Genomic DNA, 227665 nt, shown 5'->3' on the forward strand with positions numbered 1-227665 from the left:
GGCCGGAACTGGATGCGCTGGTGTGCGTATCAGATGAACTGGCCTGCGGCGCGCTGTATGAGTGCCAGCGTCGGCGCATCAAAGTGCCGGACGATTTAGCGGTCGTGGGCTTTGGCGACAGCGACGTCAGCCGCGTCTGCCAGCCGCCGCTGACAACGATGGCAGTACCGCATCGCAAGATTGGGATTGAAGCCGGGAAAGCGTTACTGGAACGTCTGAATGACGGAGACTGGCGCGATCATAAACCCATCGCGTCCAGCCTGTGTCTGCGGGAAAGCTGTTAAGGCTTACTCAGCCTCTTCCTCTTTTTCCGCCTTATTTTCCGGTTTAGCGGATTCGTTTTTGGCGTTGCGGGTCATCCACAGCGCCAGTGCTTTAAGGGAATCTGGCGTGAACTCGTCGCAACGCGCAGTGATCTCTTCCGGCGTCATCCAGCACACTTCGCTCACTTCCTCTTCCTGCAAGGCGAAAGGTCCGTGGGAAACGCAGCTGAACAGCCCGCCCCAGACGCGACAATGTTCATCTTCGAAATAAAATTGCCCGTGCTCGGCAAACGGCACGCCAGCGATACCTAACTCTTCTTCCGCTTCACGACGCGCGGAATCCAGCAATACTTCATCGGCCTGCACAACGCCACCCGCTGTGGCATCCAGCATATCAGGAAGAAAATCTTTGGTGTCGGTGCGACGCTGGACCAGAATCTTGCCCATGCCGTCATGAACAACGATGTACGTCGCGCGGTGACGCAGACGCTCCGCACGCATTTGTTCGCGGCTGGCCTGCGCGATCACTTCATTCTCTTCGCTGACAATGTCAACCCACTCAGTACTTGCCAAATGATTCTGCTCCACCATCGGGAAACCTTCTCGTCTAAGCGCTCTTTCGGCGCGTTTGCAGTTGTGGTGTAACTTACGGATTAATCGCTATCTGCGCAATAACTTGCTGATCATTAAGTGCGATAACGCTTAATGTCCCGTCTTCATACATGCCGTAGCTTGCCGGATTGCCGCCTTTAGGAATGCTGACAGACCCGGGATTAAAGTGATAAAACGCCCCGCGTTTTTCCGCCACCGGAATATGAGTATGACCATAAACCAGGACATCGCCAGCGGCGAGTGACGGCAGGTTATCCGGGCCGAACAGGTGCCCGTGGGTCAGGAACAAACGGCTGTTTTCCATCAACACCTGTTGCCAGGGAGCGGTGATGGGAAAATTCAGCAGCATCTGGTCAACTTCGCTGTCACAGTTGCCGCGAACGGCGATAATGCGCGAGGCAAAATGATTAAGTTTTTCCGCCACCTGCGCGGGAGCGTAGCCTTCCGGCAACGCATTGCGTGGGCCGTGGTTTAACACGTCGCCCAGGATCACCAGCCATTGCGCTCCGCTTTGGGCGAACAGAGAAAGCACGCGTTCGGTCGCGGGCAGCGATCCATGAATATCCGACGCAAACATCAGTTTCATCAGTTACTCCTTAGGAATTCAGACTGCCCCTATCATACCTCAAGCGCCCCGTCTTATCAGCCCGCGCGCTTAGCAGAGAGTGCCAGATAGCGCTGTACCGACGCGCGTTGCCACTGGAATGTGGCGTAATCCACCAGCAGCTGTGGGACGTCATCGCCATTGAGGATCAAGCGATTGAGCATCAGCGCCAGATCGGTGTCGGCAATACACCACTCGCCAAACAGGTTGGGGTTACCCTGCGCCAGCAGCGATGAGGCAGTTTCGATCAGCTTCCGGGCGCTGGATAAGCCTTCCTCGCTGAGGGCGGGCTTTTTGACGCCAGCGAACACCACGTCCGTAGAGCGTTCTGTGCGAATCGGCACCAGGTCGCTACGCAGCCATGCCTGGATCTGGCGAGCGCGGGCGCGCTTTTGCAGATCGTGAGGATAGATGCGTTCCCACTCTGGCGGGGCAAAGCGGTCCTCAAGATACTCGTCAATCGCCGAGGATTCACTCAACTCAAAACCGTCGATCTCCAGCACAGGGACTCGGCGAGTGAGCGCGTAGCCCTGCCACTGGGGCTTCAGATGTTCGCCGCTGTCCAGGTCGACGGTTTTCAGACTAAAAGTAAGCCCCTTTTCTGCCAGCGCCACATAAACGCTCATGACATAAGGAGAAAAAAAGTTCGCATCGGACCACAACGTTATTACAGGCTGGCTCATAACATCCTCATCGGCTGATCGGTTTTCACTCAACATATAATCTCTTTGCCTCGCTGTCACTTGATGAAAACTCACGATTTACAACAAGCACCTATACTGATTTTTTATGGCAACACTATTCGCACTGACAGGAGTTGAGAATGATAGATCTCTATTATGCCCCCACCCCTAATGGCCATAAGATCACCCTCTTTCTCGAAGAAGCCGAAGTGGACTACCGGATCATTCGCGTGGATATCAGTAAAGGCGACCAGTTCCGCCCCGTTTTTCTGGCCATATCGCCCAACAATAAAATTCCGGCCATCATTGATAACCTGCCTTCTGACGGCGGCAAACCGTTAAGCCTGTTTGAGTCTGGAGAGATTTTGCTCTATCTGGCAGAGAAAACCGGCAAGCTCCTGAGCGGTGAATTGCGCGAGCGTCATCACACGCTGCAATGGTTATTCTGGCAGTCGAGCGGCCTGGGGCCAATGCTGGGGCAGAATCACCACTTTACCGCCTATGCGCCGCAGACGATCCCTTACGCCATTGAGCGATATCAGGTCGAAACCCAGCGCCTGTACGGGGTCCTGAACCGTCGGCTGGAAAAATCACCGTGGCTGGGAGGTGAGCATTACAGCATTGCAGATATCGCCTGCTGGCCGTGGATTAACACCCATGAACGCCACCGGATCGATCTGGCCACTTATCCGGCAGTGAACAACTGGTTTGAGCGCATCCGGACGCGCCCGGCCACCGAACGCGCCATGCAAAAAATCCATCAGATTTGAGCCTGCGCCCCGTTGGGTGCAGGTGTTTTCCTCATGTATGATGAGGTGAAAATACTGACACGGAGAAGACCTGCAATGTCCCAGCATGACGCTATTATTCGTATAAAAAACTTACGCTTACGCACGTTCATTGGTATCAAAGAGGAGGAGATCGCGAATCGCCAGGATATCGTGGTGAATGTAGTGATCCACTACCCGGCAGACAAGGCGCGTGCCAGCGAGGACATCAATGACGCGCTGAACTATCGCACGATCACCAAAAGCATCATCCAGTACGTTGAGAACAACCGTTTTGCGCTACTGGAAAAATTAACTCAGGATGTGCTCGACATCGCACGCGAACACCACTGGGTCACTTATGCTGAAGTGGAGATCGATAAACTTCACGCCCTGCGCTACGCCGACTCCGTCTCCATGACGTTAAGCTGGCAGCGCCAGGCGTAAACCTGGAGGTTGTATGAAGATCCTGCTCACCGGCGGTACGGGCCTGATTGGTCGCCATCTCATTCCACGTTTGCAGGCGTTGCATCACGACATTACCGTGGTCACGCGCAGCCCGGAGAAAGCGCGCCAAGTGCTGGGCGTCGGCGTTGAGATCTGGAAAGGCCTGGCGGAAAGGCAGGATCTGAACGGCTTTGACGCCGTCATCAACCTTGCTGGCGAACCTATCGCCGATAAACGCTGGACCGAAGAGCAAAAACAGCGTTTATGCAGCAGCCGCTGGAACATGACCGAAAGGCTGGTTGAGCTGATTCGCAACAGCGAGACGCCGCCTTCGGTGCTGATTTCCGGCTCTGCTACAGGCTACTATGGCGATCTCGGTGAAGTGGTGGTGACCGAAGAGGAGCCGCCGCACAACGAGTTTACCCATAAACTCTGCGCCCAGTGGGAGCGCATCGCCTGCGCGGCGCAAAGCGATCGTACCCGCGTCTGCCTGCTGCGCACCGGCGTGGTACTTGCGCCGAAGGGCGGTATTCTCGGTAAAATGCTGCCGCCGTTTAAAATGGGGCTTGGCGGGCCCATCGGCAATGGTCGTCAGTATCTGGCGTGGATCCATATCGAGGATATGGTCAACGGCATTCTCTGGCTGCTGGATAACGATCTGCGCGGGCCATTTAACATGGTATCCCCTTACCCCGTACGTAATGAACAATTTGCTCATGCCCTGGGGCATGCCCTGCATCGCCCGGCGGTGCTGCGCGTGCCTGCAACGGCGATTCGTCTGTTGATGGGTGAGTCTTCGGTGCTGGTGCTGGGCGGGCAACGCGCGCTGCCAAAACGGCTGGAAGCGGCCGGGTTCACGTTCCGCTGGTATGACCTGGAAGAGGCGCTGGGGGATGTGGTGCAGTGAATATGTTAGAGTTATACGCCATGTCTGGATGAGATGGCGTAACTATGGCAACCATTACCACAACCCGGCTTCACCTCACCCCTTTCGAACCTTCTGACTGGGCGTTCTTCCGCTCTCTGCGTGAAGACCCCGCCATCATGCGCTATATGGCCGCTATCACGCCGGAAAAAGAGACGCGCCGCGTATTTGCCGCGCGCCTGATGGCGGAGCATGTCTTTGTGATCCGTCTGCATAACGACGTTACGCCGCTCGGGGATATCGGCCTGCAAATCAGTGCGGCGAACCGTGAAGAGGCGGATATTGGCTACACGGTTGTGCCTGCCGCGCAGGGAAAAGGCATTGCCAGCGAGGCGCTGCACGCGGTGTGCGAGTATGCATTTAACCAGACGGGCGTGAAGGCGATAAACGCGTACGTGCTGGCAGATAACGTTGGGTCGGTGCGGGTCCTTGAGAAAGCGGGTTTTGTGCGCACGCAGGTGCTGGAGAAGGCGTACGAGATTAAAGGCGTACGGTATGACGACTGGGTGTATCGGCTGGAGTGTTGAATGCCGGGCGGCACTGCGTTTGCCCGGCCTACCGGGTTTGTAGGCCCGGTAAGCGAAGCGCCACCGGGCAATTGGGCGGCTCTGCGGCCTGATGCCCTCACCCCGGCCCTCTCCCACAGGGAGAGGGAGAAAGGCCAAACCTACTTCAACGAGCCTTTCAGGAACTGCTGCAACCGCGGGCTTTGCGGGTTCGCCAGCACCTCATCCGGATGACCCTGCTCTTCAATTTTCCCCTGATGCAGGAAGATAACGTGGTTAGAAACGTTACGGGCGAAGCCCATCTCGTGCGTCACCACCACCATCGTTTTGCCCTCTTCCGCCAGCTTTTGCATGATGCGCAGCACTTCGCCAACGAGTTCAGGATCCAGCGCGGAAGTCGGTTCGTCAAACAGCAACACTTCCGGCTCCATCGCCAGCGCACGGGCGATAGAAACACGCTGCTGCTGCCCCCCTGACAGGTGCACCGGATATTTGATCTGCTGCCGCTCGTCGATACCCACTTTCGCCAGGTATTTGACCGCACGCTCGCGGGCTTCCTGCTTGCTTAAGCCGAGCACCTGAACCGGCGCTTCCATCACGTTCTCCAGCACCGTCATGTGGCTCCAGAGGTTGAAGTGCTGGAACACCATCGTCAGGCGTGTACGCAGCAGGCGCAGCTGGTTTTTATCCGCCACTTTAAGCTGGCCGTCTTTATCACGGACCATATTAATGTTCTGTCCGCTCACCACAATCGATCCTTCGCTCGGCTTTTCGAGGAAGTTGATGCAGCGCAGGAAGGTACTTTTACCCGAACCTGATGAGCCGATAATACTGATCACGTCGCCCGCGTTAGCCTCCAGCGACACCCCTTTCAGCACTTCATGTTCGCCGTAGCGCTTGTGCAAATCAATTACGTTTAATTTGTTCTCAGCCATCATAAATTCTCAGTGCGTCGACGGTTTTATATGCTGCAACCAGCGTTTTTCAGCCTTACGGAATAGGCTGATCAGGACGTAAGAAATGATCAAATAGAGCACTGCCGCAATGCCAAACGCCGTAAACGGCTGGTAGGTGGCAGAGTTAATATCGCGGGCAATCTTTAACAGATCCGGTACCGTGGCGGTAAACGCCAGTGCCGTCGAATGCAGCATTAAAATCACTTCGTTGCTGTAGGCCGGCAGCGCAATACGCAGCGCCGAAGGCAGAATTATACAGCGGTAGAGCTTCACGGACGAGAAGCCGTACGCGCGCGCCGCCTCGATCTCACCGTGCGGCACAGAACGGATGGCCCCGGCGAAGATCTCGGTGGTATAGGCGCAGGTATTGAGGGTCAGCGCCAGCACCGTACAGTTCAGACCGCTGCGGAAGAACGCGTTCAGCATCTCGGTGCCTTTCACGATCTCCAGCGTGTACATCCCGGAATAGAACACCAGCAGTTGCACGTACAGCGGAGTACCGCGAAACACGTAGGTGAATAGCCAGATAGGGAACTGGATAAATTTATTGTTCGACACGCGGCCAATGGCAAGAAACACCGCCAGAATGCCGCCCATTACCACCGAGGAGATCAGCAGCCACAGCGTGATGGCCACGCCAGTAAAGCGGTAGCCATCCGTCCACAGCAGGGATTTCCAGTACTCCTGAATAATCTCAATCACAGGTCAGCCCTCTTCACACCCACGGAGTAGCGACGTTCGAGCAGAAGCAGCACACCATTGGAGACGGTCGTAAAGACCAGATAAATTACGCCGCAGACCACCGCAAAATAGAACGGTTCCCAGGTGCTTTTACCCGCCAGCTGCGTGGCCTTCACCACATCTTCCAGACCCAGCAGGGAGACCAGCGCCGTAGCCTTGAGAATAACCTGCCAGTTGTTACCGATGCCCGGCAGCGCGTAGCGCATCATGGCCGGGAACATGATCCGGCGAAACGTTTGTGAGGAGGTAAAACCGTAGGCGGTCGCCGCTTCAATATGCCCTTTCGGCACGGCCATGTAAGCGCCGCGGAAAGTCTCAGTGAAATAGGCACCGTAGATAAAACCAAGGGTAATAATACCGGCCACCATCGGGTCGATATCGATCTGCTCCATGCCGATGGCATCCGTCACGCCGTTAAGTGCGATTTGCAGGCCGTAAAAGATCAGCAGCATCAGCACCAGGTCAGGCACGCCGCGAATCAGCGTGGTATAGCCTTCAAATATCAGCGCCAGCGGTCTGTTGGCGGATAATTTTGCCCCCGCGCCCGCCAGGCCTATCAGCACCGCCAGCACCACGGAGCTGATAGCCAGCTCAAGGGTGACAAGCGCGCCCTGTAAAATAACGCCAGAAAATCCGTACAGCATACCGCGTGCCCTGTCGTCTCGTGAGTGGTGGAACCGTGTCTTTTCCCCTCCCGCAACGGGAGGGGCCGCACGTTATCAGACGGGGCGATTAGCCGCCGTAAACGTTAAAATCGAAGTACTTTTTCGCCAGCTTGTCATAGGTGCCGTCCGCACGCATCTCGGCGAACGCTTTGTTCAGGGCTTCACGCAGTTCGTTGTCTTCTTTACGTAGGCCCATACCGGTACCGACGCCAAAGAGTTTTTCGTCCTTAATGGACGGACCGCCGAACTTGTAATCTTTACCCACAGGCTGTTTCAGGAAGCCTTCGCTTGCCGCCACTTCATCCTGGAATGCCGCGTCAATGCGGCCTGCCGTGAGGTCTGCGTAGATGTTTTCCTGGCCCTGGTAAGAGACAATTTCAATCCCCTTTGGCGCCCAGTGCTCGTTGCCGTAGGTTTCCTGCGTCGTACCCTGCAACACGCCCACGCGTTTGCCTTTCAGAGATTCAAGGGTTGGCTGAATGTCAGAGGATTTGGCCACCACCAGACGGGAATCTGCCGCATAGAGTTTGTCCGTGAAGGCAATCTCCTGCTGACGTTTTTCTGTGATGGACAGGGAGGACATGATCACGTCAATTTTCTTCGCTTTCAGGGACGGGATCAGCGCATCCAGCGGGTTTTCAACGTAGGTACATTGCGCTTTAATGCGTTTGCACAGCTCGTTAGCCAGATCAATGTCAAAACCGACTAGTTCCCCCTTCGCATTCTTCGATTCGAAAGGCGCATAGGTTGGGTCAGTTCCAATACGAATTTTCTGCGGAATTGCTGCGAATGCCGCGGTGGCGCTGGAAAAAGCCAGTACCAGAGAAAGTGACAACACCAGTTTTTTCATATCTGTCCTCAACAAACTGTCTTAATACGAGATTTTTACGACGACGGGGTGTTGTTAATGTGCCATTAATCCCCTCATTCAGGCAAAGATTAATGCCTTTGAACGGGAATTTTTGCATTATAAATGCTTAACTATGCACACAGCGATCCAGTATGGTGCAACACATGCACCATACTGGAACATAACCCTGCCGGGATGCACCACTTCAGTGCACCTCATTCAGGCATTAATCACCGTAGACGTTGAAATCGAAGTATTTCTTCGCCAGTTTGTCGTAGGTACCGTCTTTACGCAGCTCATTAAACGCTTTGTCGAAGGCGGCTTTCAGCTCGGTATCATCCTTACGCAGGCCAATACCAGTACCGTCGCCAAAGTATTTTTTGTCTTTTACCGACGGGCCGGCAAAGGCGTACTCTTTACCCGCAGGCTGTTTCAGGAAGCCTTCGCTCGCGGCGACTTCATCCTGAAACGCCGCATCCAGACGGCCTGCCGCAAGGTCAGAGTAGATCAGATCCTGGTTCTGGTAAGCCACCACATCGACGCCCTTCTCGCGCCAGTTAGCATTGGCGAAACCTTCCTGGGTCGAGCCCTGAAGCACGCCAACATGTTTGCCTTTCAGCGAGTCGATGGTCGGCTGGATTGGCGAGCCTTTCGCGGCAATCAGACGTGAGTCGGCAGCGTAGAGCTTCTCAGAGAAGGCGATCTCCTGCTGACGTTTTTCCGTGATGGAGAGAGAAGAGATAATGGCATCAATTTTCTTGGCTTTCAGCGACGGGATCAGCGCGTCAAAGTCACTGCCCACCCATGTGCATTTCACTTCCATGCGTTTGCACATCTCATTTCCCAGATCGATATCAAACCCCACGAAATCGCCTTTCGCATCCTTGGAGGAGAATGGCGCGTAGGTTGCGTCTGTACCGATACGAACTGTCTGTGGAAGCGCTGCATAGCTACTTGCTGCTGCACTCAAGCCCACGAGCAAAGACAGAGCCAGAACCGTCTTCTTCATACATTTACCCTCAAGAACCGTGATTTTATTATGGTTTATGTTGTGTGTTGTGTTGCAGGCTGTTCTTGCAGGTCTTATGCCACATTGTCGTCGGGTTAAAACTACGACGTTAAATATGTTAATAAAACGTTGCGATACTGCCTTAATGGTGAAAGATAGCAGGTCTGCCGAACGAACCGGAAAGAGAAAAAGGGAAAAAGCGAATTAAATGTCGAGGATATGATCGCGGTTGCAGTTTTGCCCTGAAACAGGGCAAATTGTCTTTTCATGCACCTTGTTTGTGCACAGCTTCACGCCCCCTGCCAGCGGGTAAAGAGATCTTCCGGCAGGTCGATATCGAACTGATCCAGTACGCGGTTAACGGTCTGGTTGATGACATCGTCCAGCGTTTGCGGACGATGATAGAACGCGGGGACCGGCGGCATAATCACGGCCCCCAGTTCGGCTGCCTGCGTCATTAAACGCAGATGTCCCAGATGCAGCGGCGTTTCCCGCACGCAGAGCACCAGAGGACGACGCTCTTTCAGCACCACATCCGCCGCACGCGTCACCAGCGTGTCGGTATAGCTGTTTACAATGCCGGAGAGGGTTTTAATCGAACAGGGCAAAATAACCATGCCGGCCGTTTTGAACGAGCCCGAAGAGATGCTGGCGGCGATATCGCGGGCATCGTGGACAACGTCAGCCAGGGCCTGAACGTCGCGCAGAGAGAGATCGGTTTCAAGAGAGAGGGTCTGACGCGCCGCCTGGCTCATCACCAGATGGGTTTCTACGCCTGCAACGTCACGCAGCACCTGTAACAGCCGGACGCCATAAATCGCGCCGCTGGCACCGCTGATCCCTACAATGAGTCGTTTCATGATTTTCGCCCTTGCTGATTTCAGGGCAGACTGTGCAGGATTTTACGGGGAGTTGCAAGTGAGGGCGAACGCCCTCACCTGCATACGCATCAACCTTCGTTGTGCATCTCTAAGCTTTCGAGATCGTTTTGCAGCTGGACGGCTTTCGCATCGTCGTTACGCAGCGAATCCAGATAGTCGAGATACTGCTGGTCAACATCTTTGGTCACGTAGATCCCATTGAATACCGAGCATTCGAACTGCTGAATATCCGGGTTCTCGGCGCGCACCGCGTCAATCAGATCGTTCAGATCCTGGAAAATCAGGCCGTCGGCACCGATGATCTGGCGGATTTCGTCTACTTCACGACCGTGAGCAATCAGCTCGTTAGCGGTTGGCATATCAATGCCATACACGTTCGGGAAGCGAATTTCCGGCGCTGCGGAGGCGAGATACACTTTCTTCGCCCCGGCCTCACGCGCCATCTCGATGATCTGCTCAGACGTCGTGCCGCGCACAATGGAGTCGTCCACCAGCAGCACGTTCTTGTCGCGGAACTCGGCACGGTTAGCGTTCAGCTTACGACGTACGGACTTACGACGCAGCTGCTGGCCCGGCATGATAAAGGTGCGGCCTACGTAGCGGTTTTTCACGAAGCCCTGACGATACGGCTTGTCCAGAATACGGGCAATTTCCAGCGCGATATCACAGGAGGTTTCAGGGATTGGGATCACGACGTCGATGTCGAGATCGTCCCACTCGCGGGCAATCTTCTCGCCCAGCTTCGTCCCCATGTTGACGCGCGCGCTGTAAACGGAAATCTTGTCGATGAACGAGTCCGGACGCGCGAAGTAAACGTATTCGAACAGGCACGGGTTGCTCACCGGGTTGTCGGCGCACTGACGGGTAAACAGCTGGCCCTTCTCAGTGATGTAGACCGCTTCGCCTGGCGCGACATCACGCAGGAATTCGAAGCCCAGAGTGTCCAGCGCCACGCTCTCAGAGGCAACCATGTACTCGGAACGGCCATCGCCGAGGTCACGTTTGCCGAGCACCAGCGGGCGAATGCCGTTTGGATCGCGGAAGGCCACCATGCCGTGACCGATGATCATCGCTACGCAAGCGTACGCGCCACGGATCAGGCGGTTAGTCGCGGCAACGGCGGCAAAAATGTTGTCTGCTTCCAGCGGATAATGGCGGAAGTTATCCAGTTCGCTGGCAAAGATATTGAGCAGGATTTCAGAATCAGAGGTGGTGTTAATGTGGCGACGTTTCTCTTCGAACAGCTTTTTACGCAGCTCGTGGGCGTTGGTCAGATTGCCATTGTGGGCAAGCGTGATGCCATACGGGGAGTTAACGTAAAAAGGCTGAGCCTCAGAGGCGCTGGAACTGCCAGCAGTAGGATAACGAACGTGACCGATCCCCATATTACCTTGCAGACGCTGCATATGGCGGGCTTCAAACACATCGTTTACCAGGCCATTCGCCTTGCGTAAACGGAAGCAGTTGTTTGCATCAATGGTGATGATACCCGCAGCATCCTGCCCACGGTGCTGAAGCACCGTTAACGCGTCATAAATCGACTGGTTTACCGGCATGAAACCGGCGATACCGACAATACCGCACATTCGTCTTTTCCTCGTTAAGCCACATCTCAGGGTTTATGCCCTGGGCAAGAAACTCGACGAGCTTTGCAGATAGTCAAAGAACCATCTGATGATGAAGCTGAACTCCGGAATGAGCTGCGATTTTTGCCAGTCTTCACTTTTGGAGAACCCGGTAAAGGTATCCAGGAAGAACAGGATCGCGGCCACAATGAGCACGCCTCGCAACGCGCCGAAACAGATGCCGAGCACCCTGTCCGTTCCTGACAGACCGGTTTTCTCGACCAGCTGACCTATCACGTAATTGACGATAGCGCCGACAATCAGCGTCGCGATAAACAGCACCGCGATGGCGATTCCGTTTCGGACCAGTTCATCTTCAAAGCCCGTGAACCAGACAGACAGGTAAGTGTAGTAATGACTGGCAACAAAGAAAGCACAACCCCAGGTTACCAGCGATAACGCTTCACGAACAAAGCCACGGATCAGGCTAACCAGACAGGAAAAACCAATCACCGCAATGATGGCGTAATCAATCCAGACCATATGTGTCCCACGATTAAACGCCCTGTCATCCAGTTCGGGGCGAATTCTAACAGAAAAAGAAAACGTTTGCGTAGGGATTTCCTTCCCACGCGTAAATAAAAAAGGCGCTGAAAAAATGCTCAACGCCACCGCACCTTTGACGTTTCTGTGAACGTCTGCCTCCCCCTCACCCCGGCCCTCGCCCCTTTGGGGAGAGGGTTAGGGTGAGGGGGTAATTTCTATCAGTTTGCGCTGTAGTTCATCACCACACCGCTCAGGCCGGAGATTTGCTTCAGCTCGCCAAGCGAACCTTTGAGCTTATCTTTAGACGCATCCGGCCCCACGAGGATACGGGTAATTTTACCCTGTACCGGCGTGGTGGGTGAAGTATAAACACGGTATCCCGCGCCGCGCAGTTTACTCACGATCTCATTGACCTTATCTGCATTTTTCAACGCACCGAGCTGAACGACATAGGCTTTACCCGTAGGGGCGGCCTCCTGCTGGGTCTGTTTGGCCGGTGGCGGCGTTTCCGTTGCCGCAGCCAGCTGCTCGTCGGCTTTGTCACGCTGCGGTTTAGGCTGCGTTTTCTCTACCGGCTTCGGTTTTTCAACCGGTTTGGGTTGCTCTACCGGTACAGGATCGATTTCAACGTTGTTATTCGCGGCCAGACGCGACGGATCAAGAGACGGCGCGGCTGCATCACCTGCGCGCACCTCTTCCGCTGCACCTTCTGGCGGCTGGGCAGGCAGCGCCTGCGTTGCCGCTGGCAGCATATCGGGCTCGTCGCGATCGCCCGGTTTGGGTACCAGCGGAATGGCCGCAAATTCATCCTGGTAATGCTTTTTTTGCCCGTCGAGCAGTCCCGGGAGAATAATCACCCCGAGCGCGACCAGCACAATGGTTCCTGTTAAACGGTTCTGAAACTTACTCGCCACCGGTTCTCCCCGCGTCCATCACTTCCATGACATGTGCCACCGTGTGGAATGACCCACACACCAGCACGGTATCTTCTGGTTTAGCCTCCGCCATCGCGGCACGCCAGGCCGAAACCACACTGCTGTAGATTTCGCCTTTGCCGAGATATTCCATCAACTGCTCAGCAGTCGCGCCGCGCGGCCCTTCCAGAGGAGCACAATACCAGCTATCGACCACACTCTCCATGCAGGCCAGCGTGCCGCCGATATCTTTATCATGAAGCATACCGATAACCGCCAGCACGCGCCCGGTTTTTGGTAACGATTTGAGACGTCCTGCGAGGTACGCCGCCGCATGCGGATTATGTGCAACATCCAGAATCAGACGCGGCGACTCACTCACAATCTGAAAACGTCCCGGTAACAGTGCGTTCTGAATGCCATCGCGGATCGCCTGCTCGCTTACCGCTAATCCGCTGGCGCGCAGGGCTGCCAGCGCAGTCGCCGCGTTAGGCTGTGGCACCTGCGGCAGCGGCAGATTCTCCAGCACGCCCTGCGCATCGCTGAAGCGCCAGCCTTTGTCCTGCACCTCATACTGCCAGTCCACGCCGCGACGCAGCAGACGAGCGCCCTTCTCTTTCGCTACCTCAGCAATGGTGTGCGGCATGTCCGGTTCGCCTACCACGGCAGGCTTATTGGCCCGGAAAATACCGGCCTTCTCACGGCCAATGCTCTCGCGGTCCGGGCCCAGCCAGTCGGTGTGATCCAGCGCGATGCTGGTGACGACGGCGACATCCGCATCCACCATATTGGTGGCATCCAGACGCCCACCCAGCCCCACTTCCAGGATCACCACGTCCAGCTGCGCCTGCTTAAACAGCCACAGCGCCGACAGGGTGCCGTATTCGAAATAGGTTAATGAGGTTTCGCCGCGCGCCTCTTCGATAGCGGCAAACGACGCCGTATGGGCCGATTCCGCCAGCTCAGTATTTTGCACGCGCACGCGCTCGGTATAGCGCACCAGATGCGGCGAGCTGTAAACGCCAACCTTGTACCCCGCAACCATCAGGACAGATTCCAGCGTGCGGCAGGTGGTGCCTTTACCGTTAGTGCCGGCCACGGTAAATACGAAAGGCGCGGGTTTCAACACGTCAAGACGCGCGGCAACCTGGCTTACGCGCTCAAGGCCCATGTCGATAGTTTTACTGTGCAGGTTTTCCAGATAAGAAAGCCACGCGGCCAGGGGCGACGTGGCTTGAGGAATGCTTTTATTTTCCATGATGCCCGGTTGTCATTAACGGTTTAGAAAGCAAAAGGGCAGCGCCATTCGGCCCTGCCCTTTTCAGTTATCAGGCCTCGGGTTCCTGATCCGGTACCACCACGCCTTCGCGCGGCTCGTCCGGGTTCGGCGCCGGCAGATTCATCAGCTTCGCCAGGACGCTTGCCAGTTTCAGGCGCATTTCCGGACGGCGGACGATCATGTCGATGGCGCCCTTCTCAATGAGGAACTCACTGCGCTGGAAGCCCGGCGGCAGTTTCTCACGTACGGTCTGCTCGATAACGCGAGGACCCGCAAAGCCGATCAGCGCTTTTGGCTCAGCGATGTTCAGGTCGCCCAGCATCGCGAAGCTTGCAGAAACGCCGCCCATGGTTGGATCGGTCAGTACCGAGATGTACGGCAGACCGCGCTCCTGCATTTTCGCCAGCGCCGCAGAGGTTTTCGCCATCTGCATCAGGGACATCAGCGCTTCCTGCATACGTGCGCCACCGGAGGCGGAGAAGCAGATCAGCGGGCAGTTGTCTTCCAGCGCCTGCTCAACGGCACGCACGAAGCGCGCGCCAACCACAGAGCCCATTGAGCCGCCCATAAAGGAGAACTCAAACGCGGCGGCAACCACCGGCATCTCGTGCAGGGTGCCTTTCATAACGATCAGCGCGTCTTTCTCGCCGGTCTCTTTCTGCGCAGAGGCCAGACGATCTTTGTATTTTTTGGAGTCGCGGAACTTAAGCACATCTTTTGGCTCCAGTTCGCTGCCCAGTTCTACCAGAGAACCTTCGTCCAGCAGGCTATGCAGGCGGTTGCGCGCCGACATACGCATATGGTGGTCACACTTCGGACACACCTCAAGATTGCGTTCCAGCTCTGCGCGATACAGAACCTGGCCGCAGCTATCACACTTCGTCCATACCCCTTCAGGAATGCTCGCTTTACGCGTTGGGGTAATGTTGCTTTTAATTCGTTCAATCCAGCTCATTGATAACCTTTCTGCCTGAACCTGGTCGTATGCCAGTTTTGCTGTAAGAGGCGAATAATGCCATTTTTGCCTCCAACAGACCATGAATGTTGCACATTAAAACATAACAGCCCGAAACTTTGGATAAAAAAGTGGTCGAACCGCCAGCGTGCATTTACTTCGCTTGCTTTGCCGCCGCGCGTTTGTGACGGATAATTTCGATGACGCCAGGCAGTACGGAAAGCACAATAATCGCTACAATCAGTAACTTAAGGTTTTCCTGAACCACCGGCAGATCGCCAAACAGGTAGCCTGCATAGGTGAACAGCAGCACCCACAGCAGCGCGCCCACCACGTTGTACATGGCAAAATGACGATAGGACATGTGACCCATTCCCGCCACAAACGGTGCAAATGTACGCACAATAGGCACAAAACGGGCAAGGATAATGGTCTTACCGCCATGGCGCTCATAGAACGCATGGGTCTTATCTAAATAACTGCGGCGGAAAATCTTCGAGTCCGGATTACTGAACAACCGCTCGCCAAACACCCGCCCGATGGTGTAGTTGACCGCATCACCAACAATCGCGGCGATGATCATCAGGACCACCATCAGATGGACATTCAGGTCATTCGTTGGCAGTGCGGATAACGCGCCCGCCACGAACAGCAGTGAATCTCCCGGCAGGAACGGCGTAACCACAAGGCCGGTTTCACAGAACAGAATGAGGAACAGAATGGCGTACACCCAGACGCCGTACTGCGCGACCAGCTCCGCCAGGTGAACATCAATATGCAGGATGAAATCAATCAGAAAACGTATTACGTCCATATTGTCTAAGCCCTAATTGCACCTTTGTTTAGTCCGCTAAAAACAGCGGGCCCATTGGCGGTTTTGGCAGGTCGAACCGGTCCGGATAATCCACCGAAACCAGATACAGCCCTTCCGCTTTCGCCGTTGCTGCCGCAAGCGTTCTGTCCTTCGCTGCCAGCAGTTCTGCAATCCAGCTCTCCGGCTGGTGTCCGGCGCCCACTTCCATCAGGCTGCCTACAATATTCCGCACCATATGATGTACAAAGGCATTGGCTTTGATATCCACCACCACATACGCGCCATAACGACTGACGTTAATGTGCATGACGTTACGCCACGGCGTACGGGACTGACACTGCACCGCACGAAACGACGTAAAATCATTCTCTCCAATCAGACACTGCGCCGCACGCTGCATACATTCTGCATCCAGCGGTTCATAAAAATGCGTCACGCCCTGGCTTAACACCGCCGGGCGCAGGCGCTGGTTATAGATGACATAACGGTAGCGCCGCGCCGTCGCGCTGAAACGCGCGTGAAAATCATCCGGCACAGCTTTCACCCAACGCACGGCAATGTCACCAGGCAAATTCGCATTTACACCCAGCGTCCAGGCCGCGGCTTTGCGCACGGCGGTGGTGTCAAAATGCACCACCTGCCCCGTGCCGTGAACGCCGGCATCGGTGCGGCCCGCACAGAAGACGCTTATCGGTTCGTTCGCCACCTGAGAGAGCGCTTTCTCCAGCTTCTCCTGGACGCTGCGCACCTCATTCTGCCGCTGCCAGCCATAGTATTTACTGCCATCGTATTCAATGCCGAGGGCAATTCTGTGGACCGGCTTTTGTTCCACATCTGACATCAGTACAGATACTCCTGCACCAGTTTTTCCGCGATTTTGACCGCCATCAGCGCGCCGCCAAAACGCACGTTGTCGGCAACGGACCAGAACTGCACCTGCTCCGGCATACCGTAATCGTTACGCACGCAGCCCACAGAGAGATGCGCGCTGCCGGTGGCGTCGCCCACCTGCGTCGGGAATTCGCTCTCTTCGGACAGGACAATATCCTCACCGCGGCCAAACGCGTCGCGGGCTTCTTCAGCCGCCAGCGGACGCAGGGCTTCAAACCCGACCATCTGCGCGTGGCCGTAAAAGACCGGAGACTGCACGACATTCGCGGAGATCATTAGCCCGTCATCCTGCAAAATTTTGCGTGCTTCATCGACGATACGACGCTCTTCCCGCACCGAACCTTCACGATCCGGCAGCAGCGGCAGCATGTTGAACGCCAGCTGGCGGCCAAAGAAATCATCTTCGTCGATCGGGATACCGTTCAGCAGCTTCGCGCTCTGCCCTGCCAGTGCGTCTACGGCTTTTTTACCGTTAGCGGAGGCTGAAAGCAGGCTGGTCACGGAAATACGCGACAGGCCACCGTCGTCGATCAGCGGCTTCAGCGCGGTCAGCAACTGGCTGGTGAGACTGTTCGGTACTGCAATGATGTTGCGGTTGCGGTAGTCAGCCAGCACAAACGGGTTGACGTCCGGCACCACCAGCGGCACATCCGGCTCCAGGGAGAACAGGCCACTCAGGTCGATCACCAGACAGCCTGAATTTGTCGCTTCTTCAATGTAAGACGCCGTGGCTTCCGCACCTGCGGCAAAAAACGCCAGCTGAGCCTGCGTCCAGTCAAACGCGGCGGCGTCCTGCACCATCACGGATTTGCCGCCGAAACGCAGATGTTCTCCTGCGCTGTCGGTACGCGCCAGTGCGTAAATCTCACCCACCGGGAACTGACGCTCAGCAAGGGTTTCAAGCAGGGCTTCGCCCACGGCGCCAGTGGCACCCAAAATGGCAATGTTCCAGCCTTCAGACATGGTGGTTTACTCCAGAAATAAAAAGCGTCCCTGCCGGAGCATCCGACAGGGAGCATTAAGAAGACATTAACGTGCCGGGTGGTGAACGGCGTTAAATCCCAGTTTATGCAGCAGCCCCGCCGCTGACGCGTCATCGCACATGACATACAGGGAAGACCACTCGCGGCGCTCAAGGTAATTTTTGCGCAGCTTGTCAAACTCACCCGGAATACCCGCCACTTTACGCAGCAGCGCGTCATCGCGGCGCACATCATACACCAAATGCACCAGTCTTTTCAGCGTTGCCTGATCGAGCGGGCCGTGCAGAGTGATGCGACCAAATTCTGGCGCGGGGAGTAAGGTATCCAGCGCTACCTGCTGCGGATGACCGATAAAGGCGCTGTAGGCTTCAAACACCTGCGTCGTGCCGCGCGCTTTGCCTTCAAGCGTGTAGCCAGCGATATGCGCGGTACCCACGTCCACCTTGTTGAGTAGCTCAACGTTGAGATCCGGCTCGGGTTCCCAGACGTCCAGCACGACGCTAAGCTCTTGTCCTTCATCGAGACATGCCAGCAGCGCCGCGTTATCCACCACCGGTCCCCGGCAGGCATTTATCAGAATAGTGCCAGCCTTCAGACGGCGGATCAGCTTTTCGTCGGCCAGGTGCAGAGTCTTGTACGGCCCCTCTTTAAAGAGCGGCGTATGGAAGGTGATGACGTCGCACTCGTCGACCAGCTCATCCAGCGTGCGGAAGTCGCCTTCATCGCCGTTATCCTTACGCGGCGGATCGCACAGCAGGGTGCGGATACCCCAGGCTTCCAGACGCTTTTGCAGACGTCCGCCCACGTTGCCCACCCCCACAATCCCGACGGTGCGGTCTTTCAGCGCAAAACCATCGCGCTCGGCCAGCATCAATAGCGAGGAGAAAACATATTCCACGACGGCAATGGCGTTACAGCCTGGCGCCGCGGAAAAACCAATCCCCGCCTGCTTAAGCCACTGGTCATCCACATGATCGGTCCCGGCCGTTGCCGTCCCGACAAATTTAACCCCTTTGCCGGTGAGCAGTGCCTCATTTACTTTGGTCACCGAGCGCACCATCAGGGCGTCTGCATCGTCCAGTTCGCTGACCGGAATCGGGCGACCAGGGACAGCCTTAACCTCACCCAGGCGGCTGAACAGCTCACGGGCGTAAGGCATATTTTCATCAACGAGGATTTTCACGTCTGAGTACCTGTTTGAGAGGAAGTAAACCTGCCAAGTGTGCCATAATCTCGCCGCCGGGCATATATCTCCGCCCGGTTACGCAGAGTTTGACTTTAAGGATTTTTGACGATGCAGCCCATTTCAGGTACGCCTCCGCGCCCTCCGGGTGAAGGCCCCGTAACGCCCAACACGCCAGGCGAACAACCGCTCTCCACGCAGCAACGCACCGTACTGGAGCGTCTGATTACGCGTCTTATTGCGTTAACCTCACAGCAAAACGCAGAGGTATGGGCCGGCGTTAAGCACGATTTGGGCGTCAGAAACGATGCGCCGCTACAGTCGCGCCATTTCCCTGCCGCCGAACAAAACCTGAACCAGCGTCTTACAAGCGCACAGCAGCAACATACTACCCGCCAGATTATCTCGCAGCTGACCGAGCTATTGGGCCAGGGGAATAATCGCCAGGCGGTGAGTGATTTTATCCGTCAACAGTACGGTCATACCGCCCTGAGCCAGCTTTCGCAAGAACAGCTGAAAACCGTGTTGACCCTGCTGCAAAGCAATCAGCTTTCTATCCCGCAGCCGCAACAGCGCCCGTCTACAGAACGGCCATTGCAGCCTGCGGAGCATAATACGCTTAAGCAGATGGTCACTAAGCTGGCTGCCGCTACCGGCGAACCCACAAAGCTTATCTGGCAATCCATGCTGGAACTTTCCGGTGTGAAAGCGGGCGAGATGATCCCGGCAAAACAGTTTACCCATCTGGTCACCTGGCTCCAGGCGCGTCAGACGCTCAGCACCCAGAGCGCCCCGACCCTGCACAGCGTACAGGCGGCGCTGAAACAACCGCTGGAACCGCACGAGTTCGATATGATTCGGGATTACGCTCAGCAGAGCTGGCAGGCTACGCCGCAAACGGTGCTGACCACCGCGCAGGTGCAGGATGTGCTCAATCAGATCTTCATTCGCCGCGCCGAGCGGGAAAGCGGCGTGCCGGAGGTAAGAAACATTCAGCCGATCTACAGCCCGCTGTTTGCCCCCGTAGTTGATACGTTCAAAACGCTTTCTGCCCGTCCGGGATTGATGTTTATCGCGTTGGTGATTGCGCTGGCGATTTTCTGGCTGGTTGCTTAAAACTGCCGGGTGGCGGCTTCGCCTTACCCGGCCTACGGTTCGCGCGGTTGTAGGCCCGGTAAGCGAAGCGCCACCGGGCAAAAAACTACGACCTGCGAAACGCCACCAGCGTCACCACAATTCCCACCACCGCTGACACCGCACCGGCCAGGAAGACGGAAGGATAGCCAAACGACGTTGCAAGCAGCCCCGCGAGCGGCCCGGTGATGCCGTATGAGATATCCTGAAACGCCGCATAGCCGCCCAGCGCCGTGCCACGCACCTGCGGAGCCACGCGCTTCACCACTTCAACGCCCAGCGCCGGGAAGATCAGCGAGCAGCCGCAGCCGGTTAACGCCGCACCCAGCAGCGCAACGGATGCAGAGGGCGCCTGCCAGAGCAGTACCAGACCCACGGTCTCAATGACAAGTGACGCCACGGCCACCTTCACGCCGCCAAAGCGATCCGGCATCCAGCCAAACAGCACGCGCATCAATACAAACGCGCCGCCAAAGGCCGTCAGCGTAAAGCCCGCCATCGCCCAGCCGCGGCTCATGAAATAGAGGGAAACAAAGGTACCAATAACCGCGAAGCCCACCCCCTGAAGCGCCAGCCCAAGCCCCGGCTGCCAGATTTGCCCCACCACGCTCCACAGCGAAGGACGCTCGCCTTTATGGGCGGGCACCTTACGCACCGAACCGTTAAACGCCCACGCCAGCAGCGGCAATACCATGGTGGTGCCTGCCAGCGCCGCAAAACCAAACTGGCTGTGGATCAGCAGCCCCAGCGGTGCGCCTGCCGCCAGCGCGCCGTAAATCGCCATCCCGTTCCAGGACATCACTTTTCCGGAACGCGCAGGCCCCACCAGCCCCATTCCCCAGGTAAGGGTGCCGGTCAGCAGCTGGCTTTCGCCAAAGCCGAGGATCAGACGCCCTGCCACCAGCAGCGCGAATTTATACGCTGCATCTATTGGCAACAGCGCCGCCAGCAGCCAGGCTCCCCCCGCCAGCCCGCAGGCAAACATGCCCTGCAACGCCGAGCGTTTTGCGCCGTGCTGATCCGCCAGGCGACCGGCGTAGCCCCGGGTTAATACCGTCGCTAAAAACTGAATGCCCACCGCAATGCCGACCATGGTGTTGCCATAGCCCAGCTCCTGGTGAACGAACAAGGGGATCACCGGCAGCGGCAGGCCAACGGTCATATAGGTCAGAAACACCGCAAAGGCGATGCGGAAAAGGGAAAGATTCCCGGGAGGAGCGCTCTTCCCAGGGGTAACAGCCTTCATGCATAACTCCGTGTTCAGGCATAAAAAAAGGGAGCCGCGCGGCTCCCTTCTACTATACCTTCAAACGCTTACGCTTTCAGCTTACGCATCACCAGCGTGGCGTTGGTGCCGCCGAAACCGAAGCTGTTGGACATAACGGTCGTCAGCTCACGTTCGGTGGTTTCGGTCACGATGTTCAGGCCAGCCGCCTGCTCGTCCATCTCTTCGATGTTGATGCTTGGCGCGATAAAGCCGTTTTCCAGCATCAGCAGAGAGTAGATCGCTTCCTGCACGCCCGCCGCTCCCAGAGAGTGACCGGTCATGGCTTTGGTTGCAGAGATAGCCGGGCTATTGTCGCCGAACACTTCACGGATCGCACCCAGCTCTTTCACGTCGCCTACCGGCGTTGAGGTGCCGTGGGAGTTCAGGTAGTCGATTGGAGTATCAACACCGTGCATCGCCATCTTCATGCAGCGCACCGCGCCTTCACCGGATGGAGCAACCATGTCAGCGCCGTCAGACGTTGCGCCGTAGCCCACGATCTCAGCATAGATGTGCGCGCCACGCGCCAGCGCGTGTTCCAGCTCTTCAACCACAACCATACCGCCGCCGCCAGCGATAACAAAACCGTCGCGGTGTGCGTCATAAGTACGGGACGCTTTGTCTGGCGTTTCGTTGTATTTGGTGGACAGTGCGCCCATTGCGTCAAACTCACAGGCCATTTCCCAGCCCAGCTCTTCGCCGCCGCCAGCAAATACGATGTCCTGTTTGCCCAGCTGGATCTGCTCAACCGCATTACCGATACAGTGTGCGGAGGTCGCACATGCGGAGCTGATGGAGTAGTTCACACCGTGGATTTTGAACGGCGTTGCCAGGCACGCGGAAACCGCTGAACCCATGGCTTTGGTCACAACATATGGACCGACCGCTTTCAGGCCGCGCGGGCTGCGCATGGCGTCAGCACCGAACACCTGAGCTTTAGAGGAACCGCCGGAGCCTGCAATCAGGCCCACGCGTGGGTTGTTCTGGTAAGCGTCTTCGCTCAGACCAGAATCCTTGATCGCTTCCTGCATGGAAAGATAGGCGTAGATAGAGGCATCGTTCATGAAACGAACCACTTTACGGTCAATTAAACCGGTGGTGTCCAGTTTAACGTTACCCCATACGTGGCTACGCATTCCAGAATCTTTAAACTCTTCAGAGAAAGTGATCCCGGAGCGTCCTTCACGCAGAGATGCCAGGACTTCCTGCTGGTTATTACCGATGCTGGAAACGATGCCCAGGCCAGTAATCACTGCACGTTTCATTCAATACCTCTGTAAGTCGCACTATAAAAAGTTTCGAGTCGCACAATAGCGTACACTTGTACGCCGAACAAGTCCGATCAGCCATTTTCTGTGGAAATTTGCACCGATGGGCTCACATCGCTAAGATCGTGCCACTGCCTGTCGGACGAGTAACTTACGTGAAACAAAACGCCATACAACCTGCCAACCTCGAATTCAACGCTGAGGGTACACCTGTTTCCCGAGATTTTGATGACGTCTACTTTTCTAATGATAACGGACTGGAAGAGACGCGCTATGTCTTCCTCGAAGGAAATCATCTCAGCACCCGCTTCCCTGAGCATCCGCGCAGCCTGTTTGTCGTAGCGGAGAGCGGTTTCGGCACCGGGCTGAATTTTCTGACCCTCTGGCAGGCGTTCGACCAGTTTCGCGCTGCACACCCCGAGGCTACCTTACAAAGATTACATTTCATCAGTTTCGAAAAATTTCCGCTTACCGCGCACGATCTGCGGCTTGCCCATCAGCGCTGGCCGGAGCTTACCCACTGGGCGGAACAGCTTCAGGCCCAGTGGCCTCCGGCTATCGGTGGCTGTCATCGTCTGATTCTGGACGACGGACGCGTCACCCTCGACCTGTGGCTGGGCGACATTAACGACCTGACCGATAAGCTTGATGACTCAATGAATCAGAAGGTGGACGCCTGGTTCCTGGATGGTTTTGCGCCCGCCAAAAACCCGGACATGTGGAGCCCGCACCTGTTCAGCGCCATGGCACGTCTGGCGCGCCCGGGCGCAACGCTTGCCACCTTCACCTCGGCGGGCTTTGTCCGTCGTGGGTTGCAGGAGGCGGGGTTTACCATGCGGAAAACCAAAGGCTTTGGCCGCAAACGCGACATGCTGGTCGGGGTGATGGAACAGGATCTGGCGATCCCGGCGCAGGCCCCCTGGTTTGCCCGTCGCGCCAGCACCTCGCGTGAGGTCGCCATTGTGGGCGGGGGTATCGCCAGCGCCCTGCTCTCGCTGGCGCTGCTGCACCGTGGCTGGCAGGTGACGCTTTACTGCGCTGACGAGGCGCCGGCGACGGGCGCATCAGGCAACCGTCAGGGCGCGCTTTATCCCTTATTAAGTTCACACGATCCGGCACTGTTCCAGTTCTTCCCGGCGGCGTTTACGTTTGCTCGCCGCCTTTACGATAGCCTGCCGGTTGCGTTCGACCACAACTGGTGCGGCGTGACGCAGCTCGGCTGGGACGAGAAGAGCCAGCAGAAAATCACACAAATGCTGTCGCTGGGTTTGCCGGAGGCCATCGCCCATGCAGTGACGGCACAGCAGGTTGCAGAGACCACTGGCGTCGACACCGGCTGCGGGGGTATTCAGTATCCACTCGGCGGCTGGCTGTGTCCGGCTGAACTGACTTCTGCGGCGATAGCCCTCGGGCAGTCGCGTGGGTTGACAGTGCATTATGCCCATAAGGTTCAATCGCTAAGCCGCACTGCGCACTGGAAACTGCGTTTCGCTGACGGCAAAGAGTTCCAGCATGCCAGCGTTGTGCTGGCCAACGGACATCATATCAGCCAGTTTACCCAGACAGCATCATTGCCGGTTTATCCGGTCGGCGGCCAGGTGAGCCATATCCCGACCGCGCCCCAACTGAGCAAACTGCGTCAGGTGCTGTGTTACGACGGCTACCTGACACCGCAAAATCCGTCCAACGGCCATCACTGCATCGGTGCCAGCTACCATCGCGGTGAAACAGATATGCAGTACAGCGAAGCGGATCAGCAGCAAAACCGCCAGCGCCTGCTCGACTGTTTCCCGGATGCGTCGTGGGCAAAAGAGGTGAATGTCGGTGAGGGTCAGGCGCGCTGCGGCGTACGCTGCGCGACCCGCGATCACCTGCCGATGGCGGGAAACGTGCCGGACTATGACGCCACGCTTGAAGTCTATCAGGATCTTGCTGACAACAAAGAAACGGCGGTAAGTGCTCCCGTTCACCCCGAGCTGTTTATGCTGGGTGGCTTAGGCTCGCGGGGATTATGCTCCGCGCCGCTGCTGGCTGAAGCGTTAGCCGCGCAAATGAGCGACGAGCCGGTTCCGCTGGACAGGGTTACGCTCGCGGGGCTGAATCCAAACCGACTGTGGGTGCGGAAATTGCTGAAGGGGAAAATGGTCAAGTAGGGTGCGGTCTGGTGCCCTCACCCCGGCCCTCTCCCTGTGGGAGAGGGCGGTGATACACTTACTTCGCTTTCGCCTGCTGGAACAAATTGTCCCACATGCCCAGCACTAAAGACTGGTCGCGCGGAGAGAGTTCCCCGGCCAGAATGGCTTTTTCCAGGCTGCGAGTGACTTCCGCGTGAACGGCGTCGGCAGAGTGATCGTCCCCGGCTTCCAGCGCGGCTACCGCCAGCGTCAGGTGACCACGCAGATAACCGCTGGCGAACAGCTCATCATCACTGGCGTGTTCCACCATGTCATCAATTAACGCCAGAATGCGTGATTCAAATTCTGCGATCATCTTCTTTCCTCTGTTAAAGATCTTCCGGCCAAGGGAAGCATTCCGCCGTGATTTCCGGCGTGTGGTAATAATTCTGTAAAGCCTCGATCAAGCGTGCCGGACGTGCCGGGATGCCTTTCTCAAGATATTCCATCACCTGCGCATGAACGCGGCGCTGGAAGACGATACGGTCTGGCTCGAAGTCGCCTTCGAGGTTGTCACAACTTACGTTGAACGGGAAACCCGCCGCTACGCAGAACAGCCATTCGAGCGCCTGAGGTTTCACCTCCACATCTTCGAACTGCCCCTGGGTGGCGGCGTCGCGCCCGTCCGGGCAGTACCAGTAACCAAAGTCCACCAGCTCGCGACGCGCTTTCCCGGCGATACACCAGTGCGAAATTTCGTGCAAACCGCTGGCGTAAAAGCCGTGGGCAAAGGTGATGCGGTTATACGGAACCTCGTCATCAGCAGGAAGATAGATCGGTTCGTCGTCGCCTTTAATCAGACGGGTATTAAAATCATCAGCAAAACAGCTATCGAAGATCTCAATCAGCTGTTCGTAGTTATGCGTACTGTTCATTAGTTCATCCCCAACCAGGTGAGGATCTCCTGTCCATGGCTGTCATAAAGAAGTTTGGCGCTCATCACCGCCGAGACGACAACAATCATCGGGCGGATCAGCTTTTGTCCTTTGCTTAATACCAGACGCGAGCCTGCGCGCGCGCCCAAAAACTGCCCTGCCATCATCACAAACCCGGTTGCCCAGATAACCTTGCCGCCAATGATAAACAGCAGCAGACCGCCAACGTTGGAGGTCGCGTTGAGGACTTTGGCGTGGGCGGTGGATTTGGCGAGGTTGAATCCGGCCAGCGTCACGAATGCCAGCGCATAAAACGAACCTGCCCCCGGGCCAAAGAAGCCATCGTAAAAACCGACGCAGCCACCGGCAATCAGCGCAAACGGCAGGCCGTGAAGACGACGCTGTCGATCTTCTTCCCCGAGCTTTGGCATCAGCAGGAAATAGAGGCCGATACAGATAACCAGCAGCGGCAGGATCTGGCGCAGAATGTCGGACTGTACGTGCTGGACCAGCAGCGCACCCGCCGTTGAGCCAATAAACGTCATCAGGATATTGAGCTTCTGATCGGCGAGATTCACCACTTTGCGCCGGATGAAATAGAGCGACGAGGAGAGCGAACCGCCGCATGCCTGGAGTTTGTTGGTGGCAAGCGCCTGGGCAGGGCTCATGCCTGCCGCCAGCAGCGCCGGAACGGTGAGCAACCCGCCGCCGCCCGCCAGGGCATCGATAAATCCGGCTAACATCGCAACAAAAAAGAGCACCGCCAGCAGCAGCGGTGACACCATGAACAGATCGACGAAATTATCCATTAAAGTACATGCTCATCCAGTAGCGCCTGGCAGGAAGGCGGCAACGGAGGCGGTGTCTTCTTCTCAGGCTTAGAGGTTCCAGGCTTGGCCGGTTCAAACCAGCTTTGTAGTTCGTAACCACAACCATCGCCAGGCGGTGGCAGCGGCTGATCTTCACATTCCAGGCTGTTCGCCGGACAGCGCAGGCGAACATGCATATGCGCACGGTGCTGGAACCACGGGCGCACTTTACGCAACCAGTCGCGATCCGTTCCCGCATCCAGGCAAAGCTGCTGCTTGATGGCCGGATTAACAAAGATCCGCGTGACGTCGTTATCCTCTGCCGCCAGCTTAATCATGCTGGAAATTTCCGGCGACCATCGCGAGGCGACGACCCGTTTACCGTCGGCCGAGACCAGATCCAGCGCCTGCGGTTTCAGCAGCTGCGCTGAGCTCCAGCGCGTTTTCGGCAATTGCAGGAAGATATCCACATCCAGTCCGGTCTGGTGGCTGGCGTGACCGCCGTTGAAGCGACCACCGGCAGGCATCCCCATATCGCCAATCAGCATCGTCCCCAGCCCCAGGTTATGCACCTGGTTGCCAAGACGCTGAATAAACAGCACCAGGTCAGGATGGCCGAAATAACGGCGCTGGTCGGTGCGCATCACCTGATAGGTATCCGATTGCAGCGGAAGTTCCTGCGCGCCGACGATACACCCGTTGGAGAAAGCGCCAATGGACTGCGCGCTCCCCGCTACCGGGTGGGTGATTTTCTGCCACGGCGTAGCGGCCAGGCTTGCTCCACTGGCCAGCAGCGCCAGCAGAGCGATTGCGGTTTTTTTCATAGTTACCAGCGTGGAATGGTGGTCGTCACATCCGCATTCTGCGCGCGCTGGCGCAGGAAGTGATCCATCAGCACGATCGCCAGCATCGCTTCTGCGATCGGCACCGCGCGGATCCCCACGCACGGATCGTGACGCCCTTTGGTGATCATCTCAACTTCATCGCCAGCGCGGTTAATCGTGTGGCCCGGGACGGTAATGCTGGACGTTGGTTTCAGCGCAATATTGGCAATAATTTGCTGCCCGCTGCTGATGCCGCCCAGAATGCCGCCCGCATGGTTACTCTGGAAACCCGCCTTCGTGATTTCGTCGCGGTTCTGGCTGCCGCGAAGCTTGACCACGTCAAAACCGTCGCCGATTTCGACGCCTTTCACCGCGTTGATGCTCATCAGCGCGTGGGCGATGTCGGCGTCAAGGCGGTCAAATACCGGCTCGCCCCAGCCAGCCGGCACGCCGTCGGCCACCACGGTGACTTTCGCACCAATGGAGTCGCCCTCTTTTTTCAGGCCACGCATCAGCTCATCCAGCGCGTCCAGCTTGTCGGCATCGGCGCAGAAGAACGGGTTGAGCTCTACCTGATCCCAGTCTTTGATTGCCAGCGGAATGTCGCCCATCTGGGACAGACAGCCGCGGATAACGATGCCGAATTTCTGCTGGAGATATTTTTTGGCAATTGCCCCTGCCGCCACGCGCATCGCGGTTTCACGCGCGGAAGAACGCCCGCCGCCGCGATAGTCGCGAAAGCCATATTTTTGTTCGTAGGTATAGTCGGCGTGACCAGGACGGAAAACGTCCTTAATCGCGCCGTAGTCCTGAGAACGCTGATCGGTGTTTTCAATCAGCAGACCAATGCTGGTCCCTGTGGTACGGCCTTCAAATACGCCGGAGAGAATTTTGACCTGGTCCGGCTCGCGACGCTGCGTGGTGTAGCGAGAGGTACCCGGACGACGACGGTCAAGGTCATGCTGTAAATCGGCTTCGGTCAGTTCGATGCCTGGCGGGACGCCATCAACGATACAACCCAGTGCCAGACCGTGCGACTCGCCAAAGGTGGTCACACGGAATACCTGTCCAATACTGTTTCCTGCCATCACGGCTCCGATGTTGTTGTTTGTGTTTGAGCGTTGTGAAACGGGCCGAAGCCCGCTGGATTAATCTTTGTAAATGCTGAAGTATTCGCGTGCATCAAGCAGTTGCGCCTTGGTCAGCATAAAGACGCCGTCACCGCCGTTGTCGAACTCAAGCCAGGTGAACGGCACATCCGGGTACTGCTCTATCAGATGTACCATGCTGTTGCCTACTTCACAAATCAGAACGCCGTCGTCGGTCAGATAATCCGGCGCGCAGGCCAGGATGCGGCGGGTCAGCTTCAGCCCGTCAGAGCCTGACGCCAGGCCCAGCTCCGGCTCGTGACGATACTCGTTCGGCAGGTCGGACATATCTTCTGCATCCACGTACGGCGGATTGGTGACGATCAGGTCGTATTGCAGCGTCGGCAGGTCGCGGAACAGGTCAGAGCGGATAGGCGTGACGTGATGAATCAGCCCGTGCTCTTCAATGTTGTGTTCGGTGACGGCCAGCGCGTCGGTGGAGATATCGACGGCGTCCACTTCCGCTTCCGGGAAGGCGTACGCGCAGGCAATGGCGATGCAGCCGCTGCCGGTGCACATATCAAGAATGTGCTGCGGCTGATGGTTAATCAGGCCGTCAAAATGGTTGTTGATCAGCTCGCCAATCGGCGAACGCGGCACCAGCACGCGCTCATCAACATAGAATTCGTGGCCGCAGAACCAGGCTTTGTTGGTCAGGTAAGCCACCGGAATGCGCTCGTTTACGCGACGGATCACGCGCTCAACGATGCGGTGTTTTTCACTGGAGGTCAGGCGCGCGGTGCGCATGTCTTCCGGAATATCCAGCGGCAGGTAGATAGACGGCAGCACCAGCTGCACGGCCTCATCCCACGGGTTGTCGGTACCGTGTCCGTACCAGATATTGGCGGCGCTGAAGCGGCTAACCGACCAGCGCAACATGTCCTGTATGGTATGCAGCTCGTTTACTGCTTCATCGACAAAAATTTTATCCACTCTTTCCTCCAGGGCATGCTCGCATAATTTTCGGCGGCTAGTTTGCCATGAAGACGGCGATAAATCAGCAATGACGCGTACCGCTTGAGGTTAAAAAATGCGTTTAGTCGGGTACACTATCGGAAATACGAGATGAGAATGACGAATGAAAAAGAAAACATCGCTCAGCGAGGAGGATCAGGCTCTATTCCGCCAGCTGATGACCGGGACGCGTCAAATCACGCACGACACCATTGTCCATCGCCCGCAGCGTAAAAAAGTCAGCGAGGTACCGGTCAAACGGTTGCTCCAGGAGCAGGCCGATAACAGCCACTATTTTTCAGATGAGTTTCAGCCGCTGCTCAATACCCAGGGTGCGGTGAAATACGTGCGCGAAGACGTCAGCCATTTTGAACTGAAAAAATTACGCCGGGGAGATTACTCGCCGGAGCTGTTCCTCGATCTGCATGGGTTGACCCAGATGCAGGCGAAACAGGAGCTGGGGGCGTTGATCGCGGCATGTCGTCGCGAGCATGTTTTTTGCGCCTGCGTGATGCACGGCCACGGCAAACATATTCTTAAGCAACAGACACCGCTGTGGCTGGCTCAGCATCCACACGTGATGGCTTTTCATCAGGCGCCAAAAGAGTACGGCGGAGATGCCGCATTGCTGGTATTGATTGAGGTGGAGGAGTGGCAGCCGCCAGAATTGCCCTGACAGGATGGCGGGAGGCACGCTGCACCCCGCCATATCGCACGTCACGTCAGATGGCTTTTGCCATCTTCAGGTTGCACGGACTCATTTGCCAGTTAAAGACCCCTTTGCCGGTTTCGTCGAGGGTGACGTTGGCAATGGCGGACGTTGTGAACATCGGTGGCGTTTCGCCCGGGCACAGCTCAGATACCAGATAGCCGACCAGCGGCAGGTGGGAAATGACCAGTGCGGAAGCGACACCTTCATTGCACAGCGCCTGAAGGTAAGCACTGACAAGGCCAACATCGCCACACGGCGTGAGTTCAGGGAGAACATCCACACTGGATGGCAGGTTCATACACTCCCCTACCACATCCAGCGTCTGTTCTGCCCGCAGGAACGGACTCACCAGAACGCGTTCAATGTCCACTTTTTGACCTTTAAGCCATGTCGCCATCTGACGGGATTCGTCGCAGCCACAGACGGTTAAAGGACGTACTGAGTCACTGGCGGCATCGAGTGCCGCGTCGCCGTGACGCATGATAAAAACTTGCATATTGCACCGCTTTTGTTAACCAGAATCACCGGCGTTAACTACCCGCGATTAATGCTCTGAGGTAGAAAACCCGATGGCCGGGCATTGTGCCTGATCCATTCGGTGAATGAAACGCTGTTTTTTACCTCAATGGCGTAAGTATAGTCAATCTCTGTTTACAATTTCGCCAGAACAGGTTCCATCACCTCAGGATTTACCCTTCTTTGACTTCAGTTTACGCAATCAGTTTCCCTTGCGGGCCAGAATGTCTGACCCCGTTCCGCCATCTGCAATAATTCGTCACAAGGTGTAAACCGTGGACCGTATTGCGAGGCCAGACGTTGCAGGATCGCAACCACTTCACCCGCCCCGAGGGTGTCCATATACCGGAACGGACCGCCAAGGAATGGCGGAAAACCGATACCAAACACGGCGCCGATATCGCCGTCGCGCGCGCTTTTGATCACCTGCTCACCAAAGCAGCGCGCCGCTTCATTGAGCATCATCATCACGCAGCGCTCAGCACACTGAACCGCCGACAGTTTTCCCTGACCCGTGACAGGAATAAGCGCATAAACCGAAGGGTCGACCTGTTTCTTGCTTTTACGCCCTTTCGCGGCGTAAAGATAGAAACCGCGTTCATTTTTTCTGCCTTTGCGATCGTCCTTCAAAATTGCGGAAACAAAGTTTGCAGGCGGCGCAAAACGATCGCCATAAGCCGCTTCCAGCACAGGGATAATTTTAGTCCCCGTATCAATTCCTACCTCATCCAAAAGTTGGATTGGGCCGACGGGGAAGCCAAACTTCACCAGGGCGTCATCGACGTGCTCAATTTTCTCCCCTTCCGTCAGCAACCGCATCGCTTCGTTAATGTACGGCGCCAGAATGCGGTTGACGTAGAAGCCGGCTTTGTCCGCGACCACAATGGGGGTTTTGCCCTGTTTTTTCGCCAGCTTCACCACGGTGGCAATAGTTTGCGGGCTGGTTGTGGCATGCGGGATAACCTCCACCAGCGGCATTTTTTCTACAGGGCTGAAATAGTGCAGCCCTATCACCTGCTCCGGGCGCACGGCTTTCGCAGCGATGTCGCCGATCGGCAAAGACGAGGTGTTTGATGCGAAAATGGTGTGCGGCGCGCAATGCTGTTCAACGTCCGCCACCATCTGCTGCTTAAGGGCCAGATCTTCGAACACGGCTTCAATCACCAGATCGCGGTGTGCAAACCCACTGTAGTCGGTGGCGCCAGTGATCATCGAGAGGGTTTTATCACGCTCACTGGCCTTGATATGGCGGCGCTTCACTTTGCGATCAAGGTTCTGCCAGCTGTACTGCAACGCGTGGTTGATACCCTTAGGGTTGATATCTTTGATACGTACGGGCAATTTGCCTTTGCTGGCGGTGACAAATGCGATGCCGCCGCCCATCAGCCCACCACCCAGAACGCCAACGGCGCGCAGCGGAGCCGGTTCAGCTTCACTGCCCGGATCTTTTTTAACCTCCGTGCTGGCAAAGAAAATGCCGCGCAGCGCCTGCGACTGCGGCGTCATCGCCAGCTCGCCAAAGGCTTTCGCTTCCGCAGCATAACCGCTGCTGCTGCCCTGCGATAAACCGGTTTCAATCACCTTCAGAATGCGCGTCGCTGCCGGATAGTTCCCTTTGGTTTTTTGCTCGGTTTTTTTACCCACCATATTGAACAGCAGCGTGCGCCCCAGCGGCCCGGCGAGGATACGCTCGCGCACCGGCAGAGGGCGTTTCGCCTGACGACCTTTCAGCGCCCGCTCAACGGCGGCTTCAAGCAAGATGGCGTGCGGAACGACCTCATCAACCAGACCCGCCTTTAACGCCTGGCGGGCGCGCAGCTGTTTACCGGTTAAAATCATCTCCAGCGCCGTACTGACGCCCACCAGACGCGGCAGGCGCTGCGTGCCACCTGAACCGGGCAGCAATCCAAGCTGTACCTCCGGCAGTCCGAGTACGGTTTTCGCATCGTCGGTACAAATTCGGCTGTGACAGGCCAGCGCCAGCTCAAGCCCACCGCCCAGGCAGGCCCCGTGGATCGCAGCGACAACGGGTATCGACAGCGCATGGATCTCCGCCATTACCTGCTGCCCCTGACGCGCCAGATCTTCTGCTTCCTGGGCGCTTTTCGCCCGGGCAATCATGTTGATATCGGCCCCGGCAATAAAGTTATCCGGCTTTGCCGAGATAAATACCAGGCCACGTATCGCTTTGTTTTCGCGGATCTGTCTGAGCATCGCACGCACCTGAACGCCGAACTCGGCCTTCAGGGTGTTCATCTTTTCGTCGGGTACATCAATGGTGATAACAGCCACGTTATCAAGGCGAACAGCCAGATTAAATGCAGATGTCGTTTCCATTATTCAGCCTCCAGAACCATTGCTGCACCCAGGCCGCCCGCCGCACAGGCGGTAACGAGACCAAAACCGCCGCCGCGGCGACGCAGCTCGTGCAAAGTCTGAGTTATCATTCTCGCGCCGGTCGCCGCAAATGGATGGCCGTAGGCGATGGATCCGCCAAGCACGTTAAACTTACTCTGATCCACTTCGCCGGTCGCGTGGGCGCGGCCCAGTACATCGCGCGCGAAGCGCTCGCTTGCCAGCAGCTGAATGTTTGCCAGGGTTTGTGCGGCAAAGGCTTCGTGCATATCGATCAGGGTTAAGTCAGCCAGCGTCAACCCCGCACGCTCCAGCGCCAGCGGCGTGGACCAGGCCGGACCGAGCAGCATGTCCTGCCAGACATCAATGGCGGTAAAGGCGTAGCTACGCAAATAGCCCAGCGGTGTTATGCCAAGCTCTTTCGCCCGGGATTCCGTCATCAGGATCACGGCGGCGGCACCGTCCGTCAGTGGCGTACTGTTGGCCGCCGTAACGGTGCCATGTTTACGATCAAACGCCGGGCGCAGTTTTGCGTAATCCTCCAGCGTCGAGGTGCCACGGATATTGTTATCTTCCACCAGCGGTTCGCGGAAAGGCGGGATGTAAGCCGTCATCACCTCGTCGGCAAGTTTGCCTTCCGACCAGGCCTTCGCAGCGAGCTGATGCGAGCGATGCGCCAGTGCATCCTGCTGTTCGCGGGTAATACCGTAGGTTTTTGCCATCTGCTCGGCAGTGTCGCCCATACGCAGGCCGGTGGAGTATTCAGCAACGGCAGGTGGCACGGGCATGAGGTCGCGCAGACGTAAACGCGAGAAGAGTTTGAGCTTCGCACCGGTGGTCCGGGCTTTGTTGGCATCCACGAGGATGCGGGCCAGCTGTTTGCTAACACCGATGGGCAGCACGGATGAGGAATCCGCGCCGCCGGCGATCCCCGCGCGAATGGTCCCCGCCATCAGGCTTTCCGCCACGTTCGCCACCGCCTGGAAACTGGTGGCGCAGGCGCGGCTGACGCTGTATGCGTCGGTGTGAACATTCATGCCGGTGCCCAGCACGATTTCACGTGCGATATTGGGCGCTTCCGGCATTTGCACCACCTGGCCGAAAACCAGTTGCTCAATAACCTCTGGCGGGATCTCGCTGCGAGCCAGCATCTCCCACACCACCATTTTTCCCAGATCGACAGCCGGTATACCGTGAAACGCGGTTGCCTGACGCGCAAACGGCGTACGTAACCCGCTGACAATGGCAATGCGGTCACCGTGTCGGGTGATAAGCGGTAATGCCTGACTCATAACACTCCCCTGTAAAAAAATTTTGCGCACACATTAAGTGGTCTGACCTGATAATAGTCTTAACTATTTTTTTACATTGAGCCAATCGGGGAAGCGAAAAATTGCGAGCTAAGGCACAGAGAAGAAAAAGAAAATGCCCCTGCATGGCAGAGGCATTTGTGAGATTTGTTGCCGGGTTGCGGCGTTGCCTTACCCGGCCTACACGATCATAGGCCCGTGCAAAAAGTATTAACGCAGGCCCAGCTGGAAGATCAGCGTTTCTGCTTCGCAGGCGAACACAAAGTCGATATCCAGCCGCACGCCGCCTTCCACTTCCGTGAAGGTGGATTTGATTTCACACGGATCGGATTCGACTTCACGCGCGCGCTGGCTCAGCGCGGCCAGCGTCTCTTCCGCTTCAGCGCGGTTAGGGAATACGCGGCTGTAAGAGGCGGTGCAATCGGTGTTGTCCATAATGGTGCCAACATCCATACAGCAGCAAACCGGGGTTTCATCAGCACTGCATTTACTCATAGCTCAATTTCCTCTGTATTCGCGCAGGGCGCGAGATAAACACGATGCGTCTATTTTACGCCCCCGGACGAGCCCCCTCCAGCCGTTAATGGCGCAAAATCGGATAAGTGAGCAATATCACACTAAAAAATGATCTAAAACAAAATTCCCCTTTTCAGAGGAATCGCACTGGTCACAATTTTGCCAACCAGATCTCGTTTCAAGAAACATATCTGAAAATATTAATAAACAAACTTGCAACATCCCAGCTGGTCAGACCTATACTCTCGCCACTGGTCTGATTTGTAAGTCATACCTCAGACCCTACACTTCGCGCTCCTGTTACGGTATGTAACAATTATTGAATAAAAATAACTCAATGAGGTTATGGTCATGAGCCAGAAAACCCTGTTCAAACAAACTGCTTTAGCAGTTGCAGTGGCAATCGTCTCAACGTCCGCCTGGTCAGCGGGCTTCCAGTTAAACGAATTTTCTTCCTCTGGCCTTGGCCGTGCGTATTCCGGGGAAGGTGCGATTGCCGATGACGCAGGCAACGCGAGTCGTAACCCGGCGCTGATCATGATGTTTGATCGCCCTACCTTCTCTGCCGGTGCGGTTTACATCGATCCTGATGTCAATATTTCTGGCAAATCTCAGTTCACCGGCGCAGATCTGAAGGCGGATAACATTGCGCCGACCGCGTGGGTGCCTAACCTGCACTTTGTTGCGCCAATCAATGAACAGTTTGGTTGGGGTGCCTCTGTCACCTCTAACTATGGCCTGGCAACGGAGTTCAATAACCACTATCCGGCCGGTGAATACGGCGGTAAAACCGACCTGACGACCCTGAACCTCAACCTGAGCGGCGCATATCGTCTGAACGATAACTGGAGCTTTGGTCTGGGCTTTGATGCTGTCTACGCCGATGCAAAAATCGAGCGTTACTCCGGGGAGCAAACTGCTGCGCTGCCGAAAAACAGCAATAAAATTGCCAGCCTGAAAGGTGATGAATGGGGTTACGGCTGGAACGCCGGTATCCTGTATGAACTGGATAAAAACAACCGCTGGGGTCTGACCTATCGCTCAGAAGTGAAAATTGATTTCGATGGCGATTACAAAAGCGGCATCCTGAGCCCAGTCAACGGTATGGTCCCAGGCGCGGGCACCACCATTCCATGGGGTACCTCGAATCAAACCGTACCGGGTTCGCTGTCGCTGCATCTGCCAGAAATGTGGGAAGTGTCAGGTTATAACCGCGTTGCGCCGCAGTGGGCCATTCACTACAGCCTCGCGTATACCAGCTGGAGCCAGTTCGAGGAGCTTAAAGCCACCGGCAGCAACGGCCAGACGCTGTTCTATAAAGACGAAAGCTTCCACGATGCTTACCGTATCGCGCTTGGTACGACCTATTATATGGATGATAACTGGACGTTCCGTACCGGCGTGGCATTTGATGACAGCCCGGTACCGGCCGATAAACGTTCTATCTCCATTCCGGATCAGGACCGTTTCTGGGTGAGTGCGGGGGCAACCTACGCGTTCAACGAGAATGCCTCTATCGACGCGGGCGTGTCGTACATGCATGGCCAGAAGGTGACCTTCCAGGAAGGCCCGTACGAGTTTTCCTCTGAAGGTAAAGCCTGGCTGTTTGGTACCAACTTCAACTACGCGTTCTAATCCCAACACGATTAAAAAAGGTGAGCATTGCTCACCTTTTTTATTTATTCCGAATCGATATCTTTTAATTCGTTCTCGATGGCTTTCGCGTTCGGATTATCTTCCGGCTTCAGCTTACCGCCGTTGGCAATAAAGTCATGGTTCTGGAAGTAGGCCTCGCGGACCATGATGTACGGATCGGAAGACTGGCGCAGCAGACCGTCAGAATCCAGCAGTTGCGCACGCGTTTCAATTCCTTCCACGGTCCATTTACCAATCGACAGCGGCCAGGTGAGCCATGACAGTACAGGATACAGCGTATCCACCATGTCGCCGCCATCATCACGCACGGTAAAGCTGCCGTAGAATGGCAGGTGCACATACGGACCATAACCTACGCCATAATGACCCAGCGTGCTGCCGAAACGGTGCGGCTGTTCACGCTGTAATTTCGGGTTCGCCATGCCTGCGACATCAATTAAGCCGCCCATACCCAGCAGGGAGTTCAGGAAGAAGCGGGTGAAATGCACCATCCCCTGATACGGGTCGCCCTGAAGGAAGTAGTTGACCATAACCGCTGGCTCTTCCAGGTTACTGGTAAAGTTGCTCAGCCCGTTACGCGCCGGCTGCGGAACATAGTCACGCCATGCCACGGCAACCGGACGAACCAGATATGGATCCAGCACATTATAGTTAAAGCTGTACATTGAACGGTTAAATCCTTCGAGAGGATCGGAGCGTCCCGTTTGCTCGCCAGAGCTGGCGCAGCCCACAAGCATTGTTACGCCCAGCGCAAGCGCCGACAGCCGAAGCTTCATAAATTTCTCCCTGTTCAATATGGCTATCGTTGAATGCCATCTGTGACGGAGCCTGAGATGCTCCGCCTGAAACGTGCAAGTGATTGTAACAGCACGCTTACCGATGTCTACGAGGACAATGACGACCCGCTCGCGTCATCACGCTAATTTCAGCATAGCCTGTCTTTCGGAATTCGTTTCGCTGGCAATTTTATATTGGCTTTGAAAGAGATGTCTCACCTTTATTGCCATTTTCAGCAATTTAAGAGCATCCCCACGGGGAAAGCGCTAAAAGCCGCTACGCTTAAATGAGCAATTACCCCGAAGGAGCTGTTATGAAAGACATTAGCGAAGAGAAAATTGGTGAAAGCAAAGAGGAACATGAGATTGAAAGCGAGGAGAAAGACCGGGGAGAAGAGATAGAAGTCGATGAAGAGCGCCTGCCGTCGCGCGCCATGGCTATTCATGAGCATATTCGCCAGGACGGGGAAAAAGAGATGGAGCGCGACGCGATGGCCCTGCTGTGGTCAGCCATTGCAGCCGGTCTGTCGATGGGTGCCTCTCTGCTCGCCAAAGGGATATTTCACGTTCAGCTGGAAGGCGTACCGGGCGGGTTTTTGCTTGAAAATTTAGGCTACACGTTCGGCTTTATTATCGTCATTATGGCGCGACAGCAGCTTTTTACGGAGAATACCGTCACTGCCGTACTGCCCGTCATGCAAAATCCGACCCTCGGTAATTTCGGTTTACTGATGCGCCTGTGGAGCGTCGTGCTGCTGGGGAACCTGATCGGTACGGGCATAGCCGCCTGGGCATTCGAGTATATGCCAATATTTGATGAACCGACCCGCGACGCATTTGTGAAAATTGGCATGGATGTGATGAAAAACACGCCGGTTGAAATGTTCTCTAATGCCATAATTTCCGGCTGGATCATCGCCACTATGGTCTGGATGTTCCCGTCAGCGGGTAGCGCGAAAATCGTGGTAATTATCCTGATGACCTGGCTTATCGCACTCGCCGATACCACACACATTGTTGTCGGAACTGTTGAAATCCTTTATCTGGTATTTAACGGCACACTCCACTGGAGCGACTTTTTCTGGCCGTTCGCCCTGCCTACCCTCGCAGGCAACATTTGTGGCGGGACCTTTATCTTTGCGCTGCTGAGCCATGCGCAAATCCGTAACGACATGTCCAACAAGCGTAAGGCCGAGCTTAAGGCTCAGGAAAAAAAGGATAAAACTGCCGAAAAATCGGCTTGAACGGTGACTCTTTGACCAGTCAGGCGGCAATGCGCTTAACGAAAAGTGTAAATAACGCTATACTCTTGCCGCTTCGTCCCCTTAGTTAAATGGATATAACGAGCCCCTCCTAAGGGCTAGTTGCAGGTTCGATTCCTGCAGGGGACACTTCTGTCTTTCCTTACACCCCCTTCCAAAGCTCCACGCAGTTTCGGCCACGCCGTTTCGCGCCGTATAAGGCTTCATCCGCCGCCTGAATCAATCGCTCGTAATCGGGATGCCCGTTGAACATCGCAACGCCTATCGAGAGGGAGAGCGGGATAATATCGCCGGTTGGGGAGTTAACCTTGATTTTTTCCACCCGCCTGCGGATACGCTCGGCAATTCGCAGCGCGTCCACCTCTGAGATTTCCGTTAGCACAATCAGAAATTCATCGCCGCCGTAGCGAAAAACGTAATCACAGGTTCGCACGTTGTCGTAGAACGCGCCGGAGACTTTTCGCAGGATCTCGTCCCCGGTATTGTGCCCCCAGGTATCGTTGATTTGTTTAAATTTGTCGACGTCAATCAGCAGCGTCGAGAGCGTTGTTCCCGCCCGGGTAGCGTGCAGGATTTCGCGTTTGAAGATGGTTGGCAGGAAACGGCGATTCAACAGGCGGGTCAGGACATCAACCCCCACCTCGTGTCGCGACACTTCGTCAAACAGTTCGCGCAAAAGCGTGATGATTTGCGAGAGGGTATTACGCATTCGCTGCAAGAATTTATCCCGCTGCGCTTTATCACTCAGACCCTGCCCTGCAAGACGGACCTCGTTAAAAAGGTCATCGAATTCCTGAATCAGACGAGAGATATGACCGGCCTCAGCGATGCCGCTGAAATAGTGCCGACCTTTATGGCTAAACCACAGTCCAAATTCAGACTGCCCCAGCGGCAGACTGTTGCCGATACTGGAATTAAGCGTGATCTTATACAGAAGCACCATTTCCCATGACAGCAGCGCCGCGGTCTGTCGCTCCTTCTCCTCTTCTGCATTCTCCATTAAGGAAAAGATGCGATAATTTTCGTCCTCTTTCGCCGCATTGTTCTCGCTAAATACATAGGCCCGCGACATCACTTCCATGGCCAGATCGATACTGTTTATCGCGTAGTGATAAATATGCAGCTTCACCTCAGGCGAATGGGCGCTGGTAGTAATGACAGGCAACAGCAGCTTTTTCAGAACGCGGAAGCCCATTTCGACTAAATCAACCGAAATACCAATACGGGCATGAACATCCGCCGCGCGCTGCTGCGCCCGCATCTGCTCTTCAACCTGCTCCACACGGCATGAGAGCACATCAATAAGCCAGCGACGAAGCGCCTCCTGAAGCTGCCTCTCCACCTGTTCGGTGGTCAGGAATTCAGCTGCCGATGGATCTGCCAGCACAACACGATAGAATTCAGCGACCAGTGGCATTGCATTATCCCTGGCAAGCTCAGTCGCAAGCCGATGCACATCGGGATCGGTTTCATTAATCAGCTTCACCCACTCTTCTTTCACCGTTTGCAGGTAGGTTTCCATGGTCTGCACCTTCAGGAGACATGCGGGAACGCAGATTTAACAATAGCAAAATCAAACCACTCCGCAATTGCCGCTTTTTTAAACAAAAACGAGTGATAGCTCATAATGTATAACGGTGCTACATTATGCCGCCCACCCAAGTCAGCAATGGCCAGGCAACGTCGTAAAGAACGGTAAAGCCTGCAACCATGACCTCGTCCTACGGTCTCAATGGCACGTGGTATCGCGAAGTCTGCGCTACCTTCACAGGCTTCACATAGGTTCCACTATTTTGTCTCAATCCAAATTTCAGCGGGCGTTTCTGCACCCGCGCTACTGGTTTACATGGTTCGGCCTTGGCGTGCTTTGGCTGCTGGTTCAACTTCCATATCCCGTGATCCGTTTCCTGGGTTCTAAGCTCGGCAGCGCATCGCGTTACTTTCTTAAGCGTCGTGAATCCATTGCCCGAAAAAATCTCGAACTTTGCTTTCCGCATTACAATGCCCAGCAGCGCGAAACGCTGATTGCGGAAAACTTTAAATCTATCGGTATGGCGCTGCTTGAAACCGGTATGGCCTGGTTCTGGCCAGACGAGCGTGTCCGTAAATGGTTTGACGTGGAAGGCCTGGATAACCTGAAACGTGCCCAGATGCAAAACCGCGGCGTGATGGTTGTGGGTGTGCATTTTATGTCGCTTGAGCTGGGCGGCCGCGTTATGGGTCTTTGTCAGCCAATGATGGCAACCTATCGCCCGCATAACAGCGCGCTGATGGAATGGGTACAAACGCGGGGCCGCATGCGTTCAAATAAGGCGATGATCAGCCGTAACAATCTCCGCGGTATGGTTGGCGCCCTGAAAAAAGGGGAAGCCGTCTGGTTTGCCCCGGACCAGGACTACGGTCCTAAAGGCAGCAGCTTTGCCCCTTTCTTTGCGGTTAAAGATGTCGCTACGACGAACGGTACCTTTGTGATTTCACGTCTCTCAGGCGCCGCGATGTTGACGGTGACCATGGTCAGAAAAGCGGATAAGTCAGGCTATCGTCTGCATATCTCCCCAGAGATGGCGAACTATCCAGAAGATGAGAGTGAAGCCGCGACCTTTATCAATAAGGTGATTGAGTTTGAGATTATGCGTGCGCCTGAGCAGTATCTGTGGATGCACCGCCGCTTTAAAACCCGCCCCCTGGGCGAAGCCTCGCTCTATATCTGACCCCTGTCGAAGGTTAGTTTCGCTAAGAAACTAGCCTTTTCAAACACCTGTAATCGCAGTGCGTAACGGCTTTTTCGACCGTCACTCAACAGGCATTTATTGCGTACCGAAATCAAACTGTCGCCGTTCCACGACAATCGTAAGTGTCGGAAATTATTTAAAAAAATGCCTCTTGTCACTCCTGAAATTTAGGCGTACATTAGCGCCGTCTGGCGACAGGAAAGCACAGAATTCAGAGCTGAAGTTAGCGACGTCACGGGATAATTCCGATTTCCCCTTTCGCATGATTTCAACTCTCTATACTCAGTTGGACTCTGTTTTTTTAATGCGTACCGGAAGATACGCGGAGCGATGAAACGTGAAATATTTCTTTATGGGCATTTCGGTTATTGTTTTAGTTTGGGCCGGAACGTTTGCTCTGATGATCTAGTTAAGAAAATGCAGTCAAAAAAACAGGCGCCGTTGGCGCCTGTTTTTTTTGTTGTCCGTTACGACTCGGGTTGTTCCGCAACGCTCTTCGCTGCAAGCAGGCCATCCGCGCGGAACATGCTTTTAATGCCCCGCACTGCCTGACGGATACGGTCGCTGTTTTCAATCAGCGCGAAACGCACGTGCGTGTCACCGTAGTCACCAAAGCCAATGCCTGGAGAGACGCAAACCTTCGCGTCCTGAAGCAGTTTTTTGGCAAATTCCAGAGAACCCATCGCCGCATACGGCTCAGGAATTTTCGCCCAGACGTACATAGAGGCTTTAGGCATTTCCACCATCCAGCCTGCTTCATGAAGCCCTTTTACCAGCACATCTCGGCGGCGTTTATACTGAGCGGCAATATCGAGCACGCATTGCTGATCCCCTTCCAGCGCCGCGATGGCCGCGACCTGTAACGGCGTAAAGGTGCCATAGTCATGGTAGCTTTTAATACGCGCCAGGGCGCTCACCAGCGTTTTGTTTCCCACCATAAAACCAATTCGCCAGCCCGCCATGTTGTAGCTTTTCGACAGGGTGAAAAACTCAACCGCCACATCACGGGCACCCGGTACCTGCATAATTGACGGCGCTTTCCAGCCATCATAAACGATATCGGCGTAGGCGAGATCGTGTACCACCAGCACGTCGTAACGCTTAGCCAGCGCGACCACTTTCTCGAAGAATTCGAGTTCAACGCATTGTGCTGTTGGGTTTGACGGGAAACCGAGGATCATCATTTTCGGCTTCGGATAGCTTTCACGTATCGCCCGTTCCAGCTCGTTAAAGAAGTCGACGCCTTCCACCAGCGGGACAGAACGCACCTGCGCGCCAGCGATCACCGCCCCATAGATGTGAATCGGGTAGCTTGGATTCGGCACCAGTACGGTATCGCCGTGATCCAGCGTCGCCAGCATCAGGTGGGCCAGCCCTTCTTTGGAGCCAATGGTCACAATCGCTTCACTTTCAGGATCGATATCGACCTGATAACGATCCTGATACCAGCGGGAGATCGCCCGACGTAAACGTGGAATGCCGCGTGAGGTGGAATATCCATGAGTATCGGGACGCTGGGCAACCGTGCAGAGTTTCTCAACAATGTGCGGCGGCGTTGGGCCGTCAGGGTTACCCATACTGAAATCGATAATGTCTTCGCCGCGCCGACGCGCAGCCATTTTCAGTTCAGCAGTGATATTGAAAACATAAGGGGGGAGACGATCGATACGAGTAAAACGGCGTTCAGGACTGAATTCAGCCATAGATTCCTCAGAGTCACGTTAGCGCCCGGACCGTCCGAGCGACGCTGCCACCCGTGTGGCGTGCTTAGAAAATAACCTGAAGAAAAAGACGCTGTCGAGAGGATAACGGCAAAACAATATTTTGCGCTAAAACGGGAATGTGATTGCAGTGAAAAGCGGAACTCTTATCGCGAACAGGCAGTTTTAAGCGCTACGATTTAACACAATATTTTCAGTATCGTTACCTGACGTTTCTCCCCAAACGGAAAAGCACCGGCTTTCAGTCAAAAGCCAGCAATCCCCTTTGAGAATTATGGTTTTTCCCCATTTGATAAATCTGATGGATAGCTGGTCATCAGGCCCTATGTTTTCTATCATAGATTTTTCCCGTTTTCCCAGGCCTGACCGTGCACGAAATCTTCAATATGCTCCTGGCGGTGTTCGACCGCGCGGCATTAATGCTGATCTGTCTCTTTTTCCTTATCCGCATCCGCTTGTTCCGCGAACTGTTGCATAAATCTGCCCATTCGCCAAAAGAGCTTCTGGCCGTCACGTTTATCTTTTCGATGTTTGCCCTGTTCAGCACCTGGTCCGGCGTGCCGGTAGAAGGCTCGCTGGTGAACGTGCGCATCATCGCCGTCATGTCGGGCGGGATCCTCTTTGGTCCCTGGGTCGGGATTATCACAGGCATTATCGCCGGCACCCACCGATACCTGATTGATATTGGCGGCGTGACGGCCGTCCCCTGCTTTATCACCAGCATTATTGCCGGGCTGCTCTCGGGCTGGATTAACCGCAAAATCCCGAAAAAGCAGCACTGGCGTGCAGGGATTATCGCGGGGATGGTCTGCGAAACGCTGACCATGATCCTGGTCATCGTCTGGGCGCCAACCGTTGCGCTGGGGCTGGATATCGTCTCGAAGATCGGTATTCCTATGATCCTCGGGAGCGTCTGTATCGGTTTTATCGTGCTGCTGGTGCAAAGCGTGGAGGGCGAAAAAGAGGCCAGCGCCGCGCGTCAGGCCAAGCTGGCGCTGGATATCGCCAACAAGACGCTGCCGCTTTTCCGGCACGTTAACGCCGAATCTTTACGTCAGGTTTGCGATATTATCCGCCGTGATATTCACGCCGATGCGGTCGCCATCACCAATATTGACCACGTGCTGGCTTACGTTGGCGTCGGGGAGCACAATTATCGCGACAGCGACGATACCATCAGCCCGACAACCAGACAGGCGATTAACTACGGAAAAATCATTATTAAAAACAATGATGAAGCCCACCGGACGCCAGAGATCCACTCAATGCTGGTGATCCCGCTGTGGGAAAAAGGCGTGGTCACGGGGACGCTGAAAATTTACTACTGCCATGCGCACCAAATCACCTCCTCGCTCCAGGAGATGGCGATTGGCCTGTCGCAGATCATATCCACCCAACTTGAGGTTTCGCGTGCAGAGCAGCTGCGCGAGATGGCAAATAAGGCAGAGCTGCGCGCCCTGCAAAGCAAGATCAATCCCCATTTCCTGTTTAACGCGCTGAACGCTATCTCCTCTTCCATCCGACTTAATCCGGACACCGCGCGGCAGCTGATCTTTAATCTGTCGCGCTATCTGCGCTACAACATTGAGCTAAAAGACGACGAGCAGATCGACATCAAAAAAGAGTTGTATCAAATCAAGGATTACATCGCGATCGAGCAGGCTCGCTTTGGCGATAAGCTGACGGTCATTTACGATATTGATGAAGAGGTCAACTGCGTGATCCCAAGTCTGCTGATCCAGCCTCTGGTGGAAAATGCCATTGTTCACGGTATTCAGCCGTGTAAAGGCAAAGGCGTAGTAACGATTAGCGTGACGGAAAGCGGTAACCGCGTGCGCATCGCCGTGCGCGATACCGGGCACGGCATCGATCCGAAAGTCATCGAGCGCGTCAAATCAAACGAAATGCCGGGCAACAAGATCGGACTGCTGAATGTGCATCACCGGGTCAAACTGCTGTACGGTGACGGGCTGCATATTCACCGTCTTGAGCCGGGCACCGAAATTGCCTTTTATGTTCCGAATGAGCGAACGCCCGTGAATGCCCCGATATCCTTGTTGCCGTAGGCCGGAGTAACAGATGAAAGTCATCATCGTAGAAGATGAATTTCTGGCTCAACAGGAGTTGAGCTGGCTTATCAAAACCCACAGCCAGATGGAGATTGTTGGCTGTTTTGAGGATGGTCTGGACGTGCTGAAATTTTTACAGCATAACCGGGTCGACGCGATATTCCTCGATATTAATATTCCGTCGCTGGACGGCGTCCTGCTGGCGCAAAATATCAATCAGTTCGCCCACAAGCCGTTTATTGTGTTTGTCACCGCGTGGAAAGAGCATGCCGTGGAGGCCTTCGAGCTTGAGGCGTTTGACTATATTCTCAAGCCGTATCAGGAGTCGCGTATTATCAGCATGCTGCATAAGCTGGAAGCCGCGTGGCAGCAGCAAGCATTACCCGCCAGTGCCAGCCCGGTAGCGCGGGAAAACGACACGATTAATCTGGTGAAGGACGAACGGATCATCGTCACGCCTGTCGACGATATTTACTATGCCGAAGCGCATGAAAAAATGACGTTTGTCTATACGCGGCGTGAATCCTACGTCATGGCGATGAACATCACCGAATTCTGCAATAAACTCCCGGCCGCTCACTTCTTCCGCTGCCACCGCTCGTTCTGCGTCAACCTGAACAAGATCCGCGAAATCGAACCCTGGTTTAATAACACCTATATTTTGCGGCTGAAGGATCTGGATTTTCAGGTGCCGGTAAGCCGCAGCAGAGTGAAAGAGTTCCGCCAGCTCATGCACCTGTAGCGCGTTCCCTCTCCCGCAGGAGAGGGGAATGAGCATCAGAGGATCTGACCCAGTACCTGACGCAGATGCGCCCCGGAGCCCAGTAAGCCTGGGTTGTCGTGGACAATCAGGTAAACAGGAATGTCCTGGACATAGCTCCTGAAGCGGCCTTTGTCTTCGAAGCCGCCACGGAAGCCGGAGGCGGTAAAGAAATCGAGGAAGCGCGGCACGATCCCGCCCGCAATATAGACCCCGCCAAAGGTGCCAAGGTTCAGCGCCAGGTTGCCGCCAAAACGCCCCATGATGACGCAGAACAGCGACAAAGCACCGCGGCAGTCAATACAGCTGTCGGCCAGCGCGCGTTCGGTCACATCTTTAGGTTGCAGATTTTCCGGCAGACGACCGTCTGATTTTACAATCGCCCGATACAGGTTCACCAGGCCCGGGCCAGAAAGCACCCGCTCGGCCGACACGTGCCCAATCTCAGCGCGTAGCTCCTCAAGAATAATGCCCTCTTCTTCGCTGTTCGGCGCAAAATCCACGTGACCGCCTTCGCCCGGCAGGCTGACCCAGCGTTTGTCGACGTGGACCAGGTGCGCCACCCCCAGGCCGGTGCCTGCGCCATAAACGGCAATCGGTTTGCCTTCAACCGGGGCCGTACCGCCGAACTGAATCAGATGCTCTGGTTTAAGCATTGGGATAGCCATGGAAACCGCAGTGAAGTCGTTGATAATTTCAAGGTGCGAGAAGCCGAGGTTTTTCCGCATTTCGGCAATTGAGAAGGCCCACGTATGGTTGGTCATCGCCACCCAGTCGCCGGTGATCGGACAGGCAATAGCGATACAACCGTCTTCAACGCTCACTTTATACTCTTCCAGATAGACGCGAACCACCGCCTCCAGGCTTGGGTAATCCAGCCCTGAATAGGTTTTCGCCTGAGAAATTTCACCGCTGTTCACATCGCACAGGGCAAGGCGCGCGTTGGTGCCGCCTACATCACCTACCAAAGCATACTTTGTCATTCTTCTACTGCTCCGCTAAAGTCAGAATAAATCTTTGGGACACTGTAAATTCAAGGCGTGATAACAACAACGACCAGAAGGTGACTGCCCATGGATTATCGATCTTCGTCACATTATAACTTTACCGTTTCAGCACCTTTTGCACTATTGCCACAATGCTGATTGTGCAAAGTAACGTTAAGCCGTTTTGTACAAGGAAATCATCATGCTCCATCCGCGAGCCAGAACCATGCTGTTATTGGCTGTCCCGGCGCTGATTATTGGCGTGGCGTCGAGCCTGGTGCTCATCGTCGTCATGAAAGTGGCGGCGGTGCTGCAAACGATTTTATGGACCGCGCTTCCGGTAAAACTCGGCATCAGCATTGACTCGCCGGGCTGGATCATGATGATGCTGACCCTGACCGGGATTGCCGTAGGGCTGGTGATCCGCTATAGCCCGGGTCATGCCGGGCCGGACCCGGCACTGGAACCCTTGATTGGCGCTCCTGTCTCTCCCTCTGCTCTGCCGGGGCTTATTATCGCGCTGATTATCGGTCTTGCGGGCGGCGTAAGCCTCGGGCCTGAACATCCCATTATGGCGGTTAATATCGCGCTGGCGGTCTTTCTGGGGGCGCGTCTTTTTCCGCGCGTTGGCGCGCTGGACTGGACGATCCTGGCGTCAGCAGGCACCATCGGGGCGCTGTTTGGCACTCCGGTCGCGGCTGCGCTCATTTTTTCGCAAACCCTCAGCAGTGATCATGAAGTACCGCTGTGGGATAAACTCTTCGCGCCGCTAATGGCCGCCGCTGCGGGAGCCCTCACCACCAGCCTGTTTTTCCATCCCCATTTTTCACTCACCATCCCCCACTACGGCCAGATGCAACTCACCGATATTTTCAGCGGTGCCGTCGTCGTCGCGATCGCCATTGCGCTGGGGGATGGTCGCGGTGTGGTGTCTCCCTCGCCTGCATCGCCTGATGCACAGGCTGAAGCATCCGGTGCTGATTCTGGGCATGGGGGGTTTTATTCTGGGCGTTTTAGGCGCCATCGGCGGGACGGTTACGCTGTTTAAGGGTCTGGACGAGATGCAGCAGCTGGCCTTCAGCCAGGTCTTTAGCGTCTCCGATTATCTGCTGTTCGCGCTGGTAAAACTGGCGGCGCTGGTGGTCGCTGCGGCCTGTGGTTTCCGGGGAGGTCGTATCTTCCCGGCGGTATTTGTTGGCGTCGCGCTGGGGCTGATGCTGCATGAGCACGTTGACGCTGTCCCTGCGGCGATTACCGTCTCCTGTTCCATTCTGGGGCTGGTACTGGTGGTCACGCGCGATGCGTGGCTGAGCCTGTTTATGGCGGCGGTTGTCGTGCCGGATACCACGCTTCTGCCGCTGCTCTGTATCGTGATGTTGCCCGCCTGGCTCCTGCTGGCGGGCAAACCGATGCTGATGGGATGGCGAAACGACAGGTAATCAGGCGTTATTGCGCGCCTCCAGCGCTTTGGTCAGCGCGCTCAGCAGCGGCGGAATATCGGCTTTCGGCAGCATCACCTCGATCAGCGAAAGCCGCTCATGGTGTGCCACTTTATCCAGCACCTCCGCCAGCGCTTCCGCTTCGCTGACGCGCCAGCACTCTGCCTGAGGCGCCAGGCTCAACGCCTGCGGGATCTGCGTCCAGTTCCAGAGGGCAATGTCGTTATAGCGCTGCTCCGGCCCGTGGATGGCCCTTTCCACCGTGTATCCTTCGTTGTTAAGCACCAGAATAATCGGGCGCTGCTTGTCGCGCAGCATCGATCCCAGCTCCTGAATGGTCAACTGCGCGGCGCCGTCACCCGTCAGGACAATCACGCGTCGGTTCGGACACGCCGTTTGTGCGCCAAATGCTGCCGCCAGCGTGTAGCCAATCGATCCCCACAGCGGCTGGACGATAAAGTTCACGTCCGCCGGTAAACGCAGATCGATAGCGCCGAAAGCAGACGTTCCCTGGTCAGCCAGAATAATGTCTCCGGGGCGGATAAACGTTTGCAGGGTACGCCAGAAGCTCTCCTGAGTCAGCGCCCCTTCGATAGTCGGGAACGAAAAGCCGCTGTGATCCAATGGCGCTCGCGTATCACGAACATAGGTTTTACACAGCGCTGTCAGCGTTTCAATGGCCTCCCTCATCGGGATACCCGTAAACCAGACGTCGCCGACGCGGGACGCGTGTGGCTGAACCTCTATCGTCTGGTCTGGCGTCAGCTGGTGGGTAAACCCGGCAGTGAGCGTATCGGTAAAGCGCGTGCCAATACACAGCACCGTATCAGCCCCCTCGATGGCCTCTTTGACCGGCGCGGCGCTCGCCGATCCGCTGTAGGTGCCGTAAAAACCGCTCTGTCGTTCGTCAAAAATGCCCTTGCCCATCAGCATGGTGGCGTGTGCCATCGGCACCTCTTTCACCCACGTCTGAAGGGCCGTGCGCAGACCATGGCGGAGTACGAGGAAGTCCGCTAACAACGCGGTGCGTTTGCTCGTGGACAAGCGCTTTTCGGCAGCCTCACGGAACGCCTGCAAGCAGGCTGAATCAGCCGGTGCGGGGTTAACAGTGAGAGCGCTTACAGGGGGCGTAGCGGCTTTTTTCGCCACATCAGCGGGCAGCATCAGGTAGCCCGGACGGCGCTCCCGCAGCATAGTGGTCAGGACTCTGTCAATTTCATAGCAGGCGTTTTGTTCGGTAAGCACCGCCTGTGCAACGGTGATGGGTTCGCTCATATGATAGAAATGGCGGAACTCGCCGTCACCCAACGTATGGTGCAATAACTCTCCTCGCTGCTGCGCCGCCATACCCGGGGCCCCCACAATATGGAGGACGGGAACATGTTCAGCAAAGCTGCCCGCCACACCGTTCATGGCGCTTAACTCCCCAACGCCGAATGTCGTCAGGAGCGCGGCAAAGCCCTTACAGCGGGCATAGCCGTCTGCGGCGTAAGACGCGTTCAGTTCATTGGCACAGCCCACCCAGCAGATGTCCGGGCTGTCTATCACGTGATCGAGAAATTGCAGGTTATAGTCGCCCGGCACGCCAAACAGATGATCGGCACCACAATCTGTTAGTCGGTCCAGCAGGTAATCGGCGACGCAATAGGGGGTACGCATATTATAAGTGTCCTTCTGACGTTGACCTCACTCTGAGTATTAAATAAGCGTGAAGCGTGTCCAGAATTGGCGACAATCAGGGTCTGGAAAGAATGCTTTACGAAAAAAGCTGAGCTATGCTCATTTTCTTCAGGTTAGTGTAAACGTATACACTGATGTTTCTTTCCAGCGCCAGAGGTCTCGCCAATGGGTTATCAGCCTGACAAAAATCGTTATCAGACAATGCAATATCGCCGCTGTGGGCAAAGCGGCCTTAAGCTTCCCGCCATCTCGCTGGGGCTTTGGCATAATTTTGGCGACGCGACGTTACTCGAAAACAGCCGTCAACTTTTACAGCGTGCTTTCGATTTGGGTATTACGCATTTTGACCTTGCCAATAATTACGGCCCGCCTCCTGGTTCGGCCGAACGTAATTTCGGGCGCATTTTGCAGGAGGATTTCCTGCCCTGGCGCGATGAGCTGATCATCTCCACTAAAGCGGGCTACACCATGTGGGACGGGCCTTACGGCGACTGGGGCTCACGTAAATATCTGATCGCCAGCCTGGACCAGAGCCTCAGGCGTATGGGGCTGGAGTATGTCGATATTTTCTATCACCACCGCCCGGATCCACAAACGCCGCTACGTGAAACCATGAAAGCGCTTGACCATGTGGTGCGTCAGGGCAAGGCGCTGTACATCGGTCTGTCCAACTACCCGGCAGAAGTGGCAAGGCAGGCGATTGAAATACTGGAGGATCTGGGCACGCCATGTCTGATCCACCAACCGAAGTACTCCATGTTTGAACGTGCGCCTGAAGAGGGGTTGCTGGACGTGTTGCAGCATAAAGGGGTGGGATGTATCCCCTTCTCCCCCCTGGCGGGCGGACAGTTGACCGATCGCTATCTGAACGGTATCCCGGCGGATTCTCGCGCAGCAAGCGGCAGTAAGTTCCTTAACCCGGAGCAGATCACCGACAAAAAGCTGGAGAAGGTACGCAAGCTGAATGCGCTGGCGGAAAACCGGGGGCAAAAGCTATCGCAAATGGCACTGGCCTGGATCCTGCGCCACGATGCGGTGACATCCGTGCTCATCGGCGCAAGCAAGACCGGACAAATTGAAGATGCAGCAGGCGTGCTTGAGAATTGTCGGTTCACGGCAGAAGAGCTGAAGACGATAGATACGATCCTGTCCAGTTCAGATTAAAAACACTTTTAGCAAAAAGTGCTCTCGTTCATGATTTAGGAGTTGAGGCGATGAAACGAATGTTTACCAACTCGTAAAATTGCGTTAACAGGTCGCACAGCGGCCTTGATCGTGAAGGAGAAGAGTATGTTCAGGTCACTGATTCTTGCAGCGGTATTACTGGCTTCGGCCCCGCTGGTCGCCAGTGCGGGCGAAATCACCCTGTTGCCATCGATTAAATTACAAATTGGCGATCGTGATGACTACGGCAGATACTGGGACGGTGGCTACTGGCGCGACCGTGACTACTGGCACCGCCATTATGAATGGCGTCAAAACCGCTGGTGGAAACACGATAACGGCTATCACCGTGGCTGGGATAAGCGTAAGGCTTACGAACGCGGCTACCGCGAAGGCTGGAACGATCGTGACGACCGCCATGGCGGCTGGGGTCATGGAAAAGGCAGAGGCCACGGTCACGGCCATCACCATTAACAACAAAAAGGAGCCTTCCGGCTCCTTTTTCTTTTACAGGCCTGCGGCTGTGCCTATCAGCAACCACAAGTTTAACGCCACCACCACGACCACAATGGCCCACCCGGCGCGCTTCACCCACGTCGAATTCACCAGTTCGCCCATCAGCGATTTATTACTGGTGAAGATCAGCAGTGGCACCAGCGCCAGCGCAATCCCGAAACTTAGCAGTACCTGACTCATCACCAGAATGCGGGTCGGATCCAGCCCCATCAGGATCACAACAAAGGAAGGCAGCATCGTGACCGAGCGGCGAACCCACAGCGGAATATGGAAACGTACGAACCCCTGCATCACCACCTGCCCGGCCAGTGTCCCCACAACCGTAGATGAAAGACCCGCAGCAACCAGGCTTAAACCAAAAATAGTGGCAGCGGCATGACTCAGCAACGGCTCCAGCGTCAGGTAAGCCTGGTCGAGATCGGCAACCCCGGTATGCCCGTTAAAGTGGAACGCGGCGGCGGCGGTCGCCATCATCGCCAGATTCACAAATCCGGCAATGGTCATCGCGATAGTCACATCCCATTTCGAGGCGGAGTAGCGCTCTTTACTCGTCCCGCCATGCAGATTCTGGGTTAATGAAGAGTGCAGATAAATGACGTGCGGCATGATGGTCGCCCCCAGCACTCCGGCAGCCAGAAAAACGGCTTCAGAAGTGGGTAACGACGGGATCACCATCCCTTTCGTCAGCTGCGCCAGATTCGGCTGGGAGAAAATCAGCTCAACAATATAGGCGGCAGCGACGAACAGCAGCAGGCCGCCGATGACTTTCTCCAGCGGTTTTTGCCCCCGCCGCTGGAGCATCAGAATCAGGAAAGTGGCGATACCGGTCAGCACCGCCCCCTGAAGCAGGGAGACGCCCAGGATAAGCTTAAAGCCGATCGCCGCCCCGATAAACTCGGCGAGATCGGTGGCCATGGCGATAATTTCCGCCTGAACCCAGTAAAACCAAACTGCCGGACGTGGATAATGATCGCGGATTTGCTCCGCCAGGTTTTTTCCGGTAGCAATACCCAGCTTCGCGGAGAGCATCTGAATCAGCATCGCCATCAGATTGGCCCAGACCACAACCCACAGCAGTTTATAGCCGAAACTGGCCCCGGCCTGAATGTTGGTCGCAAAATTACCCGGATCGATGTAGCCAATCGCGGCAATGAATGCCGGTCCCATTAATGCGAACCGCAGCTTGCGTGCCGCTCTGCCGCTGCTACTCTCTACGCGACTATTCGTCATTTCTGCCTCTGGAAATATAGCCTTTGCTATGTTTTATGCTATCAAAATGAGAATGATTATCAAGTTCATTTGTAACGGTTAACGTGATTTCTCTGATAGTCAGGAACGATAGACAGGCAGGTGGAGCAAGGTCACAGAATGTGAAAATGCGCAGACATTTGTGAAGCGTAGCACACAAACTTAACTTTTCACTCATTTACCTAACATAACAAAAATGTCTTGTTGATCACTATTTTTGAGACTCGTCACAGGATGTAACTATAGTGTGGGCTTGATCTCGTTTTCTTTGTGCTTGTTACATAGAATGTGCACGGAAATTAAACCTGCCTCATATTTGGAGCAAATATGGACCGCGTCCTTCATTTTGTCCTGGCACTCGTTGTCGTTACTGCACTTGCATTGCTGGTCAGCACAGACCGCAAAAAAATTCGTATTCGCTATGTTGTCCAACTGCTGGTCATTGAAGTTTTACTTGCGTGGTTCTTCCTGAACTCCAACGTAGGCCTGGGCTTCGTGAAAGGCTTCTCCGAAATGTTCGAAAAACTGCTCGGATTTGCCAACGAAGGGACAAACTTCGTCTTTGGCAGCATGAACGATCAGGGTCTGGCCTTCTTCTTCCTGAAGGTGCTCTGCCCTATCGTCTTCATCTCTGCCCTGATCGGTATCCTTCAGCACATCCGCGTTCTGCCGGTGGTTATCCGTGCGATCGGCTTCCTGTTATCGAAAGTTAACGGCATGGGCAAACTGGAATCCTTTAACGCAGTCAGCTCGCTGATCCTGGGTCAGTCTGAGAACTTCATTGCGTATAAAGATATTCTCGGCAAGATGTCCCGTAACCGCATGTACACCATGGCGGCAACCGCAATGTCTACCGTTTCCATGTCTATCGTGGGCGCGTATATGACCATGCTGGAACCAAAATATGTAGTTGCGGCGCTGGTTCTGAACATGTTCAGCACCTTTATCGTGCTTTCGCTGATTAACCCGTACCGCGTGGATGCCAGCGAAGAGAACATTCAGATGTCAAACCTGCACGAGGGACAGAGCTTCTTCGAAATGCTGGGTGAATACATTCTGGCGGGTTTCAAGGTTGCAATTATCGTCGCCGCAATGCTGATTGGCTTTATCGCGCTGATCGCTGCGCTGAACGCCCTGTTTGCGGCCGTACTCGGTATCTCCTTCCAGGGTATTCTGGGCTACATCTTCTACCCGATTGCCTGGGTGATGGGCGTGCCCGCTCACGAAGCGTTGCAGGTGGGCAGTATCATGGCAACGAAACTGGTTTCCAATGAGTTCGTGGCGATGATGGATCTCCAGAAGATTGCCAGCACACTCTCCCCTCGTGCGGAAGGGATCCTGTCCGTCTTCCTGGTCTCCTTCGCGAACTTCTCTTCCATCGGTATTATCGCTGGTGCGATTAAAGGACTGAACGAAGAGCAAGGTAACGTCGTTTCTCGCTTTGGCCTGAAGCTGGTTTACGGTTCAACGCTGGTGAGCGTCCTGTCTGCCTCTATCGCAGCACTGGTTCTGTAATTCATACCGTGCAATAAAAACCGGGAGTCCTCGCTCCCGGTTTTTTTATGCCTCCAGCGCCGTCAGGGGCAGTGGTTTACCAATCAAATAGCCCTGCAAATAGTCCACGCCGAATCGCAGCAACATCTCGCGTTGTTCAGCCGATTCCACATATTCAGCCACCACACAAAGCGATTTCGTTTTGGCCATGTTGCAAATGGACTGCACGATCATCGCATCCATGCTGTCGGTGCAGATATCTTTCACGAAGCAGCCATCGATCTTAATGATATCGGCCTCCAGCCGCTTCAGGCGCTCAAAGTTGGCATAGCCGGTACCAAAGTCATCAATAGCAATGCGGAAGCCGTAATCCCGCAGCTGCTGGATATTGTTGATGCTGCTTCCCGAGTCAGAGAAAGCCTGTTCCTCGGTGATCTCAATGACGATATCTTGCGGCACAATGGCGTAGCGTTCAAAAAGCGCGATGATCTCAGCCGCAATCTCATTTTGCATCAGCGTCAGCGGCATCAGATTGACGGAGAACCGCGTTCCGGCCCGTTCGGACGGATGGCTGCGCATCCACATCAGCAATTTTTCCACCACGTTCAGGTCAAATCGGTGGCTCAGGTTAAACTGAGCAATCAGCGGAATAAAGCGATCAGGCGTGATGATCTCCCCCTCGCTTTCAAGCCTTGAGAGGATTTCAAAGTACCCTTCCCCACGCGCGTTATGGATTGGCTGGGCGTAAAGGTGAAGCCCACCGATATCAAGGGCGCGTTTTATGCGGGCCAGCATCAGCACTCTGTCCGTCGTCTGACCGGAGACATCATCCAGACTGTTGGTTAACGCCAGGACGTTGTGCCCGGCACAGGACTGCTCGGAGAGCCAGCTCAGCTGACCCAGCGTGTGATGCAGGCTTTCTCCATCCGGCACTTCACCCCAGGAGGCGCCAAACTCGATGTCGAGCTCAGTCTTGTTCCAGATAATCTTACGGCTGTTCAGATGATCAACCATATATTGCAGACGTTCAGCCGTGCCCGGACCCAGCAAGACCACTACCAGCTCACTGCCCGGCAACTGGAAGAGCTTCTCGTCTTTTTGCAATAACGGTTGCAGCGACGCGGTTATCATCTTTTTACAATGTACACGCATGAGGATGCCGTAGTGACGGCTCAGGAATTCGAGATTATCCAGGCGCAGGCAGCAGACTTTGGCCTCGGGATGGTGCTGTAAAAACACTTCCAGCGCACGAATGTTAGGCAGACCGGTGAGCGGATCGGTAAGCGCCCTCTCCTGCCACCCCTGTTTCAGCCATTCACTTTTCTGATAGATCCGCGACATGTAAAGCAGGCAGATGGCGAAAGAGATAAGCACCGACAGGATAAAGGAGAGCGAGTGGCCCGATTCAACGCCATTAAGAAAATTATAATTATAGGTCAACAGCATGAGCGCCGAGGCCGCCCAGAATAAAGAGATGAGCGCATAGCTCAGACGACCAATCCCCAGGGTGAAAAGAATGAAAACGATTGGCATCAAATAACCCGCAATAAACTGCGACTCAAAAGGCGCGCATAAAATAGCGATCATCGAGATCAACAGCATCAGCCACACAACGATAAATAACGCTTTTTTGTGACAAAAGAGGGGCTTCACGCTTCGCCGCCAGAATGTTCGGGCATAGCGAGGATTAATAATCATTCTTAACGGATAATAGAACATCATGGTGAAAATCAGGGCGGCACAAATCAGACTCTGAATATCGATAACGTTATAAATTGCAGAGCCTTCGCCGAAATAGGAGGAGATTGTCACCGGGAAATCAAATAAATATCCCGCCAGATACATCGATAATTTGATGCCCACAGGCACCATAAATCCGAGCCAGAAAATACGTATGCCAATGTACTTATTCGGTATGCTGTGTCGCCAGCGCTTGCCCAGCACCAGACGGATGACGCCACAGGCGGCGAAGACGGTAAACGTCTGACAACATAATAATACGGCAGATTGTAGTGGTGCTAAATCAAGATTATAAATATTAGTAATACTAAAACTTAACAGCAAAGGAATGATTGCCCGCCGTCCAAATAACAACACGATGGCGAGCATGGCACTTAAGGGCAACCACGCCAGATAAACATCATTTTCGCTGACGATGGCCCGTGGAGAGATATAACGAGAAAAAGGAATCGCAATCAGGCTTAGCGCCAGGGCAATCATAAATATCTTTACATTATTGTAAATTTTTCTATTCATTAATCCGGATAATCTATTTTACCATCGTCTCATTGACCGCATGGATAATAGGTTTATTAATAACACGAATCAAGTTCAGGTCTATTTATAGACTTGTTTATTGATTTGGATTGAGGTGAGGTGTAGAAAACGACGTTAATTGCAACAAAAACAGTCTAGAATATTTTACAAGATATAAAAAAACCCCCGTCTTGCGACGAGGGTTTAAATTTTGGTGGAGCTAAGCGGGATCGAACCGCTGACCTCTTGCATGCCATGCAAGCGCTCTCCCAGCTGAGCTATAGCCCCACATGTTACTTTACCTACCGCACTCTGTTGGGTTCAGAGTTTGGTGGAGCTAAGCGGGATCGAACCGCTGACCTCCTGCATGCCATGCAGGCGCTCTCCCAGCTGAGCTATAGCCCCGTCGTAAAGCTGTCATGTTGACGGGCGGCATAATATGAATTCCGCCGCAGAGTGTCAACGGCAAATTCAGCCTCCGCCTTTCAATCGCCGAAAAATCATGCAAATGAATCACTTTGAGAGCCTGCTCGCAGCCAGGAGTTAAGCTTGTCACGTTTTCACGTAAAACAGTACTATAAAATGAACCACTAATTAACCCCACAGATATTCAGGAAATTGTATGATCAAGGAACGAATGACGCCAGAAGAGTTAGCCCTGCTGACTGGCTATAGCCGACAGACCATCAATAAATGGGTACGCAAAGAGGGTTGGATTACATCGCCAAAGCCAGGCGTTCAGGGTGGCAAAGCGCGTCTGGTTCACGTCAATGAAAAAGTGCGCGACTTTATTCGCAGCGCGCGCAGGGCAACAGAGACGCCGGAACTGCCAGATAAGGCGTACCACGAGGGCTCGCTTCATGCCCTGCTCCTGACGCTGGCGAATGAAATGACGCCGGAAGAGCAAAAGCAGATGACATCGCTGTTACTGCGGGAAGGGATTACCGGCTTGTTACAACGTTTAGGGATTCGCGACCAACGCTGATATGAAAAGATTACGCAGCAAAATGACCACGGAAGAGCTGGCGGACAGTCTGGGCGTAGCCCGACAAACCGTTAATCGCTGGATACGACAGAAGGGATGGAAAACGGAGGGTATCAACGGTGTAAAAGGCGGAAGAGCGAGGGTGATATGTATTGATGCGCACGTTAAGGAGCACATCATTAGTCTTCCCGCCATTCGTAACCGTCGGGCTGTTTACCATGTGGCGGAAAGCCCTTCCCACTACGGCGTGGCAACCTCATCCAGCCTGCTTCCACAAATTATCGACTCGCTGGAAAACATGACGACTGTCGAACAGGAACGTTTGCACAAGTTGCTCGCTCGTGAAGGGTTGCAGGGTTTTCTCACGCGTCTTGGTATTGCTGAATAACAGGCATAAAAAAACGGCAGGTTACCCTGCCGTTTTTTGTATTACATGAGTATTACTGCTGGCTTTCACGCTCAGCAATAAAGCCCAGCGCTTTGTTGATACGCGCAACGCTACGTGATTTGCCGATGGCATGAACGGTCACGTCCAGCGCCGGAGACTGGCCTGCCCCCGTCACCGCAACGCGCAGCGGCATACCGACTTTACCCATGCCAATTTCCAGCTCATCAGCGGTAGCCTGAATCGCGTGGTGAACATTTTCCGCAGTCCATTCGGTTATGGCTTCGAGTTTATCACGCACCACTTCCAGCGGCTGACGCGCAACCGGACGCAGGTGTTTCTTGGCCGCGTCGGCGTCGAACGCGTCAAACTCTTCATAGAAGTAACGGCAGCTTTCAGCAATTTCTTTCAGCGTTTTGCAACGCTCGCCAAGCAGCTTCACCAGATCCGCCAGTTCAGGGCCCGTACGGGTATCGATGTTTGCCTGTTCAATGTGCCATTGCAGATAAGTCGCCACATATTCTGGCTGCATGGTATTGATGTAGTGATGGTTCAGCCACAGCAGTTTGTCAGTGTTGAACGCGCTGGCTGATTTGCTGACCGAGTTCAGAGAGAACAGCTCGATCATCTCTTCGCGGCTGAAGATCTCCTGGTCACCATGAGCCCAGCCCAGACGCACCAGGTAGTTCAGCAGCGCTTCCGGCAGATAGCCGTCATCACGGTACTGCATCACGCTCACCGCGCCATGACGTTTGGACAGCTTTTTACCGTCGTCACCGTTGATCATTGATACGTGCGCATACACCGGTACAGGCGCGTTCAGCGCTTTCAGAATGTTGATCTGACGCGGGGTGTTATTGATATGGTCTTCACCACGGATCACGTGAGTGATTTCCATATCCCAGTCGTCCACAACTACGCAGAAGTTATAGGTTGGCGATCCGTCAGTACGACGAATGATAAGGTCATCCAGCTCCTGGTTGCTGAATTCGATCGGACCACGGATCTGGTCATCAAAGATAACAGAGCCATCCTGTGGGTTAGCAAAACGCACTACGCAAGGCTCATCCGCAGCATGCTCGCTGTGGTCATGGCGGCAACGACCGTCATAACGCGGTTTTTCGCCTTTTGCCATTTGCTCTTCACGCAGCGCATCCAGACGCTCCCTGGAGCAGTAGCACTTATAGGCCGTGCCTGCCACCAGCATCTCGTCAATTACGGCGTTATAGCGGTCAAAACGTTTGGTCTGGAAGTATGGGCCTTCGTCCCACGCCAGATTCAGCCAGTTCATCCCATCCATAATGGCTTCAATTGCTTCCGGCGTTGAGCGCTCCAGATCGGTGTCTTCAATACGCAGCACAAACTCACCGTTGTTGTGACGTGCGAAAAGCCAGGAGTAGAGAGCGGTACGTGCACCACCGACATGCAGATAGCCTGTCGGGCTCGGCGCGAAGCGAGTTTTGATTTTCATGAAATGGCCTTACGTTATAAAGATGCCGGTAATCGGCAAATTCCGGGAAGAAAACAATGGGCAATATTCTATCACTGTGGGCCGATTCCTCAATGTCGATCACTTTATCCGGTTCGAGATTGCTGTTTTTGTTTATAAATCATGCGCCACAGTCCGTTTTGCGATCGTTTTGACTAATTTTACGACGAACGAATAAAAACTTTAGAAAATGCGTTGACTCATTTTCAACTCTCCCTATAATGCGACTCCACACAGCGGGGGTGATTAGCTCAGTTGGTAGAGCATCTCCTTTACACGGAGGGGGTCGGCGGTTCGAGCCCGTCATCACCCACCATCTACTTCGGTAGACTCGCAGTGTAGATAAGCATTGAGATTGGGCGATTAGCTCAGTTGGTAGAGCATCTCCTTTACACGGAGGGGGTCGGCGGTTCGAGCCCGTCATCGCCCACCATTCTCACCTTATCGCAGCAGTTCCGAAATGGGCGATTAGCTCAGTTGGTAGAGCATCTCCTTTACACGGAGGGGGTCGGCGGTTCGAGCCCGTCATCGCCCACCATTTCGGGTCGTTAGCTCAGTTGGTAGAGCAGTTGACTTTTAATCAATTGGTCGCAGGTTCGAATCCTGCACGACCCACCAATGTAAAAAAGCGCCCTAAAGGCGCTTTTTTGCTATCTGCGATATAGCACATCCCCATTGCAGCCAGATCGCTTGTTTTACTCAAGCTCACGCCTTCTTTGCCGATACCTCTATTTTATGGCGAAAAGGATCTCAATATGACAACTCTTAAGCCCGTTTCTCTGTCGGCGATGGAAATCGGCAGCGTAGATAACAGCTCCGGCGGAAACGACATTGCTTCTCAAATCACCCGTCTGACCAAACAGATAACGAAAGTCACTCAGCAGCTCAAAGAAGTGGCCATGGGTGATGCCACAGCAGAAGAGAAGCAAAAGCAGCAGGAATTACTCGAATCTCAGCTGGCTATGTTGCAGGCACAACTGGCGCAATTGCAGCGTCAGCAGGCAGAAGAGGCGATGCCAAAACAGGAAAAAGGTCAGGCAGTCGCGGAAGGCATCAATAAGCCCTCCGCGGAGCATCAGATTAATATCTACATCTGATTATTGGTTTCGTTAAAAAGTGGATCGCGTGTGCGGGCCTCCATCAAACGTTCGGCCTGCATACGCACCACATCCCAGCAGGCATGCGCCGCGCCGGAAAGTGACCTGTTTTTACGGCGTACCAGCATCAGCTGGCGTTCGACACAGGGTACGAAACGCTTCACCGTTAAACGACTCCCCTGCGGCAGTGGCAGCGCCAGCGCCGGCAGAACGCTGATGCCAATTCCCGCTTCGACCATCGGGAAGAGCGTGGCAGGATGCCCGATCTCCTGCACAATGGTTGCCTTAACACCCTGCGCGGCCAGTGCGGCATCTATCAGCGGACGGCTGCCTGATGCATAATCCTGTAACACCAGGTTTGCCTCCTGCAAGGCCTGCCAGGCCACCTGTGGCAGCGATGCCAGCGGATCATCATCGCGGCAGAGCAATAAAAAGGGCTCCGAGAGCACCACTTCACATTCCAGGTCGCTTACCGCTCCGGGATCAATAACGATGCCAAAATCCACATCCCCCTGACGGATACTCTCCAGTACCCACTGCTGCGGCCTGTCGTGCAAAACAAAATCGATATCCGGATAGCGGTGATTACTTTCAGCGATACACTGGGGAATAAGATGCGCTGAAATCGTCTGGCTCGCCGCCACTCTCACGGTACCGGAAAGCTGTTGTCCGAGCCGGCCAACATCCCTGAGCGTACTGTTCAGTTCATCCAGCAGCCTTTCCAGTCGCATTGCCAGCTGCTGTCCCGCTTCGGTGAGTACCACTTCTCGCGTCGTACGGTCGAGCAGCTTCACTCCCGTTTGCGTTTCAAGCTCCTTAACGCTATGGCTCACCGCCGACTGGCTGAGGCCAATGATCTCCCCTGCCCGGCTAAAGCTGCGGGCCTGCGCGACGGTGACGAAAACGCGAAGCTGACGTAACGAATAATTCATCTGTTTAATTCATGAATGGATGCAATAAATCAATTTTATTTCTCAAAGGGAAGAAAGCACAATAGCGGCATCTGTTTTCAGGAGTGATTATGAAACTTTTTCGTATCCTTGATCCGTTTACGCTGACCCTGATTAGTGTCGTCTTGCTGGCCTCGTTCTTCCCGGCGCGGGGCAGTTTCGTTCCGGTTATTGAAGGACTGACCACGGCAGCCATTGCCCTGCTGTTCTTTATGCATGGCGCCAAACTCTCCCGGGAAGCCATTATTGCAGGCGGTAGCCACTGGCGACTGCACCTGTGGGTAATGTGCAGCACCTTTATCCTCTTCCCGGTTTTGGGCGTGCTGTTCGCCTGGTGGGCGCCGGTGAATGTCGATCCGGCGCTGTATACCGGTTTCCTTTATCTGTGCATTTTGCCGGCCACCGTGCAGTCCGCTATTGCCTTTACCTCGCTGGCGGGCGGTAACGTCGCGGCGGCGGTTTGTTCTGCTTCCGCTTCCAGCCTGCTGGGGATCTTTGTTTCACCGCTGCTGGTCGGTCTGCTGATGAATATGCACGGGGCGGAAGGTAATCTGGAGCAGGTGGGTAAAATTTGTCTGCAACTGCTGCTGCCGTTTGTGCTCGGACACTTATCCCGTCCCTGGATTGGGGCGTTTGTGGCAAAACATAAAAAATGGATCGGGAAAACGGACCAAAGCTCAATTCTGCTGGTGGTTTACACGGCCTTCAGCGAAGCCGTGGTGAACGGCATCTGGCACAGGGTGGGCGCTGGATCGCTGCTGTTTATTGTGGTGGTAAGCATCGTTTTGCTGGCCATTGTCATCGCGGTTAACGTCTTTGTGGCCCGCAAATGCGGCTTCAATAAGGCCGATGAAATCACCATTGTATTTTGCGGATCGAAAAAGAGCCTGGCCAACGGGATCCCAATGGCCAATATTCTGTTCCCGACGTCCGTCATTGGGATGATGGTGTTGCCGCTGATGATTTTCCATCAGATCCAGTTGATGGTGTGCGCGGTACTGGCGCGGCGTTACAAGGCGCAGACTGAAAAGCTGGCGCAGGAAGAGACCCGCGCCGCGAAAGTTTAAGGACGTTTCAGGGGCTGAACCAGCTGGGTCAGCCCCTCTGTTTTGATCAGTAACGTGATAGCCATCAGCTCGCCCAGACGCCCGGCGGGGAACTCATCCTTACGGGCAAACCACAGCAGATACTCTTCCGGTAAATCAATCAGCCTGCGACCCTTATATTTACCGAACGGCATCTCCGTATTGGCGATCTCAACGAGCTGCTCTTTTTCCACGTCACTCTCCTAACAGGCGCATCATTTCCGCTTCGTCGATTACCTCGATGCCAAGCTCCTGCGCTTTTGCCAGCTTCGAACCGGCCGCTTCCCCGGCAATCACCAGGTCGGTTTTCTTCGATACGCTGCCCGCCACTTTTGCCCCCAGCGCCACCAAGCGCGCTTTCGCGTCATCGCGCGAGAGCTGGCTCAGGCTGCCGGTCAGCACTACCGTTTTACCGGCAAACGGGCTGTCGATCTCTTCGGCATTAACCACTACCGGTGCAGGCCAGTGAATGCCCTGTTCCAGTAATTTACCGATCACTTCACGGTTGCTCTCTTCGGCGAAGAAGTTGAAAACGTGGGTAGCGACCACAATGCCGACATCAGGGACTTTCTGTAGCTCGTCGATGGTGGCTTTCTCCAGCGCGTCCAGCGTGCCGAAATACGCCGCCAGCCCTGCCGCCGTCGCCTCTCCGACTTCACGAATGCCAAGCGCGTAAAGGAAACGGGCAAAGGTGGTGTTTTTGGCCGCCTCGAGCGCGTTAACGATGTTCTGGGCAGATTTCGGCCCCATACGATCAAGACCGGTCAGCTTACCTGCCGTCAGGGTAAAGAGGTCCGCTGGCGTATGGACGTACTCTTTCTCAACTAACTGGTCGATAATCTTGTCACCCATTCCGTCGACGTCCATCGCCCGGCGGGAGACAAAGTGCTTCAGGGACTCTTTACGCTGCGCGCCGCAGATTAACCCGCCCGTACAGCGCGTTACCGCTTCCCCCTCCACGCGCTCAACGTCCGAACCACATACCGGACAGTGGGCTGGAAACTCGATGGCACGGGTATCGGCAGGACGTTCAGACTCAACAACGTTAACCACCTGTGGGATCACGTCGCCCGCGCGGCGAATCACCACTTTGTCACCAATGCGCAGGCCCAGGCGGGCAATTTCATCGGCGTTATGCAGCGTGGCGTTACTTACCAGCACCCCAGCCACCTGCACAGGCTCCAGACGCGCCACAGGCGTAATCGCCCCCGTACGCCCTACCTGAAACTCCACGTCGCGAACGAAGGTCATCTGCTCCTGCGCCGGGAACTTAAAGGCCACCGCCCAGCGCGGCGCACGGGCCACAAATCCTAACTGTTCCTGCAACGCCAGCGAGTTAACCTTGATCACCACGCCATCAATATCAAACCCGAGCGTGGGACGATCTTCTTCAACCTTGTGATAGAACGCCAGCACCGCCTCCGGAGAGTCGCAGAGCTGCACGCGGTTGCTAACCGGTAACCCCCACTCTTTGAACTGCATTAAACGACCCAGGTGAGTATCTGGCAGGTCACCGCCTTCCAGGATCCCGACGCCGTAGCAGAAGAAAGTAAGCGGTCGCTTCGCGGTGATTCGTGGATCGAGCTGACGCAGCGAACCTGCCGCCGCGTTACGCGGGTTTGCAAACACTTTCCCACCGGTACGACGCGCTTCTTCGTTGATCTTCTCGAAGCCCGCCTGCGGAAGGAACACTTCCCCGCGCACTTCCAGCCGGGCGGGAATGTTATCGCCACGCAGTTTCAGCGGGATCGCACGAATAGTGCGCACATTAGTGGTGATGTCTTCCCCGGTAGTGCCGTCGCCGCGCGTTGCGGCACGCACCATCACGCCGTTCTCATAAAGAATGCTAACGGCCAGACCATCCAGCTTTAGCTCGCAGCACCAGCTCAGATTGTCGATGCTCTTCAGGCGATCCTGCACACGCTTGTTGAAAGCCAGAAAACTCTCTTCATCAAACACGTTATCCAGCGACAGCATCGGCACTTCATGTCGCACCTGGCTGAAAGCGCCCAGCGGTTCCGCGCCGACGCGCTGCGTTGGGGAATCGGGCGTAATCAGTTCGGGGTGCTGCGCTTCCAGCTCGCGCAGTTCACGCATCAGGCGGTCATATTCCGCATCCGGCACTTCCGGTGCGTCCATAACATGATAGAGATATTCATGATGGCGAAGCGTGGTTCGCAGTTCAGTAAGTTGTTGTTCGATTGAGTCCATATCGCACCATCAATGAGAAAAACCCCCGACAGGCGGGGGTTGAGGAGGAGGTGAAGTTAACGCGACGATTACGCGTTCGCTTCCTTAACTTCGCGGATGCGGTCCTGATACTCGCGCAGTTTCTGCGGCGTCATCATTCGACGCTGATCGTCGAGCACCACACCGCCCACTTCGTCGGCGATGTGCTGAGCGGACTGTAGCATCAGCTTAAAGTTTTGCAGCTCGTCACCGTAGGACGGCACCTGCATAAAGATCGTAACCCCCGGCGTGACGAAATCACCGGTCATTTCCGGGTCAAACGTGCCTGGATTGACCATATTGGCCAGGCTAAACAGCGCCGGACCGCTACCGTCAGGACTCAGGTGGCGATGGAAAATATTCATGTCGCCGAACTTGAAGCCTGCCTGTTGGATGCTGTTAAGCAGCACGTCACCGTTCAGATGGGTGCCATGATGAGCAGCCACGTTCATGATGATCACTGCTTCTTTACGCTGCGGCTTTTCAACAACCGGTTCTGGCTCTGCGACCGGCTCTGGCTCAACGCGCGGAGCGGGCTGTGGCGCAGGCGGTTCAGGCTGCGGCTGCGGTTGTTGTACCGGCTGCGGCTGCTGAACAGGCTGTGGCTGATGCACTGGCTGTGCAGGCTGTTGCACAGGTTGCGGCTGTACAGGCTGTGGCGCAACGGGCTGCTGTTGCACAGGCTGCTGCGGCGGATGACGAACAGGTTCTTCCACTGGCGGCGGCGCTGGCTGGCGCGGCTGGGCAGAAGCATACGGTGGTTGATACTGGTGCTGCGGAGCGCGGGGGGCTTCATGCTCTCCATGCGCTGCGCCGGGCGCAGTATTGACCCGATGAACACGAACTTCACCCACGCCGTCGTCGTCAGGACCGTCGATGTCGTCTTCAACGTCATCGTCGTCACGACTGGACTTCATGCGCTTCAGTGGACGATCGCGAAACATAGAGGAACGCTCTTTACGGCTGGTCCAGAAACCATGTACCAGTAAAGCGATTATGGCGATCGCGCCAACAATGATTAATATCAGACGCAAATCCTGCATCATTATATTCTCTGTTGTTCTAACACCTTGCCACCACGGCAAACATTTACTCACTAAGAGTATTTGCCGTTTACGTCAAGTGCAAGTGTATGCAGAGCATTCACAGCATAAAGATGAACTAAATCGTGCTTTTTGCTGGTTTTTCGAACATTTCCGAACTGGTCATTGGCCCGTAACTGGATAATATAGGCGGGCAATTCCACTGGTTGTGTAAAAAGGAGTACAGCCTGGTATGGTTTCAACATCTTCTTCTGCCCCACGCAGCGGGGTCTGGTACTTTTCTCAGGGCTGGAAACTGGTCTCCCTGCCGGGCATTCGACGCTTCGTTATTTTGCCGTTACTGATCAACATTATTCTGATGGGCGGGGCCTTCTGGTGGCTGTTCACCAGACTGGAAAGCTGGATCCCTTCCCTGATGAGCTATGTGCCGGACTGGTTACAGTGGCTAGACTACCTGCTCTGGCCGATTGCGGTTATCTCCGTGCTGCTGGTTTTCGGTTATTTCTTTTCGACGATAGCAAACTGGATAGCCGCGCCGTTCAACGGTCTGCTGGCCGAACAGCTTGAAGCGCGCCTTACCGGTGCGACGCCACCTGACACGGGCGTACTGGGGATCGTGAAAGATCTCCCCCGCATCATGAAGCGTGAATGGCAGAAGTTCGCCTGGTACCTGCCGCGGGCGATTGTGCTGCTTATTCTTTATTTTGTACCCGGGATTGGCCAGACGGTCGCGCCCGTGCTGTGGTTCCTGTTCAGCGCCTGGATGCTTGCTATCCAGTACTGTGATTATCCGTTCGATAACCACAAAGTGCCGTTTAAAGAGATGCGCACTGCCCTGCGCACTCAGAAGGTTGCCAACATGCAGTTTGGCGCGCTGACCAGCCTGTTCACCATGATCCCTTTCCTGAATTTGTTCATCATGCCCGTTGCCGTTTGCGGCGCGACGGCGATGTGGGTGGACTGCTACCGTGCTAAGCACGCGTTATGGAAGTAATGCAAAAATGTGTAAAAGAGGGGTGGCTTATGCCGCCCCTTATTCCATACTGATCCCCATTATTTCCTTGCAGCATATAGATATGCGATTTCCTTACTTCCCCATACCTGTTCAACAGGTATGCTGGGTCGGTATCCCAATTTCATACAGTTAAGGACAGGCCATGAGTAAGATTTATGAAGACAACTCGCTGACTATCGGTCATACGCCCCTGGTTCGACTGAACCGTATCGGTAATGGACGCATTCTGGCGAAGGTCGAATCTCGTAACCCAAGCTTCAGCGTTAAATGCCGTATCGGTGCGAATATGATTTGGGATGCTGAAAAGCGTGGCGTGCTGAAACCTGGCGTTGAGCTGGTTGAACCCACCAGCGGCAATACCGGTATCGCTCTGGCCTATGTTGCGGCGGCGCGTGGCTACAAGCTGACGCTGACTATGCCTGAAACCATGAGCATTGAGCGTCGTAAGCTGCTGAAAGCGCTGGGTGCGAACCTGGTCCTGACCGAAGGCGCAAAAGGCATGAAGGGCGCGATTCAGAAGGCCGAAGAAATTGTTGCCAGCGATCCGGCAAAGTATCTGCTGCTCCAGCAGTTCAGCAACCCGGCCAACCCGGAAATTCATGAGAAAACCACCGGCCCGGAAATCTGGGAAGATACCGACGGTCAGGTTGATGTGTTTATCTCCGGCGTAGGCACCGGCGGTACGCTGACCGGTGTGTCTCGCTATATTAAAGGCACGAAAGGTAAAAAAGATCTGATTACCGTTGCCGTTGAGCCAACCGACTCACCGGTTATCGCTCAGGCGTTGGCAGGCGAAGAGATCAAACCTGGCCCACACAAAATCCAGGGTATCGGCGCTGGCTTTATTCCAGGCAACCTGGATCTGAAGCTGATCGATAAAGTCGTCGCCATTACCAATGAAGAAGCCATCTCCACGGCGCGTCGCCTGATGGACGAGGAAGGCATTCTGGCGGGTATCTCTTCCGGTGCGGCGGTTGCGGCAGCCCTCAAACTGCTGGAAGATGAAACCTTTACCAATAAGAACATTGTGGTTATCCTACCGTCTTCGGGTGAGCGTTACTTAAGCACAGCACTGTTTGCCGATCTCTTCACAGAGAAAGAACTGCAACAGTGATGCCAGCATGTTAAAAACGCGTAAAAAAGCACCTTTTCAGGTGCTTTTTTGTGGCCTGCTTCAAAGTTTTACCCCTCCTGGCATTGCTTCACCCCGTTGGGTCTGGTATTTAAACCAGCAATTATTTTGATGCGCGAAATTAATCGGTGAACGAAATAGCGCTGCTGAATCGATTTTATGATTTGGTTCAAGTCTTGCTTTCACTGCATAATGTTTAATGACGATTGAAACGTCAGCGCTAACTATACAGGCTAAAGTTAAGTCGCCAGGCTAGACTTTAGTTCCACAACACTAAACCTATAAGTTGGGGAAATACAATGTTCCAGCAAGAAGTTACCATTACCGCTCCGAACGGTCTGCACACCCGCCCTGCTGCTCAGTTTGTTAAAGAAGCGAAAGGCTTCACTTCTGAAATCACCGTGACTTCCAACGGCAAAAGCGCTAGCGCAAAAAGCCTGTTCAAGCTGCAAACTCTGGGCCTGACTCAGGGTACCGTTGTTACCATCTCCGCTGAAGGTGAAGACGAGCAGAAAGCAGTTGAGCATCTGGTTAAGCTGATGGCTGAACTCGAGTAAGTTTACCGGGTTCTTTTCAATATCAGTCACAAGTAAGGTAGGGTTATGATTTCAGGCATTTTAGCATCCCCGGGTATCGCTTTCGGCAAAGCATTGCTGCTGAAAGAAGACGAAATCGTCATTGACCGGAAAAAAATTTCTGCCGACAAGGTTGATCAGGAAGTTGAACGTTTTCTGAGCGGTCGTGCCAAGGCATCTGCGCAACTGGAAGCGATTAAAACTAAAGCTGGCGAAACTTTCGGTGAAGAAAAAGAAGCCATCTTCGAAGGGCACATTATGCTGCTCGAAGATGAGGAGCTGGAGCAGGAAATCATAGCCCTGATTAAAGATAAAGGCATGACGGCCGACGCGGCTGCGCATGAAGTTATCGAAGGTCAGGCATCTGCCCTGGAAGAGCTGGACGATGAATACCTGAAAGAACGTGCGGCTGACGTACGTGACATCGGTAAGCGCCTGCTGCGCAACATCCTGGGTCTGGCCATCATCGATCTGAGCGCGATTCAGGACGAAGTCATCCTGGTTGCCGCTGACCTGACCCCGTCTGAAACCGCACAGCTGAACCTGAACAAGGTGCTGGGTTTCATTACTGATGCAGGTGGACGTACCTCCCACACCTCAATCATGGCGCGTTCTCTGGAGCTGCCAGCCATTGTGGGTACCGGTAGCGTTACCTCCCAGGTGAAAAACGACGACTATCTGATTCTGGATGCCGTAAACAATGTGGTTTACGTCAACCCAACTAACGATGTGATCGAGCAGCTGCGTTCCGTTCAGGAGCAGGTTGCTACCGAGAAAGCGGAACTCGCTAAACTGAAAGATCTGCCAGCTATCACGCTGGACGGCCATCAGGTTGAAGTGTGCGCTAACATCGGTACCGTACGTGACGTTGACGGCGCTGAGCGCAACGGCGCGGAAGGTGTAGGTCTGTATCGTACTGAATTCCTGTTCATGGATCGCGACGCTCTGCCAACGGAAGAAGAGCAGTTTGCAGCGTACAAAGCGGTTGCGGAAGCGTGCGGCTCGCAGGCTGTAATCGTCCGTACCATGGACATCGGTGGCGACAAAGAGCTGCCGTACATGAACTTCCCGAAAGAAGAGAACCCGTTCCTGGGCTGGCGTGCCGTGCGTATCGCCATGGATCGCAAAGAGATCCTGCGTGACCAGGTTCGCGCTATTCTGCGTGCCTCCGCTTTCGGTAAACTGCGCATCATGTTCCCGATGATCATCTCTGTTGAAGAAGTGCGTGCACTGAAGAAAGAGATCGAAATCTACAAACAGGAACTGCGCGACGAAGGTAAAGCATTTGACGAATCCATTGAGATCGGCGTGATGGTGGAAACACCGGCAGCCGCGACCATTGCGCGTCATTTAGCCAAAGAAGTTGATTTCTTTAGTATCGGTACCAATGATTTAACGCAGTACACCCTGGCAGTTGACCGTGGTAATGATATGATTTCACATCTCTACCAGCCAATGTCACCGTCCGTACTGAATTTGATCAAGCAAGTTATTGATGCTTCTCATGCAGAAGGTAAATGGACTGGCATGTGTGGTGAGCTTGCAGGCGACGAACGTGCTACACTTCTGTTGCTGGGTATGGGTCTGGACGAATTCTCTATGAGCGCCATTTCCATCCCGCGCATTAAGAAGATTATCCGTAACACGAACTTCGAAGATGCGAAGGTGTTAGCAGAGCAGGCTCTTGCTCAACCGACAACGGACGAGTTAATGACGCTGGTTAACAAGTTCATTGAAGAAAAAACAATCTGCTAATCCACGAGATGCGGCCCAATTTACTGCTTAGGAGAAGATCATGGGTTTGTTCGATAAACTGAAATCTCTGGTTTCTGATGACAAGAAAGACTCCGGAACTATTGAGATTGTTGCTCCGCTCTCCGGCGAGATCGTCAACATCGAAGACGTGCCGGATGTAGTGTTTGCTGAGAAAATCGTTGGTGATGGCATTGCTATCAAACCAACTGGCAACAAAATGGTTGCTCCAGTTGACGGCACCATCGGTAAAATTTTTGAAACCAACCATGCGTTCTCTATCGAATCCGATAGCGGTATCGAACTGTTCGTTCACTTCGGTATCGACACCGTTGAACTGAAAGGCGAAGGCTTCAAACGTATCGCAGAAGAAGGCCAGCGTGTTAAAGTTGGCGACCCGGTAATTGAATTCGATCTGCCGCTGCTGGAAGAAAAAGCGAAGTCTACCCTGACTCCGGTTGTTATCTCCAACATGGACGAAATCAAAGAACTGATCAAACTGTCTGGCAGCGTCACCGTGGGTGAAACCCCGGTTATCCGCATCAAGAAGTAATTCTTGCCGCACAGAAAAATGGCGCCTTCGGGCGCCATTTTTGTTTATGCCGGCAGGATAAGCTCGTCATAGCCTTTCGACTGCGTATAGATCATAACGTCAGTCACCCGATCGCCCGCCATGCGAATGGCATCGGCAACGGTTTTCCCTCCCACAATGCCGCTGACCAGCTCCGAACAGAACAGATCGCCCGTTCCTTTCAGATCCGTCTCTACGCGCGGGTGCGCGCTTACGGTAACACCTTCTTCGCTCACCAGCACAACGTGGATATTCTGCGGATCGTCAGACACTGGCGCACTGGTGATCGCTACCCATTTCAGCGAGTCGGACAGCAGCCCCTGCGCGGCGGCAATGGCGCTCTCCGGCGTACGGCACGGTTTGCCGCTCAGCACTTCCAGTTCATACACGTTGGGCGTAATGCCCTGGGCCAGCGGGAGCAGATGCTCACGGTAGGCTTCAGGAATATCCGGCTTCACGTACATCCCGCTATCGATATCCCCAATTACCGGGTCGACCAGCACCAGCAGATCGGGATGTTGCACTTTGATTGCCTTCAGCCACTGCGCCAGCAGCGCGATCTGGCTGGCGCTGCCCATATAGCCGGTGGTGACCGCTTTAAGCTCGCGCAGGATCTCGCGCTCTTCCAGCGCCTTAAGGTAGCCGCTGAACCACTCGTCCGGGATCACCCCGCCGTAGAAGGTGTCGTAGTGCGGCGTATTGCTGAACAGCACCGTTGGCACGGCGGTAACGTTCAGCCGGTGGGTGCGAATATTCGGCACCGCGATGCTGTTTCCCACGCTGCCGTACACCACCTGCGACTGAACGGCGACAATATCGGTTTGCTGCGCCCGGGTGTTATCCCGGAATAAAATCATCTCCATGACGCTTAAATCCCCGCCCCCTGCGAATAACTCTCTTCACCAAAGACGCCGGTAGACAGATAACGGTCGCCGCGATCGCAAATAATCGCTACGACCACCGCCCCCGGCGTGGACTCAGCCACCCGGATCGCACCCGCTACGGCACCGCCAGAGCTGACGCCGCAGAAGATACCTTCACGCACGGCCAGCTCACGCATGGTATTTTCCGCCTCGCGCTGATGAATATCCAGCACCTGGTCCACAAGCTGCGCATTAAAGATGCCCGGCATATACTCCGCCGGCCAGCGGCGGATACCCGGAATGCTGCTCCCCTCTTCCGGTTGCAGGCCGACAATCGTCACCGGCTTCTCCTGTTCGCGCAGAAAGCGTGACACACCGGTGATCGTGCCCGTGGTCCCCATGCTGGAGACAAAGTGGGTGATGCGCCCGTCGGTTTGCTGCCAGATTTCCGGGCCGGTGGTGGTGTAGTGCGCGTACGGGTTGTCCGGGTTGTTGAACTGGTCGAGAAGCTTGCCTTCCCCGCGCTCCGCCATCGCTAACGCTAAATCTCGCGCCCCTTCCATCCCCTGCTCTTTGCTCACCAGAATCAGCTCGGCTCCATAGGCGCGCATGGCGGCCCGGCGCTCCTGGCTCATGTTATCCGGCATCAGCAACTTCATGCGGTAGCCTTTCAGGGCGGCAATCATTGCCAGCGCGATACCGGTGTTACCGCTGGTGGCTTCGATCAGCACGTCGCCGGGCTTAATTTCACCGCGCTTTTCGGCCTGGACAATCATCGACAGCGCCGCCCGGTCTTTTACCGACCCCGCCGGGTTATTGCCTTCGAGTTTGACCCAGATTTCGCTGCCGTTATCAGGCCCCATGCGCTGAAGTTTGACCAGAGGGGTGTTGCCGATGGTGTGTTCGAGTGTATTCACGATTTTTACTCAATAAAAAAGCCGGGTGGCGCTTAGCTTACCCGGCCTACAAGACGCAGTGATAACTGTAGGCCCGGTTAGCGTAGCGCCACCGGGCGATAAACATACTAATAACCTATCAGGCTGACTCCGCCAGAGCAATATCCTCGCGCGTCTCGATACGCTCGTTGCCATGATAAATGCGCGCGTGTTGCAGCCCCACAAACAGGCGCTCCCCCCTGTGTGGCGGCACGTCGTCACGCATAACCACGGTCAGCGGCTCGGTGTACCAGCCCAGGGGCTGTACCACCAATTGGGTGTAGTGGCCTTTAGGGCTAGCTTCCAGCACCTGCACCGGAAGCGGTGAATCCAGGCTGGTACGGCGGCTGACGTCCACTTCCCACGGACGCAGGAACAGATCCACCGGCCCCTGATGCGCGGAGGTATACCCCAGCGGCCAGCGGTGCGCGCCAACGTGGAACTGACCGCCGCGAATGGTGCCCTGAAGGCGGTTGACTTCCCCCATAAACTCCAGCACAAAGCGGGTCGCCGGTTCACGCCAGAGCTGCTCTGGCTCGTCAACCTGCTCAATATTGCCCTGACTCATCACCACCACGCGATCGGCCACTTCCATCGCCTCTTCCTGATCGTGGGTCACGAAAACGCTGGTGAACTGGAGTTCCTCATGCAGCTGACGCAGCCAGCGGCGCAGCTCTTTTCGCACCTGCGCATCCAGCGCGCCAAACGGTTCGTCCAGCAGCAGAATTTGCGGTTCAACGGCTAACGCACGCGCCAGCGCCACGCGCTGCTTCTGCCCGCCGGAAAGTTGAGCCGGAAAGCGGTCCGCCAGATGCGCAAGCTGCACCATCTCCAGCAGTTTGGTCACTTTCGCTTTGATGGCGGCGGCATCTGGACGTTCACGACGCGGCAGCACGGTCAGGCCAAACGCGATGTTGTCGAATACCGTCATGTGGCGGAACAGCGCATAATGCTGAAATACAAAGCCCACTTTACGGTCGCGGGCGTGCAGGCGGCTAACGTCCGTACCGTGGAAGCGAATATGTCCGCTGGTCTGGTGTTCAAGCCCGGCGATAATACGCAGCAGCGTGGTTTTACCGGAGCCAGACGGCCCCAGCAGCGCCACCATTTGTCCGGAAGGGATATCCAGCGAGATATCATTCAGCACCTGGGTGCGACCAAAAGACTTCTTAATATTGGCAATCTCAATGCTCATGATTTCCCTCCTGATGCTGACGTTTTTCCTGATTCTCTAAACGCCACTGCACCACACTCTTCAAAAACAGGGTCAAAATCGCCATCAGCGTCAGCAACGCTGCGGCAGTAAAGGAACCGACGGTGTTGTAGTCCTGTTCCAGTAATTCAATCTGTAACGGCAGCGACAGGGTTTCGCCGCGAATCGAGCCGGATACCACCGACACCGCGCCAAACTCACCGATCGCACGGGCGTTGGTCAGCACCACGCCGTAAAGCAGTGCCCAGCGGATATTCGGCAGCGTGACGCGGCGGAACATCTGCCAGCCGGAAGCGCCGAGCAGCACCGCGGCTTCATCTTCATGGCTGCCCTGGCTGAGCATCACCGGCACCAGCTCGCGCACCACGAACGGACAGGTGACAAAGACGGTCACCAGCACCATCCCCGGCCAGGCGAACATGATTTGCAGGTCGTGCTCATCCAGCCAGCCGCCCAGCGGGCCATTGGAGCCGTAGAAGAGCAGATAAACCAGACCCGCCACCACCGGAGACACCGCAAACGGGATATCCAGCAGGGTCAGCAACAGCTGACGCCCCGGGAAGTTAAAGCGCGTTACCAGCCAGGCCAGCAATACGCCAAACACCAGATTCACCGGGACGGTGATCAGGGCAATCATCACCGTCAGCCAGATGGCGTGGAGCATGTCCGGATCGGCCAGGTTTTGCAGCGCGGGCATAATCCCTTTGCTGAAGGCCTGCACGAAGATGTACACCATCGGCACGACGAGAATGAATGCGGAGACCAGCACGCCGGTACCAATCAGAAACCATTTGCCCCAGTTGATGCGGGGGGCGTCATAGCGCTTCAATTGCGTAACTTCCGCCATCAGTGACCTACCACACGTCGACCAAAGCGACTTTGCAGAGTGTTAATCGAAAACAGTAGCAGCAGCGACGCGGCAAGGATCACCGAGGCAATCGCGCTCGCCGCCGGATAATCAAACTCCTGCAAACGGACAAAAATCATCAGCGAGGTCACTTCGGTTTTCCACGCGATGTTCCCGGCGATAAAAATGACCGCGCCAAATTCACCAAGGCTGCGGGTAAAGGAAAGCGCCACCCCCGCCAGCAAGGCCGGAGAAAGTTCCGGCAGCACAACCTTACGGAAACTCTGCCAGCGCGTGGCGCCCAGGGTCTCCGCAGCCTCTTCGTATTCGGGGCCTAACTCTTCCAGCACCGGCTGCACGGTACGTACCACAAACGGGATGCTGGTGAAGGCCATCGCCACCGCGATACCGATCCAGGTATAGGTCACTTTAATATCAAACTTCGCCAGCCATTCGCCGTAAAAGCCGTTCACGGAGAACAGCGACGCCAGCGTCAGACCGGCCACCGCCGTCGGCAGGGCAAACGGCAGATCCATCAGGGCGTCGAGCAGCGTGCGGCCCGGGAAGCGATAGCGGGTTAAGATCCATGCCATCAGCAGGCCAAACACGCCGTTAAAAATCGAGGCCACGAATGCAGACAGCAGCGTGACCTTGTAGGCCGCCACCACCTGCGGGTTGGTGACCACTTCCCAGTACTGGGACCAGCTCATCTCAGCGAGCTGCATCACCAGAGCGCTGAGCGGTAACAATAAAATCAGACAGACGAACAGCAGGCTGGTCCCGAGGCTTAAGGTAAAACCCGGCAGCACACGTCTTGTTGATCCTGCAAACATTACTTACGCCCCGCCGCCAGCAATTTGTCTAACTCACCGCCGCTGGCAAAATGCGTTTTCATCACCTCAGGCCAGGCGCCGAAATGATCTTCCACGCGGAACAGCTCGGTCTGCGGGAATTTGTCTTTCAGCTTGTTCATCACGTCCGGATTATTAACGCGGTAGTAATAGTCAGTAATCACCGTCTGCGCCTGCGGGCTGTACAGATAGTTGAGATAGGCTTTTGCCGCTTTCTCAGTGCCGTTGGCTTTGACGTTTTTATCCACCCACGCCACCGGGAACTCGGCCAGAACGTTGGTTTTCGGGATAACCACTTCGAAGCCCTGCGCTTCGTACTGTTTACGAATATTGTTCACTTCGGATTCAAAGCTGATCAGCACATCGCCCAGCCCGCGCTCGGCGAAAGTGGTGGTTGCGCCCCGGCCGCCGGTGTCAAACACTTCGACGTTTTTCAGGAACTGGGTCATAAACTGTTCGGTTTTCGCTTTATCGTTACCGTCAGCTTTGTCCGCCGCGCCCCACGCCGCCAGATAGGTATAACGCGCGTTGCCGGAGGTTTTCGGATTCGGGAAAATCAGCTTGACGTCAGAACGCACCAGGTCGTTCCAGTCGTGAATGTTTTTCGGGTTGCCCTTGCGCACCAGGAAGCCCATGGTGGAATAGAACGGCGAACTGTTGTTCGGCAGGCGGCTTTGCCAGTCCGCCGGGATCAGCTTGCCTTTGTCGTGCAGGATCTGCACGTCCGTGACCTGGTTGTAGGTCACCACATCCGCTTTCAGCCCCTGCAAAATGGCCAGCGCCTGCTTGGATGAGCCAGCGTGCGACTGTTTGATGGTCAGCTTGTCGCCGTTGTTCTCTTTCGCCCACTGCTGTTCAAATGCGGGATTAAGGGCGGCAAACAGCTCGCGTGAAACATCATAAGAACTGTTCAGCAACTCGGTTGCCTGCGCCTGCGCCACCAGCAGTAAACCTGCCAGTGCCAGCGATCCTTTTTTCAGTACAGTAACGGCCATTGCGCACCCTTATAAATGTGATGACTATCTTATAGTCATAATATTTATAACGGAGTCTAAAGGAGTAACGGTTTTATATACCGTTTGGTGATTTAGAAGCAGAAAAGGGAATAAGGGGTGCGGGAGAAATTGCCGGGTGGCGCTAACGCTTACCCGGCCTACGAATGGACAGCGATTTACAGCGCCAGCAGGCGCTCAACGGACGGCGCAAAGTAGTAGCCGCCGGTCACCGGACGGGTGAAGCGCAGCATGGCGTCACGCTTGCCGTCGGTATCGCCAAACATGCTCAGCAGCTGCTGTTCGATGTTGTAGAGGCGTGCACAGTAAGCGCAGAAGTACAGGCCGTGCGTACCGCTCGCGGTGCCGTACGGCAGGCTCTGGCGAACAATCTTCAGCCCCTTACCGTCTTCTTTAAGGTCAACGCGGGTCAGGTGGGACGTGACCGGACGCGCATCGCCGTCAATCTCTTCATTGGCGTCTTTGGTGCGGCCAATCATCATCTCCTGGTCATGCACGCTCATGCGGTTAAGCTGCCTGAGGTTATGCTCCCAGCGCTGGACGAACACGTAGCTGCCGCCTGCGTCCACGCCATCCTTGATTACAGCCACCTCGCGACGCGTCTCTTCCCCGGCCGGGTTTTCGGTGCCGTCGACGAAGCCGCTCAAATCGCGCTCTTCCACCCAGCGGAAACCGTGGATCTCTTCCTGCACGTCGATGCTGTCACCAAAGGCCTCAATCGCTGCCTGAGCGACGGAGAAATTCACGTCATGGCGCAGGGAGAGGATATGGATCAGGACGTCATACTGGGTGGCGGGCGCAAGACCTTTGCCATAAGGAATAAAGTCTTTCAGCTCTTCTGCGCCTTCGCCGCCGCTCAGCTGACGCCAGACGGTGTTGCCAAAGGCAACCACCGCGCCCAGATGGGCTTCGGGGAATTTGGCCTGAAAGGTGGCCAGTTTATCAACGAAAATTTTGCTTGCCGCGCGCAGGGCATCCACGTCCCCTTTGACGTTGGCTTCAATCCAAATCGCCGCGCGGCAATGTTCTGGCAAAATGCCACTCTGAACCTGAGACATCGCTCCTCCTGAAAAAAAGATGCCACGACAGCGTGGCATTGATGGCGGCTATTATACCTGGATTTCAGCGAGGCGGCTTGCTCAGGCGCAAATTACTGCTTCCAGATAATTTTGCTCACTTTCCACTTTTTCAAGGTGTCGTCAGAGGGCATTAACCCTTCCGGACCGTTCCAGGTGCCGCTGAATACATAGCTAATGTGCTGGCTGCCGTCGGCCTTACACTCGACCGCCACGCTGTCATCCGACGGCACGCTGGCGCAGTGGCCAAACGCTTTCTGGTAGAGCTCGCCAAACGGCGTACCTACCTTCACGCCACCTGAGGTCGGAATCTCTTCATCCATCACCGCAATGCGGTTGACCGTACCTTTATCGCCGTTGATGACCATCGCCACCTTGTCGTCTTTCAACGCTTCGAAATAGCGCACGATGTTGCCGTTCTCGGTTTTCATGCCGCTGCGCAGGCGATAATCACTGCCGATGGCCTCCTGAATGGCATCCTGATCCAGCGCCGTCGAGGCGGTGATTTTGCCCACGCCCTGATCGGTCACTTCCGTTGAGGAGCCAAACCAGTTCCACGGATAGGCCGCAGACCAGTTGATGGATGAGAGCGTGGAACAGCCGGTTAACGCCAGCGGGAGAGCGCATAAAAGTAAACGCAGCGATTTCATTGAGACGTCCTTACGTAATAAATCAACGCTTGTTGGAGTGCAGTATCGGCAAAAAGTGCCGTTTTAATCTGACTCTTGCGTAAAACAGGCGCGTAAACGGGGGTTCGTGACCAGCCACAGCAGCGCGACAATATCCGCCACCACCAGCGCAATCCCGATACCGGAAAGCGGCTCGCCGTACAGCCAGAGCACGGGCTGCCAGACCAGGAGCACAACCTGCGCCAGAATCAACAGCCAGCGAAGCGCGCGCCAGAAGCGCGGGAGGAACTGCCGCCGACCGCTGCACAGGAACGCCAGCACCGCCGGTACACCGGGCAGTAACCCCAGCCAGAACGCATCGTGATCGGGATAAAAGAGATTCAGTAGCGTATCGCCCTGCTCGCGTGACGCGCCAGCCATCACGAACAGCACCCAGGTGCGGGCCTGCAACAGCAGAACGCACCAGAATAAAAAAGGCAGACGCAGATGACCGTGAACATCATAGTCGCCAGGGTGGAACTCAGTACTCTTCATCTTCGATCAGGCGCTTACCCAGCGTCAGTACATCCGCGTGCTCGTAGCCCAGACGTTCATACATGCCCAGCACCACGTCGTTATCTTCCCGCACCATAATCTGGATTTTCGGGCAGCCACGGGCGATCAGTTTCTTTTCCAGACGGTTAAGCAGCGCGTTGGCGATGCCACGCGCGCGATATTCCGGGTGCACGCCCAGATAGTAGGCCGACCCGCGGTGGCCGTCGTACCCGCCCATTACCGTCCCGACCACCTCGCCGTTGACCTCAGCGACCAGAAACAGACTGACGTCGTGATTCACCTTCCGTTCGATGTCCATTTCCGGATCGTTCCACGGACGCAGCAGATCGCAGCGCTCCCAAAGGGTGATCACCTCTTCGAAATCTTCCTGGCGAAAAACGCGTATCTCCATGGTATTAACCGCCTTTTCGGGTTTAAAAACAGTGATTATGGCGTGAACAGGGCATTTAGCCAATAACCGGGGAAAAACTCGCCAAAATTTGGCATAATGTCACTTTGTCACGTATTGAAATGAAAAGTAAAACAATTCTCAATAAGGAATGTCGTCACGCAAAACGCGATACGATATAACACCAGGACCCCAATTTTTACAATTCAGGCCGCATGAGCACATTCAAACCATTAAAAGCACTCACATCGCGTCGTCAGGTTCTCAAAGCGGGGCTGGCGGCCTTAACGTTAACAGGCATCGCAAAGCAGGCTCAGGCAAAAGAAGAGAGCTCGCTTAAAACCAGTAACGGACACAGCAAGCCGAAAACCAAAAAAGCCGGCGCAAAGCGTCTGGTCATGCTCGATCCGGGCCACGGCGGGATCGACACCGGCGCCATTGGCCGAAACGGGTCGAAAGAAAAACACGTCGTGCTGGCAATTGCAAAAAATGTGCGCGCAATTTTACGCAGCAACGGCATTGATGCCCGCCTGACGCGCACGGGCGACACGTTTATCCCGCTGTACGATCGCGTGGAAATTGCCCATAAGCACGGCGCCGACCTGTTTATGTCCATTCACGCGGATGGCTTCACAAACCCTTCCGCCGCAGGCGCATCGGTGTTCGCCCTCTCCAACCGTGGCGCCAGTAGCGCCATGGCGAAATACCTCTCCGATCGCGAAAACCGGGCGGATGAAGTGGCCGGGAAAAAAGCCACCGACAAAGACCATCTGTTGCAGCAGGTTCTGTTTGATCTGGTACAGACCGATACCATCAAAAACAGCCTGACGCTCGGCTCGCATATCCTCAAACGGATTAAGCCCGTGCACCGTCTGCACAGTAAAAGCACCGAGCAGGCCGCGTTTGTGGTGCTGAAGTCCCCGTCCATTCCGTCCGTGCTGGTTGAAACCTCGTTCATAACCAACCCGGAAGAGGAGCGTTTACTCGGCACCACGGCGTTTCGTCAGAAGATCGCGAACGCTATCGCCTCCGGGGTCATCAGTTATTTCAACTGGTTCGATAATCAAAAAGCGCACTCCAGGAAACGTTGATGAAACCGAATGCACAGCTGGTCAAAACGTTCCTGATGCAGCTACAGGACGCGATTTGCCAGAAACTGGCCGCCGCAGACGGCGGTGAATTCCAGGAAGACGCCTGGCAGCGCGAAGCGGGCGGCGGCGGGCGCAGCCGCGTGCTGCGTAACGGCGGTATTTTTGAACAGGCCGGGGTTAACTTCTCCCACGTCCACGGTGATGCAATGCCGGCGTCCGCCACGGCGCATCGGCCTGAACTGGCGGGCCGCAGCTTCGAGGCGATGGGCGTCTCGCTGGTGGTGCATCCGCATAACCCGTTTGTGCCAACCAGCCACGCCAACGTGCGCTTTTTCATCGCGGAAAAACCGGGGGCCGATCCGGTCTGGTGGTTTGGCGGCGGTTTCGACTTAACGCCTTACTATGGCTTCGAAGAGGACGCCGTGCACTGGCACACCACCGCGCGCGACCTCTGCCTGCCGTTTGGCGAAGACGTTTACCCGAAATACAAAAAGTGGTGCGATGACTATTTCTATCTGAAGCATCGCGACGAGCAACGCGGCATCGGCGGGCTGTTCTTTGACGATCTCAACACGCCGGATTTTGATACCGCGTTCAGATTTATGCGTGCAGTGGGTGAAGGCTTTACCGATGCCTATCTGCCGATTGTCGAACGCCGCAAAAACACCGACTACGGCGTTCGCGAGCGTGAGTTCCAGCTGTACCGCCGCGGGCGTTACGTGGAGTTTAACCTGGTATGGGATCGCGGGACGCTGTTTGGCCTGCAAACCGGTGGGCGCACGGAGTCCATTCTGATGTCGATGCCGCCGCTGGTGCGCTGGGAATACAGCTTTGAACCCAAAGAAGGCAGCCCGGAGGCTGCCTTGCGTGAGTTTATTCGGGTTCGGGACTGGGTGTAACTGCCGGATGACGCTGGGCTTATCCGGCCTACGAGTCCCGTAGGTCGGGTAAGCGAACGCGCCACCCGACATAAAGCGCTTACAGCGGCTGCGTCTGTGCCTCAACCACCGCCAGCGCCACCATGTTGACGATACGACGCACGGAGGCAATCGGCGTTAATACATGTACCGGTTTTGACACCCCCATCAGCACTGGCCCTACGGTCACCCCTTCAGAACTCGACACGCGCAGCAGGTTATAGCTGATACGCGCCGCTTCTACGTTCGGCATAATCAGCACGTTCGCGGAGCCTTTCAGCGGGCTGTCCGGCATACGTTCATTACGAATGCTCTCCATCAGCGCGGCGTCGCCGTGCATCTCGCCGTCGATCATCAGTTCCGGCGCACGCTCGCGCACCAGGTCCAGCGTCTGGCGCATTTTGCACGCCGCCGCGGATTTGGATGACCCGAAGTTAGAATGCGACAGCAGCGCCACTTTCGGCTCGATACCAAAGCGGCGCACGGTTTCCGCCGCCATCACGGTGATTTCCGCCAGTTCGTCCGGGGAAGGATCGTCGTTGACGTAGGTATCGGCGATAAAGGTGTTACCGCTTGGCAGCAGCAGCGCGTTCATTGCGCCGGCAGTATGGACACCCTCGCGATAGCCGAAGATCTCCTGCACCACGCTGAAATGCTCATGGTACTCGCCGATGGTGCCGCAGATCAGCGCATCCGCCTCACCGCGGTGAACCATGATCGCACCGATCACCGTGGTGTTGCTGATCACCGCCCGCTGCGCCTGCTCCTGAGTGATCCCGCGACGCTTCATGATCGAATAGTATTCGTTCCAGTACTCTTTGAAGCGCGGATCGGATTCGTTATTGACGATCTCAAAGTCGACGCCCGGCTTAATTTGCAGGCCCAGCTTCTGGATACGCATCTCGATCACGCTCGGACGACCAATCAGGATCGGTTTCGCCAGCCCTAAGGTGATCAGCTCCTGCGTGGCGTGCAGCACGCGCGCCTCTTCCCCTTCCGCCAGCACCACGCGCTTCGCGTCAGCGCGCGCCTGGGAGAAGATCGGCTTCATAAACAGGTTGGTTTTGTAGACGAACTCGGTGAGTTTATCGACGTAGGCATCGAAATCTTCAATCGGCCGCGTCGCCACGCCAGAGTCCATCGCCGCTTTGGCCACCGCTGGCGCGATCTTCACGATCAGACGCGGGTCAAATGGTTTAGGGATAATGTAGTCCGGGCCGAAGCTCAGATCCTGATCGCCGTAGGCGGAGGCCACCACTTCGCTCTGCTCGGCGTGCGCCAGCTCTGCGATAGCATGTACGGCGGCGAGCTTCATCTCTTCGTTGATTGCCGTAGCGCCGACGTCCAGCGCACCGCGGAAGATGAACGGGAAGCAGAGCACGTTGTTCACCTGGTTCGGGTAGTCCGAACGTCCGGTACAGATGATCGCGTCTTCACGCACTGCCTTCGCCAGCGGCGGCAGAATTTCCGGCTCCGGGTTCGCCAGGGCCAGGATCATTGGCGCGCGCGCCATCTTCTGCACCATCTCCTGGGTCAGTACTTTCGGGCCTGAACAGCCGAGGAAAATGTCGGCACCTTCAATGACGTCTTCTAGCGTGCGCTTGCCGTCGTCTTCCACCGCATAGGCCGCCTTGGTTTCCGCCATGTTTGGCTCGCGGTCTTGGTAAATCACGCCTTTGGAGTCGCAGACCACGATGTTGTGTTTCTGCATGCCCAGCGCCACCAGCAGGTTCATACAGGCGATGGCCGCGGCGCCAGCGCCGGAGACCACCATGCGCACGTCGGAGAGGTTTTTCTCGACCACGCGCAGGCCGTTCAGAATGGCGGCGGTACTGATAATCGCCGTGCCGTGCTGGTCGTCATGGAACACGGGAATGTTCATACGCTCGCGCAGCTTCTGCTCGATATAGAAACATTCCGGCGCTTTGATGTCTTCCAGGTTGATGCCGCCGAAGGTCGGCTCCAGCGCCGCCACCACGTTGATGAATTTATCCGGGTCCAGTTCGTCCACTTCGATATCAAAGACGTCGATACCGGCAAATTTCTTAAACAGAACGCCCTTCCCTTCCATCACCGGCTTACCGGCCAGCGCGCCAATGTTCCCTAACCCCAGTACCGCCGTACCGTTAGAGATAACGGCCACCAGGTTGCCACGGGCGGTGTATTTGTACGCTGCCAGCGGATCTTTTTCGATTTCAAGGCACGGGGCAGCTACGCCTGGCGAGTAGGCCAGCGCCAGATCGCGCTGGGTCGCCAGCGGTTTGGTCGGGGATACCTGGATTTTACCCGGAACAGGAAACTCGTGAAAATCGAGAGCGCTTTGTTTTAACTGATCATCCATCTTGTTATTCCTTTCACGTTTCGGTCAAAAAGGGTGATGTTGACGTTCCTATGCACACCCTGGTGTGCCGCATAGTATCGCCGCAGGCAGGCTCCTAAACTTTGAAGGCTGCCAAACTCTCACCATTGCAGAATAAAAATTGTTATCAATTTATAACAGCCATGTTACCCGTCTCAGACAGCAATGCCTCCCCCGTCTGCTATGCTTTTTTGTTAAGTCCATCATGATTTTCTCAGAAGTGTGACCTGACGCACTCGACTAACTCTTTTATTTCCAAGGAGTAATTATGAACCAGCTAGACGGCATCAAACAATTTACCACCGTGGTTGCAGACAGCGGCGACATCGAATCGATTCGTCACTACCAGCCGGAAGACGCGACCACCAACCCCTCGCTGCTGCTCAAGGCGGCCGGTCTTGCGCACTTTAGTCATCTGATTGATGACGCCCTTGCCTACGGCAAACAGCGCGGGAAAACGCAGGAGCAGCAGGTCGCCGAAGCCAGTGACAAGCTGGCGGTCAATATCGGTGCGGAAATTCTTAAAAGCATACCGGGACGCGTCTCCACCGAAGTGGATGCCCGCCTCTCATTCGACCAGGAAAAGAGCATTAGCAAGGCTCGCCGCCTGGTGGAACTCTATCAGGAGCAGGGGATCGATAAATCACGCATCCTGATCAAGCTTGCCTCCACCTGGGAAGGCATCCGCGCGGCGGAAGTGCTGGAGAAAGAGGGGATCAACTGTAACCTGACGCTGCTGTTCTCCTTCGCCCAGGCGCGTGCCTGCGCCGAAGCGGGCGTGTTCCTGATTTCACCGTTTGTCGGACGTATCTACGACTGGTATCAGGCGAAACAGCCGATGGATCCGTATGTGGTGGACGAAGATCCCGGCGTGAAATCGGTGCGTAATATCTACGATTATTACAAGCAGCACCGCTACGAGACCATCGTGATGGGGGCCAGCTTCCGCCGCACCGAGCAGATCCTCGCGCTCGCGGGCTGCGACCGGCTGACCATCTCCCCAGACCTGCTGAAGAAGCTTCAGGAGAGTGAAGAGACGGTGATCCGCAAGCTTGTGCCAACCTCCACCGTTCTGCCAAAACCAAAACCCATGACCGAAGCGGAATTCCGCTGGGAGCACAATCAGGATCCAATGGCCGTGGAAAAACTGGCGGACGGCATCCGTCAGTTCGCCGTCGACCAGCGCAAACTCGAAGATCTTCTCGCCGCCAAACTTTAACCTTGCCACGGAGTGAACTATGTCCCGTAAAGAGCTCGCCAACGCCATTCGCGCCCTCAGCATGGATGCCGTACAAAAAGCCAATTCCGGCCACCCTGGCGCCCCCATGGGGATGGCTGATATCGCCGAAGTGCTGTGGAACGACTTCCTGAAGCACAACCCTACCGATCCGACCTGGTACGACCGCGACCGTTTTATTCTTTCCAACGGGCACGCCTCGATGCTGCTCTACAGCCTGCTGCACCTTTCCGGCTACGATCTGCCGCTTGAGGAGTTAAAAAACTTCCGCCAGCTGCACTCCAAAACGCCGGGCCACCCGGAGATCGGCTATACGCCGGGCGTTGAAACCACTACCGGCCCGCTGGGCCAGGGGCTGGCGAATGCGGTTGGCCTGGCGATTGCCGAACGTACGCTGGCCGCGCAGTTCAACCAGCCCGACCACGAGATTGTCGATCACTATACCTATGTCTTTATGGGCGACGGCTGTCTGATGGAGGGGATCTCTCACGAGGTCTGTTCTCTGGCGGGCACCCTGGGGCTGGGCAAGCTGATTGGCTTCTACGATCACAACGGTATCTCCATTGACGGGGAAACCGAGGGCTGGTTTACCGACGATACGGCGAAACGCTTTGAAGCCTATCACTGGCACGTAGTGCACGAGATCGACGGTCACGATCCTGAGGCGGTGAAAAAAGCGATTCAGGAAGCGCAGAGCGTGAAGGACAAACCGTCCCTGATCATCTGCCGCACCACCATCGGCTTCGGCTCGCCGAACAAAGCGGGCAAAGAGGAAGCGCACGGCGCGGCGCTGGGTGAAGAGGAAGTGGCGCTGACCCGCCAGAAACTGGGCTGGAAACACCCGGCCTTTGAGATCCCAAAAGAGATCTACAAGGCCTGGGATGCTCGCGAAACAGGTGAAAAAGCGCAGCAGGCCTGGAACGAGAAGTTTGCCGCCTACAAAAAAGCGTATCCGGAGCTGGCGGCTGAGTTTACCCGCCGCATGAGCGGCGGCCTGCCGGAAGACTGGGAAGAGAAAACTCATGCGCTGATTGAGAACCTGCAATCCAACCCGGCGAAAATTGCCACCCGTAAGGCATCACAAAACACCCTGAACGCGATTGGCCCAATCCTGCCCGAACTGCTGGGCGGCTCGGCGGATCTGGCGCCAAGTAACCTTACCATCTGGTCCGGCTCTAAATCCCTGAAGGAGGACATTGCCGGGAACTACATCCACTACGGCGTGCGCGAGTTTGGGATGACCGCCATTGCCAACGGCATCGCCCACCATGGCGGCTTCGTGCCGTACACCGCCACCTTCCTGATGTTTGTCGAATATGCCCGTAACGCGGCGCGTATGGCGGCCCTGATGAAGGCGCGGCAAATCATGGTGTACACCCACGACTCTATCGGGCTGGGTGAAGATGGGCCGACGCACCAGGCGGTAGAGCAGCTGGCGAGCCTGCGCTTAACGCCAAACTTCAGCACCTGGCGTCCTTGCGATCAGGTGGAAGCGGCAGTGGGCTGGAAGCTGGCCGTAGAGCGTCATAACGGACCCACGGCGCTGATCCTGTCGCGCCAGAACCTGGCGCAGATCGAGCGCACGCCGGAGCAGGTGAAAAATATCGCCCGCGGCGGGTACATCCTGAAAGACAGCGGCGGCAAGCCAGACGTGATCCTGATCGCCACCGGTTCCGAGGTGGAAATCACGGTAAAAGCGGCGGAGAAACTGACCGCCGAAGGTCACGCGGTGCGCGTGGTTTCCCTGCCTTCAACGGATATCTTTGATGCTCAGGATGAGGCGTACCGCGAATCGGTGCTGCCTTCAAACGTCGCGGCGCGCGTGGCGGTCGAAGCTGGCATTGCCGACTACTGGTACAAATATGTGGGTCTGAAAGGGGCAATTGTCGGGATGCATGGTTACGGTGAATCCGCCCCGGCCGACAAGTTGTTCCCGTATTTCGGCTTTACCGTTGAGAACGTGGTGGAGAAGGCGCTAAGCGTGCTGTAGTGCTTTTGCCGGGTGACGCTGTCGTTTACCCGGCCTGCGGTTCGAGGCTTTGTAGGCCGGGTAAGGCGTAGCCGCCACCCGGCTTTTTCACACCACTCTTACCCCTGCCGCCATCACCCGCTCCGGCGTTAATAACACACTTTCTCGGGCGTCATCGGTTTCCGCGCAGAGCAACATGCATTCAGATGTTTCACCGCGCATTTTAGCCTTTGCCAGGTTACACAACACCACCACCGTTTTGCCCATCAGCTCCTCTTCCCGGTAATACGGCACCAGGCTGGTGACGGTTTGCAACGTTCTGTCTCCCACCTCTATCTGCGCAATATAGAGCTTGTCCGAATTGGCGTGACGTTTAACGTCAACAATCTTCCCCACGCGGATCTCGAGCTTTGCAAAATCATCGTATGCTACCGTTTCCACTTTTGCCTCCTTGGTAAAATTTTACTAAATACTAACACGGTAACTGGCGAGGGCAACAGGAATGTTATTTACTAAAAATTAATGCATGTCCGAACGCATCCTTTACAATAAGCTATCTCGTGGGGAATAAGGACAAACATGGCAACGCTGAAAGACATCGCGACGGAAGCTGGCGTCTCGCTGGCAACGGTATCCCGGGTTTTAAACGATGACCCGACGCTGAATGTGAAAGAAGAGACGAAACACCGCATTCTGGAGATTGCCGAGAAGCTGGAATACAAAAGCACGACCTCCCGTAAAATGCAGTCTGTCGCTGCCGGTCAGCAACATATTCTGGCGCTCTACAGCTACCAGCAGGAACTGGAGATCAACGACCCTTACTATCTTGCCATTCGCCACGGCATTGAGACGCAGTGCGAAAAACTGGGGGTCGAACTGAGTAACTGCTACGCTAATGCCACCCTGCCGGAGCTGAAAAAGCTCACCGGGGTGTTGATTGTAGGCAAACCCTCCCCTGCGCTTCGACGTGCGGCAATGTCGTTGACCGACAACGTCTGTTTTATCGACTTTCACGAGCCAGGCAGCGAGTACGATTCTGTCGATATTGACCTTTCGCGCATCAGCAAGCAGATCGTGGATTTCTTTATTGCTCAGGGAGTTAAGCGGATTGGCTTTATCGGCGGCGAAGATGAGCCAGGCAAGGCTGATATTCGGGAAGCCGCCTTCGTGGAGTACGGGCTCCTGAAAGGGGTGGTATCGGAACAGGACATCTGGCGCGGCGGTTTTTCCAGCTCGTCCGGTTATGAACTGGCAAAAATCATGCTGGCACAACAGTGCTGGCCTTCCGCCTTGTTCGTGGCCTCCGATTCCATCGCCATCGGGGTGTTACGCGCCATCCACGAAAAAGGGCTGGCGATCCCGGAAGATATTTCACTGATCAGCGTGAACGACATTCCAACCGCCCGCTTTACCTTCCCGCCTCTTTCCACCGTGCGCATTCACTCTGAAATGATGGGCAGCCAGGGCGTTAATCTGCTGCTGGAAAAGGCCCGCGATGGCCGCGCGCTACCGCTTCAGGTCTTTGTCCCGAGCGTACTGAAGCTGCGCGGCACCACCCGCTGATTTCCACCTGTTAACTCTCCCGCCGGGCACGCCCGGCTTTTATAATTTCGTGATCGAGTTAAAGCAAATCGGTTTTACTGATTTTATTTAGTAAAATATTTACTAAAATCTCCAGCAATGATGTTTTACCCCTACAGGGAGATCACATGAATCGCTGGGAAAATATTCAACTCACGCATGAAAACCGGCTCCCGCCGCGTGCGTACTTCTTCTCTTATGACACCGTTTCCCGGGCGCGCACGTTTGCGCGTGAAGCCAGCAGCCACTTTCTGTCGCTAAGCGGAAAGTGGAACTTTCGCTTCTTCACGAACCCGCTGCTTGTCCCGGAAAACTTTACCTCAGAATACATGGCCGACTGGGGCGATATTACCGTGCCGGGCATGTGGCAGATGGAAGGTCACGGTCAGTTGCAGTACACCGACGAAGGCTTTCCTTTCCCGGTGGACGTACCATGGGTGCCGTCAGACAACCCGACCGGGGCATACCAGCGCTGGTTTACGCTTTCTGAAAGCTGGCAAGAGAAACAGACCCTTATCAAGTTTGACGGCGTCGAAACCTATTTCGAAGTCTACGTGAATGGCCGCTATATAGGCTTTAGCAAAGGCAGCCGACTGTCTGCCGAGTTTGATATCAGCGATGCGGTACACAGCGGGCAAAACCTGTTGTGCGTGCGGGTTATGCAGTGGGCAGATTCCACCTACATTGAGGATCAGGACATGTGGTGGACGGCGGGGATATTCCGCGACGTCTACCTGCTGGGAAAATCACTCACGCATGTCCGCGATTTCACGGTTAAAACCACCTTCGACGAGGCATACCGGGATGCCACCCTCTTCTGTCAGCTTGAGCTGGAAAACCTTGCTGCACGCCCTGGCTGTGTTCAACTGGATTATACCCTGTACGACGGCGAGACAGTGCTGCACAAGGGAACAACCGACAACCTGACCGTCAGCGAGCGTGCGGAAACCGCCTTCAGCATTGAGGTGAGGCAACCCCGCCAGTGGTCCGCTGAATCGCCGGATCTTTATCATCTGGTCATGACTTTAAAAGATAACCATGGCCAGACGCTGGAAATCATCCCGCAGCGCATCGGGTTTCGGGATATCAAGGTGAAAGACGGCCTGTTCTACGTTAACAACCGTTATCTGAAGCTGCACGGCGTCAATCGTCATGACAACGATCATCTGAGGGGCCGCGCGGTGGGGATGGATCGCGTGGAGCGCGACCTGATCCTGATGAAGCAGCACAATATCAACTCGGTACGTACCGCCCACTACCCGAACGACCCGCGCTTTTACGAGCTTTGCGACCTGTACGGCCTGTTTGTAATGGCTGAAACGGATGTGGAGTCTCACGGCTTCGCCAACGTCGGCGACCTGAGCCGCATTACGGACGATCCGGTGTGGGAGCCGGTCTACGTTGAGCGCATCGAACGCCATATTCACGCGCAGAAAAATCATCCGTCGATCATCATCTGGTCGCTCGGAAACGAGTCCGGCTACGGCTGTAACATCCGCGCGATGGCCCGTGCGGCAAAAGCGCTGGATGATACTCGCCTGCTTCACTACGAAGAAGATCGCGACGCCGAGGTGGTGGACATTATCTCCACCATGTATACCCGCGTACCGCTGATGAATCTGTTTGGCGAATACCCGCACGCCAAACCGCGCATTATCTGCGAATACGCCCATGCGATGGGCAACGGTCCCGGCGGGTTGACCGAGTATCAGAACGTGTTCGATCGCCACGACTGCATTCAGGGGCATTATGTCTGGGAGTGGTGCGACCACGGTATTCAGAAAACAGACGCCAGCGGCAACATCTGGTACGCCTATGGCGGCGACTTCGGTGATTACCCCAATAATTACAACTTCTGCCTCGACGGGCTGATCTACTCCGATCAAACGCCCGGGCCAGGTTTGCGTGAGTACAAGCAGGTGATCGCCCCGGTCAAACTGCGCTGGCAAAACGGTGAGCTGCACGTTGATAACCGCTTATGGTTCACCAGCCTGGATGATTACACCCTGCTCACGGAGGTGCGTGCGGAAGGTGAAACGCTGCACAGCGAGCCACTGAACATCACCGGGTTGGCCCCCAACAGCTCCCGCAGCGTCAGCCTGCACTTGCCGGAACTGGACGAGCGCGAAGCATTTCTGACTGTACGTATTATCAAAAACAGTCCCACGCGCTACAGCGAGGTCGGGCACGAGATCGCGGTGTATCAGTTCCCGTTAAAAGGCCGCACGGCACGCCCGACACCGTTTATCAACACCAGTGCCGCTCCGCTGCGTCTGGAGGAAGATCGCCTGAGCTGCACCGTGACCGGGCATAACTTCCGCGCGAGCTTCTCTAAAGTATCGGGAAAACTCAGCGCCTGGCAGGTGAACGGTGAGGAATACCTTACCCGTGAGCCGAAGATTAACTTCTTCAAGCCCATGATTGATAACCATAAGCAGGAGTATGAAGGGCTGTGGCAGCCGTATCATTTCCAGATCATGCAGGAGCATCTGCGCGGTTTCGAGGTTGAGCAGCATAACGATGCGGTCATCGTCACCACCCGTACCCTGATTGCCCCGCCAGTGTTTGATTTTGGCATGCGCTGTACCTATCGCTGGCGCATCGCCGCCGACGGGCAGATCAACGTTGAGCTATGCGGTGAGCGCTACGGCGAGTACCCGCACATCATTCCGTGCATCGGCTTTACGCTTGGCATCAACGGCGGTTTCGATCAGGTGAGCTACTACGGGCGAGGGCCGGGTGAAAACTATCCGGACAGCCAGCAGGCCAGCACCATCGACCTGTGGCACACCACGGTTGATAAGATGTTTGAAAATTATCCGTTCCCGCAAAACAACGGCAACCGTCAGCAGGTGCGCTGGGCCTCCCTCGCGGATCGTCATGGCAGCGGCGTGCTGGTCGTACCGCAACAGCCTCTCCACTTCAGCGCCTGGCACTACACGGCTGAGAATATTCACGCCGCACAGCACTGCAACGAACTGCGCCGCTGCGATGACATTACGCTTAATCTTGACCACCAGGTGCTGGGCTTAGGCTCCAATTCCTGGGGAAGTGAGGTACTGGAGAGCTGGCGCGTCTGGTTCAGTCCGTTCCGCTACGGCTTCACATTGCTCCCGCTCAATGGCGGCCGCATCGCCTCGATGGCGCTGGCACGCCAGCAATTCGGCACCGGTTTCTTCTCCATGGATTTGCACAGCGAGGCAGACAAATGATCGTTCTTGAGAGCCTGGAACAGTTTCAACAGCATTACCGCGCGGGTCGCAAATGGCAGCGCTGCTCAGAAGCCATTAACAATATCGATAATATCTCGCCCGGCGTAGCCCATTCGATTGGCGATTCGCTGGCCTACCGTGTGACCAATGATGCCAGCACCGACGCGCTGTTTGTCGGGCATCGCCGCTATTTCGAGGTGCATTACTACCTTCAGGGCGCGCAGAAAATTGAATATGCCGCCAAAGATGCGCTTCAGACAGTGGAGTGCTACCGCGATGAGACCGATCGAGAATACCTGAAAGGCGTGGGTACCACCGAACAGGTGCGCGAGGGGCAGATCGTAATTTGTGAGAACCATGAGGCGTATCGCTTTATCAGCGAGGAGCCGGTCAAAAAAGTCATTCTCAATGTGACCATCGAAGACGGTTATTTCCATAACAAATAAAAAAACGAGCGGTGCCAATGAAGCACCGCTAGCCTCTTACCCGGAGAAACGTTATGTCTGAAACCACCAAACGCAATACCATCGGCAAATTCGGCCTGCTGTCGCTGACCTTTGCCGCCGTGTTTAGTTTTAACAACGTGATCAATAATAATATCGAACTCGGACTTGCCTCCGCGCCGATGTTCTTTTTAGCAACCCTGTTCTATTTTATCCCGTTCTGCTTAATTATCGCTGAGTTTGTCTCGTTGAATAAAAACTCAGAAGCTGGAGTTTATGCCTGGGTAAAAAGTTCACTCGGCGGGCGCTGGGCATTTATTACCGCTTATACATACTGGTTCGTGAATTTATTCTTCTTCACCTCGTTATTACCGCGCGTCATTGCCTATGCCTCTTATGCCTTTCTTGGCTATGAGTACATTCTCACACCATTTGCCACAACGGTGCTAAGTATGGTGCTGTTCGCCTTCTCAACGTGGGTCTCCACCAACGGGGCGAAGATGCTGGGGCCAATTACGTCTGTAACCTCCACGCTGATGCTGCTGCTGACGCTCTCTTACATTCTGCTGGCGGGCGCGGCGCTAATGGGTGGGGTGCAGCCCGCTGATCCGATTACCGTCGACGCGATGATCCCGCATTTTAACTGGGCATTCCTCGGCATTACCACCGGGATATTTATGGCTGCCGGGGGCGCGGAATCCGTCGCGGTGTACGTAAACGATGTGAAAGGCGGTTCGAAATCTTTCGTTAAAGTGATCATCCTGGCGGGGATCTTTATCGGCGTGCTGTACTCCATCTCCTCGGTACTGATCAACGTCTTTATCAGCAGCAAAGCGTTGAAGTTTACCGGGGGTTCGGTGCAGGTGTTCCACGGTCTGGCGGTGTGGTTTGGCCTGCCGGAAGTGTTGATGAACCGTTTCGTCGGTCTGGTTTCCTTTACCGCCATGTTCGGTTCCCTGCTGATGTGGACGGCGACGCCGGTCAAAATCTTTTTCTCGGAGATCCCGACCGGCATTTTTGGTCCGAAAACCGTGGCGCTGAACGAAAACGGCGTACCGGCGCGCGCGGCCTGGATCCAGTATTTGATTGTGATCCCACTGATGATTATCCCGACCATGGGCTCCAGTACCGCGCAGGAGCTGATGAACACCGTCATCAATATGACCGCCGCAGCCTCAATGTTACCGCCGCTGTTTATTATGCTGGCCTACCTCAACCTACGTCGTAAGCTCGATCACCTGCCGCGCGATTTCAGGATGGGTTCACGAACCACGGGTATAACCATAGTGTCGATGCTGATTGTTATTTTCGCCATTGGTTTTGTGGCATCCACTTTCCCTACCGGTGCCAATATTCTGACGATTATTTTCTATAACGTCGGTGGCATTGTTTTATTCCTCGGATTTGCCTGGTGGAAATACAGCAAATACGTAAACGGATTATCAAAAGAACAACAAAAAATTGAAGCATCACCTGCCTCGAATATTAACTGAAATAAAAGGCATGGATTTTATCTCATTGGGATGAGTTTATGAAAATTAAACAAAAAACATTTTGGGCACTCGCTGCCCTCTCTTTCTGCTGCCCTGCTATTGCCGCAGAAGATGCCCGGCCCGCTGAACATGACGATACCAAAACACCGGCAATAACCTCCCCGTCATTTCGTTTTTATGGCGAGATGGGCGTCGGTGGGTATATGGATTTAGAAGGTCAGGATAAACATAAATACAGCGACGGCACTTATATTGAGGGCGGTCTGGAGATAAAACAGGGGAACTGGTTCGGCCTGATTTACGGCGAAGGCTGGACCGTACAGGCGGATCATCAGGGCAACGCCTGGGTGCCCGATCACAGCTGGGGCGGGTTTGAAGGTGGGATTAACCGCTTCTACGGCGGTTACAAAACCGATAACAGCACCGAGATCATGCTCAGCCTGCGCCAGGACTCGTCTCTCGATGACCTGCAATGGTGGGGCGATTTTACGCCGGATCTGGGTTATGTGATCCCCAACACCCGCGACATCTTGTACGCACTAAAGGTGCAAAACCTCTCCGGCAACCTGCGCTATAGCGTCACCGCCACGCCAGCGGGTCACCATGACGAAAGCAAGGCCTGGCTGCACTTCGGCAAATACGATCGTTATGACGACAAATATACCTATCCGGCAATGGCGAATGGCTATATTCAGTACGACATCATGAAAGATGTCACCTGGATGAACGGTCTTGAAATTACCGACGGTACAGGCCAGCTCTTTTTAACAGGCGTTTTGACACCCAACCTGGCGGCACGCGCGTGGCATCATACCGGACGGGCAGATGGACAGAACGTCTCCGGCACGGAGAGCGGATTTATGGTCAGCGCCATGGTGGAAGCCCTGAAAGGCGTTTATCTCTCCACTGCTTACAGCTACGCGAAACATCGTCCGGACGATGCGGCTGAAAAAACTACCTCGTTTATGCAGTTCGGGATCTGGTACGAGTACGGCGGCGGGCGTTTTGCCACCGCTGCCGACAGCCGCTTCTATATGAAAAATGCCTCCGGCGACCCGAGCGATCAGGTCTTCCTGATGCAATACTTCTACTGGTAAAAAGGATCTACCACCATGAAATACGTCCTCACGCCGCTGGCCTGCGCGCTGGCGCTCAGTTTTTCGGCTCACGCCGCCACCGCAACTGACTTCAAAAACGTCATCAACCGTACCGGCGCGCCGCTCTTCATGCAGGATTTCGACTACGACGACCACCAGCGGTTTAATCCCTTTTTTGATATGGGTGCCTGGCATGGGCATTTGCTGCCGGACGGGCCGCAGACCCAGGGCGGATTTCCCGGCGTAGCGCTGCTCACCGAAGAGTACATCAACTTTATGGCGACGAATTTTGATCGCCTGTCCGTTTACCAGAACGGTAAAAAAGTGGATTTCACCCTTGAAGCCTACAGCCTCCCTGGCGCGTTGGTGCAGAAACTGAGCGCCAGGGATGTTCAGATCGTGATGACGCTGCGCTTTGCTTCTGCGCGTACTTCGCTGCTTGAAACCCGTATTACCAGCAAAACGCCGCTGGAGCTGGTGTGGGACGGCGAGCTGCTGGAAAAACTGGAGGCCAAAGAGGGCAAGCCGCGTTCGGATAAAACCATCGACAGCGCATATCCTGATTATCAGCGTAAAATTGTAGCCACGCGCGACGGCCTGAAGGTGACCTTCGGCAAGGTACGCTCCACCTGGGATCTGCTCACCTCCGGCAGTTCCGAATATCAGTTACACCGCTCTCTTCCTGCCGAGACCACCGTTGACGGACATCGCTTTACCAGCCGGGCACAGATTTCCGGCAGCACCACGCTGTACACTACCTACTCCCATCTGCTGAACGCCGATGACGTCGCGCGTGAACAGCCGCAGATCCGCGACATTCTGGCGCGTCCGGCCTACTTTATGGCCGCCTCGCAAGCGCGCTGGGAGAGGTATTTACAACAAGGGTTAACCAACCCGCACGCGACTCCAGAACAAACGCGCGTGGCGGTGAAAGCCATCGAGACGTTGAACGGTAACTGGCGTTCGCCAGGCGGCGCGGTGCGTTTTAACACGGTGACGCCCTCCGTAACCGGACGCTGGTTCTCCGGCAACCAGACCTGGCCGTGGGACACCTGGAAACAGGCATTTGCCATGGCGCATTTCAACCCGGAGATCGCCAAAGAGAACATCCGCGCGGTCTTCTCCTGGCAGATCAAACCCGACGATCCGGTGCGCCCGCAGGATACCGGATTTGTGCCGGATTTAATCGCCTGGAACCTGAGCCCGGAACGAGGCGGCGACGGCGGTAACTGGAACGAGCGTAACACCAAGCCGAGCCTGGCGGCATGGTCGGTGATGGAGGTGTATAACACCACGCAGGATAAAGCCTGGCTTGCCGAGATGTATCCAAAACTGGTTGCCTATCACGACTGGTGGCTGCGTAACCGCGATCATAACGGCAACGGCGTGCCGGAGTACGGTGCGACGCGTGATAAGGCCCATAACACCGCTACCGGCGAGATGCTGTTCACGGTGAAAAAAGGTGATAAAGAAGAGTCGCTTTCCGGCCTGAATAACTACGCACGGATAATCGATAACGGCCAGTACGACAGCCTGGAGATCCCCGCGCAGGTGGCCGCCTCGTGGGAGTCCGGGCGCGATGATGCCGCCGTATTCGGATTTATCGATAAAGCGCAGCTGGATAAGTACGTTGAAAACGGCGGGAAACGCAGCGACTGGACGGTTAAATTTGCCGAAAACAGGAGTAAAAAAGGCGATTTGTTAGGGTATTCCTTATTACAGGAGTCCGTTGACCAGGCAAGCTATATGTACAGCGACAATCACTATCTGGCGCAGATGGCGAGCCTGCTGGGTAAAGAGCAGGAGGCCAGCCACTATCGCCAGCTGGCAGATAAACTCGCAACCTATATCAACACCTGCATGTTCGATGCGAAAAGCGGGTTTTACTATGACATTCGTATCGAGGATAAGCCGCTGGCGAACGGCTGTGCGGGCAAACCTATCGTCGAGCGTGGTAAAGGGCCGGAAGGCTGGTCTCCGCTGTTTAACGGTGCCGCGACGCAGGAACATGCGGATGCCGTGGTCAAGGTGATGCTGGATCCGAAGGAGTTCAATACTTGGGTACCGCTCGGCACCGCCGCGCTGACAAACCCGGCGTTCGGCGCAGACATATACTGGCGCGGCCGGGTCTGGGTCGATCAGTTCTGGTTTGGACTAAAAGGCATGGAACGTTACGGCTATCGTGAGCAGGCGCAAACCCTCGCCGAAACCTTCTTTAAGCATGCGAAAGGGTTAACCTCGGACGGCCCGATTCAGGAGAACTATAGCCCCCTGACCGGAGCACAGCAGGGCGCACCTAACTTCTCCTGGAGCGCGGCGCATTTGTATATGCTGTATAACGACTTTTTCCGTAAGAGCGATCGGTGATGCCCTCGTGCCCGGTGGCGGCTACGCCTTATCGGGCCTACGATTCTAAAAAGTAGGCCGGGTAAGCGACAGCGCCACCCGGCAAAACCCTACCTTGTGATCCACAGCGTGGGCCAGGCATCTGGCCCATTCCAGTTATCACAGCTTGGCTCTTCCGCGTAGCGTACCAGGCGGAAGCGCTGGCCGTTAAAACGCCAGCGGGTCTGGATCCCACAGTCGCCAATCCCGCGTCCCAGCGCCAGCGTGGTCAGCTCGCGCGTTTTTTCGTCGAAGCTGGCATTCATCAGCTCCATGTCGCTAGTCTGGCTGGAAGGGGTAAACGGCAGGCGCAATCTCACGCTCCTGGCCGAAAATGGTTTTTTACGCGACACCAGCCACGCCAGGTCGACGGTGTTGTACGCCCCCGCCTCACAGCTGATGATCATCAGCGCTTTGTCATCGGTCAGCGCGGTCACGCGCACTTCACGCCGGTTCGGATCGAGAGAGCACTGGCTGTGGTTCATGCGCCAGGTACCATAATCCAGCAGATCGTTGAGTTCGTTATGCGTCAGCGGCGTTGGCGTGGGGTTCACCACCGCCACCTTTTTTAAAGCCGGCGCAGGCGGCACGCTCAGCGGTGGACTATCCCCTTTTTTAATCCATGCCGTTTCACTTCCGACGCGTTTTTGCTGGGCATCGATAAACAGCAGCGCCGCTTTCAGACCGGCCAGAGAAATTGTCTGCTTCCCCCCGCGCAGAGTCAGCGCCTGCCCTTCCTGAATGGTTTTCAGAAACGTGGTGATGGTGGCCGTATCGTCTGTTTTAAGATGCCAAGGGGTTAACTGCCAGTGTTGCGACGTGAGTTTAAGCGGCACCTTGTCGAGCAGCAGGCGCGGGGCGATGTCAGGCTCTTTCACCGGAGGCGCCGAAAGCCCGCCGAGATCGATGCGCAGGCTGGCGTCCGTTTTTGCCCCCGCACTGCGGCTCAGCGTCATGACCAGACCGCGATGCTCGCCGGTATTGCGCGCTACGCAGAAGTTCTGGTTATTGCAGGTCACCTGCCAGTCTGAAAAAGACTGCTGCGCAGGCGCAGCCCACACCAAAGGCGCGGGAAGCACGCAAATGAAGAAGAGAAGAAAAACGCAGTAGCGCATGAACAGCACAGCCCCGGAAACGAATAGGTCAATCTGGGGCGTATCTTCGTGCCCTGGGCGGGCTGGCTCAATCGGATTTATCGGATAGATTTATCTGAAATACAACTTATCGCGCTTCCGCCGCCGCATTCATCAGCCCGCTGGTTTGCAGATACTGCAACAGGATCACCGCTTTACCGTCGCGGATCTCGCCGCGTTTCACCATGTCGACAGCCTGAGCGAAAGGCATTTCCAGCACTTCAATGTCTTCATCGTCCACGCCGCCGCCCCGGTGCGTGCGCTGGGCATCGGTATATTCCGCAATGAAGAAGTGGATCAGCTCGGTAACCCCGCCAGGGGACATAAACAGCTCAAAGACTTTCTGCACCGCCCCCACTTCAAAGCCCGTCTCCTCAATGGCTTCTTTGCGGATACACACTTCCGGCTCATCGTCATCCAGCAGACCTGCGCAGGTTTCAATCAGACGTCCGTCCGCGTTGCCATTGACCCATGTCGCGATGCGAAACTGGCGGATCAGCACCACGCTTTGCTTTTCACGATTATACAGCAGAATGGTTGCACCATTGCCCCGGTCATAGACTTCGCGTTTATGGCGAATGACGTCCCCGTTCTTACGGGTGAGATCGTAAGTGATGTTACGCAGGACAAAGTAATTTTCAGAAAGGATTTTGTCTTTAATAACGCTAATGTTCAGGGACATACGGGCTCCACGGCAAAATGAGTCTGTTTATACTACGCCGTGAAGCCCGCTTTGTCGCCCGTCTGCATTAATGCATGTTGCGCGGCGGCACGCCAAGCCAGTCCATGATCCCCTGCGCGGCATGGCGCCCTTCCGCCATCGCGGTGACCACCAGATCCGCACCGCGTACCGCATCACCGCCAGCAAAAATCTGCGGATTCGAGGTCTGGTAGCGATAACGGCTCTCCACGGAGGCCCTGATGCGCCCCCAGTCGTCGGTGTCGACGCCCTGCGCCTGAAGCCACGGCATGGCGTGCGGATTAAACCCAAACGCCATGATCACCGCATCCGCTGGCATAACAAACTCACTGCCCGCCACCGGGACAGGACGCCGCCGCCCCTGCGCATCCGGCTCGCCCAGCCTGGTACGCAGCATCCGGATACCGTTGACCTTCCCGTCGGTATCCAGCGTGAGCTCAACCGGCTGGACATTAAATTCAAACGCTGCGCCCTCTTCTTTCGCGTTTTTAACCTCTTTCTTTGAGCCCGGCATGTTGGCCTCGTCCCGCCGATAGGCGCAGGTGACTTTCGCCGCGCCATGCCGCAGCGCGGTGCGCACGCAGTCCATCGCCGTATCGCCCCCGCCGAGCACCACCACGTTTAAACCCTGCGTGTCGATAAACGGTTCGTCTGCGGCAGGATCAAGGCCCATCACGTTCCGCGTGTTTGCCACTAAAAACGGCAGCGCGTCGTACACGCCCGGCGCGTCTTCGTGAGGGATACCCGCTTTCATGGAACGATAGGTCCCTACGCCGATGAACAGGGCATCGTAGTCGTTTTGCAGTTGGGCCATCGACACGTCTTTTCCCACCTCGCAGTTCAGCTCGAAGCGGATGCCCATCGCGCTGAATATCTCTCTGCGCCGCGCTAACAGGGATTTATCCAGCTTGAAGGCCGGAATACCAAAGGTCAGCAATCCGCCGATTTCCGGATGGCGGTCGTAGACCGTCACGCCGACGCCGCTGCGCACCAGCACGTCGGCGCAGGCCAGCCCTGCCGGACCGGCGCCGATGATGGCGACGCGCTTACCGACCGGCTTAACGTGGCTGATGTCCGGCGTCCAGCCCATCGCCAGCGCCCGATCCGAGATATACCGTTCGATATTACCGATGGTTACTGCTCCTGACGCATCCCGCAGGGTGCAGGCGCCTTCACATAATCGATCCTGTGGGCAGACGCGGCCGGTAATTTCCGGTAAACAGTTAGTCTGGTGAGAAAGCTCAGCCGCACCGACGATATCCCCCGCCCCGATCCGCTCAATCCACTGGGGAATGTGGTTATGCAGCGGGCAGGTCCACTCGCAAATGCTGTGCTCGCCACATTTCAGGCACCGGGATGCCTCGCGCTGCGCCTGTTCCGGGCGAAACGGCAGGTAGATCTCGTTAAAATGGTATGCGCGTGCTTCGGGGCTGAGCTTATCCGGCTCACCGCGCGCCGGGGTGTTTTGCATCTGTTGCCGTTTGGTTTGCGGAGGGACTGACTGAACCGCCTCGCTGTGCCACGGCAGCGCGTTCAGCCTTGCGCTGCGCTGTCGGCGCTGCTTAACCAGCTTATCCAGTACGGCTGGGGTGGCGAGCGTAAGCACCTCCGCCGGGCAGTTTTCCACGCAGGCCGGGCCTTGCGGCCTTTCCAGGCAGAGGTCGCATTTGTGCGCCGAGGCCTTTACGCTGTCGTTTTCCAGCGGGGCGATCAGCATGTCCATCGTGCCAAACGGACAGGCCACCACGCAGGCTTTACAGCCAATGCATTTTTGTTGATTGACCTGTACGCTGTCGTTGTGTTGCGTGATGGCTCCGTTCGGGCAGCTTTGCGCGCAGGGCGCATTTTCACAGTGGTGGCAGGTCACGGGACTTTTTCGCAAGCCAGAAGTAAGGACCGTAATGCGGGGATGAAAATGGCGCTCGCTCAGCGCGTGCTGTTCCCCGTTGTGCGCCATCACACAGGCGACTTCGCAGGCGCGACAACCGATACACTGTTGAGCGTTGGCCATAATAAAACGATTCATAACAACACCTGTTTTTGGTTCAATAACCTTATTCTTTCTATTGTTATCGTATTTACCCACAGCGGCATGGCGACGCAATGTTCAAATGCCCAGGAAGCCGAACTATTTCCAGTGAACCTGTGGCAGATCAATTTAATTCAGGAAGCTGATGAGTGACCGTTAAACGCCCCGTATCGGGAAGCCTGGCTCGGGCTTTCTTTTCGATGATTGTCTTGTCCGTTCTGATCAGCGCCATTGCGCTGGTCACACTCGCCAGCAGCCAGCGCGACGCCGAGGCGATTAACATCGCCGGCTCGCTGCGTATGCAGAGCTACCGCCTGGGCTACGAAATGCAGCGCGCCGGCCCATCGCTGGCAGAGCACCGCGCGGTCTGGCAAAAAAAGCTGAGCGCGCCTGCGTTGCAGAAGCTAAACCGCTGGTATGTGCCAGAGGACGTCAAACAGCGTTACCAGCAGTTGCACCTTGGCTGGCAGGAGATGGACACGCGCATCGCCAGCGGCGATACCGGATGGTATCAGAACCACATAGAGGATTTCGTGGGCCGGATAGATGCCTTTGTGCTGGCGCTACAGCACTACACCGAACATAAAATTCAGCTGGTGATTTTCATGTCGCTGACGGGTGGCCTGGGCATCCTGCTGCTGGCGGTGGTGACCCTGCGGCGCATCCGCCGTCAGGTTGTGCTGCCGCTGAATAATCTGGTGGCGGCGAGCGAGCGTATCGAACAGGGGCAATTCGACACTCCCGCGCCGGATACTACGCTTCCCAACGAGCTGGGCCAGCTTTCCCGCGCCTTCAACCATATGTCGGCGGAATTACACACCCTGTACCGTTCACTTGAGCGCTCCGTTGCTGAAAAAACCCGCCACCTGAATGAAGCGCATCAGCAGCTCGAAATGCTGTTTAAATGCTCACAGGCGTTGAATACCGGGCAGATAGACAGCCACTGTTTCCGGCATATTTTGCAGATTGTGCATGACTATACGCAGATGAATTACCTGCAATTGCGCACCAGCGACGACTGGCAGCTTTACGAAGGACAGGAGTCCCCGGGCGAGAAAATGCACAATTTACCGGTGTTAATGCAGGACACCCTGTACGGCGAACTGCGCTGGCAAAGCGCGACCGGGGATGTTCCGCTGCCGCTCATGGAAAGCGTGGCGACGATGCTGGGCCGGGGGCTCTATTTTAATCAGGCGCAGAAACATTATCAGCAGCTGCTGCTGATGGAGGAGCGCGCCACCATCGCGCGCGAGCTGCATGATTCGCTGGCGCAGGTGCTCTCCTATTTGCGTATTCAGCTTACGCTGCTGAAGCATGCCGTGCCGGGCGACAATGCTCCGGCGCAGACCATCATTACGGACTTCTCCCGCGAGCTGAATAATGCCTGGCATCAGCTACGCGAGCTGCTTACCACCTTCCGCCTGACGCTCAATCACGCCAATCTTCCTGCCGCGCTACAGGAGTCTCTCGACGGGTTGCAAAGCCAGACCCGCGCGAAGCTGGTGCTCGACTGCCGTCTCTCATCGCTGGCGCTGGACGCACAAAAACAGGTGCACCTCTTACAGATTGTGCGTGAGGCAGTGCTGAATGCGATTAAACATGCCGACGCGAGCGAGATTGTGGTCAGCTGCGTCACCACCGCGGACGGCACTCACACGGTCACGATCCGCGACAACGGCATTGGTATCGGCGACGCCAGCGAACCGCCGGGGCATTACGGGCTGAATATCATGCGCGAACGCGCGGGACGGCTCGGCGGGACATTACACTTTTCTCAGCCGCCACAGGGCGGGACACAGGTCAGCGTAACGTTCCAGACGCCTGCGGCCCAGGCTGAAAAATAGCGAGAAAGAAGGCGCGCTGAAAAAAGCGCATGATAATTTACATTATCTCCTTTATTTCTCCACGTTTGACCTGGGCCTTACCGCTAAAGTTAGGCGGGCAATAAACAATAATGACGTGCAGCAAAACGAGGTCACACTTTAATGGCGAATTTTTTCATCGATCGCCCCATTTTTGCCTGGGTGCTTGCAATCCTGTTGTGTCTGACGGGTGTCCTGGCGATTACGTCCCTTCCTGTTGAGCAATACCCTGACCTCGCGCCCCCCAACGTGCGTATCACGGCGAACTACCCTGGCGCCTCGGCACAGACGCTGGAAAATACCGTCACCCAGGTTATCGAGCAGAACATGACGGGTCTCGATAACCTGATGTACATGTCCTCACAGAGCAGCGCCACGGGCCAGGCGACGGTAACCCTGAGCTTTACGGCGGGCACGGATCCGGATGAAGCGGTGCAGCAGGTGCAAAACCAGCTGCAATCGGCCCTGCGTAAACTGCCTCAGGCGGTGCAGAACCAGGGGGTGACCGTGCGTAAAACCGGTGACACCAATATTTTGACCATCGCGTTTGTTTCAACCGATGGCTCAATGGATAAGCAGGACATAGCGGACTACGTCGCCAGTAATATTCAGGACCCGCTCAGCCGTATCAACGGCGTGGGTGATATCGACGCCTACGGCTCGCAGTACTCCATGCGTATCTGGCTGGATCCCAACAAGCTGAACAGCGTGCAGATGACCGCCAAAGATGTCACCGACGCTATCGAATCGCAGAACGCCCAGATTGCCGTGGGGCAGCTCGGCGGTACGCCGTCCGTGGACAACCAGGCGCTTAACGCCACCATCAACTCCCAGTCGCTGCTCCAGACACCTGAACAGTTCCGCAATATCACGCTACGCGTGAATCAGGACGGTTCGGAAGTGCGTCTGGGGGATGTCGCCACCGTGGAGATGGGGGCGGAAAAATATGACTACCTGAGCCGCTTCAACGGCAATGCCGCGTCCGGGCTGGGGGTGAAACTGGCCTCCGGCGCCAACGAAATGGCGACCGCGCAGCGGGTGCTAGAGCGTCTGGATGAGCTGTCGCATTACTTCCCGCACGGACTGGAGTACAAAGTCGCCTACGAAACCACCTCGTTCGTAAAAGCCTCCATCGAAGATGTGGTGAAAACCCTGCTCGAAGCTATCGCGCTGGTGTTCCTCGTGATGTACCTGTTCCTGCAAAACTTCCGCGCCACGCTGATCCCCACCATTGCGGTGCCGGTGGTGCTGCTGGGCACCTTTGCGGTGCTGTATGCCTTCGGTTACAGCATCAATACCCTGACCATGTTCGCCATGGTGCTGGCCATCGGCCTGCTGGTGGATGATGCCATCGTGGTGGTGGAAAACGTTGAGCGCATCATGAGCGAGGAAGGGCTTTCGCCCCGCGAGGCCACGCGCAAATCGATGGGACAGATTCAGGGCGCGCTGGTCGGTATCGCCATGGTGCTGTCGGCGGTATTTATCCCGATGGCGTTTTTTGGCGGCACCACGGGCGCGATTTATCGCCAGTTCTCGATCACCATCGTCTCTGCAATGGTGCTCTCCGTACTGGTGGCGATGATCCTTACCCCTGCCCTGTGCGCGACGCTGCTGAAACCGCTGCATAAGGGCGAACACCACGGTCAAAAAGGCTTCTTCGGCTGGTTTAACCGCATGTTTAACCGCAATGCGGCGCGCTATGAAGCGGGCGTGGGTAAAGTACTGCACCGCAGCGTACGCTGGATGGTGGTTTATGTCCTGCTGCTCGGCGGCATGGTCTTCCTGTTCCTGCGGCTGCCAACCTCGTTCCTGCCGCTGGAAGATCGCGGCATGTTTATCACCTCCGTACAGTTACCCAGCGGCTCGACCCAGCAGCAGACCCTGAAAGTGGTGCAGAAGGTTGAAAACTACTTCCATACTCAGGAGAAAGATAACGTGGTCTCCGTCTTCTCCACCGTCGGCTCTGGCCCTGGCGGTAACGGGCAGAACGTGGCGCGTATGTTTGTGCGCCTGAAAGACTGGGACCAGCGCGACAGCGATACCGGCTCCTCCTTTGCCATCATTGAACGTGCAACCAAAGCGTTCAACAAAATCAAGGAAGCGCGCGTTTTCGCCAGCAGCCCGCCCGCCATCAGCGGCCTGGGCAGCTCAGCCGGGTTTGATATGGAGCTTCAGGATCACGCGGGCGCCGGGCATGACGCGTTGATGGCTGCTCGCGACAAGCTGCTGGAGCTGGCCGGGAAAGATCCGCAGCTTACCCGTGTTCGTCATAACGGTCTGGATGACAGCCCTCAGCTACAGGTGGATATTGACCAGCGTAAAGCGCAGGCGCTGGGCGTCTCCATCGACGACATTAACGACACCCTGCAAACGGCGTGGGGCTCAAGCTACGTGAATGACTTTATGGATCGCGGCCGCGTGAAGAAGGTCTACGTTCAGTCTGCCGCCAAATACCGCATGCTGCCGGACGATATCAACCGCTGGTATGTGCGCAATAACACCGGCGGCATGGTGCCGTTCTCGGCATTTGCGACGTCACGCTGGGAGACCGGTTCACCGCGTCTGGAGCGTTACAACGGCTATTCGGCGCTGGAGATTGTTGGTGAAGCCGCGCCGGGCGTCAGTACCGGTACCGCAATGGATATAATGGAAAAACTGGTTCAGCAGTTACCGACCGGCTTTGGCCTGGAGTGGACGGCGATGTCCTACCAGGAACGGCTTTCCGGCGCTCAGGCGCCTGCCCTGTATGCCCTTTCGCTGCTGGTGGTGTTCCTCTGTCTGGCGGCGCTGTATGAAAGCTGGTCAGTGCCGTTCTCGGTGATGCTGGTGGTGCCTCTCGGGGTCATCGGAGCGCTGCTGGCAACCTGGATGCGCGGCCTGGAAAATGATGTCTATTTCCAGGTCGGACTCCTCACCGTAATCGGATTGTCGGCGAAAAACGCCATTCTGATCGTCGAATTTGCCAATGAGATGAATGCCAAAGGTCACGAACTGATGGCCGCCACGCTGCACGCCTGTCGTCAGCGCCTGCGCCCGATCCTGATGACTTCTCTGGCGTTTGTGTTTGGCGTCCTGCCGATGGCCACCAGCTCCGGCGCAGGCTCCAGCAGCCAGCACGCGGTGGGAACGGGCGTTATGGGGGGAATGATTTCGGCGACGATTCTGGCTATCTATTTCGTACCGCTGTTCTTTGTGCTGGTACGCCGTCGTTTCCCGCTGAAGGATAAGCCGGAATAACACGTTGAAATAAAAAAGGCGGCTTTACAGGCCGCCTTTTTTATTGTGTGATTCTTTCACACTATGGTTATTTTAGTTAATTAAGTGCTCTTGCATTTCTTACCGGAAATTCATTTACGAAGCATGCCTTCGATAAAATCTTTCCAGTTCCCCAGTTCACGTTCAATCATAACAACCTCTCTTATTATTATGCGCATTCTACGAAAACGTATCATCATTGTGAAGCCACTTTAACCGATTGCTGTGATTGAGCCCCGCTGTGCTGGTAGGTTTAGGATCACTATGAGCGTTGTCGGGTAAATTTTATGTGACCTACAGCAATATTTTGAAATAGTCGGAAAAATGACAGCATTTTTAATTTCCCCCTGAGTTTATTGGCAATTTAAACAGGGTGGACAACTATGCTTAAAAGATGAAAGACTATTCAGCTTACAGCTGTTCGTTGAATTATGGAGAATTGTAAATCCCGAAAAATTCCGAATGTGTTATATTCCACTTAAGGATATATCTTCGAAAATATTGAACATTTAATCCACAAAAGAACAAAAGGATTCACTATGGTTGTGATGTACGGCATTAAGAATTGCGACACGATTAAAAAAGCCCGCCGCTGGCTGGAAGCACACAACATCGACTATCGCTTCCACGATTACCGTGCCGACGGGCTTGACCCCGCGTTCCTCCATTCCGCCATCAACGAACTGGGATGGGAAGCGCTACTGAATACACGCGGGACCACCTGGCGAAAACTGGATGAATCTCTCCGGGCCACGATCAACGACGCCGACAGCGCAGCCAAACTGATGCTTGAAATGCCGGCAATCATCAAACGCCCATTGCTCTGCAAGCCAGGTCAGCCTATGCTGCTGGGTTTCAGTGAAACCCTTTATTCAGATTTATTCGTTGAGGTGTAGTCTATGTCATGCCCGGTCATTGAGCTGACTCAGCAGCTTATTCGCCGTCCTTCCCTTAGCCCGGACGACGCAGGTTGTCAGGCATTAATGATTGAGCGCCTGCGTGCCATCGGTTTTACCGTGGAGCACATGGATTTTGGCGATACGCAGAACTTCTGGGCATGGCGCGGTCAGGGAGAGACGCTGGCATTTGCCGGACATACTGACGTAGTTCCCGCAGGCGACGCAGACCGCTGGATCAACCCGCCTTTTGAGCCGACCATCCGCGACGGCATGCTTTTCGGACGCGGCGCTGCGGACATGAAAGGTTCTCTGGCTGCGATGGTCGTGGCGGCAGAGCGTTTCGTCGCCCAGCATCCGAACCATAAAAACCGTCTTGCGTTTTTGATTACCTCCGATGAAGAAGCCAGCGCCCACAACGGCACCGTGAAGGTCGTTGAGGCGCTGATGGCGCGCAATGAACGTCTGGACTACTGTCTGGTGGGCGAACCGTCCAGCACCGAAGTGGTTGGCGATGTGGTGAAAAATGGCCGCCGTGGATCCCTGACCTGTAATTTGACTATTCATGGCGTGCAGGGCCACGTTGCCTATCCGCACCTGGCGGATAACCCGGTACACCGCGCCGCGCCGATGCTGAACGAACTGGTAGGCATTGAATGGGATAAAGGCAACGAATTTTTCCCGCCAACCAGCATGCAGATAGCCAACATCAAGGCTGGCACCGGCAGCAACAACGTCATTCCCGGCGATCTCTTCGTCCAGTTTAACTTCCGCTTCAGCACCGAACTGACCGACGAGATGATCAAAGCGCGCGTGATTGCGCTGCTCGAGAAATATCAGCTGCGCTATACCCTCGACTGGTGGCTGTCTGGCCAGCCGTTCCTGACGCAGCGCGGTAAACTGGTGGATGCGGTGGTGAACGCCATTGCGCACTATAATGAAATTAAGCCACAGCTGCTGACAACGGGCGGCACGTCTGACGGACGCTTTATCGCCCGCATGGGCGCACAGGTTGTCGAACTGGGTCCGGTTAACGCGACGATTCACAAAATCAATGAATGCGTGAACGCTGCCGATTTACAACTGCTGGCCCGCATGTATCAACGTATTATGGAGCAGCTCGTCGCCTGACGGGTGCTTAAAGAGGATTAGCGAATGGACTGGCTTTCAAAGTACTGGTGGATTCTGGTGTTGGTATTTCTGGTAGGCGTGCTGCTTAACGTGATTAAAGATCTCAAGCGCGTTGACCACAAAAAGTTCCTTGCCAACAAACCGGATCTTCCGCCGCACCGTGATTTTAACGACAAGTGGGACGATGAAGACGACTGGCCGAAGAAGGACCAGAAGAAGTAATCGCTCTGTTTCCCCTCTCCCTAAAGAGAGGGGGACACCTCACATAAACTCGACGATATCATCGTCATTCGGCTTACCGCCGCTGAGCGCTTCATCAAAGTAGTGCTTCGGTACGGTATAACGCAGATGATCGAGCGCGAACTGCATGCTGCGATCGTCAATGGCATGCCCCAGATCGTCTACGATATCCAGCGTCACATCTCCGCCCTCGCGCATCAGCGTCTCCTGGGCAGCAACCGCATGCGAAAGCTCAATTACCCGGTCTTCCCCTCCATGAATGAGATGGATCGTGGTCTGCGTGGTCGCGCTTTGCGGTAACGTCGCAAAACGCCCGTTAAAGGCAATCACGCGGGACACCAGTCCGGGCTGCGCTTTTACGCTTTCCAGCGACATGATTGAGCCCTGAGAGAAGCCAATCAGCGCCGTTGCGTCGGCGCCTACGCCGCTCTGCTGCTGCCAGTAACGCACGGTATCGATAAAGGCTGGCATAGCGGCATCAATACGCGCCTGACGATTCTCCTCCGTCACGCCCTCGACGGAAAACCACTGCCGCCCGTCCGGACCGCACGGCTCCACGCCGCCGATGCTGACGATCAGCGCGTGTGGGAAAACGGGTGCAAACCAGCTGCCAATTTGTCCCATATTGACGGCATTGTCGCCCACGCCATGAAACAGAAGCAGGAGCTGTTTAGCAGGTGTATCCGGGCTTTGCACAACAAAATGGTCATGTTTCATGGCGATCTCCTTAATTGATAAGCAGGATTTTACGCCTCTGCGGGGTAATGACCATGCCACTTTACTGAAGAACTCATTGAAAAAATTGCCATTGCAAAATGTCGGCTTTCAGCTGCTGGCTACGGGAGTAATCAAGCCTTTCAAGCGCGTGAGCGGTTTCCTCGCGTAGCTTCGCCAGCAACGCTTTGCGCCCGAAATCGTGCGTATTCCCTTCCATTTTCCCCCGCAGCGCCGGAATTGGCATGTCCACGGCTAACAACAACCGCGTCAGCGCCGCAACCGAAGTTGAAAACGCCCGGTGAGCAAAGGCAAACCCCGCCAGCTCCAGCCAGTCGTCACTATTAAGGGTAGCTTCCCATGCATCCGTCACCGGGATCTTTTCGCCATTCCAGGCCGACAGGACGCGCATATCACGACATAACCGCTGATGCGCCTGTTCGCAGAGCTGATGCCCCGCCTCGCTCAGCGGCAGCAACGCCATCGCCGTATAGCACCCGCTGCTGGCTTCCCGGTGGCTGCCCATTCGCACCAGCACAAACCCGCACTGCCGCCAGAAACGCCACAGCTCGTCGGTATAGCCAAAGCTGACCGAGAGATAATCTTCTCCGCTGGCACTGCGGATCAGCCGCTGGCCGATGCCTTCCCGCTGGCGATGGGGATGAACCGCAATGCGGCTGACGCGTCGGCCTTTAAGCGTCGCCGCGAGCGGCGAGCCGCCGTGCGCTGCCAGCGACTGCGCCACCAGATTTCCACGCGGCCGACGAAAGCCCGCCCAGACTGCGCGGCTAAGTTCAGGGGGTAATCCCCCCTCCTCCACCAGCCAGAGCGCGCCCGCGATCTCCGCGCCCGCCTGAGCAACAGCAAAGTGCTGGCCGGGGGCGTCCATCATCCGGCGTAAATCGAGGGGTGACGTCCGGTAGTGCGCGGCGCAAAGCAGTTCATACACGCCTGCCCCGCGCGTCGGATCGCTCTCCCACATCCCGGGCTCCAGCGACGTTAAACGTACCTCGCCTTCCGGTTTGCGATCGATAAGCGCATCGTCGAACAGCAGCGCGTTCGCCACTATCCGCTCAAGGGGACATCCGGCAGCCCAGCGAACAGGCGTGGATAAGGTATAACGCCGCAGCCCGCTGAACCGGGCGCAGAACTTCAGCAGGAATCCCCTGCCCGTGCCTTCATAACCCTGCACCGTGGTGGTCAGCAACACGCGGGGAAAGCGCGACGCCAGCTTCTCCAGCAGCGGGCCGGGGATGGCGGCCGCCTCATCGACAATCAGCCAGTCAGCTTCTGTTGTGGAGGCCAGCAGCGCATCCGGGGCCATAAAGTGAAAATGTTCCCCGGCGAAACGCGCGATGACATCCGTCGCCCCTTTTGCCGGTGCCGTCACTACTGCACTCCCCTGAATGCCGTTGAGCAACATGCCCGCCAGGGCGGACTTTCCGCGTCCGCGCGGTGCCGTCACGGCGGCCACGCCCGCAGGCATGGTCAGAAGAGCGTCGAGGATCTCAGCTTGCTCGCGCTGCGGTTCACCGCTGGCAGGCTGCCAGGCGGGTAAATCTGACGTAACGGGAAGGCACAGAGGACGATGTTGATGCCAGACGATGGCATCTGAATCGGCGGCAAGCGTCCGGCAAAAGTGGTGAACAAAGTGCGGGGTGGCGATCGGCTCGGCGCTGTCGCTCCAGCGTAGAGAATCCGCGTCGGGCCTGTTAGCCCAGACGGAGAACGGCGGCACCAGCAGAATCAGAAGGCTTCCGGCGCGCAGGGTCCCGCTGAGGGCGGCGAAGGCCGAGACGTCAAACCCGCGACGCGCGTCAAAAACGGCGTGAAGGTATTCACGTCCCAGCAGGCCGCTGATGGTCTTAGAGGGGTTTTCCTCCAGCCACAGCCAGTCTCCTGGTAACGTATCGCGCAGAATGGTCGCCTGGCTCAACGTCCACGCTTCATCGCCGCTGAGCACCACCAGCCGGCGGTGCCCGGTACGCTGAAGCTGGTTGACCAGCTGTTCAAATCCCAACATCACATAGCTTTGCCGAAGGTATTACACTGCGACGGGTTGCCGCTGTCGAAGCCACGCTTAAACCAGCTGTAGCGCTGCTCTGAGGTGCCATGGGTAAAGCTGTCCGGCACAACGCGCCCCTGGCTCTGCTGCTGCAAGCGATCGTCACCAATCGCCTGTGCGGCATTCAGGGCCTCTTCCAGATCGCCTGTTTCCAGCACGCCCTGCTGCTGCATGCTGTGTCCCCAGACGCCAGCGAAGCAGTCGGCCTGAAGCTCCATGCGTACGGACAGACGATTCACCTCCGCCTGAGAAGCATTCTGCTGCATCTGACGCACTTTAGGCTCAATACCGAGGAGCTTCTGCACGTGGTGGCCGACTTCATGCGCGATCACGTAGCCCTGGGCAAAATCGCCGTCGGCGCCCAGCTTGCTTTTCATGTCGTCATAGAAGGAGAGATCGATATAGACGGTGCTGTCCGCCGGGCAGTAGAACGGCCCCATAACGGACTGCCCGGTGCCGCAGCCGGTGCGGGTTGCGCCCCGGTACATCACCAGTTTTGGCGGCTGATAAGTCCGCCCCATTTTCTCGAACTGCTGACCCCAGGTATCTTCGGTCGTCGCGAGAATAACGGAAGTAAATTTCGCCGCTTCATCTTCATTCGGGCTGATGGAGCGCTGAGAATACTGCTGCTGTTGCCCGGTTTCACCGGTCATCAAACCGGTCAGGTCGACGCCGTAGTAGCCCGCCACCAGCACGACGACCAGCAGAATAATGCCGCCCTTGCCGCTGGGTAACCGGAAACCTGGCCCGCCCATAGACGGACCACCGCCACCACTGCTGCGTCTGTCTTCTACGTTGTCACTTTCACGACGCCCTTGCCAGCGCATAAACACCTCGAACTATTCCATTTATAATAGCTATGATCGTAGGCGGTTAATGAAAGGATTACCATAGTAAACAAGGATAAGACGCCAAAGGATGCCAACATCCTTTGGCAAATGCGCAGTTTAGTCGAGCTTAACGCCTAAACGGTGAGCAACCGCTTCGTACGCTTCGACCACGCCACCCAGACTCTGGCGGAAACGGTCTTTATCCATTTTATCCAGCGTCTCTTTGTCCCACAGGCGGCTGCCGTCCGGCGAGAATTCGTCGCCCAGCACCACTTCACCCTTGTACAGACCGAACTCCAGCTTGAAGTCGACCAGGATCAGGCCCGCGTCATCAAACAGCTTTTTCAGCACGTCATTGGCTTTGTAGGTCAGTTCCTGCATGCGCGCCAGGTTCTCTTTGCTTACCCAGCCGAAGGTTTCGCAGTAGGATTCGTTGACCATCGGGTCGTGCATGGCGTCGTTTTTCAGGAACAGATCGAACAGCGGTGGATTCAGTTCGATACCCTCTTCAATGCCCAGACGCTTCACCAGGGAGCCTGCGGCACGGTTACGGATCACGCACTCAACCGGCACCATATCCAGTTTTTTTACCAGACATTCCGTATCGGACAGCAACGCTTCCATCTGAGTCGGGATACCGGCTTCGGCCAGTTTGGTCATAATGAAGTGGTTGAACTTGTTGTTCACCATGCCCTTACGATCGAACTGCTCAATGCGTGCGCCGTCTCCTGCTGACGTATCATTGCGGAATTCGAGCACCAACAGATCCGGGTTTTCCGTGCTGTATACGGTTTTCGCTTTGCCACGATACAACTCAGCTTGCTTCTGCATCTTCATTACTCCTGGTGTGATGATTTGTATTCAAAACTGGCCATATTATGCCACGCACACGTTTGCGTAGCACGAAAATAAAAAGGGCTGGATTAACCAGCCCTCACTATTATTTGCTGAATGCGGCCTGGAAGGCAGCGACCAGCGCATCGTTCTGCGCCTGGGTCAGCGTGTGTCCTTTCGGATCGATAAATTGCAGGCTGCTGCGGTTATCGAGGTCGCCAACCTGGATTTTGTAGTCACCGGAAGGCAGCTGTGGATCGCTTGCCCCCAGCTCCTGCCAGGCGCTATCAGACAGCGGCTTATAGGTCGCTGTGATGCTGCCCGTTGAACGGGTGCTGTCGGTCACCTTCATGCCCACTTTTTCAAGCGTTGCTGGCAGGCGCTGCCAGGTCTGATTAAACGGCGCACGCACCACCAGCATTGGCAGGCCGGTATCGTCTGCACCGCTCTGCACATCAAACGTTGAACCGTTACGGTTCTGCGCGGCGTTTGCGGCATCGGTAGCGTTTTTATCCAGACCTGCGGCAATCACGTTCAGCATTTCAGTGCTGTAGCGCTGCATGGCGGCCGGATCGGCAACCGGTTTACCTGCCTGCTCAAGATTCAACAGCTTGACGGTAACCGCCTGCTGATAACCCTGCGGCTTAACGGAGACTTGATAACGACCACGATACTGCTGGTCTTCATCGAGACGGTTCCACTCAATCCAGTCGGTGGTTAAGGTCTGGCTGGCGTCGTCGCGTTTATCAATCGTATAGTTTTTCGACTGAATAACGTTCACAACCTGCGGCCACAGCGTGGTACCGCGTGCGCTTTCCACCAGCAGAGAGGCCGTATCACCGGTAAACTGCGTGCGCGCGCCACTCACCAGCGCCAGAGGCTGAGCCGGCGGACGAATATCAAGCGCTTTACCCACCAGGCCACTGCCGTTGGTAACCGGAATATTATAATCACCGTTCTGGATCGGCAGGATCATGCCGGCAGGCGCGTGAAGTTCAGCAAGCGGCGGCGCATCCAGATAGGATTCATCACCGCTCACCTGGCGCTTGTAGCGCGAGTCTGAACTACAGGCAGCGAGGAGCATAACAAGCGAAACACCCGCAACCTTCGCCAGGCGCGACTTCTGTACTGAATAAGCCATCAAATCTCCCTAAACTTTACAGCAAACCGGCATGCTTCAGCGCGCCAGCGACAATTTCACGACCGTGGTCGGTAATCGGTGTCATTGGCAGACGCAGCGTGTCGGTTGCTACAAGCCCCAACTCCTTACATGCCCATTTCACTGGGATCGGATTGGGTTCGACAAATAATTTATTGTGCAACGGCATCAGACGCTGATTAATCACGCGAGCTTCATCAAAGTGACCGGCTGCGGCCAGTTTGCACATGTCAGCCATATCACGCGCCGCCACGTTCGCCGTAACGGAAATCACGCCATTACCACCGAGCTGCATAAAGTCCAGCGCGGTCGCATCATCACCGCTCAACAGGATAAAGTCGTCTGAAACCAGCTCTTTGATCTGATGAACGCGGCTTAAGTTCCCTGTCGCCTCTTTAATCCCGATAATATTTTTTACTTTCGAGAGACGGCCAACGGTTTCCGGCAGCATATCGCAACCGGTACGGGACGGCACATTATACAGAATTTGTGGCAAGTCAGTATGTTCAGCGATGGCTTTGAAATGCTGGAACAAACCTTCCTGAGTAGGACGGTTGTAATAAGGGGTCACCGTCAGGCAGCCGACAATGCCGCTGTCGTTAAAACGCTGAGTCAGGCTAATCGCTTCTGCCGTTGCGTTTGCGCCCGTCCCCGCGATGACCGGAATACGCCCGTCCGCCAGTTCCAGGGTCAGCATCACAACGTCGCCGTGCTCTTCGTGGCTCAGCGTAGCGGATTCACCGGTAGTCCCTACCGAAACGATCGCCGAGGTTCCATTGGCGACATGGTAATCAATGAGCTTCTTCATGCTTGACCGGCAGACATTACCTTTTTCATCCATCGGTGTAACAAGCGCGACAATACTTCCCGTGAACATGAGCCATCCTCTGTGCGAACAAGAGCCTCAATGTTACGTTTGGAACTGTAATAAAAGCAAGCGACCTGAGGCTCTCAGGCGGTTGTATGCATGTTTTTTTTATGCTTTCCTTAGGAAGACTTAACCACGCAAAGGAAGAACAGGTTTGACAACCTCATCACAACATTACCTGGTTATCACTGCGCTGGGTGCTGACAGGCCGGGTATCGTGAATACCATCACTCGCCACGTGAGCAGCTGCGGCTGCAACATCGAAGATAGCCGGCTGGCTATGCTTGGCGAAGAGTTCACGTTCATCATGCTGCTTTCCGGAACATGGAATGCCATTACCCTCATCGAATCTACCTTGCCGCTGAAAGGCGCAGAGCTGGATTTACTGATTGTGATGAAGCGCACCACCGCGCGCCCGCGTCCGGCTCTGCCTGCCACGGTCTGGGTACAGGTTGAAGTGCCTGATTCACCTCATCTGATTGAACGTTTCACCGCGCTATTTGACAGCCATCAGATGAACATTGCCGAACTGGTTTCCCGCACGCAGCCGGGCGATGAAAACGCAATCCCGACGCTGTTTATTCAAATTACCGCACACAGCCCTGCCTCGCAGGATGCGTCAAATATCGAGCAAGCGTTCAAAGCCCTCTGTACAGAATTACATGCGCAAGGCAGTATAAGCGTCGTCGATTATTCGCAGCACGAACAGGATGGAGTTGAGTAATGAACCCACTGAAAGCCGGTGATATCGCACCGAAATTTAGCTTACCGGATCAAGACGGCGAGCAAGTAAATTTGACCGACTTCCAGGGACAGCGTGTTCTGGTCTATTTCTACCCGAAAGCCATGACCCCGGGCTGTACCGTACAGGCCTGCGGTCTACGCGACAACATGGATGAGTTGAAGAAGGTCGGTGTGGAAGTGCTGGGCATCAGCACCGATAAGCCAGAGAAGCTGTCACGCTTTGCGGAAAAAGAGCTGCTGAACTTCACGCTGCTTTCCGATGAAGACCACCAGGTTTGCGAGCAGTTTGGCGTCTGGGGTGAGAAGTCCTTTATGGGCAAAACGTACGACGGTATTCACCGCATCAGTTTCCTGATTGACGCTGACGGTAAAGTTGAGCACGTGTTTGATGATTTCAAAACCAGCAACCACCACGACGTGGTGTTGAAGTGGCTGAAAGAGAACGCGTGATCATTTTAGTGCCGGGTGGCGCTGCGCTTACCCGGCCTACAAGGTAAATGCAAAACGGTAGCATGCGCTACCGTTTTTAGTGTTTGCCCCCTCTCCCCGCAGGAGAGGGTGGGGTGAGGGCATCAGCCCGCACTAAATCTACTTCTCTTCCACCGCTGGCACATCCGGCCACGCGTGGACCACGGCTTTAATCAGCGTCGCCAGCGGAATGGCGAAGAATACCCCCCAGAATCCCCACAGCCCGCCGAAAATCACCACTGACAGGATAATCACCAGCGGATGCAGGTTAACTGCTTCTGAGAACAGCACCGGTACCAGCAGGTTCCCGTCCAGTCCCTGAATAATCAGGTATACGGCGAAACAGCTCCAGAACTCCGTACCCAGACCAAACTGGAACAGCGCCACACCGACTACCGGAATGGTCACCACAAACGCGCCGATATACGGGATCAGAACCGAGAATCCGACCAGCACCGCCAGCAGCAGCGAGTAGTTCAGTCCGAAGATCACGAAGCCAATCCAGGTCGCCACGCCCACCACAATCATCTCCAGCACTTTGCCGCGAATGTAGTTGGTGATCTGCTGGTTCATCTCCTGCCAGACCTGACCGGCGAGACCGCGATTGCGCGGCAGCACGCGGCGTACCGCGTTCAGCATCTGCTCTTTATCTTTGACCAGGAAGAACACCATTAGCGGCACGAGAACAAGGTAAACCGCCAGCGTCAGCAGGCCTACCAGCGAGGCCAGAGAGTATTTCACCACCGAGTCACCCATGGTCATGATGCGGGCGCGCATGTTTTCGGCCATTGCATCGATGATCCCGGCGTCCATCAGCGCAGGATAGCGGCGCGGCAGCGTGGCGGCAAAATCAGACAGTTTATTCAGCATGCCGGGCATATCGCGGATCAGGTAGATCCCCTGTTGCCAGGCGATGGGCATCACCACGAAGGACATCAGCAGCAGAATGCCGACAAACAGCACCAGAACAATGCTGGTCGCCCAGCGGCGGGAACAGCCGATATGTTCCAGACGCGCGGTGGGCCACTCCAGCAGATACGCCAGCACAATCGCCACCAGTAGCGGCGCCAGCAGGCCACTAAAGAAGAACAGGATACTGAATCCGGCAACCAGAATGACCAGCAAAGCAATGGCTTCCGGGTCGCTAAACCGACGCCGATACCACTGCATTAACATTTCGAGCATACAACCCTTCCCTGAATCGAATGGCGGGAGTGAGAGACGGTGAATTGTATCTAACTGTCACAAAAAAGACTTTCCTTTTTGTTTCACTGTCAGGTTTCGCAAAACCCTGATGAATGGGATTTTCTTCATCTCTTAACACGGCTACACTCGCAGAGCAGCGGAGATGAACGTTATGCGGGTTCATCGGTCAAATTAGCACATCCAACATACAGGACAGTGGTTATGTTCAGGCAGTTGAGAAAAACACTGGTTGCGACACTGATTGCCGCCGTGACGGTGGGTCAGGTGTTGCCCGCTTTCGCTGACTCGTCCGATTCATTGCCGGACATGGGCACCACGGCAGGAAGCACGCTCTCCATCGGGCAGGAGATGCAGATGGGTGATTATTACGTACGCCAGCTGCGCGGCAGTGCTCCGCTGATTAACGACCCATTGCTGGTGCAATACATTAACGGTCTGGGAATGCGTCTGGTGGCGCACGCCGACTCGGTAAAAACGCCCTTCCACTTCTATTTAATCAATAACGACGAAATCAACGCCTTCGCCTTCTTTGGCGGGAACGTGGTGCTGCATTCGGCGTTGTTCCGTTATTCCGATAACGAAAGCCAGCTGGCGTCCGTCATGGCGCACGAAATTTCGCACGTCACCCAGCGCCATCTGGCGCGTGCGATGGAAGATCAGAAGCGTAACGCCCCGCTAACCTGGGTGGGCGCGCTGGGCTCTATTCTGCTGGCGATGGCCAGCCCGCAGGCCGGGATGGCGGCGCTCACCGGGACGCTGGCGGGGACGCGTCAGGGGATGATCAGCTTTACCCAGCAGAACGAGCAGGAAGCAGACCGCATCGGCATTCAGGTTTTACAGCGTTCCGGCTTTGACCCGCAGGCCATGCCGAGCTTCCTGGAAAAGCTGCTCGACCAGGCACGCTACTCGTCGCGCCCGCCTGAAATTCTGTTGACCCACCCGCTGCCGGAAAGCCGCCTCTCGGATGCGCGTAACCGAGCCAACCAGATGCGTCCGGTCGTGGTGCAGTCTTCGCAGGATTTCTACATGGCCAAAGTGAGAACGCTTGGCATGTACAACTCCGGACGTAATCAGCTCACCAGCGATCTGCTGGACGCGCTGGCGAAAGGCAACGTGCGCGAGAAAAACGCGGCGCAGTATGGTCAGGCGCTCCAGGCGATGGAGGCCAGCAAATACGATGAAGCGCGAAAAGCGCTACAGCCGCTGCTGGCGGCGGCGCCTGACAATCCGTGGTATCTCGACCTCGCCACCGATATCGATCTGGGGCAGAAAAAAGCGACCGATGCGATTAATCGCCTGAAAGGGGCGAAAGATCTTCGTAATAATCCAGTATTGCAGCTTAACCTGGCGAACGCCTACCTACAGGGCGGCCAGCCCGGCGAGGCGGTGACCATTCTGAACCGCTACACCTTTAACAATAAAGATGACCAGAACGGCTGGGAGCTGCTCGCCCAGGCCCAGGGGCAACTGGGTAACCGCGATCAGGAGCTGGCCGCGCGTGCGGAAGGTCTGGCGCTGGCGGGTCGTCTCGATCAGGCCATTTCCCTGCTGAGCAGCGCCAGCTCGCAGGTGAAGCTTGGCAGCCTGCAACAGGCCCGCTACGATGCGCGAATCGACCAGCTGCGCGGCCTGCAACAACGCTTTAAGCCGTACGAGAAGATGTAATAAAGGAGAAGTCATGACAGACGCGGTAAAAATTTACCATAACCCTCGCTGCTCCAAGAGCCGAGACACCCTCAGCCTGCTGAAGTCTAACGGCATCGAACCGGAAGTGGTGCTGTACCTGGAGACGCCGCCGGACGCGCAGACTATCCGCCAGCTGCTGAAGATGCTGAACATGGGCAGCGCACGCGACCTGATGCGTCAGAAAGAAGATCTGTATAAGTCGCTCAATCTGAACGATACCAGTCTCACTGAAGATCGGCTGATTCAGGCGATGGTCGACAATCCAAAGCTGATTGAGCGCCCGATTGTAGTGGCAAATGGCAAGGCGCGTATCGGCCGTCCGCCGGAAGACGTGCTCGAGATCGTCTAATCGTTACGCCGCAGCGCTTCCAGAAACGCCTGCGGCGTACGCTCTCCCAGCTTTTTCTGCGCTTTTCCCCGGTTGTAAAACTCACACAGTTGGATCAACAGCTCTCCCATCGGTTCACTGTTCACCCGCGGAATGATTTCGCGTAACGGCACGGTGACCTGAAGGACGAGATAATACTGTGAATGCACTTTTACGGTGACGTTATGTTCCGGCAAGTTCACTTCTAGCCCAAAAGTCTCAACAGATTGAATATCAGCCGGACAGGCAGCCAGCACCTCGTTCGTCCAGCGGGTCAGCAACTGCGGCGATACGCCAGCATAAAGCCGGGCGTAACACCAGCCGCTGACGGGTTCACGCGCCCAGAGCAGGTGTTGCTCGCCACCGTCGTCCATATGCAGCGACAGCGGCTGATGATGCAGGAGTAGCTTCTGCGGCATGATCCCGGCCTTCAGCGCCTTTTTGCCCTGCAACGACGCCCCCTTTTGTTTTAGCGAGGCTGGTTTGAGGTAGCGGTTCAGGGTCGCGCGGGAAACGGCGATCCCGAGTCCGTCATTCACCAGCAGCAGCAGTTCATCCAGCGGTGCCCCGGTGATATCCCGCAGGGCATTTATCAGTGCCGCCTGCTCTTGTCTCAGCGCTTTGTGTATCACTTTTGGCGTTGTGTGGTTATCCGAAACCTGGTCGCGGTTGCGCCAGCGCCTGACGGTGGTGACCGAGATCCCCAGCTCAACGGCAAGTTCCCTGTCGCTTTTATCTGACTGCTGAAGATAACGACGGATACGCGGTGTGGTGGTGGCGTTGGCATGCAGTTTGATTTCCATCGCGTCTCTCTCCGGAACTAATCTTATGAGATTTATATCAGAGCAGCGAATGCTTTGTGACCGATTTCACCTTTCGCTCGCCGCGCTTCACTGATAATCCACAGACATAACATAAACAACACCTCTCAATCTTGTACGGAGTTCACAATGAACAATGTTCTGGGATTTCTTGAAGCAAAACTGATGCCGCTGGCGGCGAAAACGGCCCAGCAGCGTCATCTTGGGGCCATTCGCGGCGCCTACGTTTCATTCATGCCGTTTATCATCGTCGGCTCCATTCTGCTGGTGATCTCCTCCTTCCCGAATCAGGCCTATCAGCAGTTTATGTCTCAGGCCTTTGGTGAGAGCTGGAGTGCAATTATAGAGATCCCGTTTAACGCGGTGTTCTCAACCATGTCGCTGTTTATCACCTTCCTGGTGGCCTACCGCCTGGCTGAGCATTATGGCGAGGACCGCATCTCCTGCGGCATCCTGGCGCTGGTCGCGTTTCTGATCCTGACGCCCTTTATCAAAGTGGCGGAAAACGGCGGCATTACCGTGATGCCGGTGGAGTGGATTGGCAGCAAAGGGCTGTTCGTGGCGATGATCGGTTCCCTGCTGTGGACGGAACTGTTCTGCTGGCTGAAGCGCAAAAAGCTGGTCATCAAAATGCCGGACGGCGTGCCTCCGGCGGTGCAGGAGTCGTTCGCGGCCCTGATCCCGGCCCTGCTGGTGATGATTCTGGTGCTGCTTATCCGCATCATCTTTGAAAACACCCACTATCACACCATCCACCAGTTTATTTATGAAGTGGTTGCCACCCCGGTGCGCCACTACGGCACCTCTTATTTCGGGGCGCTGATGACCGTATTCAGCATCACCATTCTGTGGTCAGTGGGCATTAACTCCGGTTCGATGATCAACGGGATTATTCGCCCGCTGTGGATGGAGAACCAGACCGACAACATCGCCGCGATCCAGGCGGGAACGACGCCGCCGCACATCATCACCGAACAGTTTTTTGACATGATCTGGATGGGCGGCGCGGGCGCCACGCTGTCGCTGGTGATTGCGATGCTGATTTTCGCCCGCAGCAAAAACATGCGCGAAGTAGCGCGCCTCGGTGCGGGCGCGTCGGTGTTTAACATCAACGAACCGATCCTGTTTGGCCTGCCGGTGATCATGAACCCGATCATGCTCATCCCGTTCAATCTGGTGCCGCTGGTGCTGGTCACCGTGCAGTATGCGGCGATGAAAATTGGTGCGGTCGCCGTCACCACCGGGGTGTTTATCCCCTGGACGCTGCCGCCGGTTATCAGCGGCTTTATCGTCACCGGGCACCTGAGCGGCAGCGTGATGCAGCTGATCAACCTGCTGATTGGCGCCATGCTGTACCTGCCTTTCATGCGTATCCTGGATAAACAGTACCGCGCCGCGGAGCTGACTACCGCTACGCAAACCGACACCACCCTTGCAAAACAGGAGTAAAGCATGTGGGGAATTATCGCAACCTGGCGAATGGCGCTTGAAGGCGTCACGGAATCTGCGTCTGCGCTGGCTGCGGGCAAACCTGTCGCTCCGGCGGTGGTGGATGCCGTCGCCGCCGTCGAGGACTTTCCGTTTTATAAATCCGTCGGCTACGGCGGGCTGCCGACCGAGAACGGCGAGGTAGAGCTGGACGCGGCCTATATGGACGGCGACACGCTGGCGTTCGGCGCCGTGGGCAATCTGGTGGATATCGCCAACCCGGTACGCGTGGCGCACGCGCTCAGCCGCCAGCGCTATAACAGCCTGCTGGTCGGCCAGGGCGCGCGCGAATGGGCGCTGAGCCAGGGCTTTGCCGACAAAACCATGCTCACGGATCGGGCCATGCAACACTACCGTAAGCGCTGCCGCGAAACGCTGGATAAGGGGTTAAGCCCCTACGACGGACATGACACCGTCGGTATCATCGGCCTCGATAAACAGGGATCGATGAGCGTCGCCACCTCCACCAGCGGCCTGTTTATGAAAAAACGCGGCCGCCTCGGTGACTCACCCATCATCGGCTCCGGCTTTTACTGCGACAGCGAAACCGGCGCGGCCACCGCCACGGGCGTCGGTGAAGATCTGATGAAGGGCTGTACCAGCTACGAAATCGTTCGCCGGATGGCGCAAGGGATGACGCCGCAGCAGGCGGCGGATTCGGTGGTGTTCGAACTGGAAGACAAGCTGATGTCGCGCTTTGGCCGCGCGGGCGATCTCTCCGTGGTGTGCATGAACAGCAAAGGAGAATTTGGCGCCGCGACCAACATCAAAACCTTCTCGTTTGTGGTGGCGACGGCTCGCCAGCCCCTCACCGTTTTCCGTACTGAACGCCTGCGGGAGAAAACGCACTATCACGCGGTAGATGAGGAGTGGATGCAGGCCTATGCCGCGCGGATCCGCGCACCGATTTAGGAGTCATGATGATCACATACCAGTTTATCAACGCGCTTTCAGACGCGAAGCCGCAAAGCCATTTGATTGCGCGCGCTGACAGTTCCCTGTTACCGGAAAGCGCTCTTGTCGCTGAAATGCGCCAGCAGAGCACCGTCGCGGACGCGCGCTTTGGCTGCGCGCCGTTTGCCCGCATCACCCTTTTGCCGGATGCGCTCTGGCATGACGCCCTGACCGAAGGGTTGCTAACCGCTCTGCGACCGCTGCTTGCCGCCCCCGCCAGCGCCGAACTCGTGCTGGACGTGACGGATATTGACGATGTGGTGCTGGCGCAGGTACTGCGTTTTCTCTTTAATCAGGCGCACAGGCTCAGTGACCTGAAGCTGAAGAAGACGGACGAAGCGCTGCGTCTTACCTGCATCACTGCCCTTTGCCTGCCGGAACAGCAGGCGAAGCTGGAGACGACCTTCCGCCAGCAGCAGACCATTGCGCTCGGCATGGTTGCGGCGCGACGTCTGGCGGATATGCCGTCCGACCGCTGCACGCCGCAGTTTGTGGTGGAAGAGGCGCAAAAACTGTGTGCCGCCAGCCCTGCCCTGCGCTGCGAGGTGTTGGATGAAAAGCAAATTGTTGAGCAGGGGCTGGGGCTACTGCACGCCGTTGGCAAAGGGGCGACCTGCCCGCCGCGCCTGCTGGCTATTCACTATAACGGCGTGTCTGATGGCCCGGTGCGCTGCTACGTGGGAAAAGGCATTACCTTCGACACCGGCGGCCTGTGGCTGAAGGAAGGCGCGGGCATGTACACCATGAAATATGACATGTGCGGCGCGGCTAACGTGCTCGGGCTGATGCTGACCGTTGCGGAGCTGAAATTACCCGTGCGCATCATGGGCGTGCTGGCGCTGGCGGAAAACGCCATCGGCCCCGACGCCATGCAGCCCGGCACGGTGGCGATGGCCTGCAACGGCACCACCGTTGAAATCAACAATACCGATGCCGAAGGCCGGCTGGTGCTGGCAGACGCTATCGCCTGGGCGAGTCAGCGCTATCCGCAGGCGCACTATATCATTGATATGGCGACCTTAACCGGAGCGGTGGTGAAAGCGCTGGGGTATGAGCTGAGCGGGCTGATGACCCAGGATGAACCGCTGCGTCAGGCACTGACGCTCGCGGGCAAACGGAGCGGCGACGAGGTGTGGTCCCTGCCGCTGGATGCGCGGCTGAGAAAGCAAACCGACAGCGCGATTGCCGATCTGTGCAACACGCCGACCAACAACGCGGCGATCAGCGCGTCGGCGGCGTGGCTGCTGCACCATTTCTGCCCGCCGACTATTCCGTGGGCGCATCTGGATATCAGCGGGACGGCGCTGTGGCGTGAGAACGGCAGAAGCGTGGCATCGGGAAGACCGATTCCGCTTTTGGTTGAGCATCTGATGGAAGATTGTTAAGCCCGGTGGCGCTGCGCTTACCGGGCCTACAAAGCGTGACGGGTTTTCGTAGGCCGGGTAAGGCGCAGCCGCCACCCGGCAAAACTAGAGCTTAAGAATATCTTTCACAAACGGAATGGTCAGCTTGCGCTGGGCGGTAATGGAGGCGCGATCGAGCTGATCGAGCGTATCAAACAGCGTGCGCATTTCGCGATCCAGACGCTTGAGCAGGAAACGACCCACGTCTTCCGGCAGTTCAAATCCGCGCAGTCTGGCGCGCAACTGAAGTGCCTGGAGTTTGTCTTCATCCGACAGCGGTTGCAGCTTGTAGATTTGTCCCCAGTCCAGACGAGACGCCAGATCCGGCAGCCCCAGATTGAGCTGGCGCGGCGGACGATCGCCAGTGATCAGCAGCCGGGTTTTGCCCGACTCCAGAATGCGGTTGTAGAGGTTAAAGATCGCCATTTCCCACGGTTCGTCCCCCGCCACGCATTCGATATTATCGATGCAGACCAGGGAGAGATGTTCCATGCCCTCCAGCACTTCAGGCACAAACCAGGTGCGTTTATCCAGCGGCACATAGCCTACCGCGTCACCGCGCGCCGAAAGCTCCGCACAGGCGGCATGCAGCAGGTGGCTGCGTCCCGCGCCTTCGCGTGACCAGATATAGATGTATCCGCTGTGTTCCTGGCGCAGCACGTTTTGCAGTGCAGCCAGTAAAGAGGGGTTATCACCCGGCCAGAAACTCGCGAAAGTTTCGTCGTCAGGGAGATAAAGTGGCAGAGAGAGCTGTGCCGGTCCGTTCAGAAATACCTCAACCAGAGATCTTACATAAAATCGGAATGGAGTTTAACACGGAACCTGCAAGGAGAGAACCGGGCGATCCTTCGCCCGGCATGACGATCAATGTGGCGCTTTTTCGCTTTCGTCCGCGTCCAGCACCACCTCTTCCGGGCGGATCACCGAGATCAGCTTGAAAATCAGGCTCAGGCCGACGCCGACGATGGTCGCCAGCGCCATACCCTTCAGCTCTGCCGCGCCGATGTGCACCTTCGCGCCGCTCACGCCGATAATCAGGATAACGGAAGTGAGGATCAGGTTCTGCGCCTTGCTGTAATCCACTTTGGATTCAATCAGCACGCGAATACCGGAGGCACCGATCACCCCGTACAGCAGCAGGGAAACGCCGCCCATCACCGGAACCGGGATAATCTGGATCGCCGCCGCCAGTTTACCAACGCAGGAGAGCAGAATGGCGATGATCGCCGCGCCGCCGATAACCCAGGTGCTGTAGACGCGGGTGATCGCCATTACGCCGATATTCTCACCGTAAGTCGTGTTTGGCGTGGAGCCGAAGAAACCAGAGATGATGGTGGAGAAACCGTTGGCAAACATGGAGCGATGCAGGCCCGGGTCGCGGATCAGGTCGCGCTTCACGATGTTCGCCGTCACCACCAGGTGGCCGACGTGCTCAGCAATCACCACCAGCGCGGCAGGCAGAATAGTGAAAATGGCGAACCATTCAAAGCGCGGGGTGTAGAAGGTTGGCAGCGCGAACCAGTGCGCCTCGGCAATCGGGGTGGTATCCACAACGCCCATCACGAAGGAGAGCGCGTAACCCGCCAGCACGCCGATCAGGATCGGGATAATCGCCATAAAGCCGCGGAAGAGGACGGAACCGAAAACCGTCACGCCCAGCGTCACCAGCGAAATAATGATGGTTTTGGAATCCGGTGACTGACCGTCCGCAGGCAGCAGCCCGGCCATGTTCGCCGCCACGCCCGCCAGCTCCAGGCCGATGACGGCAACGATGGCCCCCATTGCCGCAGGCGGGAACATCACGTCCAGCCAGCCGGTACCGGCTTTCTTCACGATGAAGGAGACCAGGCAGAACAGCACGCCGCACATGATAAAGCCGCCCAGCGCGACCTCATAACCCAGCGGCAGCAACAGCAGAACCGGGGAGATAAACGCGAAGCTCGACCCGAGATAGGCCGGGATTTTGCCTTTACAGATGAAGAGGTAAAGTAGCGTACCGATGCCGTTAAACAGCAGCACGGTAGCCGGGTTAATGTGAAACAGGATTGGCACCAGCACGGTTGCGCCAAACATGGCGAACAGGTGCTGCAAACTAAGCGGGATTGTCTGTAAAAGCGGCGGTCTTTCACTCACCCCGATAGCACGGCGCGTCATAGTGTTTTCCTCTGAGTGTCATTGTTGGTTTTTATTCAAAAAAAAGCCGACTATCAAAGTCGGCTTCTTTATCGTTATTCGATTATTTAGTACCAAAAATCTTATCGCCGGCATCGCCGAGCCCCGGGATGATGTACCCGTGCTCGTTCAGTCCCTGGTCGACAGACGCGGTATAGAGTTCAACGTCCGGGTGCGCTTTTTCCAGCGCCGCGATACCTTCCGGCGCCGCAACCAGCACCAGCACTTTGATGCTGCTGCATCCCGCTTTTTTCAGCAGGTCGATGGTGGCGATCATCGAACCGCCGGTCGCCAGCATCGGGTCAACCACCAGCGCCATACGCTCGTCGATGTTAGAGACCAGCTTCTGGAAGTACGGGACCGGCTCAAGCGTCTCTTCGTTACGGTAGATCCCCACCACGCTGATACGCGCGCTTGGGACGTGCTCCAGCACGCCTTCCATCATGCCCAGACCCGCACGCAGGATTGGCACCACGGTAATTTTTTTACCTTTGATCTGCTCAACCTGTACCGGACCGTTCCAGCCTTCGATGGTCACTTTTTCCGTTTCCAGATCAGAGGTCGCTTCGTAGGTCAGCAGGCTACCCACTTCAGAAGCCAGTTCGCGAAAACGCTTCGTGCTGATGTCATGCTCACGCATCAGGCCCAACTTGTGTTTAACGAGTGGGTGTTTCACTTCCACAATCTTCATTCTCTTTCTCCTCTGAGGTGGCATCCGCAAAAAAATCGCGGGATTATACCGCTTTTTTCGGATTGCGCCATACCCATCTTGCTTGACGTACATCAATCAAAAACAAAAAAGCCGGAGGCTGGGCTCCGGCTTGGGTGCGGGATTCTGCCGGGTGGCGCTAACGCTTACCCGGCCTACACATCCCGTAGGCCCGGTAAGCGCAGCGCCACCGGGCAATTATAGCTGCTCTCCGTTGCTGGCAATCACCTGCTTATACCAGTCGAACGATTTCTTCTTGCTGCGGTTCAGCGTGCCGTTACCTTCGTTATCTTTATCGACAAAGATAAAGCCGTAGCGTTTTTTCATCTCGCCGGTGCCGGCAGAGACCAGGTCGATACAGCCCCACGGGGTATAGCCCATCAGATCCACGCCGTCCTCCACCACCGCTTTTTTCATCTCGCGGATATGCGCGGAAAGGTAGTCGATGCGGTACTGGTCGTTCACCGTGCCGTCGCTCTCCTGCACGTCGATCGCGCCAAAGCCGTTCTCAACGATAAACAGCGGCAGCTGGTAGTGATCCCAGAACCAGTTGAGGGAGTAGCGAAGCCCCACCGGGTCAATCTGCCAGCCCCAGTCCGATTTCTGCACGTACGGGTTAGAGACCAGGCTCTTGCTCTCGTCGTAGTCCAGCTGCGGGTTGTCCGCCGTCGCTTTGGTGGCGAAAGACATGTAGTAGCTGAACCCGATGTAATCCACGCAGCCCTGCGTCAGCGCCACTTTATCTTCTTCGGTGATATCCAGCGCGAAGCCGCGACGTTCAAAGTAGTTGAGCAGATGCTGCGGATACTTGCCGCGCACGTGAACGTCGGTGAACCAGTAGCGACGATGCATGGCGTTCATCGCCATCATCATATCGTCCGGGGCACAGGTCAGCGGATAGATGGGGCACATGGCAATCATGCAGCCGATTTGCAGCGACGGGTTGATCTCGCGCCCCGCCTTCACCGCCAGGGCACTGGCCACCAGCTCATAGTGCGCCGCCTGGAACATCACCGGCTCGCGATCTTCTCCCGGCGCATATTTCAGCCCGGAGTTGGTAAACGGCGCAAAGTCTTCGTGGAAGTTGGCCTGGTTATTGATCTCGTTAAAGGTCATCCAGTACTTCACTTTATGCTGGTAGCGCTCAAAAACGACCTTCGCGAAGCGAACAAAGAAGTCGATCAGCTTACGGTTGCGCCAGCCGCCGTATTCCGTCACCAGGTGGAAAGGCATCTCGAAGTGGGAAAGCGTGATCACCGGCTCGATGCCGTGCTTCAGGCACTCGTCAAAAAGATCGTCATAGAATTTGAGTCCCGCTTCGTTCGGCTCCAGCTCGTCGCCTTTCGGGAAGATACGCGTCCAGGCGATGGAGGTGCGGAAGCATTTGAACCCCATCTCGGCAAAGAGTTTGATGTCTTCTTTATAGCGGTGATAGAAGTCGATGGCTTCGTGGTTTGGGTAATTTTTCCCCTCCAGCACGCCGTTGGTGATTTCACGCGGTACCCCGTGGGCGCCTGCCGTCATGACATCGGCAACGCTCACGCCCTTGCCGCCCTCTTTCCAGCCGCCTTCGAGCTGGTGCGCCGCAACGGCCCCACCCCACAGAAAACCTGCTTTAAATCCTGACATTCGCTATCCCTCATTCTGCGTTATTTTCTGCAAAAACAGTTACAGAAACCGGTTTCAGTTTGATGATGTGCAAAGGGGATAGCCGTTGCAAGCAGATCGCCGAAACCGGTTTCATTTCCGTGAACAGAGTCAAGTTAGTTGCCCTGGACAGCCCGCACAGAAAAAAAGATCCTCGCGCCGAGAATAGGCTCGCAAACGTTTGCCTGGACTGTTAGAATTGCGCCGATTTTTCTTACTAGCTATGCAATCGCGTGGGGATTTAAGCCGTGACCAACAAAACTTCTCTCAGCTACAAAGATGCCGGTGTTGATATTGACGCAGGTAATGCGCTGGTTGACCGAATCAAAGGTGTGGTGAAAAAAACCCGCCGCCCGGAAGTGATGGGTGGCCTGGGTGGATTCGGCGCACTGTGCGCGCTGCCGCAAAAATATCGTGAACCTGTGCTGGTCTCGGGTACGGATGGTGTCGGTACAAAACTGCGCCTGGCGATGGATCTTAAGCGTCACGATACGATTGGTATCGATCTGGTGGCGATGTGCGTCAACGACCTGGTGGTACAGGGCGCCGAGCCGCTGTTCTTCCTCGATTACTACGCGACCGGCAAGCTGGACGTGGATACCGCAGCCAGCGTCATTAACGGTATCGCCGAAGGCTGCCTGCAATCCGGCTGTGCGCTGGTCGGCGGTGAAACCGCGGAAATGCCTGGCATGTATCACGGTGAAGATTATGACGTCGCAGGCTTCTGCGTCGGCGTGGTAGAAAAATCAGAAATTATCGACGGCAGCAAAGTGGCTGACGGCGATGTGCTGGTTGCGCTGGCTTCCAGCGGTCCGCACTCCAACGGCTACTCTCTGGTGCGTAAAATCCTCGAAGTGAGCGGTTGCGACCCGCTGACCACCGAGCTGGACGGCAAACCGCTGGCCGATCACCTGCTGGCCCCGACCCGCATCTACGTGAAAAACGTGCTGGAGCTGATTGAGAACGTTGACGTGCACGCCATCGCTCACCTCACCGGCGGCGGCTTCTGGGAAAACATTCCGCGCGTGCTGCCGGACAATACCCAGGCGGTGATCGACGCATCCTCATGGCAGTGGCCGTCCGTCTTCAACTGGCTGCAAACCGCAGGCAACGTGAGCTCTCACGAAATGTACCGCACCTTTAACTGCGGCGTGGGCATGGTTATCGCCCTGCCCGCCAGCGAAGCGGATAAAGCGGTTAAGCTGCTGACAGAAAAAGGTGAAAACGCGTGGAAAATCGGTACGATTAAAGCTTCCGATTCCGAACAGCGTGTGGTCATTGAATGAAAAACATCGTGGTGCTCATTTCCGGCAACGGAAGCAATTTGCAGGCAATCATAGACGCCTGCAAACAGAAGAAAATCAATGGCACCATTCGGGCAGTATTCAGCAACAAGGCCGATGCATTCGGCCTTGAGCGCGCGCGGGTAGCGAACATTCCTGCGCACGCGCTGGAAGCCAGCCAGTTCGCCGGGCGTGAAGCCTTTGACCGTGAGCTGGTGCAGGAGATTGACGCCTACGCACCTGACGTGGTGGTGCTGGCAGGCTACATGCGCATCCTGAGCCCGGCTTTTGTTGCACACTACGCCGGACGACTGCTCAATATCCACCCTTCCCTGCTGCCAAAATACCCCGGTCTGCACACCCATCGTCAGGTGCTGGAGAACGGCGATGAGGAGCATGGTACCTCCGTGCATTTCGTCACCGACGAGCTGGACGGCGGTCCGGTCATTTTGCAGGCAAAAGTACCGGTCTTTGACGGCGACAACGAAGACGACGTGACCGAACGTGTGCAGACGCAGGAACACGCCATTTATCCGCTGGTGGTAAGCTGGTTTGTCGATGGACGTCTGGAGATGCGCAACGGCGCAGCCTGGCTGGACGGCGTGAAGTTGCCCCCGCAGGGTTATGCGGCTGAAGAGTAGTCTGTTTGAATTGCCCGGCGGCGCTTCGCTTGCACGGGCCTACGGTCCCGTAGGTCGTGGTAAGCGCAGCGCCACCCGACACCCCCTCCCCCAACCCTCTAAATTCCCCAACAAAAAAATAACTGTCATACTTTTCTGGCACTGTTGGACATATCGTGGAAATGCTCGCCATAATAAGGACGAGACGGATTTACCACGTCCTGTGATTGAACTGGAGTGTGAGCTGTAATGGGTCAGGAAAAGTTATACATCGAGAAAGAGCTAAGCTGGTTAGCATTCAACGAACGTGTACTTCAGGAAGCGGCCGATAAAAGCAACCCGCTGATTGAACGTATGCGTTTTTTAGGCATCTATTCCAACAATCTGGATGAGTTCTACAAGGTTCGCTTCGCCGAACTGAAACGCCGAATCATTATCAGCGAAGAACAGGGCTTAAACTCCCACTCGCGGCATCTGCTTGGAAAAATCCAGTCTCGCGTCATGAAAGCCGATCAGGAATTTGATGGCCTCTATAACGAGCTGCTGCTGGAAATGGCACGCAACCAAATCTTCCTGATCAACGAACGCCAGCTCTCCGCGAATCAGCAAAACTGGCTGCGCCACTATTTCAAACATTATCTGCGCCAGCACATTACCCCGATTCTGATCAACCGTGAAACCGATCTGGTGCAGTTCCTGAAAGATGATTACACCTATCTGGCGGTAGAAATCATTCGTGGTGAGACCATTAACTACGCGTTGCTGGAAATACCGTCTGATAAAGTCCCACGCTTTGTAAACCTGCCGCCGGAAACCCCGCGCCGGCGTAAGCCGATGATCTTGCTGGATAACATCCTGCGCTACTGCCTGGACGATATCTTCAAAGGCTTCTTCGATTACGACGCGCTCAACGCCTACTCGATGAAGATGACCCGTGACGCCGAGTACGATCTGGTGCATGAGATGGAAGCCAGCATGATGGAGCTGATGTCTTCCAGCCTCAAGCAGCGCCTGACGGCGGAGCCGGTGCGGTTTGTCTATCAACGCGATATGCCGGACGCGATGGTGGAGATGCTGCGCGATAAGCTGACCATCTCCCGCTACGACTCCATTATCCCCGGTGGGCGTTACCACAACTTTAAAGATTTCATTGGCTTCCCGAACGTCGGCAAGGCCAATCTGGTGAACAAACCGCTGCCGCGCCTGCGCCATATCTGGTTCGATAAGTTCCGCAACGGGTTCGACGCCATCCGCGAACGGGATGTGCTGCTCTACTATCCGTATCACACCTTTGAACACGTGCTGGAATTGCTGCGTCAGGCCTCGTTCGATCCGAACGTGCTGGCGATCAAAATCAACATTTATCGCGTGGCGAAAGATTCCCGTATCATCGATGCGATGATCCACGCGGCGCACAACGGCAAGAAAGTGACCGTGGTGGTTGAGCTCCAGGCTCGCTTCGACGAGGAGGCCAACATCCACTGGGCGCGCCGACTGACGGAAGCGGGCGTACACGTCATCTTCTCCGCGCCAGGGCTGAAAATTCACGCCAAGCTGTTCCTGATCTCCCGTAAAGAGGGCGACGACGTGGTGCGCTACGCCCATATCGGTACCGGGAACTTTAACGAGAAAACCGCGAGAATCTACACCGACTATTCGCTGCTGACTGCCGATGCCCGCATCACCAACGAAGTGCGTCGGGTGTTCAACTTCATTGAGAACCCGTACCGCCCGGTGAGCTTCGATTATCTGCTGGTGTCACCGCAGAACTCACGGCGCCTGCTGTACGATATGATCGATAAAGAGATTGCCAATGCGCAGAACGGCTTGTCGTCCGGCATCACGCTGAAGCTCAACAATCTGGTGGACAAAGGGCTGGTGGACCGCCTGTACGCGGCCTCCAGCTCCGGCGTTCCGGTAAATCTGCTCATTCGCGGCATGTGCTCGCTCATTCCGGAACTGGAAGGCATCAGCGACAATATCCGCGTGATCAGCATTGTGGATCGCTATCTTGAACACGATCGCGTCTATATTTTCGATAACGCCGGTGATAAGCGCGTATACCTCTCGTCCGCCGACTGGATGACGCGTAACATTGATTACCGTATTGAAGTGGCGGCACCGCTGCTGGATCCTCGCCTGAAGCAGCGTATCCTGGACATTATCGAGATCCTGTTCAGCGATACGGTGAAAGCACGTTATATCGACAAAGAACTCAGTAATCGCTATGTACCGCGCGGCAACCGCCGTAAAGTGCGCTCGCAGCTGGCGATTTACGATTACATTAAATCACTTGAGCAATCCGATTAACCTATGCCAATAAACGATAATACCCCACGCCCGCAGGAGTTCGCCGCGGTCGATCTTGGCTCAAACAGTTTCCATATGGTCATCGCCCGCGAGGTGGATGGCGCGATGCAGATCATCGGTCGTCTGAAGCAGCGTGTGCATCTGGCCGATGGTCTCGACGCGCGTAACATGCTGAGCGAAGAGGCCATGGAGCGCGGGCTGAACTGTCTGTCGCTGTTCGCAGAACGTTTGCAAGGCTTTTCGCCGTCCAGCGTCTGCATCGTCGGGACGCATACGCTACGCCAGGCGCTGAACGCGCCTGAATTTCTTAAGCGCGCGGAAAAGGTTATCCCCTACCCGATTGAGATCATCTCCGGTAACGAAGAAGCGCGCCTGATTTTTATGGGCGTGGAGCATACGCAGCCGGAAAAAGGCCGCAAGCTGGTGATTGATATCGGCGGTGGTTCCACGGAACTGGTGATTGGCGAGGATTTCGAGCCGCGTCTGGTGGAAAGCCGCCGTATGGGCTGCGTCAGCTTCGCGCAGATGTATTTCCCGGGCGGCGTCATCACCCGCGAAAACTTCCAGCGCGCGCGCATGGCCGCCGTACAAAAACTCGAAAATCTGGCCTGGCAATACCGTATTCAGGGCTGGAACGTGGCGCTGGGCGCATCGGGTTCGATTAAAGCGGCCCATGAAGTGCTGCTGGCAATGGGTGAAAAAGACGGGTTTATTACGCCTGAGCGCCTGGTGAAACTCACCGAAGAGGTGCTTAAGCATAAGAGCTTCGACGCCCTGAGTTTGCCGGGTCTGTCCGACGAACGTAAAGCCGTGTTCGTACCGGGGCTGGCGATCCTCTGCGGCGTGTTTGACGCGCTGGCGATCAAAGAGCTGCGCCTCTCTGACGGCGCCCTGCGTGAAGGCGTGCTGTATGAGATGGAAGGCCGTTTCCGTCATCAGGATATTCGCAGCCGCACCGCGCAGAGCCTGGCCAACCAGTACAACATTGACCGCGAACAGGCGAAACGGGTGCTGGAAACCACGGTTCAGATGTACGAGCAGTGGGAGGAGCAGAATCCGAAGCTGGCGCATCCGCAGCTGGCCGCGCTGTTGAAATGGGCCGCCATGTTGCACGAGGTGGGGCTGAACATTAACCACAGCGGAATGCATCGCCATTCAGCCTATATTCTGCAAAACAGCGATCTGCCTGGTTTCAACCAGGAGCAGCAAACCATGATGGCGACGCTGGTGCGCTATCACCGCAAAGCCATCAAGCTCGACGATCTGCCGCGCTTTACATTATTTAAGAAAAAGCAGTTCCTGCCGCTCATTCAGCTGTTGCGCCTGGGCGTGTTGCTCAATAATCAGCGACAGGCAACCACCACGCCGCCGACGCTGAAGCTAAAAACGGATGACTATCACTGGACGCTGAGCTTCCCGCACGACTGGTTTAGCCAGAACGCGCTGGTGCTGCTGGATCTGGAAAAAGAGCAGCAGTACTGGGAAGCGGTCACCGGCTGGCTGTTGAAGATTGAAGAAGAGAGTTCTGAGGCGGCAGCGTAACGGCTCAGGCGGTCTCCTGAGAAGGCTGCGTGTTGAGCAACGTATCAAGCTCAGCCGGCAACCCAATCAAATAGCCCTGCACATAATCGATACCTAGCGCGTGCACCGCGCTACGTATCTCTTCCGTTTCCACATATTCCGCCACCACCAGCATTTTCTTCATCCGGGCCAGATGGCAAATGGAAGCCACAATCTGGTAATCCAGGCTGTTGCTGACAATATTGCGAATAAAGCCGCCGTCGATTTTGAGAATGTCTGCGTCCACGCTTTTTAACCGCGCATAGCTGGCGTAGCCCGTGCCAAAATCATCAATGGCGATCCGGATGCCCATTTTTTGTAATTTCCTGAGGGTCGACGCCGCCAGATCCGCATGACCAAAGGCGCTGCTTTCGGTCACTTCAAAGATCAGCTGCCACGCTTCAACGGCGTATTTGGCTAACAGGCGGCTCACTTCAAGCGGGAACTGCGCCCTGTAGGCGGTAGAAGGTGCGAGGTTGATCGCAAAGCGCTGGCCCGGCAAACGCTGGCGGTGCTGTGCCAGAAAACTCAACGTACGCTCCAGTACCCATAAATCAACACGCGACGATAAACCAAACTCCTGTGCAATGGGCAGGAACTGCTCGGGAAAGATCAGCGCCCCGTTATCATCACTCATTCGCAGCAGCACCTCGTGATAACAATCACCGCGCAGCCCGCGAACGGGCTGAACCAGCAGGGTAAAAGCGTCCTGCTCCAGCGCGGCCTGCAAACGACTCATCATCGCGACCTTATCTTTCAGGCTACGCTGCAAATGAACAGCCCCGCGCTGCTGAAGATTTTCCGGGTGGTTGGTAGAAAGGGAGAGATCGGCCACGATGCCCAGTTCCCCCAGCACCAGATAGAGATGATTGACGGGTGAGCGTACATAGCAATAGCTCACGCCGACCTGAGGCTGTACCGGCATACCATCCCAGATAAAAACAAACTGCTTGATATGCTCGTCCAGCGTTTCAATGCGCTGTTGATGCGACTCCGCCTCCAGACGCACCGCCATGTCATACCCGGTGAGGTGATAGACTCGCTCATTGGGCTGAAGGGTGCCGTTTATCCATTGCGCCAGCTGCTGTTTATACTGGATCCGCAGCATCACGCCGTAATTGCGTCCCAGCACCTCCAGCTCGGGCACGCGCAGTAAACAGAGCGCTGACCACGGATGACTGGCCAGCTCGCGCGACAGCGCCCGCAGGTTGGGCATATGCACCACCGGATCGAGAAAAGCCTGACTGCGGGAGCGAATATTGATGGCCCGCTGGCGTGTCGCCAGCATCGACATGTACGTCACAACGAAGGAAAAGACCAGATAGCTGGATGAGGTGATCGCCAGCTGAATGCCATAACCCTCTTGCACCGGAATGTAGTGATAAAAAAAGTGAATCGACACCAGCAGGACCGGCGTCCAGATGAGTGACATCAGCTTGTAGCCAAAGCGCATCGCCCCCCAGAGCATCACGGGCATCAGCAGGGACAAGGTGTAGTTGGTACTGAAAATGGAACTGTTTGCATTCATGGGCAGCAGCAGCATGACCAGCAACCCGCCCAGGGCTAAAAACCACACCACAAACTCAAAGGCCGTCACCTTTTTGTCTATTTGCGCGCGGAGCTGGGACATCAGTCCCTTGATATAGCGAGGATGACGTATCAGGCGGATCAGCAGGTAGCTTAGCGGCACGCCCGTCAGCCCGCTCACCAGCAGCCCCTGATAGTTAATAAGGGTCCGAATATTGAGGGGATTCAGTCCTGCGAGGCTCTGGCGGCTCTCATAGACGCCGAGATAGACCGCAAACTGAAACAGCAGCAGAAATAGCGTTGCCGGGCAAAACACCTGCCAGAAAATACGCTGCCCCATCAGGCGTATGTCACCGTAAGCGGTCATATTGCGCCGGGGCGCAAACACGCGATAACCGCCCCAGCTGAGCACCAGAGGAACGATAAAATGCAGAATGCCGGCCATGGCTTCAAATAACCCAACGGAGGGGTAATAACGTAAAAACAGCGACACCACCACCCCGGGGAGGGCTTCCAGGCCAAAGAATAACATCAGCGTCAGCAAAAAGGAGAGCGGGAGATAATAGAGCGCAACGATACCGTCGCCCAACTGCGTTAAGGTATTAGCCACACTAAGCACCGGGAGTAACACGACGGGTAAAATAAGAGGAAGTGCCCACCAGCGGTCTTTATTTTGCTTCAGGATGTGGTGAATATTCATAGATGCTCGTTTACAACCCTTGCGCTCCAGAGGGTAAATGAAGACAGGCATCCAACCTGACGTACACGTTGCCCGGAAAATTCCTGGCAAGCACAGTGGAGGAGGGATTTTAAATATCAACGACGGGATGCGGTTGACCTAAATCAAATTAATTTATCTGAATAAACCTTTCTTACGTTTTTTTTGAATATTTTTCCTGTAATTATCAATGCGATAAATAAAAGCGTTGTTTTTAATAACATAAATTAATGTAAGCATTGACGCTATTTTACATTTCGCCGAATTGACCCTGACTTGCGGCTGTGCCTTAATAGCCGTATCGCCCAAAAGGGTATACTCAGGAAAAGAAAGTGAGTCAGGCTACGCGTATGCGAAAACGACATCGATTTAACACCCGGATGACCCGCATCATACTGCTCATCAGTTTCCTGTTTTTCTTTGGCCGCTTTGTTTATTCCTCCATTGGCGCCTGGTATCACCATCAGGACAAAATTCAGTCGCAGCAATCAGGTCTTGTGGTGGATTCGCCCGAGCGCTAAAGCGTGTTCGCTCCCGGAAGACAAACTGTATCACACTGTATCCCGAGCGCTACGCTGACAAACCGGTACAACACGCCCGCAAAAGCAAACATCCCCGATACATAAAAATGGTCTTCTGTATCCCTCGCCATAATAAACTGATGAGGAGAGACACAGATGATTCGTCGATATTTCCTGCTTCCTGTATTTGCGCTGACGTCCTTTGCTGGCGCAATGGCCGCACCGTTGGATGGCCTGAGCGCCGCTGATGTCAACGGTCCAGCCGCCGTCGCCCCGCCTGAACACCCCCAGCCGCGGGCAAAACTGATTGTCGATCCGCCGCTGGCGGGACCGCTAAGTAAAGGTGCGGTCTTTATTCAGTACCGTGTCGAAAACCTGCGCATTGAACCTGTATTTGGACCCGACGCGCTGAAAGTCACTCCGCGTATCGGCCATATTCACGTTGTGGTGGATGACGCGCCCTGGCACTGGGCTGATACCAGCGGCGAGCCGGTGATCCTGGTCGGGCTGCCCGCAGGAAAGCACAAGGTGACGATCGTCGTTGCCGACCCGACGCATAAACCCATCGACCATAAAACCGTTGAATTCACCGTGCCGCCACACGCCGCGGTTCATCACTTTTAAGGAGCCTGTTATGAAAGCATTGTCTGTATTAACAGCGATGGTGCTGGCGGTTTCCACCAGCGCGCTGGCAGAGACGAAAGCCAGCGTGGTGCTGGTGCACGGGGCGTTTGCCGACGGCAGCAGCTGGAATAAGGTGATTACCCGGCTGCAAAAACACCATACCGAGGTCATTGCGGTACAACTTCCGCTCACGTCTCTGAAAGATGATGTCGCCGCCACGCAGCGTGCTATCGCCCGGGCTCATGGGGATGTGGTGCTGGTCGGTCACTCCTGGGGCGGGACGGTAATCAGCGAGGCGGGAAACAATGCCCGCGTGAAGTCACTGGTTTACGTTGCTGCTTTTGCGCCGGATTCCGGCCAGTCGACGGCAGCTCTGGCAAATAGCTTCCCTGCTCCGCCAGGGAGCGCCAGCCTCGCTAAAACCACAGAGGGGTATTTATATCTGCCGACAAAAGCGGTCAGCGAGAATTTTGCCCCTGACGTAAAGGACGTTGAGCGCAGCGTGATTGCCGCGACGCAGGGCCCCATTAAGGCCAATGCGTTTGGGGAGAAAATCGCGCATGCCGCCTGGCATGACAAACCGAGCTGGTATGTGGTCAGCAAAAATGACCGGATGATCAATCCTGAGCTAGAGCGCGCAATGGCGAAGAAAATCAACGCCAACACCACGGAGGTAGCGGCAAGCCATGTATCGATGGTCAGCCAGCCGGACGTCATTACCCGTACGATTGAACAGGCGTTATCGGGTCAACAGTGATAAAAAAGCCCGCATGATGAACGGTCCGACTTCGGGCCACGCCATCCTGCGGGCTTTATGCACTTCCGGCTCCTGCAACGGGGTTATGTGCGGTTTTGTCACAAACGCACCTTCCCCCTCGCTGAACCATCAGAAGCTGTACGTCACCTTCAAACTTCCCACAGGAGACGTTTTTCGCTGAACAATGGGGCTATCGCCAGCCTCTCCCGTCAGCTGCGTAACGCCAGCTGCGGCAAGCAGGCTCCAGCGGGAGGTAAGCTTATGGGTCCAGTCCAGGTTCAGCGAATACGCATATATTCCCGATCCGGCATCGTGTCGGGCAAAACCCGATGCGGCCGACTGGGCGGCATTCACCCCGTAGTAGGTTTGCACATACTTACTGGATCCCCAGCTACCGGTCAGCGCCAGCGTTAACGCATTTTTCGGAGATGTATAGAGCGGGCTGGCAATGCCGAAATGCACAGCTTCACCATTGTCTCTCTCAGAAACCGGGACCTCTGCCTGCAACTGCACGGTCAGCCAGTCAGTCACCCTGTATCCCAGCCCTGGCACAACGATAGCTGAGCCTTTAATGTCACCCATTCCTCGCAGGTCGTCGCTGCCGGAGGCGATCGAATCGCTGCTTACATCGCGATCCTTACGTCCTGCGCGATAGCTCAGCGCTGCGTTGTAGTCCAGGTTACCAAAGCTGTTGCCGTAGCCGATCCCCCGCGTGGTGCTGACAAAAAACCATTGGCCATCGCGTAATCAACCACCTGAGCCGCAGAGACCCGGCTCTTGTCCGAACCGGAATAGCGTGGCGCAACATCCACGCCGCCTCCCAGGGTTAACACGTTGCCCTGAGGCTGATCTGCCGCCAGGGTCGGGGTAGCCAGTAACGCCAGGACGGCCCCCGGCAAGATGCTTTTCATGCTGCGACCGATGCGTGAACGGGGGAAACTATTACGCAGTGTGATGTTTCTCATTAAAGAAGCCCTTTGGATTCAGATGATTGCGATACAAGCGGTGTTAAACGCCAGAGCGCTCATTCTGAATACTCACCCTAAGGTTCTTATGAGCCGTAAATGAAGAAATGCTGAAGCACGTGAAGGTTCTGTAAACCCTGTAGAATTCCTGTTACCGTTTTTTCTTCAGTTGTTCTTCATGCACTGTTGATACAGTTACCAATGTGAAAATTCTACTAATTGAAGACGACCTGGATCTCGGCAATGGCGTGCGTATCGCCCTTGCAGATCAAGGATTTGATGTCATATGGGTACGCCGCAAAGAGGATGCGCTGCATCAGCTTGGGATCTGCGTGCCGGAACTTATTTTGCTCGACCTGGGGCTGCCCGATGGCGATGGCATGAGCCTGATGACGCGCCTGCGTCAACAGCTTAAGGGCGTCCCCGTCATCATCCTGACGGCGCGAGGCACGCTACAGGACCGCCTGTGCGGGCTGGATGCAGGTGCAGACGATTATCTGGTCAAACCTTTTGTTCTCGCCGAACTGCTGGCGCGCGTGAGAGCCCTTGCGCGGCGCAGTTACGGTTTTGAAAATGAGGCAATAGAAATTCGCGGTTTGTCGCTTCATATTCCGACGCGTCGCGTGACGGTGAGCGAACGCCACGTTGAGCTGACGGCAAGCGAATATGCGCTGCTTGAAACGTTAATGCTGCGCGCCGATCGCGTGCTTACGCGACGGTATCTGGAAGAAAGGATATTTGGCACGAAAGAAAACCTCAGCAACGCGCTTGACGTGCATATGGGTAACCTGCGGCGAAAAATTGGCGATGGTTTTGTGCGAACGGTAAGAGGCGTTGGGTATGTCATTGATACCGTACCCGTTCAGAAGGCGGCAGGTTGATGCGTAATTTTGGCACCACCTCCGGCTTCCCACGCTGGTCAGGCGAATGCTGGTCGCCCAGATGCTGCTGCTTACGTTGCTCTGGTGTCTCTTTTTAACCTTCATTTTGCTGGAAGACCTGCGTAGCCCTCCCATACTGACGGGCAGTGAGACTTACGAAACCCTGTTTTCCCTGGTAGAGAGCATGGACGATCGCCCGCAGGCGCGTGATGCCGTGCTGGCAGCGTTCAGCAAGGCGCTGCGGGAGGGGTATGGCGGCGGCGAAGATCCGGAGCTGTCCATCAACCTCATTGTTCGCAAGAATAACGAGATTATTTTTTCTTCGGATGGTGCGCCGACGGGGGTAAAAAATAGCCGTCTGGGGGTCATGCAGCATGTCCAGAGTGAGGACCATACATGGACGAGCCGTACCCTCAAATCCGCGCACTCCGACGTGGAAGTCACCCTTTTTACCCCTGCCGGTAGCTGGAATTTCTTTATCTATCTGAACTCGCGCGGCTACTACGTCATGCCGCTGATGATATGCATCCCTTTTCTTCTGTTCCCCGCGTGGCTGTCCATCCGCATCGCGATGCGCCCCTGGAACAAGGTGGTGAATGAAATTTCATTGCGCACGCCGGACGATCTCTCGCCTTTAAAAGCCGTCCCCAGACACAGGGAGCTTCGCCAGACGGTCGACGCGATTAATGACTTTCTGGCCAGGGTGCGGGAAAGCGCCGAAAGGGAAAGAATGTTTATTGCCGATGCCGCACACGAACTGCGTACGCCTCTGGCCGCGATGCGGATCAACGTCGAGGCGTTGCAGTCCTGGGTCATCAGCGAAAGCCAGCAGGAGCTGCTTGCGGGCATTGTTCGCAGCAATAGCCGTGCTGCGCGTCTCGTCAATCAGCTTCTGCTGATGATGCACAGCGAAGCGCACATCAGCACGGTGATGTCGCCTGTGCCGCTGACGACGCTTATTCAGGAGCGAATGGCTGCCCTGGAACCGCTGGCGTCCGGGCGCAGAATTGAGTTTGAATTCATCGCCGATGATGAAATCCATATCACAGGCATTCGGGAACGTCTGGTATCGCTGATCGACAATTTAATTGAGAATGCCGTGAAGTACAGCCCTGAGGGTGGACGCATTGAGGTACAACTGCAATCGCGTGACAAGTCCGCTCAGCTGCGCGTCTCAGACGCGGGTCCCGGCATTCCGGTTGAATTGCGGGAGCGCGTGTTCGACAGATTTTTCCGCGATCCTAATCAGACCCAAAGCGGGAGTGGACTGGGGCTTGCTATCGTTAAAGCCGTTACGCAGCAACACAACGGCAGGGTCAATCTGAGTACGTCAGCCGAAGGCGGTCTTATGGTGACCGTTGATTTCCCGAATCCGGCGTTCGCATGAACGTAAACGCGGCGCTACACGTCCTGACATGTGTCAGCGCAGCGTTACTTTACGTATGCCGCAGATTGCTTCAATAAAATTACCGTATTTGTTATATTGTTACTTACTGATTATTCACCTCTGCGGTGCCAAAAAGAACAAGATTCACCGCAACCCAGGACAGAAAAATGTTAGATTACCGCTTCCCGACAGCTTTGCAGATGGTTCTCAGCGTAGCGATGGCGGAGCAATCGGGTGAACGTTCGACGAGTGCAATCCTGGCTTACGGCCTGGAAGCGAATCCGAGCTTTATCCGCAAATTAATGGTTCCTCTCGCCCGCGACGGCATTATCGTCTCCACGCTTGGTCGCAACGGCTCTATTCACCTTGGCCGCCCGGCGGAAGAGATTACCCTGCGTGATATCTACCTCTCCGTCACTGAAGATAAAAAGCTGTGGGCGTCCCGTCCTGACGTCCCGGCCCGCTGCGTGGTCAGCGCCAACGCCTGCTGGTACTTCAAATCAATCGCTGATGAAGCGGAGCAGGCTTCGTTAGCGGTTTTAGCGCGCCATACCGTCGCCAGCGCGCTGGAAGAGGTGAAAAAAGCCGATACCAGCGGGTGCGATCCGGTGCCGGAACTCTGCACACAGCATAAAAAAGCGCCCTAATCCTGACAGACTGCGAAAAAAAAGCCGCCTTCATTGTGAAGGCGGCTTTTTGCTATCTGCTACGTCCTACGCAGGCAACACCTCTCTTTCCGCTTTACCGCGCGTCACGAACTTACGCAGCGTCACGTAAAAGACCGGCGTCAGGAACAGACCAAACAGCGTCACACCCAGCATCCCGGCGAACACGGTGATCCCGGTGACGCCGCGCACTTCTGCCCCTGCCCCGTGACCAAGGATCAGTGGAATGGTCCCGGCAATAAAGGCGATAGAGGTCATTACAATCGGGCGTAGACGCAGGCGGCACGCTTCCAGCGCGGCCTCCATAATGCCTTTGCCCTGAATTTCCAGCTCGCGGGCAAACTCCACGATAAGAATCGCGTTTTTACAGGCCAGCCCCATCAGTACCACCAGCCCTACCTGCACGAAGACGTTGTTATCGCCCCCGGTCAGCCAGACGCCGAACAGCGCGGAGAGCATCGTCATCGGCACGATGAGGATCACTGCCAGGGGCAGCGTCCAGCTTTCATACAGCGCCGCCAGCACCAGGAACGCCAGCAGCACCGCGACCGGGAAGACGATCAGCGCCGTGTTGCCCTGGGTGGCCTGCTGGAAGCTCAGGTCCGTCCATTCAATATTCATCCCGTTCGGCAGGATCTGCTTAGACATACCGTCCAGCTGCGTCATCGCCTGCGCGGAAGAGAGCACGCGCGGGTCGGCATCGCCAATCAGATCCGCCGCCGGGTAGCCGTTGTAGCGGATCACCGGGTCCGGACCGTAGGTGGTCGTGATTTTCACCATACTGCCAATCGGCACCATTTCACCCTGGCTATTACGGGTGCGTAAATTCGCGATATCTTCCACGCTGTCGCGGAACTGCCCGTCGGCCTGTGCCATTACGCGCCAGGTGCGACCGAACTGGTTGAAGTCATTCACATAAGACGAGCCCAGATAGGTTTGCAGCGTCCCGAAGAGATCGGTGAGCGACACGCCCTGCGCTTTCGCCTTATCACGGTCAACCTGTACATCCAGCTGCGGAACGTTTGCCTGGTAGGTTGAGATAGGGAAATGCATCCCCGGCGTCTGCATAATCGCCCCGGACATGGTGTTCACCGCGTTTTGCAGCGCGCCATAGCCCAGACCAGCACGATCCTGAATATACAGCGAATAGCCCGATCCCTGGCCCAGACCTAAAATCGGCGGCGGCAGAATCGAGAAGCCAAAGCCCTGCTGGATTTGCGCGATTTTCGCGTTGATCTCCGCGTTTATTTCCGCCGCAGTATGTTTACGCTGGTCGAAAGGCTTCAGGCCAAAGAAGACCGTCCCGGTGTTCGGCGTATTGGTGAACTGGAGCGCATTCAGGCCAGGAAACGCGACCGCATAATCCACGCCTTCGGTATTCATCCCGATTTCGCTCATTTTGCGGATCACCGCATCGGTGCGCGCCAGCGACGAGCCTTCCGGCATTTTCACGCCGCCGATCAGGTACAGCTTATCCTGCGTCGGAATAAACCCGCCGGGAACGGCTTTAAACATCACGCCCGCAGCGCAAAGCAGCAGCAAATAAACCACGAACACTGCCCCGCGTCGGCCGAGCGTTTTGCCCACCAGCCCCTGATAGCCAGTCGAGCTGCGGTGGAAAAAGCGGTTAAACGGACGGAAAATCCAGCCGAACAGACGATCGATAAGCCGGGTCGGGAAATCTTTCGGGGCGCCATGCGGCTTCAACAGCAGCGCGGCCAGCGCTGGCGAGAGCGTCAGCGAGTTGATCGCGGAAATCACCGTGGAAATGGCTATCGTTACCGCAAACTGCTTGTAGAACTGACCGGTCACGCCGGAGAGGAACGCCATCGGAACGAATACCGCACACAGCACCAGCGCAATGGCAATAATCGGTCCGGACACTTCACGCATCGCCTGATGCGCTGCCGCAAGTGGGGCGAGCCCCTCTTCGATATTTCGTTCGACGTTTTCCACCACCACGATGGCATCGTCCACCACGATACCAATCGCCAGCACCAGCCCGAACAGGCTCAGGGTATTCAGCGAAAAGCCCAGCAGGTAGAGAATACTGAACGTGCCCACTACCGATACCGGCACCGCAATCAGCGGGATTATCGACGCGCGCCAGGTTTGCAGGAACAGGATCACCACCAGCACGACCAGCACCACCGCTTCCAGCAGCGTTTGCACCACAGCGCGGATCGAGTCGCGTACAAACACCGTCGGGTCGTAAGGCGCCGCCCATTTCATATCGTCCGGGAATCGTGTGGACAGTTCGTCCATTTTGGCGCGTACCGCGTTAGACAGATCGATGGCGTTTGCCCCCGGCGACTGGAAGATACCAATCCCGACCGCGTCTTTATTGTTCAACTGGGAGCGCAGCGCGTAGCTGCCGGACCCCATCTCGACACGCGCCACGTCGCGCAGTCGGACGACCGTACCATCCTGCGTGGTTTTCAGGACAATGTTGCCGAACTCGTCTTCGGTATGCAGGCGGCCCTGGGCGTTAATGGAGATCAGGAAATCGCTCTCTTTCGGCAGCGGCTCGGCGCCAAGCTGCCCGGCGGACACCTGCACGTTCTGCTCCTGCATCGCCGTGACCACGTCCGAAGCGGTCAGCCCGCGGGCCGCGACCTTGTTCGGGTCCAGCCAGACGCGCATCGCGTATTCACCCGAGCCGAAAATCTGAATCTGCCCCACACCGGGCAGACGCGCCAGCTCGTCCTTCACCTTCAGCGTGGCGTAGTTACGCATATACAGTGAATCGTACTTACCGCCAGGCGAAAACAGATGCACCACCAGCGTCAGCGTTGGCGACTGTTTCTGAGTCGTGATGCCCAGACGCCGCACGTCTTCCGGCAGACGCGCTTCGGCCTGCGCGACGCGGTTTTGCACCTGAACCTGCGCCTGATCCGGGTCGGTGCCCGGACGGAAGGTGACGGTAGTCACCAGCACGCCGTCGGAGCCCGCGACGGATTTCATGTACATCATGTTCTCAACGCCGTTGATCGCCTCTTCCAGCGGCGTTGCCACGGTCTCGGCAATCACTTTCGGGTTGGCGCCCGGGTACTCGGCGCGCACCTGCACGCTTGGCGGCACGACGTCAGGGTATTCGCTCACCGGCAGCAGCGGGATGGCGATTAATCCTGTGATAAAAATCAGAATCGACAGTACGGCGGCAAAAATCGGCCTGTCGATGAAAAAACGGGAAAAGTCCATGGATTGGATTCTCAGGTAAGGGATCAGTTGAGGGCGGCGCTGGCGGTCATGGCAACGGTTTTCGCGTTAACCGGCATACCCGGCATAAACACTTTTTGTAAACCATCGACGATGACTTTATCCCCGGGATTCAGCCCCTGCTGTACGATACGTAAACCGTCGGCCAGACGCCCGGGCGTAATGTCGCGGCGCTGCGCTTTCCCGTCTTTATCCACGATATAGACATATTTACGATCCTGATCGGTCAGCACCGCCTTATCGTCAACAAGCGTGGCTTTAAATTCCGCACTGCCCGGCAGACGCACGCGGGCAAAGAGTCCAGGCGTGAACTGACGCTGTGAGTTATCCAGCAGCGCGCGCATGCGGATCGTTCCGGTACCCGGCGTGAGCTGGTTATCCAGGAAATCCACTTTGCCCTGATGGGGATAGCCCTCCTCGCCCGTCAGGCCAATCTCCACCGGCAGCGCCGCATGATCGCCAGACACCCGCTGCCCGCTGCGGGCCAGGTTCTGATAGTGAAGGTAGGTTGACTCGTCCACGTCGAAGTAGACATAAACCGTTTTCTGCGAGACCAGGGTGGTGAGCACGCTGGCGCTGTCGCCCGCCGTCACCAGGTTACCGCTGGTGATCAGCGCCCGGCTGGCGCGACCGTCGATAGGCGCGGTCACTTTGGTGAAGTCGAGGTTAAGTTGCGCAGCGTCTACCGCCGCCTGCGCGGCGCGAATATCGGCCTGCGCCTGGGTAGCGGCGGAACGGCGCTGCTCCCACTCTTCGCGGGACACCACGTTGGTATTGACTAATTTATCGGTACGGTTAGCCTCGCTTCGCGCCAGACTGGCCTGCGTTTTGGCTCTCGCCAGGTTCGCCTGCGCCTGTTCCAGCGCGGCGCGATAGGTTCGGTCATCAATCGTGAACAGCACCTCGCCCTTTTTCACCTCCTGGCCGTCGGTGTAATTCACTTTCTCAATGTAGCCGGAGACGCGCGGACGCAGCTGAACGCTTTCCACCGCTTCAATGCGACCATTAAAGCTGTCCCACTGGCTAATGGATTTCACCACCACGTCAGCAGCGCTGACAACGGGCGCTTGCGGCGCGGCATTTTGCGCGACGCTGTCATCGCACCCGACGAGAAGCGCGGAGAGTAAAACCACCCCCATCGCGCTCAGATGAAAGTTACCCCAGGTTTTTTGCAGGCTCATTATTTTTATTCCGGTTATTGTAGCCGCCGGGCAAGACGCAGCGGGAGGCGCCGCGCCACTTCCTTTGTCCGGTAGCTGGCTGAAGGCCATTTGTGTCGTTCATCGCCACAAAACTGTAACAGTTGCGAATACACTATCGCGGCGATTGTAGGAAGGCGCTTAATTAAGTGCAAGAATAATTGTTGCACTTTATGTGCTATTTGCGGCGAAGATAAATCACGCGTTTTGAGAAGGGATTTAAATGCAACAATAAAACTTGCAATTAATGTAAAAACGGGTCACCTTTAAGTGCAACAAACAAAGATGCTTTTTAATGCGTGGCGTAGGGGGAAGCAAAATGAACACGGGTGCATTCATTCACGATTTACTCGACTGGATCGACAACAACCTCGATAGCCGTCTGGACATTGAAACCGTCTCCAGGCGAGCCGGCTATTCGAAATGGCACCTCCAGCGGCTTTTCAAAGAACATACCGGCTCCCCTCTCGCCGAATATATTCGCGCGCAAAAGCTGCAAAAATCGGTTGAGCGCCTGGCCCACAGCGATGAACCGATTCTGAACGTGGCGATCGCGCTGGGCTTTGACTCTCAGCAGTCCTTCAACCGCAGCTTTAAGCGTCAGTATGGTCAGGCACCCGGCGCATGGCGACGCAGTATCGGCTGCCGTGAATCGCGGCAGATGAGCCAGTAGTTCACCGCCGGGCCGGATATCGGCCAAAAAGAAAAACCCTCTGTAAACAGAGGGTTTTATCAGTCTTACCTGCTTATAACTTCGCAGGAAAGGTTATGGGCTTACTCCCACTCGATCGTCGCCGGTGGCTTGCCGCTGATGTCATACACCACGCGGGAAATGCCGTTCACTTCGTTGATGATGCGGTTAGACACGCGGCCTAAGAAGTCATACGGCAGGTGCGCCCAGTGCGCGGTCATGAAGTCGATGGTTTCCACCGCACGCAGGGAGACTACCCAGTCGTACTTACGGCCATCGCCCATCACGCCGACCGAGCGCACCGGCAGGAACACGGTGAACGCCTGGCTCACTTTGTTGTACAGGTCAGCTTTGTGCAGCTCTTCGATGAAGATCGCGTCCGCGCGACGCAGCAGGTCGCAGTACTCTTTCTTCACTTCGCCCAGCACGCGTACGCCGAGACCCGGGCCCGGGAACGGGTGACGGTAGAGCATGTCGTACGGCAGACCCAGCTCCAGGCCGATCTTACGCACTTCGTCTTTGAACAGCTCACGCAATGGCTCAACCAGGCCCATCTTCATCTCTTTCGGCAGTCCGCCCACGTTGTGGTGAGATTTGATGACGTGCGCTTTACCGGTAGCGGAGGCCGCAGACTCGATCACGTCAGGGTAGATGGTGCCCTGCGCCAGCCATTTCACATCTTCCAGCTTCAGCGCTTCTTCGTCGAACACTTCCACGAACACGCGACCGATGATTTTACGTTTCGCTTCCGGATCGTTCTCGCCTTTCAGCGCGTCCAGGAAGCGCTGCTCGCCTTCCACGTGAACGATGTTCAGACCGAAGTGGTCACCGAACATGTCCATTACCTGCTGGGCTTCGTTCAGACGCAGCAGACCATTGTCCACGAAGACGCAGGTCAGGTTTTTGCCGATGGCGCGGTGCAGCAGCATCGCGGTCACGGAGGAGTCCACGCCGCCGGAGAGGCCGAGGATCACTTTGTCATCACCAACCTGCTGGCGGATACGCTCCACGGCATCGTCGATGATTTTTGCCGGGGTCCACAGGGCTTCACACTGGCAGATGTCACGCACGAAGCGCTCCAGCATGCGCATACCCTGACGGGTGTGGGTCACTTCCGGGTGGAACTGCACGCCGTAGAAACGTTTTTCTTCGTTCGCCATGATGGCGAACGGGCAGCTTTCAGTGCTGGCAACGGTCACGAAGTCAGACGGGATAGCGGTGACTTTGTCGCCGTGGCTCATCCACACGTCCAGCAGCGGTTTGCCGTCTGCGGTCAGGGAGTCTTCGATACCGCGCACCAGCGCGCTGTCGGTGACGACTTCAACCTGTGCGTAGCCGAACTCACGCTCGTTAGAGCCTTCTACGTGGCCGCCCAGCTGCATCGCCATGGTCTGCATGCCGTAGCAAACGCCGAACACCGGTACGCCCGCTTCGAACACGTACTGCGGCGCACGCGGGCTGTTCTCTTCGGTGGTGCTTTCCGGGCCGCCGGACAGGATGATGCCGCTTGGATTGAACTCGCGAATCTGTGCTTCCGTGACATCCCACGCCCACAGCTCACAGTAAACGCCCAGCTCACGCACGCGGCGCGCCACCAGCTGAGTGTACTGAGAACCAAAGTCCAGGATGAGAATGCGATGTTTATGAATGTTTTCCGTCATTGACGCTAATTCCGAGGCAAGTGAAACAAAACAAAGCGCCCGGCATTGAGCCGGGCGCGGAAATTTATCAGGAGCCCAGACGGTAGTTCGGGGACTCTTTGGTGATCGTCACGTCGTGAACGTGGCTCTCCTGGATACCCGCACCGCTGATGCGTACGAATTCCGCTTTGGTACGCAGCAGGTCAATGGTACCACAGCCGGTCAGACCCATACAGGAGCGCAGGCCGCCCATCTGCTGGTGAATGATCTCTTTCAGGCGGCCTTTATACGCCACACGGCCTTCGATACCTTCCGGCACCAGTTTGTCTGCGGCGTTATCGGTCTGGAAGTAACGGTCAGAGGAACCTTTAGACATCGCGCCCAGGGAGCCCATACCGCGGTAGGATTTATAAGAACGCCCCTGGTAGAGTTCGATTTCACCCGGGGATTCTTCGGTACCGGCCAGCATGGAGCCCACCATCACGGCTGCGGCACCTGCGGCGATCGCTTTGGCGATGTCGCCAGAGAAACGGATACCGCCGTCCGCGATGACCGGAATACCGGTACCTTCCAGCGCTTCAACCGCGTCAGAAACCGCCGTGATCTGCGGCACGCCTACGCCGGTGACGATACGAGTGGTACAGATAGAGCCAGGGCCGATACCCACTTTCACCGCGCTGCAACCCGCTTCCGCCAGCGCGCGAGCGCCTGCGCCGGTTGCTACGTTACCGCCGATGATCTGGAGATCCGGGTATTTAGCACGGGTTTCACGAATACGTTGCAGAACGCCTTCGGAGTGGCCGTGGGAGGAGTCAATCAGCAGCACGTCAACGCCCGCAGCAACCAGCGCGTCAACGCGCTCTTCGTTACCCGCACCTGCGCCAACCGCAGCGCCGACGCGCAGACGGCCATGCTCGTCTTTACAGGCGTTCGGTTTACGTTCTGCTTTCTGGAAATCTTTAACGGTGATCATGCCGCGCAGGTGGAAGTTCGCGTCCACTACCAGCGCTTTCTCAACGCGTTTTTCGTGCATTTTCGCCAGCACCACGTCGCGGGTTTCGCCTTCACGCACGGTCACCAGACGCTCTTTTGGCGTCATGTAGACGCTGACAGGCTGGTTCAGGTCAGTCACGAAACGCACGTCACGACCGGTAATGATACCCACCAGTTCGTTGTCTTCAGTGACTACCGGATAGCCTGCGAAGCCGTTACGTTCGGTCAGGGCTTTCACTTCGTGCAGCGTGGTGGTTGGCAGAACGGTCTGAGGATCGGACACGATACCGGATTCATGCTTCTTCACGCGGCGAACTTCTTCCGCCTGACGCTCGATAGACATGTTTTTGTGGATAAAGCCAATGCCGCCTTCCTGTGCCAGGGCGATAGCCAGACGCGCTTCAGTCACGGTGTCCATTGCTGCGGAGAGCATAGGAATGTTCAGACGAATGGTTTTCGTCAACTGCGTGCTGAGGTCGGCAGTATTCGGCAGAACGGTGGAGTGAGCGGGAACGAGGAGGACGTCGTCAAACGTCAGTGCTTCTTTAGCGATACGTAGCATGGGCAATATCTCTGACCTGGGTGGTTAAATATTGCCGTGGCATTATACAGAGCGTAACCGATTGCATCCACACTTTTTTGAAAAAAATGCTTGCGCTCACCTCTCAGCAGGTTACTATCGACTGAATAACTTGCTGATTTAGAATTTGATCCCGCTCACATGTTATCCTCTCAATCCCCCTCAATTTATACTGTCAGCCGCCTTAATCAGACGGTACGTTTGCTGCTTGAGCAGGAAATGGGACAAGTCTGGATCAGCGGTGAAATCTCTAACTTCACGCAGCCTGCTTCCGGTCACTGGTACTTTACGCTGAAAGACGACACCGCTCAGGTGCGCTGCGCGATGTTCCGCAACAGCAACCGTCGCGTGACGTTCCGTCCTCAGCATGGCCAGCAGGTTCTGGTTCGCGCCAACATTACCCTGTATGAGCCGCGCGGCGATTATCAGATTATCGTCGAGAGCATGCAGCCCGCGGGCGAAGGCTTGCTGCAACAGAAGTACGAGCAGCTCAAAGCCATGCTTTCGGCTGAGGGATTGTTCGACCAGCAGTTTAAAAAGCCCCTGCCCTCACCCGCTCACTGCGTTGGGGTCATTACCTCGAAAACCGGTGCGGCCCTGCACGATATTTTGCACGTTCTGAAGCGCCGTGACCCTTCCCTGCCCGTCATTATTTACCCAACTGCCGTTCAGGGTGACGATGCGCCGGGGCAGATCGTGCGCGCGATTGAACTGGCAAATGCCCGTCAGGAGTGTGATGTCCTGATCGTCGGGCGCGGCGGCGGCTCGCTGGAAGACCTTTGGAGCTTTAACGACGAGCGCGTGGCGCGGGCAATCTTTGCCAGCCTTATCCCGGTGGTAAGCGCCGTCGGCCATGAAACGGATGTGACGATAGCGGATTTTGTCGCGGATTTACGCGCGCCCACGCCGTCCGCGGCGGCAGAGGTAGTCAGCCGTAACCAGCTGGAGCTGCTGCGTCAGATCCAGAACGGGCAGCAGCGCCTGGAGATGGCGATGGACTACTTCCTCGCCAACCGTACCCGCCGCTTTACCCAGCTTCACCATCGTCTGCAACAGCAGCATCCGCAATTGCGTCTGGCGCGTCAGCAAACCGTGCTGGAACGTCTGCGTCAGCGGATGAACTTCGCGCTGGATAACCAGCTTAAGCGGGCGGTATCTCGCCAGCAGCGCGTCACGCAGCGTCTGAATCAGCAAAACCCGCAGCCGAAGATTTATCGCGCACAAACGCGTATCCAGCAGCTTGAGTTCCGCCTCGCGGAAAATATCCGCTCACGCCTGAGCACCACGCGCGAGCGTTTTGGCAATGCGGTCACCCATCTGGAAGCCGTCAGCCCGCTCTCCACGCTGGCTCGCGGCTATAGTGTGACCACTGCGACGGACGGCAAAGTGCTGAAACAAACGAAACAGGTTAAAGCCGGGGATGTGCTCACCACCCGGCTTTCTGACGGCTGGGTCGAGAGTGAGGTGAAAGAGATCAAACCGGTGAAAAAAACGCGCCAGCGTAAAAGCGGATAAATCTTCGCCGGTTACAAACTATACTGCTGCTATTGCCTTTTTTAATAAGGAGAGCAGCATGCCCCATTTTCATAGCGTCATCCCTCCGTATATTCTTCGCCGTATTATCGAAAGCGGTTCTGAGCCGCAGCAGCGCTGCGCCCGTCAGACCTTAACCCACGTCCAGACGCTGATGGCCCATATGCCGGGCAAACCCGCCGCCCCGCATGTTAATAAAGCCGGTCAGCTTGAGCGTGACATCTACGATGCGAAACAGACCCAGGAGCTGCCGGGTACCCAGGTGCGCTATGAAGGCCAGCCCTCCAACGGCGATGTGGCGGTGGATGAAGCGTACGATTATCTGGGTATCACCCATGATTTCTTCTGGAAAGAATATCAGCGCGATTCGCTCGATAACAAAGGGCTGATCCTCACCGGCACCGTGCACTATGGCCGGGAATATCAGAACGCCTTCTGGAACGGCCAGCAGATGGTCTTTGGCGACGGTGACGGAGAAATCTTCAACCGCTTCACCATTGCCATCGACGTGGTGGCGCATGAGCTGAGCCACGGCGTGACCGAGACCGAAGCCGGACTGATCTATTTTGAGCAGTCGGGCGCGCTGAACGAGTCCTTATCAGACGTGTTCGGCTCGCTGGTGAAGCAATACCATCTTAAGCAAACCGCCGATCGGGCAGACTGGCTGATTGGTGAAGGGCTGCTGGCAGCGGGGATTAACGGCAAAGGGCTGCGCTCAATGTCTGAACCCGGTACCGCCTACGACGATCCGCTGCTCGGCAAAGACCCGCAGCCCGCGCACATGAAAGATTTCATCAAAACGCGCGAGGATAACGGCGGCGTGCATCTTAACTCCGGCATCCCCAACCGCGCGTTTTACCTGGCCGCAACGGCGATCGGTGGCTACGCCTGGGAAAAAGCGGGTTATGCCTGGTACGACACGGTTTGCGATCGCAACCTGGCGCAGGATGCGGATTTTGACGCTTTCGCAAAACTGACGATAGCGCACGGCGAGAAACGATCCGGTAGCGACGTTGGGGCGGCCATTAAACAAGCCTGGGAACAGGTGGGAGTACTGTAAATGCAGGTTCCGGAACTGACGGATGACGCCGTGGTTGAGCTGGCCCGGGAAGGCGGCGTCGCCTTTATCCCTAAGCTGAGCGGCCAGCGCACCATTGCGCTCTCCTCGCTTAATGAGGCCCAGCGCCAGCGCCTGGTGAGCATTCTTGAGCAGGCTTTCCCGCGCGGCCAGCCGCCCGGGCAAGCCTCTTCCCCCGGCAGCGGTGACCAGCGCTATTTCCGCATCCAGATTATCTGGACCGGCCAAAATCAGGCGCACTACGCCGATATCATCGTGCTGGTACCCGAGCAGGAAGCACCCGAGTCGCTGGTGGAACTGTGGCAGAAAGGTGAAGGCTGCGTGTGCGATTAACCTTCGGCCCGAACAAACTCCACGCGTTTTTTAGAGATAAGACCGTGGCCGTTCTGGCAAAAATAGTCCACCGCACCGCAGGCTTTTAGTACCTGGAGTGGCTGATGACACTCCGGGCAGCGGGCTTCGAGCGCGATATCTTTATTACAACTTTCGCAGTGCGCTACCCCGTTCAGGGGCTCCAGCGGTGTCTGGCAATCCGGGCAGGTAATCGTCATGGTGACTCCTTCAAAGCGTTCAGGTCTGCGATAATTTTACCACGTCGTGTTCAGTGCGGGCCACGCAACTGTTGCTGTAAGGTCAGCAGCAGCGTCACCTCCTCGACCCTGCGGCGCGTCGTGCGGCTCACCTGGTGCGGATCCCGTTCAAAGAGACTTTTTGCCCCCAGAATATGCTCCGCAAGGCAATGCTCGTAGATCGTACCGGGAATATGCCAGCGCTGAATTTCTTTACCCTTAATCAGCTCCAGCACATCTTCTGCGCCGCGTCGGTCGTGGCTGACGATGCGCCCGTCGCGCAAATGGAAGCGTAATCCCTTTTGCCCGCCCGCAGGCCCCGCGTATTTGTTAAGCCAGATGTCCACCGGCACGCCGCTGATGCTTCCCTGCAAATGCGCCTCGCCTTCCGCCGTGGTCAGATCCCCCGTTTCAATATCGCTGCCCAGGCGGTCTTTTGCTGTCACCACCTGCAACGTCATATCGTCACTGCCGCCCAGGTAACGCACCGTTTCACGCAGCATCGCCAGCACGTGCGTGCCGATATCCAGAATCACACCATCTGGATGGCGAAGCGTTCGCGCGTCTGGCTCGCCGGTGGCGAAGTTGAGCGCAATGGGCTCTCCTTCGGCGTTATACCCGCTTGGCTCCTGCAAAAAGCCTTCGATTTTGACGATGTCAGAAACATGAGCGACCAGTGATTGCTTTACGCTATCGAGACGCGCCATCCAGTGATCGAGCGCCAGCATGCGGTCGGCGGCTCCCGGTTGAGCCAGCAGCGCTTTCAGTTTTTCAATTTGGGGCAGCGTGGCGACAATCGGTTTTTCTACCACAATACGCGACGCGGGTGAGGCCAGCGCCTGCTCAAGCACCTCGAGATGGTACAGGGAGGAAGTGGTGATAAACAGGGTATCCAGCGGGTGGGAAAGAAGTTCACCGAGCGACGCGCAACGTGTGACCCCTTCAGGCTGCTTCTCGGGATGAATATCAAAACCTAAACAGCGCGGAGTATCAGGAAAAAGATTTCGTATTGCCGGTAAGTAAGCCGTTTCAACCACAGCACCAAGCCCAACAAACCCTAACAGCATGTTCTTACCTCGTTAAGTCAATTGCCGGGGCATAACGCCACCCCGGCAAGGTCGAGGTTTATCAGGCGTTAGCGGCCGGTTTAGTCTGCGCATTTTCCAGCATGCGGCGCACCGGAACAATGAGGACGATCAGCACCGCAGCACAAATCAGCAGCGCAATGGAGCAACGGGCAAAGAGGTCTGGCAGCATATCCAGCTGGTCGGCCTTCACGTGACCACCAATCAGCCCCGCAGCCAGGTTACCCAGCGCACTGGCGCAGAACCACAGGCCCATCATCTGGCCGCGCATTCTCTCCGGCGCCAGCAGGGTCATGGTCGCCAGACCAATCGGACTCAGGCACAGTTCCCCGAGCGTCAGCATCAGGATACTGCCCACCAGCCAGAACGGAGAAACCCCTGCCCCACCGTTGCTCAGCACGTTCTGCGCCGCCAGCATCATCAGGCCAAAGCCCGCCGCCGCGCACAGAATGCCGATCACGAACTTGGTGATGCTGCTCGGACGAATGTTTTTGCTCGCCAGCTTCGGCCATGCCCAGCTAAATACCGGGGCCAGCAGAATGATGAACAGGGCATTGATCGACTGGAACCACACCGCCGGGATCTCAAAATCACCGATCATGCGGTTAGTGTAGTCGTTGGCGAACAGGTTGAAGGAGGTTGGCTTCTGCTCGAACGCGGACCAGAAGAACGCGGCGGAGACCAGCAGAATAAAGCACACCAGCAGCCTTGCGCGCTCTTTGCGATTCAGCCCGGCGAAGATGAACAGATAGATGAAGTAGAGCGCGACGGAGGCGGCAATCACATACACCAGCACGCTGGCGACCGCGACCGGATTAATCACAATCACGCCCTGGGCAATCAACGTTACGATGATTGCAACACCCACAGCCAGCGCCAGCAGCCAGGCACCCACGCCGTTACGTTTCACTACCGGACTGTTCCAGGTGGAGTCCAGACCGACTTCACTGTCGTAGCGCTTCATGGCCGGAACGGCAAACACGCGGAAGATAATCAGGGCGACCAGCATCCCGATACCACCGATACCAAAGCCCCAGTGCCAGCCGTGGGTTTTAATCAGCCAGCCGGAAATCAGAGGGGCAATGAACGAGCCCATGTTGATGCCCATATAGAACAGCGAGAAACCGCCGTCACGACGCGCATCGCCTTTTTTATACAGGGTGCCGACCATGACCGAGATACAGGTCTTGAACAGGCCGGAGCCGAGCACGATAAACATCAGGCCGATGAAGAACAGGTTGTCGCCCATGATGGCCGACAGGGCAATCGACAGGTGCCCGAGCGCAATCAAAATCGAACCGTACCAGACGGCCCGCTGCTGGCCGAGCCAGTTATCCGCCAGCCAGCCGCCCGGCAGCGCAGCGAGGTACATGGTGCCGGCAAAGATGCCGACAATCGCCGAGGCGTTTTCACGCGCCAGGCCCATCCCGCCGTCATACACGGTGGCGGCCATAAACAGAATCAGTAGCGGGCGAATACCGTAAAACGAAAAACGCTCCCACATCTCGGTGAAGAACAGCGAACCGAGCGGATAAGGATGGCCGAAGAAGGTTCGGCTCTCTTTTTGATTAACAGAGGATTGCATAATTCTCCCGAAAAGGTATGTGTCGTGCTTGTAAACACCAGCATGTACGCCGAACGGTTACGTATCCGATCGATTTTTTACATGCGGCGAAATGTTGGTTAACCATTTGATAACCAGGCGCTAGTTTTGTCTAGTACCGAACCCTGGACTTTAAGACGAAAATTCGATGATTGTCTACTTTCTTAGATATAAACATGGTTAAAAGCGAATAGTGATTGACATCACACAGGGAAGGCAGGCCTTTTGAATGGGCGAAAAAAACCCGCGACAGGCGCGGGTTTTAGTGAGTTCGGTAAGAATTATTTGCTTTTCTTAATGTGCTTAATCAAACGCTTACGCTTACGCATCTGGTTCGGCGTCAGGGTGTTGCGTTTATTCGCAAACGGGTTCTCCCCTTCCTTGAACTGAATACGGATAGGCGTACCCATCACGTCCAGCGACTTGCGGAAGTAGTTCATCAGGTAGCGTTTGTAGGAGTCCGGCAGATCCTTCACCTGGTTACCGTGGATCACCACGATAGGCGGGTTATACCCCCCGGCGTGAGCATATTTCAGCTTCACGCGACGACCGCGCACCAGCGGCGGCTGGTGGTCTTCAGCAGCCATGTTCATGATACGGGTCAGCATCGCCGTGCTCTGACGGCGGGTAGAGCTGTCATAGGCTTCACGAACGGATTCGAACAGGTTGCCAACACCACTCCCGTGCAGGGCAGAGATGAAGTGAACGCGGGCAAAGTCGATAAAGCCCAGACGGAAGTCCAGCGTCTCTTTCACCTGCTCGCGCACTTCATTGCTCAAACCGTCCCACTTGTTGACGACGATAACCAGCGAGCGCCCACTATTGAGGATAAAGCCGAGCAGAGAGAGATCCTGATCGGAGATACCTTCACGTGCGTCGATGACCAGCAGCACCACGTTGGCGTCTTCAATCGCCTGAAGGGTTTTGATCACCGAGAATTTTTCTACCACATCGGTGATTTTCCCACGCTTACGCACCCCTGCGGTGTCGATAAGTACGTACTCACGTTCATCGCGCTGCATTGGAATGTAAATGCTGTCACGCGTTGTGCCTGGCATGTCGTAAACCACCACGCGCTCTTCACCGAGAATACGGTTAGTAAGCGTAGACTTACCTACGTTTGGGCGACCCACAATAGCCAGCTTGATAGGCAGATCCTGCGGGTTGAAGTCGTCTTCCGGCTCTTCCTCGCCTTCCTCTCCGGCTTCAAACTGCGCCCAGTATTCAGCGTCCTCGTCCACCTCTTCCGGCGGGTTCACTTCATCTACCCACGGCAGCAGAACGGTTTCCAGCAGGCTGGTGACGCCACGACCATGCGAGGCCGCGATAGGATAAATATCGCCCAGGCCTAAAGACCAGAAATCCGCAACAGCCTGATCGGCATCGATGCCGTCAGTTTTGTTCGCCACCAGGAAGGTAGGCTTTTCGCGTGAACGCAGATGTTTAGCAATAGCAGAATCCGCGGGCATCAGGCCAGCGCGAGCATCCACCATAAACAGAACCACATCCGCTTCTTCGATAGCCAGCAGAGATTGCTCTGCCATGCGGGTTTCTACGCCGTCTTCCGTACCGTCAATACCCCCGGTATCGATACAGATGAACTCGCGTCCTTCTACCTCTGCACGACCGTACTTACGGTCACGCGTCAGCCCCGGGAAATCCGCAACCAGCGCATCACGGGTGCGTGTTAAACGGTTAAAAAGAGTGGATTTTCCAACGTTAGGGCGCCCGACAAGCGCGACCACAGGTACCATGTTTGAAGCCTCATAAAATTCAAAATAACGTCGCTTTCGCAGCGTTTTTAAAAATGTCAAAACGGCTCCTGAGTGAACAGGAGCCGTTTAGTATACTACAACCGCCGTGTAATTAACGCGTGATCGCGTACAGCGTGCCGTCTTTTGCCTGAATCAGCAGTTTGCCGTCAGCCACAACGGGCTCCGTCAGGAAGCCTGAGCTATCCACTTTCTGCTGTGCCACGAAGCGACCATTCTCTGGATCGATCCAGTGCATATAGCCTTCGCTGTCGCCCACCACCAGGCTGCCGTTATACAGTGCCGGTGCGGTCAGCAGACGGTGCAGCAGATCGCTCTGCGTCCACAGCGTCACGCCACCTTCGGTGCTCAGCGCCAGCAGACGGTCGTTCTGATCCACCATATAAATACGGTTGCCGTCGACGATGAAATCGTTCACGGAACCCAGCTCACGTTTCCACATGATCTGGCCGCTACGCAGGTCCAGCGCCGTCAGGTTGCCGTTGTATGCCAGCGCGTAAACCACACCGTCGACGATAACTGGCGTGGTGTCCACGTCACTCAGACGGTCAATTTCAGTTGAACCGGTCGCCTGGGAAATACGCTGCTGCCAGATCATCTGGCCCTGCTGCATCAGTACCGCGCTGACACGGCCGTTGTCACCACCCACAATGGCGGCGCCAAAGGCGGTCGCCGGAGCAGATTCACCACGCAGAGACAGCGCTGGCATATCCAGGTTAACCGTCCATTTTACCAGACCATCGGCTTCGTTCAGCGCCTGCAACTGGCCGTTGCTGGTATGGATCAGCACCAGGCCGTCGCTGACAACCGGACGCGACAAGGATTCACCGGCAACGGTGGTCTGCCATGCAACCGAACCGTCGCTGGCATTCAGCGCGTAAACCTGCGCTTTTTCGCTGCCCACATAGACATGACCGCCGGCAACGGTCAGGCCGCCAGAAAGCAGTGCAGGTTTACGGGAGAACCAGCCGTCTTTTTCCGCCAGGTTAATGGACCACACTTCTTTTCCGTCATCAGCGTTCAGCGCTTTAACGGTGCCTTTGCGATCGGCCGCATAGACAACGCCGTCAGCAAATGCCGGGTGCAGGTTGGAATAAAAATCGCCAATACCATCACCCACGGAGGTGTCCCAGGCGGTGGATGGGGTGAACTGGTTTTCAACCGTCGGCAGCGGGGACATTTTAACAACGTCTTCTTCGCCACTGAACAGTGAACAACCACTCAATAACGTAACAGAAAGCAGTCCTGGCAGAAGTAATTTACGCAATTGCATTGGGTCCCTCTCAGACGGACAAATTATTTATTTTCATCTGCATCATTTCGCTCAGCGCAGGTGAAGCTTTACTATCCACGCCAGCTTGCCACGCTTTACGCGCGCCCGCTTTATCACCTTTACTCAGCAGTGCTTCACCGCGAAGATCGGCAACAATAGCGGCAAAGCCTTCGCCTTTGATGGTATCAAGCGTTTTCAGCGCGTCGTCGGCTTTTTTCTGCTGAACCTGGATACGCGCCAGACGCAGATTGATCACCGCTTTCAGATTTTCGTCACTGGCAGCAGCAAGCCCCTGAGACAGTTGCGCAGCGGCTTTGTCCAGTTCGTTTTTATCAACATACTGCTGAGCCACTTCCAGCGCAGCCAGCGCGCCGTAGGTGTTTTTGTTGTCAGCGGCAAATTTCTCCGCAGCCGTCAACGTTTGCGGCTGATCGGCACGGATTGCGCTAACGGTATTTTCGTAGTTCAGGGACGAACCGCGAGCAGAGTCAGCCTGATGATTGTTCCAGTAACGCCAGCCTACCAGCGCACCAACACCTAAAATAACCCCTACAACCAGTGCCTTGCCGTTTTCAGCAAAGAAGCGCTTAACCGCATCAACCTGGTCGTGTTCGTTCTCGTAAATTTCCACGCAGTCCTTCTCCTTAGCCCAATAGAGTGCGCAAGTGCGCCGCAACGCCATCCTGCGTTACCGTAGTTTGCTCACCAGAGCGCAGGTCTTTGACTACCACTTCGCCGTTGGCCACTTCGGACTCACCCAGCACCAGTGCGATACTTGCGCCCCACTTATCGGCACGAGCAAACTGTTTTTTAAAGTTGCCGCCGCCGTGGTTGGTCATCAGCTTAACGTCCGGCAGCGCATCGCGCACGCGTTCGGCAAGCTGCATCGCCGCAGACTGCGTATCCGCACCTGAAGCCACCAGGTATATATCGACAACAGGATCGGCTTTAAATTCCGGATTAACTGCCTGAACCAGCAAAACAAGTCGCTCAAGGCCCATCGCGAAGCCTACAGCCGGTGCTGCACGACCACCCAGTTGCTCGACCAGTCCGTCATAACGACCGCCGGCACAGACGGTGCCCTGCGAACCGAGGCTGGTGGTGACCCACTCAAATACGGTGCGGTTGTAGTAGTCCAGACCGCGCACCAGACGCTGGTTAACGGTATAAGCAATGCCCGCCGCTTCAAGCAGCTTGCACAGGCCGGCAAAGTGTTCGCGGGAGTCCTCATCCAGGTAGTCACCCAGCGCTGGCGCATCGTTCAGCAGCGCCTGTACGTCAGGATTTTTGGAATCAAGTACGCGCAGCGGGTTGCTGTACATTCGACGCTTACAGTCTTCGTCGAGCTTCTCTTTGTGCTGTTCCAGGAACGCCACCAGCGCATCGCGATAGTTCGCACGCGCTTCCAGAGAACCGATAGAGTTCAGCTCCAGGGAAACGTGCTCAGAAATACCGAGCGCACGCCACCAGCGGGCAGTAAGCATAATCAGCTCAGCATCGATATCTGGTCCTTGCAGACCAAACACTTCCACGCCAAGCTGGTTGAACTGACGGTAGCGGCCTTTTTGCGGACGTTCGTGGCGGAACATCGGGCCGATATACCACAGGCGCTGCTCCTGATTGTACAGGAGACCATGTTCGATGCCGGCGCGTACGCAACCCGCCGTCCCCTCAGGACGCAGGGTCAGGCTGTCGCCGTTGCGATCCTCAAAGGTGTACATCTCTTTTTCAACCACGTCGGTTACTTCGCCGATCGCGCGTTTGAATAACGGGGTCTGCTCTACAATCGGCAAACGAATTTCGCTGTAACCGTAGCTGCCGAGCACCTGCTTCAGTGTGCCTTCAATGCGCTGCCAGATGGCGGTTTCGCCAGGCAGATAATCGTTCATGCCGCGGATGGCTTGAATGTTTTTTGCCACGTTTATTCTCTTTCTATATACAAAAAAGAACCCAAAGAATGGGTTCAATCATACATGGGAAGCAGCCTGCTTCCCATCACGTTATTTTTCAACCTGCTGAACGCTGATGCGCTTCGCTTCGTCCATCATCGTCGCTTTCGCGCGAATCCGGGCTTCGAGCTGGTCGATCATATCACTATTATCCAGACGATCTTTACGAACGCCATCTTCATAGAGACCACTTTTCTTGTTACCGCCGGTAACGCCCAGCGTGGACACCAGCGCTTCACCCGGACCGTTCACCACGCAGCCGATGATGGAAACGTCCATCGGGGTGATGATGTCTTCCAGGCGCTGCTCCAGAGCATTCACGGTGCCGATCACGTCAAACTCCTGACGTGAACAGGTTGGGCAGGCAATGAAGTTGATCCCACGCGCGCGGATACGCAGTGATTTCAGGATGTCGAAACCGACTTTGATCTCTTCCACCGGATCGGCGGCCAGGGAGACGCGTAACGTGTCGCCGATGCCTTCAGAGAGCAGCAGGCCGAGACCAATCGCCGATTTTACCGAACCGCTTCGCAGACCGCCCGCCTCGGTGATCCCAAGGTGGAGCGGCTGATCGATCTGTTTTGCCAGCAGACGATACGATTCAACGGCCAGGAAGACGTCAGACGCTTTCACGCTCACTTTAAACTGATCGAAGTTAAGGCGATCCAGATGATCGACGTGACGCATTGCGGATTCGAGCAGCGCCTGCGGCGTCGGCTCACCGTACTTTTCCTGGAGATCTTTTTCCAGTGAGCCAGCGTTCACGCCGATACGGATTGGAATGTTTTTGTCGCGGGCGCAGTCAACAACCATGCGAATGCGCTCTTCGTTGCCGATGTTGCCTGGGTTAATACGCAGGCAATCGACACCATATTCAGCGACTTTCAGCGCGATACGGTAATCGAAGTGAATATCGGCAACCAGCGGAACGCTCACCTGCTGCTTGATCAGTTTGAACGCCTCGGCGGCATCCATGGTCGGTACAGAGACGCGAACAATGTCCGCGCCTACGCGTTCTAATGCTTTGATTTGATTGACCGTCGCTTCTACATCCGTAGTACGCGTATTGGTCATCGACTGGACGGCGATAGGCGCCCCATCGCCGACTGGCACGTTCCCAACGTAAATCCGTTTCGATTTTCTACGTTGAATAGGAGCCTGGTTATGCATGTAAAATCTCCCGCATTGCCCGTCTGTTACTGTGCTGCTGATTGTTCGGCATTAACGGTAAGACGCGCAACCTGGTTAGTTCTGATAAAGCGGCTCAGATCGACAGGTTTTCCTTGATACTGGATCTGTACCGCTGCCGGTGCGCCGATTTTAAGCTTGTAAGGTGCCTGGCCCGTTAGATTTAACGTGCCATCTTTACGTTGCAGGCCGCTGAACAGCTTTTTACCTGTCGCATCAGTCACTTCCAGCCAGCAATCCGCCGTGAAATTCATCACCAGCGCATTCGGGTCAACGGCAGGTGCCGCCGTACCCGCCGGGTCAGTTGGCAGTGACGCCGCGGTGTTATCTGCCGGTGCCGTTGCCGCAGGGGCGGTATCAACATTGGCCTGTGAAGGTGATACGACCGCGTTCTGATCCTGGGCCTGGGTGGCTGGTGCGTTATTCGCCGTCGCTTCTGGCGTCGTCGCTGGCTCGGTTGCAGGCGTGCTGCTTGCTGCCGCCTGAGGTTCGCTGGAGGTCGCAGCTCCTTCGGTGCTCAGCGGCACGCTTTGCGCGCCGTTATTACCAGACTGATTGAGCTCAGCGGAGGACTGATCGGCCATCGTCGTGATCTCTTCCTGCTGCGCTTTGTGGTTTTGCCACCACCATGCGCCCGTCAGGCCGACAACCACGAACAGGACCAGCCAGGTAAAGCTCATCAGCCAGCCATCGCGTTTTTTACGACGTTTACCCAGAGAGAAGCTCTGCATCGGCGCAACTTTTGCCGCACGCACAGGCGCCTGCTTCTCCATCATCGGCAGTAATTCGTCTTCAGGGATATGAACCAGTTTGGCGTAAGAACGGATATAACCGCGCAGAAACGTTGAAGCCAGATCGGCGGGTGCCTTATCTTCTTCAATATCGCGAACGGTGGAAACCTTCAGGCACAGGCGTTCTGCAACGGCTTGCTGGCTGAGTCCGAGTTGTTCACGGGCGTTGCGAAGACGAACGCCAGTGGAGAGTGCTGCATTTTGATCGTGAGCGGCTTCAGTATTCATTCGCTACAACTACTGGTACGTGAAAATAAGGGTTCAGGTGCCGGTGAGTCACAATGCCACCCGCACCGCGAAACTTTAGGTCAGTTAACCTGGAACAAACAGTATAAGACTGTCGGGCCGCAGATGACAGCGCTGGCAGGCCTTCACGCTAAACTGTTGTTACGTCGTTACATACTGCCCGAAAGTCGTATGAAACGCACCGTAATTATTAATCAGTCATAATGATTGTGACTGAATATTCAGTAAATTAATGCTTCACGGCGCAAAAAACGCGCCGTGTATGCATAATAATCAAACGGTTTTGACCGCGATTGACTCACCCTGCATGCGCTTACGCAGCGTACGTTTGGTACGGTCAATAACGTCACCCGCCAGCTGACCACAGGCTGCGTCGATATCATCGCCACGCGTTTTACGAACGATGGTGGTGAAACCATACTCCATCAGCACTTTTGAGAAGCGATCGATACGGCTGTTCGAGCTACGGCCATACGGCGCGCCCGGGAACGGGTTCCATGGGATCAGGTTGATCTTACATGGCGTATCTTTCAGCAGTTCAGCCAGCTCGTGTGCATGTTCGGTACCGTCGTTAACATGATCCAGCATCACGTATTCAATGGTCACGCGGCCCTGGTTCGCGTTGGATTTCTCCAGGTAACGGCGCACGCCAGCCAGGAAGGTTTCGATATTGTACTTTTTGTTGATCGGCACAATTTCGTCACGGATGGCGTCGTTTGGCGCGTGAAGGGAGATGGCCAGCGCAACGTCAATCATGTCGCCCAGTTTGTCCAGCGCAGGCACAACGCCGGAAGTAGAGAGCGTAACGCGGCGCTTGGACAGACCAAAGCCGAAATCGTCGAGCATGATTTCCATCGCCGGAACGACGTTGGTCAGGTTGAGCAGCGGTTCACCCATCCCCATCATCACCACGTTGGTGATTGGACGTGTACCGGTGACTTTCGCCGCGCCCACAATTTTCGCGGCACGCCAGACCTGGCCGATAATTTCCGACACGCGCAGGTTACGGTTAAAGCCCTGCTGCGCCGTAGAGCAGAATTTGCACTCCAGCGCACAGCCCACCTGAGAAGAGACGCACAGCGTAGCGCGATCGTCTTCCGGGATATACACGGTTTCAACGCGCTGATCGCCAACGGCAATGGCCCACTTGATGGTACCATCTGAAGAGCGCTGCTCTTCCACCACTTCCGGTGCGCGGATTTCCGCCACTTCTTTAAGCTTATTGCGCAGCACTTTGTTGATGTCCGTCATGTCATCAAAGTTGTCGCTGCAATAGTGGTACATCCATTTCATGACCTGATCGGCACGAAATGGCTTCTCGCCCATCTCTTTAAAGAACTCGCGCATCTGCTGACGGTTCAGGTCCAGCAGGTTAATTTTTCCATTTTTATTGGGAACCGCAGGAATGGCGACTTCGGAGGTATTCACTAATTCAGACATAATTTTTTCCGGCCTCGTTGTTACACGTTGTGGCCCTTGGTGGGTTGAAAAGAAACGCCCCGGTAAGCAGTCTGCTCGTCCGGGGCGTTGCATTGTACAAAGTCTGGCGCAGGGATGCCACGTTTGCACGCGGCATTTACGAAATTATTAGCGAGTGCGCGGGCACACTTCGCCTTCAGCGAAGAAGAACGCGATTTCGCGCGCAGCAGATTCAACAGAGTCGGAACCGTGGGTGCCGTTCTCGGTGAAGCTGTCTGCATAGTCGGCGCGCAGAGTACCTGCCAGCGCGTTGTCCGGGTTGGTTGCACCCAGCAGATCGCGGTGACGCTGTACCGCGTTTTCGCCTTCCAGTACGGATACCACGATTGGGCCAGAGGTCATGAACTCGACCAGACCATCAAAGAATGGGCGACCTTCGTGCTCAGCGTAAAAACCGCGAGCCTGCTCAACGGTCAGGTGCAGCATTTTGGTGCCAACGATCTTAAACCCTGCTGATTCAAAGCGAGCGAAGATGCTGCCAATAACGTTTTTTGCCACCGCGTTTGGTTTGATGATGGAAAAAGTACGTTCAATAGCCATTGATAACCTCTGTAAAATGTTCTGTTGTTTTTGCATACCTGAGTATGGTGTGGCGCGGATTATAAAGAGCAATAGCGCCATTGCCTATGGTTATGCATAACATTTTTTTAAAATGAGACGAAGATTAGCAACAGCTCGTATTTCGCATACCGTGTTGATGATGAAAACAGAGCGGACACTGCTTTTCATCAGACGTAAATGACCAGAAATGACGGTGGCACGTCAGGCAAACGGCTTCATATGCCGGTATGGTCACGCTTTTCCCTACCCCGTCTGTTTGCGTCACGTTTATCGCCGCATGCTGGCATACCGCTTCGCAGCCGCCGCACCCCGTACAGCGTCCGGTTTCCACGACCAGTTCAGCGTTCTTAAACCGAATCGCGTTTTCCATACAACTTCGCCAGCACGCGCCGCACAGTATGCAGGATTTGGCATCGAGAGTTATCTCTGCCTCGCTAAACGCAGAAAACGCCCTGCGCAGTTTACGCTGACCGGGCACGACGCTACAGGCCCGGACATCCTCACGGGGAACGTGCATCAGCGCACGCCGGGCGGTATTAACCTCGTTGACGGGTATATGTTTAAACGCCCACGCCGCTTCACCGCGCCGACGAAGCGCCAGATTCAACCGGGCAATCGCCAGCAACCAGTCAGGATTCTGCTCCGCGTCGATACTGATAAAACGAACGTGGTACTGCGCGTGCCACAGCAGAAGCTCATTCACCCCTGGCGCACGGTCAGTAAACGGCCCAACAAGCGTATCGCCACACAGAAAGCGTTTTCGCGGCGTGATGCCGGTGATGGCCTCAGCGGGGCAGACGAACAGGCAGTCACCGCATTCAATACAGCGGCTGTCATCAACCGAGACGCCTGAGTCGGTAAAAGAAAAAGCCTGCACAGGACAGACGTCCGCGCAGGCGAGGCAGGAAGCGTGGCGAAAACGGCGACGGACGCACGCATGCGTCACGTCCATCGCCGGGGCAAAGGTCAATCCGCCCATCAGCCAATACTGAAGAAAACGAAGCGCAGCATCAGCTCACCGACAATCAGCAATGCGCTTCCCAGCAGCATGGGAGATCGCGCCGCTTTCAGACCGCCCGCAGCAAAGCACAGCATACCCGCAACGGATACGCACCAGCTCAGCAGATGCACGGTTCGAAGTTGCTCCAGCATCTGTAGCGGTGCGTGAGGGAACGTCGCCACGGTGTTGTCCATAGCCGTAATATCTGCCAGCCAGACGGGCTGCATCACCAGACGCACAAGCACCAGCAGCGTAATAATGACAACCGCCGCACGCACGTTGATGCGGGCATGCGGCGCACAGGCCATGCAGGCTGAGCCGATTATTCCTACCGAGCCGATAAACAGCACCAGCGTGTTAACGTGCTGCCATGTCACCACGGATGCGTGCATGTAGATCTGCGCCATGCAGAACACGTCGACTAAACCAACCAGACCTGCCACAACCAACAGTGGCTTCCAGCCTGGCTTTTTGACAAACATAAGCAGCGTTGCGAAGCCAAGCGCCGCAAGATAAAGACTGGCAAAGATAATCTCACGGCTCAGCCAGGAGCTGGATACGTGGCGCAGCGCGTTAAGAGCATTAAGCGGATAGCCCATGTGCAGCGCGGAGGCGAGCAGCCCCAGACTCGCCAGCACAAACGCTCCGGCTGCCGGCAGCAGCGCGCTGCGTTGCGTGCTTCCGAACGCCAGCCACAGCGTAACGCCAACCGATCCTTGCAGGAACAACGTAAAAATCAGCAGTGGTAACTCATGCATGACGTTTCCCCTCTTTCTCTGCGCCCTGATGCGCTTTGATCACCAGGTTTGGTTTGGTGATGGAGGAATCAGGCAGGCCTTTCACATCACAGACCGCACCATACTTCGCCCGCAGTTCATCAATCGGCCCGAATTTAATCGCTTCGAGTGGACAGGTTGCCACACAGACGGGCTGCTCTCCCTTCGCCTGGAGATCCACGCAGAAATCACATTTGGACATCTGCCCAGTCTGCTCGTTGAGCTGTGGCGCGCCGTAAGGGCAAGACCATGCGCAGTAGCCGCAGCCGACACACTTATCAGTATCAACGCGCACAATGCCGTCCCCCGGACGCTTATGCATCGCGGTGGTTGGACAGTTTTTGGTGCAGACAGGGTCTGCGCAGTGGTTACAGGAAATAGAGAGCGTGTAGGCAAAAACGTTGTTGCTGACGCCGCCCTGCCCGGTCGGGATAAAACTCCCGCCGTTGACTTCATAAACGCGACGGAAACGACGTCCGACCTCAAGGTTGTTTTTATCTTTGCACGCCACCTGACATGCCTTGCAGCCCGAGCAGCGAGAAGAGTCGATATAAAAACCCAGCTGTTTGTCGCTCACCGGTGCGTAATGTTTAAACTGACTCATGCTTTAGCTACCTCCACCAGCATGGTTTGATGGGAATTCCCTTTCGCAAGCGCGGTAATACGGGCGGAACTGAGCACGTTCGCGCAGCCGCCTTTATCGATACCCTGCGCGTCCGGCTGCCACCAGGCGCCTGCCTGCATGGCCACCACGCCTGGAATGATGCGCGGCGTGACCTCCGCCGGGATCTCACAAATGCCGCGCGCGTTATGAATACGCACGGTATCCCCCTGCGCAATGCCGCGCTTTTGCGCATCCTGCGGGTTGATCCACAGCTTTTGCTGCTGCGCCTCAATTAACCACGGGTTGGCGTACTGGGTGGAGTTAGCGCGGTTTTTCCCTTTCCAGGTGATCAGCTGGAGCGGGAAGGTTTTGACCAGCTCGTCTTCCGGCCCTTCATGGGCAGGCACGTAGTGCGACAGCGCCGGGATTTCCGGGTGCTGCATGTCGTACAGACGCTTCGAGAAGATCTCAATTTTTCCGGACGGCGTCGGGAACGGATGATTCTGCGGATCGCGAATGTTGTCTTCAAAGGCAACGTACGGCGCGCTTTTGAAAAGATGCTGACGCGTCTTCTGTAGCGTCGCGAAGTCCGGCAGGTTTTCATCCGGCATGGACAGCCGCGTCTGCTCCCAGATGTGCTCAATCCACGCTTTTTCGTCACGGCCCTCGCTGAACGCTGGCTCGACGCCAAGCTTAGCAGCGACCTCCCGTAGCCAGTCGTAGTCTGAACGGCGTTCAAATTCAGGTTCAATCAGCTTTTCTGACAGGATCAGATAGCTTGCCGTGCCCCAGGTTTCGCCGATATTCCAGCGTTCCATGAAGCTGGTTTCCGGCAAAAGCAGGTCGGCGTATCTGGCGCTCGGCGTCATAAACAGATCGCTTGCGACGATAAACTCGATTTTCGACTCGTCTTCCAGGACACGGGTTGCATGATGAAGATCCGGGTTCTGGTTAGCCAGATAATTGCCCGCCAGCGAGAACAGGATGCGGATATTGCTGTCCAGCTTCTCAGCATCCTTCAGGCCATCTTCCGCGGTTACCTTAGAAGCATCATCCGCGGCCTGGACCCAGTTCATGACCGAAATTTTGGCGTTGACCGGGTTGTCCGGCATCTCTGGCCCGGCCGCAAATTTGCGGTTTGCGCAGCCGCCATAGCCTGCTGCCCAGCCGCCTTTCACCCCGACGTTACCCGTTAGCGTGGCCAGTATCGTCGAGCCGCGCGCGGTGCGCTCGCCGCAGTTGTGACGCTGCGGTCCCCAGCCCTGGATCAGCGCGGCGGGTTTGGTGGTTGCGTAGTCACGCGCCAGCTGACGAATAGTTTGTGCAGGCACGTGGGTGATTTTCTCTGCCCGCTCAGGCGTTTTCGCCACGCCATCCTTTGCACCGCTCAGGTAAGCCATCAGGGATTCATTGGCCGGAACGCCCTCTGGCATGGCGTCTTCGTCAAAGCCCAGGGTGTAGCGTTGAATAAAGTCGCGATCGTGCAGATTCTCCGTGACGATCACATACATCATCGCGTCCATCAGGGCGTTGTCTGTTGTGGGAAGCAGCGGGATCCACTGATCGGCAAGGGAGGAAACCGTATCGGAATAGCGTGGGTCGACAACAATGAAGCGCGTGCCGTTTTGCTTCATCTTCTGGTAGAAGTGGTTGCTGTGCCCGAAGATGGTTTCCGTCGGGTTATGCCCCCAGAGAATGACCAGTTTGGTGTCCAGCAGCGTGTCCAGAGAGCTGCCGCTGGCGGCGGTGCCATAGGTATACGGCGTTGCCGCCGCCGTGTTACCCATACTGACCGAGTGATAGCTTTCGAGATAGCCGCCGGTTAAGTTGAGCAGACGACGAACCATTTTATCGCCGGAAAAGGTCCCGCCGGACACCGCGGTGCCCACATGAACATAGCGTGACGCAGCACCGTATTTTTGCGTAATAGTTTTTAATTGATTCGCAATGAGGGTGGTGGCTTCATCCCAGGTAATACGCTCGAATTTTCCTTCGCCACGTTTACCTACGCGTTTCATTGGATATTTCAGTCGATCGGGGTGATAAACAAATTTCCGATAAGCCCGACCACGAACGCAGGCGCGCATTACTGGCATCTGCGGATCCAGCGCGTTATCCGGACGCGTTGAAATTCGGGTCACAACGCCATCACTGACGTGAGCACGAATATCACACTTCCCGCCGCAGTCAAACGTACTACAGGTTTGCACCACTTTTTCTTCAGGCGTAGCGTCTGAAACCGCCGCGCCCTGTGCCTGTACTTTGCCGGTTTTGACGACAAACGGCAGGGCGGCGAGCGCCGACCCTGCCTGAATAAACTGACGCCGGGATATGGCGGGAATAAGCCCTTCTCCCTGATGTTTATTTTTTTTCATTGCTCGTTCCTTCAAATAAAAACGCATTCTCGTTTTTTTTCAGGAACGAATATTGATAATTATCAAGCTAACTCTTGAGGGGTAATACTTAGCGATCTAATTCAAAATTCACTGTCGCCGTTTGTCCTGTTTCATCTAATACAATTAATTGATATTTACCCGGCAAATATAATTGCAGTGAATAATTCTTCTGGTGCCCGTCCAGCGGTTCGCCATTCAAAAACCACCATCGTTGTCCCTCCCCGCCGCTGGTTGAAACGTTGAGGGTCATATTTTTCTCACCCGGAAGACGTTTAATTACCGCCCCTTCTCTGACGCCTGACAACATCATCGGCGCCGCATTATGGTTATCCAGCGGAGGGCAAATAGCTGAACGGGCTGGGAGACGAGCAGCCCGTTTTTCAGCAGCAGGCAGCCAGGGCTCCAGCGGTAGCGGCCAGACATCCAGCACTTTCTCTGTCGCATCAGGACAATCCGCCGCAACGCGTTTGCCTTCTTTATCCAGCCAGACCGGGAAACGGATCCCGCGAATACCTTCCTGTTCCGGCAGCAGTAGCGTAGGCGGTTCACTGCCTTCCAGCAGCCAGGTTGACAGCCGACGCCGACAGTTTTCGCTCCCTTCAGGCAGGGACTGGCCCCCCGGCCAGCAAATCACGCCCCGTCCTACGCTTGCAGGACGCGGATCGCGCGGCAGGCGCGCTTCATCCACCATCGAGCGGGACTGAAGCATGTTATTGACCTGATTCAGGAGCGGTACCGCGCTGGCGAAACCAAACTGCCCGGCAACGGGCGTGCCGTCCGGGCGTCCGGTCCAGATTCCAATGACATACCGGGCATTCAGGCCGATGGCCCAGGCATCCCGGTAGCCATAGCTGGTGCCCGTTTTCCACGCCAGCGGCGCAACCTGGGGCAGCGCACTGTCCGGCAGGGGCTGTGCTTCATTAGCGAGAATGCGTCGAATGATCCACGCCGCCCCCTGCGATAACAGCGGACGTTCGATCAGCGGATCGCCCGGCTGTAAACGCAGCCGGCCCGCCTTACCCTGACGCGCAAAGGCGCTATAGGCGGCAGCGATATCAGCCAGGCGTGCGCCTGCGCCCCCCAGGATCAGAGAGAGGTTGGGCTGTGCCCCCGCAGGCAGAATGAGCGGTAATCCCGCGTTGCTCAGCATTCCGGCAAAACGTTTTGGGCCGTACGCTTCCAGAACCTGCACCGCAGGCAGGTTGAGGGAACGCACCAGGGCTTCGCTCATACTGACCGGCCCATGGAAGCCGCTGTCAAAGTTGCCCGGACGATAATCCCCCGTTTTTCTTGGCACATCCTGCAATAACGAAGCGGGATGGATCAGACCATCGTCCAGCGCCATGCCATAGATGAATGGCTTGAGGACCGATCCCGGCGATCGGATCGCATTGACCATATCCACGTGGCTGAAACGGCTGTCATCATTGATATCTACCGAGCCTACCCAGCCACGCACTTTCATGGATGTATGATCCACGACGATCATCGCCAGCGAACTGCGGGCAGGCAGGCGTGATTTCCAGTTCATTGCCAGCTCTTCAAGCTGTCGTTGCAAAGCTGCATCCAGCGTGGTGACTATTTTTGTGTCACGACTTTTACTCAGCATCATGCGGGAAAAGAGCGGCGCCAGCTGCGGCATCTGCCGGGGAGCCAGCCAGACCGGCTCTTCACGGGACTCTTTCACCTGCTTCTCAGACCAGACGCCCTGAGTCCGCATGCGGTCGAGCACTTTGTTCCGCGCCGCTTCGGCACGTTCCGGCCAGCGATCCGGGCGCAGACGGCTGGGTGCCTGCGGCAGCACTGCCAGCAGCGCCGCGTCGGAATAGCTCAGCTGAGACGGCGGTTTGCCCAGGTAAGTCCAGCTTGCCGCGCCCACGCCCTGCAACGTGCCGCCAAACGGGGCACGGTTAAGATACAGCGTCAGGATTTCACGCTTGGAGAGATGCCACTCCAGCTGCATCGCCCGCCACAGCTGACGAATTTTACCGCCAAAGGTACGCGGATGCGGATCCAGCAGGCGCGCCACCTGCATGGTAAGCGTGCTCCCGCCGGAAACCACTCTCCCGGAGGTGAGATCCTGCCAGGCGGCACGCAGTACAGAAAGCGGATTGACGCCCGGGTGATCCCAGAACCAGCGATCTTCATACTGGATCAGCGCCTCAAGATAGCGTGGGGAAACCTCTTCAATGGTAACCGGATAGCGCCAGATGCCTTCGCTGTCGGCAAAACGCCACAGCGGAACACCCTGCTCATCCACCACCACTCGCGCTGGGTTGACCTCTTTCAGGGGCAACGGCCACACGCGGTCAGCGACGACAATCAGCCCCCCTGAAACGAGAAGCGCTCCCGCCAGCCACAGCCAGCGGGAGCGAATCAGGCGTGCTATCCGCATCTTACGGAACAACGATCAGCGGGCCACTGGCCGCCCCCGTTGCCCGCCACTGCGGAACATACATGGACTCGACCATCGGAACAGGCACCCGATAGGTTCCCGGCGTAACGGCACGGGCCAGGTAAACCAGCGTGACCGGCTGACCTTCATTGACCGGCACCGCGGCCACAAAGCGATCGTCGCGGAATTCCATGTGCTGAATATCAGACTGTTGCATCTGATTCAGCAGGTTTTGCACTTCACTGCCGCTGTCCTGCAAGCTGGCGCTGCTGCTCGCCAGATTCTGGTTTTCCAGCTCCAGACCTGCCGGGAGCAGATCCACCACCAGCGCATCCGGCACGTTCTGGCTGGCCTTCACCTCCAGCCACACCAGAACCAGCTCACCGCTCTTCAGAGAAGAGAGCGACTTGCTGCTGCCGTCTGTCGCCAGGATATGACGTTCAATCTGCAAGACATTAGAGGATGGCTGAGGCGCATACTCCGGATAGCCAGTCGTGTCCAGTCGTACCCACAGCGGCGTAGTGCCGGTATTCGTCACCTGCAACGCACCAAGCTGAGCGCTGTTCAGGTTTTCTACCTGCGCTTTATCACTGCTCTGGGTCTGTTCAGAGAGGGTGGTCGTCGCCTGCCACGCGCCTGACAAGGTTTGCAGTGAACGTCCGGCCAGGAACAGCGCATTGCTCTCCTGAGTAGACAGCCAGCGCTGGCTGAACGCGTCTTCAGATAACGTGTTCAGCAGCCTGTTTTGCGCATCCGGCATCAGCTTGTACTCTTCCAGCAGGGAGAGCATCAGGGCATTATCACGCAGTTGGCTGCCGTAATCCGCCATCCAGTTTCGGCTGTCGTTACGGGGAGTTTTGAGAGCCAGATCCAGCGCCTGCTGGCTGCGCGGTGCATCCCCCATCAGTTTGAGTGCCATGCCCAGCTGCATCAACGGAAGCCCGGAAGCAGCCTGAGCGTGGCGCTCCCAGATTTCACGCAGCGCACCGAGCGGCGCTTTTTGCTGACGAGCCAGCACCAGCGAAGCGTACGCCTGAACAGCAAATTTGCTGGCCTGGGTGTCGTCGCTGTAGCGGATGGACATCATCCCCGGATCCTGTAAATAGCGCAGCAGTCGGCTGTTGGCGTTATTCACTGCCTCGGCAGGCACGCTGTAACCCTGCTCCCCTGCCCGCACCAGGAAGTCCGTGACATAGGCGGTCAGCCAGTACTCTTCCGGGCCGTTTTTATCCCACAAGGCAAAACCGCCATCGTCACGCTGCATTTGCAGCAGACGGGAGATCCCGATATCAATGGCCGCACGGCGTTTATCGTCGGTATCGCCTTTAATACCCAGAGCCTTAAGTTGTGCCGCGTTGGTGTAAAGCGACGGGAACAGGCCGCTGGTGGTCTGCTCAAGACATCCGTATGGATAAGCCTGAAGTTCACGAATGTAGCGTGCCAGATTTAAAGGTGGTTTACCACTGAGCAACAGTTGCCCCTGTAGCGTGGCAGGCGAGAAACCGTTGATATGCTGTGCTGGGGCACTCCAGGATTCGCCAGGGTTCAGCATCGTGCCCGTATTCACCGTTTGCGCCGGGAATGCGGGACGCACGCCAATTTTCCAGCTCTTCTGCTGCGGCGCAAACGTCTCACCAGGGAGCTGAAGCCCCGACACCTGAGCAGTCACTTCACCATCACCATAGCCTTCCAGGGCGCGCACCGGAATAAACAGGGTGCTACGTGCGCCAGGCGGCAGCTTAACCGGCTCTGGCTGAGCGCCTTCGAGCGACAACTTACCGGTTGCGGTTAACGCAATGTTCAGCGTTTGCGGCTGGTCCGTCAGGTTAGTCAGGTCCAGCGTCAGGCGGGAGGTATCGCCACTGGCGAGGAATCGCGGCGTGTTAAGCTCGGTGATAATCGGAGCCGCCACAATGATTTTGCTTTCGCTGCTGCCGAAATCGTCTTCCGTCCAGGCCTGCGCCATCAGACGCAGTTCGCCGTTGAAATCGCCAATCGGCAGCGTGATGGTGCCTTCGCCGTTGGCATCAAGCGTAACCGGCTGCGCCTGCTGGGCAATTATGGTGACATGGTTCACCGGTGGCTTACCGCCGCGTTTCAGTTCATCGCCGTCTCCGCCAAAGCGCAGTGCGGCCAGACGTCCCTGACCTTCAATCACCTGGCCGTAAACATCATAGATGTCCGCGCCATAGCGCTTCTGACCGAAGAAAGCTTCCCACGGATCCGGCGTGACGTAGTCGGTAATGTTCAGCACGCCGCTATCGACAGCCGAGACCAGTACGTTCACCTTCTGTGGCACAGTCCCCTCTTTTACGCTGGCTTTCACTTTCACAGAAAGCGTCTGGTTCGGACGCATTTTTTGCGGGTTATCCAGTGCGATGTTCAGGCGACGATTTTCGTCCCCCATTGGCAGATGCAGCAGGCCAACCGCCCGTTTTGGCGTGGCGGATTTGGATTTATCGCCAGGACGAACCACCAGCGTGCTGAGGTAGAGATCGTGACGTTTCCAGTCCTTATCCACCGGAATGGCGAGATCCAGACCGTTTGCTGGCACGTCGATCTCTTTCCACCACAGCGGTCCTTCGCTGGATTCGATCATTGCATAGCCCTTGCCTGCGGCCGGCGCTGCAATATGCAGGTTGATGGTATCGCCTGGCTGATAGGATGGCTTGTCCAGTTTCAGCGTCACACGATCCGGGCGAGCAGCGCCCGTGCCATCGCTGTTATCCTGCCAGCTGTACCCCGCCCAGAAGCGCACGCTGCTGACCATGTCATCAGGGGCTTTCACTTCCAGACGGTATGAGCCCCACTCCACCGGGAAGGTGACTTTACCGGTTTCATCGGCCTTGAGGTTTAGCTCCTGCTCGCCCTCAACCAGATCTTTTTGATCAAACTGGGACTGCCAGCCCTCACTCTCGGACCAGTTCCAGAAGTAGTCGCGACGCTCACGGATCAGACGCACCTGCAAACCAGATACCGCTTTTTTCGTCCCGCTGGCATCGGCATAGACGATGTCAAAGCTGGCGTTGCCGTTTTCATCGACAATCGGCTGATTGACGGTGGTATCGGTACGGTAGTCGTAAACGGCCTTGCTGGCGAACTGTGGGCGGATCCCCGGAAGTTCAGCCGCAGGCCAGATAGCCTGCTCGGCGCGTCGCGTTACCGGACGCCCACCTGATTCCAGCAGGCTGGCCTGCAAAATCAGTTGCAGCGGCGAGTGCGCCTCTTTCCACTGGCTTTCGGTGGTAACCTGCCCACGCCCCTGTTCGTCCAGCGTAAGCTGCACTTCATCCAGGCTGCGGCTCAGGTTCTCCTCGGCAATATCACCGAACTGGAAGCCAGGCAGCGCAGGCACCGCGTCACGTAGCGGACGCAGGAAAAGCTGGCCTTGCAGAGAATTACCGTTAGCCGGCGCGCCATACAGGTAATAGCCAGCAACGTTAAAGTCGACATTATCCTGCGGGGAAACTGGCGTTTTTTGCCCGGTCAGATTCAGCGCCATACGCTCAGGCATAAAATCTTCGACGTGGAAATCCCACATGCGCTGCTGGTTATCGCCCGTATTCGCGCGAATATGCCACATGCCGGTCTGGGCGCCGCTATCGAGCGGATAGTTGAAGCGATAAAGGCCGTTCTCAGGTTGCACAACGACCGTACGCGCCACCTGTCCGTCCGGGCGCAGCACGTCAAGTTTTACCGGCTGATCGGGAAGCGGTTTGCCATCGCTGTCGCGAAGCAGGCCGTTCAGGATCACCGTTTCACCCGGACGATAGATATCGCGCGGGCCAAACATAAAGAACTGTTTGCTGTAACCCGGGTTACCGGCGATATCAAACTCCGCCAGATCCAGCGCCGGAAGTTTGAGGTCGAGAAGCGTGGTCTGGCCATCTTTACTGGCCAGGATCAGCGCGGCTTCTTTATCGGTTTCCAGTTTCGCATGACCATCGGCGTCGCTGTTCGCCTCGGCCAGGGTCTGCCCTTTATCGTTCAGAAGGGTAATGGCCACACCTGACTGCGCCGCACCGTTTTCAAGACTCTGGGTGAAGATGTCCAGGCGGTTATGATAACGGTGAGCGGACAGCCCAATATCACTTAAGGTAAAGAGCGTCGCGGCGTTACTGTAGTTATAGTGACCAGCCTGATTCATCACGGCGATATAGACGCCAGACTGCTGGAGCGGCTTAATATCTTTGAGCGGCAGGAGCAGTTTTTCACGCGTATTGCGCGCCGGGTTGAGGTCGAAACGGCCGGTGTAGACCAGTTCCGCCATCTTCAGCAGGTTGTCAGATTCCCAGTTGGTCAGCGAGTTACGGTACTCCCACTGGCTGACAAACGAGGCCAGCGACTCCGGCTTCACGCGATAGAAGTTCACATCCACATTGTTGACGTTGAGCGCCATCACCGGCAACCCTTCCACCACCTTACCCGGCAGCAGCGATCCGCGGCTGGCGAATCCGACCGTCGGTTCAACATCCCGGGTGGTGATCGCTTTTTCATAGTCGATGCCGAATGTCGCTTTGTTCAGCGCCAGCAAATTACGTTCGACGGTGACGACCAGATTACGATTCGGCTCCAGATGGCGCAGGCGCAGCTCTTTCAGATTGGGGGCCAGTTCCCAGGCGCCGTCCACTTTGCCGCTTTTTTTATCCACCACATGCACCGTTTTCGCAAAATCCTGGCTGGGATCCAGCGGTACAGAGAAGGTCAGAACCAGCGTCGCAGCGCCGTCGAGTTGCACTTCAGAGGCATCCAGCAGCGTCAACGCCTTGCCCTGACTCTGCGCGGCCAGCTTAGCCAGCTTTTCAGGATCCGGTTTTGCCGGGGTTTTCTGTTCTGATGCAGTAGACGCTGCGGGGGCAGCGGCCTGAGGTTTGTCGTCGCTGTTATCACAGCCGACAAGCGTAAAGGTGGTGAGCAGCGCGAGAGAGATCGCAGCTAAGCGAAACGGTTTCATCCTGTGTCCCTGGCCTGAGGGGCCTGTTGGTCATCGTCCGGATAAGTATTATCCGCAAGTTTCGTTAATACAAAAAGTCCAATTTTATAATCTGGAAAGCACCTCGCAGAATGGCATCACGCAGCCAAACCGTGATGGAACGGCGATCACAGCGCATAACGTAACATGTTACCTTTCGCGTCATTTGTTTTTAAAACAAGAAGATAGCTGGATAAGCTCGCATCAGGCCTGCTAGTTTTATGACCATGACGCACCCCGAGTGCGCGGTTCAATAAGAGAGAAAGCCATGAAACGAGCCGTGAACGCCCTACAAAATTTCGGAAAATCATTGTACGGACCTGTACTTATCTTACCCATCGTCGGCCTGTTTATCGCCTTCGGGAATGTACTGGGTAACGGCAATCTGGCCGAGTACCTGCCGTTTCTCGGCCACCCGCTGATCCAGAGTGTCGGCCAGCTGATCGCCAAATCTGCCGTGTCGGTGCTGGTCAACCTGGCGCTGGTGTTTGCCGTCGGGATCCCCATTGGACTGGCAACACGAGACAAAGGCTACGCGGCGTTGATTGGGCTGGTGACCTTTATCGTATTCATTAACGCGATGAACGTGACGTTACAGCTTCAGGGAGAACTGGCCCCTGCGGAACAGATGAAAGCCGCCGGACAAAGCATGGTGCTGGGCGTCCAGGTGCTGGAGATGGGCGTTTTCGCCGGGATCCTGACCGGGGCGCTCTCCGGTTATCTGTACAACAAATATTCCGGTGTCCAGTTTAACGGCGCGATGGCGATTTACTCCGGCCACTGCTTTGTCGCGATTGTGATACTGCCTGTCTCTATGCTGCTCGGCGTGGTCATGAGCGAACTCTGGCCGTACGCACAGCATGGAATAAGCGCCCTGGCGCTGGCGATCAAAGGGTCCGGTCCGTTTGGCGTGGCGATCTACGGTTTCCTTGAACGCATTCTGGTGCCGACGGGCCTGCATCATCTGGTCTATACGCCGTTCCTGTATACCGAACTGGGCGGTACGCAGGAGGTGTGCGGTACGGTTTACCAGGGCGCGCGCAATATCTACTTCGCCGAGATGGCCTGCCCGGACGTGAAGCAGCTCAGCAGTACCGTGATGTGGGATGCGCGCGGCATCAGCAAGATGTTCGGCCTTCCTGCCGCCGCGCTGGCGATGTACATGACCGCGAAGCCAGAGCGTAAAGCGATTGCGAAAGCGATTCTGATCCCGGCGGCGCTGACCTCGCTGCTGGTCGGCGTAACCGAGCCGATTGAATTCTCCTTCCTGTTCGTCGCCCCGCTGCTGTTCGTGGTGCATGCGGTGCTGACCGGCATCGGCATGATGCTGTTCTCGCTGTTTGGCGTTCACGCCATCGGCGCCAACGGGATTATCGATTTCATCCTCTACAACCTGCCGCTCGGCACGGAGAAGTCCAACTGGCCCATGTACATCGTGGTCGGGCTGATCATGTTCGCCCTTTATTTCGTGGTATTCCGCTTCCTGATCCTGCGCTTCAACATGAAAACGCCGGGGCGTGAAGATGAGGACCAGGAGACACGCCTTTACAGCAAGCAGGAGTACCAGGCGAAGGGCAATAACGACGAGCTGGGCGAATCCATCGTGGTGGGTCTGGGCGGTCGGGAAAATATAGAGGTAGTGGATAACTGCTACACCCGCTTACGCGTCACGGTGAAGGACGTCGACATCATCGACGAACCGCGCCTGAAAGCGACCGGCGCGAAAGGGGTTATCAAACAAGGTAACAACGTTCAGGTGGTCTACGGGCTGCATGTCAAAAAAATGCGAGAAGCCGTTGAGACGTTTCTCTGAAAGGAGCTAAAGATGTTTACATCCCCATTTATTCTGTCGATTGCCGGCGGCGGTAGCACCTACACGCCAGGTATTGTGAAAAGCCTGATGGTACGTCTGCATGATTTCCCTCTGGCAGAGATCCGCCTGTATGACATTGACGAGGCGCGCCAGAACACCATTGCGCCCGTGGTGGAGAAGGTTATTCGCGACCACAGCCAGAGCATCAAATTCACCGTCACCAGCGACCCGGAAGTGGCCTTCAGCGGCGCGCATTTTGTTTTTGCCCAGATGCGCGTCGGACAGTACAAAATGCGCGAGCAGGATGAAAAGATCCCGCTGCGCCACGGGGTGGTCGGCCAGGAAACCTGCGGACCCGGCGGGCTGGCATATGGCCTGCGTACTATCCTGCCGATGGTAGAGCTGATCGATCGGGTGGAACGCTACGCGCACGAAAAGGCGTGGATCGTGAACTACTCCAACCCGGCGGCGATTGTCGCCGAGGGCGTGCGTCGCCTGCGCCCCAACGCACGCGTGCTGAATATCTGCGATATGCCGGTTGCCGCCATGCGCAATATGGGCGCCATTCTGGGCGTGGATCGTCATAAACTGGAGGTGGACTATTTCGGCCTCAACCACTTCGGCTGGTTTACCCGCGTGCGGGTGGACGGCGAGGACAAGCTGCCGGAGCTGCGTAAACATATCGCGAAGTTTGGCCTGCTGACGGAAGATGCCGCGAAAACCGACCCGCAGCACTCGGATCCGTCGTGGGTGAAAACCTGGCGCAACATCAAGCCGATTATGGATAACTTCCCGGAGTACCTGCCGAACCCGTATCTACAGTACTACCTGATGCCAAACCAGATTGTGGAGCATCAGAACCCTGACTATACCCGCGCCAACGAAGTGATGAACGGGCGTGAGAAAAAGCTGTTTGCCGCCGCCGAAGAGTACCAGCGCACCGGAATTTTACCGGACGCCTTCCACGTAGGTGTTCACGGCGAATTTATCGTCGATGTCGCCTGCTCACTGGCGTTCAACCTGCGCCAACGCCATCTGGTGATGGTGGAAAACCGCGGGGCGATTACCAACCTGCCGTACGATGCGGTGGTGGAAGTGCCTGCCTATATCACCTCCGAAGGGCCGGAGCCTGTCCGCGTGGGTCAGGTACCGCTGTTCCACCAGACGCTCCTGCAACAGCAGCTGGCCTCTGAACAGCTGCTGGTTGAGGCAACCATCGAAGGCAGCTACGAGAAAGCGTTGCAGGCGTTCACTCTGAACCGCACCGTGCCGACCATGGAGCACGCGAAAGCGATTCTGGATGAAATGATCGAAGCCAACCGCGACTACTGGCCTGCGCTGCAAAAGGCCTGGCAGGACGGTGAAGCGGTGAAAAAATAGGGGCTTGCTCGCGAGTTGAACGTGGTTAGCTTGTCGGTGTCAGAAAAAACACCGACAATCCTTTTTTACGGAAAAGAATGGAGGCAACCATGTCCACCTCATATTTTGTCGCTGCCGACTGGCTGATTGAGCACGGCGACGACCCGGAAGTTCAGATTATCGACGCGCGCATGGCCCCTCCGGGCCAGGAGCATCGTGACGTTCCCGCTGAATACCGTGCAGGGCACCTGCCTGGCGCGGTATTTTTTGATATCGAAGCCCTCTCCGATCACACCTCTCCCCTGCCGCACATGCTGCCTCGCCCGGAAGCGTTTTCCGTGGCGATGCGCGAGCTGGGCATCAGCAAAGATAAACATCTTGTTGTTTACGATGAAGGTAATCTGTTTTCCGCGCCGCGAGCGTGGTGGATGCTGAAAAACTTCGGCGTGGAAAAGGTATCGATTCTGGCGGGCGGACTTGCAGGCTGGAAGCGCGACGAACTACCGCTTCAGCAGGGTGACGTCACGCTGCCGGAAGGGGAATTTGATGCCACGTTTGACGCTAACGTGGTCAAGCGCCTGACCGACGTGCTGGTCGTGAGCCACGAAAACACGGCGCAAATCGTCGATGCGCGTCCCGCTCCACGTTTCAACGCAGAAACGGACGAGCCGCGTCCGGGACTGAAACGCGGACATATCCCGGGGGCGCTGAACGTACCGTGGGGCGATCTGGTGTTTGAAGGCGAGCTGAAAACCACCGATGAATTGCGTGCCATTTTTGAACGTCAGGGCGTGGATTTGCATCGTCCGGTTATTGCCAGCTGCGGCTCCGGCGTGACGGCCTGCGTGGTGATCCTGGCGCTGGCAACCCTTGGCGCGAATGACGTGACTCTGTACGACGGCGCCTGGAGTGAATGGGGTGCACGGGACGATCTGCCGGTTGAACCGGCGAAATAATGGATAACCGCCTGGCAACGCTGTTAACGCGCGGATCGTCGCTGACCCGCGCGGAGTATCGCGTCCTCGCCCACCTCACTGAGCATCCATTGCTGGTGGGCAACATCACGGTGCGCGAGCTGGCGCAGGCGACATTTGTCTCTACCGCGACGATTATGCGGCTGTGTCAGAAGCTGGGGTTTAGCGGCTTTAGCGAGTTTATCTGGCACTGCAAGCAGTTGCTTTCTGACACGCCGCATATCACCGTACAGCCTGAGCAACATGCGGAAATGCCCGGGCTTTTTACCCGGTTCGTTGCCAACTATCAGCAGACCTTCCAGTGGGTCACTCAGGACAAACGCCAGCAGTTTGCCAGCCTGCTGCGCCAGAAAGAGAGCTTCTTTCTCTACGGCGCCGGGTTTTCGTACCTTTTTGCCGAGTACCTGACCAAGAAGTTGCAGGTGCTGGGAAAAACGGCGTTCATCTCCGGGCCGGGAGACAGCCGGAATATTTTTCTCAGCAACGCCGCGCGCTATCAGGTGTTTATTGCCGTTTCACGCAGCGGCGAAACGGAGCAGGTACTGGATAAAGCGCGGATCGCCAAAAACGTCGGCATGACGATCGTCGCGTTTACCCGCGCGTCGGCCAATACGCTGGCGGGTATGGCGGACGTGCATTTTGCCCTCTATGACGAAGCGGTACATTTCGCCGCCGAAGCCGCAGGGGTAACGTCGTTTGAGTCGAATCTGGTGCTGCTGATGGATTTACTGCTGCTGGAAGCAACGGGGTGAAGGTCACCCCGCCGTAATCAGATAATGCGGTTGGTCTTGAGATCGCGCAGGAAGCCGCCCCAGCGACGCTCGTAGAACGGGGTGATGTGCTCGGTAATAAAGTGGCTGATCCCCTTCTCACCTTTCTTCACCTGACAGATATCAATCGGCTCATCGCCCGGCAGGGTGTCGGTTGCCACGCTTCCCGCTGCCTGGATGATCTCGTCGATATCGCCGTCGGCCTCAATCCCTATCAGCAGAACAGGCTTTTCGTCAGCGCTCTCTTTGATGGAGCAGAGAAACGCGCGTTTTACCGGCTTGATGGTTTTAAACAGCGTGGTCAGGGAGTCAATCATCTGCGCGGGCGGCTCGGCCACTTCAGACAGCAGCAGCGTTTCGCCCCCTTCCAGCACCTCCTGAGTGCTGAGCGGGTTGCCCTCGTCACCAATCAGGTGGCTGATTTCGCGCGGAGTAAACTCTTTCCCGGTCGGCAGTTTGGCGTTGAGGAACAGCGTCTGCCCCAGGGTCATTTCGAACAACGTGCGCACCGGCATCACCACGAACGCCTGTTCGTCTTCTACCGCTTCCTGCAAGGCCTCGAGCGAAGTAAAGAACGGGATCACCGAGGTGCCGTCGTCTTTCTCCCAGTGCAGCAGATCCAGCGCGCTGTCTTCGACAACCTGCTCCCCTTCCGCCGCGGTGCCCGGCACCCAGACGGTGGATTCCAGCAGCGTGCGGAAAAAGGCCGGACGGTGGGCGGGTTCGGTCGCCGCCTGCTCCAGCAGGGTTTCTAATTCGTTTTTGGTTTCTGACATAACAATTCCAGATGATGCATTTCCCCCTCACCCCAGCCCTCTCCCTCAAGGGAGAGGGAGCAAACCATCCCCTCTCCCTGTGGGAGAGGGTTAGGGTGAGGGCAAAAAAGATTACTCAGCCGTCAGCAGATTCGCCACGGTACGCACACCCAGACCGGTCGCACCCGCAGACCACTGCTCAACCGCCGCTTTACGGTAGGTTGCGGAGCAGTCAATGTGCAGCCAGCCTTCATGGTAGTTCTCAACGAAGTGAGACAGGAAGCCTGCTGCGGTGCTTGCCCCCGCCGGGTACGCTGCGTTCGCGGTGTTGTTCAGCTCGGCGAAGTTGGACGGCAGCTGGCTGCGGTGGAACTCGGCCAGCGGCAGACGCCAGAACGGTTCGTTTTCCGCCGCCGCGCTGGCCAGCAGGCGATCGGCCAGCTTGTCGTCGAAGCTGAACAGGGCGTGATAGTCGTTACCCAGCGCCGTTTTCGCCGCGCCGGTCAGGGTTGCCATGTCGATAATCAGCTCCGGCTTCTGCGCAGAGGCGTCGATCAGGCCATCGGCCAGCACCAGACGGCCTTCGGCGTCGGTGTTCATCACCTCAACGTTTTTACCGTTGCGGTAGCGAATGATGTCGCCCAGCTTGAAGGCGTTGCCGCTCACCATGTTGTCCGCGCAGCACAGGTAGAGCTTCACGCGCTTGTTCAGGCCACGGGTGATGGCGAACGCCAGCGCGCCGGTGATGGTGGCCGCACCGCCCATGTCGGACTTCATGGAGTCCATGAACGCGCTCTGCTTCAGGCTGTAGCCGCCGGTGTCGAAAGTGATGCCTTTTCCGACCAGACAGGCAAAGACCGGCGCTTCTTTATCGCCGGTTGGGTTGTAATCCAGCGCCAGCAGGACCGGAGGACGCTCGGAGCCACGGCCCACGGTGTGGATGCCCATGTAGTTCTGCTCGCGCAGGTCTTCACCTTTGGTGATGCGGTAAGACATCTTGTCGCCCGCCACGCCGCACAGCAGGTCGACGGCGCGCTGCGCCAGCTGCTCAGGGCCTAACTCTTCCGCCGGGGCGTTGATGGTGTCGCGCACCCAGTCGATGATTTGCAGGCGGCTTTCCAGCTCTTTCTGACCGGCTTCGTCGAGGTTCGCCCACTCGATTTTGCGGGTGCCTTTCGGCCCTTTGTAGCCTGCCCAGAACGCCCAGCTGCGGTCGGTGTCCCAGCCTTCGCCTTCCAGCGACACATGCTTAATGCCAAGGCCGTCAATTTTACGCGCGGCGCGCTGGATCAGGCCCAAATCATCATTGCCCGTCAGGTGCAGGGTAATACCGTCGTTGTTGATGCTGTAGGTGGCTTTTTCGCCCCAGCGTGAGTCGGCTGGCTGCGTGGAGAGCGTAATCTTCATCGCTTCGGTCATTTTATTTATCCTTATTAGCAACTAGCAAACGGGCCGCCTGAAGGCAGCCCGTTTATGTTATCTATTCTGCTTCATCTAACCAGACTAACAGAATCGCCTCCAGAATTTTTTCATTGGATGCGTTTGGATCGTCGTCAAAATCTTCCAGATCGCAAATCCACTGATGCATATCGGTGAATCGTACGGTCTTCGGATCGAGATCCGGGTTCGCGTCGTAGAGCGCCTCGCCGATTTCACGGCTGTCTGTCCACTTCAGTCCCATATCAATGCTCGCGTGCGTGGTTGATGGTGTAACGTGGGAACTCCACGACCAGATCTTCATCGGTCACCGCGGCCTGGCAGCTTAAGCGGCTGTCGGGCTCCAGACCCCATGCTTTGTCCAGCATGTCGTCTTCGTCTTCGGTGCTCTCGGCGAGAGAGTCGAAACCTTCACGCACGATGCAGTGGCAGGTGGTGCAGGCACAGGATTTTTCACAGGCGTGTTCCACTTCGATACCTGCACGCAGGGCAACATCGAGAATGGTTTCACCGGTCTTCGCTTCCAGAACAGCGCCATCCGGACAGAGGTCCGCATGAGGCAAAATTACAATCTTTGGCATATTAAACCTCGTCCACGGACTGGCCTTTCAGCGCGACGCGGACAGATTTGTCCATGCGGCGAGCAGCGAAGTCCTGGGTTTGTTTATCAACGTTTTTAATGGCTTCTTCTATTGCGTCAGCGTCATTGCCTTCGGCCACTGCGCTCAAGCGCGCGGCAGCATCGTCAATCACCTGACGCTCAGCGGCGCTTAACAGCGCGGCATCGGCAGCGAGCGCGCCGTTCAGGCTTTCCAGCACGCGTGCGGCTTCAACTTTTTGTTCAGCCAGCATACGCGCCTTCACATCCTGCTCGGCGTAGCTCATTGAGTCCTGAATCATGGAGGCGATTTCGCCATCGGTCAGGCCGTAGGACGGCTTCACCTGGATGGACGATTCCACGCCGGTCGATTTTTCCATCGCCGTGACGCTCAGCAGGCCGTCCGCATCCACCTGGAAGGTAACGCGAATATGCGCCCCGCCCGCCGGCAGCGCCGGAATTCCGCGCAGCGCAAAGCGCGCCAGAGAGCGGCAGTCCTGCACCAGCTCGCGCTCGCCCTGCATCACGTGGATGGACATCGCGGTCTGGCCGTCTTTGAAGGTAGTAAACTCCTGCGCGCGCGCCACCGGAATGGTGGTGTTACGCGGAATGACTTTCTCCACCAGGCCGCCCATGGTTTCTAAACCCAGAGACAGCGGGATGACGTCCAGCAGAAGCATTTCGCTGTCCGGCTTGTTGCCGACCAGGATATCGGCCTGGATAGCGGCGCCCACGGCAACTACTTTGTCCGGGTCGATAGAGGTCAGCGGCGTGCGGCCAAAGAATTCGCCCACGCGCTCGCGCACCAGCGGCACGCGGGTTGAGCCGCCAACCATGACCACTTCCAGCACCTCGCTGGCCTCCACGCCCGCATCTTTCAATGCGCGACGGCAGGCCAGCAGGGTACGCTTAACCAGAGGCGCAATCAGTTCGCTGAACTGATTGCGGGTGATCTCACCCTGCCAGCCCGCAACGTTAACCGTGACCGATTGCGCGTCGCTCAGGGCAATTTTGGCGTCGATGGCCGCATCCAGCAGTTCACGCTGTACGCGCGCATCGCTGCGATCGCTGATGCCCGCCTGCTCGCGGATGTAGTCTGCCAGCAGATGGTCGAAGTCATCGCCGCCGAGCGCGGAATCCCCGCCGGTCGCCAGCACTTCGAACACGCCGCGGCTCAGGCGCAGGATTGAAATATCAAACGTCCCGCCGCCGAGATCGTAAACCGCAATCACCCCTTCCTGACCGGAATCGAGGCCGTAGGCAATGGCCGCCGCCGTCGGTTCGTTCAGCAGACGCAGCACATGCAGGCCCGCCAGACGCGCGGCGTCTTTGGTGCCCTGACGCTGTGCATCGTCGAAGTAGGCCGGAACGGTGATTACCACGCCGTCGAGATCGCCGCCGAGCGTCGCCGTGGCGCGCGCCGCCAGCGCTTTGAGGATGTCAGCGGAAACGCGAATAGGGTTCAGCAGACCGGCAGACGTCGCGATCATCGGCAGGCCGTTTTCGCTGGCCTGTAGCTGATACGGCAGATGCGGGTAACGGGTCTGGATATCAGCCAGCGAGCGGCCCATCATGCGCTTAACCGAGCTGATGGTGTTGGCCGGATCGCGCGCGGCGTTGGTGCGGGCATCAAACCCGACCGCGTGACCCTGCTGCTGGTAGTGGACCACGGAAGGCAGCAGATGGCGGCCCTGCTCGTCAGCCAGCGTTTCCGCCTGGCCGCTGCGCACGGTCGCCACGAGGGAATTGGTGGTGCCCAGGTCAATACCGACCGCCAGACGACGCTGGTGCGGTGCGGCGCTTAAGCCTGGCTCACTAATTTGTAATAAGGCCATAATTGCTTCCGAAATTAAAAATCGAGCAGCTTTTCTTCGAGTTGTTCAGCACTGCTTCGCAGTTTATCGAGAAAACGGAGTTTGCGCACAGTGTCTGCCGCCACGTCCCAGGTCTCGTTGTTCAGTTGCTCCACCATCTGCTGATGGCGGGTATCGAACATGCCCTTTACGCGCGTGATAAAGCTTTCCAGGCGCGCTTCGTCTTTAGCCTGTTCAATTTCATCCAGCTCTTCGCGCAGCTCCAGCTGTTCCATCAGAAAGGCGGTGTCGCGCACGGTATGCTGTTCGCTCGCCAGATCGAAACCGTGGAGCGAGAGCAGATATTCTGCACGCGCCAGCGGATGACGCAGCGTTTGCCAGGCCTGGTTGATGGTTGCGGAGTGTGATACCGCAGCCAGCTGCTCTGCCTGCGTCCCGCTGGCGAATTTATCCGGATGGTACTGACGCTGGAGATCCTGAAAACGGACCGTCAGCGCCTGGAGATCGATCGGGTATTGAGCGGGTAGTCCGAAGAGAGTGAAGTAATCCATAACAATCTCAGGGGTAGCCTGTTAGAACAAACCCCACGCGTAGCAAAGCCACGGTGGGGTTTTGGATGACGCGCGGTTAAACGTGGAAGCTTTCGCCGCAACCACACTCGTCTTTGACGTTCGGGTTCGTGAATTTGAACCCTTCGTTCAGGCCTTCTTTTACGAAGTCCAGTTGAGTGCCGTTGAGGAATTGCAGGCTTTTGCCATCGACCACCACCTTCACGCCCTTGTCTTCAAACACGGTGTCATCAGACGCCGGTTCGTCAACAAACTCCAGTACGTAAGCCATACCAGAACAGCCGGAGGTACGTACGCCCAGTCGCAGGCCAAAGCCTTTACCACGGTTCGCCAGAAAAGAGCTTACTCGCGCGGCAGCGCTGTCGCTAAGGGTAATCGACATACTCAAACCTCAATTATTTTGCTTCACGTTTGCTTTTGTAATCCGCAATGGCGGCTTTGATCGCGTCTTCTGCCAGAATTGAGCAGTGAATTTTCACCGGCGGCAGTTCGAGTTCTTCAGCAATATCCGTGTTCTTGATTGCCTGTGCTTCGTCCAGAGACTTGCCCTTCACCCATTCGGTGACCAGGGAGCTGGACGCGATAGCTGAACCGCAGCCGTAGGTCTTGAAGCGCGCGTCTTCAATGATACCTTCATTGTTGACTTTAATCTGCAACTTCATCACGTCGCCACACGCTGGCGCGCCAACCATACCGCTACCGACAGATTCATCGCTGTTGTCAAAAGAGCCAACGTTGCGCGGGTTCTCGTAATGATCGATAACTTTTTCGCTGTATGCCATGATTGAATTCTCCTTATGTACCGATTAGTGATGTGACCATTCAATGCTGTTCAGATCCACGCCCTGCTTGAACATTTCCCACAGTGGAGAAAGGTCGCGCAGACGGCCAATGGAGTTACGAACCAGTTTGATGGTGTAGTCAATCTCTTCTTCGGTAGTAAAACGACCTAAAGAGAAACGGATAGAGCTGTGTGCCAGCTCGTCAGTCATACCCAGCGCGCGCAGCACGTAGGATGGCTCCAGGCTTGCAGACGTACAGGCAGAACCGGAAGAAACGGCCAGGTCTTTCAGCGCCATGATCAGCGACTCGCCTTCAACATAGTTGAAGCTGACGTTGAGGATGTTTGGCGCGCCCTGCTCGAGATCGCCGTTCAGATACACTTCTTCCATATCTTTCACGCCGTCCCACAGACGGTTACGCAGCGTACGCAGGCGTGCCATCTCGGTTTCCATCTCTTCTTTCGCGATGCGATACGCTTCGCCCATGCCCACGATCTGGTGAACAGGCAGCGTACCGGAACGCATGCCGCGCTCGTGACCACCGCCGTGCATCTGTGCTTCGATGCGGATACGTGGCTTACGACGAACGTACAGCGCGCCGATACCTTTCGGACCATAGATTTTGTGACCGGAGAAGGACATCAGGTCCACTTTCAGCTGGCTCAGGTCGATAGGCAGTTTGCCCACGCTCTGGGTCGCATCCACGTGGTAGATGATGCCGCGCGCGCGGCACATTTCACCGATGGTCGCGATGTCCTGAACGACGCCGATTTCGTTGTTAACGTGCATGATGGAAACCAGAATGGTGTCATCACGCATGGCCGCTTCGAGCTCTTTCAGGTCGATGATCCCGTTGCTCTGCGGCGCCAGGTAAGTCACTTCGAACCCTTCACGCTCCAGCTGACGGCAGGTGTCCAGCACGGCTTTGTGTTCGGTTTTGCTGGTGATGATGTGCTTGCCTTTTTTCTGATAAAAGTTGGCAGCACCTTTGATCGCCAGGTTGTCGGATTCGGTCGCGCCGGAGGTGAAAACAATTTCACGCGGGTCGGCACCGACCAGGTCAGCAATCTGATTACGGGCGATATCAACCGCCTCTTCAGCATGCCAGCCAAAACGGTGAGAACGGGAAGCTGGGTTACCAAAGTTTCCGTCCAGGGTCAGACACTGCATCATTTTCTCGGCAACACGCGGGTCCACCGGCGTGGTTGCGGAGTAATCGAGATAAATCGGTAATTTCATTGCTCTATAAACTCCGTACATCGCTTCAATGCAAGGAATCAGGCAACCGGCTGGATGTACGACCGAGTACACGGGGCGAGCTAACGCCCCGGCCTGATTCTGAAATACTTATCTTTTTATTACGCGCGCAGTTTAACGTCGATAGCGTCCTGCGAACGGGTGCTGCGCTGTGATTCATGGCTTTGCTGACGACCCGACACGTCCAGAACTTCCTGGTTATTCACCAGTTCACCCAGGGTGATGTTGTTCAGGAAGCCGGTCAGACGGTCGCTCAGATCGCGCCACAGCGCGTGGGTCAGGCACTTATCGCCGCCCTGGCAGCCGCCTTTACCCTGGCAACGGGTCGCGTCGACGGATTCGTCAACGGCGCTAATCACTTCGCCAACCGCAATACTGCCCGCGTCTTTACCCAGCAGATAACCGCCGCCCGGGCCACGAACGCTGGACACCAGTCCATTTTTACGCAGTCTGGAGAACAGCTGTTCCAGGTAAGAGAGGGAGATCCCTTGTCGTTCAGAAATATCAGCCAACGGAACCGGGCCCGCTTCGGAGTTGAGCGCAACGTCCAGCATCGCGGTCACGGCATAACGCCCTTTAGATGTCAGTCTCATGTCTTACTTAACCTCAAACTCGCCCCTGCCCGGGGTTTTTTATTGTAAAATGGGGGTATTGCATAGCAGGGCCAAGTCTGACATTCCTGACTAAATTGGTCAACTATTTACTTGACTGTTTTAGTCAGGTATTTAACCTTCTGTGCCGTTTTTTTTGCCCGGCGGCGCTGCGCTTGCAGGGGCCTACGGGCTTTGTAGGCCGGGTAAGCGAAGCGCCACCCGGCGAACAGACGACACTATTCCTTATTCTTCTGCTCAATCGACGCCAGAATCCCGCGCAGGATGTTCAGCTCCTGGCTTTCCGGACGCGCGCGGGTGAACATACGGCGCAGCTTGTTCATCACCTGGCCCGGGTGGCCTTCACGGATAAAGCCGGTTGAGAGCAGCGTCTGCTCCAGATGACCGTAGAAGCGCTCGAGGTCGTCCACCAGCGGGTAGGCCGTCTCTTCTTTAGGTTCGACCGGTTTCTCCTGCGTCGCCAGCCATGCCATGCGCACTTCGTAGGCAATAACCTGCACCGCCATCGCCAGATTCAGCGAGCTGTATTCCGGGTTGGCGGCAATCGCCACGTGATAGTGGCACTTCTGTAATTCCTCGTTGGTCAGGCCAACACGTTCACGGCCAAACACCAGCGCAACCGGCGCCTGTTCCGCTTCTGAGATGCTTTTCAGGCCGCATTCGCGCGGGTCCAGCATCGGCCAGGGCAGCGTACGGGAGCGCGCGCTTGTCCCCACCACCAGGCTGCAACCGGCCAGGGCTTCATCCAGGGTGTCCACGATCTGCGCATTCCCGATCACGTCGCTGGCGCCGGCCGCCAGAGCAATAGCCTGAGAGTCTGGTTTCACCAGCGGATTCACCAGCCACAGGTTCGTTAAGCCCATGGTTTTCATAGCGCGGGCCACAGAGCCCATGTTGCCGGTGTGCGATGTTTCGACCAGCACGATTCGAATGTTTTGCAGCATAATTTTTAAATGTCTGGATTCAGTGTCTGAAGAATATTCGGGCATATTATCATAAACGAGAGACATAATCCGATCCCGCTGCTATACTCTGCGCCGATTTTCCTGTTCTTTAACATCCAGTGAGAGAGACCGATGCATCCGATGCTGACCATCGCCGTGCGCGCAGCGCGCAAGGCGGGTAATGTAATTGCCAAACACTACGAAACCCCAGACTCCGTAGAAACCAGCCAGAAAGGCAGCAATGATTTCGTGACGAACGTCGATAAAGCCGCAGAAGCGATTATTATCGAAACGATCCGCAAATCTTACCCGCAGCACACCATCATCACCGAAGAAAGCGGTGAACATGAAGGTACCGATCAGGATGTTCAATGGGTTATCGATCCACTGGATGGCACCACCAACTTCGTCAAACGCCTGCCACACTTCTCTGTGTCTATCGCAGTACGCATCAAAGGCCGTACTGAAGTTGCCGTTGTTTACGATCCAATGCGTAACGAACTGTTCACCGCAACCCGCGGTCAGGGCGCGCAGCTGAACGGCTACCGTCTGCGTTGCAGCAATGCACGCGATCTGGACGGCACGATTCTGGCGACCGGCTTCCCGTTCAAGGCGAAGCAGCACGCAACCACTTATATGAATATCCTGGGCAAGCTGTTCACCGAATGCGCGGACTTCCGTCGCACCGGCTCTGCTGCACTGGATCTGGCCTACGTGGCGACCGGCCGCGTTGACGGTTACTTTGAGCTGTCACTGAAGCCGTGGGACTTTGCGGCGGGCGAGCTGATCGCTCGTGAAGCTGGCGCGATTGTTTGCGACTTCACCGGCGGCCATAACTATATGTCTACCGGCAACATCGTTGCAGGTAACCCGCGCGTTGTTAAAGCCATGCTGGCAAACATGCGTGATGAACTGAGCGATGCGCTGAAGCGTTAATTCAGTCTGTTAAGCCCGGTGGCGCTACGTTTACCGGGCTTACAACACGCCTCAGATACGGCTAGAAAGGCCGCAACCCCCTTCCCACCGGCACCGCGCTCATCCACATCGTAACCGCAGCCACCAGCAGAATCACCCCGCCCGCCAGCGCAAGCGTTGTCCAGCCAACCTGTCGCCACAATACCGGCGTTTTATTGCCGCTGAGTTTGACCGCCAGCTGACGGAAGCTGTGTACCAGCAACGCTAAAGACGAAATGGTGAGAGACGTTCCTGCCGCCATCGCCAGCGCGGACAGCATGCCCCAGCCAAACACGCCAATAACCTTACTGAACAGCAGAACCATGATCGCACCCGAGCACGGACGCATCCCCATTGAGAGAACAATCATCAGGCGCGCACGCCAGTCCTCACCGTTCTGTAATTGTTCCTGCGTCGGCAGATGCTGATGCCCGCACCCGCAGTTTTCATGGTGAACGTGATGTGGCGTAAAGGCTTTGAATTTTGGTTTTTGCAGTAACGCGCGCAATTTTTTCAGCGCCCGCCAGCAGAGGATCAGCCCCAGCACGCCTACCAGCGCGTAACTCCCCTTCTCCAGCCAGAAGCTGCTCATATGCAGCTGGCGGGCCGGCAGCTGTAGCAGCGAAAGGACGACCACGACCAGCGCAATCGCCACACCGCCCTGAAGTAAAGAGGACGCCAGCGTCAGGCCGATACTCGATTTCAGCTTCGACGGATGCGTGGCAAGCCAGGTCGTGATAACGATTTTGCCGTGTCCCGGTCCCAGGGCATGCAGCACGCCATAGATGAAGCTGAACGCCAGAAGAGCGCCGCCCGCTTTGGTCGGATTTTCCGCCACGGCTTTCAGCAGACCGCTCATCTGCTGATTAACTTCCCGCTGCCAGAGGATGCTTTTCACCATCACCTGCGGCCATGCCTGCCACAGCCAGAGCGCGCCGCCAACCGCAAACAACAAAAAGAGCGCCAGAGGCCAGAGGTGCAGCCAGCGACGCGGCTTACTGACGGGAGAGGAGATCACTGACATTGTAACGTCACCTCCTGCGCAAACTGTTTACCTAACTCCATGTCTTCGGGGGGCGCATCCTCTTTATCAAGAGAAACGGCAAAGTTCAGCATCTCTTCGCTGGGTTTCGGGGTGTGCACGGCAATTTTGCAGATTTTTTGCAAATTTTCCGGCAGCTGCACGTCGCTGTCCTGGGCGTAATGCATATCGACATAGTAGGTTGGGTCAAACGTGGAAAACCTGTACTTCTGCCCGGCCAGCGGCTGAGGGTGCGCCAGCGGAAGGATAAAGGTCAGCACAGCCTGATGACCGTCGCGGGTCATGCCGTACTCCGTGGGACGATTAAGAAACTTCACCTTTTGTCTGTTGTGCCAGAACTCGGTGAAGTAGTGCTGACCCAGCACGTTGGCCATCACTTCCGCCGCCAGCTTTTTCCAGATCTCATCGCCGGGCTTTGCGTTTCCGGCATCGTACAGCAGGTCGGCGGAGGTGATTTCATCCATCGTCCAGCGCATTTTCAGGCCGCTGAGCTGCGTGCCGTCCGTCACCAGTTCGGTTTTCAGGCTGATAAAACTGTGAGGATGTGCGCCGGCGGCAAAAGTGAAAACCGCCAAAAATAACGCTACCGCGCTTTGTTTAACTATTTGCATCTGTTCCTCACGTCAAAAATTCTGTGATGTTCGCCAGCAATCCTGAGTGAAATGCCTGCCGGTGCGCTTTTCAGCGCCCATCCTTTAGCTATTCTTATCAAACATTCACACTGGATACCCGACAGATGATGACGACGCTTGAAATTCCATCTGTGCTTTCCAGTTCGCAGCGCCGCTGCCAGGTGCTTTTGATGCTTTACCTGCCCGATGCTGCCGTCACCGCACAGAGCATAATCGCTGCCAACGGCGTGGACGACGTCATGGCACGGCAAGATATAGCCGAGACGCGCGATGAAATCCAGCGCTATCATCGCCTTGATATCGTCACGCACCATGATGGCTGCTACCGAATTGAGGGTTCCGCCCTTAATCAACGTTTGTGCCTGCTGCACTGGCTGCGCAGGGCGCTTCGGCTCTGTCCACATTTTGTTGCCCAACAGTTTACCCCTGCCTTAAAAACCGCGCTTAAACAGCACGGCATTGCCCGCCCGCTTTATGACGATGCGAACCTTCGGGCGCTTATCAACTTTTGTGCGCGCAAGCTTCAGCGCCAGTTTGAGTCCCGCGACGTACAGTTTTTACAGCTTTATCTGCAATATTGTCTGATTCAGCATCATCTGGGCAATACGCCAGAGTTTTCGCCCGTTCAGCGCAGCTGGACGCAGTCCCGAGGGGAATACTTTACGGCGCAGGAAATTGTCCGCCACTGGAAACGGCGCGTCCCGCAGGGAACGCACAGCGATGAACAGCTGTTCCTGGCACTGCTGTTTATGATGCTTCGCACACCCGACCCGGTGATGGATAAACACCAGCAGGATCAGCGCCTGCGTCGCGCCATCGTGCGTATGATTGCCCGTTTCCGGGCGCAAACCGGGATGAACTTCAGCGATGAGCAAGGGCTGACCGATCAGCTTTATATTCATCTGGCTCAGGCGCTGGACCGCTCCTTATTTGACATCGGCATCGACAACAGCCTGCCGGAAGAGATCCACCGTTTATACCCCCGGCTGCTGCGCACCACTAAAGAGGCGCTGTTTGAGCTGGAAGCCGAATTTGGTCTGCGATTCTCCGGTGAAGAGATGGCTCTGGTGGCGGTGATTTTTGGTGCCTGGCTGATGCAGGAGACCGACCTGCATGAAAAACAGGTGGTCCTGTTAACGGGGGAAGATAAAGCCTGCGAAGCGTTAATTGAGCAGCAGCTTCGCGAGCTGACGCTGCTGCCGCTCAATATTCGTTATCTTAGCCTGGAGGCGTTTAAGAAGGAGGGCGCCCCCCGCGAGGCGGCGCTGGTCATTACGCCTTATCCAACCGCCCTGCCGCTGTTCTCGCCGCCGCTCATTCATGCCGTTGAGGCCCTGAACACGCAGCAGCAGGAACATATTCGCGTTATGCTCGAATCATAGTTACGAGCGAGCAGCCACCTTTGGGCGGATGACGATGGCAGGTAAAGCGACCAGCGCCATCACCCAGAACACACTGTGCCCCAGGTGCTGATAGAGGAAACCGGCAAATACGGTCATCACCGCAATACTGCCGCCCATCGCCACCGCTGAATAGACCGCCTGAAGACGAATAACGTCCCCACCCTCTCGCGCCGCGATGTAGCGCATCGCCGCCAGATGGCACACGGTGAAGGTTCCGCAGTGCAGAATTTGCGCCACAATCAGCCACGGCAGCTCAGTCGTCCAGCCCATGATGCCCCAGCGCACCACGCCGCAAACGGCGGAAAGCAGCAGCAGGTCACGCGCCCCGAAACGACGGAAAAGTTTTTGGCTCAGCGCGAAGATAATGACCTCCGCCACCACGCCGAGCGACCACAGGTAGCCTACCGCAGAAGCCGAGTAGCCCGCCCCCTGCCAGTAGATGGCGCTGAAGCCGTAATAGGCCGCATGTGCCCCCTGGAGCAGACAGACGCAGGCCAGGAAACGCCAGCTTTGCGCCACCAGCGAGCGCCAGGCGGGCCAGCCGGCGCTCTCCTGATGGCGGCTTTCGCCCTGCGGCATTACCGACGGACGCAGCAACATACCGAGCAGCATCGAGGCGATGCCGAGCGTTAACAGCGCCAGAATGGCACGATAGTCATAGAGGCTGACCAGCTTCCCGACCAGCGCAGAGCCGATCACGAAGGCAATCGATCCCCACAGGCGCACGCGGCCATAGTCCATGGTGATCTGCTTTTGCCAGGTGTTCGCCAGGGCATCCGTCAGCGGCACTAGCGGGGAGAAGAACAGATTAAAGCCAACCATTACCACCATCAGCCAGGCAAACTGATGGCTGACCCAGAAGCAGGCCGCAAAGACCAGCGTCAGCAGGGCCAGAATTCGCACCGCTTTAATCAGTAAGGAGGGATCGCTGACGCGGGGCGCAATCAGCAGGCTACCCAGGAAACGTGCCACCAGCCCCGCGCCCAGCAGGATGCCAATGGTCTCAGGCGTCAGACCAATTCCCTTGAGCCAGACGCTCCAGAAAGGCAAAAAAATACCGTAACTAAAGAAATAGGTGAAATAGCTGAGCGCCAGCCAGCGCGTGGAATGCAAGACCATGAATCCCTCCCGAAATGGAGGCGATAGTCTGGCGTTAATCCCTGACTTTAGCAAGTCGTTAGCGCGCTATAAATTAACGATAAATTAACATCATGGACAGCCGGTCGGCGTATGGCGAGAGCGGCAAAATTGTATTACGTTTAAAGAACATCGCCTGAAGAGGTCGTTTGCCATGAACAACTTACGTTATTTCGATTTCGGCTCCTCTCGTTCTTTCCTGCTTTTAATTGCCCGCATTGCTATTGTGGTCCTGTTTATTATTTTCGGTTATCCCAAGCTGACGGGGTTTAGCGGCACCGTTCAGTATATGACGTCGCTCGGCGCCCCCATGCCCATGCTGGCCGCCATTATTGCGGTGGTGATGGAAGTCCCCGCCGCGATTCTGATCGTGCTGGGCTTTTTCACCCGCCCCCTCGCGGTGATCTTTGTCTTCTATACGCTGGGAACGGCGGTGATTGGTCACCACTACTGGGATATGACGGGCGATGCGGTTCTGCCAAATATGATTAACTTCTACAAAAATGTAAGTATCGCTGGCGGCTTTATTTTGCTGGCGATTACCGGGCCGGGGGCCATCTCCCTCGACCGACGTTAGCCCATAAAAAAAGGCCGCATGAGCGGCCTTTTTCAGTTCTGCGACGCAGAGAATTATGCGTACACCGGGAAGCGTGCGCAGATGTCCAGAACTTTACCTTTAACGCGCTCGATAACCGCGTCGTCATTGATGTTGTCCAGAACGTCACACATCCAGCCCGCCAGCTCTTTCACTTCCGCTTCTTTAAAGCCACGGCGAGTTACGGCCGGAGAACCGATACGGATACCGGAAGTCACGAACGGGCTCTTCGGATCGTTTGGCACGCTGTTTTTGTTGACGGTAATGTTGGCGCGACCGAGGGCTGCGTCAGCTTCTTTACCGGTCAGGTTCTTATCAACCAGGTCCAGCAGGAACAGGTGGTTTTCAGTCCCGCCAGAGACCACTTTGTAGCCACGGTTCAGGAACACTTCCACCATCGCTTTGGCGTTTTTAGCAACCTGCTGCTGATAAACCTTGAACTCTGGCTCCATCGCTTCTTTCAGCGCGACGGCTTTCGCGGCAATAACGTGCATCAGCGGGCCGCCCTGGGCGCTTGGGAACACGGCGGAGTTCAGCTTTTTGTACAGCTCTTCGTCACCGCCTTTCGCCAGGATCAGACCACCGCGTGGACCCGCCAGGGTTTTGTGGGTAGTGGTGGTCACAACGTGCGCATGTGGAACCGGGTTCGGGTAAACGCCTGCCGCAATCAGACCGGCAACGTGCGCCATGTCGACGAACAGGTACGCACCGATGCTGTCAGCGATTTCACGCATTTTTGCCCAGTCAACGATGCCGGAGTAAGCAGAGAAGCCACCGATGATCATCTTCGGCTTGTGCTCTTTGGCCTGCTTCGCCATGTCTTCATAGTCAATTTTACCGGACTCATCAATACCGTAAGGGATGATGTTGTACAGTTTGCCAGAGAAGTTAACCGGGGAGCCGTGAGTCAGGTGGCCGCCCTGCGCCAGGTTCATACCCAGAACAGTATCGCCCGGCTGCAACAGCGCGGTGTAAACAGCGAAGTTAGCCTGAGAGCCAGAGTGCGGCTGGACGTTCGCGTAGTCAGCGCCAAAGAGTTCTTTCGCACGGTCAATCGCCAGCTGCTCAACGATATCAACGTATTCGCAACCGCCGTAGTAGCGCTTGCCCGGATAACCTTCAGCATATTTGTTGGTCAGCTGAGAACCCTGCGCCTGCATTACGCGCGGGCTGGTGTAGTTTTCGGAGGCGATCAGTTCGATGTGCTCTTCCTGACGTACTTTTTCCTGCTCCATAGCCTGCCACAGTTCGGCATCATAATCGGCAATGTTCATTTCACGCTTTAACATCCGCATCTCCTGACTCAGCTAACAAGTAAATTTTTGGCCTGAAAAGGCAGTCCTGTTGGACGACGGGCAACAGTATAACTGAATAGTTCTGCGATAACAGGTCTTGACAAACGATTTTACGCAAACGTTTACCTCCACGCCACGCAAGGGTTTGAGCAATAAAGCTCTCGCCATTTTCAACGGATTTCTTTTCAGCTTTGTGATGCATATTTTTCACGATGCAAAGAACCATTTACATTGCAGGGGTATTTTTATAAGATGCATATAAAATACATCATTAAAGTAACATCAGAAGGAAGCTGCTATGCTCGACGCCCAAACCATCGCTACCGTGAAAGCCACAATCCCCCTGCTGGTTGAAACGGGTCCTAAACTGACCGCCCATTTCTACGATCGCATGTTCGCGCATAACCCGGAGCTCAAAGAGATTTTCAACATGAGCAACCAGCGTAACGGCGATCAGCGCGAAGCGCTGTTTAACGCTATTGCCGCCTATGCCAGCAACATCGAAAACCTGGCGGCTCTGCTGCCTGCGGTGGAAAAAATCGCCCAGAAGCACACCAGCTTCCAGATCAAACCTGAGCAGTACAACATCGTCGGCAGTCATCTGCTGGCAACCCTGGACGAAATGTTCAGCCCGGGCCAGGAAGTACTGGATGCCTGGGGTAAGGCCTATGGCGTACTGGCAAACGTATTCATCAACCGTGAAGCGCAGATCTACAGCGAAAACGCCAGCAAGAATGGCGGCTGGGAAGGCACGCGCGCCTTCCGCATCGTTGAGAAAACCCCGCGCAGCGCACTGATCACCAGCTTTGAGTTTGAGCCAGTGGACGGTCAGCCGGTTGCCGATTACCAGCCGGGCCAGTATCTGGGCGTCTGGCTGAAGCCTGAAGGCTTCCCGCACCAGGAGATTCGCCAGTACTCCCTGACCCGCAAGCCAGACGGCAAAGGCTATCGCATTGCGGTTAAACGTGAGGAAGGCGGTCAGGTATCCAACTGGCTGCATAACGAAGCCAGCGTGGGCGACGTGGTCCATCTGGCGGCACCGGCGGGCGATTTCTTTATGGCCGTTGAAACGAATACCCCGGTGACGCTGATCTCCGCAGGCGTAGGTCAGACGCCAATGCTGGCGATGCTGGATACGCTGGCGAAAGCAAACCACAGCGCGCAGGTTAACTGGTTCCACGCGGCGGAGAACGGTGATGTGCACGCCTTTGCGGATGAAGTCAAAGCGCTCGGAGCGACCCTGCCGCGTTTCACCGCGCATACCTGGTATCGCCTGCCGACGGAGGCAGACCGCGCAGCGGCTCGTTTCGACAGCGAAGGCCTGATGAATTTAGGGCAGCATGAAGGGGCGTTCAGCGCACCGGGGATGCAGTTCTACGTTTGTGGGCCAGTAGCGTTTATGCAGTATGCCGCGAAGCAGCTGGTAGACCTGGGCGTGAATAAAGACAACATTCATTACGAATGTTTCGGCCCGCATAAAGTGCTGTAATCGCCCGGCGGCGCTGCGCTTGCACGGGCCTACGAAGGGTTTTGTAGGCCGGGTACGCGCAGCGCCACCCGGCAAGAATGTTAAATCGCCGCGTCGTCTTCTTCGCCGGTACGGATACGGATCACGCGCGCCACGTCAAAGACGAAGATTTTCCCGTCGCCAATTTTACCGGTCTGCGCCGTGCGGATGATGGTATCCACACAGGTATCGACGATATCATCGCTCACCACGATCTCGATTTTCACTTTCGGCAGAAAGTCCACCATGTACTCTGCGCCACGGTATAGCTCGGTGTGGCCCTTCTGACGACCAAAACCTTTCACTTCAGTTACGGTCATCCCGGTGATGCCTACTTCTGCCAGCGCTTCACGTACATCATCCAGTTTGAAAGGTTTAATAATCGCATCAATCTTTTTCATGGTGGGTCCTTAAACTCTTGCCAGTAAGCAGCCTCGTAATCGGTTGCTCACAGTATCATATTCAGGCGAATTTTGCGGTATTACTCTTTAAAATCGTTCGCTTCCAGCTCGTGGCGTGAGAGCAATTTATAAAACTCGGTACGGTTACGCCCGGCCATGCGCGCCGCGTGGGTCACGTTGCCTTTGGTGATTTGCAGCAGCTTGCGCAGATAGTTCAGCTCGAACTGGTTTCGCGCTTCCGCAAACGTCGGTAAGGCCGTGTTTTCCCCCTCGAGCGCCTGCTCCACCAGCGCATCGCTGATCACCGGCGATGACGTCAGCGCCACGCACTGCTCAATCACGTTCACCAGCTGGCGTACGTTGCCCGGCCAGCTTGCGGTCATCAGGCGTTTCATCGCATCGGTGGAGAACGCGCGCACAAATGGTTTGTGGCGGTCAGCGGCCTGGCGCAAAAGGTGATTTGCCAGCAGCGGGATATCTTCCGCACGCTCGGCCAGCGCCGGGATTTTCAGGTTGACGACATTCAGTCGATAGTAAAGATCTTCACGGAACTCGTTGCGCGCCATCACCTTGGGTAAATCGCGATGGGTAGCGGAAATAATACGCACGTTGATATCGATATCGCGGTTGCTGCCAAGCGGACGCACTTTTCGCTCCTGCAACACGCGCAGCAGTTTGACCTGCAACGGCGCGGGCATATCGCCAATTTCATCAAGAAACAGCGTGCCCCCCTCAGCCGCCTGGAACAGCCCTTCACGGCTGCTCACCGCGCCGGTAAAGGCGCCGCGGGCATGGCCGAAGAGCTCAGACTCAAGCAGCTGTTCCGGCAGCGCGCCACAGTTGATGGCAATAAAGGCATTTTTACTGCGCGGGCTGGCGTTGTGGATAGCCTGGGCCAGGATCTCTTTCCCGGTCCCGCTCTGGCCGTTGATCAGCACGCTAACGTCGGATTGCGCCACCATCCGCGCCTGTTCCAGCAGGCGCAGCATCACAGGGCTACGCGTCACGATGGATTCACGCCAGGCGTCGTCGCCGGATGGCGCCGCATGCTCAAGGGCGCTGTCGATTGCTTTATAGAGGGCGTCTTTATCCACTGGTTTGGTGAGGAAGCTGAATACCCCCTGCTGCGTCGCGGCCACCGCATCAGGAATAGATCCGTGAGCGGTGAGGATAATCACCGGCATCCCGGGCTGCTGCTTCTGGATCTCCGTGAACAGTTGCAGGCCATCCATTTCATCCATGCGCAAATCACTGATCACCAGATCGATTTTCTCGCGGCTGAGCACTTTCAGCCCCTCCTGCCCGCTTTCAGCGGTGACCACGCTGTAGCCTTCGCTGACCAGACGCATTCCCAGCAGCTTTAACAGCCCGGGATCGTCATCCACCAGTAACAGATGGGCAGGTTTACGGCTTGTCATGGCTTCACATCCTCTTGTTTCGGCGTCTCACTGTCTGGCGTCGTGGCAGAGTTGCCTTTCGACCCATCGGGCAGATAGCTGCCTGCCGGCTTACGCGTCGAGAGCTGTCTTTCGATATCGGTCAGATTTTCGAGCTTGCGGGTGGTGGTTTCCAGCTGCTCGCGCAGCGACTCCTGCTGCTGGCGAAGCGCATCAAGCTCGCTGTCGCTCGACTGCTGCAATTTGCTGTAGCGGAAACGCTCTTCAGACAGCTGTAATTGCAGGGTTTGTCCATCCCGCCAGAGCTGATAGACCGGGCGCACCTGCGGGGGAATATTGATCACGTAAGTATCCAGCCGCGTCACGTTGGCGCGGCGTTCGACAGGCGTGATTCTGGCATCCGCCATCACGATCCCACGTTTAAACGCGTCCTGCCAGGTATCGTCCACCAGCATCGCCGCCTGGGCACGGGCCTCGGCGGGCGCCAGCCGCTGGGCGCAGTCTATTCCGCGCAGCCAGAACAGCGGATTGGATTCAACATCACGCCCCGACAGGTTCCATATATCATCGCAACGTGTTGAAAGGAAATCGGCCAGCTGTTTTTGCGGCCATTTATCTTCCTGTTTGTGGCTAATTGCACTTTTCGGCGCATGGGTTACACAGCCGGCCAGCAGTAAGCAGGGCAGGCTCAGGCGCACATTTTTGCTGGAAAACACCGCGCGCAGTGCGCGGTAAAAGACGTGTGACATACTCACCAGGTTGTTATTCATTTCATTGATTTTTCCGGCTCAAGAGGCAGTTCGATACGAAAACAGACATCGGCGCGTTCATCACTCACGATGTTAAGCTCACCCTGCATGCGTCGTATGCAGTCGCGGGCAATACTCAGCCCCAGACCACTTCCTTTTACCGCACCTTTTCGCTGATGACTCCCCTGGAAGAAGGGCTCAAAGATCATCGTTTTTTCATCATCCGGAATCGGGCTTCCCGTATTCGCTACGTCAATAAATACCCGCGAACCGTTGTTATTGCTTCTGATATAAATGGTACCGGATTCAGTACCATAGTGCACCGCATTGGAATAAAGATTATCCAGTACGCTCATCAACAGCATCGGCTCTGCCAGGCAGGAAGGCGCATTGAGATCCACCTGGGTATGCATCATTTTAGCTCTTGCTGGCAGGCTATGGGCGGAGATCACCATGTCCACCAACGGTTCAATCTCAACGCTTTCAAGCACCACAGCACCATCCGCCAGCTTGCGGTTATAGTCCAGCAGTTGTTCAATAAGTTTTTGTAAATTGCGGCTACTGGCATCCAGAATCGCCACGATCTCTTTTTGCTCAGGGGTTAACGGCCCCGCTACTTCGTCTGCCAGCAGCTCCGTGCCTTCACGCATACTGGCCAGCGGTGTTTTGAGTTCGTGTGAGATATGGCGCAGGAACTGATGACGCTGCGATTCCAGCCACGCCAGGCGTTCAGAAAGCCAGATGATACGCTGACCGACCGAGCGCAGCTCGCGCGGGCCTTTAAAAACAACCGTATCCCCGAGAGATTTGCCCTCCCCCAGGCGGTTAATCATCCGCTGGATCCCCTTTACGGGGCCGATAATCATGCGGGTAAAGAGCAGTACCAGCCCAAGGCTGACGAGGAACAGCACCAGCGCCTGCCAGCCGAAGAACTGGCCGCGCTCGGCAATCTCCTGCTGGAGTTGCTGGCCACGGGAAAAGATAACCGTACGGGTGGACTGCACCATCTCCGTATTGGCGTTCGCGAAGGCTTCAAGTCGGGCGGCGGCGGCGGCATCAGGACCGCTGTTTTTGCACTGGAGCTGCGCCAGATCGTTCAGATCCTGACGCAGCGCCTGATAGAGTTTGTCATCCGGCAAGACCCCGGCATGGGCATCCAGCATTTCGCTGTAGCGTTTACGCTGGTTCTGATAAACCCTCTCCAGCGTGCGGTCGTCCAGCACGCAATACTGGCGATAGCTACGCTCCATCTCCAGCGCGGCGTTGGTCATTGCCTCGCTACGGCGGGCATCAATAAGCGTGGTGCGGTTAGTCAGGGCCGCCTGGGCACTTAACGCATTCAGGCTTTGCCATGCCTGCCACGCCAGAACCAGCAAAGGTAGCAGGATCAGCAGGAAGGCCATCATAACGAGCTGTCGCAGGGAGCGAGGGAAAGCGGGCCAGCGTTTCAACACATTACTCTCATCATCCGGGTTTGAGGAGAGCGTAACTGAGTCTGCCCTTCAGATACAACAAAGCCGGGTAAAAACCCGGCTTTGTCATGGAATAAGGCGGTGCCTAACTCGACGTTTCGCCCTGGCCTGATAAAGCATTGCAATAATCAGTAGTTGGACGGCAGGCACCTTTTTGTGCGTCATTCGAAGTTTATGTAGCACGTCCCGAAGGGGCTGACATAAGAAGGTGAATGAGCCACTGGTTACTATTATGCAACGCGCGTGCCAGATTGCAAAAATTGATACTATCCTTATGATTAATAATCATTTTATTATTAAAATGCATTGATTGTCAGGTGAATGATTTCCAGGCTAAGTGTCGCTATTAAGCAACACCTTAACGGGAACCTGTCCTGACATATATAAATCAATAAGTTAAATGTCTCTTATTGGAGACACTCAACCCAGAGGATTGTCGCGATTTTGCGACAGGTACAAAAAAGCCCGGTGGCGCTCGCGCTTACCGGGCCTACAGTCAGTGCGTTGAAACTTAACCCAGTTGTTTACGCGCGTTGCGGAAAATGCGCATCCACGGGCTGTCCTCGCCCCAGTTTTCCGGGTGCCAGGAGTTGCTCACGGTACGGAAGACACGTTCCGGGTGCGGCATCATGATCGTCACCCGACCGCTTTCGCTGGTGACTGCGGTAATGCCATTTGCCGAACCGTTCGGGTTAGCCGGATAGGTTTCGGTGACCTTGCCGAAGTTATCAACAAAGCGCAGCGCTACCAGTCCTTTGCTTTCAAGCTGAGCCAGGTGCGCCGCATCACGCACTTCAACCTGACCTTCACCGTGCGAAACCGCGATTGGCATCTGCGAACCCACCATTCCCTGCAACAGCAGAGACGGGCTTTGGGTCACTTCCACCAGGCTGAAGCGCGCTTCGAAACGATCAGACTGGTTGCGCACAAAGCGCGGCCAGGCTTCGCTGCCCGGGATCAGCTCGCGCAGGTTAGACATCATCTGGCAGCCGTTACACACGCCCAGCGCCAGCGTCTGCGGACGGTGGAAGAAGGTCTCGAACTCGTCACGCACGCGGCTGTTGAACAGAATAGACTTCGCCCAGCCTTCGCCCGCGCCCAGCACGTCACCGTAGGAGAAACCACCGCACGCCACCAGCGCCTGGAAATCTTCCAGACCGGTACGCCCGGCCAGCAGGTCGCTCATGTGGACGTCGATGGCGTCAAAGCCCGCACGGTGGAAGGCCGCCGCCATTTCCACGTGGGAGTTAACGCCCTGCTCACGCAGCACGGCCACTTTCGGACGCGCGCCGGTCGCAATGTACGGCGCGGCAATGTCTTCGTTAATGTCGAAGGAGAGCTTCACGTTCAGGCCAGGATCGTTGTCGTTCGCCTTCGCGTTGTGTTCCTGATCGGCGCATTCCGGGTTGTCACGCAGGCGTTGCATCTGCCACGTGGTTTCCGCCCACCACATACGCAGCGTGGTGCGGCTTTCGCTGAACACCGCGTGGCCGTCGGCTTCAATCACGAAACGGTCGCCCTGCACCGCTTTACCGAGATAGTGTACGCAGTCTGCCAGACCGTGCTGCGCCAGAATCGCTTCCACCGCGTCGCGATCTGCGGCGCGTACCTGAATGACGGCACCCAGCTCTTCGTTAAACAGCGCCGCCAGGCGGTCTTCGCCAAGCGTTGCAATGTTTGCTTCAACGCCGCAGTGACCGGTGAAGGCCATCTCTGCCAGCGTCACCAGCAGGCCACCATCGGAACGGTCGTGGTAGGCCAGCAGCTTACGCTGCGCCACCAGCGCCTGAATAGCGTCGTAGAAGCCTTTCAACTGGGCGACGTCGCGCACGTCGGCTGGCTTATCGCCGAGCTGGCGGTAAACCTGCGCCAGCGCGGTGGCGCCCAGCGCGTTATGGCCTTTGCCGAGGTCAATCAACAGCAGGGCGTTATCTTCAGTGGAAAGCTGCGGCGTAACGGTATGACGCACGTCTTCCACGCGCGCAAACGCGGTGATCACCAGCGACAGCGGAGAGGTCATCTCGCGCTGCTCGTTACCTTCCTGCCAGCGGGTTTTCATCGACATGGAGTCTTTACCCACCGGAATGGTCAGGCCGAGCGCAGGACACAGCTCTTCACCCACCGCTTTCACCGCTTCGTACAGGCCGGCATCTTCGCCCGGGTGACCGGCAGCGGCCATCCAGTTCGCGGAAAGTTTGATGCGTTTGATATCGCCAATCTGCGTCGCGGCGATGTTGGTCAGCGCTTCACCGACCGCCAGACGGGCAGAAGCGGCGAAGTCCAGCAGCGCCACTGGCGTGCGTTCGCCCAGCGCCATCGCTTCGCCGTAGTAGCTGTCGAGGCTCGCGGTGGTCACGGCGCAGTTAGCGACCGGGATCTGCCACGGGCCGACCATCTGATCGCGCGATACCATACCGGTCACGGTACGGTCGCCGATGGTCACCAGGAAGGTTTTCTCTGCCACGGCAGGCAGGTGCAGCACGCGGTTAACCGCTTCTGCCACGGTGATGCCCTGGCGATCCAGCGCTTTGCCCGCCGCTTTGCGAGTCTGCACGTCGCGGGTCATCTTCGGCGTTTTGCCGAGCAGCACGTCCAGCGGCAGATCGATCGGCTGGTTGTCAAAGTGGGTGTCGCTTAAGGAAAGGTGCTGCTCTTCGGTCGCTTCACCGATGACCGCATACGGCGCGCGCTCGCGGCGGCACAGCTCGTCAAACAGCGGCAGCTGATCGGCGGCAACCGCCAGCACGTAGCGCTCCTGGGATTCGTTACACCAGATTTCCAGCGGGCTCATGCCCGGCTCATCGCTCAGGATATCGCGCAGGTTGAAGCGTCCGCCGCGACCGCCGTCGCTCACCAGCTCAGGCATGGCGTTAGAGAGTCCACCCGCGCCCACGTCGTGGATGAACAGAATCGGGTTGGCATCGCCGAGCTGCCAGCAGCGGTCGATCACTTCCTGACAACGGCGCTCCATTTCCGGGTTGTCGCGCTGCACGGACGCGAAGTCGAGATCCGCATCAGACTGGCCGGAGGCCATAGACGAGGCTGCCCCGCCGCCCAGACCGATGTTCATTGCCGGGCCGCCGAGCACGATCAGCTTCGCGCCGACGACGATCTCGCCTTTCTGCACATGATCGGCGCGAATGTTGCCGATCCCGCCCGCCAGCATGATCGGTTTGTGGTAGCCGCGCAGCTCTTCGCCGTTGTGGCTGTCCACTTTCTCTTCGTAGGTACGGAAGTAACCGTTCAGCGCCGGACGACCAAATTCGTTGTTGAACGCCGCGCCGCCCAGCGGGCCTTCGGTCATGATATCCAGCGCGGTGACAATGCGCTCTGGCTTGCCGAAGTCTTCTTCCCACGGCTGCTCAAAGCCCGGAATACGCAGGTTGGAAACGGAGAAACCGACCAGACCCGCTTTTGGTTTCGCGCCGCGACCGGTCGCACCTTCGTCACGGATTTCACCGCCGGAGCCGGTCGCTGCACCCGGCCACGGGGAGATCGCCGTCGGGTGGTTGTGGGTTTCCACTTTCATCAGGATATGCGCAGGCTCCTGGTGGAAGTCATAGCGCCCCGCTTCGCGGTCGGCGAAGAAGCGGCCCACCTCGGAACCTTCCATCACCGCGGCGTTGTCTTTATAGGCAGACAGCACGTGGTCAGGGGTTTGCTCCATGGTGTTTTTGATCATTTTGAACAGCGACTTCGGCTGCTGTTCGCCGTCGATAATCCAGTCGGCGTTGAAAATCTTGTGGCGGCAGTGCTCGGAGTTGGCCTGCGCGAACATATACAGTTCGATGTCGTTCGGGTTGCGATTCAGCTTAACGAATGCATCCTGAAGGTAGTCGATTTCATCTTCTGCGAGCGCCAGACCAAGACGCAGGTTTGCGTCGATCAGCGCCTGACGCCCCTGCCCCAGCAAATCCACGCTCTGTACCGGCGCAGGCTGATGGTGGGAGAACAGTTTCTGCGCATCATCCAGAGAATCAAACACGCTCTCCATCATGCGGTCGTGCAGCTCTGCGGCAACCACCTGCCACTGCGCGTCGCTCAGGGTTGACGCTTCCACATAGTACGCCACACCGCGCTCCAGACGGTTAATCTGGCTCAGGCCGCAGTTGTGAGCGATGTCGGTGGCTTTGGAAGACCAGGGGGAGATGGTGCCAGGGCGTGGCGTGGCGAGGATTAATTTGCCGGTCGGCGTATGGCTGCTCAGGCTTGGGCCATATTTAAGCAGGCGTTCCAGCTGTACGCGCTCCTCTGCATTCAGGGGGGCGTTCAGGTCAGCAAAATGGACATACTCAGCGTAAATATTGCTTACCGGAAGGTCGGCCGCCTGAAAACGTGCCAGCAGTTTGTTAATACGGAAGGCAGACAGTGCAGGCGAACCACGCAGAATTTCCATCATAAGTCTCTCGTCTTCGAAGCGCCGGGGCGCTTACAGTGTGCGCAAGGGGGGAAAACGGGCGTCATTATAGAGAATCCTGAGCGCCGACGAAACCGTTTGCGTCGAAATAAAATCATCCTTTATGTTTAACAATAGATGTGACCTGTCTCTCTAATTGGTTGCCAACTGGCGCTACTTTGCGCAAAATGCCGCTCAATCAATGGCAAACTCTACTCTTAACATGACTACAGCACACTGAGGCAACCGGCGTCGCAGAGAATTAACTAATTGAAAAAATTAAAGATTAATTATCTGCTCATCGGCATTGTTACGTTGCTGCTGGCAGTGGCCCTCTGGCCGTCTATCCCCTGGTTCGGCAAGGCCGAAAACCGTATCGCCGCCATTCAGGAGCGGGGGGAGTTGCGCGTCAGTACCCTCTCCTCCCCGCTTATTTACGATGATATCAACGGTAAAACCATCGGTCTTGATTACGAACTGGCACAGCTGTTTGCAGACTATCTGGGCGTGAAGCTGAAAGTTACCGTGCGGCAGAACATCAACCAGCTGTTTGATGATTTGGACCATGACCGTGCCGATATTCTCGCCGCAGGTCTGGTGTACAACAGCGAACGCAGCAAAAACTATCAGCCGGGCCCGACCTATTACTCCGTGTCGCAGCAGGTGGTTTATCGTGTGGGTAGCCTGCGTCCGCGCTCACTGGCCGACATCACCGACCAGCAATTGACCATTGCGCCAGGCCATGTGGTGATTGACGATCTGCGAGCGTTGAAAGAGAAAAAATACCCTAACCTCAGCTGGACGGTCGATCCTAAACTCGGCACGACCGAATTGCTGGAGCAGGTTAAAGATAAAAAGCTGGCCTATACCATTGCTGATTCGGTGGCGATTAGCCTTTTCCAGCGCGTTCATCCTGAAATCGCCGTGGCGCTGGATGTGACCGACGAACAGCCGGTGACCTGGTTTACCCAGCTGGATGACGATCAAACCGTCTCTGCGGCTATGCTCGATTTCTTTAATTCCATCAATGAAGACGGCACCCTGGCGCGCCTGGAAGAGAAATATCTCGGTCACGGGGACGATTTTGATTACGTTGACACCCGCACTTTCCTGCGCGCGGTGGACAGTGTGCTGCCGGACCTGCAACCGCTGTTTGAGAAGTACGCCGAGGAGATTGACTGGAAGCTGCTGGCGGCAATTTCCTACCAGGAATCGCACTGGGATGCTCAGGCCACCTCACCCACGGGCGTGCGCGGGTTGATGATGCTGACCAAAAATACCGCCCAGAGCCTCGGCATCAGCGACCGGACCGATGCGGAACAGAGCATCAGCGGCGGCGCGCAGTATTTACAGGATATGATGGCGAAAGTGCCGGAGACGGTCCCGGAAGGGGAGCGTATCTGGTTTGCGCTGGCCGCCTATAACATGGGTTATGCGCACATGCTCGACGCGCGGGCGCTGACGGCGAAAACTAAAGGTAATCCGGACAGCTGGTCAGATGTAAAACAGCGCCTGCCGCTGCTTAGCCAGAAACAGTGGTACCAGAAGCTGACGTACGGCTATGCGCGCGGGCATGAAGCGTATGCCTACGTGGAAAATATTCGTAAGTACCAGATAAGCCTGGTGGGATATCTGCTGGAGAAAGAAAAAGAGGCGGCCGAGGCGCAACAGCTGGCTGAAAGCTATCCGGTGGTCGCACCGGACGAGCTTAATCATCCTGCGGTTTCAATTCTGCCTTTTGTTGCTTTTTCTGCTGCCGACGCATTCGAAAAAAGTCACTTAACAGACCCGAACATTCTGGTGCAAGTACCCCGCCGATAGTTTTCACCTGGTGGTTCATCCCCGGATGCCCAAGTACGTCCATCAGTGAACCAGCAGCGCCCGTCTTTTCATCCCGCGCGCCAAACACCAGCGTACCGATTCGGCTGTGCACCATCGCCCCGGAGCACATTACGCACGGCTCAAGGGTGACATACAGGGTGGTATCAAGCAGACGATAGTTTTGCAGCACCAGTCCGCCCTGACGCAGCGCCATAATTTCAGCATGCGCGGTAGGATCGTGACGGCCAATCGGACGGTTCCACCCTTCCCCAATCACCTGATTGTTATGGACCAGTACCGCGCCCACGGGCACTTCGCCCTCTTCCCAGGCGCGCTGAGCCAGCGCCAGCGCATGGCGCATCCAGTATTCATGATTGTGTTCAGGGTTGGACAAGGGCTGATACTCCAGTCGAAAAGCGGGCGGCATTATACACAGCCGGTACAGATAAGACTATTCGAGTTGCTGAAGTTCGCCCAGAGGCGTGACGCGCCAGCGGTGCTGGCAAAAATAGAGCAGCGGGTTGTCCTGCTTGCTGTCGCTGTAGCCGCTGTACAGACGCAGCGGCGTACCGATGCGTTTCTCCAGCTGCACCACTTTTTCATGTCCGAGGCAGCGCATAGTCAGCACCCAGCCGCCGTAGCCGCGCGCGATTTGTGTCGCGATAAGATTCACGCGCGGCAGCCAGGGCGTATCAAAATAGACATGCTCCACCAGCGTCTGCGGGGAGCCGGTAATCAGCCAGATATCGGCATCGTTGGCGTCGAGATAGCTGGTCAGGCGCGCCTGTACCACGGGAAACGCGGCGACGTGCCCGCGAAACCAGTGCGCAAAATCCTGTTCGAGCTGCTTAAGGCGCGCTTCGCTATGACCAAACGTGCATCCCCAGAGCAGCAGGCTCATCGGCCAGCGCGCTGCACGGCCTTTCACCAGCAGCGCGATACCAATAACGGGTAACAGGGGTAATACCAGCAACGCGTTAAGGGGCTGGCGCCGCAGCAGGTAGCGCATAAAGGTGCCGAACATATCCTGCTGATGCAGCGTTCCATCCAGATCAAAAAAGACAACGCGACGCTCGTGACTGGCCAAACCTTACTCCTCTGGGTCGTTGAATCCTAACAGCCAGGTAAACAGGAACCCGGCGATCACCGCTACCAGATAGCCTAACAGATAGAGCATCACTTTTCCGGTCACGATGGTTAATGCCAGCGGTAAACCGGAGATCCCGAAGGTAATGACGGTCGCCACTTTCCAGTAGCTGATTAACGCCCCGCCCACCGCGCCACCGAGGCAGGCGGCCAGGAACGGCTTACCCAGCGGCAAGGTCACGCCGAAAATCAACGGTTCGCCGATACCGAGTAACCCGACCGGCAGCGCCCCTTTAATGACCTTTTTCAGACGCGCGTTGCGGGTTTTCATCAGCACCGCGATGGCCGCGCCGACCTGCCCAACGCCCGCCATCGACAGGATCGGCAGCAGTGCGTTATAGCCGTGCGCCTGTACCAGTTCGACGTGGATCGGCACCAGCCCCTGATGCAGACCGGTCAGCACTAACGGCAGGAAGGTCCCGGACAGCACGGCCCCCACCAGCAGCCCGCCGCGATCGATCGCCAGAGACGCGCCGTGGGCGATGGCTTCAGAGATCGCGCCGCCTAACGGTTGCAGCGCCACAATCGCCACGCTCCCGGTAATCAATGTGGTCAGCAGCGGGTTGAGGATCAGCTCAATCGAGCCTGGCAGCAACGCGCGCAGCTTTTTCTCGATCCAGCACATCAGAATGACCACCAGCAGCACGGCAATCACCCCACCGCGGCCTGGCTGAAGCGCCTCGCCAAACAGCGTAATCTGCGCCAGCTGCGGGCTGGAGAGGATACCCGCCATTACGCCGCCCATCGCCAGCGAGCCGCCGAACACTTTGGCCGTGTTTACCCCCACCAGAATGTTCATGATGGCAAACACCGCGCTGCCGAAAATCGCCAGAATACCCAGCAGGTTCGGATACTGGGTGGCGAAATTCCCGACAATATCCGGACGCTTGAGGATATTGATAATCCCGGTGATCAGCCCCGATGCGATAAACGCCGGGATCAGAGGAATAAAGACGTTTGCCAGCTGGCGCAGCGCATCGCTCATGGGGGCTTTGTATTTGGCTTTCGCCTGCGCTTTGGTGCGTTCCGCGTCGTCAAAGGCGGGAGCCGTTTCACTGCCCGTCATCAGGGCGCGCATGGCATCAACCACCTGCGCCGCTTTGCCCGGACCGACAATCAGCTGGTGCTGTTGCCCCTGTTTAACGTACCCGCTCACGCCGGGGAGCTGCTTCAGGCGCGTTAAATCAAGCTTTTCGTCGTTGTGCACCTCGACGCGTACACGCGTCATGCAGTTTTCCAGACGCTGAATATTTTTTTCCCCACCGATCCCAAGCAGGATGTCGCTGGCGAGCGCTGCTGTTTTGTCCATACACGCCTCTTATTGGTGTTCTAATGCCGCCCGTAAAAACCCGTGATGGGCTTCGAGCCTGGCTCTGGCCGCGGCTGCATCCAGCCCGGTTAATATCATCAGAATGGCGGGTTTGACGTCGTAATCGGTCTGTTTGAGTACCGCTTCCGCCTCTTCCCGACCTGCCCCTGTCGCCTCTATCACCATGCGGCAGGCTCTGTCCACCAGCTTGACGTTGGTGGCCTGCATATCCACCATCAGGTTTTGGTAGACCTTGCCGAATTTCACCATCGCGCCGGTGGAGATCATATTGAGCACCAGCTTCTGCGCGGTTCCCGATTTCAGGCGCGTGGAGCCGGTGAGCGCTTCCGGCCCGACGACTGGAGAGATGGCAATGGCGGCCACCTGCGCAATCGGCGAACCCGGGTTACAAGAGATGGCCACCGTGGTACATCCCGTCTGTCTGGCGTATTCCAGCCCACCAATGACGTACGGCGTACGACCAGAAGCCGCCAGCCCGACGACCAGATCCTGCGCGGTCAGGTTCAGCGCCCTGAGATCGTCTTCCCCAAGCTGTTTATTGTCTTCTGCCCCTTCCACCGCTTTCAGCAGCGCGCCGGGGCCACCGGCAATCAGGCCAACGACCAGACCGTGCGGAACGCCAAAGGTCGGGGGACATTCTGAGGCATCCAGCACACCGAGTCGCCCACTGGTACCCGCCCCCATGTAAATAATGCGTCCTCCTGCTTTCAGAGCGTCGGCAGCGGCGTCTACGGCTTTCGCCACCTCGGGCAATGTCTCTTTGACTGCCAGCGCGACGAGGGTATCCTGTTGATTAAAGCGGTTTACCAGCTCCAGCGTGGACAGTGCATCAAGATCCATGGTTTGCGGGTTACGCGTTTCAGAAACAAGAGAGCCTAGATTCATGTTATTTACCTCTGGAATTTTTAATTCATAATAAACGCACTATAATGGAATATAAAATTCATTCAGGCGAGCAAAATTCGTATTTGCGCGGGTAATCACATTTTCGCCAGGAGACCGTATGAACTGTTTAATTCGTATTCGCCAGCGCTACGCAGGGTTTGCCCAGAGTGACAAAAAGCTGGCGGATTATTTACTTTCCCAGCCCGATCGCGCGCGACACCTCAGCTCCCAGCAGCTGGCAGGCGAAGCCGGGGTGAGCCAGTCGAGCGTGGTGAAATTTGCCCAGAAGATAGGCTATAAAGGCTTTCCGGCGCTAAAACTGGCGATCAGTGAAGCACTGGTAAGCAACCCTAATCCGCAGTCAATGCCGGTGCATAACCAGATCCGCGGCGACGATCCGATGCGTCTGGTCGGCGAAAAGCTGATCAAAGAGAACGTGGCGGCAATGCATGCCACGCTGGATGTGAACACGGAAGAGAAGCTGCTGGAAAGCGTAGCCATGCTTCGCGACGCGCGGCGTATTGTATTGACCGGGATCGGCGCCTCCGGACTGGTTGCGCGTAACTTTGGCTGGAAGCTGACAAAAATCGGCTATAACGCCATCGTTGAACAGGATATGCACGCGCTGCTGGCGACCGTGCAGGCCATGGATCCTGACGATTTACTGCTGGCCATCTCCTATTCCGGCGAGCGTCGTGAAATTAATATGGCTACCGACGAAGCCCTGCGCGTAGGAGGAAAAATTCTGGCGATTACTGGCTTCAGCCCGAATGCGCTCCAGCAACGGGCCACCCGCTGTCTGTATACCATTGCCGAGGAACAGGCCACTCGCAGTGCGGCGATTTCGTCGACGAGTGCGCAGATGATGCTGACGGACCTGCTGTTTATGGCGCTGGTTCAGCAGGATCTGGAGCGTGCGCCAGAGCGTATTCGTCACAGCGAAGAGCTGGTAAAAAAACTGGTCTGAACAACGAATGAGCGTATAATGCCCGCCCTGTTTGTGATGTTTCTGAGAATTTCCTGATGGCGCTGTTAATCACCAAAAAATGCATCAACTGCGATATGTGCGAACCCGAATGCCCGAACGAGGCGATTTCGATGGGCGACAGCATTTATGAGATTAACAGCGACCGCTGCACCGAATGCATCGGCCACTATGAGACGCCGACCTGCCAGAAGGTGTGCCCCATTCCCAATACGATCTTAAAAGATCCGGCACACGTCGAGAACGAAGAACAGCTGTGGGATAAGTTTGTCCTGATGCACCATGCGGACAAAATTTAACTCTCGATGATCACCGTCGCACAGGCGTAGTGGCGTTCATCGGCAAGCGTTACGTGCATGTGCGCCACGCCCAGCTTTTCCGCCAGCTTAAGCGCCTCGCCCCATAAACGTAGACGTGGCTTACCCAGCTCATCGTTAAACACTTCAAACTGGTTAAACGCCAGGCCGTTACGAATGCCCGTGCCGAACGCTTTCGCCGCCGCCTCTTTTACCGCGAAACGCTTTGCCAGAAAGCGCACCGGCTGTTGATGCGCCTCCCAGATAGCCCATTCGTTATCGCTCAGCACGCGTCTTGCGAGGCGATCGCCGCTCCGGGCGATCACCGCTTCAATGCGGGCTATTTCAACGATGTCGGTGCCTAAGCCCAGAATAGCCATTACTGACGCGCTTCCAGCATCAGGCGCTTCATCTCGGAAACCGCTTCTTTAAGACCGCTCATCACCGCGCGGCCAATGATGGCGTGGCCGATGTTCAGCTCGTGCATTTCCGGCAGGGCAGCGATGGCTTTTACGTTGTGATAGGTCAGGCCGTGACCGGCGTTAACCTTCAGTCCCAGGCTCGCGGCGTAGGTTGCCGCTTTGGCGATTCGCTCCAGCTCTTTCGCCTGCGCTGCATCGTTTTCGGCATCGGCATAGCAGCCGGTGTGAATTTCAATATACGGCGCACCCACGTCGGCAGCGGCTTTAATCTGGGTGAAATCGGCGTCGATAAACAGAGAAACCAGGATACCGGCATCCGCCAGGCGTTTGCAGGCATCGCGCATTTTGTCGAGCTGCCCGGCCACATCCAGACCGCCTTCGGTGGTCACTTCCTGACGCTTTTCCGGCACCAGGCAGCAAAAATGCGGTTTGGTCTCGCAGGCAATCGCCAGCATCTCTTCGGTGACCGCCATCTCCAGATTCATGCGGGTGTCCAGCGTCTGACGCAGGATGCGCACGTCCCGGTCGGTGATGTGGCGACGATCTTCACGCAGGTGAACGGTAATGCCGTCGGCGCCAGCCTGCTCAGCGATAAACGCCGCCTGAACCGGATCGGGATACGCGGTACCGCGTGCATTACGTAACGTGGCGATGTGATCGATGTTGACGCCTAACAGTAATTCAGCCATGACAATCCTCGGTATTTTTGTTCATTTACCTTCTCCCTCCCCCTCCGGGAGAGGGCTGGGGTGAGGGGTAAAACATTAGCGTTTCGGCATAAACTGCCTGAATAATTCGCGGCTCTTTAAAGGTTTGCCCCCAAGATACGGCTTGAGCGCAATTCGGGTAAAGCGTTTTGCCGCACGCAGAGTGTCGGCGTCCGGGAACTCGCGTTCATACAGTGCTCTGAGCTGGCGCCCGGTAAAGGTGCTGTTATCGACGACGACACTGGCAATAAAGCCCTTTTCCTCACGATAGCGATAGGTCATGGTGTCTTCTACCTCGTCTCCGCTTCCCGCACAGTGCAGAAAATCAACGCCGTAACCAAGGTGTCCGAGCAGCGCCAGTTCGAAACGACGCAGCACAGGCTCAGGGGTGCCGGTTGCGCCAGCAAGTGCCTGAATACAGTGCAGGTAATCAAAGAAAAGTTCAGAGAAGCGGGTCTCATGTTCAAGAACCCGTGAGATGAGTTCGTTAACATACAAACCGCTGTAGAGCGTGATACCAGAAAGAGGAAGCGCCAGGGAGACGGCTTCAGCACTGCGCAGGGTTTTGACTTCCCCTCGCCCGCCAAAGCGGACCAGCAGCGGGGTGAAAGGCTGCAAGGCACCTTTCAGATTAGAACGTCTGGAACGTGCGCCTTTGGCAACAAGGCGCACGCGACCGGACTCTTCCGTGAAGACGTCCAGCATCAGGCTGGTTTCGCTCCAGGGACGACTATGCAGGACAAAGGCGCGCTGCCATCCATCCATATGCTCGTCGTCTTAGGTTACTGATCTTCGCCGTAACCGAGGCTGCGCAGCGCACGCTCATCATCGGCCCAGCCAGATTTCACTTTCACCCACAGTTCCAGGTGAACCGGTGCTTCAAACATGTCCTGCATGTCTTTACGGGCTTCGATTCCGATAGTTTTGATCTTGGCGCCTTTATTGCCGATCACCATCTTCTTCTGCCCTTCACGCTCAACGAGGATCAGACCGTTAATATCGTAGCCGCCACGCTCGTTGCTCTGGAAACGCTCGATCTCCACCGTCACAGAGTACGGCAGTTCAGCGCCCAGGAAACGCATCAGCTTCTCACGGATGATTTCAGACGCCATAAAACGCTGAGAGCGATCGGTGATGTAGTCTTCCGGGAAGTGATGAGTCGCTTCCGGCAGATGCTTGCGCACGATACCCGCGATGGTATCAACGTTCAGACCCGTTTCCGCAGACAGCGGGACGATGTCCAGGAAGTTCATCTGGCTGCCCAGCCATTGCAGGTGCGGCAGCAGATCGGCTTTTTCCTGCACGTTGTCCACTTTATTGACTGCGAGGATCACCGGCGTTTTGCCGTCGCGCAGCTTGTTCAGGACCATTTCGTCGTCCGGCGTCCAGCGGGTGCCTTCCACAACGAAAATCACCAGCTCTACGTCGCCAATGGAGCTGCTCGCCGCCTTGTTCATCAGACGGTTGATGGCGCGCTTCTCTTCCATGTGCAGGCCCGGTGTATCGACGTAGATCGCCTGATACGCGCCTTCAGTATGGATACCGACGATGCGGTGACGCGTGGTCTGCGCCTTACGCGAGGTGATAGAAATCTTCTGCCCAAGCAGATTATTCAGCAGGGTGGATTTGCCAACGTTCGGACGTCCGACGATGGCAATAAATCCGCAATAGGTTTTGTCGATGCTCATTCCAGCTCCAGCATTTTTAACGCCTGTTCGGCGGCAGCCTGTTCAGCCTTACGACGGCTTGAACCCGTGCCGACCACCGGTTCACTCAGGCCACTGACCTGGCAATGGATGGTAAATTCCTGATCGTGGGCTTCGCCACGCACCTGCACCACCAGATAGGATGGCAGCGGCAGATGACGACCCTGCAAATATTCTTGCAGACGCGTTTTAGGATCTTTTTGTTTATCGCCCGGGCTGATTTCGTCCAGGCGGGTCTGATACCAGTTAAGGATCAGCTTTTCTACGGTCTGGATATCGCTGTCCAGGAACACGCCACCGATCAATGCCTCGACCGTATCGGCAAGGATGGATTCACGACGGAAACCACCACTTTTCAGCTCACCTGGCCCCAGACGCAGGCATTCACCCAGCTCAAATTCGCGTGCGATTTCAGCGAGGGTATTGCCGCGCACCAGCGTGGCGCGCATGCGGCTCATATCACCTTCGTCCACGCGCGGAAAACGATGATAAAGCGCATTTGCAATCACGAAACTTAAAATAGAGTCGCCTAAAAACTCGAGACGCTCATTATGTTTGCTGCTGGCACTGCGATGGGTTAATGCCTGTTGCAACAACTCCTGATGATGAAAAGTGTAGCCCAGCTTCCGTTGAAGCCGATTAATTACGATGGGGTTCATGCGATACCAATAAATGAATGCGTCAAAAATGCAGCACACGAAACCGACCTGAGAAAACCAACGCGGTTTCGTGTGCCGTGGCACCCTTGCAGGGCCAACCTTAAACTTCGGGGGAATATTCTATACACAACGACAGGGGATGTCGTTAGTTCAAAGAGATTTATCGCTGAAATAATTCACGTAGCGGCGAATAAAAGCCGCTACGTGTTATTTTTGGCGAAAATTAATGAATTCCGCCAATACGATTCAGGCGAACGCCGGTCGGCCACTCGCCTTCCTGCTTCTCAAAACTCATCCAGATAGCGGTTGCTTTACCGACCAGATTCGCTTCCGGCACAAAGCCCCAGTAACGGCTGTCCGCAGAGTTATCGCGGTTGTCACCCATCATGAAGTAGTGTCCCGGCGGCACAATCCAGGTCGCCAGCTGTTGGCCTGGCTGCTGGTAGTACATTGCCAGCTGATCCTGTGCGATGGGCACGGTCAGAATGCGGTGAGTAACATCGCCCAGCGTCTCTTTGCGTTCAACCAGACGAATGCCATTCTCTTTGGTTTCACCTTTTGGCACCTGGAAGAATCCGCTGGTCGCTTCACCGCCGTTACGGCGGGCGAAGGTCTGCACAAAATCAGCTGGCTCAACGTTGGAGTAAGTGACTGGCAGCGCATTTTCACATGCGGTGCCAGAGCTACAGCCTGGCTGAATGGTCACCTCTTTCGCCACCGGATCGTAGGTCACTTTATCGCCCGGCAGACCTACCGCGCGTTTAATATAATCCAGCCGCGGATCTTCCGGATATTTAAACACCACGATGTCGCCACGTTTCGGATGACCCGTTTCGATCAGCGTTTTCTGGTAGATCGGATCTTTGATGCCATAGGCAAACTTTTCAACCAGAATGAAATCACCGATCAGCAGCGTTGGCATCATCGATCCTGACGGGATCTGGAACGGTTCATAGATAAATGAACGCACCACCAGCACAATCGCCAGCACCGGGAATACCGATGCCCCTGTCTCCAGCCATCCCGGTTTTGGGCCGACTTTTTTCAGGGTTTTCGCGTCCAGCGCATCGCCCGTGGCTGCCTGCGCGGCAGCCTGACGTTCACGGCGTTTTGGGGCGAAGATAAACTTATCCAGGCACCACAACAGACCTGTCACCAGGGTAGCGATGACCAGGATCAGGGCAAACATGTTCGCCATGCCAACTCCTTAAGGTTATTTACCGTTACCGTCTTTACCAACATGAAGGATGGCAAGGAATGCTTCCTGCGGCAGCTCAACGTTACCGACCTGCTTCATACGCTTCTTACCTTCTTTCTGCTTCTGCAACAGCTTTTTCTTACGGCTGACGTCGCCGCCGTAGCACTTAGCCAGAACGTTTTTACGCAGCTGCTTCACGGTTGAACGGGCAATGATGTGGTTACCAATGGCCGCCTGAATCGCAATGTCAAACTGCTGACGCGGGATCAGATCTTTCATCTTCTCAACCAGCTCACGACCACGGTACGGTGCGTTATCGTTGTGGGTGATCAGCGCCAGCGCATCCACACGCTCACCGTTGATCAGCACGTCCACACGAACCATGTTCGAGGCCTGGAAGCGTTTGAAGTTGTAGTCCAGCGACGCATAGCCACGGGAGGTAGACTTCAGACGGTCGAAGAAGTCGAGCACCACTTCTGCCATCGGAATTTCATAGGTCAGCGCCACCTGGTTACCGTGGTAAACCATGTTGGTCTGCACGCCACGCTTCTCAATACACAGGGTGATCACGTTACCGAGGAACTCCTGCGGCAGCAGCATGTGACACTCTGCGATTGGCTCGCGCAGTTCCTGAATATTATTCAGCGGCGGGAGCTTGGACGGGCTGTCGACGTAGATCACCTCTTTCGATGTGGTTTCTACTTCGTAGACAACCGTCGGGGCGGTGGTGATCAGATCCAGATCGTATTCACGCTCCAGACGTTCCTGAATGATCTCCATGTGCAGCAGACCGAGGAAGCCACAGCGGAAGCCAAAGCCCAGCGCCGTTGAGCTTTCTGGCTCGTAGAACAGGGAGGCATCATTGAGGCTCAGCTTTCCGAGCGCATCGCGGAAGTTTTCGTAATCGTCAGAGCTGACCGGGAACAGACCCGCATAAACCTGCGGTTTCACCTTTTTGAAGCCTGGCAGCGCTTTATCTGCCGGGTTACGTGCACCGGTCAGGGTATCACCCACCGGCGCGCCGAGGATGTCTTTAATGGCACAGACCAGCCAGCCCACTTCGCCGCATTTCAGCTCGGTACGGTCAACCTGTTTTGGCGTGAAGATGCCCAGACGGTCAGCGTTGTAGACCTGGCCGGTGCTCATGACCTTGATTTTGTCGCCTTTACGCATGGTGCCGTTTTTAATACGCACCAGCGAGACAACGCCGAGGTAGTTATCAAACCAGGAGTCGATGATCAGCGCCTGTAGCGGCGCATCCGGGTCGCCTTCCGGCGGCGGAATATCACGCACCAGACGTTCCAGTACGTCCGGAACACCGACACCGGTTTTCGCCGAGCAGCGCACTGCATCGGTCGCATCAATACCGACGATGTCTTCAATCTCTTCCGCTACGCGCTCAGGATCGGCGGCTGGCAGGTCGATTTTATTCAGAACCGGCACCACTTCAAGATCCATTTCCATGGCGGTGTAGCAGTTTGCCAGCGTCTGGGCCTCTACGCCCTGCCCGGCATCCACCACCAGCAGCGCGCCTTCGCAGGCCGCCAGCGAGCGTGACACTTCATAAGAGAAGTCAACGTGCCCTGGGGTGTCGATAAAGTTCAGCTGATAGGTTTCACCATCGGAAGCTTTATAGTCGAGCGTCACGCTCTGCGCTTTGATGGTAATACCGCGTTCGCGTTCCAGGTCCATGGAGTCCAGAACCTGGGCTGCCATTTCACGATCAGACAGGCCACCGCAAATCTGGATAATACGGTCAGACAGCGTCGACTTACCGTGGTCAATGTGAGCAATGATGGAGAAATTTCTTATGTTTTTCATATGTATGGATTTATTTACTCGCTATGCGGATTAAATCTTCTTGATGGACACAGCGGTGGACACTCCACAGTAACTACCCCATCAACGACTGGCATGCATATTACACTGTAGCGCCCAAATCGTCAGCATACGATCTCCTGTTCATTGAGTGATAACGAGTGCCTACAGTTAAGCAATGTAAATTAAATTGTTGGGCAGTCATCATCACCCAGCGCGCGGTTGATGAAGAACGTCACTCTACCAAGCACCTCCCCCCTTCCAGAGCAGCACCTTCGATCGCTTCGCCATCATCTGTCATGAGTGACAGCCCCATCAGATTGGCAAACTGTGTGTGGCAGTCGCACAGAATCAACAACACATCACCTGGCGTCTTCTTCATTACAGGTTCGATTACCGCAAAGCCTGTATCAGTTTCGAAGCTCGCTCTGCAACTCTTACTATCGCCCCATCACCGGCCAGTCGCCGCCCGTTTTGCATACGACAGGCGGCAGTTTACTTTACTCGTTCTATTGAGAATAATGCGTGTATTACTCAGCTTTTTTTATCTTCTTTTTCTGCCTCGTAAATTGCTCTTATACTTCAATTTCCACTCATTGTTCCGTAGACAGCCAATAGAGCAGTCAAGTAATCCTATTTTGTAAACAAGCTTGGTAACCTGAGTCTGTCGCAGACCCAGTAAGTTTTAAGCCTATTTTCAAGAATCATTGAGGGGCGGTACTAGTTGAGATACCGAGTGGTTTATAAATTACGTTTTGAGTTAGCTTTTAACTTTCACAACTGAAAACTCGCAAATCCATTTCAACATACTTATATACTTCTACTTGTAAAGTATTGGACCAGACGTTGACATTCTCAATAACAATCAAGAGATTCTTGCTTCAACGGAAGTTGAATTAACCTTCCTCCACAAGCAGAAACGACATGCCCTGCCGCTTAAAATTCATCATATACTACATTATCACTGAACCCCCTTACAAGGGTTTACTCTCCCGGCGAATAACTTCACCACCCAGCCATTCTTGTTTGTATATCAACTGCCTGACAAATTCGTATCTCATACTCAGAGTGTTATCGTTCTTGTCAGATACAGAATCCATCAAGTTCACAACCTCAACAACTGCGTGATTTTTACAAATTGCCGTGGTTGCTTTATGGATATTATCGAGTCTTATCCTTGCTGCCTTTGATTTTACTCTGTCAATTTTACCTTTGGTTTTTAGCCAATTTTGGCTGTGTTTCTTTCTTCTGGTCAGTGTTTTATTAAGACGGATTAATTTTTTCTTTTCTTCCGCTTGGTAAGTGTTATCACCGCCGCCCCCAGATGACAGATGAACGCTATCCACATTATTAAGTACAATTGTAGATTTGATATCAGAGGGGTGTATTGGATCAGGGACTGTTTGCTCTGTATTAAAACTGATATACCACTTCCCCTGATTCAGGGAAATAGTTGCGTTTTTTAAATCACCAATGATTTCACGACTCTTGCGATACTTTACCCAGCCGACTTTAGGAAGAGATACCAATTTTTTTTCTTGATCTACTCTAACCCTTTGGCATGGTATACGGAAAGAATCATGCCGACCTTTCTTTTTAAACTTTGGATATTGTGATTTGCCGGTAAAAAAGTTTCTGAATGCTCTGTCTAAATCTCTTAACGATTGCTGTAAACACTGAGAAGGGGCTTCTTTCAACCAAGAAAGGCTCTCTTCATTCTTCCATTCAACCAATTCAGAAGCCAGCTGAATGTAGCCTATGAATTTTTTACCAGAACGGTAATTCTCGTTAAGAAGAGCAAGGCCTTTGTTGTAAACAAAACGACAGGAGCCAGCAAAGGCCAAAAAGTCTGATAACTGACCTTTGTTAGGTTCAAGCAAAAATTTGAATGCCTGTTTTTTAATCACAACTGGACCTGTGTAAACGGAGCGAAACTGGTTAAATGCTAAATCATCGTGCGAGCGTTGATTAAAGGATTTGACTACTTTTAACGACCTTATTCAACCAATAAAAAGCCCCACATATATGGGGCTTTGACACTTAATTTGAAATTAGCCTTGCAGCAGAGACAGAACCTGCTGAGGAACCTGGTTAGCTTTGGACAGCACGGAGTTACCAGCCTGCTGGATGATCTGCGCTTTGGACATGTTGGACACTTCGGTCGCATAGTCCGCATCCTGAATACGGGACTGCGCTTCAGACAGGTTGGTAGTGGTGTTGTTCAGGTTGGTTACTGCAGAAACCAGACGGTTTTGTACAGCACCCAGGGAAGAACGGAATTTGTCGATCTGGCTGATTGCATCGTCCAGCGCTTTCAGTGGATCGGCAGTAGAGGTGGAAGCGGTGGTAGCTTCGGTGGTCAACTTACCATCAGCAGTTTCATAAATGGTACCGCCAGTGCTGTTGGTGATAGCACCGTTCTTCTGTTCAAAGTAGGTCACATCTTTTGTCGGCTCGCTGGAAAGCGCACCGTCGTCAACATAAACATCGTCATTGGCAGCATCTTTAACAACACCTGCGGTAACGGTGTGAGTGGCTGTACCTGTACCACCCAGATCAAGGGTGAAGTTTGCACCTTTAGTCAGGTTGGCCATGCCTTCAGCACTTACATGTGCATTGGTGATATTAACAGTGTCAACTTTAGCCAGGCTGGTGAAGTCAGCGCTGCCAGTAGTGCTATAAACAGTGTTCTGACTGGTACCTGATGCGACGGTCATAGTCGCTGTTTTACCATTAGCAATTAATGCGTCTAATGTTGCAGCTGTATTCCCCGCTGCAGTAGCAGTGAAGCCACCAGTTGTTGCATCAAGATAAAGCGCACTACCGTCAGCCGCAGTGATATTACCATTATTAGCAACCATAATATCGGTTGCCGCGCCACCGTCGATGCTCACTTTGGCAGCAAATGCGCCATCCGCCAGAATCTGGGCATTTGTTGAAGTCTGACTGCCGGCACCTTCTGAACTCACAGACATCCCGGAAGCAGCACCGGACGTAAGAGTGATTTTAGTCTTAACACCAACAGGAACTGCGCCAGTCGAGTCGCTGTTTGAAATTAATCCGTCCCAAGTTGCAGCAGCATCGCCACCCGCATTGGTTTTCGTCAGGTTACCTTGCTTATCTAAATACAGCGTCGCGTTATCATCTGCCGCAGTGATTTTACCATCCTGGGAGATGTTAACTTTCTGATCTTTACCACCGATCGTAACCGTTGCCTGAGAAGAATCCCCTGTATTTGGGTTAATAATGCTTAGTGTCTTTGCTGAATCTGCGCCTGTCGCATCGAAGCTGTATGATTTGCTTGCCGCGTCATATTTGTAACCTGCGGTTGCAGCCACACCGAACGCATTTGCGCCGCCGCCAGTGATAACGGATTTATCTGAGATATTTGCTAATAAATCAGAAGCTGATGCCTTACTGTTAGCAATGGTGTTCTTATAATCAGTCACACCATTCGCATCTGTAGTGCCTTTAGTAAAACCAGCTAATTTCAGATCGTCAGCTGTTGCTTTGGTATTCGCTACTTCACCTTTACCGTTAACGTTAAATCCAGTCAGGTTTAAAGTAGAGGAATCAATTTTTTTCAGGTCAATTGTGATGGTTTCACCATCGTTCGCACCAACCTGAATTTTCATGGAACCGTCTTTTGCCAGCACGTTCACGCCGTTGAACTGGGTCTGGCCGGATACGCGGTCAATTTCGTCCAGACGGGATTTGATTTCGTCCTGGATTGAGTTCAGATCGGATTCAGAGTTAGTACCAGTAGAAGACTGAACAGTCAGCTCACGGATACGCTGTAAGTTGTTGTTGATTTCAGACAATGCGCCTTCAGTGGTCTGTGCAACGGAGATACCGTCGTTGGCGTTACGCGCAGCCTGAGTCAGACCTTTGATGTTAGAGGTGAAGCGGTTGGCAATCGCCTGGCCAGCAGCATCATCTTTTGCGCTGTTGATACGCAGACCGGAAGACAGACGCTCAATGGCAGTAGACATTGAAGACTGGTTTTTGTTGATGTTGTTCTGAGTGAGCAACGAGAGGCTGTTGGTATTGATGACTTGTGCCATGATAGTAATTCCTATTTGACTGAACTTAAATTAAGTTTACGGCTTCCACCATTTGGCTCCTGCGCCGCTATGTTCACTATCGGCAACGTACTCTGGACCTTTAGAAGAAAAAGTGAAAAACCATCCCCATCTGCTTTCAGGCATCAAACGAAAGATAGTTGTTTACTTTTAATACAATGTGATAAGTTCGTTTTAACGCCCCCTAAACCACCATGATAAAGCTAAACAATTCAATATGTTGAGCATCATAAATAAACTATCTCGTTTGACAAACTGGCTACCTCTTATAAACCTCTAATCTCTTCATTTCTCAGCACTCAACAAGCGAGCATAACCCGATGTTCCGATGGTAAGACCTATCCAAGGCGCAAATGCTTAGCTATCTCATCGGATGGCACCTTGTTTTATCTGTCTTTTTTAGTAGGTGTATGTAAGATGGTTTTACATTACAGTCATTCTCTGTCTAATACATGATCAGGAGATTTGTTCAGTGAATGTTTCTGCCCGTTTTGTTATACTATTAAATCTTGCATGCGCTGCTTTATTATTTACTCTACTCAATGCCAGGTTTGATTTATTCTGATCAGGATCTCATTTTACTTACTCGAAATCCCTCCTAAGATTCATGCATGTACATATCTTACATCCAATCGAGTAGTAAATCGAAAATCATCAGGGAGAATAATGACTTGATAAAGGACGTGATCATTGACCATCGTCCTAACTTTCCATAAACAGGTGGGTATTTAGTGTATGAACCCTCGTCCAACTAGTTCCTTCCGATTACCCTTAAAGCACTTTTCATGGTGATGTTTTTCCTTGTTACATATTTGGATGCTTGTTTTAAGGCATTATTCATTGCTATTACAGTCACAGGCCTAGCTAACCCTTTAACTCGATTTGATCTACTCTGGAAAACATAAATATCAGAAGGATTGCAATCCTTTCTGTACGCAATTAACTTAGAAAGCAATAAATTTAATCTAATTGTTCGTGGCTCAAATTTTGGAGTTCCAGCCAAGTGCAGCATGTCATCTTCGATATCGGAATATCTAATAGTAATCACCCTGCTGCCTTCAGCACGGAGAGAAAACAATGTTAGCCATAAGTCTGCCCAAGTTGATGAGATTTTAGACAATTCAAAGTGAATAGCCCTAAACTCTTCAGGTGTAATAGAATCTGTTTTTGCCATGAATACCCCCAATGCTCAACCCAACCGCTTACCAAAATTTCAACAACTTTATTACATCATTTCAATACTTTATTACGAAAATTGGATTAAATGTTCAATATTTTTTTCCTCTACCCCTACCGCGCCGGAAATTTTTTATACAAGGTGCACACCGCAACGTCGTAAATAATCGCCACCTGCTTTCTGTCCATTCCGTTTGCGATCAGCCTGCCAGCCTGCGCCCATTGCTCAGGGGTTAACTTCGGCCTTCTGCCGCCTATGCGCCCTTTCTCCCGGGCTGCCGCCAGTCCTGCCCGGGTGCGTTCCACGATTAACTCCCTCTCCATCTCGGCCAGGGCTGACATGATGTGGAATATGAAACGCCCCATTGGGCTGGAAGTGTCGATGCTGTCCGTAAGGCTTTTGAAGTGGATGCCGCGCTGCCGGAGTTCGTCGACCAGCAGTACCAGATTTCGCATGCTTCGCCCGAGGCGATCCAGCTTCCACACTACCAGCGTATCGCCCTCACTCAGCGTTCGAAGAAGCTTTTTAAGCGCTGGCCGGTTCGCTACCGTCCCGCTCATTTTTTCCTCAAAAACCTGTTCACATCCTGCGCGTTCGAGAGCTTGTCGCTGAAGATCTGTGTTTTGGTCATTTGTTGACACCCTTACGTAGCCAATTAGCATGTTTTTCACCCAATATTTTCTGCAAAAAATCAGGTGAAGTTATCGGCATGGATGCCGCAGGGCAATCTATAAAACGTCGGTTTAGGAACATCAGCCATACTTAATGCGCGGTCCAACGAGACTTACCCTGCTGATGGTGTGCTAACTGTAGGGCAGTTTGGGATAGGCGCGGATTGGTTGCCCCTGACTACTGAT

Annotated in this window: 200 protein-coding genes, 7 tRNA genes and 2 pseudogenes (1 of these 209 cut by a window edge); 79 read left to right on the plus strand and 130 right to left on the minus strand. The window is 55.8% G+C overall.

Features of this window, described 5'->3' with window-relative positions:
- Positions 1–284 carry the final stretch of a LacI family DNA-binding transcriptional regulator gene (locus tag ACOTX5_RS03515; protein ID WP_017383439.1) on the plus strand. Its footprint begins 736 nt before the window's first position, so the window shows 284 of its 1020 coding nt (coding positions 737–1020); the start codon falls outside the window, past its left edge; the stop codon is at positions 282–284.
- Positions 285–287: 3 nt separating this feature from the next.
- On the opposite strand, the gene yfcD is transcribed toward ACOTX5_RS03515, so the two are convergent.
- Genes yfcD through yfcF form a run of 3 tightly spaced genes read right to left on the minus strand, consistent with a single transcriptional unit; the run spans position 288 to position 2162 of the window.
- Complete coding sequence (yfcD, locus tag ACOTX5_RS03520) at positions 288–854, minus strand: NUDIX hydrolase YfcD (protein WP_045910703.1); 567 nt, start codon at positions 852–854, stop codon at positions 288–290.
- Positions 855–909: 55 nt separating this feature from the next.
- Positions 910–1461, minus strand: a complete 552-nt coding sequence (gene yfcE, locus ACOTX5_RS03525; protein WP_003861437.1) for a phosphodiesterase — start codon at positions 1459–1461, stop codon at positions 910–912.
- A gap of 56 nt (positions 1462–1517) precedes the next feature.
- Positions 1518–2162, minus strand: a complete 645-nt coding sequence (yfcF, locus tag ACOTX5_RS03530; protein ID WP_017692996.1) for a glutathione transferase — start codon at positions 2160–2162, stop codon at positions 1518–1520.
- A gap of 140 nt (positions 2163–2302) precedes the next feature.
- On the opposite strand from yfcF, the gene yfcG reads away from it, so the two are divergent.
- The 4 genes from yfcG to ACOTX5_RS03550 all read left to right on the plus strand — a co-directional run bounded on the left by yfcG (position 2303) and on the right by ACOTX5_RS03550 (position 4828).
- Entirely contained in the window at positions 2303–2932 is a 630-nt protein-coding gene (yfcG, locus tag ACOTX5_RS03535; RefSeq protein ID WP_003861434.1) for a GSH-dependent disulfide bond oxidoreductase, read from the plus strand.
- A gap of 75 nt (positions 2933–3007) precedes the next feature.
- Positions 3008–3376: a dihydroneopterin triphosphate 2'-epimerase gene (folX, locus tag ACOTX5_RS03540; RefSeq protein ID WP_003861432.1), complete on the plus strand. Its 369-nt coding sequence runs from the start codon at positions 3008–3010 to the stop codon at positions 3374–3376.
- 13 nt (positions 3377–3389) lie between these two features.
- Positions 3390–4283, plus strand: coding sequence for a TIGR01777 family oxidoreductase (locus tag ACOTX5_RS03545; protein ID WP_032648963.1), 894 nt, complete (start codon positions 3390–3392; stop codon positions 4281–4283).
- A 44-nt stretch (positions 4284–4327) separates the two neighbouring features.
- Positions 4328–4828 carry a GNAT family N-acetyltransferase gene (locus ACOTX5_RS03550; RefSeq protein WP_017383443.1) on the plus strand — a complete coding sequence of 167 codons (501 nt, stop codon included), beginning with the start codon at positions 4328–4330 and terminating at the stop codon, positions 4826–4828.
- A gap of 140 nt (positions 4829–4968) precedes the next feature.
- Here ACOTX5_RS03550 and hisP read toward each other — a convergent pair whose 3' ends face one another.
- The 15 genes from hisP to pdxB form a co-directional block, all read right to left on the minus strand.
- Complete coding sequence (gene hisP / locus ACOTX5_RS03555; RefSeq protein WP_003861426.1) at positions 4969–5742, minus strand: histidine ABC transporter ATP-binding protein HisP; 774 nt, start codon at positions 5740–5742, stop codon at positions 4969–4971.
- A gap of 9 nt (positions 5743–5751) precedes the next feature.
- Positions 5752–6465, minus strand: a complete 714-nt coding sequence (locus ACOTX5_RS03560) for an ABC transporter permease (RefSeq protein WP_003861424.1) — start codon at positions 6463–6465, stop codon at positions 5752–5754.
- Positions 6462–7148 carry a histidine ABC transporter permease HisQ gene (locus tag ACOTX5_RS03565; protein WP_015572256.1) on the minus strand — a complete coding sequence of 229 codons (687 nt, stop codon included), beginning with the start codon at positions 7146–7148 and terminating at the stop codon, positions 6462–6464. The genes ACOTX5_RS03560 and ACOTX5_RS03565 overlap by 4 nt, the downstream gene beginning before the upstream one ends.
- An 88-nt stretch (positions 7149–7236) precedes the next feature.
- Complete coding sequence (gene hisJ / locus ACOTX5_RS03570; RefSeq protein WP_003861421.1) at positions 7237–8019, minus strand: histidine ABC transporter substrate-binding protein HisJ; 783 nt, start codon at positions 8017–8019, stop codon at positions 7237–7239.
- A gap of 226 nt (positions 8020–8245) precedes the next feature.
- Positions 8246–9028 (minus strand): lysine/arginine/ornithine ABC transporter substrate-binding protein ArgT, encoded by a 783-nt coding sequence (argT, locus tag ACOTX5_RS03575; RefSeq protein ID WP_003861418.1) that lies wholly within the window; start codon positions 9026–9028, stop codon positions 8246–8248.
- A 290-nt stretch (positions 9029–9318) separates the two neighbouring features.
- Positions 9319–9888 carry a UbiX family flavin prenyltransferase gene (locus tag ACOTX5_RS03580; protein ID WP_015572254.1) on the minus strand — a complete coding sequence of 190 codons (570 nt, stop codon included), beginning with the start codon at positions 9886–9888 and terminating at the stop codon, positions 9319–9321.
- An 89-nt stretch (positions 9889–9977) separates the two neighbouring features.
- Positions 9978–11495, minus strand: a complete 1518-nt coding sequence (gene purF, locus ACOTX5_RS03585; protein WP_006811407.1) for an amidophosphoribosyltransferase — start codon at positions 11493–11495, stop codon at positions 9978–9980.
- 33 nt (positions 11496–11528) lie between these two features.
- Positions 11529–12017, minus strand: a complete 489-nt coding sequence (gene cvpA / locus ACOTX5_RS03590) for a colicin V production protein (RefSeq protein WP_000262116.1) — start codon at positions 12015–12017, stop codon at positions 11529–11531.
- A gap of 221 nt (positions 12018–12238) precedes the next feature.
- Positions 12239–12934, minus strand: a complete 696-nt coding sequence (dedD, locus tag ACOTX5_RS03595; protein ID WP_017383444.1) for a cell division protein DedD — start codon at positions 12932–12934, stop codon at positions 12239–12241.
- Positions 12924–14192, minus strand: coding sequence for a bifunctional tetrahydrofolate synthase/dihydrofolate synthase (gene folC / locus ACOTX5_RS03600; protein ID WP_045910702.1), 1269 nt, complete (start codon positions 14190–14192; stop codon positions 12924–12926). Before folC ends, dedD begins: the two co-directional genes overlap by 11 nt.
- A gap of 70 nt (positions 14193–14262) precedes the next feature.
- Entirely contained in the window at positions 14263–15168 is a 906-nt protein-coding gene (gene accD, locus ACOTX5_RS03605) for an acetyl-CoA carboxylase, carboxyltransferase subunit beta (RefSeq protein WP_014884667.1), read from the minus strand.
- A 154-nt stretch (positions 15169–15322) separates the two neighbouring features.
- Entirely contained in the window at positions 15323–15982 is a 660-nt protein-coding gene (locus ACOTX5_RS03610; protein ID WP_003861406.1) for a DedA family protein, read from the minus strand.
- A 28-nt stretch (positions 15983–16010) separates the two neighbouring features.
- Entirely contained in the window at positions 16011–16823 is an 813-nt protein-coding gene (gene truA, locus ACOTX5_RS03615; protein ID WP_023295093.1) for a tRNA pseudouridine(38-40) synthase TruA, read from the minus strand.
- Positions 16823–17836, minus strand: coding sequence for an aspartate-semialdehyde dehydrogenase (locus ACOTX5_RS03620; RefSeq protein WP_015572252.1), 1014 nt, complete (start codon positions 17834–17836; stop codon positions 16823–16825). The genes truA and ACOTX5_RS03620 overlap by 1 nt, the downstream gene beginning before the upstream one ends.
- A gap of 66 nt (positions 17837–17902) precedes the next feature.
- Positions 17903–19039, minus strand: coding sequence for a 4-phosphoerythronate dehydrogenase PdxB (pdxB, locus tag ACOTX5_RS03625; RefSeq protein ID WP_045910701.1), 1137 nt, complete (start codon positions 19037–19039; stop codon positions 17903–17905).
- A 111-nt stretch (positions 19040–19150) separates the two neighbouring features.
- Between pdxB and flk the strand changes: the two genes are divergently transcribed.
- Positions 19151–20155 carry a flagella biosynthesis regulator Flk gene (gene flk, locus ACOTX5_RS03630; protein ID WP_045910700.1) on the plus strand — a complete coding sequence of 335 codons (1005 nt, stop codon included), beginning with the start codon at positions 19151–19153 and terminating at the stop codon, positions 20153–20155.
- Between the two features lie 85 nt (positions 20156–20240).
- Here the strand turns inward: flk and ACOTX5_RS03635 are convergent, their stop codons facing one another.
- Positions 20241–21419: an MFS transporter gene (locus ACOTX5_RS03635; protein WP_047727280.1), complete on the minus strand. Its 1179-nt coding sequence runs from the start codon at positions 21417–21419 to the stop codon at positions 20241–20243.
- Between the two features lie 68 nt (positions 21420–21487).
- A complete protein-coding gene (gene fabB, locus ACOTX5_RS03640; RefSeq protein ID WP_017383449.1) occupies positions 21488–22705 on the minus strand; it encodes a beta-ketoacyl-ACP synthase I in 1218 nt (405 codons plus the stop codon).
- 158 nt (positions 22706–22863) lie between these two features.
- Here fabB and mnmC point away from each other — a divergent pair, with 158 nt between their 5' ends.
- Positions 22864–24861, plus strand: a complete 1998-nt coding sequence (mnmC, locus tag ACOTX5_RS03645; RefSeq protein ID WP_045910698.1) for a bifunctional tRNA (5-methylaminomethyl-2-thiouridine)(34)-methyltransferase MnmD/FAD-dependent 5-carboxymethylaminomethyl-2-thiouridine(34) oxidoreductase MnmC — start codon at positions 22864–22866, stop codon at positions 24859–24861.
- Positions 24862–24919: 58 nt separating this feature from the next.
- On the opposite strand, the gene ACOTX5_RS03650 is transcribed toward mnmC, so the two are convergent.
- The 6 genes from ACOTX5_RS03650 to prmB are packed head-to-tail and all read right to left on the minus strand — an operon-like array spanning position 24920 to position 29471.
- Positions 24920–25198, minus strand: coding sequence for a YfcL family protein (locus tag ACOTX5_RS03650; RefSeq protein ID WP_017383451.1), 279 nt, complete (start codon positions 25196–25198; stop codon positions 24920–24922).
- Positions 25199–25211: 13 nt separating this feature from the next.
- Positions 25212–25757, minus strand: a complete 546-nt coding sequence (locus ACOTX5_RS03655; protein WP_040117913.1) for an elongation factor P hydroxylase — start codon at positions 25755–25757, stop codon at positions 25212–25214.
- Positions 25757–26566 carry a sulfite exporter TauE/SafE family protein gene (locus tag ACOTX5_RS03660; RefSeq protein ID WP_003861386.1) on the minus strand — a complete coding sequence of 270 codons (810 nt, stop codon included), beginning with the start codon at positions 26564–26566 and terminating at the stop codon, positions 25757–25759. The genes ACOTX5_RS03655 and ACOTX5_RS03660 overlap by 1 nt, the downstream gene beginning before the upstream one ends.
- On the minus strand, positions 26566–27390 hold the full coding sequence (gene mepA, locus ACOTX5_RS03665; RefSeq protein ID WP_003861385.1) for a penicillin-insensitive murein endopeptidase: 825 nt from the start codon (positions 27388–27390) through the stop codon (positions 26566–26568). Before mepA ends, ACOTX5_RS03660 begins: the two co-directional genes overlap by 1 nt.
- 2 nt (positions 27391–27392) lie before the next feature.
- Positions 27393–28478, minus strand: coding sequence for a chorismate synthase (gene aroC, locus ACOTX5_RS03670; RefSeq protein ID WP_015572247.1), 1086 nt, complete (start codon positions 28476–28478; stop codon positions 27393–27395).
- A 60-nt stretch (positions 28479–28538) separates the two neighbouring features.
- Positions 28539–29471: a 50S ribosomal protein L3 N(5)-glutamine methyltransferase gene (gene prmB, locus ACOTX5_RS03675; RefSeq protein ID WP_045910697.1), complete on the minus strand. Its 933-nt coding sequence runs from the start codon at positions 29469–29471 to the stop codon at positions 28539–28541.
- Between the two features lie 145 nt (positions 29472–29616).
- Here prmB and smrB point away from each other — a divergent pair, with 145 nt between their 5' ends.
- On the plus strand, positions 29617–30168 hold the full coding sequence (smrB, locus tag ACOTX5_RS03680) for an endonuclease SmrB (RefSeq protein WP_015572246.1): 552 nt from the start codon (positions 29617–29619) through the stop codon (positions 30166–30168).
- Positions 30169–30214: 46 nt separating this feature from the next.
- On the opposite strand, the gene sixA is transcribed toward smrB, so the two are convergent.
- From sixA to ACOTX5_RS03700, 4 genes are all read right to left on the minus strand, one after another.
- Positions 30215–30700: a phosphohistidine phosphatase SixA gene (gene sixA, locus ACOTX5_RS03685; protein ID WP_003861375.1), complete on the minus strand. Its 486-nt coding sequence runs from the start codon at positions 30698–30700 to the stop codon at positions 30215–30217.
- 209 nt (positions 30701–30909) lie between these two features.
- Positions 30910–33057: a fatty acid oxidation complex subunit alpha FadJ gene (fadJ, locus tag ACOTX5_RS03690; RefSeq protein WP_017383453.1), complete on the minus strand. Its 2148-nt coding sequence runs from the start codon at positions 33055–33057 to the stop codon at positions 30910–30912.
- Complete coding sequence (gene fadI, locus ACOTX5_RS03695) at positions 33057–34367, minus strand: acetyl-CoA C-acyltransferase FadI (RefSeq protein ID WP_234101212.1); 1311 nt, start codon at positions 34365–34367, stop codon at positions 33057–33059. The genes fadJ and fadI overlap by 1 nt, the downstream gene beginning before the upstream one ends.
- 228 nt (positions 34368–34595) lie before the next feature.
- Positions 34596–34880, minus strand: a complete 285-nt coding sequence (locus tag ACOTX5_RS03700; RefSeq protein WP_017383455.1) for a YfcZ/YiiS family protein — start codon at positions 34878–34880, stop codon at positions 34596–34598.
- A 372-nt stretch (positions 34881–35252) separates the two neighbouring features.
- Between ACOTX5_RS03700 and fadL the strand changes: the two genes are divergently transcribed.
- Positions 35253–36536 (plus strand): long-chain fatty acid transporter FadL, encoded by a 1284-nt coding sequence (fadL, locus tag ACOTX5_RS03705; protein ID WP_045910696.1) that lies wholly within the window; start codon positions 35253–35255, stop codon positions 36534–36536.
- Positions 36537–36580: 44 nt separating this feature from the next.
- On the opposite strand, the gene mlaA is transcribed toward fadL, so the two are convergent.
- Positions 36581–37333: a phospholipid-binding lipoprotein MlaA gene (mlaA, locus tag ACOTX5_RS03710; protein WP_003861365.1), complete on the minus strand. Its 753-nt coding sequence runs from the start codon at positions 37331–37333 to the stop codon at positions 36581–36583.
- 314 nt (positions 37334–37647) lie between these two features.
- On the opposite strand from mlaA, the gene ACOTX5_RS03715 reads away from it, so the two are divergent.
- Both ACOTX5_RS03715 and ACOTX5_RS03720 read left to right on the plus strand, forming a co-directional pair.
- Entirely contained in the window at positions 37648–38577 is a 930-nt protein-coding gene (locus ACOTX5_RS03715) for a formate/nitrite transporter family protein (RefSeq protein WP_015572241.1), read from the plus strand.
- Between the two features lie 75 nt (positions 38578–38652).
- A tRNA-Arg gene (locus ACOTX5_RS03720) sits at positions 38653–38724 on the plus strand.
- Positions 38725–38737: 13 nt separating this feature from the next.
- On the opposite strand, the gene ACOTX5_RS03725 is transcribed toward ACOTX5_RS03720, so the two are convergent.
- Positions 38738–40117 carry a diguanylate cyclase gene (locus ACOTX5_RS03725; RefSeq protein ID WP_045910695.1) on the minus strand — a complete coding sequence of 460 codons (1380 nt, stop codon included), beginning with the start codon at positions 40115–40117 and terminating at the stop codon, positions 38738–38740.
- A 268-nt stretch (positions 40118–40385) separates the two neighbouring features.
- Between ACOTX5_RS03725 and lpxP the strand changes: the two genes are divergently transcribed.
- Complete coding sequence (gene lpxP, locus ACOTX5_RS03730) at positions 40386–41306, plus strand: kdo(2)-lipid IV(A) palmitoleoyltransferase (protein WP_026080619.1); 921 nt, start codon at positions 40386–40388, stop codon at positions 41304–41306.
- 358 nt (positions 41307–41664) lie between these two features.
- Complete coding sequence (gene ypdK / locus ACOTX5_RS03735) at positions 41665–41736, plus strand: membrane protein YpdK (protein ID WP_099458937.1); 72 nt, start codon at positions 41665–41667, stop codon at positions 41734–41736.
- Positions 41737–41794: 58 nt separating this feature from the next.
- Here the strand turns inward: ypdK and alaC are convergent, their stop codons facing one another.
- Entirely contained in the window at positions 41795–43030 is a 1236-nt protein-coding gene (alaC, locus tag ACOTX5_RS03740) for an alanine transaminase (RefSeq protein WP_017383460.1), read from the minus strand.
- A 386-nt stretch (positions 43031–43416) separates the two neighbouring features.
- Between alaC and ACOTX5_RS03745 the strand changes: the two genes are divergently transcribed.
- Together ACOTX5_RS03745 and ACOTX5_RS03750 are read left to right on the plus strand one after the other, a co-directional pair.
- Positions 43417–45114, plus strand: coding sequence for a sensor histidine kinase (locus ACOTX5_RS03745; protein ID WP_003861356.1), 1698 nt, complete (start codon positions 43417–43419; stop codon positions 45112–45114).
- A gap of 13 nt (positions 45115–45127) precedes the next feature.
- Positions 45128–45859, plus strand: coding sequence for a LytR/AlgR family response regulator transcription factor (locus tag ACOTX5_RS03750; protein WP_015572237.1), 732 nt, complete (start codon positions 45128–45130; stop codon positions 45857–45859).
- Positions 45860–45894: 35 nt separating this feature from the next.
- On the opposite strand, the gene glk is transcribed toward ACOTX5_RS03750, so the two are convergent.
- Entirely contained in the window at positions 45895–46860 is a 966-nt protein-coding gene (gene glk / locus ACOTX5_RS03755; RefSeq protein ID WP_234101211.1) for a glucokinase, read from the minus strand.
- Positions 46861–47065: 205 nt separating this feature from the next.
- Between glk and ACOTX5_RS03760 the strand changes: the two are divergent.
- A pseudogene (locus ACOTX5_RS03760) lies at positions 47066–48302 on the plus strand (ion channel protein).
- Here the strand turns inward: ACOTX5_RS03760 and ipdC are convergent.
- Positions 48303–49961, minus strand: a complete 1659-nt coding sequence (gene ipdC, locus ACOTX5_RS03765; protein ID WP_017692977.1) for an indolepyruvate decarboxylase — start codon at positions 49959–49961, stop codon at positions 48303–48305.
- Between the two features lie 186 nt (positions 49962–50147).
- Here ipdC and mgrA point away from each other — a divergent pair, with 186 nt between their 5' ends.
- Positions 50148–51146 carry an L-glyceraldehyde 3-phosphate reductase gene (gene mgrA, locus ACOTX5_RS03770; protein WP_017692976.1) on the plus strand — a complete coding sequence of 333 codons (999 nt, stop codon included), beginning with the start codon at positions 50148–50150 and terminating at the stop codon, positions 51144–51146.
- Between the two features lie 126 nt (positions 51147–51272).
- Entirely contained in the window at positions 51273–51620 is a 348-nt protein-coding gene (locus ACOTX5_RS03775) for a DUF2502 domain-containing protein (protein WP_059453041.1), read from the plus strand.
- 33 nt (positions 51621–51653) lie between these two features.
- Here ACOTX5_RS03775 and ACOTX5_RS03780 read toward each other — a convergent pair whose 3' ends face one another.
- Complete coding sequence (locus ACOTX5_RS03780) at positions 51654–52892, minus strand: Nramp family divalent metal transporter (protein WP_023295104.1); 1239 nt, start codon at positions 52890–52892, stop codon at positions 51654–51656.
- Between the two features lie 345 nt (positions 52893–53237).
- On the opposite strand from ACOTX5_RS03780, the gene nupC reads away from it, so the two are divergent.
- Entirely contained in the window at positions 53238–54425 is a 1188-nt protein-coding gene (gene nupC, locus ACOTX5_RS03785; protein ID WP_006811440.1) for a nucleoside permease NupC, read from the plus strand.
- 45 nt (positions 54426–54470) lie between these two features.
- Here nupC and ACOTX5_RS03790 read toward each other — a convergent pair whose 3' ends face one another.
- From ACOTX5_RS03790 to ACOTX5_RS03800, 3 genes are all read right to left on the minus strand, one after another.
- Positions 54471–56660 (minus strand): sensor domain-containing phosphodiesterase, encoded by a 2190-nt coding sequence (locus ACOTX5_RS03790; RefSeq protein ID WP_045910692.1) that lies wholly within the window; start codon positions 56658–56660, stop codon positions 54471–54473.
- Between the two features lie 212 nt (positions 56661–56872).
- Positions 56873–56948: transfer RNA gene (locus tag ACOTX5_RS03795), tRNA-Ala, on the minus strand.
- Between the two features lie 41 nt (positions 56949–56989).
- Positions 56990–57065, minus strand: a tRNA-Ala gene (locus ACOTX5_RS03800).
- Positions 57066–57282: 217 nt separating this feature from the next.
- Here ACOTX5_RS03800 and ACOTX5_RS03805 point away from each other — a divergent pair.
- Complete coding sequence (locus ACOTX5_RS03805) at positions 57283–57645, plus strand: YfeC-like transcriptional regulator (protein WP_015572232.1); 363 nt, start codon at positions 57283–57285, stop codon at positions 57643–57645.
- 1 nt (position 57646) lies between these two features.
- A complete protein-coding gene (locus ACOTX5_RS03810; RefSeq protein ID WP_017383469.1) occupies positions 57647–58033 on the plus strand; it encodes a YfeC-like transcriptional regulator in 387 nt (128 codons plus the stop codon).
- 52 nt (positions 58034–58085) lie between these two features.
- On the opposite strand, the gene gltX is transcribed toward ACOTX5_RS03810, so the two are convergent.
- On the minus strand, positions 58086–59501 hold the full coding sequence (gene gltX / locus ACOTX5_RS03815) for a glutamate--tRNA ligase (protein ID WP_015572231.1): 1416 nt from the start codon (positions 59499–59501) through the stop codon (positions 58086–58088).
- Between the two features lie 258 nt (positions 59502–59759).
- Between gltX and ACOTX5_RS03820 the strand changes: the two genes are divergently transcribed.
- The 5 genes from ACOTX5_RS03820 to ACOTX5_RS03840 all read left to right on the plus strand — a co-directional run bounded on the left by ACOTX5_RS03820 (position 59760) and on the right by ACOTX5_RS03840 (position 60616).
- Positions 59760–59835 (plus strand) — tRNA-Val (locus ACOTX5_RS03820).
- 41 nt (positions 59836–59876) lie between these two features.
- A tRNA-Val gene (locus ACOTX5_RS03825) sits at positions 59877–59952 on the plus strand.
- Between the two features lie 29 nt (positions 59953–59981).
- A tRNA-Val gene (locus ACOTX5_RS03830) sits at positions 59982–60057 on the plus strand.
- A 4-nt stretch (positions 60058–60061) separates the two neighbouring features.
- Positions 60062–60137, plus strand: a tRNA-Lys gene (locus tag ACOTX5_RS03835).
- 137 nt (positions 60138–60274) lie between these two features.
- Entirely contained in the window at positions 60275–60616 is a 342-nt protein-coding gene (locus ACOTX5_RS03840) for a FlxA-like family protein (protein WP_017383471.1), read from the plus strand.
- Here the strand turns inward: ACOTX5_RS03840 and ACOTX5_RS03845 are convergent.
- Entirely contained in the window at positions 60607–61548 is a 942-nt protein-coding gene (locus ACOTX5_RS03845; protein WP_045911350.1) for a LysR family transcriptional regulator, read from the minus strand. The two genes, ACOTX5_RS03840 and ACOTX5_RS03845, sit on opposite strands and share 10 nt — an antisense overlap.
- Before the next feature lie 89 nt (positions 61549–61637).
- Here ACOTX5_RS03845 and ACOTX5_RS03850 point away from each other — a divergent pair, with 89 nt between their 5' ends.
- The gene (locus ACOTX5_RS03850; RefSeq protein WP_023304176.1) at positions 61638–62633 is read left to right on the plus strand and encodes a bile acid:sodium symporter family protein; all 996 of its coding nucleotides are present in this window, start codon (positions 61638–61640) and stop codon (positions 62631–62633) included.
- On the opposite strand, the gene ACOTX5_RS03855 is transcribed toward ACOTX5_RS03850, so the two are convergent.
- The 3 genes from ACOTX5_RS03855 to zipA all read right to left on the minus strand — a co-directional run bounded on the left by ACOTX5_RS03855 (position 62630) and on the right by zipA (position 65926).
- The gene (locus ACOTX5_RS03855; protein WP_003861328.1) at positions 62630–62845 is read right to left on the minus strand and encodes a DUF3820 family protein; all 216 of its coding nucleotides are present in this window, start codon (positions 62843–62845) and stop codon (positions 62630–62632) included. The genes ACOTX5_RS03850 and ACOTX5_RS03855 overlap by 4 nt on opposite strands.
- A 1-nt stretch (position 62846) precedes the next feature.
- Entirely contained in the window at positions 62847–64862 is a 2016-nt protein-coding gene (gene ligA, locus ACOTX5_RS03860; RefSeq protein WP_017383473.1) for an NAD-dependent DNA ligase LigA, read from the minus strand.
- 68 nt (positions 64863–64930) lie between these two features.
- The gene (zipA, locus tag ACOTX5_RS03865; protein WP_015572226.1) at positions 64931–65926 is read right to left on the minus strand and encodes a cell division protein ZipA; all 996 of its coding nucleotides are present in this window, start codon (positions 65924–65926) and stop codon (positions 64931–64933) included.
- 229 nt (positions 65927–66155) lie between these two features.
- Here zipA and cysZ point away from each other — a divergent pair, with 229 nt between their 5' ends.
- From cysZ to crr, 5 genes are all read left to right on the plus strand, one after another.
- Complete coding sequence (gene cysZ, locus ACOTX5_RS03870; protein ID WP_006811452.1) at positions 66156–66917, plus strand: sulfate transporter CysZ; 762 nt, start codon at positions 66156–66158, stop codon at positions 66915–66917.
- Between the two features lie 163 nt (positions 66918–67080).
- Positions 67081–68052, plus strand: a complete 972-nt coding sequence (gene cysK, locus ACOTX5_RS03875; protein WP_006811453.1) for a cysteine synthase A — start codon at positions 67081–67083, stop codon at positions 68050–68052.
- 317 nt (positions 68053–68369) lie between these two features.
- Positions 68370–68627, plus strand: a complete 258-nt coding sequence (gene ptsH / locus ACOTX5_RS03880) for a phosphocarrier protein Hpr (protein ID WP_000487600.1) — start codon at positions 68370–68372, stop codon at positions 68625–68627.
- Between the two features lie 45 nt (positions 68628–68672).
- Entirely contained in the window at positions 68673–70400 is a 1728-nt protein-coding gene (ptsI, locus tag ACOTX5_RS03885) for a phosphoenolpyruvate-protein phosphotransferase PtsI (protein ID WP_006811455.1), read from the plus strand.
- A gap of 40 nt (positions 70401–70440) precedes the next feature.
- Entirely contained in the window at positions 70441–70950 is a 510-nt protein-coding gene (gene crr / locus ACOTX5_RS03890) for a PTS glucose transporter subunit IIA (RefSeq protein WP_003861316.1), read from the plus strand.
- Positions 70951–70994: 44 nt separating this feature from the next.
- On the opposite strand, the gene pdxK is transcribed toward crr, so the two are convergent.
- From pdxK to ACOTX5_RS03940, 10 genes are all read right to left on the minus strand, one after another.
- Positions 70995–71831, minus strand: coding sequence for a pyridoxine/pyridoxal/pyridoxamine kinase (gene pdxK / locus ACOTX5_RS03895; RefSeq protein WP_015572224.1), 837 nt, complete (start codon positions 71829–71831; stop codon positions 70995–70997).
- 5 nt (positions 71832–71836) lie between these two features.
- The gene (gene cysM, locus ACOTX5_RS03900) at positions 71837–72748 is read right to left on the minus strand and encodes a cysteine synthase CysM (RefSeq protein WP_017383476.1); all 912 of its coding nucleotides are present in this window, start codon (positions 72746–72748) and stop codon (positions 71837–71839) included.
- 118 nt (positions 72749–72866) lie between these two features.
- On the minus strand, positions 72867–73961 hold the full coding sequence (gene cysA / locus ACOTX5_RS03905) for a sulfate/thiosulfate ABC transporter ATP-binding protein CysA (protein ID WP_017383477.1): 1095 nt from the start codon (positions 73959–73961) through the stop codon (positions 72867–72869).
- Positions 73951–74826, minus strand: a complete 876-nt coding sequence (gene cysW, locus ACOTX5_RS03910) for a sulfate/thiosulfate ABC transporter permease CysW (RefSeq protein ID WP_003861305.1) — start codon at positions 74824–74826, stop codon at positions 73951–73953. Before cysW ends, cysA begins: the two co-directional genes overlap by 11 nt.
- A complete protein-coding gene (gene cysT, locus ACOTX5_RS03915) occupies positions 74826–75659 on the minus strand; it encodes a sulfate/thiosulfate ABC transporter permease CysT (protein ID WP_017383478.1) in 834 nt (277 codons plus the stop codon). Before cysT ends, cysW begins: the two co-directional genes overlap by 1 nt.
- Positions 75659–76672, minus strand: a complete 1014-nt coding sequence (locus ACOTX5_RS03920) for a sulfate ABC transporter substrate-binding protein (protein ID WP_032649009.1) — start codon at positions 76670–76672, stop codon at positions 75659–75661. Before ACOTX5_RS03920 ends, cysT begins: the two co-directional genes overlap by 1 nt.
- A 176-nt stretch (positions 76673–76848) precedes the next feature.
- Positions 76849–77748: a Dyp-type peroxidase gene (locus ACOTX5_RS03925; RefSeq protein WP_017383480.1), complete on the minus strand. Its 900-nt coding sequence runs from the start codon at positions 77746–77748 to the stop codon at positions 76849–76851.
- A gap of 92 nt (positions 77749–77840) precedes the next feature.
- On the minus strand, positions 77841–78416 hold the full coding sequence (locus tag ACOTX5_RS03930; protein ID WP_045911349.1) for an RpoE-regulated lipoprotein: 576 nt from the start codon (positions 78414–78416) through the stop codon (positions 77841–77843).
- A 63-nt stretch (positions 78417–78479) separates the two neighbouring features.
- Entirely contained in the window at positions 78480–78929 is a 450-nt protein-coding gene (locus ACOTX5_RS03935; protein WP_045911348.1) for a DUF2919 domain-containing protein, read from the minus strand.
- Complete coding sequence (locus ACOTX5_RS03940) at positions 78916–79341, minus strand: GNAT family acetyltransferase (protein WP_003861292.1); 426 nt, start codon at positions 79339–79341, stop codon at positions 78916–78918. Before ACOTX5_RS03940 ends, ACOTX5_RS03935 begins: the two co-directional genes overlap by 14 nt.
- Before the next feature lie 212 nt (positions 79342–79553).
- Between ACOTX5_RS03940 and amiA the strand changes: the two genes are divergently transcribed.
- Together amiA and hemF are read left to right on the plus strand one after the other, a co-directional pair.
- A complete protein-coding gene (gene amiA / locus ACOTX5_RS03945) occupies positions 79554–80429 on the plus strand; it encodes an N-acetylmuramoyl-L-alanine amidase AmiA (protein WP_015572219.1) in 876 nt (291 codons plus the stop codon).
- On the plus strand, positions 80429–81328 hold the full coding sequence (gene hemF, locus ACOTX5_RS03950; protein ID WP_032654389.1) for an oxygen-dependent coproporphyrinogen oxidase: 900 nt from the start codon (positions 80429–80431) through the stop codon (positions 81326–81328). The genes amiA and hemF overlap by 1 nt, the downstream gene beginning before the upstream one ends.
- A 79-nt stretch (positions 81329–81407) precedes the next feature.
- Here the strand turns inward: hemF and maeB are convergent, their stop codons facing one another.
- On the minus strand, positions 81408–83687 hold the full coding sequence (maeB, locus tag ACOTX5_RS03955) for an NADP-dependent oxaloacetate-decarboxylating malate dehydrogenase (RefSeq protein ID WP_045911347.1): 2280 nt from the start codon (positions 83685–83687) through the stop codon (positions 81408–81410).
- Positions 83688–83973: 286 nt separating this feature from the next.
- Between maeB and tal the strand changes: the two genes are divergently transcribed.
- The gene (tal, locus tag ACOTX5_RS03960) at positions 83974–84924 is read left to right on the plus strand and encodes a transaldolase (RefSeq protein WP_015572217.1); all 951 of its coding nucleotides are present in this window, start codon (positions 83974–83976) and stop codon (positions 84922–84924) included.
- Between the two features lie 19 nt (positions 84925–84943).
- Positions 84944–86932: a transketolase gene (gene tkt, locus ACOTX5_RS03965; protein WP_023295116.1), complete on the plus strand. Its 1989-nt coding sequence runs from the start codon at positions 84944–84946 to the stop codon at positions 86930–86932.
- Positions 86933–87019: 87 nt separating this feature from the next.
- Here tkt and ACOTX5_RS03970 read toward each other — a convergent pair whose 3' ends face one another.
- Positions 87020–87352: a tRNA-binding protein gene (locus ACOTX5_RS03970; RefSeq protein ID WP_063438898.1), complete on the minus strand. Its 333-nt coding sequence runs from the start codon at positions 87350–87352 to the stop codon at positions 87020–87022.
- 138 nt (positions 87353–87490) lie between these two features.
- Between ACOTX5_RS03970 and ebgR the strand changes: the two genes are divergently transcribed.
- The 6 genes from ebgR (at position 87491) to ygjK (ending at position 97104) form a co-directional block, all read left to right on the plus strand.
- Positions 87491–88474, plus strand: a complete 984-nt coding sequence (gene ebgR / locus ACOTX5_RS03975; protein ID WP_015572215.1) for a transcriptional regulator EbgR — start codon at positions 87491–87493, stop codon at positions 88472–88474.
- Between the two features lie 146 nt (positions 88475–88620).
- On the plus strand, positions 88621–91704 hold the full coding sequence (gene ebgA / locus ACOTX5_RS03980) for a beta-galactosidase subunit alpha (RefSeq protein WP_045911346.1): 3084 nt from the start codon (positions 88621–88623) through the stop codon (positions 91702–91704).
- Positions 91701–92150, plus strand: coding sequence for a beta-galactosidase subunit beta (locus tag ACOTX5_RS03985; RefSeq protein ID WP_045911345.1), 450 nt, complete (start codon positions 91701–91703; stop codon positions 92148–92150). The genes ebgA and ACOTX5_RS03985 overlap by 4 nt, the downstream gene beginning before the upstream one ends.
- 53 nt (positions 92151–92203) lie before the next feature.
- Positions 92204–93640 (plus strand): amino acid permease, encoded by a 1437-nt coding sequence (locus tag ACOTX5_RS03990; RefSeq protein ID WP_063945168.1) that lies wholly within the window; start codon positions 92204–92206, stop codon positions 93638–93640.
- A gap of 38 nt (positions 93641–93678) precedes the next feature.
- Positions 93679–94737 (plus strand): protein YgjJ, encoded by a 1059-nt coding sequence (gene ygjJ / locus ACOTX5_RS03995; protein WP_017692955.1) that lies wholly within the window; start codon positions 93679–93681, stop codon positions 94735–94737.
- A 15-nt stretch (positions 94738–94752) separates the two neighbouring features.
- Positions 94753–97104, plus strand: coding sequence for an alpha-glucosidase (ygjK, locus tag ACOTX5_RS04000; RefSeq protein ID WP_045911344.1), 2352 nt, complete (start codon positions 94753–94755; stop codon positions 97102–97104).
- An 89-nt stretch (positions 97105–97193) separates the two neighbouring features.
- Here the strand turns inward: ygjK and ACOTX5_RS04005 are convergent, their stop codons facing one another.
- The 3 genes from ACOTX5_RS04005 to aegA all read right to left on the minus strand — a co-directional run bounded on the left by ACOTX5_RS04005 (position 97194) and on the right by aegA (position 100981).
- Entirely contained in the window at positions 97194–98237 is a 1044-nt protein-coding gene (locus tag ACOTX5_RS04005; protein ID WP_045911343.1) for a DUF1176 domain-containing protein, read from the minus strand.
- A gap of 106 nt (positions 98238–98343) precedes the next feature.
- Positions 98344–98937: a GDP-mannose pyrophosphatase NudK gene (gene nudK / locus ACOTX5_RS04010; protein WP_045911342.1), complete on the minus strand. Its 594-nt coding sequence runs from the start codon at positions 98935–98937 to the stop codon at positions 98344–98346.
- A 67-nt stretch (positions 98938–99004) separates the two neighbouring features.
- Positions 99005–100981: a formate-dependent uric acid utilization protein AegA gene (gene aegA / locus ACOTX5_RS04015; protein WP_072052501.1), complete on the minus strand. Its 1977-nt coding sequence runs from the start codon at positions 100979–100981 to the stop codon at positions 99005–99007.
- A gap of 152 nt (positions 100982–101133) precedes the next feature.
- Between aegA and narQ the strand changes: the two genes are divergently transcribed.
- Positions 101134–102828: a nitrate/nitrite two-component system sensor histidine kinase NarQ gene (narQ, locus tag ACOTX5_RS04020; protein WP_059453036.1), complete on the plus strand. Its 1695-nt coding sequence runs from the start codon at positions 101134–101136 to the stop codon at positions 102826–102828.
- 141 nt (positions 102829–102969) lie between these two features.
- Positions 102970–106083 carry a multidrug efflux RND transporter permease AcrD gene (gene acrD / locus ACOTX5_RS04025; protein WP_045911338.1) on the plus strand — a complete coding sequence of 1038 codons (3114 nt, stop codon included), beginning with the start codon at positions 102970–102972 and terminating at the stop codon, positions 106081–106083.
- A gap of 110 nt (positions 106084–106193) precedes the next feature.
- On the opposite strand, the gene ypfM is transcribed toward acrD, so the two are convergent.
- A complete protein-coding gene (ypfM, locus tag ACOTX5_RS04030) occupies positions 106194–106253 on the minus strand; it encodes a protein YpfM (RefSeq protein ID WP_015572204.1) in 60 nt (19 codons plus the stop codon).
- Between the two features lie 387 nt (positions 106254–106640).
- On the opposite strand from ypfM, the gene ACOTX5_RS04035 reads away from it, so the two are divergent.
- The 3 genes from ACOTX5_RS04035 to ACOTX5_RS04045 are packed head-to-tail and all read left to right on the plus strand — an operon-like array spanning position 106641 to position 108350.
- Entirely contained in the window at positions 106641–106997 is a 357-nt protein-coding gene (locus tag ACOTX5_RS04035) for an ArsC family reductase (protein WP_015572203.1), read from the plus strand.
- A gap of 3 nt (positions 106998–107000) precedes the next feature.
- A complete protein-coding gene (gene dapE, locus ACOTX5_RS04040; RefSeq protein ID WP_017383496.1) occupies positions 107001–108128 on the plus strand; it encodes a succinyl-diaminopimelate desuccinylase in 1128 nt (375 codons plus the stop codon).
- A 24-nt stretch (positions 108129–108152) separates the two neighbouring features.
- Entirely contained in the window at positions 108153–108350 is a 198-nt protein-coding gene (locus ACOTX5_RS04045; RefSeq protein ID WP_000383991.1) for a YpfN family protein, read from the plus strand.
- 39 nt (positions 108351–108389) lie between these two features.
- Here ACOTX5_RS04045 and ypfH read toward each other — a convergent pair whose 3' ends face one another.
- The 6 genes from ypfH to dapA all read right to left on the minus strand — a co-directional run bounded on the left by ypfH (position 108390) and on the right by dapA (position 114847).
- Entirely contained in the window at positions 108390–109085 is a 696-nt protein-coding gene (ypfH, locus tag ACOTX5_RS04050) for an esterase (RefSeq protein WP_023295120.1), read from the minus strand.
- 73 nt (positions 109086–109158) lie between these two features.
- The gene (locus ACOTX5_RS04055) at positions 109159–111105 is read right to left on the minus strand and encodes a tRNA(Met) cytidine acetyltransferase TmcA (protein WP_059453034.1); all 1947 of its coding nucleotides are present in this window, start codon (positions 111103–111105) and stop codon (positions 109159–109161) included.
- A complete protein-coding gene (locus ACOTX5_RS04060; protein ID WP_001303362.1) occupies positions 111105–111974 on the minus strand; it encodes a neutral zinc metallopeptidase in 870 nt (289 codons plus the stop codon). The genes ACOTX5_RS04055 and ACOTX5_RS04060 overlap by 1 nt, the downstream gene beginning before the upstream one ends.
- A 120-nt stretch (positions 111975–112094) precedes the next feature.
- Positions 112095–112808, minus strand: coding sequence for a phosphoribosylaminoimidazolesuccinocarboxamide synthase (purC, locus tag ACOTX5_RS04065; RefSeq protein WP_001171626.1), 714 nt, complete (start codon positions 112806–112808; stop codon positions 112095–112097).
- 109 nt (positions 112809–112917) lie between these two features.
- Positions 112918–113952, minus strand: coding sequence for an outer membrane protein assembly factor BamC (bamC, locus tag ACOTX5_RS04070; RefSeq protein ID WP_045911336.1), 1035 nt, complete (start codon positions 113950–113952; stop codon positions 112918–112920).
- A gap of 16 nt (positions 113953–113968) precedes the next feature.
- The gene (gene dapA / locus ACOTX5_RS04075) at positions 113969–114847 is read right to left on the minus strand and encodes a 4-hydroxy-tetrahydrodipicolinate synthase (RefSeq protein ID WP_003860542.1); all 879 of its coding nucleotides are present in this window, start codon (positions 114845–114847) and stop codon (positions 113969–113971) included.
- 145 nt (positions 114848–114992) lie between these two features.
- Here dapA and ACOTX5_RS04080 point away from each other — a divergent pair, with 145 nt between their 5' ends.
- The gene (locus ACOTX5_RS04080) at positions 114993–115562 is read left to right on the plus strand and encodes a glycine cleavage system transcriptional repressor (RefSeq protein ID WP_000213743.1); all 570 of its coding nucleotides are present in this window, start codon (positions 114993–114995) and stop codon (positions 115560–115562) included.
- Positions 115562–116032: a thioredoxin-dependent thiol peroxidase gene (gene bcp, locus ACOTX5_RS04085; protein WP_015572198.1), complete on the plus strand. Its 471-nt coding sequence runs from the start codon at positions 115562–115564 to the stop codon at positions 116030–116032. Before ACOTX5_RS04080 ends, bcp begins: the two co-directional genes overlap by 1 nt.
- A 138-nt stretch (positions 116033–116170) precedes the next feature.
- Here the strand turns inward: bcp and ACOTX5_RS04090 are convergent, their stop codons facing one another.
- Complete coding sequence (locus ACOTX5_RS04090) at positions 116171–117235, minus strand: AI-2E family transporter (protein ID WP_032669407.1); 1065 nt, start codon at positions 117233–117235, stop codon at positions 116171–116173.
- 222 nt (positions 117236–117457) lie between these two features.
- Here ACOTX5_RS04090 and bepA point away from each other — a divergent pair, with 222 nt between their 5' ends.
- Both bepA and arsC read left to right on the plus strand, forming a co-directional pair.
- Positions 117458–118921: a beta-barrel assembly-enhancing protease gene (bepA, locus tag ACOTX5_RS04095; RefSeq protein ID WP_015572197.1), complete on the plus strand. Its 1464-nt coding sequence runs from the start codon at positions 117458–117460 to the stop codon at positions 118919–118921.
- Between the two features lie 13 nt (positions 118922–118934).
- Complete coding sequence (arsC, locus tag ACOTX5_RS04100) at positions 118935–119291, plus strand: arsenate reductase (glutaredoxin) (RefSeq protein ID WP_017383503.1); 357 nt, start codon at positions 118935–118937, stop codon at positions 119289–119291.
- Here arsC and ACOTX5_RS04105 read toward each other — a convergent pair.
- A complete protein-coding gene (locus ACOTX5_RS04105) occupies positions 119288–120112 on the minus strand; it encodes a homeodomain-like domain protein (RefSeq protein ID WP_032669405.1) in 825 nt (274 codons plus the stop codon). The two genes, arsC and ACOTX5_RS04105, sit on opposite strands and share 4 nt — an antisense overlap.
- A gap of 147 nt (positions 120113–120259) precedes the next feature.
- On the opposite strand from ACOTX5_RS04105, the gene celB reads away from it, so the two are divergent.
- From celB to ACOTX5_RS04120, 3 genes are read left to right on the plus strand one after another with little or no spacing between them, the layout of a single operon-like run.
- Positions 120260–121579, plus strand: coding sequence for a PTS cellobiose transporter subunit IIC (celB, locus tag ACOTX5_RS04110; protein WP_045911334.1), 1320 nt, complete (start codon positions 120260–120262; stop codon positions 121577–121579).
- A 3-nt stretch (positions 121580–121582) separates the two neighbouring features.
- Positions 121583–122530: a N(4)-(beta-N-acetylglucosaminyl)-L-asparaginase gene (locus tag ACOTX5_RS04115; RefSeq protein ID WP_234101210.1), complete on the plus strand. Its 948-nt coding sequence runs from the start codon at positions 121583–121585 to the stop codon at positions 122528–122530.
- Between the two features lie 8 nt (positions 122531–122538).
- The gene (locus ACOTX5_RS04120; RefSeq protein WP_032669404.1) at positions 122539–123957 is read left to right on the plus strand and encodes a leucyl aminopeptidase family protein; all 1419 of its coding nucleotides are present in this window, start codon (positions 122539–122541) and stop codon (positions 123955–123957) included.
- 84 nt (positions 123958–124041) lie between these two features.
- Here the strand turns inward: ACOTX5_RS04120 and ACOTX5_RS04125 are convergent, their stop codons facing one another.
- The 4 genes from ACOTX5_RS04125 to ACOTX5_RS04140 all read right to left on the minus strand — a co-directional run bounded on the left by ACOTX5_RS04125 (position 124042) and on the right by ACOTX5_RS04140 (position 128485).
- Complete coding sequence (locus tag ACOTX5_RS04125; protein ID WP_211482948.1) at positions 124042–124743, minus strand: DnaA inactivator Hda; 702 nt, start codon at positions 124741–124743, stop codon at positions 124042–124044.
- Positions 124744–124839: 96 nt separating this feature from the next.
- Complete coding sequence (gene uraA / locus ACOTX5_RS04130) at positions 124840–126129, minus strand: uracil permease (RefSeq protein WP_017692944.1); 1290 nt, start codon at positions 126127–126129, stop codon at positions 124840–124842.
- Between the two features lie 82 nt (positions 126130–126211).
- On the minus strand, positions 126212–126838 hold the full coding sequence (gene upp, locus ACOTX5_RS04135) for a uracil phosphoribosyltransferase (RefSeq protein WP_003860560.1): 627 nt from the start codon (positions 126836–126838) through the stop codon (positions 126212–126214).
- 216 nt (positions 126839–127054) lie between these two features.
- Complete coding sequence (locus ACOTX5_RS04140) at positions 127055–128485, minus strand: 6-phospho-beta-glucosidase (RefSeq protein ID WP_023295128.1); 1431 nt, start codon at positions 128483–128485, stop codon at positions 127055–127057.
- Between the two features lie 266 nt (positions 128486–128751).
- Here ACOTX5_RS04140 and purM point away from each other — a divergent pair, with 266 nt between their 5' ends.
- From purM to ppx, 4 genes are all read left to right on the plus strand, one after another.
- A complete protein-coding gene (gene purM / locus ACOTX5_RS04145) occupies positions 128752–129789 on the plus strand; it encodes a phosphoribosylformylglycinamidine cyclo-ligase (protein ID WP_017383509.1) in 1038 nt (345 codons plus the stop codon).
- Positions 129786–130427 (plus strand): phosphoribosylglycinamide formyltransferase, encoded by a 642-nt coding sequence (purN, locus tag ACOTX5_RS04150; RefSeq protein WP_032654434.1) that lies wholly within the window; start codon positions 129786–129788, stop codon positions 130425–130427. The genes purM and purN overlap by 4 nt, the downstream gene beginning before the upstream one ends.
- Positions 130428–130655: 228 nt before the next feature.
- Entirely contained in the window at positions 130656–132716 is a 2061-nt protein-coding gene (gene ppk1, locus ACOTX5_RS04155; protein ID WP_015572188.1) for a polyphosphate kinase 1, read from the plus strand.
- 3 nt (positions 132717–132719) lie between these two features.
- Complete coding sequence (ppx, locus tag ACOTX5_RS04160) at positions 132720–134258, plus strand: exopolyphosphatase (protein WP_003860570.1); 1539 nt, start codon at positions 132720–132722, stop codon at positions 134256–134258.
- Positions 134259–134262: 4 nt separating this feature from the next.
- Here the strand turns inward: ppx and ACOTX5_RS04165 are convergent, their stop codons facing one another.
- Positions 134263–136503 carry an EAL domain-containing protein gene (locus ACOTX5_RS04165; protein ID WP_234101209.1) on the minus strand — a complete coding sequence of 747 codons (2241 nt, stop codon included), beginning with the start codon at positions 136501–136503 and terminating at the stop codon, positions 134263–134265.
- A 368-nt stretch (positions 136504–136871) separates the two neighbouring features.
- Here ACOTX5_RS04165 and ACOTX5_RS04170 point away from each other — a divergent pair, with 368 nt between their 5' ends.
- The 3 genes from ACOTX5_RS04170 to ACOTX5_RS04180 all read left to right on the plus strand — a co-directional run bounded on the left by ACOTX5_RS04170 (position 136872) and on the right by ACOTX5_RS04180 (position 138423).
- Entirely contained in the window at positions 136872–137042 is a 171-nt protein-coding gene (locus tag ACOTX5_RS04170) for a YfgG family protein (RefSeq protein ID WP_017383512.1), read from the plus strand.
- 156 nt (positions 137043–137198) lie between these two features.
- Positions 137199–137666, plus strand: a complete 468-nt coding sequence (locus ACOTX5_RS04175) for a DUF6130 family protein (RefSeq protein WP_045911332.1) — start codon at positions 137199–137201, stop codon at positions 137664–137666.
- A 10-nt stretch (positions 137667–137676) separates the two neighbouring features.
- Complete coding sequence (locus tag ACOTX5_RS04180) at positions 137677–138423, plus strand: alpha/beta fold hydrolase (RefSeq protein ID WP_045911331.1); 747 nt, start codon at positions 137677–137679, stop codon at positions 138421–138423.
- A gap of 129 nt (positions 138424–138552) precedes the next feature.
- On the opposite strand, the pseudogene ACOTX5_RS04185 reads toward ACOTX5_RS04180, so the two are convergent.
- Positions 138553–139388, minus strand: a pseudogene (locus ACOTX5_RS04185) (MipA/OmpV family protein).
- A 203-nt stretch (positions 139389–139591) separates the two neighbouring features.
- On the opposite strand from ACOTX5_RS04185, the gene ACOTX5_RS04190 reads away from it, so the two are divergent.
- The 3 genes from ACOTX5_RS04190 (at position 139592) to ACOTX5_RS04200 (ending at position 142303) form a co-directional block, all read left to right on the plus strand.
- Positions 139592–140269, plus strand: coding sequence for a response regulator (locus ACOTX5_RS04190; RefSeq protein ID WP_045338588.1), 678 nt, complete (start codon positions 139592–139594; stop codon positions 140267–140269).
- A gap of 46 nt (positions 140270–140315) precedes the next feature.
- A complete protein-coding gene (locus ACOTX5_RS04195; RefSeq protein ID WP_045911330.1) occupies positions 140316–141656 on the plus strand; it encodes a sensor histidine kinase in 1341 nt (446 codons plus the stop codon).
- A gap of 167 nt (positions 141657–141823) precedes the next feature.
- Positions 141824–142303, plus strand: a complete 480-nt coding sequence (locus ACOTX5_RS04200; protein ID WP_003860591.1) for an RrF2 family transcriptional regulator — start codon at positions 141824–141826, stop codon at positions 142301–142303.
- A gap of 66 nt (positions 142304–142369) precedes the next feature.
- Here ACOTX5_RS04200 and oqxB read toward each other — a convergent pair whose 3' ends face one another.
- Complete coding sequence (gene oqxB / locus ACOTX5_RS04205) at positions 142370–145522, minus strand: multidrug efflux RND transporter permease subunit OqxB (RefSeq protein ID WP_017692935.1); 3153 nt, start codon at positions 145520–145522, stop codon at positions 142370–142372.
- A gap of 23 nt (positions 145523–145545) precedes the next feature.
- Positions 145546–146721 (minus strand): efflux RND transporter periplasmic adaptor subunit, encoded by a 1176-nt coding sequence (locus tag ACOTX5_RS04210; protein ID WP_023295135.1) that lies wholly within the window; start codon positions 146719–146721, stop codon positions 145546–145548.
- A gap of 337 nt (positions 146722–147058) precedes the next feature.
- Here ACOTX5_RS04210 and ACOTX5_RS04215 point away from each other — a divergent pair, with 337 nt between their 5' ends.
- Positions 147059–147412: a helix-turn-helix domain-containing protein gene (locus tag ACOTX5_RS04215; RefSeq protein ID WP_015572178.1), complete on the plus strand. Its 354-nt coding sequence runs from the start codon at positions 147059–147061 to the stop codon at positions 147410–147412.
- 101 nt (positions 147413–147513) lie between these two features.
- On the opposite strand, the gene guaA is transcribed toward ACOTX5_RS04215, so the two are convergent.
- The gene (guaA, locus tag ACOTX5_RS04220; RefSeq protein WP_006811514.1) at positions 147514–149091 is read right to left on the minus strand and encodes a glutamine-hydrolyzing GMP synthase; all 1578 of its coding nucleotides are present in this window, start codon (positions 149089–149091) and stop codon (positions 147514–147516) included.
- A 67-nt stretch (positions 149092–149158) separates the two neighbouring features.
- Positions 149159–150625: an IMP dehydrogenase gene (gene guaB / locus ACOTX5_RS04225; protein WP_003860601.1), complete on the minus strand. Its 1467-nt coding sequence runs from the start codon at positions 150623–150625 to the stop codon at positions 149159–149161.
- Positions 150626–150784: 159 nt separating this feature from the next.
- Here guaB and xseA point away from each other — a divergent pair, with 159 nt between their 5' ends.
- Genes xseA through ACOTX5_RS04240 form a run of 3 tightly spaced genes read left to right on the plus strand, consistent with a single transcriptional unit; the run spans position 150785 to position 153587 of the window.
- Positions 150785–152158, plus strand: coding sequence for an exodeoxyribonuclease VII large subunit (gene xseA / locus ACOTX5_RS04230; RefSeq protein WP_032654466.1), 1374 nt, complete (start codon positions 150785–150787; stop codon positions 152156–152158).
- A gap of 58 nt (positions 152159–152216) precedes the next feature.
- On the plus strand, positions 152217–153236 hold the full coding sequence (locus tag ACOTX5_RS04235) for a M4 family metallopeptidase (RefSeq protein WP_023295137.1): 1020 nt from the start codon (positions 152217–152219) through the stop codon (positions 153234–153236).
- On the plus strand, positions 153237–153587 hold the full coding sequence (locus ACOTX5_RS04240) for a protealysin inhibitor emfourin (protein ID WP_006811517.1): 351 nt from the start codon (positions 153237–153239) through the stop codon (positions 153585–153587).
- Here ACOTX5_RS04240 and ACOTX5_RS04245 read toward each other — a convergent pair.
- The 17 genes from ACOTX5_RS04245 to ACOTX5_RS04325 form a co-directional block, all read right to left on the minus strand.
- Entirely contained in the window at positions 153584–153805 is a 222-nt protein-coding gene (locus ACOTX5_RS04245; protein WP_015572176.1) for a zinc ribbon domain-containing protein, read from the minus strand. The genes ACOTX5_RS04240 and ACOTX5_RS04245 overlap by 4 nt on opposite strands.
- 50 nt (positions 153806–153855) lie before the next feature.
- Positions 153856–154890, minus strand: a complete 1035-nt coding sequence (locus tag ACOTX5_RS04250; RefSeq protein ID WP_047727265.1) for a Gfo/Idh/MocA family oxidoreductase — start codon at positions 154888–154890, stop codon at positions 153856–153858.
- 61 nt (positions 154891–154951) lie between these two features.
- On the minus strand, positions 154952–156493 hold the full coding sequence (locus ACOTX5_RS04255; protein WP_015572174.1) for a peptide MFS transporter: 1542 nt from the start codon (positions 156491–156493) through the stop codon (positions 154952–154954).
- Between the two features lie 299 nt (positions 156494–156792).
- Entirely contained in the window at positions 156793–158265 is a 1473-nt protein-coding gene (der, locus tag ACOTX5_RS04260) for a ribosome biogenesis GTPase Der (protein WP_022648998.1), read from the minus strand.
- Positions 158266–158377: 112 nt separating this feature from the next.
- Positions 158378–159556 carry an outer membrane protein assembly factor BamB gene (gene bamB, locus ACOTX5_RS04265; RefSeq protein WP_017383525.1) on the minus strand — a complete coding sequence of 393 codons (1179 nt, stop codon included), beginning with the start codon at positions 159554–159556 and terminating at the stop codon, positions 158378–158380.
- Positions 159557–159566: 10 nt separating this feature from the next.
- On the minus strand, positions 159567–160187 hold the full coding sequence (locus ACOTX5_RS04270) for a YfgM family protein (RefSeq protein WP_017383526.1): 621 nt from the start codon (positions 160185–160187) through the stop codon (positions 159567–159569).
- A gap of 13 nt (positions 160188–160200) precedes the next feature.
- Positions 160201–161475, minus strand: a complete 1275-nt coding sequence (gene hisS, locus ACOTX5_RS04275) for a histidine--tRNA ligase (RefSeq protein ID WP_022649001.1) — start codon at positions 161473–161475, stop codon at positions 160201–160203.
- An 81-nt stretch (positions 161476–161556) separates the two neighbouring features.
- A complete protein-coding gene (gene ispG, locus ACOTX5_RS04280) occupies positions 161557–162675 on the minus strand; it encodes a flavodoxin-dependent (E)-4-hydroxy-3-methylbut-2-enyl-diphosphate synthase (RefSeq protein ID WP_017383528.1) in 1119 nt (372 codons plus the stop codon).
- A 26-nt stretch (positions 162676–162701) separates the two neighbouring features.
- Positions 162702–163712, minus strand: a complete 1011-nt coding sequence (rodZ, locus tag ACOTX5_RS04285; protein ID WP_234101208.1) for a cytoskeleton protein RodZ — start codon at positions 163710–163712, stop codon at positions 162702–162704.
- 291 nt (positions 163713–164003) lie between these two features.
- A complete protein-coding gene (locus ACOTX5_RS04290) occupies positions 164004–165170 on the minus strand; it encodes a bifunctional tRNA (adenosine(37)-C2)-methyltransferase TrmG/ribosomal RNA large subunit methyltransferase RlmN (protein WP_003860623.1) in 1167 nt (388 codons plus the stop codon).
- A gap of 147 nt (positions 165171–165317) precedes the next feature.
- The gene (gene ndk / locus ACOTX5_RS04295) at positions 165318–165749 is read right to left on the minus strand and encodes a nucleoside-diphosphate kinase (RefSeq protein ID WP_003860625.1); all 432 of its coding nucleotides are present in this window, start codon (positions 165747–165749) and stop codon (positions 165318–165320) included.
- 124 nt (positions 165750–165873) lie between these two features.
- The gene (locus ACOTX5_RS04300; RefSeq protein WP_045911325.1) at positions 165874–166749 is read right to left on the minus strand and encodes a 4Fe-4S binding protein; all 876 of its coding nucleotides are present in this window, start codon (positions 166747–166749) and stop codon (positions 165874–165876) included.
- Complete coding sequence (locus ACOTX5_RS04305) at positions 166749–167528, minus strand: dimethyl sulfoxide reductase anchor subunit family protein (protein ID WP_045911324.1); 780 nt, start codon at positions 167526–167528, stop codon at positions 166749–166751. The genes ACOTX5_RS04300 and ACOTX5_RS04305 overlap by 1 nt, the downstream gene beginning before the upstream one ends.
- The gene (locus ACOTX5_RS04310; RefSeq protein WP_015572168.1) at positions 167521–168150 is read right to left on the minus strand and encodes a DMSO/selenate family reductase complex B subunit; all 630 of its coding nucleotides are present in this window, start codon (positions 168148–168150) and stop codon (positions 167521–167523) included. The genes ACOTX5_RS04305 and ACOTX5_RS04310 overlap by 8 nt, the downstream gene beginning before the upstream one ends.
- Positions 168147–170525 (minus strand): DMSO/selenate family reductase complex A subunit, encoded by a 2379-nt coding sequence (locus tag ACOTX5_RS04315; protein WP_045911323.1) that lies wholly within the window; start codon positions 170523–170525, stop codon positions 168147–168149. Before ACOTX5_RS04315 ends, ACOTX5_RS04310 begins: the two co-directional genes overlap by 4 nt.
- A gap of 88 nt (positions 170526–170613) precedes the next feature.
- Positions 170614–172941: a peptidoglycan glycosyltransferase PbpC gene (pbpC, locus tag ACOTX5_RS04320; protein ID WP_045911322.1), complete on the minus strand. Its 2328-nt coding sequence runs from the start codon at positions 172939–172941 to the stop codon at positions 170614–170616.
- Between the two features lies 1 nt (position 172942).
- Complete coding sequence (locus tag ACOTX5_RS04325; RefSeq protein ID WP_045911321.1) at positions 172943–177895, minus strand: alpha-2-macroglobulin family protein; 4953 nt, start codon at positions 177893–177895, stop codon at positions 172943–172945.
- A gap of 286 nt (positions 177896–178181) precedes the next feature.
- Between ACOTX5_RS04325 and ACOTX5_RS04330 the strand changes: the two genes are divergently transcribed.
- From ACOTX5_RS04330 to ACOTX5_RS04345, 4 genes are all read left to right on the plus strand, one after another.
- Positions 178182–179726: a PTS transporter subunit EIIC gene (locus ACOTX5_RS04330; protein WP_045911320.1), complete on the plus strand. Its 1545-nt coding sequence runs from the start codon at positions 178182–178184 to the stop codon at positions 179724–179726.
- 12 nt (positions 179727–179738) lie between these two features.
- A complete protein-coding gene (locus ACOTX5_RS04335) occupies positions 179739–181106 on the plus strand; it encodes a 6-phospho-alpha-glucosidase (RefSeq protein ID WP_032671866.1) in 1368 nt (455 codons plus the stop codon).
- A gap of 89 nt (positions 181107–181195) precedes the next feature.
- Positions 181196–182041 (plus strand): 3-mercaptopyruvate sulfurtransferase, encoded by an 846-nt coding sequence (sseA, locus tag ACOTX5_RS04340; protein WP_421632443.1) that lies wholly within the window; start codon positions 181196–181198, stop codon positions 182039–182041.
- Positions 182041–182811, plus strand: coding sequence for a MurR/RpiR family transcriptional regulator (locus ACOTX5_RS04345; RefSeq protein WP_017692918.1), 771 nt, complete (start codon positions 182041–182043; stop codon positions 182809–182811). The genes sseA and ACOTX5_RS04345 overlap by 1 nt, the downstream gene beginning before the upstream one ends.
- A 17-nt stretch (positions 182812–182828) precedes the next feature.
- Here the strand turns inward: ACOTX5_RS04345 and sseB are convergent, their stop codons facing one another.
- The 11 genes from sseB to trmJ all read right to left on the minus strand — a co-directional run bounded on the left by sseB (position 182829) and on the right by trmJ (position 191596).
- Positions 182829–183605 carry an enhanced serine sensitivity protein SseB gene (gene sseB / locus ACOTX5_RS04350; protein ID WP_023325069.1) on the minus strand — a complete coding sequence of 259 codons (777 nt, stop codon included), beginning with the start codon at positions 183603–183605 and terminating at the stop codon, positions 182829–182831.
- 111 nt (positions 183606–183716) lie between these two features.
- Positions 183717–185003, minus strand: coding sequence for an aminopeptidase PepB (pepB, locus tag ACOTX5_RS04355; protein WP_032671867.1), 1287 nt, complete (start codon positions 185001–185003; stop codon positions 183717–183719).
- 61 nt (positions 185004–185064) lie between these two features.
- Complete coding sequence (gene iscX, locus ACOTX5_RS04360) at positions 185065–185265, minus strand: Fe-S cluster assembly protein IscX (RefSeq protein WP_003860650.1); 201 nt, start codon at positions 185263–185265, stop codon at positions 185065–185067.
- A 1-nt stretch (position 185266) separates the two neighbouring features.
- Positions 185267–185602, minus strand: coding sequence for an ISC system 2Fe-2S type ferredoxin (gene fdx, locus ACOTX5_RS04365; RefSeq protein ID WP_003860652.1), 336 nt, complete (start codon positions 185600–185602; stop codon positions 185267–185269).
- 1 nt (position 185603) lies between these two features.
- Entirely contained in the window at positions 185604–187454 is a 1851-nt protein-coding gene (gene hscA / locus ACOTX5_RS04370) for a Fe-S protein assembly chaperone HscA (RefSeq protein WP_032654486.1), read from the minus strand.
- Positions 187455–187468: 14 nt separating this feature from the next.
- Complete coding sequence (gene hscB, locus ACOTX5_RS04375; RefSeq protein WP_003860657.1) at positions 187469–187984, minus strand: co-chaperone HscB; 516 nt, start codon at positions 187982–187984, stop codon at positions 187469–187471.
- A 76-nt stretch (positions 187985–188060) separates the two neighbouring features.
- Positions 188061–188384 (minus strand): iron-sulfur cluster assembly protein IscA, encoded by a 324-nt coding sequence (iscA, locus tag ACOTX5_RS04380; protein ID WP_003860659.1) that lies wholly within the window; start codon positions 188382–188384, stop codon positions 188061–188063.
- 13 nt (positions 188385–188397) lie between these two features.
- A complete protein-coding gene (iscU, locus tag ACOTX5_RS04385) occupies positions 188398–188784 on the minus strand; it encodes a Fe-S cluster assembly scaffold IscU (protein ID WP_003860661.1) in 387 nt (128 codons plus the stop codon).
- 24 nt (positions 188785–188808) lie between these two features.
- Complete coding sequence (iscS, locus tag ACOTX5_RS04390) at positions 188809–190023, minus strand: cysteine desulfurase (RefSeq protein WP_003860663.1); 1215 nt, start codon at positions 190021–190023, stop codon at positions 188809–188811.
- Between the two features lie 119 nt (positions 190024–190142).
- Entirely contained in the window at positions 190143–190634 is a 492-nt protein-coding gene (iscR, locus tag ACOTX5_RS04395; RefSeq protein WP_015572158.1) for a Fe-S cluster assembly transcriptional regulator IscR, read from the minus strand.
- 236 nt (positions 190635–190870) lie between these two features.
- Positions 190871–191596, minus strand: a complete 726-nt coding sequence (gene trmJ, locus ACOTX5_RS04400; protein WP_015572157.1) for a tRNA (cytosine(32)/uridine(32)-2'-O)-methyltransferase TrmJ — start codon at positions 191594–191596, stop codon at positions 190871–190873.
- A 132-nt stretch (positions 191597–191728) separates the two neighbouring features.
- Here trmJ and suhB point away from each other — a divergent pair, with 132 nt between their 5' ends.
- Complete coding sequence (gene suhB, locus ACOTX5_RS04405) at positions 191729–192532, plus strand: inositol-1-monophosphatase (RefSeq protein WP_003860668.1); 804 nt, start codon at positions 191729–191731, stop codon at positions 192530–192532.
- A gap of 61 nt (positions 192533–192593) precedes the next feature.
- Here the strand turns inward: suhB and ACOTX5_RS04410 are convergent, their stop codons facing one another.
- On the minus strand, positions 192594–193574 hold the full coding sequence (locus tag ACOTX5_RS04410) for a nickel/cobalt transporter (RefSeq protein WP_023304221.1): 981 nt from the start codon (positions 193572–193574) through the stop codon (positions 192594–192596).
- Positions 193565–194203 carry a DUF1007 family protein gene (locus tag ACOTX5_RS04415; RefSeq protein ID WP_017383543.1) on the minus strand — a complete coding sequence of 213 codons (639 nt, stop codon included), beginning with the start codon at positions 194201–194203 and terminating at the stop codon, positions 193565–193567. Before ACOTX5_RS04415 ends, ACOTX5_RS04410 begins: the two co-directional genes overlap by 10 nt.
- Before the next feature lie 125 nt (positions 194204–194328).
- Here ACOTX5_RS04415 and csiE point away from each other — a divergent pair, with 125 nt between their 5' ends.
- Positions 194329–195606, plus strand: coding sequence for a stationary phase inducible protein CsiE (gene csiE / locus ACOTX5_RS04420; protein ID WP_032649100.1), 1278 nt, complete (start codon positions 194329–194331; stop codon positions 195604–195606).
- On the opposite strand, the gene ACOTX5_RS04425 is transcribed toward csiE, so the two are convergent.
- Positions 195607–196746, minus strand: a complete 1140-nt coding sequence (locus tag ACOTX5_RS04425; protein ID WP_032649103.1) for a 3-phenylpropionate MFS transporter — start codon at positions 196744–196746, stop codon at positions 195607–195609.
- Positions 196747–196918: 172 nt separating this feature from the next.
- Between ACOTX5_RS04425 and ACOTX5_RS04430 the strand changes: the two genes are divergently transcribed.
- Positions 196919–197341, plus strand: a complete 423-nt coding sequence (locus ACOTX5_RS04430; protein ID WP_032669381.1) for a DoxX family protein — start codon at positions 196919–196921, stop codon at positions 197339–197341.
- A 53-nt stretch (positions 197342–197394) separates the two neighbouring features.
- Here the strand turns inward: ACOTX5_RS04430 and glyA are convergent, their stop codons facing one another.
- Positions 197395–198648, minus strand: coding sequence for a serine hydroxymethyltransferase (gene glyA, locus ACOTX5_RS04435; protein WP_003860678.1), 1254 nt, complete (start codon positions 198646–198648; stop codon positions 197395–197397).
- A 304-nt stretch (positions 198649–198952) separates the two neighbouring features.
- On the opposite strand from glyA, the gene hmpA reads away from it, so the two are divergent.
- Positions 198953–200143 (plus strand): NO-inducible flavohemoprotein, encoded by a 1191-nt coding sequence (hmpA, locus tag ACOTX5_RS04440; protein WP_023304225.1) that lies wholly within the window; start codon positions 198953–198955, stop codon positions 200141–200143.
- Between the two features lie 80 nt (positions 200144–200223).
- Here hmpA and glnB read toward each other — a convergent pair whose 3' ends face one another.
- From glnB to purL, 5 genes are all read right to left on the minus strand, one after another.
- The gene (glnB, locus tag ACOTX5_RS04445; protein WP_003860685.1) at positions 200224–200562 is read right to left on the minus strand and encodes a nitrogen regulatory protein P-II; all 339 of its coding nucleotides are present in this window, start codon (positions 200560–200562) and stop codon (positions 200224–200226) included.
- Between the two features lie 80 nt (positions 200563–200642).
- Complete coding sequence (gene glrR, locus ACOTX5_RS04450) at positions 200643–201980, minus strand: two-component system response regulator GlrR (protein WP_015572150.1); 1338 nt, start codon at positions 201978–201980, stop codon at positions 200643–200645.
- Positions 201977–202729 (minus strand): two-component system QseEF-associated lipoprotein QseG, encoded by a 753-nt coding sequence (gene qseG / locus ACOTX5_RS04455; RefSeq protein WP_015572149.1) that lies wholly within the window; start codon positions 202727–202729, stop codon positions 201977–201979. Before qseG ends, glrR begins: the two co-directional genes overlap by 4 nt.
- Positions 202726–204159: a two component system sensor histidine kinase QseE/GlrK gene (qseE, locus tag ACOTX5_RS04460; protein ID WP_003860691.1), complete on the minus strand. Its 1434-nt coding sequence runs from the start codon at positions 204157–204159 to the stop codon at positions 202726–202728. The genes qseG and qseE overlap by 4 nt, the downstream gene beginning before the upstream one ends.
- 532 nt (positions 204160–204691) lie before the next feature.
- Complete coding sequence (gene purL, locus ACOTX5_RS04465; RefSeq protein ID WP_032671871.1) at positions 204692–208579, minus strand: phosphoribosylformylglycinamidine synthase; 3888 nt, start codon at positions 208577–208579, stop codon at positions 204692–204694.
- A 267-nt stretch (positions 208580–208846) separates the two neighbouring features.
- Between purL and mltF the strand changes: the two genes are divergently transcribed.
- Positions 208847–210397 carry a membrane-bound lytic murein transglycosylase MltF gene (gene mltF / locus ACOTX5_RS04470; protein ID WP_017383549.1) on the plus strand — a complete coding sequence of 517 codons (1551 nt, stop codon included), beginning with the start codon at positions 208847–208849 and terminating at the stop codon, positions 210395–210397.
- Here the strand turns inward: mltF and tadA are convergent.
- Genes tadA through murQ form a run of 4 tightly spaced genes read right to left on the minus strand, consistent with a single transcriptional unit; the run spans position 210285 to position 213758 of the window.
- Positions 210285–210824: a tRNA adenosine(34) deaminase TadA gene (gene tadA, locus ACOTX5_RS04475; protein ID WP_022649032.1), complete on the minus strand. Its 540-nt coding sequence runs from the start codon at positions 210822–210824 to the stop codon at positions 210285–210287. The two genes, mltF and tadA, sit on opposite strands and share 113 nt — an antisense overlap.
- 24 nt (positions 210825–210848) lie before the next feature.
- Positions 210849–211484 (minus strand): phosphatidylglycerophosphatase C, encoded by a 636-nt coding sequence (yfhb, locus tag ACOTX5_RS04480; RefSeq protein WP_017383550.1) that lies wholly within the window; start codon positions 211482–211484, stop codon positions 210849–210851.
- Between the two features lie 3 nt (positions 211485–211487).
- Positions 211488–212852, minus strand: coding sequence for a PTS transporter subunit EIIC (locus ACOTX5_RS04485; RefSeq protein ID WP_015572146.1), 1365 nt, complete (start codon positions 212850–212852; stop codon positions 211488–211490).
- Positions 212853–212861: 9 nt separating this feature from the next.
- Complete coding sequence (gene murQ, locus ACOTX5_RS04490) at positions 212862–213758, minus strand: N-acetylmuramic acid 6-phosphate etherase (RefSeq protein WP_015572145.1); 897 nt, start codon at positions 213756–213758, stop codon at positions 212862–212864.
- A gap of 118 nt (positions 213759–213876) precedes the next feature.
- On the opposite strand from murQ, the gene ACOTX5_RS04495 reads away from it, so the two are divergent.
- Together ACOTX5_RS04495 and ACOTX5_RS04500 are read left to right on the plus strand one after the other, a co-directional pair.
- Complete coding sequence (locus ACOTX5_RS04495; RefSeq protein ID WP_003860702.1) at positions 213877–214725, plus strand: MurR/RpiR family transcriptional regulator; 849 nt, start codon at positions 213877–213879, stop codon at positions 214723–214725.
- Between the two features lie 56 nt (positions 214726–214781).
- Complete coding sequence (locus tag ACOTX5_RS04500; protein ID WP_003860704.1) at positions 214782–215042, plus strand: YfhL family 4Fe-4S dicluster ferredoxin; 261 nt, start codon at positions 214782–214784, stop codon at positions 215040–215042.
- On the opposite strand, the gene acpS is transcribed toward ACOTX5_RS04500, so the two are convergent.
- From acpS to ACOTX5_RS04555, 11 genes are all read right to left on the minus strand, one after another.
- Positions 215039–215419, minus strand: a complete 381-nt coding sequence (gene acpS / locus ACOTX5_RS04505; protein WP_015572144.1) for a holo-ACP synthase — start codon at positions 215417–215419, stop codon at positions 215039–215041. The genes ACOTX5_RS04500 and acpS overlap by 4 nt on opposite strands.
- Positions 215419–216150 (minus strand): pyridoxine 5'-phosphate synthase, encoded by a 732-nt coding sequence (gene pdxJ, locus ACOTX5_RS04510; RefSeq protein ID WP_015572143.1) that lies wholly within the window; start codon positions 216148–216150, stop codon positions 215419–215421. The genes acpS and pdxJ overlap by 1 nt, the downstream gene beginning before the upstream one ends.
- A 75-nt stretch (positions 216151–216225) precedes the next feature.
- The gene (recO, locus tag ACOTX5_RS04515) at positions 216226–216933 is read right to left on the minus strand and encodes a DNA repair protein RecO (RefSeq protein WP_015572142.1); all 708 of its coding nucleotides are present in this window, start codon (positions 216931–216933) and stop codon (positions 216226–216228) included.
- A gap of 17 nt (positions 216934–216950) precedes the next feature.
- Positions 216951–217856, minus strand: a complete 906-nt coding sequence (era, locus tag ACOTX5_RS04520; RefSeq protein WP_003860709.1) for a GTPase Era — start codon at positions 217854–217856, stop codon at positions 216951–216953.
- On the minus strand, positions 217853–218533 hold the full coding sequence (gene rnc, locus ACOTX5_RS04525) for a ribonuclease III (RefSeq protein ID WP_003860711.1): 681 nt from the start codon (positions 218531–218533) through the stop codon (positions 217853–217855). The genes era and rnc overlap by 4 nt, the downstream gene beginning before the upstream one ends.
- 223 nt (positions 218534–218756) lie before the next feature.
- Positions 218757–219731 carry a signal peptidase I gene (gene lepB / locus ACOTX5_RS04530; protein WP_006811565.1) on the minus strand — a complete coding sequence of 325 codons (975 nt, stop codon included), beginning with the start codon at positions 219729–219731 and terminating at the stop codon, positions 218757–218759.
- 15 nt (positions 219732–219746) lie between these two features.
- Positions 219747–221552: a translation elongation factor 4 gene (gene lepA / locus ACOTX5_RS04535; RefSeq protein WP_003860714.1), complete on the minus strand. Its 1806-nt coding sequence runs from the start codon at positions 221550–221552 to the stop codon at positions 219747–219749.
- A gap of 971 nt (positions 221553–222523) precedes the next feature.
- A complete protein-coding gene (locus ACOTX5_RS04540; protein WP_006811567.1) occupies positions 222524–223456 on the minus strand; it encodes an RNA-guided endonuclease InsQ/TnpB family protein in 933 nt (310 codons plus the stop codon).
- Positions 223457–223600: 144 nt separating this feature from the next.
- Entirely contained in the window at positions 223601–225613 is a 2013-nt protein-coding gene (locus tag ACOTX5_RS04545; protein WP_032659794.1) for a flagellin, read from the minus strand.
- 769 nt (positions 225614–226382) lie between these two features.
- On the minus strand, positions 226383–226805 hold the full coding sequence (locus tag ACOTX5_RS04550) for a hypothetical protein (RefSeq protein WP_006811569.1): 423 nt from the start codon (positions 226803–226805) through the stop codon (positions 226383–226385).
- Between the two features lie 116 nt (positions 226806–226921).
- On the minus strand, positions 226922–227470 hold the full coding sequence (locus ACOTX5_RS04555; RefSeq protein ID WP_006811570.1) for a recombinase family protein: 549 nt from the start codon (positions 227468–227470) through the stop codon (positions 226922–226924).
- Between the last annotated feature and the right edge of the window lie 195 nt (positions 227471–227665).

The sequence above is a fragment of the Enterobacter cloacae complex sp. IR5441 genome (genome assembly GCF_049238215.1).
In the GTDB taxonomy this organism is placed as follows: domain Bacteria; phylum Pseudomonadota; class Gammaproteobacteria; order Enterobacterales; family Enterobacteriaceae; genus Enterobacter; species Enterobacter hormaechei_C.

Excerpts from the sequence above, each read along its gene's own strand:
- yfcD (WP_045910703.1), bottom strand. The coding sequence starts at position 854 with ATGGTGGAGCAGAATCATTTGGCAAGTACTGAGTGGGTTGACATTGTC.
- yfcE (WP_003861437.1), bottom strand. The coding sequence starts at position 1,461 with ATGAAACTGATGTTTGCGTCGGATATTCATGGATCGCTGCCCGCGACC.
- yfcF (WP_017692996.1), bottom strand. The coding sequence starts at position 2,162 with ATGAGCCAGCCTGTAATAACGTTGTGGTCCGATGCGAACTTTTTTTCT.
- yfcG (WP_003861434.1), top strand. The coding sequence starts at position 2,303 with ATGATAGATCTCTATTATGCCCCCACCCCTAATGGCCATAAGATCACC.
- folX (WP_003861432.1), top strand. The coding sequence starts at position 3,008 with ATGTCCCAGCATGACGCTATTATTCGTATAAAAAACTTACGCTTACGC.
- ACOTX5_RS03545 (WP_032648963.1), top strand. The coding sequence starts at position 3,390 with ATGAAGATCCTGCTCACCGGCGGTACGGGCCTGATTGGTCGCCATCTC.
- ACOTX5_RS03550 (WP_017383443.1), top strand. The coding sequence starts at position 4,328 with ATGGCAACCATTACCACAACCCGGCTTCACCTCACCCCTTTCGAACCT.
- hisP (WP_003861426.1), bottom strand. The coding sequence starts at position 5,742 with ATGGCTGAGAACAAATTAAACGTAATTGATTTGCACAAGCGCTACGGC.
- ACOTX5_RS03565 (WP_015572256.1), bottom strand. The coding sequence starts at position 7,148 with ATGCTGTACGGATTTTCTGGCGTTATTTTACAGGGCGCGCTTGTCACC.
- hisJ (WP_003861421.1), bottom strand. The coding sequence starts at position 8,019 with ATGAAAAAACTGGTGTTGTCACTTTCTCTGGTACTGGCTTTTTCCAGC.
- argT (WP_003861418.1), bottom strand. The coding sequence starts at position 9,028 with ATGAAGAAGACGGTTCTGGCTCTGTCTTTGCTCGTGGGCTTGAGTGCA.
- ACOTX5_RS03580 (WP_015572254.1), bottom strand. The coding sequence starts at position 9,888 with ATGAAACGACTCATTGTAGGGATCAGCGGTGCCAGCGGCGCGATTTAT.
- purF (WP_006811407.1), bottom strand. The coding sequence starts at position 11,495 with ATGTGCGGTATTGTCGGTATCGCCGGTTTCATGCCGGTAAACCAGTCG.
- cvpA (WP_000262116.1), bottom strand. The coding sequence starts at position 12,017 with ATGGTCTGGATTGATTACGCCATCATTGCGGTGATTGGTTTTTCCTGT.
- folC (WP_045910702.1), bottom strand. The coding sequence starts at position 14,192 with ATGGAAAATAAAAGCATTCCTCAAGCCACGTCGCCCCTGGCCGCGTGG.
- accD (WP_014884667.1), bottom strand. The coding sequence starts at position 15,168 with ATGAGCTGGATTGAACGAATTAAAAGCAACATTACCCCAACGCGTAAA.
- ACOTX5_RS03610 (WP_003861406.1), bottom strand. The coding sequence starts at position 15,982 with ATGGACGTAATACGTTTTCTGATTGATTTCATCCTGCATATTGATGTT.
- truA (WP_023295093.1), bottom strand. The coding sequence starts at position 16,823 with ATGTCAGATGTGGAACAAAAGCCGGTCCACAGAATTGCCCTCGGCATT.
- ACOTX5_RS03620 (WP_015572252.1), bottom strand. The coding sequence starts at position 17,836 with ATGTCTGAAGGCTGGAACATTGCCATTTTGGGTGCCACTGGCGCCGTG.
- flk (WP_045910700.1), top strand. The coding sequence starts at position 19,151 with ATGCAGCCCATTTCAGGTACGCCTCCGCGCCCTCCGGGTGAAGGCCCC.
- ACOTX5_RS03635 (WP_047727280.1), bottom strand. The coding sequence starts at position 21,419 with ATGAAGGCTGTTACCCCTGGGAAGAGCGCTCCTCCCGGGAATCTTTCC.
- fabB (WP_017383449.1), bottom strand. The coding sequence starts at position 22,705 with ATGAAACGTGCAGTGATTACTGGCCTGGGCATCGTTTCCAGCATCGGT.
- ACOTX5_RS03650 (WP_017383451.1), bottom strand. The coding sequence starts at position 25,198 with ATGATCGCAGAATTTGAATCACGCATTCTGGCGTTAATTGATGACATG.
- ACOTX5_RS03655 (WP_040117913.1), bottom strand. The coding sequence starts at position 25,757 with ATGAACAGTACGCATAACTACGAACAGCTGATTGAGATCTTCGATAGC.
- ACOTX5_RS03660 (WP_003861386.1), bottom strand. The coding sequence starts at position 26,566 with ATGGATAATTTCGTCGATCTGTTCATGGTGTCACCGCTGCTGCTGGCG.
- mepA (WP_003861385.1), bottom strand. The coding sequence starts at position 27,390 with ATGAAAAAAACCGCAATCGCTCTGCTGGCGCTGCTGGCCAGTGGAGCA.
- aroC (WP_015572247.1), bottom strand. The coding sequence starts at position 28,478 with ATGGCAGGAAACAGTATTGGACAGGTATTCCGTGTGACCACCTTTGGC.
- smrB (WP_015572246.1), top strand. The coding sequence starts at position 29,617 with ATGAAAAAGAAAACATCGCTCAGCGAGGAGGATCAGGCTCTATTCCGC.
- sixA (WP_003861375.1), bottom strand. The coding sequence starts at position 30,700 with ATGCAAGTTTTTATCATGCGTCACGGCGACGCGGCACTCGATGCCGCC.
- fadJ (WP_017383453.1), bottom strand. The coding sequence starts at position 33,057 with ATGGAAACGACATCTGCATTTAATCTGGCTGTTCGCCTTGATAACGTG.
- fadI (WP_234101212.1), bottom strand. The coding sequence starts at position 34,367 with ATGAGTCAGGCATTACCGCTTATCACCCGACACGGTGACCGCATTGCC.
- ACOTX5_RS03700 (WP_017383455.1), bottom strand. The coding sequence starts at position 34,880 with ATGAGTAAATGCAGTGCTGATGAAACCCCGGTTTGCTGCTGTATGGAT.
- fadL (WP_045910696.1), top strand. The coding sequence starts at position 35,253 with ATGAGCCAGAAAACCCTGTTCAAACAAACTGCTTTAGCAGTTGCAGTG.
- mlaA (WP_003861365.1), bottom strand. The coding sequence starts at position 37,333 with ATGAAGCTTCGGCTGTCGGCGCTTGCGCTGGGCGTAACAATGCTTGTG.
- ACOTX5_RS03715 (WP_015572241.1), top strand. The coding sequence starts at position 37,648 with ATGAAAGACATTAGCGAAGAGAAAATTGGTGAAAGCAAAGAGGAACAT.
- ACOTX5_RS03725 (WP_045910695.1), bottom strand. The coding sequence starts at position 40,117 with ATGGAAACCTACCTGCAAACGGTGAAAGAAGAGTGGGTGAAGCTGATT.
- alaC (WP_017383460.1), bottom strand. The coding sequence starts at position 43,030 with ATGGCTGAATTCAGTCCTGAACGCCGTTTTACTCGTATCGATCGTCTC.
- ACOTX5_RS03750 (WP_015572237.1), top strand. The coding sequence starts at position 45,128 with ATGAAAGTCATCATCGTAGAAGATGAATTTCTGGCTCAACAGGAGTTG.
- glk (WP_234101211.1), bottom strand. The coding sequence starts at position 46,860 with ATGACAAAGTATGCTTTGGTAGGTGATGTAGGCGGCACCAACGCGCGC.
- ipdC (WP_017692977.1), bottom strand. The coding sequence starts at position 49,961 with ATGCGTACCCCCTATTGCGTCGCCGATTACCTGCTGGACCGACTAACA.
- mgrA (WP_017692976.1), top strand. The coding sequence starts at position 50,148 with ATGGGTTATCAGCCTGACAAAAATCGTTATCAGACAATGCAATATCGC.
- ACOTX5_RS03775 (WP_059453041.1), top strand. The coding sequence starts at position 51,273 with ATGTTCAGGTCACTGATTCTTGCAGCGGTATTACTGGCTTCGGCCCCG.
- ACOTX5_RS03780 (WP_023295104.1), bottom strand. The coding sequence starts at position 52,892 with ATGACGAATAGTCGCGTAGAGAGTAGCAGCGGCAGAGCGGCACGCAAG.
- nupC (WP_006811440.1), top strand. The coding sequence starts at position 53,238 with ATGGACCGCGTCCTTCATTTTGTCCTGGCACTCGTTGTCGTTACTGCA.
- ACOTX5_RS03790 (WP_045910692.1), bottom strand. The coding sequence starts at position 56,660 with ATGAATAGAAAAATTTACAATAATGTAAAGATATTTATGATTGCCCTG.
- ACOTX5_RS03805 (WP_015572232.1), top strand. The coding sequence starts at position 57,283 with ATGATCAAGGAACGAATGACGCCAGAAGAGTTAGCCCTGCTGACTGGC.
- ACOTX5_RS03810 (WP_017383469.1), top strand. The coding sequence starts at position 57,647 with ATGAAAAGATTACGCAGCAAAATGACCACGGAAGAGCTGGCGGACAGT.
- gltX (WP_015572231.1), bottom strand. The coding sequence starts at position 59,501 with ATGAAAATCAAAACTCGCTTCGCGCCGAGCCCGACAGGCTATCTGCAT.
- ACOTX5_RS03840 (WP_017383471.1), top strand. The coding sequence starts at position 60,275 with ATGACAACTCTTAAGCCCGTTTCTCTGTCGGCGATGGAAATCGGCAGC.
- ACOTX5_RS03845 (WP_045911350.1), bottom strand. The coding sequence starts at position 61,548 with ATGAATTATTCGTTACGTCAGCTTCGCGTTTTCGTCACCGTCGCGCAG.
- ACOTX5_RS03850 (WP_023304176.1), top strand. The coding sequence starts at position 61,638 with ATGAAACTTTTTCGTATCCTTGATCCGTTTACGCTGACCCTGATTAGT.
- ligA (WP_017383473.1), bottom strand. The coding sequence starts at position 64,862 with ATGGACTCAATCGAACAACAACTTACTGAACTGCGAACCACGCTTCGC.
- zipA (WP_015572226.1), bottom strand. The coding sequence starts at position 65,926 with ATGATGCAGGATTTGCGTCTGATATTAATCATTGTTGGCGCGATCGCC.
- cysZ (WP_006811452.1), top strand. The coding sequence starts at position 66,156 with ATGGTTTCAACATCTTCTTCTGCCCCACGCAGCGGGGTCTGGTACTTT.
- cysK (WP_006811453.1), top strand. The coding sequence starts at position 67,081 with ATGAGTAAGATTTATGAAGACAACTCGCTGACTATCGGTCATACGCCC.
- ptsH (WP_000487600.1), top strand. The coding sequence starts at position 68,370 with ATGTTCCAGCAAGAAGTTACCATTACCGCTCCGAACGGTCTGCACACC.
- ptsI (WP_006811455.1), top strand. The coding sequence starts at position 68,673 with ATGATTTCAGGCATTTTAGCATCCCCGGGTATCGCTTTCGGCAAAGCA.
- crr (WP_003861316.1), top strand. The coding sequence starts at position 70,441 with ATGGGTTTGTTCGATAAACTGAAATCTCTGGTTTCTGATGACAAGAAA.
- pdxK (WP_015572224.1), bottom strand. The coding sequence starts at position 71,831 with ATGGAGATGATTTTATTCCGGGATAACACCCGGGCGCAGCAAACCGAT.
- cysA (WP_017383477.1), bottom strand. The coding sequence starts at position 73,961 with ATGAGCATTGAGATTGCCAATATTAAGAAGTCTTTTGGTCGCACCCAG.
- cysW (WP_003861305.1), bottom strand. The coding sequence starts at position 74,826 with ATGGCGGAAGTTACGCAATTGAAGCGCTATGACGCCCCCCGCATCAAC.
- cysT (WP_017383478.1), bottom strand. The coding sequence starts at position 75,659 with ATGTTTGCAGGATCAACAAGACGTGTGCTGCCGGGTTTTACCTTAAGC.
- ACOTX5_RS03920 (WP_032649009.1), bottom strand. The coding sequence starts at position 76,672 with ATGGCCGTTACTGTACTGAAAAAAGGATCGCTGGCACTGGCAGGTTTA.
- ACOTX5_RS03925 (WP_017383480.1), bottom strand. The coding sequence starts at position 77,748 with ATGTCTCAGGTTCAGAGTGGCATTTTGCCAGAACATTGCCGCGCGGCG.
- ACOTX5_RS03930 (WP_045911349.1), bottom strand. The coding sequence starts at position 78,416 with ATGAAATCGCTGCGTTTACTTTTATGCGCTCTCCCGCTGGCGTTAACC.
- ACOTX5_RS03935 (WP_045911348.1), bottom strand. The coding sequence starts at position 78,929 with ATGAAGAGTACTGAGTTCCACCCTGGCGACTATGATGTTCACGGTCAT.
- ACOTX5_RS03940 (WP_003861292.1), bottom strand. The coding sequence starts at position 79,341 with ATGGAGATACGCGTTTTTCGCCAGGAAGATTTCGAAGAGGTGATCACC.
- amiA (WP_015572219.1), top strand. The coding sequence starts at position 79,554 with ATGAGCACATTCAAACCATTAAAAGCACTCACATCGCGTCGTCAGGTT.
- hemF (WP_032654389.1), top strand. The coding sequence starts at position 80,429 with ATGAAACCGAATGCACAGCTGGTCAAAACGTTCCTGATGCAGCTACAG.
- maeB (WP_045911347.1), bottom strand. The coding sequence starts at position 83,687 with ATGGATGATCAGTTAAAACAAAGCGCTCTCGATTTTCACGAGTTTCCT.
- tal (WP_015572217.1), top strand. The coding sequence starts at position 83,974 with ATGAACCAGCTAGACGGCATCAAACAATTTACCACCGTGGTTGCAGAC.
- tkt (WP_023295116.1), top strand. The coding sequence starts at position 84,944 with ATGTCCCGTAAAGAGCTCGCCAACGCCATTCGCGCCCTCAGCATGGAT.
- ebgR (WP_015572215.1), top strand. The coding sequence starts at position 87,491 with ATGGCAACGCTGAAAGACATCGCGACGGAAGCTGGCGTCTCGCTGGCA.
- ebgA (WP_045911346.1), top strand. The coding sequence starts at position 88,621 with ATGAATCGCTGGGAAAATATTCAACTCACGCATGAAAACCGGCTCCCG.
- ACOTX5_RS03985 (WP_045911345.1), top strand. The coding sequence starts at position 91,701 with ATGATCGTTCTTGAGAGCCTGGAACAGTTTCAACAGCATTACCGCGCG.
- ACOTX5_RS03990 (WP_063945168.1), top strand. The coding sequence starts at position 92,204 with ATGTCTGAAACCACCAAACGCAATACCATCGGCAAATTCGGCCTGCTG.
- ygjJ (WP_017692955.1), top strand. The coding sequence starts at position 93,679 with ATGAAAATTAAACAAAAAACATTTTGGGCACTCGCTGCCCTCTCTTTC.
- ygjK (WP_045911344.1), top strand. The coding sequence starts at position 94,753 with ATGAAATACGTCCTCACGCCGCTGGCCTGCGCGCTGGCGCTCAGTTTT.
- ACOTX5_RS04005 (WP_045911343.1), bottom strand. The coding sequence starts at position 98,237 with ATGCGCTACTGCGTTTTTCTTCTCTTCTTCATTTGCGTGCTTCCCGCG.
- nudK (WP_045911342.1), bottom strand. The coding sequence starts at position 98,937 with ATGTCCCTGAACATTAGCGTTATTAAAGACAAAATCCTTTCTGAAAAT.
- aegA (WP_072052501.1), bottom strand. The coding sequence starts at position 100,981 with ATGAATCGTTTTATTATGGCCAACGCTCAACAGTGTATCGGTTGTCGC.
- acrD (WP_045911338.1), top strand. The coding sequence starts at position 102,970 with ATGGCGAATTTTTTCATCGATCGCCCCATTTTTGCCTGGGTGCTTGCA.
- ACOTX5_RS04035 (WP_015572203.1), top strand. The coding sequence starts at position 106,641 with ATGGTTGTGATGTACGGCATTAAGAATTGCGACACGATTAAAAAAGCC.
- dapE (WP_017383496.1), top strand. The coding sequence starts at position 107,001 with ATGTCATGCCCGGTCATTGAGCTGACTCAGCAGCTTATTCGCCGTCCT.
- ACOTX5_RS04045 (WP_000383991.1), top strand. The coding sequence starts at position 108,153 with ATGGACTGGCTTTCAAAGTACTGGTGGATTCTGGTGTTGGTATTTCTG.
- ypfH (WP_023295120.1), bottom strand. The coding sequence starts at position 109,085 with ATGAAACATGACCATTTTGTTGTGCAAAGCCCGGATACACCTGCTAAA.
- ACOTX5_RS04055 (WP_059453034.1), bottom strand. The coding sequence starts at position 111,105 with ATGTTGGGATTTGAACAGCTGGTCAACCAGCTTCAGCGTACCGGGCAC.
- ACOTX5_RS04060 (WP_001303362.1), bottom strand. The coding sequence starts at position 111,974 with ATGCGCTGGCAAGGGCGTCGTGAAAGTGACAACGTAGAAGACAGACGC.
- purC (WP_001171626.1), bottom strand. The coding sequence starts at position 112,808 with ATGCAGAAGCAAGCTGAGTTGTATCGTGGCAAAGCGAAAACCGTATAC.
- bamC (WP_045911336.1), bottom strand. The coding sequence starts at position 113,952 with ATGGCTTATTCAGTACAGAAGTCGCGCCTGGCGAAGGTTGCGGGTGTT.
- dapA (WP_003860542.1), bottom strand. The coding sequence starts at position 114,847 with ATGTTCACGGGAAGTATTGTCGCGCTTGTTACACCGATGGATGAAAAA.
- bcp (WP_015572198.1), top strand. The coding sequence starts at position 115,562 with ATGAACCCACTGAAAGCCGGTGATATCGCACCGAAATTTAGCTTACCG.
- ACOTX5_RS04090 (WP_032669407.1), bottom strand. The coding sequence starts at position 117,235 with ATGCTCGAAATGTTAATGCAGTGGTATCGGCGTCGGTTTAGCGACCCG.
- bepA (WP_015572197.1), top strand. The coding sequence starts at position 117,458 with ATGTTCAGGCAGTTGAGAAAAACACTGGTTGCGACACTGATTGCCGCC.
- arsC (WP_017383503.1), top strand. The coding sequence starts at position 118,935 with ATGACAGACGCGGTAAAAATTTACCATAACCCTCGCTGCTCCAAGAGC.
- ACOTX5_RS04105 (WP_032669405.1), bottom strand. The coding sequence starts at position 120,112 with ATGGAAATCAAACTGCATGCCAACGCCACCACCACACCGCGTATCCGT.
- celB (WP_045911334.1), top strand. The coding sequence starts at position 120,260 with ATGAACAATGTTCTGGGATTTCTTGAAGCAAAACTGATGCCGCTGGCG.
- ACOTX5_RS04115 (WP_234101210.1), top strand. The coding sequence starts at position 121,583 with ATGTGGGGAATTATCGCAACCTGGCGAATGGCGCTTGAAGGCGTCACG.
- ACOTX5_RS04120 (WP_032669404.1), top strand. The coding sequence starts at position 122,539 with ATGATCACATACCAGTTTATCAACGCGCTTTCAGACGCGAAGCCGCAA.
- uraA (WP_017692944.1), bottom strand. The coding sequence starts at position 126,129 with ATGACGCGCCGTGCTATCGGGGTGAGTGAAAGACCGCCGCTTTTACAG.
- upp (WP_003860560.1), bottom strand. The coding sequence starts at position 126,838 with ATGAAGATTGTGGAAGTGAAACACCCACTCGTTAAACACAAGTTGGGC.
- ACOTX5_RS04140 (WP_023295128.1), bottom strand. The coding sequence starts at position 128,485 with ATGTCAGGATTTAAAGCAGGTTTTCTGTGGGGTGGGGCCGTTGCGGCG.
- purN (WP_032654434.1), top strand. The coding sequence starts at position 129,786 with ATGAAAAACATCGTGGTGCTCATTTCCGGCAACGGAAGCAATTTGCAG.
- ppk1 (WP_015572188.1), top strand. The coding sequence starts at position 130,656 with ATGGGTCAGGAAAAGTTATACATCGAGAAAGAGCTAAGCTGGTTAGCA.
- ppx (WP_003860570.1), top strand. The coding sequence starts at position 132,720 with ATGCCAATAAACGATAATACCCCACGCCCGCAGGAGTTCGCCGCGGTC.
- ACOTX5_RS04165 (WP_234101209.1), bottom strand. The coding sequence starts at position 136,503 with ATGAATATTCACCACATCCTGAAGCAAAATAAAGACCGCTGGTGGGCA.
- ACOTX5_RS04170 (WP_017383512.1), top strand. The coding sequence starts at position 136,872 with ATGCGAAAACGACATCGATTTAACACCCGGATGACCCGCATCATACTG.
- ACOTX5_RS04175 (WP_045911332.1), top strand. The coding sequence starts at position 137,199 with ATGATTCGTCGATATTTCCTGCTTCCTGTATTTGCGCTGACGTCCTTT.
- ACOTX5_RS04180 (WP_045911331.1), top strand. The coding sequence starts at position 137,677 with ATGAAAGCATTGTCTGTATTAACAGCGATGGTGCTGGCGGTTTCCACC.
- ACOTX5_RS04195 (WP_045911330.1), top strand. The coding sequence starts at position 140,316 with ATGCTGGTCGCCCAGATGCTGCTGCTTACGTTGCTCTGGTGTCTCTTT.
- ACOTX5_RS04200 (WP_003860591.1), top strand. The coding sequence starts at position 141,824 with ATGTTAGATTACCGCTTCCCGACAGCTTTGCAGATGGTTCTCAGCGTA.
- oqxB (WP_017692935.1), bottom strand. The coding sequence starts at position 145,522 with ATGGACTTTTCCCGTTTTTTCATCGACAGGCCGATTTTTGCCGCCGTA.
- ACOTX5_RS04210 (WP_023295135.1), bottom strand. The coding sequence starts at position 146,721 with ATGAGCCTGCAAAAAACCTGGGGTAACTTTCATCTGAGCGCGATGGGG.
- ACOTX5_RS04215 (WP_015572178.1), top strand. The coding sequence starts at position 147,059 with ATGAACACGGGTGCATTCATTCACGATTTACTCGACTGGATCGACAAC.
- guaA (WP_006811514.1), bottom strand. The coding sequence starts at position 149,091 with ATGACGGAAAACATTCATAAACATCGCATTCTCATCCTGGACTTTGGT.
- guaB (WP_003860601.1), bottom strand. The coding sequence starts at position 150,625 with ATGCTACGTATCGCTAAAGAAGCACTGACGTTTGACGACGTCCTCCTC.
- xseA (WP_032654466.1), top strand. The coding sequence starts at position 150,785 with ATGTTATCCTCTCAATCCCCCTCAATTTATACTGTCAGCCGCCTTAAT.
- ACOTX5_RS04235 (WP_023295137.1), top strand. The coding sequence starts at position 152,217 with ATGCCCCATTTTCATAGCGTCATCCCTCCGTATATTCTTCGCCGTATT.
- ACOTX5_RS04240 (WP_006811517.1), top strand. The coding sequence starts at position 153,237 with ATGCAGGTTCCGGAACTGACGGATGACGCCGTGGTTGAGCTGGCCCGG.
- ACOTX5_RS04245 (WP_015572176.1), bottom strand. The coding sequence starts at position 153,805 with ATGACGATTACCTGCCCGGATTGCCAGACACCGCTGGAGCCCCTGAAC.
- ACOTX5_RS04250 (WP_047727265.1), bottom strand. The coding sequence starts at position 154,890 with ATGCTGTTAGGGTTTGTTGGGCTTGGTGCTGTGGTTGAAACGGCTTAC.
- ACOTX5_RS04255 (WP_015572174.1), bottom strand. The coding sequence starts at position 156,493 with ATGCAATCCTCTGTTAATCAAAAAGAGAGCCGAACCTTCTTCGGCCAT.
- der (WP_022648998.1), bottom strand. The coding sequence starts at position 158,265 with ATGGTACCTGTGGTCGCGCTTGTCGGGCGCCCTAACGTTGGAAAATCC.
- bamB (WP_017383525.1), bottom strand. The coding sequence starts at position 159,556 with ATGCAATTGCGTAAATTACTTCTGCCAGGACTGCTTTCTGTTACGTTA.
- ispG (WP_017383528.1), bottom strand. The coding sequence starts at position 162,675 with ATGCATAACCAGGCTCCTATTCAACGTAGAAAATCGAAACGGATTTAC.
- rodZ (WP_234101208.1), bottom strand. The coding sequence starts at position 163,712 with ATGAATACTGAAGCCGCTCACGATCAAAATGCAGCACTCTCCACTGGC.
- ACOTX5_RS04290 (WP_003860623.1), bottom strand. The coding sequence starts at position 165,170 with ATGTCTGAATTAGTGAATACCTCCGAAGTCGCCATTCCTGCGGTTCCC.
- ndk (WP_003860625.1), bottom strand. The coding sequence starts at position 165,749 with ATGGCTATTGAACGTACTTTTTCCATCATCAAACCAAACGCGGTGGCA.
- ACOTX5_RS04300 (WP_045911325.1), bottom strand. The coding sequence starts at position 166,749 with ATGGGCGGATTGACCTTTGCCCCGGCGATGGACGTGACGCATGCGTGC.
- ACOTX5_RS04305 (WP_045911324.1), bottom strand. The coding sequence starts at position 167,528 with ATGCATGAGTTACCACTGCTGATTTTTACGTTGTTCCTGCAAGGATCG.
- ACOTX5_RS04310 (WP_015572168.1), bottom strand. The coding sequence starts at position 168,150 with ATGAGTCAGTTTAAACATTACGCACCGGTGAGCGACAAACAGCTGGGT.
- ACOTX5_RS04315 (WP_045911323.1), bottom strand. The coding sequence starts at position 170,525 with ATGAAAAAAAATAAACATCAGGGAGAAGGGCTTATTCCCGCCATATCC.
- pbpC (WP_045911322.1), bottom strand. The coding sequence starts at position 172,941 with ATGCGGATAGCACGCCTGATTCGCTCCCGCTGGCTGTGGCTGGCGGGA.
- ACOTX5_RS04325 (WP_045911321.1), bottom strand. The coding sequence starts at position 177,895 with ATGAAACCGTTTCGCTTAGCTGCGATCTCTCTCGCGCTGCTCACCACC.
- ACOTX5_RS04330 (WP_045911320.1), top strand. The coding sequence starts at position 178,182 with ATGAAACGAGCCGTGAACGCCCTACAAAATTTCGGAAAATCATTGTAC.
- ACOTX5_RS04335 (WP_032671866.1), top strand. The coding sequence starts at position 179,739 with ATGTTTACATCCCCATTTATTCTGTCGATTGCCGGCGGCGGTAGCACC.
- sseA (WP_421632443.1), top strand. The coding sequence starts at position 181,196 with ATGTCCACCTCATATTTTGTCGCTGCCGACTGGCTGATTGAGCACGGC.
- ACOTX5_RS04345 (WP_017692918.1), top strand. The coding sequence starts at position 182,041 with ATGGATAACCGCCTGGCAACGCTGTTAACGCGCGGATCGTCGCTGACC.
- sseB (WP_023325069.1), bottom strand. The coding sequence starts at position 183,605 with ATGTCAGAAACCAAAAACGAATTAGAAACCCTGCTGGAGCAGGCGGCG.
- pepB (WP_032671867.1), bottom strand. The coding sequence starts at position 185,003 with ATGACCGAAGCGATGAAGATTACGCTCTCCACGCAGCCAGCCGACTCA.
- iscX (WP_003860650.1), bottom strand. The coding sequence starts at position 185,265 with ATGGGACTGAAGTGGACAGACAGCCGTGAAATCGGCGAGGCGCTCTAC.
- fdx (WP_003860652.1), bottom strand. The coding sequence starts at position 185,602 with ATGCCAAAGATTGTAATTTTGCCTCATGCGGACCTCTGTCCGGATGGC.
- hscA (WP_032654486.1), bottom strand. The coding sequence starts at position 187,454 with ATGGCCTTATTACAAATTAGTGAGCCAGGCTTAAGCGCCGCACCGCAC.
- hscB (WP_003860657.1), bottom strand. The coding sequence starts at position 187,984 with ATGGATTACTTCACTCTCTTCGGACTACCCGCTCAATACCCGATCGAT.
- iscA (WP_003860659.1), bottom strand. The coding sequence starts at position 188,384 with ATGTCGATTACCCTTAGCGACAGCGCTGCCGCGCGAGTAAGCTCTTTT.
- iscU (WP_003860661.1), bottom strand. The coding sequence starts at position 188,784 with ATGGCATACAGCGAAAAAGTTATCGATCATTACGAGAACCCGCGCAAC.
- iscS (WP_003860663.1), bottom strand. The coding sequence starts at position 190,023 with ATGAAATTACCGATTTATCTCGATTACTCCGCAACCACGCCGGTGGAC.
- iscR (WP_015572158.1), bottom strand. The coding sequence starts at position 190,634 with ATGAGACTGACATCTAAAGGGCGTTATGCCGTGACCGCGATGCTGGAC.
- trmJ (WP_015572157.1), bottom strand. The coding sequence starts at position 191,596 with ATGCTGCAAAACATTCGAATCGTGCTGGTCGAAACATCGCACACCGGC.
- suhB (WP_003860668.1), top strand. The coding sequence starts at position 191,729 with ATGCATCCGATGCTGACCATCGCCGTGCGCGCAGCGCGCAAGGCGGGT.
- ACOTX5_RS04410 (WP_023304221.1), bottom strand. The coding sequence starts at position 193,574 with ATGTCAGTGATCTCCTCTCCCGTCAGTAAGCCGCGTCGCTGGCTGCAC.
- ACOTX5_RS04415 (WP_017383543.1), bottom strand. The coding sequence starts at position 194,203 with ATGCAAATAGTTAAACAAAGCGCGGTAGCGTTATTTTTGGCGGTTTTC.
- csiE (WP_032649100.1), top strand. The coding sequence starts at position 194,329 with ATGATGACGACGCTTGAAATTCCATCTGTGCTTTCCAGTTCGCAGCGC.
- ACOTX5_RS04425 (WP_032649103.1), bottom strand. The coding sequence starts at position 196,746 with ATGGTCTTGCATTCCACGCGCTGGCTGGCGCTCAGCTATTTCACCTAT.
- ACOTX5_RS04430 (WP_032669381.1), top strand. The coding sequence starts at position 196,919 with ATGAACAACTTACGTTATTTCGATTTCGGCTCCTCTCGTTCTTTCCTG.
- glyA (WP_003860678.1), bottom strand. The coding sequence starts at position 198,648 with ATGTTAAAGCGTGAAATGAACATTGCCGATTATGATGCCGAACTGTGG.
- hmpA (WP_023304225.1), top strand. The coding sequence starts at position 198,953 with ATGCTCGACGCCCAAACCATCGCTACCGTGAAAGCCACAATCCCCCTG.
- glnB (WP_003860685.1), bottom strand. The coding sequence starts at position 200,562 with ATGAAAAAGATTGATGCGATTATTAAACCTTTCAAACTGGATGATGTA.
- glrR (WP_015572150.1), bottom strand. The coding sequence starts at position 201,980 with ATGACAAGCCGTAAACCTGCCCATCTGTTACTGGTGGATGACGATCCC.
- qseG (WP_015572149.1), bottom strand. The coding sequence starts at position 202,729 with ATGAATAACAACCTGGTGAGTATGTCACACGTCTTTTACCGCGCACTG.
- purL (WP_032671871.1), bottom strand. The coding sequence starts at position 208,579 with ATGATGGAAATTCTGCGTGGTTCGCCTGCACTGTCTGCCTTCCGTATT.
- tadA (WP_022649032.1), bottom strand. The coding sequence starts at position 210,824 with ATGCCGCCCGCTTTTCGACTGGAGTATCAGCCCTTGTCCAACCCTGAA.
- ACOTX5_RS04485 (WP_015572146.1), bottom strand. The coding sequence starts at position 212,852 with ATGGACAAAACAGCAGCGCTCGCCAGCGACATCCTGCTTGGGATCGGT.
- murQ (WP_015572145.1), bottom strand. The coding sequence starts at position 213,758 with ATGAATCTAGGCTCTCTTGTTTCTGAAACGCGTAACCCGCAAACCATG.
- ACOTX5_RS04495 (WP_003860702.1), top strand. The coding sequence starts at position 213,877 with ATGAACTGTTTAATTCGTATTCGCCAGCGCTACGCAGGGTTTGCCCAG.
- ACOTX5_RS04500 (WP_003860704.1), top strand. The coding sequence starts at position 214,782 with ATGGCGCTGTTAATCACCAAAAAATGCATCAACTGCGATATGTGCGAA.
- acpS (WP_015572144.1), bottom strand. The coding sequence starts at position 215,419 with ATGGCTATTCTGGGCTTAGGCACCGACATCGTTGAAATAGCCCGCATT.
- pdxJ (WP_015572143.1), bottom strand. The coding sequence starts at position 216,150 with ATGGCTGAATTACTGTTAGGCGTCAACATCGATCACATCGCCACGTTA.
- recO (WP_015572142.1), bottom strand. The coding sequence starts at position 216,933 with ATGGATGGATGGCAGCGCGCCTTTGTCCTGCATAGTCGTCCCTGGAGC.
- era (WP_003860709.1), bottom strand. The coding sequence starts at position 217,856 with ATGAGCATCGACAAAACCTATTGCGGATTTATTGCCATCGTCGGACGT.
- rnc (WP_003860711.1), bottom strand. The coding sequence starts at position 218,533 with ATGAACCCCATCGTAATTAATCGGCTTCAACGGAAGCTGGGCTACACT.
- lepB (WP_006811565.1), bottom strand. The coding sequence starts at position 219,731 with ATGGCGAACATGTTTGCCCTGATCCTGGTCATCGCTACCCTGGTGACA.
- lepA (WP_003860714.1), bottom strand. The coding sequence starts at position 221,552 with ATGAAAAACATAAGAAATTTCTCCATCATTGCTCACATTGACCACGGT.
- ACOTX5_RS04545 (WP_032659794.1), bottom strand. The coding sequence starts at position 225,613 with ATGGCACAAGTCATCAATACCAACAGCCTCTCGTTGCTCACTCAGAAC.
- ACOTX5_RS04550 (WP_006811569.1), bottom strand. The coding sequence starts at position 226,805 with ATGGCAAAAACAGATTCTATTACACCTGAAGAGTTTAGGGCTATTCAC.
- ACOTX5_RS04555 (WP_006811570.1), bottom strand. The coding sequence starts at position 227,470 with ATGCTAATTGGCTACGTAAGGGTGTCAACAAATGACCAAAACACAGAT.